176 protein-coding genes, 2 tRNA genes, 1 other RNA gene, 1 pseudogene and 1 riboswitch (1 of these 181 only partly in view) are annotated in these 176359 nt (G+C 62.2%); of the genes and pseudogenes, 84 read left to right on the top strand and 96 right to left on the bottom strand.

The features are described 5' to 3' along the window. The 4 genes from REA38_RS04755 to REA38_RS04770 all read right to left on the bottom strand — a co-directional run. A protein-coding gene (locus REA38_RS04755) for an ABC transporter substrate-binding protein (protein ID WP_033637621.1) crosses the window boundary here: on the bottom strand, window positions 1-170 show its 5' end (the start). Its footprint begins 760 nt before the window's first position; 170 of the gene's 930 nt are visible here — the first part of the coding sequence; its start codon is at window positions 168-170; its stop codon lies off the left edge, out of view. 40 nt (window positions 171-210) lie between these two features. Then, a complete protein-coding gene (locus REA38_RS04760) occupies window positions 211-1242 on the bottom strand; it encodes a fatty acid desaturase (RefSeq protein WP_308885161.1) in 1032 nt (343 codons plus the stop codon). A gap of 154 nt (window positions 1243-1396) precedes the next feature. Beyond that, window positions 1397-1765 (bottom strand): cell envelope integrity protein TolA, encoded by a 369-nt coding sequence (locus REA38_RS04765; protein ID WP_074027235.1) that lies wholly within the window; start codon window positions 1763-1765, stop codon window positions 1397-1399. Between the two features lie 43 nt (window positions 1766-1808). Beyond that, window positions 1809-2720, bottom strand: a complete 912-nt coding sequence (locus tag REA38_RS04770; RefSeq protein ID WP_033646934.1) for a LysR substrate-binding domain-containing protein — start codon at window positions 2718-2720, stop codon at window positions 1809-1811. A gap of 140 nt (window positions 2721-2860) precedes the next feature. Between REA38_RS04770 and REA38_RS04775 the strand changes: the two genes are divergently transcribed. Genes REA38_RS04775 through REA38_RS04785 form a run of 3 tightly spaced genes read left to right on the top strand, consistent with a single transcriptional unit; the run spans window position 2861 to window position 5992 of the window. Further along, on the top strand, window positions 2861-3505 hold the full coding sequence (locus REA38_RS04775; RefSeq protein WP_033637618.1) for a hydrolase: 645 nt from the start codon (window positions 2861-2863) through the stop codon (window positions 3503-3505). Window positions 3506-3553: 48 nt separating this feature from the next. Beyond that, the gene (locus REA38_RS04780; protein WP_033637617.1) at window positions 3554-4099 is read left to right on the top strand and encodes an antibiotic biosynthesis monooxygenase; all 546 of its coding nucleotides are present in this window, start codon (window positions 3554-3556) and stop codon (window positions 4097-4099) included. 21 nt (window positions 4100-4120) lie between these two features. After that, on the top strand, window positions 4121-5992 hold the full coding sequence (locus REA38_RS04785; protein ID WP_033653428.1) for an amidohydrolase: 1872 nt from the start codon (window positions 4121-4123) through the stop codon (window positions 5990-5992). A gap of 102 nt (window positions 5993-6094) precedes the next feature. Here the strand turns inward: REA38_RS04785 and REA38_RS04790 are convergent, their stop codons facing one another. The 3 genes from REA38_RS04790 to REA38_RS04800 all read right to left on the bottom strand — a co-directional run bounded on the left by REA38_RS04790 (window position 6095) and on the right by REA38_RS04800 (window position 8269). Beyond that, complete coding sequence (locus tag REA38_RS04790; RefSeq protein ID WP_041034068.1) at window positions 6095-7225, bottom strand: Gfo/Idh/MocA family protein; 1131 nt, start codon at window positions 7223-7225, stop codon at window positions 6095-6097. A gap of 228 nt (window positions 7226-7453) precedes the next feature. After that, window positions 7454-8077: a glutathione S-transferase family protein gene (locus REA38_RS04795; protein WP_033646945.1), complete on the bottom strand. Its 624-nt coding sequence runs from the start codon at window positions 8075-8077 to the stop codon at window positions 7454-7456. Between the two features lie 9 nt (window positions 8078-8086). Beyond that, window positions 8087-8269, bottom strand: coding sequence for a DUF1127 domain-containing protein (locus REA38_RS04800; RefSeq protein ID WP_033637613.1), 183 nt, complete (start codon window positions 8267-8269; stop codon window positions 8087-8089). A 180-nt stretch (window positions 8270-8449) separates the two neighbouring features. On the opposite strand from REA38_RS04800, the gene REA38_RS04805 reads away from it, so the two are divergent. Next, the gene (locus tag REA38_RS04805) at window positions 8450-9889 is read left to right on the top strand and encodes a PLP-dependent aminotransferase family protein (RefSeq protein WP_308885165.1); all 1440 of its coding nucleotides are present in this window, start codon (window positions 8450-8452) and stop codon (window positions 9887-9889) included. Here REA38_RS04805 and REA38_RS04810 read toward each other — a convergent pair. Continuing rightward, complete coding sequence (locus REA38_RS04810; RefSeq protein WP_308885166.1) at window positions 9877-10299, bottom strand: NUDIX hydrolase; 423 nt, start codon at window positions 10297-10299, stop codon at window positions 9877-9879. The genes REA38_RS04805 and REA38_RS04810 overlap by 13 nt on opposite strands. 102 nt (window positions 10300-10401) lie before the next feature. Here REA38_RS04810 and sseA point away from each other — a divergent pair, with 102 nt between their 5' ends. After that, window positions 10402-11247, top strand: coding sequence for a 3-mercaptopyruvate sulfurtransferase (gene sseA / locus REA38_RS04815; protein WP_033653435.1), 846 nt, complete (start codon window positions 10402-10404; stop codon window positions 11245-11247). Here sseA and REA38_RS04820 read toward each other — a convergent pair. Further along, window positions 11244-12113 carry a LysR substrate-binding domain-containing protein gene (locus REA38_RS04820; RefSeq protein WP_308885168.1) on the bottom strand — a complete coding sequence of 290 codons (870 nt, stop codon included), beginning with the start codon at window positions 12111-12113 and terminating at the stop codon, window positions 11244-11246. The two genes, sseA and REA38_RS04820, sit on opposite strands and share 4 nt — an antisense overlap. Before the next feature lie 124 nt (window positions 12114-12237). Between REA38_RS04820 and REA38_RS04825 the strand changes: the two are divergent. From REA38_RS04825 to REA38_RS04835, 3 genes and pseudogenes are all read left to right on the top strand, one after another. Then, window positions 12238-12372: pseudogene (locus tag REA38_RS04825) on the top strand (DUF4865 domain-containing protein); the annotation flags it as partial. Window positions 12373-12455: 83 nt separating this feature from the next. Next, window positions 12456-13673, top strand: a complete 1218-nt coding sequence (locus REA38_RS04830; protein ID WP_060418339.1) for an FAD-dependent oxidoreductase — start codon at window positions 12456-12458, stop codon at window positions 13671-13673. A 41-nt stretch (window positions 13674-13714) separates the two neighbouring features. Beyond that, window positions 13715-14227 (top strand): GNAT family N-acetyltransferase, encoded by a 513-nt coding sequence (locus REA38_RS04835; RefSeq protein ID WP_308885171.1) that lies wholly within the window; start codon window positions 13715-13717, stop codon window positions 14225-14227. Window positions 14228-14249: 22 nt separating this feature from the next. On the opposite strand, the gene REA38_RS04840 is transcribed toward REA38_RS04835, so the two are convergent. Next, window positions 14250-14762, bottom strand: coding sequence for a DUF2165 family protein (locus REA38_RS04840; protein ID WP_060418338.1), 513 nt, complete (start codon window positions 14760-14762; stop codon window positions 14250-14252). A gap of 135 nt (window positions 14763-14897) precedes the next feature. Between REA38_RS04840 and REA38_RS04845 the strand changes: the two genes are divergently transcribed. Together REA38_RS04845 and REA38_RS04850 are read left to right on the top strand one after the other, a co-directional pair. Then, window positions 14898-15161: a type II toxin-antitoxin system ParD family antitoxin gene (locus REA38_RS04845; protein WP_033646967.1), complete on the top strand. Its 264-nt coding sequence runs from the start codon at window positions 14898-14900 to the stop codon at window positions 15159-15161. Further along, window positions 15146-15331: a type II toxin-antitoxin system RelE/ParE family toxin gene (locus REA38_RS04850; protein WP_308885173.1), complete on the top strand. Its 186-nt coding sequence runs from the start codon at window positions 15146-15148 to the stop codon at window positions 15329-15331. Before REA38_RS04845 ends, REA38_RS04850 begins: the two co-directional genes overlap by 16 nt. Before the next feature lie 121 nt (window positions 15332-15452). Here the strand turns inward: REA38_RS04850 and urtE are convergent, their stop codons facing one another. The 15 genes from urtE to trpS all read right to left on the bottom strand — a co-directional run bounded on the left by urtE (window position 15453) and on the right by trpS (window position 36093). Further along, window positions 15453-16151, bottom strand: coding sequence for an urea ABC transporter ATP-binding subunit UrtE (urtE, locus tag REA38_RS04855; RefSeq protein ID WP_033653440.1), 699 nt, complete (start codon window positions 16149-16151; stop codon window positions 15453-15455). Between the two features lie 12 nt (window positions 16152-16163). After that, window positions 16164-16970, bottom strand: coding sequence for an urea ABC transporter ATP-binding protein UrtD (gene urtD / locus REA38_RS04860; RefSeq protein WP_015377102.1), 807 nt, complete (start codon window positions 16968-16970; stop codon window positions 16164-16166). Beyond that, window positions 16967-18043: an urea ABC transporter permease subunit UrtC gene (gene urtC / locus REA38_RS04865; RefSeq protein WP_041034054.1), complete on the bottom strand. Its 1077-nt coding sequence runs from the start codon at window positions 18041-18043 to the stop codon at window positions 16967-16969. Before urtC ends, urtD begins: the two co-directional genes overlap by 4 nt. Beyond that, the gene (gene urtB / locus REA38_RS04870; RefSeq protein ID WP_308885176.1) at window positions 18043-19623 is read right to left on the bottom strand and encodes an urea ABC transporter permease subunit UrtB; all 1581 of its coding nucleotides are present in this window, start codon (window positions 19621-19623) and stop codon (window positions 18043-18045) included. The genes urtC and urtB overlap by 1 nt, the downstream gene beginning before the upstream one ends. 56 nt (window positions 19624-19679) lie before the next feature. Beyond that, entirely contained in the window at window positions 19680-20948 is a 1269-nt protein-coding gene (gene urtA, locus REA38_RS04875; protein WP_197840694.1) for an urea ABC transporter substrate-binding protein, read from the bottom strand. 39 nt (window positions 20949-20987) lie between these two features. Then, complete coding sequence (locus tag REA38_RS04880; RefSeq protein ID WP_308885178.1) at window positions 20988-21698, bottom strand: GntR family transcriptional regulator; 711 nt, start codon at window positions 21696-21698, stop codon at window positions 20988-20990. 14 nt (window positions 21699-21712) lie between these two features. Next, complete coding sequence (gene uca / locus REA38_RS04885; RefSeq protein ID WP_308885179.1) at window positions 21713-25333, bottom strand: urea carboxylase; 3621 nt, start codon at window positions 25331-25333, stop codon at window positions 21713-21715. Window positions 25334-25335: 2 nt separating this feature from the next. Beyond that, the gene (gene atzF, locus REA38_RS04890; protein WP_308885181.1) at window positions 25336-27165 is read right to left on the bottom strand and encodes an allophanate hydrolase; all 1830 of its coding nucleotides are present in this window, start codon (window positions 27163-27165) and stop codon (window positions 25336-25338) included. A gap of 253 nt (window positions 27166-27418) precedes the next feature. Then, on the bottom strand, window positions 27419-30562 hold the full coding sequence (locus REA38_RS04895; protein WP_308885183.1) for a right-handed parallel beta-helix repeat-containing protein: 3144 nt from the start codon (window positions 30560-30562) through the stop codon (window positions 27419-27421). Window positions 30563-30749: 187 nt separating this feature from the next. After that, window positions 30750-31214, bottom strand: a complete 465-nt coding sequence (locus REA38_RS04900; protein WP_004939471.1) for a DUF1456 family protein — start codon at window positions 31212-31214, stop codon at window positions 30750-30752. A gap of 108 nt (window positions 31215-31322) precedes the next feature. Further along, the gene (phnE, locus tag REA38_RS04905; protein ID WP_033637591.1) at window positions 31323-32222 is read right to left on the bottom strand and encodes a phosphonate ABC transporter, permease protein PhnE; all 900 of its coding nucleotides are present in this window, start codon (window positions 32220-32222) and stop codon (window positions 31323-31325) included. Next, window positions 32219-33082 (bottom strand): phosphonate ABC transporter, permease protein PhnE, encoded by an 864-nt coding sequence (gene phnE, locus REA38_RS04910; protein WP_033637590.1) that lies wholly within the window; start codon window positions 33080-33082, stop codon window positions 32219-32221. The genes phnE (REA38_RS04905) and phnE (REA38_RS04910) overlap by 4 nt, the downstream gene beginning before the upstream one ends. 78 nt (window positions 33083-33160) lie before the next feature. Then, on the bottom strand, window positions 33161-34093 hold the full coding sequence (gene phnD / locus REA38_RS04915; protein WP_025302014.1) for a phosphonate ABC transporter substrate-binding protein: 933 nt from the start codon (window positions 34091-34093) through the stop codon (window positions 33161-33163). A 41-nt stretch (window positions 34094-34134) separates the two neighbouring features. Further along, entirely contained in the window at window positions 34135-34968 is an 834-nt protein-coding gene (phnC, locus tag REA38_RS04920) for a phosphonate ABC transporter ATP-binding protein (RefSeq protein ID WP_308885186.1), read from the bottom strand. Window positions 34969-35085: 117 nt separating this feature from the next. Then, window positions 35086-36093 carry a tryptophan--tRNA ligase gene (gene trpS, locus REA38_RS04925; protein WP_041034039.1) on the bottom strand — a complete coding sequence of 336 codons (1008 nt, stop codon included), beginning with the start codon at window positions 36091-36093 and terminating at the stop codon, window positions 35086-35088. Window positions 36094-36372: 279 nt separating this feature from the next. Between trpS and REA38_RS04930 the strand changes: the two genes are divergently transcribed. After that, window positions 36373-37248, top strand: a complete 876-nt coding sequence (locus tag REA38_RS04930; protein WP_060438056.1) for an NAD(P)-dependent oxidoreductase — start codon at window positions 36373-36375, stop codon at window positions 37246-37248. 33 nt (window positions 37249-37281) lie between these two features. Here the strand turns inward: REA38_RS04930 and REA38_RS04935 are convergent, their stop codons facing one another. The 3 genes from REA38_RS04935 to REA38_RS04945 form a co-directional block, all read right to left on the bottom strand. Beyond that, window positions 37282-37809 carry a cysteine hydrolase family protein gene (locus tag REA38_RS04935; protein ID WP_060452743.1) on the bottom strand — a complete coding sequence of 176 codons (528 nt, stop codon included), beginning with the start codon at window positions 37807-37809 and terminating at the stop codon, window positions 37282-37284. Between the two features lie 29 nt (window positions 37810-37838). Then, window positions 37839-38942: a suppressor of fused domain protein gene (locus REA38_RS04940; RefSeq protein ID WP_043146926.1), complete on the bottom strand. Its 1104-nt coding sequence runs from the start codon at window positions 38940-38942 to the stop codon at window positions 37839-37841. A gap of 163 nt (window positions 38943-39105) precedes the next feature. Further along, window positions 39106-39978, bottom strand: a complete 873-nt coding sequence (locus REA38_RS04945; RefSeq protein ID WP_004939498.1) for an oxygenase MpaB family protein — start codon at window positions 39976-39978, stop codon at window positions 39106-39108. 241 nt (window positions 39979-40219) lie between these two features. Here REA38_RS04945 and REA38_RS04950 point away from each other — a divergent pair, with 241 nt between their 5' ends. The 4 genes from REA38_RS04950 to REA38_RS04965 all read left to right on the top strand — a co-directional run bounded on the left by REA38_RS04950 (window position 40220) and on the right by REA38_RS04965 (window position 43452). Beyond that, window positions 40220-40663: an acetyltransferase gene (locus REA38_RS04950; RefSeq protein WP_015377088.1), complete on the top strand. Its 444-nt coding sequence runs from the start codon at window positions 40220-40222 to the stop codon at window positions 40661-40663. 264 nt (window positions 40664-40927) lie between these two features. Then, window positions 40928-41953, top strand: a complete 1026-nt coding sequence (locus REA38_RS04955; RefSeq protein ID WP_308885188.1) for a methionine ABC transporter ATP-binding protein — start codon at window positions 40928-40930, stop codon at window positions 41951-41953. After that, window positions 41946-42614: a methionine ABC transporter permease gene (locus REA38_RS04960; RefSeq protein WP_033637581.1), complete on the top strand. Its 669-nt coding sequence runs from the start codon at window positions 41946-41948 to the stop codon at window positions 42612-42614. The genes REA38_RS04955 and REA38_RS04960 overlap by 8 nt, the downstream gene beginning before the upstream one ends. A 19-nt stretch (window positions 42615-42633) precedes the next feature. Continuing rightward, window positions 42634-43452, top strand: a complete 819-nt coding sequence (locus REA38_RS04965) for a MetQ/NlpA family ABC transporter substrate-binding protein (RefSeq protein ID WP_308885189.1) — start codon at window positions 42634-42636, stop codon at window positions 43450-43452. Between the two features lie 35 nt (window positions 43453-43487). Here REA38_RS04965 and REA38_RS04970 read toward each other — a convergent pair whose 3' ends face one another. Then, window positions 43488-44132: a TetR/AcrR family transcriptional regulator gene (locus REA38_RS04970; RefSeq protein ID WP_033637579.1), complete on the bottom strand. Its 645-nt coding sequence runs from the start codon at window positions 44130-44132 to the stop codon at window positions 43488-43490. A 176-nt stretch (window positions 44133-44308) separates the two neighbouring features. Between REA38_RS04970 and REA38_RS04975 the strand changes: the two genes are divergently transcribed. The 3 genes from REA38_RS04975 to dapF all read left to right on the top strand — a co-directional run bounded on the left by REA38_RS04975 (window position 44309) and on the right by dapF (window position 46006). Beyond that, a complete protein-coding gene (locus REA38_RS04975; RefSeq protein WP_033637578.1) occupies window positions 44309-44566 on the top strand; it encodes a DUF1471 domain-containing protein in 258 nt (85 codons plus the stop codon). A gap of 193 nt (window positions 44567-44759) precedes the next feature. Beyond that, window positions 44760-45017 (top strand): YdgH/BhsA/McbA-like domain containing protein, encoded by a 258-nt coding sequence (locus REA38_RS04980; protein ID WP_033637577.1) that lies wholly within the window; start codon window positions 44760-44762, stop codon window positions 45015-45017. Between the two features lie 113 nt (window positions 45018-45130). Continuing rightward, entirely contained in the window at window positions 45131-46006 is an 876-nt protein-coding gene (gene dapF / locus REA38_RS04985; protein WP_047568715.1) for a diaminopimelate epimerase, read from the top strand. Here the strand turns inward: dapF and REA38_RS04990 are convergent. Both REA38_RS04990 and REA38_RS04995 read right to left on the bottom strand, forming a co-directional pair. Next, window positions 45981-47279 carry an SLC13 family permease gene (locus REA38_RS04990; RefSeq protein WP_079656318.1) on the bottom strand — a complete coding sequence of 433 codons (1299 nt, stop codon included), beginning with the start codon at window positions 47277-47279 and terminating at the stop codon, window positions 45981-45983. The genes dapF and REA38_RS04990 overlap by 26 nt on opposite strands. Window positions 47280-47363: 84 nt before the next feature. Next, window positions 47364-48269 (bottom strand): helix-turn-helix domain-containing GNAT family N-acetyltransferase, encoded by a 906-nt coding sequence (locus tag REA38_RS04995; protein ID WP_174158678.1) that lies wholly within the window; start codon window positions 48267-48269, stop codon window positions 47364-47366. 481 nt (window positions 48270-48750) lie between these two features. Between REA38_RS04995 and REA38_RS05000 the strand changes: the two genes are divergently transcribed. The 5 genes from REA38_RS05000 (at window position 48751) to REA38_RS05020 (ending at window position 53028) form a co-directional block, all read left to right on the top strand. Then, window positions 48751-49422 carry a CsgG/HfaB family protein gene (locus tag REA38_RS05000; protein WP_033647014.1) on the top strand — a complete coding sequence of 224 codons (672 nt, stop codon included), beginning with the start codon at window positions 48751-48753 and terminating at the stop codon, window positions 49420-49422. A gap of 18 nt (window positions 49423-49440) precedes the next feature. Further along, a complete protein-coding gene (locus REA38_RS05005; RefSeq protein WP_174158679.1) occupies window positions 49441-49797 on the top strand; it encodes a DUF4810 domain-containing protein in 357 nt (118 codons plus the stop codon). Beyond that, window positions 49794-50450, top strand: a complete 657-nt coding sequence (locus REA38_RS05010; RefSeq protein WP_174158680.1) for a DUF799 domain-containing protein — start codon at window positions 49794-49796, stop codon at window positions 50448-50450. The genes REA38_RS05005 and REA38_RS05010 overlap by 4 nt, the downstream gene beginning before the upstream one ends. A gap of 118 nt (window positions 50451-50568) precedes the next feature. After that, complete coding sequence (gene amyA / locus REA38_RS05015) at window positions 50569-52059, top strand: alpha-amylase (RefSeq protein ID WP_033647018.1); 1491 nt, start codon at window positions 50569-50571, stop codon at window positions 52057-52059. A gap of 120 nt (window positions 52060-52179) precedes the next feature. Then, the gene (locus REA38_RS05020; protein WP_033637570.1) at window positions 52180-53028 is read left to right on the top strand and encodes a PA4780 family RIO1-like protein kinase; all 849 of its coding nucleotides are present in this window, start codon (window positions 52180-52182) and stop codon (window positions 53026-53028) included. Between the two features lie 9 nt (window positions 53029-53037). Here the strand turns inward: REA38_RS05020 and REA38_RS05025 are convergent, their stop codons facing one another. Next, on the bottom strand, window positions 53038-53256 hold the full coding sequence (locus REA38_RS05025) for a hypothetical protein (RefSeq protein ID WP_033653456.1): 219 nt from the start codon (window positions 53254-53256) through the stop codon (window positions 53038-53040). Window positions 53257-53325: 69 nt separating this feature from the next. Between REA38_RS05025 and REA38_RS05030 the strand changes: the two genes are divergently transcribed. Continuing rightward, window positions 53326-54153: an AraC family transcriptional regulator gene (locus REA38_RS05030; protein WP_172904879.1), complete on the top strand. Its 828-nt coding sequence runs from the start codon at window positions 53326-53328 to the stop codon at window positions 54151-54153. On the opposite strand, the gene REA38_RS05035 is transcribed toward REA38_RS05030, so the two are convergent. The 3 genes from REA38_RS05035 to lsrG all read right to left on the bottom strand — a co-directional run bounded on the left by REA38_RS05035 (window position 54129) and on the right by lsrG (window position 56089). Further along, entirely contained in the window at window positions 54129-54719 is a 591-nt protein-coding gene (locus tag REA38_RS05035; protein WP_033638700.1) for a LysE family translocator, read from the bottom strand. The genes REA38_RS05030 and REA38_RS05035 overlap by 25 nt on opposite strands. A gap of 83 nt (window positions 54720-54802) precedes the next feature. Next, window positions 54803-55708, bottom strand: a complete 906-nt coding sequence (locus tag REA38_RS05040; protein ID WP_033647025.1) for an EamA family transporter — start codon at window positions 55706-55708, stop codon at window positions 54803-54805. An 87-nt stretch (window positions 55709-55795) separates the two neighbouring features. Then, entirely contained in the window at window positions 55796-56089 is a 294-nt protein-coding gene (gene lsrG, locus REA38_RS05045) for a (4S)-4-hydroxy-5-phosphonooxypentane-2,3-dione isomerase (protein WP_004939559.1), read from the bottom strand. Window positions 56090-56282: 193 nt separating this feature from the next. Here lsrG and lsrK point away from each other — a divergent pair, with 193 nt between their 5' ends. The 6 genes from lsrK (at window position 56283) to REA38_RS05075 (ending at window position 61833) form a co-directional block, all read left to right on the top strand. Next, window positions 56283-57848: an autoinducer-2 kinase gene (lsrK, locus tag REA38_RS05050; RefSeq protein WP_060438967.1), complete on the top strand. Its 1566-nt coding sequence runs from the start codon at window positions 56283-56285 to the stop codon at window positions 57846-57848. A 221-nt stretch (window positions 57849-58069) separates the two neighbouring features. Beyond that, the gene (locus REA38_RS05055) at window positions 58070-59254 is read left to right on the top strand and encodes an MFS transporter (RefSeq protein WP_033647027.1); all 1185 of its coding nucleotides are present in this window, start codon (window positions 58070-58072) and stop codon (window positions 59252-59254) included. 59 nt (window positions 59255-59313) lie between these two features. Next, window positions 59314-60207 (top strand): LysR family transcriptional regulator, encoded by an 894-nt coding sequence (locus tag REA38_RS05060; RefSeq protein WP_033637565.1) that lies wholly within the window; start codon window positions 59314-59316, stop codon window positions 60205-60207. Window positions 60208-60286: 79 nt separating this feature from the next. Then, window positions 60287-60628, top strand: coding sequence for an HNH nuclease YajD (gene yajD, locus REA38_RS05065; protein WP_016928619.1), 342 nt, complete (start codon window positions 60287-60289; stop codon window positions 60626-60628). A 270-nt stretch (window positions 60629-60898) separates the two neighbouring features. Then, entirely contained in the window at window positions 60899-61534 is a 636-nt protein-coding gene (locus REA38_RS05070; protein WP_025301991.1) for an AAA family ATPase, read from the top strand. Then, the gene (locus REA38_RS05075) at window positions 61531-61833 is read left to right on the top strand and encodes a hypothetical protein (protein ID WP_033637563.1); all 303 of its coding nucleotides are present in this window, start codon (window positions 61531-61533) and stop codon (window positions 61831-61833) included. The genes REA38_RS05070 and REA38_RS05075 overlap by 4 nt, the downstream gene beginning before the upstream one ends. Window positions 61834-61872: 39 nt before the next feature. Here REA38_RS05075 and REA38_RS05080 read toward each other — a convergent pair whose 3' ends face one another. From REA38_RS05080 to REA38_RS05100, 5 genes are all read right to left on the bottom strand, one after another. Beyond that, a complete protein-coding gene (locus tag REA38_RS05080) occupies window positions 61873-64116 on the bottom strand; it encodes a molybdopterin cofactor-binding domain-containing protein (protein ID WP_308885196.1) in 2244 nt (747 codons plus the stop codon). A 2-nt stretch (window positions 64117-64118) separates the two neighbouring features. Beyond that, the gene (locus REA38_RS05085; RefSeq protein ID WP_033653460.1) at window positions 64119-64571 is read right to left on the bottom strand and encodes a (2Fe-2S)-binding protein; all 453 of its coding nucleotides are present in this window, start codon (window positions 64569-64571) and stop codon (window positions 64119-64121) included. A gap of 16 nt (window positions 64572-64587) precedes the next feature. Then, on the bottom strand, window positions 64588-65919 hold the full coding sequence (locus tag REA38_RS05090; RefSeq protein ID WP_308885197.1) for a cytochrome c: 1332 nt from the start codon (window positions 65917-65919) through the stop codon (window positions 64588-64590). Further along, window positions 65916-66440, bottom strand: coding sequence for a MarR family winged helix-turn-helix transcriptional regulator (locus REA38_RS05095; RefSeq protein ID WP_049212833.1), 525 nt, complete (start codon window positions 66438-66440; stop codon window positions 65916-65918). The genes REA38_RS05090 and REA38_RS05095 overlap by 4 nt, the downstream gene beginning before the upstream one ends. A gap of 170 nt (window positions 66441-66610) precedes the next feature. Next, window positions 66611-67366, bottom strand: a complete 756-nt coding sequence (locus tag REA38_RS05100; RefSeq protein WP_308885198.1) for a CDP-diacylglycerol diphosphatase — start codon at window positions 67364-67366, stop codon at window positions 66611-66613. Window positions 67367-67603: 237 nt separating this feature from the next. On the opposite strand from REA38_RS05100, the gene REA38_RS05105 reads away from it, so the two are divergent. Then, the gene (locus REA38_RS05105) at window positions 67604-68404 is read left to right on the top strand and encodes an alpha/beta fold hydrolase (protein WP_080335407.1); all 801 of its coding nucleotides are present in this window, start codon (window positions 67604-67606) and stop codon (window positions 68402-68404) included. Between the two features lie 28 nt (window positions 68405-68432). Here REA38_RS05105 and REA38_RS05110 read toward each other — a convergent pair whose 3' ends face one another. The 5 genes from REA38_RS05110 to REA38_RS05130 all read right to left on the bottom strand — a co-directional run bounded on the left by REA38_RS05110 (window position 68433) and on the right by REA38_RS05130 (window position 72549). Continuing rightward, window positions 68433-69158 (bottom strand): substrate-binding domain-containing protein, encoded by a 726-nt coding sequence (locus REA38_RS05110; RefSeq protein WP_308885283.1) that lies wholly within the window; start codon window positions 69156-69158, stop codon window positions 68433-68435. Next, window positions 69151-69930 (bottom strand): ABC transporter ATP-binding protein, encoded by a 780-nt coding sequence (locus tag REA38_RS05115; RefSeq protein ID WP_101427914.1) that lies wholly within the window; start codon window positions 69928-69930, stop codon window positions 69151-69153. Before REA38_RS05115 ends, REA38_RS05110 begins: the two co-directional genes overlap by 8 nt. Next, a complete protein-coding gene (locus tag REA38_RS05120; protein WP_308885200.1) occupies window positions 69923-70924 on the bottom strand; it encodes an iron ABC transporter permease in 1002 nt (333 codons plus the stop codon). The genes REA38_RS05115 and REA38_RS05120 overlap by 8 nt, the downstream gene beginning before the upstream one ends. Next, window positions 70921-71970: an ABC transporter substrate-binding protein gene (locus REA38_RS05125; protein WP_308885202.1), complete on the bottom strand. Its 1050-nt coding sequence runs from the start codon at window positions 71968-71970 to the stop codon at window positions 70921-70923. Before REA38_RS05125 ends, REA38_RS05120 begins: the two co-directional genes overlap by 4 nt. A 186-nt stretch (window positions 71971-72156) precedes the next feature. Next, complete coding sequence (locus REA38_RS05130) at window positions 72157-72549, bottom strand: hypothetical protein (RefSeq protein ID WP_038879962.1); 393 nt, start codon at window positions 72547-72549, stop codon at window positions 72157-72159. A 547-nt stretch (window positions 72550-73096) separates the two neighbouring features. On the opposite strand from REA38_RS05130, the gene REA38_RS05135 reads away from it, so the two are divergent. Together REA38_RS05135 and REA38_RS05140 are read left to right on the top strand one after the other, a co-directional pair. Beyond that, window positions 73097-73240, top strand: coding sequence for a hypothetical protein (locus REA38_RS05135; RefSeq protein ID WP_308885203.1), 144 nt, complete (start codon window positions 73097-73099; stop codon window positions 73238-73240). Beyond that, entirely contained in the window at window positions 73240-73377 is a 138-nt protein-coding gene (locus REA38_RS05140; protein WP_223182132.1) for a hypothetical protein, read from the top strand. The genes REA38_RS05135 and REA38_RS05140 overlap by 1 nt, the downstream gene beginning before the upstream one ends. Here REA38_RS05140 and REA38_RS05145 read toward each other — a convergent pair. The 3 genes from REA38_RS05145 to REA38_RS05155 all read right to left on the bottom strand — a co-directional run bounded on the left by REA38_RS05145 (window position 73374) and on the right by REA38_RS05155 (window position 77699). Continuing rightward, entirely contained in the window at window positions 73374-74297 is a 924-nt protein-coding gene (locus REA38_RS05145) for a PEP phosphonomutase (RefSeq protein ID WP_033637556.1), read from the bottom strand. The genes REA38_RS05140 and REA38_RS05145 overlap by 4 nt on opposite strands. Window positions 74298-74368: 71 nt before the next feature. Continuing rightward, a complete protein-coding gene (bglX, locus tag REA38_RS05150) occupies window positions 74369-76666 on the bottom strand; it encodes a beta-glucosidase BglX (RefSeq protein WP_308885205.1) in 2298 nt (765 codons plus the stop codon). Between the two features lie 112 nt (window positions 76667-76778). Then, on the bottom strand, window positions 76779-77699 hold the full coding sequence (locus REA38_RS05155; protein WP_033653469.1) for a LysR substrate-binding domain-containing protein: 921 nt from the start codon (window positions 77697-77699) through the stop codon (window positions 76779-76781). A 118-nt stretch (window positions 77700-77817) separates the two neighbouring features. On the opposite strand from REA38_RS05155, the gene REA38_RS05160 reads away from it, so the two are divergent. Further along, window positions 77818-78972, top strand: a complete 1155-nt coding sequence (locus REA38_RS05160) for a pyridoxal phosphate-dependent aminotransferase (protein ID WP_047568751.1) — start codon at window positions 77818-77820, stop codon at window positions 78970-78972. Between the two features lie 34 nt (window positions 78973-79006). Then, window positions 79007-79786, top strand: a complete 780-nt coding sequence (locus REA38_RS05165) for an ABC transporter substrate-binding protein (protein ID WP_308885207.1) — start codon at window positions 79007-79009, stop codon at window positions 79784-79786. Window positions 79787-79820: 34 nt separating this feature from the next. On the opposite strand, the gene ddlA is transcribed toward REA38_RS05165, so the two are convergent. Beyond that, window positions 79821-80924 (bottom strand): D-alanine--D-alanine ligase, encoded by a 1104-nt coding sequence (ddlA, locus tag REA38_RS05170; RefSeq protein WP_049195873.1) that lies wholly within the window; start codon window positions 80922-80924, stop codon window positions 79821-79823. Window positions 80925-81092: 168 nt separating this feature from the next. On the opposite strand from ddlA, the gene REA38_RS05175 reads away from it, so the two are divergent. From REA38_RS05175 to REA38_RS05195, 5 genes are all read left to right on the top strand, one after another. Next, window positions 81093-81296: a ParD-like family protein gene (locus REA38_RS05175; RefSeq protein WP_006324220.1), complete on the top strand. Its 204-nt coding sequence runs from the start codon at window positions 81093-81095 to the stop codon at window positions 81294-81296. Then, window positions 81293-82087, top strand: coding sequence for a type I methionyl aminopeptidase (map, locus tag REA38_RS05180; RefSeq protein WP_049195874.1), 795 nt, complete (start codon window positions 81293-81295; stop codon window positions 82085-82087). The genes REA38_RS05175 and map overlap by 4 nt, the downstream gene beginning before the upstream one ends. Window positions 82088-82212: 125 nt before the next feature. After that, window positions 82213-83919 carry a D-lactate dehydrogenase gene (gene dld / locus REA38_RS05185; protein WP_308885209.1) on the top strand — a complete coding sequence of 569 codons (1707 nt, stop codon included), beginning with the start codon at window positions 82213-82215 and terminating at the stop codon, window positions 83917-83919. A 222-nt stretch (window positions 83920-84141) separates the two neighbouring features. Then, window positions 84142-84567 carry a PAS domain-containing protein gene (locus REA38_RS05190; protein WP_033647052.1) on the top strand — a complete coding sequence of 142 codons (426 nt, stop codon included), beginning with the start codon at window positions 84142-84144 and terminating at the stop codon, window positions 84565-84567. A 5-nt stretch (window positions 84568-84572) separates the two neighbouring features. Further along, a complete protein-coding gene (locus REA38_RS05195; RefSeq protein WP_033653474.1) occupies window positions 84573-86096 on the top strand; it encodes a sulfite reductase flavoprotein subunit alpha in 1524 nt (507 codons plus the stop codon). Window positions 86097-86109: 13 nt separating this feature from the next. On the opposite strand, the gene REA38_RS05200 is transcribed toward REA38_RS05195, so the two are convergent. The 3 genes from REA38_RS05200 to REA38_RS05210 are packed head-to-tail and all read right to left on the bottom strand — an operon-like array spanning window position 86110 to window position 88803. Then, window positions 86110-87117 carry an iron ABC transporter permease gene (locus REA38_RS05200; RefSeq protein ID WP_033653475.1) on the bottom strand — a complete coding sequence of 336 codons (1008 nt, stop codon included), beginning with the start codon at window positions 87115-87117 and terminating at the stop codon, window positions 86110-86112. Beyond that, entirely contained in the window at window positions 87114-88070 is a 957-nt protein-coding gene (locus tag REA38_RS05205; protein WP_049195878.1) for an ABC transporter substrate-binding protein, read from the bottom strand. Before REA38_RS05205 ends, REA38_RS05200 begins: the two co-directional genes overlap by 4 nt. Window positions 88071-88086: 16 nt before the next feature. Beyond that, on the bottom strand, window positions 88087-88803 hold the full coding sequence (locus REA38_RS05210) for an ABC transporter ATP-binding protein (protein ID WP_308885284.1): 717 nt from the start codon (window positions 88801-88803) through the stop codon (window positions 88087-88089). Between the two features lie 598 nt (window positions 88804-89401). Between REA38_RS05210 and REA38_RS05215 the strand changes: the two genes are divergently transcribed. Further along, on the top strand, window positions 89402-90253 hold the full coding sequence (locus REA38_RS05215; protein ID WP_033653478.1) for a DMT family transporter: 852 nt from the start codon (window positions 89402-89404) through the stop codon (window positions 90251-90253). Between the two features lie 57 nt (window positions 90254-90310). On the opposite strand, the gene REA38_RS05220 is transcribed toward REA38_RS05215, so the two are convergent. Further along, window positions 90311-90901, bottom strand: a complete 591-nt coding sequence (locus REA38_RS05220) for a Yip1 family protein (protein ID WP_033637547.1) — start codon at window positions 90899-90901, stop codon at window positions 90311-90313. Between the two features lie 205 nt (window positions 90902-91106). Here REA38_RS05220 and REA38_RS05225 point away from each other — a divergent pair, with 205 nt between their 5' ends. From REA38_RS05225 to REA38_RS05245, 5 genes are all read left to right on the top strand, one after another. After that, entirely contained in the window at window positions 91107-91574 is a 468-nt protein-coding gene (locus REA38_RS05225) for an acyltransferase (RefSeq protein ID WP_033637546.1), read from the top strand. After that, window positions 91574-92116: a GNAT family N-acetyltransferase gene (locus REA38_RS05230; protein ID WP_041033982.1), complete on the top strand. Its 543-nt coding sequence runs from the start codon at window positions 91574-91576 to the stop codon at window positions 92114-92116. Before REA38_RS05225 ends, REA38_RS05230 begins: the two co-directional genes overlap by 1 nt. A 104-nt stretch (window positions 92117-92220) precedes the next feature. Next, window positions 92221-93072: a DUF1460 domain-containing protein gene (locus tag REA38_RS05235; protein WP_033637543.1), complete on the top strand. Its 852-nt coding sequence runs from the start codon at window positions 92221-92223 to the stop codon at window positions 93070-93072. Between the two features lie 130 nt (window positions 93073-93202). Then, window positions 93203-94015: a MetQ/NlpA family lipoprotein gene (locus tag REA38_RS05240; protein WP_033653481.1), complete on the top strand. Its 813-nt coding sequence runs from the start codon at window positions 93203-93205 to the stop codon at window positions 94013-94015. 159 nt (window positions 94016-94174) lie between these two features. After that, window positions 94175-94714, top strand: coding sequence for a GNAT family N-acetyltransferase (locus REA38_RS05245; RefSeq protein ID WP_033637541.1), 540 nt, complete (start codon window positions 94175-94177; stop codon window positions 94712-94714). A 229-nt stretch (window positions 94715-94943) separates the two neighbouring features. Here the strand turns inward: REA38_RS05245 and REA38_RS05250 are convergent, their stop codons facing one another. Together REA38_RS05250 and REA38_RS05255 are read right to left on the bottom strand one after the other, a co-directional pair. After that, window positions 94944-95864, bottom strand: a complete 921-nt coding sequence (locus tag REA38_RS05250) for a DUF808 domain-containing protein (RefSeq protein WP_308885213.1) — start codon at window positions 95862-95864, stop codon at window positions 94944-94946. Window positions 95865-95963: 99 nt separating this feature from the next. Next, window positions 95964-96368 carry a VOC family protein gene (locus tag REA38_RS05255; RefSeq protein WP_308885214.1) on the bottom strand — a complete coding sequence of 135 codons (405 nt, stop codon included), beginning with the start codon at window positions 96366-96368 and terminating at the stop codon, window positions 95964-95966. A gap of 75 nt (window positions 96369-96443) precedes the next feature. On the opposite strand from REA38_RS05255, the gene REA38_RS05260 reads away from it, so the two are divergent. Then, window positions 96444-96899 (top strand): GNAT family N-acetyltransferase, encoded by a 456-nt coding sequence (locus REA38_RS05260; RefSeq protein ID WP_033647069.1) that lies wholly within the window; start codon window positions 96444-96446, stop codon window positions 96897-96899. Window positions 96900-96933: 34 nt separating this feature from the next. Here the strand turns inward: REA38_RS05260 and pbpG are convergent, their stop codons facing one another. From pbpG to REA38_RS05275, 3 genes are all read right to left on the bottom strand, one after another. Further along, window positions 96934-97863, bottom strand: coding sequence for a D-alanyl-D-alanine endopeptidase (gene pbpG, locus REA38_RS05265; RefSeq protein ID WP_041033978.1), 930 nt, complete (start codon window positions 97861-97863; stop codon window positions 96934-96936). Between the two features lie 151 nt (window positions 97864-98014). Beyond that, window positions 98015-99118, bottom strand: a complete 1104-nt coding sequence (locus tag REA38_RS05270; protein WP_308885215.1) for an adenosylhomocysteinase — start codon at window positions 99116-99118, stop codon at window positions 98015-98017. A gap of 45 nt (window positions 99119-99163) precedes the next feature. Next, window positions 99164-100108: a GlxA family transcriptional regulator gene (locus REA38_RS05275; protein WP_197840680.1), complete on the bottom strand. Its 945-nt coding sequence runs from the start codon at window positions 100106-100108 to the stop codon at window positions 99164-99166. A gap of 91 nt (window positions 100109-100199) precedes the next feature. On the opposite strand from REA38_RS05275, the gene REA38_RS05280 reads away from it, so the two are divergent. Continuing rightward, the gene (locus tag REA38_RS05280; RefSeq protein ID WP_033637533.1) at window positions 100200-100877 is read left to right on the top strand and encodes a DJ-1/PfpI family protein; all 678 of its coding nucleotides are present in this window, start codon (window positions 100200-100202) and stop codon (window positions 100875-100877) included. 50 nt (window positions 100878-100927) lie between these two features. Further along, the gene (locus REA38_RS05285) at window positions 100928-101491 is read left to right on the top strand and encodes a DedA family protein (RefSeq protein ID WP_308885217.1); all 564 of its coding nucleotides are present in this window, start codon (window positions 100928-100930) and stop codon (window positions 101489-101491) included. 16 nt (window positions 101492-101507) lie between these two features. Here the strand turns inward: REA38_RS05285 and REA38_RS05290 are convergent, their stop codons facing one another. Continuing rightward, window positions 101508-102401 carry a LysR family transcriptional regulator gene (locus REA38_RS05290; RefSeq protein ID WP_033637531.1) on the bottom strand — a complete coding sequence of 298 codons (894 nt, stop codon included), beginning with the start codon at window positions 102399-102401 and terminating at the stop codon, window positions 101508-101510. Between the two features lie 112 nt (window positions 102402-102513). Between REA38_RS05290 and REA38_RS05295 the strand changes: the two genes are divergently transcribed. Both REA38_RS05295 and ansP read left to right on the top strand, forming a co-directional pair. Beyond that, window positions 102514-102951: a PACE efflux transporter gene (locus REA38_RS05295; RefSeq protein WP_033637530.1), complete on the top strand. Its 438-nt coding sequence runs from the start codon at window positions 102514-102516 to the stop codon at window positions 102949-102951. Between the two features lie 436 nt (window positions 102952-103387). Next, complete coding sequence (ansP, locus tag REA38_RS05300) at window positions 103388-104854, top strand: L-asparagine permease (RefSeq protein WP_033637529.1); 1467 nt, start codon at window positions 103388-103390, stop codon at window positions 104852-104854. A 37-nt stretch (window positions 104855-104891) separates the two neighbouring features. Here ansP and REA38_RS05305 read toward each other — a convergent pair whose 3' ends face one another. Further along, entirely contained in the window at window positions 104892-105671 is a 780-nt protein-coding gene (locus tag REA38_RS05305; protein ID WP_308885218.1) for a 2OG-Fe(II) oxygenase, read from the bottom strand. Window positions 105672-105787: 116 nt separating this feature from the next. Between REA38_RS05305 and REA38_RS05310 the strand changes: the two genes are divergently transcribed. Beyond that, complete coding sequence (locus tag REA38_RS05310; protein ID WP_308885219.1) at window positions 105788-106687, top strand: LysR substrate-binding domain-containing protein; 900 nt, start codon at window positions 105788-105790, stop codon at window positions 106685-106687. Window positions 106688-106884: 197 nt separating this feature from the next. Beyond that, complete coding sequence (locus REA38_RS05315) at window positions 106885-108705, top strand: hypothetical protein (protein WP_074026663.1); 1821 nt, start codon at window positions 106885-106887, stop codon at window positions 108703-108705. Between the two features lie 32 nt (window positions 108706-108737). On the opposite strand, the gene REA38_RS05320 is transcribed toward REA38_RS05315, so the two are convergent. Next, entirely contained in the window at window positions 108738-109490 is a 753-nt protein-coding gene (locus REA38_RS05320) for an SDR family NAD(P)-dependent oxidoreductase (protein ID WP_308885222.1), read from the bottom strand. Window positions 109491-109641: 151 nt separating this feature from the next. Here REA38_RS05320 and REA38_RS05325 point away from each other — a divergent pair, with 151 nt between their 5' ends. The 8 genes from REA38_RS05325 (at window position 109642) to REA38_RS05360 (ending at window position 118834) form a co-directional block, all read left to right on the top strand. After that, window positions 109642-110406 carry an arylamine N-acetyltransferase gene (locus REA38_RS05325; RefSeq protein ID WP_103829741.1) on the top strand — a complete coding sequence of 255 codons (765 nt, stop codon included), beginning with the start codon at window positions 109642-109644 and terminating at the stop codon, window positions 110404-110406. A 123-nt stretch (window positions 110407-110529) separates the two neighbouring features. Next, window positions 110530-111159, top strand: a complete 630-nt coding sequence (locus tag REA38_RS05330) for a response regulator transcription factor (RefSeq protein WP_033647090.1) — start codon at window positions 110530-110532, stop codon at window positions 111157-111159. After that, the gene (locus tag REA38_RS05335; RefSeq protein WP_308885224.1) at window positions 111159-112700 is read left to right on the top strand and encodes an MASE1 domain-containing protein; all 1542 of its coding nucleotides are present in this window, start codon (window positions 111159-111161) and stop codon (window positions 112698-112700) included. The genes REA38_RS05330 and REA38_RS05335 overlap by 1 nt, the downstream gene beginning before the upstream one ends. Before the next feature lie 60 nt (window positions 112701-112760). Then, entirely contained in the window at window positions 112761-114089 is a 1329-nt protein-coding gene (gene uhpC, locus REA38_RS05340) for an MFS transporter family glucose-6-phosphate receptor UhpC (protein ID WP_275429459.1), read from the top strand. Then, complete coding sequence (locus tag REA38_RS05345) at window positions 114086-115117, top strand: ABC transporter substrate-binding protein (RefSeq protein WP_033647097.1); 1032 nt, start codon at window positions 114086-114088, stop codon at window positions 115115-115117. Before uhpC ends, REA38_RS05345 begins: the two co-directional genes overlap by 4 nt. Window positions 115118-115184: 67 nt before the next feature. Continuing rightward, a complete protein-coding gene (locus REA38_RS05350; protein ID WP_308885226.1) occupies window positions 115185-117263 on the top strand; it encodes an iron ABC transporter permease in 2079 nt (692 codons plus the stop codon). 11 nt (window positions 117264-117274) lie between these two features. Then, entirely contained in the window at window positions 117275-118321 is a 1047-nt protein-coding gene (fbpC, locus tag REA38_RS05355; RefSeq protein WP_033653496.1) for a ferric ABC transporter ATP-binding protein, read from the top strand. A 246-nt stretch (window positions 118322-118567) separates the two neighbouring features. Then, window positions 118568-118834: a hypothetical protein gene (locus REA38_RS05360; RefSeq protein WP_033637517.1), complete on the top strand. Its 267-nt coding sequence runs from the start codon at window positions 118568-118570 to the stop codon at window positions 118832-118834. A gap of 41 nt (window positions 118835-118875) precedes the next feature. Here REA38_RS05360 and dusC read toward each other — a convergent pair whose 3' ends face one another. From dusC to rhlE, 3 genes are all read right to left on the bottom strand, one after another. After that, window positions 118876-119808, bottom strand: a complete 933-nt coding sequence (gene dusC, locus REA38_RS05365; RefSeq protein WP_308885227.1) for a tRNA dihydrouridine(16) synthase DusC — start codon at window positions 119806-119808, stop codon at window positions 118876-118878. Between the two features lie 84 nt (window positions 119809-119892). After that, the gene (locus REA38_RS05370) at window positions 119893-120852 is read right to left on the bottom strand and encodes a D-2-hydroxyacid dehydrogenase family protein (RefSeq protein ID WP_103829744.1); all 960 of its coding nucleotides are present in this window, start codon (window positions 120850-120852) and stop codon (window positions 119893-119895) included. A gap of 113 nt (window positions 120853-120965) precedes the next feature. After that, window positions 120966-122342: an ATP-dependent RNA helicase RhlE gene (gene rhlE, locus REA38_RS05375; RefSeq protein ID WP_033637514.1), complete on the bottom strand. Its 1377-nt coding sequence runs from the start codon at window positions 122340-122342 to the stop codon at window positions 120966-120968. Between the two features lie 297 nt (window positions 122343-122639). Between rhlE and cecR the strand changes: the two genes are divergently transcribed. From cecR to REA38_RS05400, 5 genes are read left to right on the top strand one after another with little or no spacing between them, the layout of a single operon-like run. After that, window positions 122640-123338: a transcriptional regulator CecR gene (cecR, locus tag REA38_RS05380; RefSeq protein WP_041033964.1), complete on the top strand. Its 699-nt coding sequence runs from the start codon at window positions 122640-122642 to the stop codon at window positions 123336-123338. Between the two features lie 18 nt (window positions 123339-123356). Continuing rightward, window positions 123357-124343: a secretion protein HlyD gene (hlyD, locus tag REA38_RS05385; RefSeq protein WP_308885229.1), complete on the top strand. Its 987-nt coding sequence runs from the start codon at window positions 123357-123359 to the stop codon at window positions 124341-124343. An 8-nt stretch (window positions 124344-124351) separates the two neighbouring features. Further along, window positions 124352-126088: an ATP-binding cassette domain-containing protein gene (locus tag REA38_RS05390; protein WP_049195905.1), complete on the top strand. Its 1737-nt coding sequence runs from the start codon at window positions 124352-124354 to the stop codon at window positions 126086-126088. Beyond that, window positions 126085-127239: an ABC transporter permease gene (locus REA38_RS05395; protein WP_308885231.1), complete on the top strand. Its 1155-nt coding sequence runs from the start codon at window positions 126085-126087 to the stop codon at window positions 127237-127239. Before REA38_RS05390 ends, REA38_RS05395 begins: the two co-directional genes overlap by 4 nt. Before the next feature lie 11 nt (window positions 127240-127250). Beyond that, the gene (locus tag REA38_RS05400; protein WP_033647114.1) at window positions 127251-128357 is read left to right on the top strand and encodes an ABC transporter permease; all 1107 of its coding nucleotides are present in this window, start codon (window positions 127251-127253) and stop codon (window positions 128355-128357) included. Window positions 128358-128432: 75 nt separating this feature from the next. Here REA38_RS05400 and REA38_RS05405 read toward each other — a convergent pair whose 3' ends face one another. The 6 genes from REA38_RS05405 to moaA all read right to left on the bottom strand — a co-directional run bounded on the left by REA38_RS05405 (window position 128433) and on the right by moaA (window position 132118). Further along, window positions 128433-129143 carry a Bax inhibitor-1/YccA family protein gene (locus REA38_RS05405; protein WP_033637508.1) on the bottom strand — a complete coding sequence of 237 codons (711 nt, stop codon included), beginning with the start codon at window positions 129141-129143 and terminating at the stop codon, window positions 128433-128435. A gap of 130 nt (window positions 129144-129273) precedes the next feature. Continuing rightward, window positions 129274-129741 carry a molybdopterin synthase catalytic subunit MoaE gene (gene moaE, locus REA38_RS05410; RefSeq protein WP_004939764.1) on the bottom strand — a complete coding sequence of 156 codons (468 nt, stop codon included), beginning with the start codon at window positions 129739-129741 and terminating at the stop codon, window positions 129274-129276. Window positions 129742-129743: 2 nt separating this feature from the next. Continuing rightward, window positions 129744-129989 (bottom strand): molybdopterin synthase sulfur carrier subunit, encoded by a 246-nt coding sequence (moaD, locus tag REA38_RS05415; protein ID WP_019453985.1) that lies wholly within the window; start codon window positions 129987-129989, stop codon window positions 129744-129746. Next, window positions 129986-130465 (bottom strand): cyclic pyranopterin monophosphate synthase MoaC, encoded by a 480-nt coding sequence (gene moaC, locus REA38_RS05420; protein WP_033637506.1) that lies wholly within the window; start codon window positions 130463-130465, stop codon window positions 129986-129988. Before moaC ends, moaD begins: the two co-directional genes overlap by 4 nt. 3 nt (window positions 130466-130468) lie before the next feature. After that, window positions 130469-130984: a molybdenum cofactor biosynthesis protein B gene (moaB, locus tag REA38_RS05425; RefSeq protein ID WP_033637505.1), complete on the bottom strand. Its 516-nt coding sequence runs from the start codon at window positions 130982-130984 to the stop codon at window positions 130469-130471. A gap of 147 nt (window positions 130985-131131) precedes the next feature. Continuing rightward, complete coding sequence (gene moaA / locus REA38_RS05430; protein ID WP_041033959.1) at window positions 131132-132118, bottom strand: GTP 3',8-cyclase MoaA; 987 nt, start codon at window positions 132116-132118, stop codon at window positions 131132-131134. Beyond that, a riboswitch (molybdenum cofactor riboswitch) is annotated at window positions 132105-132249 on the bottom strand. Its footprint overlaps the gene before it by 14 nt. 534 nt (window positions 132250-132783) lie before the next feature. Here moaA and yvcK point away from each other — a divergent pair. Further along, complete coding sequence (yvcK, locus tag REA38_RS05435; RefSeq protein ID WP_033637504.1) at window positions 132784-133701, top strand: uridine diphosphate-N-acetylglucosamine-binding protein YvcK; 918 nt, start codon at window positions 132784-132786, stop codon at window positions 133699-133701. A 6-nt stretch (window positions 133702-133707) separates the two neighbouring features. Here yvcK and REA38_RS05440 read toward each other — a convergent pair whose 3' ends face one another. Both REA38_RS05440 and uvrB read right to left on the bottom strand, forming a co-directional pair. Next, a complete protein-coding gene (locus tag REA38_RS05440) occupies window positions 133708-133974 on the bottom strand; it encodes a VF530 family DNA-binding protein (protein ID WP_004939783.1) in 267 nt (88 codons plus the stop codon). A 100-nt stretch (window positions 133975-134074) separates the two neighbouring features. Further along, entirely contained in the window at window positions 134075-136087 is a 2013-nt protein-coding gene (uvrB, locus tag REA38_RS05445) for an excinuclease ABC subunit UvrB (protein ID WP_308885236.1), read from the bottom strand. Between the two features lie 1108 nt (window positions 136088-137195). Here uvrB and REA38_RS05450 point away from each other — a divergent pair. After that, entirely contained in the window at window positions 137196-137903 is a 708-nt protein-coding gene (locus REA38_RS05450) for an ATP-binding cassette domain-containing protein (RefSeq protein WP_308885237.1), read from the top strand. A 27-nt stretch (window positions 137904-137930) separates the two neighbouring features. Here the strand turns inward: REA38_RS05450 and bioD are convergent, their stop codons facing one another. Genes bioD through bioB form a run of 4 tightly spaced genes read right to left on the bottom strand, consistent with a single transcriptional unit; the run spans window position 137931 to window position 141537 of the window. After that, the gene (gene bioD / locus REA38_RS05455) at window positions 137931-138605 is read right to left on the bottom strand and encodes a dethiobiotin synthase (RefSeq protein ID WP_161765187.1); all 675 of its coding nucleotides are present in this window, start codon (window positions 138603-138605) and stop codon (window positions 137931-137933) included. Next, a complete protein-coding gene (gene bioC, locus REA38_RS05460; RefSeq protein ID WP_033647122.1) occupies window positions 138598-139365 on the bottom strand; it encodes a malonyl-ACP O-methyltransferase BioC in 768 nt (255 codons plus the stop codon). The genes bioD and bioC overlap by 8 nt, the downstream gene beginning before the upstream one ends. After that, window positions 139349-140500, bottom strand: coding sequence for an 8-amino-7-oxononanoate synthase (bioF, locus tag REA38_RS05465; protein ID WP_308885241.1), 1152 nt, complete (start codon window positions 140498-140500; stop codon window positions 139349-139351). The genes bioC and bioF overlap by 17 nt, the downstream gene beginning before the upstream one ends. Beyond that, a complete protein-coding gene (gene bioB, locus REA38_RS05470) occupies window positions 140500-141537 on the bottom strand; it encodes a biotin synthase BioB (RefSeq protein WP_308333058.1) in 1038 nt (345 codons plus the stop codon). The genes bioF and bioB overlap by 1 nt, the downstream gene beginning before the upstream one ends. An 88-nt stretch (window positions 141538-141625) precedes the next feature. Here bioB and bioA point away from each other — a divergent pair, with 88 nt between their 5' ends. Beyond that, on the top strand, window positions 141626-142900 hold the full coding sequence (bioA, locus tag REA38_RS05475) for an adenosylmethionine--8-amino-7-oxononanoate transaminase (RefSeq protein ID WP_049212786.1): 1275 nt from the start codon (window positions 141626-141628) through the stop codon (window positions 142898-142900). Window positions 142901-142904: 4 nt separating this feature from the next. Here bioA and REA38_RS05480 read toward each other — a convergent pair whose 3' ends face one another. Both REA38_RS05480 and REA38_RS05485 read right to left on the bottom strand, forming a co-directional pair. Then, complete coding sequence (locus tag REA38_RS05480) at window positions 142905-143306, bottom strand: YkvA family protein (protein WP_016928691.1); 402 nt, start codon at window positions 143304-143306, stop codon at window positions 142905-142907. A gap of 2 nt (window positions 143307-143308) precedes the next feature. Beyond that, entirely contained in the window at window positions 143309-143584 is a 276-nt protein-coding gene (locus REA38_RS05485) for a metal/formaldehyde-sensitive transcriptional repressor (RefSeq protein WP_019453999.1), read from the bottom strand. 78 nt (window positions 143585-143662) lie between these two features. Between REA38_RS05485 and dmeF the strand changes: the two genes are divergently transcribed. Beyond that, complete coding sequence (gene dmeF, locus REA38_RS05490) at window positions 143663-144628, top strand: CDF family Co(II)/Ni(II) efflux transporter DmeF (protein ID WP_072269709.1); 966 nt, start codon at window positions 143663-143665, stop codon at window positions 144626-144628. A gap of 32 nt (window positions 144629-144660) precedes the next feature. Further along, on the top strand, window positions 144661-145143 hold the full coding sequence (locus REA38_RS05495; protein WP_033637497.1) for a kinase inhibitor: 483 nt from the start codon (window positions 144661-144663) through the stop codon (window positions 145141-145143). 67 nt (window positions 145144-145210) lie between these two features. Here the strand turns inward: REA38_RS05495 and pgl are convergent, their stop codons facing one another. Continuing rightward, window positions 145211-146206, bottom strand: a complete 996-nt coding sequence (pgl, locus tag REA38_RS05500; protein ID WP_047568835.1) for a 6-phosphogluconolactonase — start codon at window positions 146204-146206, stop codon at window positions 145211-145213. Between the two features lie 178 nt (window positions 146207-146384). Between pgl and REA38_RS05505 the strand changes: the two genes are divergently transcribed. After that, complete coding sequence (locus REA38_RS05505) at window positions 146385-147203, top strand: pyridoxal phosphatase (RefSeq protein WP_033647130.1); 819 nt, start codon at window positions 146385-146387, stop codon at window positions 147201-147203. Between the two features lie 31 nt (window positions 147204-147234). On the opposite strand, the gene modC is transcribed toward REA38_RS05505, so the two are convergent. The 9 genes from modC to REA38_RS05550 form a co-directional block, all read right to left on the bottom strand. Beyond that, the gene (gene modC / locus REA38_RS05510) at window positions 147235-148302 is read right to left on the bottom strand and encodes a molybdenum ABC transporter ATP-binding protein ModC (RefSeq protein WP_016928697.1); all 1068 of its coding nucleotides are present in this window, start codon (window positions 148300-148302) and stop codon (window positions 147235-147237) included. Further along, window positions 148303-148992: a molybdate ABC transporter permease subunit gene (gene modB / locus REA38_RS05515; protein ID WP_033653514.1), complete on the bottom strand. Its 690-nt coding sequence runs from the start codon at window positions 148990-148992 to the stop codon at window positions 148303-148305. Next, entirely contained in the window at window positions 148989-149762 is a 774-nt protein-coding gene (gene modA / locus REA38_RS05520; RefSeq protein ID WP_308885246.1) for a molybdate ABC transporter substrate-binding protein, read from the bottom strand. Before modA ends, modB begins: the two co-directional genes overlap by 4 nt. Before the next feature lie 158 nt (window positions 149763-149920). Further along, complete coding sequence (locus tag REA38_RS05525) at window positions 149921-150070, bottom strand: AcrZ family multidrug efflux pump-associated protein (protein WP_004939813.1); 150 nt, start codon at window positions 150068-150070, stop codon at window positions 149921-149923. A 145-nt stretch (window positions 150071-150215) separates the two neighbouring features. Then, window positions 150216-151004, bottom strand: coding sequence for an ABC transporter ATP-binding protein (locus tag REA38_RS05530; protein WP_308885247.1), 789 nt, complete (start codon window positions 151002-151004; stop codon window positions 150216-150218). Next, a complete protein-coding gene (locus tag REA38_RS05535; RefSeq protein ID WP_308885249.1) occupies window positions 151001-152026 on the bottom strand; it encodes an iron ABC transporter permease in 1026 nt (341 codons plus the stop codon). The genes REA38_RS05530 and REA38_RS05535 overlap by 4 nt, the downstream gene beginning before the upstream one ends. 1 nt (window position 152027) lies before the next feature. Next, complete coding sequence (locus REA38_RS05540; RefSeq protein ID WP_308885251.1) at window positions 152028-152783, bottom strand: class I SAM-dependent methyltransferase; 756 nt, start codon at window positions 152781-152783, stop codon at window positions 152028-152030. A gap of 1 nt (window position 152784) precedes the next feature. Further along, complete coding sequence (locus REA38_RS05545; protein WP_308885252.1) at window positions 152785-153774, bottom strand: ABC transporter substrate-binding protein; 990 nt, start codon at window positions 153772-153774, stop codon at window positions 152785-152787. A 4-nt stretch (window positions 153775-153778) separates the two neighbouring features. Beyond that, window positions 153779-155941 carry a TonB-dependent receptor gene (locus tag REA38_RS05550; protein ID WP_308885253.1) on the bottom strand — a complete coding sequence of 721 codons (2163 nt, stop codon included), beginning with the start codon at window positions 155939-155941 and terminating at the stop codon, window positions 153779-153781. Window positions 155942-156129: 188 nt separating this feature from the next. Here REA38_RS05550 and modE point away from each other — a divergent pair, with 188 nt between their 5' ends. The 9 genes from modE to gpmA all read left to right on the top strand — a co-directional run bounded on the left by modE (window position 156130) and on the right by gpmA (window position 165189). Beyond that, entirely contained in the window at window positions 156130-156921 is a 792-nt protein-coding gene (modE, locus tag REA38_RS05555) for a molybdenum-dependent transcriptional regulator (protein WP_041033928.1), read from the top strand. A 90-nt stretch (window positions 156922-157011) separates the two neighbouring features. After that, window positions 157012-158499, top strand: coding sequence for a molybdate ABC transporter ATP-binding protein ModF (modF, locus tag REA38_RS05560; protein WP_308885254.1), 1488 nt, complete (start codon window positions 157012-157014; stop codon window positions 158497-158499). A 95-nt stretch (window positions 158500-158594) separates the two neighbouring features. Continuing rightward, a complete protein-coding gene (locus REA38_RS05565) occupies window positions 158595-159167 on the top strand; it encodes a cysteine hydrolase family protein (RefSeq protein ID WP_060429668.1) in 573 nt (190 codons plus the stop codon). Between the two features lie 166 nt (window positions 159168-159333). Continuing rightward, the gene (locus REA38_RS05570; RefSeq protein WP_033647143.1) at window positions 159334-160152 is read left to right on the top strand and encodes a CPBP family intramembrane glutamic endopeptidase; all 819 of its coding nucleotides are present in this window, start codon (window positions 159334-159336) and stop codon (window positions 160150-160152) included. Between the two features lie 285 nt (window positions 160153-160437). Beyond that, the gene (gene galT / locus REA38_RS05575) at window positions 160438-161490 is read left to right on the top strand and encodes a galactose-1-phosphate uridylyltransferase (RefSeq protein WP_060421193.1); all 1053 of its coding nucleotides are present in this window, start codon (window positions 160438-160440) and stop codon (window positions 161488-161490) included. Continuing rightward, the gene (gene galK, locus REA38_RS05580; protein WP_041033922.1) at window positions 161487-162638 is read left to right on the top strand and encodes a galactokinase; all 1152 of its coding nucleotides are present in this window, start codon (window positions 161487-161489) and stop codon (window positions 162636-162638) included. The genes galT and galK overlap by 4 nt, the downstream gene beginning before the upstream one ends. Further along, entirely contained in the window at window positions 162632-163675 is a 1044-nt protein-coding gene (gene galM / locus REA38_RS05585) for a galactose-1-epimerase (RefSeq protein WP_308885257.1), read from the top strand. Before galK ends, galM begins: the two co-directional genes overlap by 7 nt. 197 nt (window positions 163676-163872) lie before the next feature. Further along, window positions 163873-164220: a PsiF family protein gene (locus REA38_RS05590; protein WP_033637480.1), complete on the top strand. Its 348-nt coding sequence runs from the start codon at window positions 163873-163875 to the stop codon at window positions 164218-164220. A 216-nt stretch (window positions 164221-164436) separates the two neighbouring features. Further along, window positions 164437-165189, top strand: coding sequence for a 2,3-diphosphoglycerate-dependent phosphoglycerate mutase (gpmA, locus tag REA38_RS05595; protein WP_004939834.1), 753 nt, complete (start codon window positions 164437-164439; stop codon window positions 165187-165189). A gap of 49 nt (window positions 165190-165238) precedes the next feature. Here the strand turns inward: gpmA and REA38_RS05600 are convergent, their stop codons facing one another. The 3 genes from REA38_RS05600 to aroG form a co-directional block, all read right to left on the bottom strand. Then, window positions 165239-166273 carry a M48 family metallopeptidase gene (locus REA38_RS05600; protein WP_308885260.1) on the bottom strand — a complete coding sequence of 345 codons (1035 nt, stop codon included), beginning with the start codon at window positions 166271-166273 and terminating at the stop codon, window positions 165239-165241. A 7-nt stretch (window positions 166274-166280) separates the two neighbouring features. Continuing rightward, on the bottom strand, window positions 166281-167471 hold the full coding sequence (locus tag REA38_RS05605) for a YjgN family protein (RefSeq protein ID WP_033647495.1): 1191 nt from the start codon (window positions 167469-167471) through the stop codon (window positions 166281-166283). A 263-nt stretch (window positions 167472-167734) separates the two neighbouring features. Next, entirely contained in the window at window positions 167735-168787 is a 1053-nt protein-coding gene (gene aroG / locus REA38_RS05610) for a 3-deoxy-7-phosphoheptulonate synthase AroG (protein WP_033637478.1), read from the bottom strand. A gap of 212 nt (window positions 168788-168999) precedes the next feature. Here aroG and REA38_RS05615 point away from each other — a divergent pair, with 212 nt between their 5' ends. The 3 genes from REA38_RS05615 to zitB are packed head-to-tail and all read left to right on the top strand — an operon-like array spanning window position 169000 to window position 173764. After that, complete coding sequence (locus tag REA38_RS05615; protein WP_074026693.1) at window positions 169000-169605, top strand: response regulator transcription factor; 606 nt, start codon at window positions 169000-169002, stop codon at window positions 169603-169605. After that, window positions 169602-172802 (top strand): ATP-binding protein, encoded by a 3201-nt coding sequence (locus REA38_RS05620; RefSeq protein ID WP_308885263.1) that lies wholly within the window; start codon window positions 169602-169604, stop codon window positions 172800-172802. The genes REA38_RS05615 and REA38_RS05620 overlap by 4 nt, the downstream gene beginning before the upstream one ends. Next, on the top strand, window positions 172802-173764 hold the full coding sequence (gene zitB / locus REA38_RS05625; protein WP_308885265.1) for a CDF family zinc transporter ZitB: 963 nt from the start codon (window positions 172802-172804) through the stop codon (window positions 173762-173764). The genes REA38_RS05620 and zitB overlap by 1 nt, the downstream gene beginning before the upstream one ends. A 35-nt stretch (window positions 173765-173799) precedes the next feature. Here the strand turns inward: zitB and pnuC are convergent, their stop codons facing one another. From pnuC to REA38_RS05650, 5 genes are all read right to left on the bottom strand, one after another. Beyond that, window positions 173800-174525 carry a nicotinamide riboside transporter PnuC gene (gene pnuC / locus REA38_RS05630; protein WP_033637475.1) on the bottom strand — a complete coding sequence of 242 codons (726 nt, stop codon included), beginning with the start codon at window positions 174523-174525 and terminating at the stop codon, window positions 173800-173802. A gap of 20 nt (window positions 174526-174545) precedes the next feature. Beyond that, the gene (gene nadA / locus REA38_RS05635; protein WP_015376982.1) at window positions 174546-175607 is read right to left on the bottom strand and encodes a quinolinate synthase NadA; all 1062 of its coding nucleotides are present in this window, start codon (window positions 175605-175607) and stop codon (window positions 174546-174548) included. Window positions 175608-175929: 322 nt separating this feature from the next. Further along, window positions 175930-176054: non-coding RNA, RtT sRNA (locus REA38_RS05640), on the bottom strand. Window positions 176055-176128: 74 nt separating this feature from the next. Next, window positions 176129-176204, bottom strand: a tRNA-Lys gene (locus REA38_RS05645). Window positions 176205-176210: 6 nt separating this feature from the next. Then, a tRNA-Val gene (locus REA38_RS05650) sits at window positions 176211-176286 on the bottom strand. Window positions 176287-176359: the final 73 nt, after the last annotated feature.

Genomic DNA, 176359 nt, shown 5'->3' on the forward strand with positions numbered 1-176359 from the left:
TGGATGCCGTTGGCTTCCAGCACCTGCACGATGATGTTGCCGAGCAGCGAACCTTCGGTGTCGATCTTGGAGCCGACGCGCACCGAGTCGGCCGCCTGCGCCAGACCGCCGGTGGCCAGCAGGGCCAGCGCGACGGCAAAGGAACGTCCGCGTGATAAGGTGATTGCCATACTTTTCCTCTGGTTATACGTTTTCCGGCTCATGGGCCGGTTAGGTTGGAAAATCCTGAGAAACGCGCTTCCAGCGCGCAATAAATTTTTCCGTCGGCAGGGCATCGCCCTCCCCCTGCGGTTCACCGGCGCGCAACGGATGCACGCCGACGTCGATCGGCGTCAGGGCGTAATCGCGCAGCCACTCGCCGTAGCCTTGCGCGACAAATCCCTGGCTGCGGCGCTGGTACGCCTCGCGCTCCGCCAGATAGACTTCGCGCAAACCATACCACGGCAGGCCGGGCAGATCGTGATGCACTAAATGGTAGTTCAGATTGAGAAACAGCAGCCGCCACGGCCAACCCGCCTCATTAATAATAGAACGTGCCTGCGGTGCGTCCACGGCGCGATGCTCAAAAAACGATCTTACCTTGGTCAGCGCCAGCGCCGGGTAGCTGATGGCCAGCAGGTAAAACGCCGCGCCGATACCCTGCGCCTGCAGCCAGTCGAGCAGCATCGCCAACAGCGACAGGTGCACCAACCACCTCGCCCAGACGCGCCACTCCCCGGCGGCAAGCGCTTTCACCGCCCCGGCCAGGGTCGCGGCGATATCCAGCGCCGGGCCAAGGAGCACCCGGCCTATCAGCGTATTGCGCACGGCGGCCAGCAGCGGCAGCAGCCGGGGATAGCGCCGCCACTGCGCGGCGCTGAAGTAATAGCTTTCGGGATCTTCGTGCGGATCGGTCAGGTGGTCGTTGCGGTGGTGGCGCAGATGCGAATCGCGATACAGCCCGTAGGGATACCACACCGCCAGCGGCAACAGGCCGAACAGCTGATTGACGCGCGGCCAGCGCGTCGGATGGCCGTGGATCAGCTCGTGCTGCAACGACATGTACCAGGTGGTCAGCAGGATCAGCAGCGGCGCGCCAAGCCACGGGCCCAGCGTTTGCCACCCCAGCGCCACGCCGAACCAGCCGCCGTACACCGCCGCCATGATCCCCCAGGTGGGCAGCTCCAGCCGCCAATGCCGGCGCCGATAAAGCTGCCTGATTCGTTCGCGCTGTTCGGGGTGTAAATAGTGGGCGTGGGACATGCTGCGGCTCGCGGTAAGAGATTTTCTCCCAGTATCCGTGAGCCGTAGCGGCATTCAAAATAACGAAAATGGCAAAGCTAAGTGAAAATTCAGCGGGTTGCGTACGCGTAAAAGCGAAAAAACGGGCCGCGCAGGCGGCCCGTCGGTCACATCTTCAGGGAACGAAATCGAGCACCACGGCGTTGAACAGCGCATACTCGGTGGCGTTGGCCATCGGCGGAAACTGCGCGCGCTGCACCGCCGCGCTCGCCGCTGCGCACAGTGGCGCGTCGCCTCTTACGATCTTGCTGCTCGCCAGCTTGCCGTCCGGCAGCAGCCGAATGCTGATGGTGCAGCGTTGGCCGCGCGCGCGTTCAGGCAAACGCAGCTCGCGGCTCACCGCGTTATGCACCCGCACCGGATAGCTGAGCGGCGCCGTGGCCTGCGCCTCGGCCTGCGGCTGCGGCAACGGGATGCCGGCCTGACGCCCGGCGCCGCAGCCGCTTAACAGCAACAGCGCCAACAGGCCTAGTGTCTTTTTCATTCCCTATATCCTTATTGGGTTGTTAATCCTTATATGACGGCGATCACTGCGCCGCCGGGTAAGCCTCGCCGTCATCCGCGTAACGCTGCAGCCGCTCGCGCCACCACTTGGCTGCCAGACCGCTGGCGCTTTCCCGCCAGCCGAAATAGGCAACGTCGCTGCAGCGCTCAGATTCAACGCGTTTCGCCACCAGTTCGCCGCTGTTCAGGTAAGGTTCCGCCAGCGAACGCGGCAGATAGCCGCAGCCCAGCCCGGCCAACTGCGCCTGCAGCTTGGCGTCGAAGCCGAAGACCGTCAGCGTATCCTGTTCTTCCAGCAGGTTCAGGCTCTGCGGCGCGTTGACCCGCGAGGTATCGCGCACCACCACCGCCCGGTGTTGACGGATCTCATCCTTCGGCAACGGTTCCGGCAGCGCCGCCAGCGGATGCTGTGGCGCGACGGCGAACACGTAATCCAACTGCCCCAGGCGGCTGAACGCATAACCCACCCGCGACGGCGGCTCGCAGATGGCGCCGATGATAATGTCGGCGCAGCCGTAAACCAGCGATTCCCAGGAGCCGGCCAGCACCTCGTGGCTGAAACGCAGCCGAGTATGGTGATGCTGCCGATAGAACTCGTCGATCAGCGGCAACAGGCGGGCAAACGGGAAGGAGGCATCGATCCCGAGCGTGATCTCGCTTTCCCAGCCGTTCTCCACGTAGCGCGCCTGCTGCTCCAGATCCTGCGCCGCCCGCAGCAACACCCGCCCTTTTTCCAGCATCAGCTTGCCAGTATCGGTGAACTTCGCCCGGTGGCCGGAGCGGTCCAGCAGGGTGATGTCGAGATCGTTTTCCAGCTTCTGCACCATATAGCTGAGTGCCGAAGGGGTTTTAAACAGTGCGGCGGCCGCGGCGGCGAAAGATCCGTGCCGGTCCAGCGCGTCCAAAATCAGCAGCGCTTCCAGGTTTAATCTCATGCTTTCTCCCGTGTATAAAAAAACTCAACAAGTCGGCAAAAATTCTGCGGTATCTTTGAAATCGCCCTCTGCCTACCATGCGTTTTATCGGCGTTACACTCATCAGATGTTCAACCGAAATATCACTGGGAAGGTAAATTATGTCCAAGTTTCAACTGCTTGATAAAGACAACTCCGCACTGATTTTTATCGACCATCAACCGCAAATGGCCTTCGGCGTGGCTAATATTGATCGTCAGCAACTGAAAAACAACGTTGTTGGTTTGGCGAAGGCGGGCAAGATTTTCAACGTGCCAACCCTTTTCACCTCGGTAGAAACCGAAAGCTTCAGCGGCTATATCTGGCCGGAACTGCTGGCGGTACACCCGGAAATCACCCCGATTGAACGCACCTCGATGAACTCTTGGGAAGACGCGGCCTTCGTTAAAGCCGTGGAAGCCACCGGCCGCAAAAAGCTGGTGATCTCCGCGCTGTGGACCGAAGTGTGCCTGACCTTCCCGGCGCTGATGGCGCTGGAAGCCGGCTATGAAGTGTATGTGGTGACCGACACCTCCGGCGGCACCTCCGTCGATGCGCACGAGCGTTCGATCGATCGCATGGTGCAGGCCGGCGCCGTGCCGGTGACCTGGCAGCAGGTGCTGCTGGAGTACCAGCGCGACTGGGCGCGCAAAGACACCTACGACGCGGTGATGGCGCTGGTGCGCGAACACAGCGGCGCGTACGGCATGGGCGTCGACTACGCTTACACCATGGTGCACCACGCACCGGCCCGCACGCTGAAATAATTCCCCTTGCCCCGGCTCCGCGCCGGGGTATTTTCAGGAGTCGGTTTTATGGCCCATCCGCAGCATGTCACGCTGGTGATCACCCACCGTTTGGCGCCGGGGAACGAGCAGGCCTATGAGGCCTGGCTGAACCGCATCATGCCGGACGCCGCGGGCTTCACCGGCCATTTGGGCGTCAACGTCATCCGTCCATCCGGCGACGAGCAGGCCTATACGGTGCTGGTTCGCTTCGACAACCTCGACAATCTGTACCGCTGGATCCACTCGCCGCTGCGAAAGCAATACATCGAAGAAGTCACCCCGCTGTTGCTGGAGAGCGACCATATCGAGATCCGCCCCGGCGCGGAGTTCTGGTTTACCCCGCCCAGCCCCGGCGTGCGCCAGCCGCCCCAGTGGAAGCAGTTCATCATCACCCTGCTGGTGATCTTCCCTTCCACCAATCTGGTGCCCTGGTTTTGGGGGCTGGCGCTGCCGCAGCTGAACGGCACGCTGCTCGGCCATTTTCTCAATGACGCCACCGTGGTCGCCCTGGTGGTGTACCTGTGGATGCCTATCGTGACCCGCGTTTTTCATCAATGGCTGACCCGCCGCTAGGCGGTTCGCCGGGAGAATGTTATGAACCACCACGCTTCATTGATCATCACCAACGGCAAGTTTCACACCGTCGATCGCCAAAATCCCACCGCGCAGGCGGTCGCCATCCGCGACGGCAAGTTTCTGGCGGTCGGCAGCGAAAGCGAAGTCATGCAGCACGCCGGGCCGGAAACCCAGGTGATCGATCTGCACGGCCACACCGCCATTCCGGGCCTGAACGACTCGCACCTGCACCTGATCCGCGGTGGCCTGAACTATAACCTGGAGCTGCGCTGGGAAGGCGTGCCTTCGCTGGCCGACGCGCTGCGCATGTTGAAAGAACAGGCACTGCGCACGCCGAACCCGCAGTGGGTGCGGGTGGTCGGCGGCTGGACCGAATTCCAGTTCGCCGAGCGCCGCATGCCGACGCTCGACGAAATCAACCAGGCGGCGCCGGACACGCCGGTGTTCATTCTGCACCTCTACGATCGCGCGCTGCTCAACCGCGCGGCGCTGAAGGTGGTCGGCTACACCAAAGACACGCCGAACCCGCCGGGCGGCGAAATCCAACGCGACGCCAACGGCAACCCGACCGGCATGCTGATCGCCAAGCCCAACGCCATGATCCTGTACGCTACGCTGGCGAAAGGGCCGAAGCTGCCGCTGGAGCAGCAGGTCAACTCCACTCGCCAGTTTATGCGCGAGCTGAACCGTCTGGGCCTCACCAGCGCCATCGACGCCGGCGGCGGTTTCCAGAACTACCCGGAGGATTATCAGGTGATCGCCGAGCTGCACGAGAAAAAGCAGCTGACCATTCGCATCGCCTATAACCTGTTCACCCAGCGGCCGAAGCAGGAGCTGGAAGACTTCGAGCTGTGGACCGACATGCTCAAGCCGGGCCAGGGCACCGACTTTTATCGCCACAACGGCGCCGGCGAGATGCTGGTGTTCTCCGCCGCCGACTTCGAAGACTTCCTGCAGCCGCGCCCGGATCTGCCGCCGGGCACCGAGGACGAGCTGGAGCGGGTGGTGCGCCATCTGGTCGAGCATCGCTGGCCGTTCCGCCTGCACGCCACCTATGACGAATCCATCAGCCGCATGCTGGACGTGTTCGAGAAGGTGAACCGCGACATTCCGTTCAACGGGCTGCACTGGCTGTTCGACCACGCCGAAACCATTACCGAGCGCAATATCGAACGGGTCAAGGCATTGGGCGGCGGCATTGCGGTGCAGCACCGCATGGCATTCCAGGGCGAGTATTTCGCCGAGCGCTACGGCATCGAAGCCACCAAACATACGCCGCCGGTGGCGAAAATGCTGGCGGCCGAGCTGCCGGTCGGGCTGGGCACCGACGCCACCCGCGTCGCCAGCTACAACCCGTGGACGGCGCTGTACTGGCTGGTTTCCGGCCGCACCGTCGGCGGCATGGCGATGTACGACGACAGCGCCCGGCTGGATCGCGAAACGGCGCTGATGCTGTGGACGCAAGGCAGCGCCTGGTTCTCCACCGAGCAGGGCAAGAAAGGCCAGATCAAGGTCGGCCAACTGGCGGATGTGGCGGTGCTGTCGCAGGACTATTTCAGCGTGCCGGAAGAGCAGATCAAAGGCATTGAGTCGGTAATGACGGTGGTGGACGGCAAGGTGGTCTACGCCGCCGGCAGCTTCTCGCCGCTGGCGCCGCCGCCGCTGCCGGTGCTGCCGGAGTGGTCGCCGGTCACCCAGGTGCCGGGCCACTACCGTTCCGCGCCGCCGTCGGCGGCGGCCAAAGTCGGCGTGCTGAGCCAGGCGCACCAATGCTGCGGCCCGTGCGGCGTACACGCGCACCAGCATGACATCGCGCGCCGCTCCAGCATCCCTGTGTCGGATGAAAACGCCTTCTGGGGCGCGTTCGGCTGTTCATGCTTCTCGTTCTAAGTTGCCAGGCAAGCAACTTATTATGCAACTAGCTTAATAAGGTATTAAGCTAGCAACATAACAAATTAATGGCGCTGCCCACGGGAGAGCGCCATTTCATTTTCAATCGCGGTTGATCTCCAGCCAGCGCCGCTGCTCGGCGGAGGCGGCTATCGCATCCAGCACGCAGGACACCTTCCAGCCTTCTTCAAAGTCCGGCCACATGCGATCGCCCGCGGCGATGCCGTTGACCAGATCGCGGATCTCCACCGTCTTCTGATCGTTAAAGCCGATGCCGTGCCCGGCGCTGATGCAGAACGCCGCGTAGTCCGGGTGCTTCGGCCCTACCAGCAGCGTTTTGAACCCCTGCCGCTCCGCCGGCTCATCGTGCCGATACAGCTTCAGCTCCGCCATCCGCTCCTGGGTATAGCTCAGCGTGCCCTTGGTGCCGGTGACCACATAGGTCAGCCCCATCTTGCGCCCGCAGGCAATGCGCGAGGTTTCGATAGTGCCCATCGCCCCGCCGGCGAAGCGCAGCAGCGCGCCGGCCTGATCTTCGTTTTCCACCGGCAGCAGGCGCGCCGGGTCTTGCGGATCCGGGCGCTGTTTGATCACGGTTTGCATATCGCCACAGACCGCCACGATGTCGCCCACCAGATAGTGCGCCATGTTGACGATGTGCGCCGCCAGATCCCCCAGCGCGCCCAGCCCGGCGCTGGCGCGGCGGCAGTGCCAGTCGAGCGGCGTGCGCGGATCGGCCAGATAATCCTCATTGTGGGTGCCGTAAAAATGCACCACTTCGCCGATTTCGCCGTTGGCGATGATCTCGCGCGCCAGCTGGCTGGTCGGGTTCTTCATGTAGTTGAAACCGACCAGCGTTTTCACGCCCTTGGCGCGGGCGGCCTGCACCATCTCCGCCGCGTCGGCGGCGTCCAGCGCCAGCGGCTTTTCCGAATACACGTGCTTGCCGTGGCGGATCGCTTCCAGCGCCATCTCTTTGTGCAAGAAGTTGGGCGCGCAGATGTCCACCACGTCGATCGCCGGATCGGCCACCAGCTGCCGCCAATCGCCGGTCGAGCGCGCAAAGCCGAACTCGGTTGCGCGCTGCGCCGCCAGCTCGGGCGTCACTTCCGCCAGCATCTCCAGCACCAGCTCCCCTTTCAGAGGAAAGACCGTGGCGGCCTGCGCATAGGCGATGGCGTGACAACGCCCGATATAGCCGGTGCCGATTAACCCAACGCGTACCTGTTTCATCATTTTCTCCCGTGATCGAAATCCTGTGTAGAACCAGGCGCCGCTCAATGAAACGCGCCGGTTGATAACAGGTTTATATGGAATTTAAATTTCAACAACAAGAAAAAAGGAAAATAAAATTCACATTCGTGATGCCGTTCATGAAACATTGACGGGATGATGCAACGGAGAAAGCCCGGATACGGCTTGCCGTATCCGGACGAGGTGAAATGAACTGTTTATTTCATATCAAGGTAAACCGTTGGCGCCATGCTGCACGTAGCCAGGGCGTTGCAGCAGGCGCTGCTGATAGGCCGCCAGCGCCGCATAATTCGGCCGCTCGAACGGCGTCATCAGCCAGCGATTCAGCGACAGCCCCAGCACCACGTCCGCCAGCGTGAAGGCCGCGCCGGCGGCATAAGGGCCGTGCTGCGCCAAATGCTTGTCCAGCAGCCCCATCAGCCGATTCCACTCACGCTCGGCGGCGGCCAGGCTGGCGGCATCCTGATAATCCGCATGCCCGCGCACCCGCGACATGAACACATAGCGCCAGGCGCCGTTCAGATCGGTGGCCTGCCAGTCCATCCACATCTCCACCGCCGCGCGCGCGCCGGGTTCCTGCGGCAGCAGATCGCGGCGCCCTTCCCGTCCGGCCAGGTAGCGGCAGATAGTGTTCGACTCCCACAGCACCCGCTCGCCGTCGATCAGCACCGGCACCAGGCCGTTGGGATTCAGCGCCAGAAACGCCGGCTCCTGCGTGGAGCGAAAGCCGCTGCCCCAGTCCTCCCGCGCCAGCGGCAACCCCAGCTCCTGGCAGGTCCACAATACCTTGCGCACGTTGATCGATGAGGCTTTGCCCAATAATTTCAGCATTCGCTTTCCTTACCCTCTCCAGAACGGTTTATCGCCTTCGCGCCGCGCATCCGCCCGCGTCAGGCCGATATCCGCCAATTGCCTGTCGTTCAGCAGCAGTAACTCTCTGCGCGTACTGCGGCGCAACAAATACCAACGCCAGCGTGACCAGCCTACCCGTCGCCACGTCGTCATGCCATCAAACAGTGCCATGTTGTTATTCTCCCTGCTGTTTTTGCGTTGCAGTCATCATGCTCGCCGGGAGAAAAACAATACAGATTCACGCTGGCGCTATTTTTTTCATACAGCTGCGCCAAAAAAACCGCTGAATGGTTTACTTTGAAAGCATCTGTACCGGTTTTTTAATCCTGCATCCCGATAAGAGGCCTCTGTATGACACGCTACGCCACTCTGGCCGCCATTCTCAGCCAACGCATTCAGCAAGGGCTGTATCCCGCCGGCCATCGCCTGCCTTCGGTGCGCGCGCTGAGCCAGGAGCACGGCGTCAGCATCAGCACGGTGCAGCAAGCCTACCGGCTGCTGGAAGAACAGCGCCTGGTGGAGGCGCGGCCGAAGTCGGGCTACTTCGTGCATACGCGGCGCGCGCAGGCCGAGCTGCCCGCCATGACGGCGCCGGTGCAGCGGCCGGTGGACATTTCGCAATGGGAGCAGGTGCTGGAGCTGGTGCGCAGCCGGCCGCGCGAGGGCCTGATCCAGCTGGGGCGCGGCATGCCGGATATCGCCGAGCCGACGATGAAACCGCTGATCGTCGCCCTGCGCAACGCCGCCCGCCACGGCGATCTGCGCAGCCTGTATTACGACAGCATTCAGGGCGTGGCCGCGCTGCGCGAGCAGGTCGCCCGCCTGCTGCTGGATTCCGGCTGCCAAATCGGCCCCGATCAGTTGCTGATCACCACCGGCTGCCAGGAAGCGATCTCCGCCGGGCTGCGCGCCGTTTGCCAACCCGGCGACATCGTGGCGGTCGATTCGCCCTGCTTCCACGGCACCATGCAGACGCTGAAGGGCCTGGGCATCAAGGCGCTGGAAATCCCCACCGATCCGCTCACCGGCGTCAGCCTGGCGGCGCTGGAGATGGCGCTGGAACAGTGGCCGATCAAAGCCATTTTGCTGACGCCCAACTGCAACAATCCGTTGGGCTACATCATGCCCGACGCCCACAAACAGCGGTTGCTGACGCTGGCGCAGCGCCACGACGCGGCGATCATCGAGGACGACGTCTACGGCGACATCGCCTATCACTACCCGCGGCCGCGCACCATCAAGTCGTTCGACGAAGACGGCCGCGTGCTGCTGTGCAGCTCGTTTTCCAAAACGCTGGCGCCGGGGCTGCGGGTGGGCTGGATCGCGCCCGGCCGCTACCTGGAGCGGGTGCTGCACATGAAGTTCATCGGCTCCGGCGCCACCGCCACCCAGCCGCAGCTGGCGATCGCCGAATTCATCCGCGGCGGGCACTATCTGCAGCACCTGCGGCGCATGCGCGCCCGCTACCAGCAGAACCGCGATCGCATGACCGACCTTATCCTGAAACACTTCCCGGCCGGCACCCGCGTCAGCCGGCCGCGCGGCGGCTTTATGCTGTGGATCGAACTGGACGAGGCGTTCGACACCCTGCGGCTGAACCGCCATCTCGAGCAGCAGGGCGTGCAGATCGCCGTCGGCAGCATCTTTTCCGCCGCCGGCAAATACCGCAACTGCCTGCGCATCAACTATGCGCCGAAGCTGACGGCGGAGATCGAACAGGCGGTGCAGCGGGTCGGCGCCACCATCCAGGCACTGATGCCGAGCGGCGTGCTGCAACCTCAGGAGGACTGAAGCCAATACTCCGCCACCCGGCGGCGCAGATGACCGATGCCCTGCGGGTGATGAATAAACTGCGCTACCGGCATCATTCGCCAGCGCAGCCCTTCATCGCCAAAGCGAATGGCGGCGATCTGCGCCGGGGTGATCACCCCGGCCATAAACCAGGTCGGCGGGTAGCCGGGCTGAATACCGTCGTAACGCCGCTGCCAGACAACCTGGCGTTCGGCGAGCAACACCCCGAACTCTTCCTGCGTTTCCCGCAGCACGCACTGCAGCGGCGTCTCGCCGTTTTCCCGCCCGCCGCCGGGCAGATCCCACATGCCGGGCCACGGAATGCCCGGCTTGTCGTCCCGTTGGTAAACCAGCAGGCGGCCGTCGCACAGCAGCGCGATCTTGGCCCCGCCAAACGCCCGATCCGTCATGTTTTCCGTCTCCCGCCCATACCGTTGCCTGAACATCATACTCCATCCCGGCGCGGCCTGGTGTATAGTGAAAATCCGTTTTCACAACAGGCGAACAATACGATGAATTCTCCGTTTCTGGTGACCCCTCAATGGCTTGCGCAACATATCAACGATGAAAATCTGGTGGTGATCGACGTCCGGATGTCGCCGGTGGGGCTGACGCCGAAGAAAGATATGCTTGCCGAGTTCGAACGCGGCCATATCCCCGGCGCGGTCTATTTCGATATCGACGAGGTGGCGGACAAAAGCACCGCGCTGCCGCACATGCTGCCGACGGCGGCGGAATTCGCCGCGGCGGCGGGCCAATTGGGCATCAGCGAACGCGACACCCTGGTGATTTACGACGAGGGCAACCAGTTCTCCGCGCCGCGCGGCTGGTGGACCTTCCGCAATTTCGGCGCCGAGCGCGTTTACGTGCTGGACGAAGGGCTGAACGGCTGGACCGCGCAGGGCCAGGCGCTGGCAACCGGCCCGGCGCAGCCTGCCCCGCAGACGTTCAACGCCCGGTTCAACGCCGACGCGGTGGTGGATATGCGGCAAGTGGAGCAGGCGTTAGGCACGCCGGTGCAAATTCTCGACGCGCGCGCCGCGCCGCGCTTTTATGCCGAAGCGCCGGAGCCGCGCCCCGGCCTGCACCGCGGCCATATTCCCGGCAGCATCAACATTCCGTACGGCGAGCTGCTGGAAAACGGCCGCTTCAAATCGCTGGAGGCGCTGCGCCAAACCTTCAACGACAAGGGGGTGGATATCAACGGCCCGATCATCACCAGCTGCGGCTCCGGCGTGACGGCGGCGGTGCTGGCGTTCGGCCTGCTGTCGCTCGGCGCGCCGCAGGTCAAGCTGTATGACGGCGCCTGGAGCGAATGGGGCCAGCTGAGCGGCAAGCAGCCGATCGCCCAAGATTAAGTTTCGATCCGCTCGACCACGATCTGCGCCAGCCGCTGCACGGCGGCCGAAGGCTGATCCTCGGCGCGGTGCAGCACCACGCCGAGCTGGCCGAGAGCGGGCAGCAGATCGGGGGCCAGCGGCGCCAGGCCGGGCGGCAAACCCGCCGCCGTGCGCACCGTGACGCCCAATCCGGCGCTCACCGCCGCCCACACGCCGTTCAGGCTGCGGCTGGTAAAGGCGATGCGCCAGGGTATGCCGGCACGATCCAGCGCCTGCGTCGCCGCGCTGCGCATCAGGCAAGGCGCGTCGAACATCACCAACGGCAACGGCTCATCCCCTTCTCGCCAGGGCGCCAGCGCGAAGCCGGGCGAGGCGATCCAGTGCAGTTGCCGCTGCCCCAGCGCCTGATGAAACGGCGTGCTCAAACCGCCATCCCACGCCAGCGACAGATCCAGTTGGCCTTTCAGCACCCAGTCGATCAGCTCGGCATTGCGCGCGATGCGCGCCTCGATGCGCACCTTCGGATTGGCGCGCGCGAAGCTGCCCAATACCTGCGGCAGAAACGTCTCGCCGAAATCCTCCTGCAGCCCCAGCCGCACCGTGCCCTGCAAATCCAACCCGCGCACCGCGGCGGCGGCTTCGTCATTGAGCTCCAGCAGGCGGCGCGCGTAACCGAGCAGCGTTTCCCCCGCCTCGGTCATCACCATGCCGCGCCCGGCCTTGCGCAGGATCGGCGCGCCGACCTGCTGTTCCAGCTTTTTCAGGTGAGCGCTGACCGCCGACGCCGAACGCCCCAGCCGTTCAGCCGCCTTGGCGAAGCTGCCCAGCTCGACGCCGGTGACGAAGCTGCGCAAATCCTCGAGATCGAACGTTATTCGCCTCATGCTGACCATCCTGATTTTCTGAACCATCGATAAAAATAATACCGATTTTACTGATAAAGATGGCGTGTCACGCTCTCCCGGTCAACGTCTTTGCGGAGAATCCTTATGCTCGCGATGCACGCAGCCCGCCAAGTGGCGGTTAGTGCGGCTGGATTTATGGCGTGAACCGCCGCAGGCACAGCCGCAAAACAGCCAGCTGTTCCGCGTCGGCCATCTGTCCGCCCCCTTTGACCACACTGCGCCGCGGGTTGACAGCTAAAATTTGATATTGATAATCATTATCAACATTGAACATTCACTTGCGGCTCGCGGGATGCGGGCCGCTCTCCGGGGTCAACCGCCATGCCGTCATCACCGATCACACCGTACGCCACCACCTGCTGCATCGTGGGAGGCGGCCCCGCCGGGCTGATGCTCGGCTATCTGCTGGCACGGGCGGGGATCGACGTGACGGTGCTGGAGAAGCACGCCGACTTCCTGCGCGATTTTCGCGGTGACACCATTCACCCGTCGACGCTGGAAGTCATGCACCAGCTGGGCCTGCTCGACGAACTGCTGGCGCTGCCGCACCAGCGCGCCGAATCCCTGCACGCCGAAGTCGCCGGGCGCGACATTAAGCTGGCGGATTTCACTCGCCTGCCGACGCGCTGCAAATTTATCGCCTTTATGCCGCAGTGGGAGTTCCTCAACTTTTTGGCGCAGCAGGCCGCCGCGTTCCCCCATTTCAGGCTGCTCACCTCGACGCAGGTTCATAAGCTGCTCTACGACCGCGGCCAGGTATGCGGCGTGCTGGCCGACACGCCGGAAGGCCCGATCCGCGTGCGCAGCCAGCTGGTGATCGGCACCGACGGCCGCAACTCGGTGGTGCGCGAGCAGGCGGCGCTCAGCAGCCGCTCCTTCGGCGCCCCGCGCGACGTCTTGTGGATGAAACTCAGCAAGCAGCCGGGCGATCCGGCCTGGTCGATGGGCCATACCGGGCCGAAGCAGAACTTCATCATGATCGATCGCGGCGACTACTGGCAGTGCGGCTACTCGATCGATAAAGGCAGCTTCGACGCGATCCGCCGCAGCGGCCTGGAGAAATTTTTGCTGCACCTCGCCGAGGTGGCGCCATTCCAGGACGATCGCCTGCAGGAGATCGTCGAGTGGGATCAGGTGAAGCTGCTGAGCATCCGCATCGATCGTCTGGATCGCTGGGCCAAACCGGGAGTGCTGTGCATCGGCGACGCCGCGCACGCCATGTCGCCGATCGGCGGCGTGGGCGTCAACCTGGCGATTCAGGACGCGGTGGCCGCCGCCAACGCCCTGATCCCGCCGCTGCGCCAGCATCGGCTGCAGCTGAAGCATCTGCTGAGCGTGCAGCGCCGGCGCGAATTCCCCACCCGGGCCATCCAGTTTTTGCAGATCAAAATGAGCCAGCGCAAGCCGGGCGAACGCCGCGCAGCGGGCGGTTCGCGCCTGATCGCCCGCGTCGGCAACAGCCGCTGGCTGCCGCGCCTGTTCGGCCGCATCATCGGCCTGGGTTTTCGCCGCGAAACGCCGCGGCATCTTGAAAGTTAACCCGCTATACTCATCGGTTCCCGCTTCGATGAGGTTCATTCATGTTCACCGTCCGTCAGGCATTGCTGGAAGATTTAACCCAGGTGCGCGATATCGGCATCCGCACCTATCGCGCGCACTTCGGTGAGCTGTGGCGCTACCCGCACGAGCTGGAGGCCTTTCTGGCCGAGGATTTTGCCGTCTCCGCGCTGGAACGGACGCTGCGCGATCCCGACGTGTGCTGGCTGTTGGCCTATGAGGATGACGCCCTGGTCGGCTATGCGCGGCTCAACGTCGACAGCTTGCTGGCGCCAACGCAAACCCGCGGCGCAGAGCTGCAGAAAATCTATTTCCTGCCGGGCCATGTCGGCAACGGCTATGGCCAGCGCCTGTTCGAACAGGTGCAGCAGCGGGCCATCGAGCGCCGGCAGAAGACGCTGTGGCTGGAGGTGCTGCAACGCAACACCGGCGCCCAACGCTTTTATCAGCGCCAGGGATTGAGCATTTGTGGCGAGACCTGCTACACCAGCGCCCAGGGCTCGATAGGCATCTGGTATATGAGCAAGGCGCTGTAACCGCGCCCCGCTCCGCCTTCGTTTAGCGCGGCTCCCGCTGCAGCATCAGGAACAGCAAGGCAAACGCATTGGGCGCCAGGTAGATCAGTGCCCCCAGTTGCACCGCCAGCGGATCCTGCTTGGCCTGCCAGGCCATAAACCAGTCGCCGGCGACCACCATAAAGCCGACGCCCCACACCGCGATCGCGCAAAGCGCCCCCAGCATCGCCCAGATTTTGCCCTTGGCGAAGGCGGCGTAAGGGCCTTTAAATCGCCCGATCATCAGCAAAACGCCCGCCGCCGCGAATAGGCCGGCCAGCGTTTCCAGCGTGGTGATGACAGCCAACCCCAACATACAGGCCCAGTCGGCGCCGATCGCGCGCCACATCAGCCCCGGTGTCTGATAGGTATCCTGCATGGCAAGCAATGGCCCCACCGCATTGCGCGCGGTGCCGGCGAAATCCGCCGTATTGTTCAACAGGCTGAACAGCCCCCACAGGGCCGGAAACAGGGACAGGACGATGCAACCGAGGCGTGACACAGTGATTTCGTTCATGGGTTATCCTTAATTAATAAACTTGCGGCTTCCGCCCTCATGGCGGTACCGCAGTCGAGATCCTGAGAGTTTGACGTGCACAATGTAAGAACTAATCTTACAATGACGCAGCATAGCCGAAAGTGAGGGGGAACAATGGGCAGAACATTAACGGTTGATCTGGGTGACGAACTGCGTAGTTTCGTCGAAGATCTGGTGGCCAGCGGCGATTACCGCACGCCCAGCGAAGTCATCCGCGAATCCGTGCGCACTTTGCGCGAACGTACCGCCGCCTCAAAACTGGAAGAGCTTAGGCGCCTGATTGCCGAAGGAGAGCACAGCGGCGAAGCCGTCGAATGGGATCGTGATGTGTTCATGGAAAGAATACGGAGCAAAGCAAAAGGATGCGCAGGAAAGTAACCGTCCGCCCAAAAGCCTTGGACGATATGGAAGAGATCTATTTTTACGGATTGGCGCACTTTGGCTTACAGGTGGCCGAAGATTATCTGCGCCACCTGCATCAGGCTTTCGATAACCTTAGCCACCCCCAACTCGGCAGAAACATCGATGCAATCGGCCCCGGCCTATGAGTATTGCCCGTCGCCAACCACCTGATTTATTTTCGTCAGCACAGGCGGGAGGTGAATATCATCAGAGTGCTGCATCACTCCCGCGATCCGCTCAGCCGATCCTTTTTCAGCTGATCCAACGTCAAATCGCCACCAGCCCGCGTACGCCGTCCTGTTCCATATTGCTGCCAGCGCCGCGCTGCACGATGCTGCCGCGCGACATCACCAGATAGCTGTCCGCCAGGTCGGCGGCAAAGTCATAGAACTGCTCCACCAGCAGGATCGCCATATCGCCCTTCGCCGCCAGCTGTTTGATCACCGCGCCGATCTCCTTGATCACCGAAGGCTGGATCCCTTCCGTCGGCTCGTCGAGGATCAGCAGCTGCGGCCGGCAGGCCAGCGCCCGGCCGATCGCCAACTGCTGCTGCTGCCCGCCGGAGAGATCGCCGCCGCGCCGATCCTTCATTTGCCGCAGCACCGGAAACAGTTCATAGATCGGATCCGGCACCGTGCGCGCGGCGGCGCCGGAAAAGCGCGCCAGCCCCATCAGCAAATTTTCCTCCACCGTCAGGCGCGGGAAAATCTCCCGCCCCTGCGGCACATAGGCGATGCCCGCCCGCACCCGCTGATGCGGCTTTTTACCGGTGATGGTTTCGCCCTGCCAACGGACGCTGCCGCTGCGCGCCGGGACCAGCCCCATCAGGCATTTCAGCAGCGTGGTCTTGCCCACACCGTTGCGCCCCAGCAGGCAGGTCACCTCGCCAATGCGCGCCTCGAACGACAGGCCGCGCAGAATGTGGCTGCCGCCGTAATATTGATTCAATTCTTCTACCTGCAGCATGATTACGCCTCCTCAGCGCCCCAGATATACCTCAATCACCCGTTCGTCGGCCTGCACCTGCGCCAGCGATCCTTCCGCCAGCACCTGCCCCTGGTGCAGCACCGTCACGCGATCGGCGATGGTTTCCACAAACCCCATATCGTGCTCCACCACCATCAGCGAATGCTTGCCCGCCAGCTCGCGGAACAGTTCGGCGGTGTAGTCGGTTTCGGCGTCAGTCATGCCGGCCGCCGGCTCGTCGAGCAGCAGCAGGTGCGGCTCCTGCACCAGCAGCATGCCGATCTCGAGAAACTGTTTCTGCCCGTGGGACAACAGCCCGGCGGGCCGGTGGCGTTCATGCCCCAGCCGCAGGGTCTTCAGCATCTCGTCGATGCGGTCGCGCTGTTCGCTGCTCAGGCGGGCGCGCAGGCAGGCCCACACCGACTTGCGGGTTTTCTGCGCGATCTCCAGATTTTCGAACACCGTCAGCGCCTCGAACACCGTCGGTTTTTGAAACTTGCGGCCGATGCCGGCGTGGGCGATCTGCATCGGCGCCAGCCGGGTTAGATCGACGGTCTGATCGTAAAACACCCTGCCGCTGTCCGGCCGGGTCTTGCCGGTGATCACATCCATCAGCGTGGTCTTGCCAGCGCCGTTGGGGCCGATCACGCAGCGCAGTTCGCCGACGCCAATGCGCAGCGACAGATCGGTCAGCGCGCGAAAACCGTCGAAGCTGACGTTGACGTTGTCGAGCTGCAGCACCGGATCGGTTTGCTGCCGGTATTTATCCGCCGGCAGCGGGTGGGTAAACAGCTCGTCGGTCACTTGCATCGCTTTCATGAGGTTTTCCTCCGGCGCAGCAGACCGATCACCCCTTTGGGCAGAAACAGCGTGACGACGATAAACATCAGGCCGAGGAAGAACTGCCAGTATTCGGGAATGGCCATGGTGAACCAGCTCTTGGCGCCGTTGACGATGCCGGCGCCGAGCAGCGGCCCCACCAGCGTGCCGCGCCCGCCGAGCGCCACCCAGATGGCGGCCTCGATCGAGTTGGTCGGCGACATTTCGCCGGGGTTGATGATGCCGACCTGCGGCACATAGAGCGCGCCGGCCAGCCCGCACAGCACCGCCGACAGCGTCCAGACGAACAGCTTGAAGCCCTTCGGATCGTAGCCGCAGAAGGTCAGCCGGTTTTCCGCATCGCGCACCGCAGTCAGCACCCGGCCGAACTTGCTGCGCGCCAGCGCAAAGCCGATGGCCAGGCTGGCGGCCAGCAGCAGCACCGTCGCCAGGAACAGCGCCACCCGCGTGCCGGCGGCGGTGATGGGAAAGCCGAGCAGCGTGGTGAAACCGGTAAAGCCGTTATTGCCGCCGAAGCCGGTTTCGTTGCGAAAGAACAGCAGCATGCCGGCATAGGTCAGCGCCTGGGTCATGATCGAGAAATACACCCCTTTGATTTTCGAGCGGAAGGCGAAGTAGCCGAACAGGAAAGCCAGCAGGCCCGGCACCAGCACGATCAGGCACAGCGCCCAGGCGAAATGCTGGGTGCCGCTCCAGAACCACGGCAGCTCATTCCAGGAGAGGAACGCCATAAACGCCGGCAGCCCGTCGCCCGCCGCCTGCCGCATCAGGTACATGCCCATGGCGTAGCCGCCGAGCGCGAAGAACAGCCCGTGGCCGAGCGACAGCAGCCCGGCATAGCCCCACACCAGATCGAGCGCCACCGCCACCACCGCGTAGCACAGGATCTTGCCCGCCAGCGTCAGGGTATAGGTGGACACCGCCAGCGGATGATCCGCCGGCAACAGCGTCATGAACGGCATCACCAGCAGCACCAGCAACGCCAGCGCGCCGATGCTCAACGCCAGCCGAGGCGCTTTCTGTACGCCGGTTACGGTCAATGGTTGGCTCATCAGTCAATCACCCTGCCCTTGAGGGCGAACAGCCCCTGCGGGCGCTTTTGAATAAACAGAACGATCAGCACCAGGATCAGGATCTTGCCCAGCACGGCGCCGATCTGCGGCTCGAGGATCTTGTTGACAATGCCGAGGCCGAAGGCCGCCGCCACCGTCCCCGCCAGTTGGCCGACGCCGCCGAGCACCACCACCAGGAACGAATCGATGATGTAACCTTGCCCCAGCTCCGGCCCGACGTTGCCCAACTGCGACAGCGCCACCCCGCCGAGCCCGGCGATGCCGGATCCCAACCCGAAGGCCAGCATGTCCACCCGCCCGGTGGGCACGCCGCAGCAGGCCGCCATCGCGCGGTTTTGCGTCACCGCGCGCACGTTCATGCCGAGCCGGGTCTTGTTCAGCAGCAGCCAGGTCAGCGCCAGCACCAACAGCACGAACGCGATCACCGCGATGCGGTTCCACGGCAGCACCAGGTTCGGCAGCAGCTGCACGCCGCCCGACAGCCACGCCGGGTTGGCGACCTCGACGTTCTGCGCGCCGAACAGCACCCGCACCAGTTGGATCAGCACCAGGCTGATGCCCCAGGTGGCCAGCAGGGTTTCCAGCGGCCGGCCATACAGGTGGCGGATCACCGTGCGCTCCAGCAGCATGCCGATCCCAGCGGTGATGGCGAACGCCACCGGCAGCGCCGCCAGCGGGTAGAGCGCCAGCCAGTGCGGCGCAAACTGCTGAAACAGCCCCTGCACCAGGTAAGCGGAATAGGCGCCGAGCATCAGCATTTCGCCGTGCGCCATATTGATGACGCCGAGCAGGCCGTAGGTGATCGCCAGCCCGAGCGCCGCCAGCAGCAGGATCGAGCCGAGCGACAGGCCGCTGAACGCCTGGCCGAGCAGATCGCCGATCATCAGGCGATGTTGCACCCGCTGCAGGCTGCGTTGCGCCTCGGCGCGCACCGCGGCGTCCGGCTCGTGGGCGACGTCGGTCAACGCCTGCAGCCGCGCGCGGGTTTCCGGCTCGCCCGATTCCCCCAGCAGCCGCACCGCATTGAAGCGCACCTGCGGGCTGGCGTCGGTCAATTGCAGGTTCGCCAGCGCAATGCTCAGCGCGTCGCGTACCTGCGGGTCTTTCTCCTGCGCCAACCGCCGGGTCAACAGCGGCAACTGCTCGCCCTGCGCTTCGCGCTGCAGCGCGGTCGCCGCCTGCAGCCGCACCGCCGCGTCCGCGCTGACCAGCCGCTGCGCCGACAACGCGTTGGCAATCAGAATGCGCAGCCGGTTGTTCAGCCACACTTTCTTCAGTTCGCCAACCGGGGCCGCCTCGCCCTCGAGCGGCAGATAGCGATCGCCCTGGCGGATAAAGGCGCGCTTCGCCCCGTCGATCGCCACGGTTTCCTGCTGCAGCCCCTGCAGCAGCGGCAGGCGCGCGGCGTCCGGCTCGGCCGCCCAGGCCTGCAGCAACTTGGCCTGCTGCGCACGGTTGGCCGCCGCAAACTCATCGGCCAGCCCGGCCTGCGCCAGCAGGGGCCAGGCGCACAGCAGCCACAGCCCGACGCGCAGAGAGGATAAAAACGGAGATTGCATCAGCTGCCTCTTCTGTTGGGCCGGCGGGCGTTGGGCCGCGCCGGCGCTGAGTGACGTTACTTGCCGCCTTTCACCGGGTAATCCGGTTTTTTGTCGTTGCCGGCGATATACGGGCTCCACGGCTGCGCGCGCACCGGCGCTTCGGTCTGCCACACCACGTTGAACTGGCCGTTGCCCTCGATCTCGCCGATCATCACCGGCTTGTGCAGGTGGTGATTGGTCTGGTCCATGGTCAGCGTGAAGCCCGACGGCGCGGCGAAGGTTTGCCCGGCCATCGCCGCGCGCACCTTATCGACGTCGGTGGTGCCGGCCTTTTCCACCGCCTGCGCCCACATGTGGAGGCCGACGTAGGTGGCTTCCATCGGATCGTTGGTCACCGCGGTGGCGTAATTCGGCAGGTTGTGCGCCTTGGCGTAGGCTTTCCACTGGCTGACAAACTGCTTGTTGGTCGGGTTATCCAGCGATTCGAAGTAGTTCCAGGCCGCCAGGTTGCCCACCAGCGGTTTGGTGTCGATGCCGCGCAGCTCTTCCTCGCCGACCGAGAAGGCGATCACCGGCACGTCGGTGGCCTTGACGCCCTGGTTGGCCAGCTCTTTGTAGAACGGCACGTTGGAGTCGCCGTTAATGGTGGAGATCACCGCCGTGTTGCCGCCGGCGGCGAATTTTTTGATGTTGGCGACGATGGTCTGGTAATCGCTGTAGCCGAACGGCGTGTAGACCTCTTCGATATCCTTGTCCTGCACGCCTTTGCTGTGCAGGAAGGCGCGCAGGATTTTGTTGGTGGTGCGCGGATAGACGTAATCGGTGCCCAGCAGGAAGAAGCGCTTGGCGCCGCCGCCGTCCTCGCTCAGCAGGTATTCCACCGCCGGGATCGCCTGCTGGTTCGGCGCCGCGCCGGTATAGAACACGTTCGGCGACATCTCTTCGCCTTCGTATTGCACCGGGTAGAACAGCAGCCCGTTCAGCTCCTCAAACACCGGCAGCACCGACTTGCGCGACACCGAAGTCCAGCAGCCGAACACCGCTGCCACCTTATCCTGGCTCAGCAGCTGGCGCGCCTTTTCGGCGAACAGCGGCCAGTTGGAGGCCGGATCCACCACCACCGGCTCCAGCTTTTTGCCGAGCACCCCGCCTTTGGCGTTGATCTCGTCGATGGTCATCAGCGCCACATCCTTCAGCGGCGTCTCGGAAATCGCCATGGTGCCGGAAAGCGAACTCAGAATGCCGACCTTGATGGTGTCGGCGGCCTGCGCGCTCCAGGTCAGGCCCAGGCCGAGCGCGGCGGCGGACAGCGCAAAAGCTTTGATAAAACGACGACGTTGCATAGTTCAAACTCCTGATGTGTGTGAATGAAATCAAAATCGTTACGCCGAGCGCGCCGGCTGCTGGGCCCGCGCCTGGTGCAACATGTGCAGCGTTATTTTTCGTACCTCTGCCTTGCTGACGGCGATATGCTCGCCGAGCAGCGCTTGCGCCGCCCCGCTTTGCCGCTGCAGGATCGCCTGCAAAATGGCGGCGTGTTCGCGGTAGGTGGCGTCCACCCGCGCCTGCTGGGTGAAATCCAGCCGGCGAATGATGCGGATCTTTTCGGTCAGCTCGCGGTGGATGCGCGCCATTTCGCCGTTGCCCGCCGCGGCCACCAACGCCTGGTGAAACTGCTCGTCGTGCTGCGACACCGCCTGGCCGTCCGCCAGACGCGACGCTTCGGTCCAAAAACGGTTCAGCGCCGCCAGCGCGGCCGGCGTTTCCCCGGCCGGCCATTCGCACAGCCGTTTCACCGCCTCTTGTTCCAGCACGATGCGCAGGTCGTACAGCTCTTCGAAGTAGGCAAAATCGAACGGCCGCACCTGCCAGCCGCTGCGAAACAGCACCTCGACATAGCCTTCGCGCTCGAGTCGAAACAGCGCCTGACGCACCGGCGTGCGGCTGGCCGCCATGCGCTGCGCCACGTCGCTTTCGCTGAAGCGATCGCCCGGCAGCAGGCGAAACTCGAAGATGTCGGCCTTGAGCTGCAGATAAATGCGCTCCGCCAGCCCCTCCGGCCGCGCCTTGTGCTCTCCGTTGGTGATTTGCATCCTCGCCCCTCCGTTCAGATCGCTTTTTCCAGCCACAGCAGGGCGTCGCCCGGCCCGACCGGCCGCCCCTGCCGGCAGCTGATGCGTTTGACGATCCCGGCGCGCGGCGCGGTGACCGCCAATTCCATCTTCATCGCCTCGACCACGATCAGCGGCTGCCCGGCCGCCACCGCCTGCCCCGGCTCCACCAGGATCTTCCACACGCTGCCGTTCAGATCGGCGCTGACCAGATCGCCGTCGATCGCGTCTTCTTCAACCGGCGGCAACAGCTGCGCCTCGGCCTCGTCGTCATCGCTGCGCCAGCGCGCCACTTCGGCGTTGAACGCCTGCTGCTGGCGATGCTGGAAGTCGGCGATCGCCCCGGCGTTGTCGGCCAGGAAATCGGTGTAGGCGGCGAAGTCGAATTCGCTCTCTTCGATGCGCACCTGCATGCGCCCTTCGCGGAACGCTTCGCGCTGCTCGTCCAGTTCTTGCTCGCTGACCGGGTAGAAGCGCACCTGATCGAAGAAGCGCAGCAGCCAGGGTTCACCGGCGGTGAACTGCGGGTTTTTGAGGAATTTGTTCCAGATCGGCAGCGTGCGCCCCACCAGCTGGTAACCGCCCGGCGAATCCATGCCGTAGATGCACATGTACATGCCGCCGATGCCGACCGTCCCTTCGGCGGTGTGGGTGCGCGCCGGGTTGTATTTGGAGCTCAGCAGGCGATGGCGCGGATCGAGCGGCACCGCGCAGGGTGCGCCGAGGTAGACGTCTCCCAATCCGAGGATCAGGTAGCTGGCGTCGAACAGGATGTCGCGCACCTGCTCGCGTCGGCTCAGGCCGTTGATGCGCTGAATGAAATCGACGTTGTTCGGCAGCCAGGGCGCCGAGGCGCGCACCGTCTGCTGATAGCGATCGACCGCCCCCAGCGTGGCCGAATCCTCGAACGCCATCGGCAGCCAGACGGTGCGCGTCGGTACCTTCAGGCGGCTGACGTCCCCCAGCGCCCGTTCGCGCGCCAGCAGGCGCTGCAGCAGATCGGCCTGGCTTATCAGCCGGCTGTCGTAGCGGATCTGCAGCGAACGCACGCCCGGCGCCAGCTCCGCCACGCCCGGTATCGCCTCCTGGCGCAGCGACTGCATCAGCAGATGAATGCGCAGCCGCAGCGCCAGATCGAGCACGTTGTCGCCGTACTCCATCAGGATGTAGCCGTCTCCCGCCTGGCGATACGCCACCGCCGGGCGCCCTCCCGCCGCTGGCAGCGCCGCCAGCACCGCGGCGGAAACGGTATCCGCCGGGGCCAGATCCGGCGGCGGCAGGGTGATGGCCTTCACCGCCGCCAGCGCTTCGATGCTGCCGAGCTGCGCCTGTTCCAGCGACTGCGCCTGGCGAAAACCGATCGGATGAAACCGGATGCGGTCGCCCGGCTTCACCTGCCCCACTTTCCACAGCTCGGCCTTGGCGATGGTCACCGGGCAGACGAAGCCGCCGAGGCTCGGCCCGTCGCGGGTCAGGATCACCGGGAAGTCGCCGGTGAAGTTGATCGCGCCGATGGCGTACTCGCAGTCGTGCACGTTGGAAGGATGCAAACCGGCTTCGCCGCCGTCCTCTCTCGCCCACTCGGGCTTCGGCCCCGACAGGCGCACGCCGAGGCGATTGGAGTTGTAATGCACCTGCCAGTCGGTGGCGAAGAAGGCCTCTATCGATTCGGCGGTGAAAAAGTCCGGCGCGCCGTGCGGCCCGTACAGCACGCCGATGTGCCACTGGTCGCCGTAGTGCGGGATCAGGCTGTCGTCCATCGCCTGCGGCGCGGCGATCGGCGCCGGCGTGGTGCTGGCGGCCAATTCCGGTTGAGCGATCGCCAGCATGTCCGCCACGCGCAAGGTGCGCCCGGCGTGGCCGCCGAACTGGCCGAGCGCGAAGGTGGAGCGGCTGCCGAGATACACCGGCACGTCGAAGCCGTTGCGTACCGCCAGATAGGTGCGGCAACCGTGCGTGGCGCGCCCCAGCGTCAGCACCTGCCCGGCCCGCACCGCGATCGGCCGCCAGTAGGCGACCGCTTCACCGTCCAGATCGGCCGGGCAGCTGGCACCCGTCAGCGCGATGGTGGCGTCGCAGTGAAAGCGCAGCGTCGGCCCCTGCAGGGTAAACTCGAGCCCGGCGGCCGCCGGGTGGTTGCCGACGATGCGATTGGCCAGCCGGAACGCGAAGTCGTCCATCGGGCCGGACGGCGGCACGCCGATGTCCCAATAGCCGAGGCGGCCGGGATAATCCTGCACGCTGCTGTAGGTGCCGGGTTGCAGCACTTCGAGGCAGTGCGGCTGGTAATGCAAATCGTCCAGCAGGCGCGTCCAAACGTCGCCGCGCTGAAATTGCGGCGTGGCGATCACCTGCCGCAGATAATCGAGGTTGGTGGCGATGCCGTGCAAACGGGTCACCGCCAGCGCCACGCGCAGTTTTTCCAGCGCCTGCGCGCGGTCAGCGCCGTGTACGATCAGCTTGGCGATCATCGGGTCGTAAAACGCCGAGACTTCGCTGCCGGTCGCCACCCAACCGTCGAGGCGCACGTCGGCGGGGAAGTGCACCTCGGTCAGCACGCCGGGGCTGGGCTGGAAGTTCTTCAGCGGATCTTCGGCGTAGAGGCGCACTTCGATCGCCGCGCCCTGCGGCGCGCGTTGCAACGCCGCCCAATCCAGCGCATCGCCCGCCGCCACCTGCAGCATGCAGGCGATCAGATCCAGGCCGGTGACCATCTCGGTGACCGGGTGCTCGACCTGTAAGCGGGTGTTCACTTCGAGGAAGTAAAACTCGTCGCGCGCGGCGTCGTAAATAAATTCCACGGTGCCGGCGCTGCGGTAATTCACCGATTCGCCCAGCGCCACCGCCGCCCGCTGCAGCGCCTGGCGGGTCGCCGCCGGCAGGTGTGGCGCCGGGGTTTCCTCCACCACTTTTTGGTTGCGGCGCTGCAGCGAGCAGTCGCGCTCGCCGAGCGCCGCCACCCGCCCCTGGCCGTCGCCGAAAATCTGTACCTCGACGTGGCGCGCCCGATCGACGAAGCGTTCGATAAAGGCGCCGGCGTCGCGGAAGAACTGCTCTCCCAGCCGTTTGACGCTGTCGTACGCCTCGCGCAGCGCCGCCTCGTCGTCACAGCGCGTCAGGCCGATGCCGCCGCCGCCGGCGGTGCTTTTCAGCATCACCGGGTAGCCGATGCGCGCGGCGGCGGCAACCGCCTGCTCCACGCTCTCCAGCAAGCCGGTGCCCGGCGTCATCGGCACCCCGGCCAACGCCGCCAGCTCGCGCGCCCGGTGCTTGAGACCGAACTCGCGCATCTGCGCCGCCGTCGGGCCGATAAAGGCGATGCCCGCCGTCTCGCAGGCGTCGGCAAACTCGGCGCTCTCGGACAAAAAGCCGTAGCCGGGGTAGATCGCCTGCGCGCCGGTGGCTGCCGCCGCCGCAAGGATCTTGTCGATGCTCAGGTAGCTGTCGGCGGCCTTGTCGCCGCCGAGCGCCTCCGCCCTGTCGGCTTCGGTGACGTGCGGCGCATTGCGGTCGGCGTCGGAATAAACCGCCACGCTGGTGACGCCCAGGCGTTTCAGGGTGCGAATGGCGCGGCAGGCAATTTCGCCGCGGTTAGCGATCAGTACGGTAGTAAACATGTTCATGCCCCCTTAACGCCGGCGAGATAGTCGCGCCAACCGCCAAACTCGGTAATATCCGTGGCGCCTTCCAGCGCCCAGGCTTCGCAGATAAACCCCTTCACCCGCCGGCCGTCCGCCAGCAGCAGCGTGCCGATACCCAAGGGCGCCGGAATTTCCGCCACAAACTCGCCGAAACGGGCCAGCGGGATGTCCCACAGCTCAAGACGGATCGCCGCTCCCTGCGCCACACGCGCCAGCCCCGGCTTCGGCGGCTCGGTATCGGCCAGCGCGTACAGGCGGTAACAGGGAGCGGTGACGGTTTGCTCAACCCGCACCGCGTCGCGCTGCGTCAGCTGGACGTTGAGCGGCATACCGCTGAGGTGAGCGCCCACTACCGCCAGACGCACGTGTCCCGAAGACGGGGCCGGCGCCGGCTGCGGCGGCAATGCCCGGCCGGTTGCCCCGAGCGGCAAGGCGCTTTGCCGTTGCCAGCGCAGGCCAAACGCCGCCAGCGCCCGGTCATGCCAGGCGGGCGCAATCAGGGTGATGCCCGCCGGCAGCCCGTCTTCGCGCAGCGGCCCCGGCAGCGCCAGCGCGCTCAGATCGGCCAGGTTGGTGAAATTGGTGTAAGTGCCGAACTGAGAATTGAACAGCACCGGCTCCTGCGCCATCTCCGCCAGGGTGCGAATAGTGGGCGCGGTCGGCACCACCAGCGCGTCGAACGGCGCCAGCCGCTGGGCGATCTGCCGCGCCAGCTCGGCACGCAGGTATTCCGCCTTGTAGGCGTCGCAGGCGCTGTAGCCCAGGCCGTTGCCGACGATGCCGCGCACCACCGGGTCGATAGCCTGCGGGCTCGCGTCCAGCACCTGCTCAATCGCCACGGTGCGCTCCGCCACCCAGGGGCCGTAATACAGCTGCTCCGCCAGGGTGCGAAACGGCGCGAAATCGAGGGGCTCCAACGTGGCGCCGCCCGCCTGCAGCTGCGCCAGCGCGCGGTGAAACGCCCGCTCGGCCTGCACGTCACCGAAAAACTCCAGCTGGGCGGGAACGGCAAAACGCGGCGCGGCAGGGATATCCGCCGGCGCGGTATGCGGATCGGGGCGGGAATACGGATCTGCTTCGTCAAAGCCGCTCGCCAGTTCCGCCACCTGCGCGGCATCGGCCACCGTCAGCGCGAAGACCGATACCGTATCGTTCAACCGGCAGGCCGGCACCACGCCGCGGTTGGACAACCGCCCTTTGGTCGGCTTCAGCCCGACGATGTTGTTGAACCCGGCGGGCACGCGCCCCGAACCGGCGGTGTCGGTGCCCAGCGCAAACGGCACCAGGCCGCGCGCCACCACCGAGGCGGAGCCGGAGCTGGAGCCGCCGCTGACGTAGCGGCTGTCGAAGCTGTTGACCACTGCGCCATAGGGTGAGCGGGTGCCCACCAACCCGGTAGCGAACTGGTCGAGGTTGGTTTTACCGAGGGCGATCGCCCCGGCGGCGCGCAGGTTGGCGACCACGGTGGCGTCCGCCGCGGCCTGATAGGTGAACGCAGGGCAGGCGGCGCTGGTCGGCCAGCCGCCGACGTCGATATTGTCTTTGATGGCGAAGGGCACGCCGAACAGCGGCAGGCGGCTGAGATCGCCGGCGACTGCTTCGAGCCTCTGTGCCAGTTGCCGATACTGCCGCTCGCGCTGCGCCGGGGTGGCGAGATACAGCCAGGCGTTGTCGTCTGAATCCAAATCGGCGACCAGCGCTTCGATCGTGGCGCTGACGCTGGCGAGGCGCTCGCCCGCCGGACGGGTTTGATAATGGTGCTGCCATTCACTGAGGGTAAAACCGCACGTTTCAACAGGGTCGCTCATCGGCTGAATTCCATCTGGTACACAAGATGGGATTCAACAGAGCAACCGGCGTGCCAATTTTTAATCTCATGATTTCAATAAATTATAATTAAAACTTATGACGACGACGGCGAACGACCTGCACCAGCGGCGCGCAGCGGGAGAACAAAAAGAGTGCAATAAGGGGATGATGCAGAGGAAAACCGGGGCGACGACGCTCGCCGCCCCGGGAGGGGGATGTGGATCAATACGCAATATGTTGCAGGCCAGGTTGCTACCAATTTTCTAACGCGATCCTTCTCCAGGTATTGGCCGCCGTGCAAACATAAAAGAATGCGGAATCTGCCGACCATTGACCGACTTTACCGGGGGCGGCGGCCGAAGTGGGGACGGCGACTCTGACACCTATGGGATCTCCGTTCACGTTCGCTGAATCATAAATATTCAACACTTTTATGTGGCCAGTGGAGAATTGGTTATTCGGCCCGCCAATAGGATAAGCACCGTTGCCGGCCGGGTAAATGCCATTATCCGCAACCGTTAACTGCTTAGTGTACAACCCGCTCCATTTGAATGAAGGTTGTCCTAAGGCGGTCGCGATATCCTTCTGCGGCGAAAAATCCGCAGGGGAGATGGATACGCCACTGCTGGTCGTATTGTTATTAGCGCCGAGCGTAAACTTAGGTGCAAAACTAATGAAAGAAGCCCCGTCCTGAGCCAACCTGACGCCTGGTTCAAATCCCTGAAGGTTTTTGCCTGGAGGAATGCCGCCAAAGTAATGGTAGTTGGTATTCCCTCCTCTGGCGGCATAGAACAGGTTATCGGATTCACCCTTGATGCCATGAAAAATGACTGGATAAGTGCCAGTGCTGGCTCTGTCCGCCAAGGACCACGGAAGCTGCCTCGGAGCCATATCGGCGATTGCCGCGTTGGCGAATCTTGTCGTATTGCTCATCATGTTATCAAATACAAATGCCGCCGCGATGCCGTTTACCGGCTCTGCCGCCACATTGTAAGTGGTATTACTCACATTATAGAAACCGCCTCGGCATTCAAAAGTGCTTCCATCACTCTGAAGAATGGTTTCACCTTCGCAAGTAAACTGCCCCAAGATGTTATCGGTGTCAGTTCGGGTGAGTTTAATAGCCGTAGCGCCGACGCCGCCGAACAGGTGGATATAGCAGAAACCGTTGTACCACCGCACCCTGTTGGCGTTTCCTCTCAGCTCCAGCCCTACGCCGGCATCCGTATTTGTGCCACCATCGCCCGGATTGCCGGAAACTTTTATCTGACATTGAATTTCGTGGAACCCCACGCCGTGGAAGGAGCTATCCCCGCCATTGCTCTCCATCAATATGTTGGACAGGCCGCGGTGGAACCGGCAAGAGTGAAAACTGACGAACTCGGTAAACGCACCGGCATAGCCGTTCAACAGATGTAGATTCACAAAAAACTTCATAATCAGCAGTCTTTCATGCCGCATGAAGCAGGAACCATTGATCCGATAGCCGGTGCCTGTATATAACGCGCCCTTGGCCGGCGTAATCGTCACGTCGCTGATATATCTGTTGGTATGGATCCCGGAACCGCCTTTCGACTCAAAACACGCATGATCATTAGACGTCGGCTTAAAGAAGAATTTCGTGCTAATCCAATTTTCACCCTCTATCGCAATGCCTTTATCTCCGATGTAGTTTTCTCCCCCTAAATTTAACGTATCCGTAATGTAATAGTTGCCGACAGGAACATAGAGCTTCTTGTAGCCTTGATTAATCGCATAGGCGATAGCCTGTTTAAACGCCTGCGTATCATCCGTCCCAACGCCAGCTGTATCATTCCAATCGCCTTTCGCACCGAACATCTGCGGGGTAATGTGTGCCACGCCTTCATTCGGGAAGGAATATTGAATGAGTCGATTGCCCGTTACCCCAGCAATCGTAGAGAGAATCGGTTTAAAAGCGCAATCCCAGACGTTCTTGCCAATGAGGGTCGTTTCGTCAAATGCCCCGCCTAACTCCAGTGCCCGAGCAGGCGAGGCAAGCTTAATCACATTCCCTTCGATAATGGCGTTTTTCCCATTCAAAAAGCGGATATAACCAAAATCAGAGTCCGTTACCCGATTGCCGGAAAACACCGTGCGGTCGCCATAGAGCTTGATCCACACCTGGCTACTGGTCCATCCGGAGTTGGTTATTTTGTTACCGGTCATCACGCAGCTATTGGCGAACAGGGCGACCTTACAGTTATTGATAATATTACCTGAAAGGGTCGCCTCCGTTGCGGCAATGCCATTGAAGGCCGACGCCGTGGAGGTACCACAGAAATTTAAAAAGTTATCTGCGATAACAGACTCCGCGACAGAAATATCGTTATTGCCGTGATAGTCGATGCCATTCTCAACGGTATCTTCCACGTGATTCCCAATGATTCGGGAATTATTCGTAGGGATTTTGCTGGGGTTATTTACTAAGGAATAGTCTATCTGAATGCCGAACCTTTCGATCGTTTTGATGTAGTTATTAGAGATATTAATGTCACTGATTCCACCCAGCGCGATGCCATAGCTGGTATTAACAATATGGTTATTGGCAACGGTCAGGTTAGTGAATGAATGAGGCGTGCCGGTCACCTCGTTATTCAGCGTCACCCCGCCCCCTCTTTGCGTGTGCCCTGCCCCTGCCGGTTTCGCAGGCTTGTGCCCGTCGTGAATATGATTGTTCACGATTAATATGTCATAAGCCTCTCTGTTCACGCCCGTTTTCAGCAGGATCCCATCACCCTGGTGATTCGTCAGCTCGTTATTCTGGATCGTGATATGGCGACCTCCACGAACCGCGATAGGTTCCTCTCCCAGATCTTTAAGTAAATTGTTCTCAAGGGTAACGGACGTACAGTCAGAAAGGCCCAAAGCATCAGTATGCATACTGATGACGCAATTTCTCACTGTGAAGTTTTCACAACGGGTGAAAGCCATGCCGGTACACGCGCGAGTGGCGTACCACCAAATAGGATCTGCATCTTTCTGAGTCACCTTTCTCGTGATCCTCAGATCTTCTACGATAAAATTCGACTGCTCAACGGTATTAAAAATGTTGATTTGAGGCGTATCGTCATCCAGGTGAATTTCACCACCGCCATAAACATGGCAGTTGCTGGGGATCTGCAAAGGCTGCCAAGCCGTACCCAGCGTCAATCTATAAACATTCGCCATTCTGACCTGCCGTTTTTTTATCGATTTAGCGGCGTCAATAGCCACTTTAGCGAACATGGCGCTGACAGCCTCTCGATCATCGGCCAGACCATCTCCTACGGCACCGAACTGTTCAGGGGTATATTCAGCGAATTCGCCGCCGTCATTGACCTGAACGGCGGTATTTTCTGCGTTGAACTGCTGATCTTCTTTTGACATTTGAGCCATTGAATTACTCCTCTGGATTTGACGTTTCAATCGACATTGAGCGAACCCTAAAAAAGTAACCGGGGGGCGGCCCGTCCACCATCGATGGCGGATGGCTGAGGGCCAGTACAACAACGGCGGGCGGGAGAGCGGCAATAAAAAAGGCGCAACCTTGCGATTGCGCCCGATGTTCGGTGAACGCAGCGCGTTACTCGCCGCGAACGCGCTGCGCCAGCCCTTTGAGGAAGTAGCGCAGCATCTGATCGCCGCACGGGCGGTAGTTCTTGGTGCCTTCTTTGCGGAACAGCGCGCTCAGCTCCGGCTTGGAGATACGGAAGTCCACCGCGGTGAAGATCTGGTGCATATCGGTGTCTTTCAGCTCAAACGCCACGCGCAGCTTTTTCAGCACCAGGTTATTGGTGATCGGCAGCTCAACCGCCGGCGCCGGGAACTTGTCGTCCTTGCCGCGCTTGAAGAACACCAGGCCGTTGAGGAAGTGCGCCATCACTTCGTCCGGGCACTTCTCGTAGCCCGGCTCGCCTTCTTTGATCACGTAAGCATCCATCGCCGACACCGCCACCTCGAAATCGTCCAGTTTGATAATCTCGACCATTTTTGCGTTGTTAATGCTCAGCATATAGCGCACGCTGCGCAGCACGTCGTTGTTCATCATGGGATTGCATTGCCTTATTTGTCTAACGGGGACGTGCGCACATTGCGAAACGAAATGACTGCCACACACCTTGAATGTGCGGCAGTATAGGGATCGGCAAGGGGTTTCTCAATCGATTTGACTTTTTTGCTGATACAGCGGGATGTCTTCGCCGATGATGTACTTGTTGCGCAACATCGACGAGACCTTATCCATGATCATCACCACCACCACCAGGATCAGGGTGATGAACATCACCACGTCCCAGTTCCACAGCCGCATGTTCTCCGCGTATACCAGGCCGATGCCGCCGGCGCCGACGAAGCCCAGCACCGCCGCAGAGCGGGTGTTGGACTCGATCTGGTACAGGCTGAGCGCCAGGAAGGTGGGGAACGATTGGGTGAAGATGCCGTAGCGGTGCTTCTGCAACCCGTTGGCGCCTACCGCCGTCAGGCCACGGCTGGGGGACTTGTCCACCGCCTCGTGCCCTTCGGCGTACAGTTTGCCCAGCAGCCCGACGTCCTGCATCACGATCGCCAACACCCCGGCCAGCGGCCCCATGCCGACGGCGCGCACGAAGATAAGCCCCCAGATCGCCATGTCGATGCCGCGCAGCACGTCCAGCAAGCGGCGCACCAGCACGGAGATCGGCCGCAGCAGCGGCGTCGACATCACGTTGCGCGCGGCGAAGAACGACAGCGGCAGCGCGATCAGCGACGCGGTGATGGTGCCGGCGAACACGATGGCGATGGTGATGCCGATCTGCTGGAAGTAGTACATGAACGGCCAGTTGACGAAGTCGTGCCAGACGAACATGCGCAGGAAATAGCGCCCCAGCTGCTGGCAGCCGTTGATAAACTGCGGCCAGGTAATGCCGAACACCAGGAAGAAGAACACGTAGTACAGCACGATCGCCAATGCTATCAGGCCGACGGTGCGCAGGTAGCGCCCCTGCTGCGCGAAGATCGCCGGATGCTGCTGTTTCAACTGGCGCAGCGTTTCCGCCGAGGCCGGAGTGCCCGCTATCATTTTGCCCCCTCCACCACGCGCTTGCGCAGCTCGCCCGACACGTAGTCGAGCACGGAAACCACCACGATAATCAACAGCAGCGTCATGCTGACCTGATCGTAGCGGTCGAGTTTAATGTTGGTCATCAGCTCCTGGCCGATGCCGCCCGCCCCCACCAGCCCCAAAATGGTCGACTGGCGGAAGTTGATCTCCAGCCGCATGAAGCTGTAGGAAAGAAACACCGGCTTCACCTGCGGCCACAGGCCGAAGCGCATGCGCTGCAGCGGCGTGGCGCCGCAGGCCGCCAGCCCGCGCACCGGTTTGTTGGAGGCGGTTTCGATCGATTCGTAGAACAGCTTGGTCAGGCTGCCGATGGTGTGCAGCGCCAGCGCCAGGAAGCCGGGAATAGCGCCGATGCCGAACGCCATCACGAACATCACCGCCCACGCCAGCTCCGGCATGGTGCGCAAAAACGCCACCAGCGTGCGGATCGCCAGCCGCACCGAGGCCGGGGTATAGGTGTTGCCGGCCGCCAGGAACGCCAGCACGGTCGCCACCAGCACCGAGAAAATGGTCGCCGCCAGCGCCAGCTGCAGGGTCTCCCAGATCAGCGGCAGCTGGATATTCAGGCGGTAACCCCAGTAGGCCAGCGAGCCCTCGGTGCGCCCGTCGGCGAACAGCAGAGGCCAGTGCAGCGTCGGAATGGTTTCGGCCAGGTAGTCGAAGAAGTGCGGAATAGACACCCAAACGGTGTGCAGGTTGAACTCGGCGAGGTTGCCGGCGCCCAGATACAGCGCCACCAGCCCGAGCGACCACAGCAGCGCCTCGCGCTTTTGCTTGCTGCGGATCCGTTGGTAATAGTGTGCGAAATCGGTATTCAAAACAGGTCTTCCATCTTGATGGAACAAGGGGCTCAGCACGCTGAACCCCTTCATTCGGACGGCCGAGGCAGCCGGGAATTAACGGTCGCCTTTGGTCAGCTCGCGCTTCATATCGATGATGGTCTGGTATTCCGCCAGGGTGGTGTCGCCGATGTGCTGCTTGCCGCCCATCGCTTTGATAAAGCACTGGTGATCGTCTTTATCCAACTTCTTGATGGCGGTGACCACTTTGGCCTTGAAGTCGGCCGGCAGCGAGTTGCTCACCAGGATCGGGCCGTTCGGGATCAGCGGCGACTGCCAGATGATGCGGATCTGCTTCATCAGGTCTGGATGATCCATGCGGATCATGCGGGTGAACGCGCCGCTGGTGTAGCCGGTGTTGTAGTCGCCGATCATCGACGCCCAGGTCACCGCGCCTTCGAACTGGCCGTTCAGCACGCCGAGGATGTCCTGCTCGTGGCCACCGGAGAAGGTGACGCTGGAGAAGGTGTTGTTGTATTTGTTGTCAACCGTGCCGCCGAACAGCTTTTTAAACGCCTGGTTCGGGATCAGGAAGCCGGAGGTGGAATCCGGATCGGCGAAGCCGATGGCCTTGCCCTTCAGATCTTCCAGTTTCTGGTAGGGGCTGCCGGCCTTCACCACCACCACCGAGTGGTAGCCGCGCGACTGGTCGACGTCGTCGACCGCGATGCCGACGATGTCCACCGCTTTCGGATCCTTGATGTAGACCGAGGCGAACGACGACGGCGACATGCTCAGCACCAGGTCAATCTTGCCGCCCAGCAGGCCCTGGATCACGCCGGAATAGTCGGACGAGTTGCGCAGCTTGGTATCGACGTTCAGCTCTTTGTCCAGGAACTGCTTCACGCACTGGTTATCGCCGATCTGCTGGGTGGCGTTCTGGCCGCCGAGAATACCCAGGTTCAGCTCTTTCGGCGCATCCGCTGCGGCAGCATTAAATACCATCATCGCGCCGGCCATCAGGGTGGTCAGACTCAATACTTTTTTCATCAGGTGTGCCTTGTGTGTAAAGGGTAAAGGTCAAAAGTGCTTCAATGGATCTGATTGGCTTCTTCGCCATACAGCTGGTGCAGGATCCGTTCGTTCAGTTGCGAAGGATGCCCGTCAAACACGATCTTCCCGTGGGCGATGCCGATCACCCGCGAGCAATACTCTTTCACCAGTTCGACCGAGTGCAGGTTCACCATCACCGCGATGCCGTCTTCGCTGATTTTCTGCAGCGCGTCCATGATGCGGCGGGTGTTTTTCGGATCGAGCGACGCGACCGGCTCATCGGCCAGCAGGATTTGCGGGTTTTGCATCAGCGCGCGGCAGATGGCGACGCGCTGCATCTGGCCGCCGGAGAGGTGCTCGGCGCGCTGCAGCGCGTGCGGCAGCATGTTGAGCCACTGCAACAGCTCGATGGCGCGCGCGCGGTCGGCGTCATCGAACAGTTTGAAGAAGGATTTCAGAGTGGAAGTGTGGCTCAGGCGGCCCAGCAGCACGTTGGTCATCACGTCCAGCCGCGGCACCAGGCAGAAGTCCTGGAAGATCATGCCGCAGCGCGCGCGCCACTGACGCATCTGGCGGCCGGCCAGCTGGGCGATATCCTGCGCCACACCATCGTCTTCGAAGTGCAGCATCTCGCCGCAGCTGGAAGGAATGGTGCCGTTCAGGGTGTGCAGCAGCGTGGACTTGCCCGCGCCGGAGCGGCCGATCACCGCCACGAATTCGCCGGCGTGCAGATCGAAATTGATGTCATCCAGCACGCGCTGCTGCGCTTTGTAGGCCTTGCCGAGTCCCTTTACCGACAATACTTTGCGGGATGCGACGGCGTGCTGCCCTGGAAAGTCGTGCTGTGCCAATTTTAACAGTGCCTGAGCCATATGATTTCTCTGGTTTCAGTGGCTAATCATTATGGGCACCTATTAACGGATAAGTTTATGACAGTGGGATGATGGTTTTATGGCCGGGGCGTGACGCGTGCCGCCCCGGCGTTCACCTCACGCCAGGGTGAAGAAGTCCAGCCCCAGCGCCGTCTTGACCTGTTGCAGCGTCTGCTGGCTGACCTGATGCGCGCGGCGGGTGCCGTGCTGCAGGATGCGCGTCAGCTCGCCTTTATCGGCGATGAATTCGGCGCGGCGGGCACGGATCGGCTCGAGCAGGCTCTGCAGGCAATCCTCCAGCAGCCGTTTGATTTTCACGTCCCCCAACCCGCCGCGCCGATAGTGCGCCTTCAGATCCGCCACCAGCGCGGTGTCTTCGCAGAAGGCGTCCAGGTAGGTGAACACCATGTTGCCTTCCACCCGGCCGGGATCGCTGACGTTGAGATGGCCGGGGTCGGTGAACATGCTCATCACCGCCTTGTGCACCTCGTCGGCGCCGGCGCCAAGCTGAATGGCGTTGCCGCGCGATTTCGACATCTTGCCCTGCCCGTCCAGCCCCGGCAGACGCCCGACGTTGCTCAACAGCGGCCGGCACTCCGTTAATATCGGTTGGCCGACGATGTGGTTGAAACGCCGCACGATCTCATTGGTTTGCTCCAGCATCGGCAGCTGATCCTCACCGACCGGCACGTGGGTGGCGCCAAAGGCGGTGATGTCCGCCGCCTGACTGACCGGATAAATCAAAAAACCGGCCGGCAGGCTGCGGGCGAAATCCTTCTCGGCGATTTCGTTTTTCACCGTCGGGTTGCGCTCCAGCCGCGCCACGCTGACCAGATTAAGGTAGTACATCGTCAGCTCGGCCAACGCCGGCAGCGCCGACTGCAGGCAGATCGTGGTCTTATGCGGATCGATGCCCACCGCCAGATAGTCGGCCACCACGTTGAGCACGTTGGCGCTGATTTTTTGCGGGTTGTTACCGTTGTCGGTCAGACCCTGCAGATCCGCCACCATCACCGTTTGGTTATGCTGGTGCTGCAGTTCCACGCGCTGGCGCAGCGAGCCGACGAAGTGGCCTAAATGCAGTGGGCCGGTGGCGCGATCGCCGGTAAGAATGGTGTAACTCATGACAGTGCTCCTGAAGGTCTGTAGACCGCCGGATCAACGCCACAAAAAATAATGCCGCCAAACCGGCGGCATTAATAAGAGATGTGAATACTCGTGCCGCCTCAGAAGAGGCGCCACCATGACTGATTGTGGGTGGAGTGCATCGATATATTCATGGCATCAAGGTATACCCGCAGCGGCAACGCGTCAATAGCGCGTAAGACGGCGTTACACTCCGGCATTTGCGTTCCTGCCCTGGCGCGCTAGGGTAAAACCTTCAACCTGAAAAAGGAGCACATGATGAAGATCGGATTTGCCGGACTGGGTGGGATGGGCAGCGCCATGGCGGCCAACCTGTTGCAAGCGGGCTTCGCCTTAACGGTATGGAACCGCTCGCCGCAGGCGGCGCAGCCGCTGGTGAGCGCCGGCGCGCGGCAGGCAGAACGGCCGGAACAGCTGGCCGATGCCGACGTGCTGATCACCATGCTGGCCGACGATGCCGCCACGCAACAGGTGGTGGTCGACAGCGGGTTGCTGCAACGGATGAAACCGGGCGCGCTGCATATCAATATGGCGACCATCTCGGTCGAACTCGCCAAGCGTTTGACGGCGCTGCATGCGGAACACGGCATCGGCTATCTCGCCGCGCCGGTGCTGGGGCGGGTCGACGTGGCCGCCGCCGGCAAGCTGAATATTCTGGCGGCCGGCGATAGCGAGCGGCTGAAGCAAGCGCAGCCGCTGTTCGATGCCCTCGGCCAGAAAACCTGGCACTTCGGCGCCGATCCGGCGCAGGCCAACGTGGTCAAAATCGCCACCAACTTTACGCTGGCCAGCGCCATTGAAGCGATGGCGGAAGGCAGCGCGCTGGTGCGCAACTACGGCGTGTCCGGCGCCGACTACCTGCAGATGCTGAGTAGCACCGTCTTCGCCGCCCCGGCCTATCAGGGCTATGGCGCGCTGATCGCCGCCGAGAAGTATTCCCCCGCCGGGTTCCGGCTGGCGCTGGGGCTGAAGGACGTCGGCCTGGCGCTGGCCGCCGGCGCCGACAGCCATACGCCGATGCCGTTCGCCGGGGTGCTGAAAGACAACTTCCTCGACGCGATGGCGCAGGGGGATGCGGATCTGGACTGGGCGGCGCTGGCTAAGGTGGCGGCGCGGCGGGCGGGCCTGAAATAACGAACGGGGGCCGAGGCCCCCGTTTTTCCGTTCTCAGAACACGATGTCCGCCGCGGGCACGGCGCGGATCGGCACGCCGAAGCTGTCGATATTCGACAGCGTCTCGTTATGGTGGGTGCGGATCAGCAGACCGTCGGCATAGGGTTTGTCGTGGCAGGTATGCGCATCCGCCGCCAGCGTCACCGGATAACCGTGCGCCGCCGCGCTGCGCACCGTGGTATCGATGCAAAACGGCGTGGAATAGCCGCAAACCACCAGCTGCGATACGCCGTTGGCGATCAGTAACGCGCCGAGCGAAGTGCGCAGGAACGAGTCCGGCGTGGTTTTATCCACCCGATGGTCGCCCGGCGCCACCTTCAGCGCCGCGAGCACTTGCCAGGCGGCGCTGCCGTGCGGCAGTTCGTCGTCCGGCGTGTGGTGCTGAATGACGACAACCGGCACGCCCGCCCGGCGGGCGCGCTCGCTCAGTTGATTGATGCGCGCAACGGTGCCCGCGGCATCCGCCGGCGGCGGCGTAAACAATCCTTCCTGCACATCGATAATCAACAGCGCGCTGGTCATGGCGGCTCCCGAAGAGAAGATAAGTGGCGTCAGCACACCGGCTGGCGCGGGCGGAAAATATGGTCGACGCCCTGCTCGCGCAGCCGGTTCACCAGATCGTGCCCGCCGTTCGGCGTGGCGTGCGCCAGCTGCCGCTCGGCGGTAAACACCGGGCTGGCCCAGAACAGGTTCACCGGATCGCCGTACTGCTGCGGCAGAGTCAGGTGCGCGTTATGCGGGTAGAAGGACGACGATAAAATATAGCCCTCGTAGCCCAGCGGCGCCACGTCCGACTCCAGCGTATGCCCTTCGCCGATCCAGGTCAGCCGCGCCCACGGCGCATGCGCGAAACCGGCCAGCGCGCTGGCCATCTGCACCGCGTTGTCTTCGGTCATGTATTGGCTGTCGATGGCGATCGCCATCTCCATACGGCGATAGCGCGAAGCCTCGTCGTTGAACAGGATCTCCACCCACGGCATCGGCCGGATGCTGACCCCCATGGTGAGGAAGTAATAGATGCCGTCGCGCTCGTGCTGGGTGATGGCCATCGGCGGCCACTTGCCCTGATCGATGGCGTAGTACTTCACCGAAGGGCCGAAATGCGACTCATAGCGCGCCTGAAAATCGCGCTGCATCTTCGGCCACGGGTTGCCCTCTTCACGCTGCCAGCTGCGCCAGAACTGGCGGGTGCTCTCCGCCTGCGCATACTGGGTGTTGGTCGAGGCCGAACCGAGCGGATAGGCCAGCGGGCTCTCCTTGATGCAGCTGGCGGAATAGCACACCGAATGGTCGATATACAGGCTCCAGCCGGGGATCACCGCCAGCAGTTGGCCGTAATACCACAGGGCCGCGCCGTCGTCGCTTTCGCTCCACACCACCATCAGCCCTTCCGGGTTCAGCGGCGCTTCGCCTTCCAGGTTGCGGCAATACTCCGCCGCCAGCATCGGCGGCTGCCCTTGTTCCAGCGCGGCGCGATCTTCCTGCAGCGGCGCGGCGGCCAGGTTGCGCAGCCAGCAGGCGCGCACCTGATAGCGATCGCTGTAGGCTTCGGCGGGATAGATATAAAAATAGGCTGCCCTGCTCCCTTGCTGAACCACCGCAACCAGCGTCTGGTTCTCATTGCTGACTTCAGCAAGTACGTATGACTCGTTCATATCACCTCAATAGGGTCAGGGCGCGGCAGAATCGGCTGCGCGCTAAAAATGGAATGTGGTTTTGCCCCCAAGTGTAAAACGCATTACTGGCCGGATCACCCGTAAAAGTCTCAAAAGCGGCCGTAAACGAAGATAAACAAAGACTAATTATAGCGGCTGTGGCTCATGACGGCTGAGTGATGCGCCGCACCGCGCGCTGATAGGAGCCGTTGCGCATCGACGCGCCCAGCACCTTGCCGAGGCCTGCGGCGCCCGTTCGCACCAGCCGCCGCCGCAGCGCGCCCGGATGAAAACCGAACTGCCGCTGCGCCCAATCGGGCAACAGATCGATGCCCGCCTGCATCACCACCCCGCCGAGCGGGCGCGCCAATGCGCTCGGCGCCGGCGCCTTCAGCAGAATGCGCGCCACCTCTTGCGTGCGTTCATCGCAGACCAGCTGCGGCCGCATCGCCTGCAGGTACTCTTCGACCTCCGCGCAGGACTGAGGGATGGCGGTCGCCCCCAGCGCGGCGGCCACGCGCGCCGCTTCGCGGTAGTATTGATCCTGCAAATCGCGGGAAAGATGGGGGTTGCGGTAGCGCAGGTGGCTGGCCAGAAAACGGCTGCTCTCCGCGACGTGCACCCAGGTGAGCAGCGCCGGATCGCTGGCGGCATAAGGCGTGCCGTCGCTGCCGACGCCGGTCACCCGCAGATGGATGGCTTTGACTTTGGCAATCAGCCGCTGCGCCTCGGCGGTCGGGCCGAAAGTGGTAACCGACACGAACTGGCTGGTGCGGCGCAGGCGGCCAATCATATCTTCGCGGAAGTTGGAGTGATCCCACACCCCGGCCAGCGCCAGCGGGTGCAGCATCTGCAGCAGCAAGGCGCTGACGCCGCCGCACAGCATCGGGGTGAAATCGCGGTGTACCTGCCAGATGACCGACTGCGGGCCGAACAAGCCCGGATCGCCCGGCGGGTTCTCAAAATCGACGCCGCCGAGCGCCAGCCCAGTCAGGCTGAGCACCTGTTTTTCTATCGCTGCGCGTACCGCTTCCATCCTGCTGCCCTCTCGCTCATTCAGCGGCCAGTGTATCACGCGGCGGGCGCCCCATTGCGCCCTGCGGCGGTTGAAAGCATTAACTTACTGAATTACATTTATTATACCGTCGGCAGAAAGGCGGGCCTATTCGATCCACTGCAGAGGCGCTTTGCAGGGCGTTAACCCACGTTAATTCGGCACTAACCCCACAAAACCTCTATCTAGTTTTTTTCCTCCAACTTAGATAGCAGAGAGTTCGATGATTACCATCAGAGCACGCGCGGCGGAAGACAACGCGCAATTGGCAGATATCTGGCTGCGTTCGGTGCGCGCCACTCACCATTTTTTAACCGAAGACAACATCGCGCAGCTGTTCCCGCTGGTGCTGAACGACTACCTGCCGGCGGTTAACGTCTGGGTGGCCGAAGAGCGGCCGGGGCACCCCTGCGGCTTTATTGGCCTGAACGGCAACAAGGTGGAGATGCTGTTCATCGACGCCGATCAGCGCGGCAAAGGGGTGGGCAAAGCGCTGCTGACCCACGCGGAAACGCTGCACGATGAACTGCAGCTGGACGTGAATGAGCAAAACCCGCAGGCCAGCGGCTTCTATCGCCACTACGGGTTTGTCATCACCGGCCGCTCGCCGCTCGACGGCCAGGGCAACCCGTTCCCGCTGCTGCACATGAAGCTGGACAAACGCTAGCCCTCCCGCCGGCCGCCCTGCGGCCGGTTTTCTCCCCCCTGTTTCACCCGCCGGTTTATATATCAAATCAGAATAAGTAATAGAATTTACATTCTTCCTGTCACTATAAACCCTCGGTAGGATTGCCCGGTATTCACCCGCAACAGAGATTCCGTCCGCCACTCCCCGCCGGGTTGTGCCCCGCAGAAAAGCCGAACGATCCCTGTCCGGCGCACCGCGCTCTGGACGGAATGCTGTGATGTATCGATAAGGATCCGCTTCGCTATGATCGTTCTTTCGAACGTTTGCAAAACTTTTGACAGCACACAGGGCCGCGTCGTGGCGGTAGACAACGTCAGTCTGGCAGTAGAGGCCGGGCAAATTTACGGCATCATCGGCTACAGCGGCGCCGGCAAAAGCACGCTCATCCGCCTGCTTAACGGCCTGGAAACGCCCACCAGCGGCCGCATTGACGTAGGCGGCTTCAATATCGCCCGCGCCAAAGGCAGCCACCTGCGCCAGGCGCGCCTGAAAATCAGCATGGTGTTTCAGCACTTCAACCTGCTGTGGTCGCGCACCGTCAGCCAAAACATCGCTTTTTCCATGCAGATCGCCGGCGTGCCCAAGGCGCAGATTGCGCCGCGCGTGGCGGAACTGATCGCGCTGGTAGGCCTGCAGGGGCGCGAAGACGCCTACCCGTCGCAGCTCAGCGGCGGCCAGAAACAGCGCGTCGGCATCGCCCGCGCGCTGGCCAATAACCCGAGCGTGCTGCTGTGCGACGAGGCCACCTCGGCGCTCGACCCGCAGACCACCGACGCCATTCTCGACCTGCTGCTGGACATCAACCGCCAGTTGAAATTGACCATCGTGCTGATCACCCACGAGATGCACGTGGTGCGCAAAATCTGCCACCGCGTGGCGGTGATGGAAAACGGCCGCATCGTCGAAGAAGGCCCGGTACTCGACGTGTTCACCCGGCCACAGCAACCGATCACCCGGCAGTTCGTCAAACAGGTGTCGCAGTATGCGGATACCGAAGAGAGCTTCAACCCGCTGCTCACCGCCCATCTGCCGGGGGCGATTTTCAAGCTGACCTTCGTGGGCGTGCAAACCCATCAGGCGGTGATCTCTGAAGTGATCCGGCGCTACGCCCTGACCATCAACATTCTGCACGGCAAGATCAGCCACACCCTCAACGGTTCGTTCGGCGAACTGTACATTCACGCCGAAGGCAACGAACAACAAGTCGCCGACATGCTCAGCCTGCTGCACGAAAGAGATATCGCCGTCGAGGTTATCCAACATGATTGAATCCCTGTTCCCCCACCTGCGTCTGGACCAACTGTGGGACGCCACCTGGGAAACGCTGTACATGACCGGCATCGCCGGTTTGGCCACGCTGGTGCTGGGCATCGTGCTCGGCGTGCTGCTGTTTTTAACCTCGAAAGGCCAGCTGTGGCAGAACCGGGCGGTCTACTCGCTGATCTCCGTACTGGTCAACGTCTTCCGCTCCATTCCGTTCATCATTCTGATCGTGCTGCTGATCCCGTTCACCAAATCGCTGATCGGCACCATTCTCGGCGCGGACGCGGCCCTGCCGGCACTGATCGTCGGCGCGGCGCCGTTCTACGCCCGGCTGGTAGAGATCGCGCTGCGCGAGGTCGACAAAGGGGTGATCGAAGCGGCGCGCTCGATGGGCGCCAAAAACCGCACCCTGATTTTCCGCGTATTGCTGCCGGAGAGCTCGCCGGCGCTGGTTTCCGGCATCACCGTCACCCTGATCGCGCTGGTGAGCTACACCGCGATGGCCGGGGTGATCGGCGCCGGTGGCCTGGGCAACCTGGCCTATCTGGAAGGGTTCCAACGCAACCACAGTGACGTGACGCTGGTGGCGACGCTGACGATCCTGCTGATCGTTTTCGTCATTCAGTTCATCGGCGACACCCTGACAAGAACGCTCGATAAACGTTAATTAACCAAGGAAAACGATGATGAAAAAGCACCTACTGATGTTGGCTTTCGCCTCCGTCGCCACCCTCGCCTCTTTTGGCGCCACGGCAGCGACCAAGCTGGTGGTCGGCGCCTCCAACGTGCCGCACGCCGAGATCCTCGAACAGGCCAAGCCGATACTGGCGAAGGAAGGCATCGATCTGCAGATCAAGCGCTTTCAGGACTACATCCTGCCGAATACCGCCTTGGCCAGCCACGACATCGACGCCAACTACTTCCAGCACGTGCCTTACCTGAACTCGGTGCTGAAAGACCACGCCGACGACAAGAGCTACGACTTCGTCAGCGCCAGCGCGATCCATATTGAGCCTATCGGCATCTACTCGAAGAAGTACAAGAGCCTGAAAGATCTGCCGGAAAACGGCAAAATCATCATGCGCGACGCGGTGGCGGAAGAAGGCCGCATCCTGTCTATTTTTGAACGGGAAGGCGTGATTAAGCTGAAGCCGGGGGTGAGCAAGGTGGACGCGCGCATCAGCGACGTGGTGGAAAACCCGAAACACCTGAAGTTCCAGGCCAACGTTGAAGGCGCGCTGCTGCCGCAGATGTACAACAACGACGAAGGCGACGCGGTGGTGATCAACGCCAACTACGCCATCGACGCCGGGCTGAATCCGACCAAAGATCCGATCGCGGTCGAAAGCGGCGAAAACAACCCGTACGCCAACATCATCACCGTGCACCAGGCCGACGTGAACAAACCGGAGATCGTGGCGCTGGTGAAGGTGCTGCACTCCAAACCGATTCAGGACTTTATCCGCGAGAAATACCAGGGCGCGGTGATCCCGGTCAATCAATAATCGGTTACACGGCCCGATAAAAGCCGGGCCGGTTGTTACACCTTATTGCCAATCTGGCTGAGCCGCGGCCACACCAGCATCAACGCCTCCAGCAACCGCAGCAGATCGCTCCGGCTTGCCCCTTCGCGCGCCTGCACCGACATGCCTTCAATGGTGCAAATCACGTATTTCGCCAGCAGCGTGGTGTCGGTTTTCGCCAGCAGTTCGCCCTGCTGCACCTTGCGATCGAAGCAGGCCTTCAGCGCCGCTTCCTGCGCATGATGTTTCCTGCGCAGCATCTGGGCGACGTCGTCGGACGCAGACGACAGCGCGGCCGAGGCGCACACCATAAAGCAGCCTGACGGCGTATCGGGGTCGGTAAACACTTCAACGGAAGAGCGCACGTAGGCCTCGACGATCTCGGCCACCGGCAGATCCTGCTCCAACAGTTGGTTGGTGCAGGTGGTGTATTTTTGCAGATAGCGTTCCACCGCCGCGCGGAACATTCCTTCCTTGTTGCCGAATTCCGCATACAGCGTCGGCGCCTTGGCGCCGGTCACTTCCACCAGATCGGCCAGCGAGGTGGCTTCATAACCGTGCCGCCAGAACAGATCGAGCGCGCTTTCCAGCGCCCGGTCGCGATCAAATTGTTTCGGTCTGCCGCGGCTTTTCTTGCCGCAAACCTCTTCATTGATGCTCATCGTTCCTCTCCTATCCCGCTCCACGGCAGGGTTAGCACAAATAAATTAACGATCATTATAAAAAAATATTGCGCCTTCGTCGAGAACCGATTAGCATTTAGTTATCGATCGTTAAGATAATTTAGCGAAGCGGATTAAAACCCTCTATTCACCGTTATCGGAAAGGAATTAACATTATGAAAAACTTAAAATTAACCTTAGCAGCTCTCACTCTGGCCAGCGTTTCCTTCGGCAGCTTCGCCGCCGATTTAGTCCAGAACCAACCGGCAGACCAGCAGAAAGTGGGCGTCATCACCGTCAGCGGCGCGTCCGATCTGACCTCGCTGGAAAGCAGCCTGGCCGCCAAAGCCGATCAGGCGGGTGCCAAATCCTTCCGCATCATCGGCGCCGGTGGTAACAACCAGCTGCATGGAACCGCAGAAATCTATCAATAACAAGACATTAAACCAGCGGATCGCGAGAAATTCTGCTCCCGACGCCAGGGCATCAAAAAAAATTAATTAACGAGCATTAAAAAAATACTTGCAATCCGTCAAACCGGCATCTAACATTAAATTATCGATCGTTAATTAATTTAACGACATTACAAAACAAACATCGTAAAGAACATAGATAGGAAATAAGACCATGAAAAACCTGAAAATGACCATCGCCGCCATCGCACTGGCCTCCGTCTCCTTCGGCAGCTTCGCCGCCGAACTGGTCAACGCTCAACCGGCCGATCTGCAAAAAACCGGCGTCGTTACCGTCAGCGGTGCTTCCGACCTGAGCAGCCTGGAAAACAAACTGGCGGCCAAAGCCGACGCGGCCGGCGCCAAATCCTTCCAGATCATCGCCACCACCGGCGACAACAAACTGCACGGTACCGCGATCATCTACAATTAATTGCCAGATAGGTATTCGTGCAAAAGGGCGGCTCAGGCCGCCTTTTGTTTGTTTTGACGCCAACGTTCTGTTGTAAGCTGTAGCAACCTTTTTTTGCTGAGCCGAGCAACGACATGACCCCCCTGCTGTTTCACAAATATCACGGCCTGGGCAACGACTACCTGGTATGCCACCGTTCGGTCGCCGATCGTCTGAGCCAGGAACAGATCCGCCTGCTGTGCCACCCGCATTACGGCATCGGTTCCGACGGCCTGCTGATCGACAGCGGCGACGCCGTCAATCCCACCCTGCGCATCATCAACCCGGACGGCTCCGAAGCGGAGAAAAGCGGCAACGGCCTGCGTATCTACGCGCGGTATCTGTTCGACAGCGAGCGCGTAGGGCATCAGCCGTTTCTGGTGCACACCGCCGGCGGCGACGTGCGTTGCCAAGTGGCGGAAGACGCGCATCAGATAACCGTGGAGATGGGGCGCGCCAATTTCAGCCCGGCGGCGCTGCCGGCCTTGATCGATCTGCCGGAGGCGCTGAACTATCCCCTGCCCCTGAGGGAGGAGACGTTAAGCGTTTCGCTGGTGTCGATGGGCAACCCGCACTGCGTGGTGCCGGTGGAGAAACTGGATCTGGCGCAGGTGCATCGGCTCGGACCGCAGATTGAACGCCATCCGCTGTTCCCGAAACGCACCAATGTACAACTGGTGGAAGTGGTCGATCGCCAGACGCTGCGCATCGGCATCTGGGAGCGCGGCGCCGGTTTTACCCTCGCCTCCGGCAGCAGCAGCTGCGCCGCCGCCAGCGTGATGCGCAAGTTGGGACGAGTCGGCGATCGGGTTAGCGTGCGGATGCCTGGCGGCGAACTGCAGATCGCCTTCAGCGGCGATTTTCAGGTCAGCATGCGCGGACCGGTGCATAAAATCGCCACCCTGACGCTGGACGAAGATTGTTTTGCCGGCGGCGCGGGGCTGTTTACGGGATCCACCCCAGCAGTCTGAACCACAGATAGTCCAACGGCACCAGCAGCGCAAAACTGAGCGCGGCCAACAGCAGGCACAGCTTCAGCCCTTCGCGCGCCGGCACTTTGCCCATCCCCATCGCCACCACGATCGGCGAAGCCTGATACGGCAGCAGCGGCGTGGCGTAACCGATCACCTGGGTCATCAGCACCGTCAGCAGCGGCAGGCCGCTGCCCGCGGACAGCGCCTGCGCCAGCGGGGTAAACAGCGCCGGCACGCCGTTGGCGGTCACCACGAAATTCAGCAATGCGGTGATCCCCACCAGCGAACCGAATGCGGTGAACGGTTTGCCGTGCAGATCCGGCATCATCGCCAGCAGCGCACCGCCCAACCGATCGCCAAGCCCCGAGTGGCTGACCAGCGCCGTCAGCCCCAGGATCCCCGCCACGTAGATGCAGGTGCGCACGTTAACCCCGGCGGCGAACTGCTCGCCGTTGAGAAACCCGATACGCGGCAACAGGCACAAGCAGGCCGCCGCCAACCCGATCCAGGCGGGAGCGATGCCGTGCCAGCTGTCGGTCATCCACAGCAACACCGTGGCGCCCAACAGCGCGATTAGCCGCCATTCGGCGGCGCTGAGCGGGGTTTGCGCTGCCTCGGCCGCCACCGGCTGCGGCCGCGCACGGAACAGGCCGCAGATGCACAGCGTCAGCAGCGCGCCTTTGGCAACCCCGAGCACCGGGGCGTGCAACAGCAGGTAAGAGAGATAAGCGAAGTGGCTGCCGTAGGCGCTTTCCGCCGCGCCGCTCATCACCAGGTTGGGCACGTTGGCCGGCAGGATGCTGGCGGAGAGCTGGAAGGTGCCGAATCCCACCGCCAGCGCCAAACCGATGCGGCCGCGCGAGCCCTCCGCCAGACCGGCGCGATCGGCCAACGCCATGACGATCGGCATCAACAGCGTAATGCGCCCCATGTTGGAAGGCATGACAAACGCCAGCGCGTAGCTTATCGCCACCACGCCGCCCACCAGGCGCGGCCAGGAGCCGGCCAGGTGCGGCAAGAGTCGGTTGGCCAGGCGATCCGCCAAGCCGGTGCTGCGGATGGCGGTGCCCAGCACGAAACCGCTGAGCACCAGCCAGAATGCGGAAGACGCGAAACCGGAAAAGGTCACTGCGGCGGGCGCCAGCTGCAACACCATCACCGCCGCGAAGAACAGCAGCGCGACCAGATACTCCGGTAAGCGGGCGCTGGCCCATAGCGCGATGACCACCAGCGTGACCAGCGCGGACAGCGCCATCGGATCCCCCAACATAGTTTCCTCCCTGATAAAACGTTGTGATTGTTATCAAACGGTTAACAGGGTGGCACAAGGCGCGGGCGCTAACCTTGAAACCGCTCACATATCGTCGTTCTGCAGATTTTTCAGCATGCACACGTTGCAGCCGTGATGGCCGGTGTTGCCGCGCCGTTCCGTCAACAGCGTGAACCCCAGCGCGTAGTACAGCCCGATCGCCTCTTTCAACTGTTCGGTGGTTTCCAGGTAGCAGTAGCGATACCCCGCCGCCCGCGCCGCCTTAAGCGCCTGCACCACCATATAGCGCGCCATGCCCAGCCCGCGCGCGCCGGGCTTGAAGAACAGTTTCTGCAGCTCGCAATAGCCGGGCTCTTCGCCCGCCAGCGGCGCCATGCCGACGCCCCCCACCACCTGCCCGTCCCGCTCCAGCACCCAGTAGTGGCCGCCGTTGTCGCGATACAGGCCGGTCAGCCGATCGAGATCCGGATCGTGCAGGCTGACGCCTTCCATCTTGTCCATACCGTACTCGCGAAACACATCGCGAATGATCGCCGCCATCGCCGCATCGTCGCGCGCGGCGATCGGCCGCACCCGCAGGTTGACGTCGCGCTGTTTGCGCGCGCTGCGCAGCGCCGCGGTCATCTTTTTCATCGCCGCCGTGGTGCTCGCCAGCTCATCGTCGTCCAACTGCGCCAGCGCCGCCTGCATAAAACCGTCGGCGTCGCTCTCGATGCCGGCCAGCGCCTTGCCGCCCTTTTTACTCAGCCGATGCAGGTTGTGCCGCCTGTCATCCGGATGATCCACCGTTTCTATCACACCGGCGGCCACCAGGCTGCGCAGCGCCCGGCTGGCGCTGGCCTTGTCGATGCAAAGCCGGGCCGCCAGCTCGGTGACGCCCAGCGGCTGCTCGCTGACTTCGATCATCAGATGGATCTGCAGCGGCGAAAAGCGCGAGCCGTTGCTCTGCTTGTTCAACATGCCGAATTCTCTGACCAAACTACGCGCCAATGCTCTGAAATCCCTGATGTTCACAATTGATATCCCCGATTAGCTACCGATGAAAAATGACACTTGGTTGATAGTGTTACCTATTTTTCACTACCTTAACGGATCATCAAGCCGCCATGAACCCCGGCATAACACAGGAGTTGATGCAAAACGTAACATTACGCAATACAACAAACTGATTAGTTAAAATATTTCAGGATTAATGGCCATATGTTTGCGATTAAAAAGACAATAACCCAGACAAAAAATGCACAATCGTGGAAAACGCTGTGATGACAAGAGAAAATCGATACTAATTCATTGTATTCCAATAGGTTACAATAATGTTAATAACGACATTAATGCCGATATCTTGTTGTAATTTGTTACATATTCATGGCAGGATCGCGGCGTTTCCATAACGGCGGCAACGTTCGTTATGTCAACGTCGGGCGCGGGTTGCTCCCGCGCTGTTTTATGCTCATGGAGAGATCGCATGCCAATGAAAAAATCACTCGCCGTCTGTTCCGTTGCCCTTTCCGTCACTTTGCTGGCGGGCTGCGCGACCGAATCCTCCCGCTCTTTGGAAGTGCCGAAAGTGGCTTCCTACAACACCACTTATCAGGGCCCACGCAGCCCTATCGCCGTCGGCAAATTCGACAACCGATCCAGCTACATGAACGGCATCTTCTCCGATGGCGTCGATCGGCTGGGCAATCAGTCCAAGACTATCCTGATCACGCATTTGCAGCAGACTGGCCGTTTCAACGTGCTGGATCGCGCCAACATGGAAGAGTTGAAAACTGAAGCCGGCATTAAAGGGAAGGCGCAAACGCTGAAAGGCGCCAACTATGTGATTACCGGCGATGTCACTGAATTCGGCCGTAAAGAAGTCGGCGATCATCAGCTGTGGGGGATTTTGGGCCGTGGTAAATCACAGGTCGCTTACGCCAAAGTCAATCTGAACGTCGTAAACGTACAGACCTCAGAAGTCGTCTATTCCGCTCAGGGTGCCGGTGAATACGAACTGTCCAATCGCGAAATCATCGGTTTCGGGGGCACCGCCAGCTACGACTCCACCCTCAACGGCAAGGTGCTGGATCTGGCCGTGCGTGAAGCCGTCAATAACCTGGTCACCGGTATCGAAAACGGCGCATGGCGCCCTGCTAACTAACGGAATAGAAGCAGAAAGATGATAACTAAAAAAATGGGCGGGGCGCTGTTTGCAGCGACCCTGCTGGCCGGCTGCGCCGCGCCGAAAACGCTTTACAATTGGGATGGCTACCAGACTTCTCTCTATCAATACTACCAGCAGGAAGGGCAAAGCCCTGAGCAGCAGATCGCCACGCTGAAAGAGATCGTCGAGAAATCCCGCGCCAAGGATAAAGCCGTACCGCCAGGTCTGCATGCGCAGCTGGGGCTGCTGTACAGCAAAATCGGCAACGACGGACAAGCCATGAATGAATTCAACATGGAAAAAACGCTGTTCCCGGAGTCGGCGCCGTTTATGAATTTCCTGATGGCCAGGGACAAAGGGAGCTTTAAATGAAACGTGTACTCACTTTCCTCGGCGTTGCCGCCACCCTGTTGCTAAGCGGCTGTGCCAAGCAGACGCCTTATGACTATGCGGCGTTCCATGAGAGCAAGCCGAAGTCGATCCTGGTCTTGCCACCGGTTAACCAGTCGCCGGACGTCAAAGCCAGCCACAGCGTGCTCGCCAGCGCCACCTTGCCGCTGGCCGAGGCCGGTTACTATGTGTTGCCGGTCGCTGTAGTGGAGGAAACCTTCCTGCAAAACGGCCTAACCAACGCCAACGACATCCGCGCCGTCAGTCCGAAAAAACTGCACCAGATTTTCGGCGCCGACACCGTGCTGTACCTGGATGTCACGCAATACGGTACCAGCTACATGGTGATCAGCAGCGAAACCCGCGTTACCGTAGCCGCTCGCCTGGTCGATCTGCGCAACGGCAAACAGCTGTGGGCCGGCACCGCCACCGCATCCAGCAACGAAGGCAACAACAACTCCGGTGGCCTGCTGGGCATGGTGATCAGCGCCGCGATTTCGCAAATCGCCGATACCATCAGCGACAAAGGATTTGATGTTGGCGCCATCGCCAACACCCGCCTGCTATCGGCGACAGGTCAGAACGGCGCCATTCTTTATGGCCCACGCTCACCTCATTACGCCAGCCAGCGTTAAGCCGTCTCTCGGGCGGCCTTCTCGGGCCGCCTATGCCAAACTTGTCCCTTTTGCCAAAAGTAGCCCATGCTTTAACGGCAACTGCTCCTCTCCTTCTGGCTAACCGGGACGCTGGCTCATGACGAAAAAAACCACCCTGCTGCAATTCTTCCACTGGTACTACCCCGACGGCGGCAAACTGTGGCAGGAGGCCGCCGAGCGCGCGCCGCACCTCGCCGAACTGGGCATCACCGATCTGTGGCTGCCGCCCGCCTGCAAGGGCGCTTCCGGCGGCTACTCCGTCGGCTACGATACTTACGATCTGTTCGATCTCGGCGAGTTTGACCAGAAAGGCAGCGTGGCCACCAAATACGGCGACAAGGCGGCGCTCGAACACGCCGCCAATACGCTGCGCGAACACGGCGTGGGGGTGCTCTACGACGTGGTGTTCAACCACAAGCTCGGCGCGGACGAGAAAGAACAGGTACACGTGTTCAAGGTGGACGCCAACAACCGCAACGACATCGACGACCAGGGCTTCGACGCGCTGGCCTACACCCGCTTTACCTTTCCCGGCCGCCAGGGCGTGCATTCCGAGTTTATCTGGGATTACAAATGCTTCAGCGGCGTCGACTACGTTGAGCAGCCGGACGACAAAGGGGTGTTCAAAATCGCCAACGACTATGGCGACGACGGCTGGAACGATCAGGTCGACGACGAAAAGGGCAACTACGACTATCTGATGGGCGCCGACGTGGAGTTCCGCAATACCGCCGTGACGGAGGAGCTCAAATACTGGGCGCGCTGGCTGTTGGAAAGCCTGCCGTGCGACGGCTTCCGCCTGGACGCCGCCAAACACATTCCCGCCTGGTTCTTCAAAGAGTGGGCGGATCACGTGCGCGACAGCGCGCAGCGCGACCTGCTGATCGTTGCCGAATACTGGTCGCACGATCTGAGCGCGCTGCAGCAATACATCGAGTTGGTGGACGGCAAGGTGATGCTGTTCGACGTGGCGCTGCACCTGAAGTTTCATCAGGCGTCGAAACAGGGCGACGGCTTCGACATGGCGCAAATCTTCACCGATACCCTGACCGCCGCCGATCCGGCCCACGCGGTGACGCTGGTCGCCAACCACGACACCCAGCCGCTGCAGTCGCTGGAAGCGCCGGTGGAACCCTGGTTCAAACCGCTGGCCTACGCGCTGATCCTGCTGCGCGAACAGGGCGTGCCCTGCGTGTTTTACCCCGACCTGTATGGCGCCAGCTACCGCGACAAGGGGCGCGACGGCGGCGAGTACCAGATTGATATGCCGGCGATCCCGGAGCTGGAGAAGCTGATCGCCGCCCGCCAGCGTTTCGCCAACGGCCCGCAAACCGACTACTTCGACGACAGCCACTGCGTGGCCTTCAGCCGCGCCGGCACCGCCGAGGCCCCCGGCTGCGTGGTGGTGCTGACCAACGGCGGCGAAAGCGGCAAAACCGTCGCGCTGGGCGCCGATCTGGCGCACACCGCCTGGCGCGATTTCCTCGGCAACCGTCAGGAGGAAATCACCACCGACGACCAGGGCAGCGCCCATTTCCCGGTCAACGCCGGCAGCGTCAGCGTCTGGGTACCGGCCGCCAGCCTGTAAGCACCCGCCGCCGCGCAATGATGCAGCGGCGGCAAAACTAATGTTTGCCTTTCGGGTCTAACTTACGCTATCAACTGCGCAAGCCATTCACACCGGAGCCTAAATAGGGTACAAGGCTGCATGAAAATTCCAAAACGACTCCAGCCGCTGGTTGATGACGGATTAATCGACGACGTCATCCGCCGGTTGAAAAGCGGCAAAGAAGCCGACGTGTTTATCGTGCGCTGCGGCGATGAGATCCGCTGCGCCAAAGTGTACAAAGAGGCCGAGAAGCGCAACTTCAAGCAGGCCGTTCACTATCAGGAAGGGCGCAAGGTGCGCAACAGCCGCGACGCGCGCGCCATGAGCAAAGGCTCCAAATTCGGCCGCCAGCAACAGGAAGAAGCCTGGCAAAACACCGAAGTGGACGCGCTGTATCTGCTGGCCAAGGCCGGGGTGCGGGTGCCGCAGCCGGATATCTGCCTGGACGGCGTGCTGCTGATGGAGCTGATCACCGACGAAGAAGGCCTGGTGGCGCCGCGCCTGAGCGATGTCATCCTGACGCCGGAACAGGCGCGCGCCGATCACGCCCTGATGATGAACTACGCGGTGCGCATGCTGTGCGCCGGCCTGGTCCACGGCGACCTGTCGGAATTCAACGTGCTGATGGATAAAGACGGGCCGGTGATCATCGATCTGCCGCAGGTGGTGGACGCCGCCGCCAACAACCACGCCAAAAGCATGTTCGAGCGCGATATCGGCAATCTGGCGGAATATTATGGCCAGTTCGCGCCGGAGCTGCGCGATAGCCAATACGCCAAAGAGATTTGGGCGCTGTATCAGGAAGGCAACCTGACGCCGGACAGCGTCCTCAGCGGCCGGTTCAGCGAAACCCTGAAACGCGCCGACGTCGGCTCGGTGCTGGAAGAGATCCAGGCCGCCGGCGAGGAGCATCAACGCCGCATGATGGCGCGCAACGCGGAAGAGTAACGCGCCGCGCTATTCGACGCGAAACACCTCCGGCCGCTGCGGCGTCGCCGCCTCGTGATAAATATCCCCCAGATAGCCGGCGATCTCCTCTTCGCGCAGGTCGGCCGGCAGCACGATATCGCAGCTGGGAGCATATTTGCGCTCCGGCAGCGTCACGCGGAACAACCGCCATTCGTCCCCGATGCGCTTCACGCCCAGCAGACGGCCGAATACGTTAAAAATCATCATCCGCCATTCCCCCGCTCGTCGCTTTCAGGCTATAACACTGTGATGCCGCCGCAGTGAAAAGGAAAGCGTATGAGTGAAAAAACGCCGCAGTTCTGGCGCGATCCGCAGTTGCCGTTCGTCGAAGCCCGCGCCATCGCGGATGGCCGCCAGGTGTGCTACAGCCTGCACAGCCACGAATTCTTTTCCATCGGCGCCATCACCGGCGGCGTCAGCACCTATGTCAACGGCGAGCGGCGCATGCAGGTCAGCGCCGGCGATTTGGTTGTCATCAACCCGCAGCAGGCGCATGCCTGCAACCCCATCGCCGATCGGCGTTGGTCGTACATCATGTTCTATCTCGATCTCGCCTGGCTCGGCGCGCTGCAGCAGGAGCTGCTCGGCGGCGACGGCGACCGTTTTGTTCCGTTCAGCCAGCCGCTGAGCCGCGATCCGGCGCTGTTCCACGGCCTGAACCGGCTTTATGCGCTGCTGACGGATCCGCTGTGCAGCGTGCTGGAAAAACAGATCGCCATGGTGGAGTATTTCAGCGCCCTGCAGCTCGGGCTGGGCGATGCCCGCCAACCGGAGACACCGCCGCATGCCCGACTGGAAGCGGCGGCGGCGTTTATCGACGCGCACTGCACCCGGCCGCTGACGCTGGACGACATTTGCCGCGCCGCCGCGCTGTCCCCTTCTTACCTGATCCGCGCCTTCCGCCAGCGCTACGGCATGACGCCGCACGCCTATCTGGTCAACCGCCGCGTGCAGCACGGCCATCGGCTGTTGAAAAGCGGCCTGCCGATCGCCGCGGCCGCCAGCGAAAGCGGCTTTGCCGATCAGGCGCACTTCCAGCGCACCTTCAAACAGCTGCTGGCCGCCACGCCCGGCCAGTATCAAAAACCCTCCGCCAGCAGATAGCAGGCGCTGGCCGCCAGCAACGCCGCCATTGCGCGGTTGAAACGCCGCACGTTGCGCGCCTGCCTGAGCAGGCCGCGCAGCATCGCGCCGACATAGGCCCAGCAGGCCACCGAGGCATAGCAAATCACGAAGTAGAGCCCGGCGAACTGCCACAGCAGCCGGATGTCGCCGTCGCCGACAAAGGCGCCGAGGCTGGCCACCGACGCCAGCCACGCCTTGGGGTTCAGCCATTGCATCAGCGCGCCGTAGCGGCAGGAAGGCGCCCGCGCCGCGCCGCTGCCCAACCTGCCGTCGTCAAACGCCAACCGATAGGCCATAAACAGCAGGAAAGCCACGCCGGCCCACTGAATCAAGCGGGTCAGCGCCGGCCACAGGATCAGCAGCTGGTGCATGCCCAATCCCAGCAGCACCAGCAACAGGGTAAACCCCAGCGTGGCGCCGAACACGTGGCGCTGGGCCGCGCCAAAGCCGAATTGCGCCCCGGCGCTCAATGCGACGATGTTGACCGGGCCGGGGGTGATGGAGGCCGCCAGCGCAAACGCGGCCATGGAAAGGTAGATATTCATGATGGTCACCTGAGAAAGTATTCACAGGCGCCAGAATGCCGACCGCCGTCGACAAGGTATTGAACAGAATTGCCCTGTTCGGTTTAACGCGCGATCGCCGCCCGGCGGCGCGGCAGCCCGAAGGTGTTGACCGCCATGCCGCCCAGCACCAGCAATGCGCCGCCGAACTGCGCCGGCGACAGCGCTTCGTCCAGCAGCAGCCAGGCGGCGAACAGCCCGACCAGCGGCACCAGCAGCGTCAGCGGCGCAACGCGCCAGGTTTCATAGCGCCCCAGCAGGCTGCCCCACACCGAATAACCGAACAGCGTGGCGGCAAACGCCAAGTAGGCAACCGCCAGCCAGGTGCCGACCTGCACATGGCCCAGGCTGCTCAGCACCGCCTGCGGGCCGTCGAACAACCAGCTGCAGGCCAGGAACGGCACGACCGGGATCGGCGCGCTCCACACCACCAGCGACAAAATGTTGCGCTGCGGGAAACCAGCCAGGATCTTCTTGTTGGTCAGGTTGCCCAGCGCCCAGGAAAACGCCGCCGCCAGCGTCAGCAGCAGGCCCGCCAGGGGGACCGCGCCGCTGCCCGGCTTATGCAGGCTGGCCTGCGCCAGCACCAGCATGCCGCCGCTGGCGATAGCGATGCCGACGAAATGGTTGACGCGCAGCTTTTCGCCCATCAGCACGACACCCAACAGCAGGGTGAAGAACACCTGCGCCTGCAACACCAGCGAAGCCAGCCCCGCCGGCATGCCCACCTTGATGGCGACAAACAGGAAGGCAAACTGCGCGAAGCTCATGGTCATGCCGTACAGCAGCAGCCATTTCCACGGGATCGTCGGGCGCGGGATAAAGAAGATCGCCGGCAACGCCACCAGCAAAAAACGCATCCCGGCCAACAGAAACGGCGGCATGCCCTGTAAACCGAACTTGATCACGACGAAATTCACGCCCCAGATCACCACCACCAACAGCGCCAACAGCCGATCGCGCAATGTCATCCTCGCCCCGCTTATCCCATTGAAAATTCGCTTTAGCTTGCAGGTTACAACCAAACCGGGCGTATGGACACCGGCAAACGCCGGCGATTATTCCGGCATCAGGCCGATAAAGGTGGTCTTCTTGCGCGGGCCGGTCATCAGCGCTTCCAGCTTCTCCACGCACTGCAGGTAGTGCGGGGTCTGCTTGTGCGCCGCCACCGCCTGCTCGTCGCGATAGGCTTCATAGATGTAAAACCGCGTCGGAATCTGTTCATCCTGCAGCACGTCGAAGCGCAGGTTGCCCGGCTCTTCGATTGCCCCCAGGTGATTAGCGCGGAAAACATCGATAAATTCGTCGATTTTGTCTTGTTTAACGTTGATCTCAACCAATGTGACGTGCATGACAGCTCCTTGTTTGAACGGCGCGCCGTAGCATGGCGCTTTCCAACCATAGGTTTATTCCCGTCGATTGCCCTGCCGCAACGGCAATTTTGCCGCCTGGCTCACAAATCGCATCGGCGACGCCCACTCCTCCCCCGGCGGGGTAAGGCGGCGGCATCTATAGTTAACACTCCTCCCCCTGAGAGCATAGGCTATGGATAACTACTTGATGGCGCTGGACGCAGGAACGGGCAGTATTCGCGCGGTGATCTTCGATCTGGCGGGCAATCAGATCGCGCACGGCCAGGCGGAGTGGCAACACCTGGCGGTGCCGGGCGTGCCCGGCTCGATGGAGTTTGACCTCAGCCGCAACTGGCAGCTGGCCTGCCAGTGCATTCGCCAGGCCTTACAGCGCGCCGGGCTGACGGCGCAGGCGATACGCGCGGTGGCCTGCTGCTCGATGCGTGAAGGCATCGTTCTGTACGACCGCAACGGCGTGCCGATCTGGGCCTGCGCCAACGTCGACGCGCGCGCCAGCCACGAAGTCAGCGAGCTGAAAGAGTTGCATAACCACGGCTTCGAACGCGAGGTGTATCAATACTCCGGCCAGACGCTGGCGCTGAGTGCCATGCCGCGCCTGCTGTGGCTGGCGCACCATCGGCCGGACATCTACCGCCAGGCGGCGACGCTGACCATGATCAGCGACTGGCTGGCCAACATGCTCAGCGGCGAGCTGGCGGTCGATCCTTCCAACGCCGGCACCACCGGCATGCTGGATCTGACCAGCCGCGACTGGCGGCCGGCGCTGCTCGACATGGCCGGGCTGCGCGCCGATATTCTGTCGCCGGTGAAAGAGAGCGGCAGCGTGCTGGGGCGCGTCACCGAACAGGCGGCGCAGGAGAGCGGGCTGCTGCGCGGCACCCCGGTGGTGATGGGCGGCGGCGACGTGCAGCTCGGCAGCCTGGGGCTTGGCATCGTGCGCGCCGGGCAGACGGCGGTGCTCGGCGGCACCTTCTGGCAGCAGATCGTCAACCTGCCGGAGCCGGCCATCGATCCGGAGATGAACATCCGCATCAACCCCCACGTCATTCCCGGCATGGCGCAGGCGGAATCCATCAGCTTCTTTACCGGCCTGACCATGCGCTGGTTCCGCGACGCCTTCTGCGCGGAGGAAAAATTGCTGGCGGAGCGGCTGGGGGTCGATGCCTACAGCCTGCTGGAAGAGATGGCGGCCAGGGTACCGCCGGGCGCCTACGGCGTGATGCCGATTTTCTCCGACGCCATGCATTTCAAAACCTGGTATCACGCGGCGCCGTCGTTCATCAATATGTCGATTGACCCGGAGCGCTGCAATAAACAGACGCTGTTCCGCGCGCTGGAGGAGAACGCCGCCATCGTCTCCGCCTGCAACCTGGAACAGATCGCCGCCTTCTCCGGCGTGCAGGCGCGCTCGCTGGTGTTCGCCGGCGGCGGCGCCAAGGGCAAGCTGTGGAGTCAGATCCTCAGCGACGTCACCGGGTTGACGGTGCGGGTGCCGGTGGTGAAAGAAGCCACCGCGCTGGGCTGCGCGATCGCCGCCGGCGTCGGCGCCGGGCTGTTCGAGTCGCTGGCCGAAACCGGCGAACGCCTGGTGCGCTGGGAGCGCGAGCATCAACCCGACATGACCCACCATGCGCTGTATCAGGAACAGAAAGAAACCTGGCGGCAGGTTTACGCCGATCAGCTGACGCTGGTGGATAACGGCCTGACCACCTCGCTGTGGAAAGCGCCGGGGCTTTAAACGCAAGCGGCATTCGGTCATAACCTTATGCCGTTTTATTCCTTTCCCCCGCAGCGCGGCGCAAGCCGCGTTTTCACTCGCCGCCGGCGATTGTTTCCCCTCAGAAACAGTGTAACCACCGCAAACGGATTTATCCGCGGCTTCGGCCTGCCGTAGATTGTGACTTCGGTCACGCCGCGCCCCGAGCGCGGCCTGCGCATTCACCCAAGACGAGCGGCATTATGCTGAATAATAAAGATAAACCTGCATCATCCCCGTGGCCGGCGATCTTCTCGCTGACGGTCGCCTGTTTTGTCATGGTCACCACCGAGTTTCTGCCGATCGGCCTGCTGACCAACATCGCCCCTTCGCTCGGCGTCAGCACCGGCACCGCCGGGCTGATGGTCACCATGCCCGGCATCGTGGCGGCGGTGGCCGCACCGGTGTTGAGCCTGGCTTCCGGCCGACTGGACAGACGCCTGCTGATGCTGGGACTGTCGTTGCTGCTGATGGTGTCCAACCTGGTGGCGGCGCTGGCCGTCAACTTCCCGATGATGCTGTTGGGCCGCGTGCTGCTGGGCGTCTGCGTCGGCGGTTTCTGGTCGTTCGCCGCCAACTACGGCCGCCATCTGGTGCCGGAAGCCAGCCAGGGCCGCGCCACCGCGCTGATCCTCAGCGGCATCTCGGTCGGCGCGGTGTGCGGCGTGCCGGCGGGGGCGCTGATCGGCGATCTGTTCGGCTGGCGCGCCGCCTTCTTCGGCGGGGCGGCGCTGGCGGTCGGCGTACTGTTGGCGCAGCTGCGTTTACTCACGTCGGTACCGCCTTCCCGGCCGGTTACGCCGCGCGATCTGGTGCTGCCGCTGCGCCTGCCGATGGCGCGCATCGGCCTGATTGCCATCGTGCTGCTGTTCATCGGCCACTTCGCCGCCTATACCTATCTGCGCCCTCTGCTGCAACAGGTGTTCGTGCTCAGCCCATCGGCGATTTCGCTGCAGCTGCTGGCCTATGGCGCCATCGGCCTGCTGGGCACCTTCCTCGGCGAGCGTCTGGGGGAGTACAGCCTGCGCGCCACCTTTATCCTGATCGCCGCCATGCTGGCGGGCATTCTGATCGTTTCGCCGCTGCTCAGCGGCCTCGCCGGCGCCACGCTGATGGTGTTGGTCTGGGGGCTGGCGTTCGGCGCCGTGCCGGTCTGCGCCACCAACTGGATGTTCGCCGCGGTGCCGCAGGCGCCGGAAGCCGGCCAGGCGCTGCTGGTGTGCGTCATCCAGATCGCGCTGGCCTCCGGCGCACTGCTGGGCGGCGAGGTGGTGGACTGGCAGGGCGTCAGCAGCGCCATGCTGTTCGGCGGCGCGCTGATCCTCTCCGCCACGCTGGTGTTCGGCCTCAGCTTGCGCTCCGGCGCGATTGGCGCTAAACAGTGTTAATCATTATTTATCCGCAGAAACATGCCCCGGCCACTGCCGGGGCATGACGTTGGGAACCTATGGACCATCATTTGCTCGCTATCCGGGTATTTAACCGCGTGGTGGAAACCGGCGGTTTTACCCGCGCCGCCGATTCGCTGGGCATGCCGAAAGCGACGGTCACCAAGCTGATCCAGAATCTGGAGGATCACCTGCAGACCAAGCTGTTCCAGCGCACCACCCGCAGCGTGTCGGTCACCCGCGAAGGCGAATGCTATTACCAGAATACGGTGAAATGGCTGGCGGATTTGGAGCAGATGGAGGGCTGTCTGACCGAGTCACAGAATTCTCCGCAGGGCGTGCTGCGCATCGATACCGGCAGCGGCACCGCCCGCCAGCTGCTGTTGCCGGCGCTGCCAGGCTTTTTGGAACGCTACCCGCAAATCCAGATCGATCTCAGCATCGGCGATCGCGTTATCGATCTGATCAGCGACAGCGCGGACTGCGTGATCCGCAGCGGCCCGTTGGCCGACTCCAGCCTGATCGCCCGGCGTCTGTTCGATCTGGATTGGGTCAGCTGCGCCACCCCGGCTTATCTGGCGCGCCACGGCGCCCCACGCCACCCGTGCGATCTGGAACAGGGTTTCCCGATGGTGCACTACCGCCATCCGGTCAACGACCGCATCCATCCGCAACGCTATGTCGAACGCGGCAAAGAGATCGCCATTCAACAGCGCTACCCGGTCAGCATTAACGAAGGCAACGCGCTGCTGGCGGCGAGCCTGGCCGGATTGGGCATCATCCAGATCTATCGGTTTATGGCGCAGCCGCACCTCGAGCGCGGCGAGCTGGTCAGCCTGCTGCACGACTGGCAGCCGCCGCCGGAGCAGATGTACGTGGTGTACCCGTCCAATCGCCACCTCAGCGGCAAGCTGCGGGCGTTTATCGACTGGGCGGTGGAGACATTTCGCTAGCGACAGGATGAGCCGCACGCTGTAGCCGCACGCAGTGTGGTATTATTTGCCGCATAGTGATTCACGACGGACGACCACCATGGCCTATATCCCCAAAAACTATGCGAAGCTGGAAACCGGCTACCGCGAAAAAGCGCTGAAACTGTTCCCCTGGGTGTGCGGGCGCTGCTCGCGCGAGTTCGTTTATTCCAACCTGCGCGAACTGACGGTGCATCACATCGATCACGATCACAGCAACAACCCGGAAGACGGCAGCAACTGGGAAATGCTGTGCCTGTATTGCCACGACCACGAGCACTCGAAATACACCGAGGCCGATCAATACGGTTCGACGGTGGTGGCCGGTGAAGACGCGCAGAAAGATGTCGGCGTCGCCACCCATAACCCGTTCGCCAACCTGAAGGCGATGATGAAGAAGTAACGCCACCGACAGCTTAATGAGCCACTAACTTATTAAGCTGTTAAATTAACAACCCCTATTCCGTTCCGCCACTTCCCAGAGAATTCCTACTTACCCATCCGGGCCATCCAGCGCAAAATAAGCTGCGCAGTTAACGACATACTGGCTTGGCAAGCCGCCGCAGTTGGTGCATATTGTTCGCGAGTTGTTCTTGTTAACCTGTTTGATTATCAACCTAATAAGCAAATTAACTTAATAAGTTATCAGCTTAATAACTTGAGAGATGGCAGCATGATTGTTCTGATTGGCTCGCAAAAAGGCGGCGTCGGCAAATCGACGAAAGCGGTGAATATCGCCGGGTATCTGATTCTTAAGCAAGGCAAGACGGCGATCATCGTCGATGCCGACGACCAGAAATCGATCATGACCTGGTACAACGACCGTCAGAACGTCGAGGGGCTGCCGCACATTCCGGTGGTGGCCGCGTCGGGCAAAATCAAGGAAACGCTGCTGGAACTGGATCGCCATTACGACTACGTGATCGTCGACACCGCCGGCCGCGACAGCGCCGAACTGCGCTCCGGGCTGTTGGCCGCCGATCTGTTCCTCTCGCCACTGCGCCCTTCGCAGATGGATCTCGACACCATCGGCTATCTGTCGGAGATGTTCTCCACCGCGCAGGAATACAACGAGAAGGTCAAAGGCTACATCGTGCTGAACATGTGCCCGACCAATATCTTTATCAACGAAGCCAACGAAGCGGCGCAGGTGCTGAGCGAATACCCGGAGTTTACGCTGGTGAGTAACCGCCTGTGCGACCGCAAGATTTACCGTGACGCCTGGGGCGAAGCCATCACCGTGCATGAGGCGAACAACGAAAAGGCGCAGAGCGAAATTGAATGCCTGGTGAAAGAGGTGATCCTGTGAAGAAGCGCACCCCCACCCACCGCATGTCGGAAGACGAATTCATCAACAGCGCCACCTCGCACACGCTGCCGGTCGCGGCGCCCGCGCCGGAAGCCAAACCGGCCGGCCGCAAGCGCACCTATAAGGCGATTTCCGTCAGCCTGACGGACAGCCACATTGAAGCCATCGATGAAGTGATCGTGCAGGCGGCGCGCAGCGGCATCGTGCGCATCACCCGTTCCGACATCATCAAGCTGGCCATCGACGGGCTGGCGGAGAAAAGCGAAGCGCAGCTGCTGGCGCTGCTGAAGAAGCTCTGACCGCGCGGCAGCCGCCGGCTGGCCATAACCGGCGGGCCGTTACACCGAGGGGAACTCGCGTGGGAACGGCATCGTACGATAGGTTTTGCCGGTGGCCTTATGCAGCGCGCTGGCTATCGCCGGAGCGACCACCGCAGTCGACACTTCTCCGCATCCCTGCGGCGCACGCGCGCTGTCGAGCACCACCACTTCCACCTTGGGCATTTCGGCGATCGCGAGCAGCGGATAACGATCGAAATTCCCTTCCACCACACCGCCCCGTTCAAAGTGCAGTTCGCTGTGCAGACAGGTGGTCAGCGCAAAGCCGATGCCGCCCTCTACGTTGGCGCGCACCAGGTTCGGGTTTATCACCTTGCCGCAGTCAATCGCACATACCGCGCGGAGCACCCGTAGCCGCCCTTCCTGAATGGCGATTTCAACCACCAAACCGACGTAAGTGGTGAAAGCGTTATTGCGGCCGAGCCAAATATTGCACGACATCCCGCGATAAACGCCCGGCGGCGGTTCGCGCTGCCAACCCGCCGCCGCCGCGGTAGCCTCCAGTACGCGCAACGCCTCTGGGTTGCCCTGCAGCAGATACCGCCGATACTGATACTCGTCCCGCTTGGCCTTATGGCTGAGTTCGCTGATAAAGCTTTCCAAAAAAAACAGGCTGGCGACGCTGCCGACGCCGCGCAGATAGCTCAGGGAAATCGGCTGTTCGACGATGCCGGCCTCCACCTTCAGATGAGGGATGCGATACGGCGTGCTGTAAACGCACTCCACCATACTTTCATCCCATCCCCCGGCCTCGTGTACCGTTTCGCGCCGCATTTGCCAGAATAGCGACTGCCCGGCATAGCGCGCCCACAGCGCCTGCGGGTAGCCGTTTTCATCCAGCAACGCCCGATAATGGCTGATGCAGCCCGGACGATAATATTCATGCCGAATGTCGATCTCGCGCGGATAGATCACCTTGACCGGTTTCCCCACCGCCCGGGAGGCGGCGGTAGCATGCATTACGGCATCCGGCAGATATTTGCGTCCAAAGCTGCCCCCCAGGTAGGTCGTATTCACCACCACATCCGTCGGCTTCAGCCCGAACATTTTCGCCAGAACGTTGCGTACCATGTCCTGCCCCTGGAAAGGGCCCCAGGTTTCGATACGGCCCTCTTCATAATGGCTGGTGGCGTTGCAAGGCTCCAGGGTGGCATGCGCCACATAAGGCGCGCTGTAACGCGCCTCATGCAGGCGCGAACCCTGCTCAGCGTCATGGATCAACGCCGACGCCTCACCGCGATTGACCGCCGGCACCAAGGTATCGCCGTCCAGCATCGCCAGATTCTCCGCCGCAATCGCGCTACCGGACAGCGCTTGCCCTGCGCCCGGCAGCCAGTCGACCTCCAGCAAATCCGCCGCCTTTTTGGCCTGCCAGTAGCTCGCCGCCACCACGATCACCGTATTGAGCGACATATCGTGATCCAATCCGACCATGTTGTTCATCGACCACTGCCGGGTCAGCACCAGATCCACCACGCCGGGCATGGCCCGGATCTGCCGTTCATTACGCACGGCGACCAGCTTTCCGCTGAGATCGGGCACCATCCAGGGGACGCCGATCAGCATCTCCGGCAGGTCGATATCGATACCGTAAATCGCGCTGCCGTCCACTTTCTCCGGCGTATCGACCCGCAACAACGGCTTGCCGATGAAGCTCTCTTGCTCTTGCGCTTCGCTCTTTAAACCAGGCTGCGGATCCAACGGCAGCTCGGCGGCATAGCGCACCAAATCGCCGTAGGCGACCTTGCGCTGCCCGCCCTCCTCAATCACCCAGCCTTTCTCCGTGCGGCACTGTTGCGGTGAAAGCGCGAGATGTCGCGCACCGGCCCGCAGAAAGAAATCTCTCGCCTGCGCGCCGGCCAACCGGGTGCGCTGATAAAATTTGGTCATGGAGGTTGAAGCGGCGACAAATTGCGCGAAAGCCTCGCCCCCGGCAACCTGACGGTAGGCATCGCGGCCGGTGACGAACTTCACCGTCACCTGCGCCCAATCGGCATCCATTTCCGCCGCCACCACTTCGGCCAGGCCGGTGTAAATCCCCTGCCCGACCTCACATTGCGAGACGCCGATAACGATGCGGCCGCCGCTATCGATCCAGATCCAATCGTTCAATTCGTACTGACCGTCGGGCGGCGCCGCATCCTGCGAAACCACGGCTGCCAGGCTGCGCGTCGATATCGGCAACAGCATGGCGGCCACCGCCAACGCGCTGCCTTTTAGCAAGGTTCTGCGGGTGATCGCCATGCTTAGGGTTCTCCCTTGTCGGCGGCGCGGTGCACCGCCGCGCGGATACGGTGATAAGTGGCGCAGCGGCACAGATTGGTCAGGCCGGTATCTATCTGCCGGTCGTCCGGCTTCGGGTGCTCCGCCAGCAGCGCGCTGACCGCCATGATCATGCCCGATTGGCAGTAGCCGCACTGCGGCACATCCTCTGCAATCCAGGCCTGCTGCACCGGATGACTGCGATCGGTGGACAATCCTTCGATGGTGGTCACCTGCCGATCGCGTACCAATTGCAGCGGATAGCAACATGAACGCACTGCCTTACCGTCGACATGTACCGTACAGGCGCCGCAGGCGCCGATACCGCAGCCGAACTTGGTGCCGGTTAACTTAAAATGTTCCCGGATCACCCACAGCAGCGGCGTATCCGGCTCGCCGTTAAATTCGACCGCCTGGCCGTTCAGATTGAACTTCATGCCACTCTCTCCTCGCTCAACGCTTCACCCGACGTTTCACCCACGCCCCGATGACGATCAATGCCAGTAATACCCCGCCCCAAAACACATAAGGCAGTGACGCGATCAACCACGGTTTCTCACCGCCAGCCCGCAGCTGAGCCACTTGCTCCGGCGTTATCCTGACCGCCGGATTGCCGAATTGCTGCAATACGTAATTGCCCAGCTCGGCCAGTTGCCGGTCATCCAGGCTGTCGGCGAATCCCGGCATCCAGGTTTGCAGCGTCTCTCCCTGGCGATGCACGCCTTGCAGCATCACCATGATCAGGTTATTGGCCTGCTCGCTGCCTACGGTGGAATTGTGTGTCAAAGAAGGGAAATGGCCGTCGTAGGCGCCTTCGCCGCCCAGGCGGTGGCAACTGGCGCAGGCAGCGGCATACAGCGCCTGCCCGGCGGCACGGCCTTCACCGCCTCCCTGATAGGCATAGGCCGCTTTCGTTCCTTGCGCGGTGGCGATCGGCGGCGTCCGTTTAAGCCAGTCGGCGATGGCGTCAAGATCGTCGTCGCTCAGGAAACGCAGGCTGTGCTCCACCGCCTCCGCCATGCCGCCGGCCGCCTGGGGTTTGTCATTGCGCCCGGTACGCAAATACTGCACCAACTCTTCCCTGCTCCAGCCGCCGATGCCGCTGACGGGATCCGAGGTGATATTCGGCGCGATCCAACCGCCGGCCTCCCCGCCCGCCAGATAGCGATCGTCGCGTTCGGCCATCATCGCGTTGCGCGGGCTGTGACACGCCGAGCAATGCCCCAAAACATCCACCAGATAGCGACCACGCGCTTTTTTCACGTCTTCATCGACGGGCGTTTTTTTCAGAAACAGCCAGTTCCAGCCGTGGATCGCATAACGCCAGGAAAAAGGGAACGCCAGTTGGGTCTCAGGCACCGCGCGATCGACCGGGGCGACGCCGGCCATGAAATAACGATACAGCGCGTGCAGATCGTCATCGCTCAGCCCCCGATAAGCGGTATAGGGCATGGCGGGATACAAGGGTTGGCCGTCTCGCCGGATGCCCTGCGTTAACGCGCGGCGAAACTCTGGCTCACTGTAGTCGCCGATGCCGGTTCCTTTGGCGGGCGTGATATTGCTGGCGATGATATTGCCCATCGGCGAAGCGATGGCATAACCGCCAACGTAGGGGGCGTCCTGTTGGGTGCTGCCGCGGTGACAAGCCGCGCAATCTGCGGCGATCGCCAGGTATTTTCCGCGTGCGATGACCTGTTGGTCATTCTGGCTGGCGAAGACCGGGCAGGAGAAGATCCCCAACGCGATAACGCACAGCTGTTGTGCTCTCCGCCAGCGGCCGTTCACGCTTCACCTTCCGGCTTCATCGCTCCCGCGCGCTCCTCCGCCAACAGCGCAAACTCGTCCGGCAATAGATTTTCCTGTTCGAGCATCGCTATCGCGTTATGTTTGATGCCAAACAATACGCGGTAAAAAGCCTCCAGATCGCCGGCCGAAATGCCGTTGAGCAGCTTTTGCCGTGCCTGTTGGCTGGAGTGATCCAACTGCGCCAGCATCTCCTGCCCGGCCGCGGTCATTCTCACGCCTTTAGCGCGCTTATCCTCAGACAGGGCATCGCGAGCGATCAGCCGATTTTTTTCCAAAAACAGCAACGCACGCGACATCGTCGAGACTTCGGCGTTCAAATGCTGCGAAACGTCTTTCAGGGTGCAGCCATCACCCAAATCGGCAATCGCACTCAGCGCCAGCCAGTGCGGGCGCGTCAGATTGGTCATTTTTACCGACTGGTCCATCGCCGTGCGCCACAGGCGATTGGTCACATCCAGATGGATGCCTAGTGCAGCAGGAAGTTTGCGTGGTTGTGACATACCGGATTGCTCTCGCTTATTTATTTGCTTGTGCAAGCAAATAGTAGATCGAACGTTCTGACGGGATCAAGCAGATGTCGCGGAATAAAATAAAATCCAGTTAATACAGATCGGTATAGCGCATGTTTACAGATTCGCTCCCCGACAACGCGGGGAGCGATAAGAAAAACTCAGTTCCCCGCCACCGCGCAGTGGTAGTCCTGAATTTCGCCGGCCGAGCCCAAGTTCAGATCGGTCAACTTCAAACGGTTAGCCAACAGCAGCATCTCACCCTGCGGGCTGACCGCCAGCGCCAGGCCATAATTGCCGATGCTGTCGCCCTGCTCGACCACATAGTTGTGCAGCAAACGGAAAGGATCTTCCTGGGTTAAATCGGTGCCCGCCAATTTTCTGGCCAGATATTGGTGGCCGACTAATTTCACCGCGAGCGGGCGCCACTGCTGATCTAATTGCTCCGCCTGTTGCCCCAGCGCGTTATAGACATCCTGACGCAGGCAGGCAACGTGAATATGCAGCTGATCCTGAGAACGGCCATATTTCGAATTGACCGCCAGCGAAAGCCACGCATCTTTTAACGGTTTGCCCAGCTCGCCGGATATATGTTCGCGGTTATTCCAGGCCTGGGCGAAATAAGGCGGCGCGTGATCCGTCTGCAATGCCGGGCTCTCGATGCCGCTGACCTTTTCGGTTGGCATCACCAGATCGTGATAGGGGCCTTTGCTGTCCTTAAACAGCACATAACCCTGTGTTAAATCAACCTTTAAGCAGGGCGCCGGATCGTTGTTCTGCTGCTGATTGGGCACGCACTGTTGGCTGACGATTTGCCACAGCGCATTCGGATTGCCGCGCCCAAAGAACCACCACAGCACCGCCGCCAGCAGTAAAATGACAAGCAAAATAATTAATAGTCTGAAAAGTTTTTTCATCATGACTCCCTGTTTAGCTATTCCATCTTGAAAGGAGCGCCAGCATAAACCAAGGCGCTTATCGTCACCAGAATATTATCATTAGCATTACCTTTCATTGACGTCTTGTTATCAAGGAAAATTAAAAATAAGGATTTGCCTGAGTAATTTAAGGTAAATTAATACCGCAGTTCGAATATGAGTGTGATATAAGCAGCCGGACTCTCTTTATATTAAGGAACCGATAAGATGCCAACGATGGGCAAATCCCTGCATTATCTCGACGTGGGCTCAGGCTTTCCGTTGCTGCTGGGCCACAGCTATCTGTTCGATCTGAACATGTGGGCGCCGCAGTTTGAAGCGCTGGCGAAACGCTACCGCCTGATCGTGCCGGATCTCTGGGGCCACGGCGACTCACCGGCGCTGCCGACCGGGCGAAACAGCCTGTCGGATATCGCCGCCGATCATTTGGCGCTGATGGATCGCTTGGATATTGAAGAGTTCGGCATCGTCGGCCTGTCCGTCGGCGGCATGTGGGGCGCCGAACTGGCGGCGCTGGCGCCGGAACGGGTCAAGGTGCTGGCGCTGATGGACAGCTACCTGGGCGACGAAACGCCGGAGGCGCGGCAGCGTTATATGGGCATGCTGGCCGCCGTGGAGCAAGCCGGCGCCATCACCTCGCCGCTGCTGGAACATGTCGCGTCGCTGTTTTATTCCGATGACGTCCCCGACGCCTTATTGCAATCGCTGTTGTGTCAGCTCCAGAGCCTGCCCGCCGATCGCCTGCGCGAGAGCATCGTACCGCTGGGCCGGATGATCTTCGGTCGCCCCGACAAGCTGGCGCTGCTGGAAAACATCACCGCCGCCAGCATCGTCATCACCGGCGCCCAGGATAAGCCGCGCCCGCCGGCGGAAGGCCAGCGCATGGCGGATCTTCTCGGCTGTCAACATGTGCTGATCCCCAACGCCGGGCATATCAGCAACAAGGAAAACCCGACGGCGGTCAACGAAACCCTGCTGGCGTTTCTGGCTGAAAACACCACCCCGCTGTTCTGGTAACATTCTCCGGGCCGCCAGGCCCGGCGAGTCATTCCGCGCGCCGCATAAACCCGTGTCGGCTCAGGATTTCCTGCCCCTGTTTGCTCAAGATAAATGCGGCTAACCGCTGCGCGCCGTCATCCAACAGGCATAAACCGTAATCCGCCTCGATGTCCAGCGGCGGCGCCAACGGCCGCACCGCCAACGTCGGGTAGGCGGCTAAGGCCGGAGCATAGCTGGCGTAGCCGAGAAAAATATCCGCCTGCCCGCCGGCGATCAGATATTCCGCTGCCAATCGGCCCGCCGGCACCGGAGCAGAATCCCTGCCGCCAACCAACGGCAGCGCCCGGCGGCGCAACGCTTCCCCTTGCCCCGGCCAGTATTGCTCACAGCGTTCTAAAAGCTGCAGCGCATAATCGCCGGAAGGATCTGCCTCCGGTGTCGAGGTAGCAAGGCGCCAGTGGGGATCGAACAGCACCTGCGGCAGCGGACGTTCGGTTAATGCCGGCACGTTGCGTACCGTCACACAGAGCCGATTGCGCGCAAAAATCTGCACCGCCCCCGCTATCCCAAGATCCGCCAACCTTTGCGGGTGCGCCACGTTGGCCGAGGCGAACAGCTGTGGCCGCTCGCCATTCTCTATCCGCTGGCGCAACAACCCCGCCGGGCCGAATTCCGCCGTGACTTTTTGCCCGGCGCGCCGCTGAAAAGCCGACAGCAGCGGCGCAAACGCCAGCCGCAGGCTGCCGGCGGCAAACAGCAGGATATCATTCATCATGTCGCTCCAGTTGGCTGCGATACAGCGGCACCAGCGTCGCGTAACGGCGGCCCGCCACCGTCAGCGGCACCCGTTCGATCGCCAGCTCGAACAGGGGTGACAGGGATTGCGCCGTTAACACCTCGCGGCAGGCACCGAGCCGGCTGCGCCCTTCCTTGCCCAACAGCAAAGCCCGATCGGCCACCGCGTGAGCATGATTGGGTTGATGCGTAGAGAACACCACCGCCAACTGCTGCTCCCGCGCCAGGCTCGCCATCAGGCTCAACACCCGATCCTGATAATGCAGATCCAGCGCCGAAGTCGGTTCATCCAGGATCAACACCTCGCAGCGCATCGCCAATGCGCGGGCGATCATCACTAATTGACGTTGACCGCCGGATAGGCTGCCAAACTCGCGCTCTGCCAGGTGCTGCAAATCCAACGACTGCAACGCTTCTCTCGCCAGCCGATGATCCTCGGCTGACGGTGAACGAAACAGGCCGACATGGCGCGCCCGACCCATCAATACGATATCCAGCACCCGGTAGGCGAACGGCGGCGCAAAGTGTTGCGGGACAAAGCCCATCTCACCGTGGCGCTCAATCTCGCCGGATTGCGGCGTCAGGCTGCCTAACAGCAGCTGCAGCAGCGTGCTCTTGCCACGCCCATTCGGGCCCAATACCGCCAGCACTTCGCCGCGCCGCAGCTGAATGTCCAGATGCTGGAACAGCGGTGCCCCGCTCGGCCAGGCGAAACTCACGCCCCTGGCGGCCAATAGGGTGTCAGTCATGCCAGCCTCTCACTTGCGCGCGGCGCAGCAGCAGCGCGAACAGCGGCGCGCCAATCAGCGCGGTCAGAATGCCCAGCGGGATTTCGCTGCTGCTCAGCGTGCGCGCCAAATCGTCGATCACCAGCATGTACAGGGCCCCCAGGCAAAGTGAAGCCGGCAACAGGTGCCGGTGATCCGGCCCCACCAGCCGCCTCGCCACGTGCGGGATCACCAAGCCGACCCAACCGATGCTGCCGCTGACCGCCACCTGGGCGGCCACAATGGCGGCGCACAGCGTCAAAATCAGCCAGCGGGTGCGCTCAACGTTGATGCCCAATGCACCGGCATCCTCATCACCCAACGACAGCAGATTGATGCGCCAGCGCAGTGCCAACAGCAAGCCGCCGGCCAACAGCAAAGGCACAAACAGCATCAGCAGCTTTTGCCGATCGGCGGTGGCAAAGCTGCCGAGCAGCCAAAACACGATGCTCGGCAGTTTCTCTTCGGTATCCGCCAGATATTGCATCAGGCTGACGCAGGCTGAGAAGAAGCCGCTGAGGATCACCCCCGCCAGTACCAAAGAGAGAATATTGCGCAGCGCAATGGCGCTGGTGAGAGTGAAAATCAGCAGCAGCGCCGCCATGCCGAAAACAAAAGCCGACAGCAGCAGCGCCGCCAACGGCAGGCTGAGCAGGATAGCCAGCGTGCCGCCAAAGGCCGCGCCGGACGACACGCCGACGATATGCGGGTCGACCAGCGGGTTGCGAAAGACGCCTTGCAAAGCCGCGCCGCACAGGGCCAGCGCCGCGCCGGCGCCCATCGCCAACAGCACTCGCGGCACGCGCACGCCCAGGATCACCTGGCGTTGGATAGCATCGATGCCGGCATAATGCTGCCCGGTGAACGGCTCCAGCAAAATCATCAGGCTGTGCGTCATCGGCACCTGAAAGCGGCCAACGCCGAGCGAAAACAGCGCGCAGCACAGCGTCAACAACGCCAGCCAGCCCAGCCTCATTGCCCGCTCTGGCAGCAGGTGGCGCGGTAATAACGTTGATAGTAAGCGTCGACCCGCTGCTGCAGATTAATATCGGCAAAACGCTGCGGGTAAAGTTTTTTCGCCATCCACAACTCACCCAACGCCATCGCCTCCGGCATCGGATACCCCCAGGCCTTGGCGTACTCCGGCATCAGGTAGAGCCGCTTATTCTTCACCGCGTCGATCGGCTGCCACTGCGGTGACGTCAGGATCTGTTTCACCACGTCCGGGTAGCGCTCCTGCACGAAAATCACTGCCGGATCCCACTTCAGGACATCCTCGATAGAAACCTGTTTAAACCCCTGAATGTCCTTCGCCGCCACGTTGAGCGCACCGGCGTGCCGCATCATCAACCCGGTATACTTGCCGGCGCCGTAGGTGGTGAGATCGGGGTTGGCCATATACACCCGTACCCGCTGATTTTCCGGCAGATCGCGCAGCCGTTCAGCGACCAACGCGCGCTGCTGAATGACGTCCTTAATCAACGCTTCGGCCTGAGGCTGACGCGACATCACTTCGCCGATCAAGCGAATGCCGTCCTGCAGCCCCAGCGTATAGGCCCGATCCTCATCGCTCAGCTGCGGGTTCATTTTACCCGCCTGATCGGCCGCCTCGCGGCGCAGCGAGATAGCCACCACCGGAATGCCCGCCCGTTCGATCTGCGCAATCATCTCCGGCGGCGCATAGTTGGCCACGAACACCACCTGCGGATGCAGGCCGAGCAGGCTCTCGATATTCACCGAAGTCAGATCGCCCGGCATCGGCAGGGTTGCCAACGTCGGCGCCAGCCGCAGGTAGTTTGGCCCCAGCTGCTTTTTCCAACTGCTGAGCACACCGACCACCTGAGGCATCGCATCAAGCTGCACCAACAGGTTCAACGTCTGGTGTTGCAGCACCACCGCGCGGGTGATGCGATCGGGCAGCGTGACCTGGCGATTGAGCTGATCGGTGACCTGGCGATCCGCCTGGGCGGCGGTGGAAAACAAAACAAGCGCCAACAGCAGGCGCGGGAGAAAGTTAAACATGGCAGTGACCGGTTGATTATCGTTGTATAGCAAATAATATAGCGATGTGCATGGCGAAACAATCAGCGGGATCAAACCGGATGCGGGTACTCGGGAGGTAAAACGAGGCGTGAATGCGATCCTGGAAGCGGATCCGCCGGTGTGGCGACGGATCCCATCGGCCCTGTAAGGGCGCGTGAAGAAGACTTATTGACCGATAGACGTCAGCCCCTGGCGGATCCCTTCGTCAGCCTGCTGGCACCATGCCTGCAGCCCCTGCGGCGCTTCTTTTTCCAACGCGACCACTTTGCCGTCGTCGTTCAGCACATTGCCTTCTCGGCCCATCGCTTCGCGCTTGTCGCCGTCGCGGGTGTCGACGCCGCCGGGAATAGCCGCCACGTAGGCCACCATTTTCTTGGCGTTGTCGATGCTGTCGGCTTTCAGGAAGCCTTTATCGACGCAGTAAGACATCAACCCGGCGGTATTGCGCGTGATGTCATAGACGTTTTTCAATGCGGCAGGATCCATCCCTTCAGCGTTAGCGGTGTTGAACAGGCCCAGAGTCGCGGCAATCATGCCGGTCAGAATGCTTTTTTTCATTGTTAACTCGTTTTAATAATGAATTATTTAATTTTTAATCATTCACAAATAAAGTGTGAATATCGGTACGGTATAACGGCGGCCTAGATTAACACAACCCTAATGCATTAATAGCGGTGATTAAGTTAAGCCTCAATAAAATAAAAACGCATGCTGGGGTAATAATCTCCGCCCGCTGTCATTTTTTCACGTTCGGCATTGGCCGCACTCAATTCATAATAAAAATAATCTCACCCAGGAATTATTTACAAAAGAAGCGTTGGCCTGCGGTCAATTGCGCGCCCCTCTTTGCCAAAACCACCGGCGTGGCATAGCCTGTTAAGACGCGTCATGCCTTAGTGGGAGGGGATTCACATGAACCATGCCGTCCGGCCGCCACAATGCGACGAAAAACCCTTCTCGATATCACGATGAATTTATATCTCTATCCGGCGGTGCTTATCGCGCATCGCCTGGGCATCTTTGAGTTTATTGCTCTGCCCCCCTCAACCTGACTGATATATGCGCTCAGGCCAATGTGGAAAGACGCCCAGCGGAAACGTTGATCATGGCGCTATTAGCATTGAAATTGATCGCCAGAGACGGCGAAACATTTCATCTTACGCCGGAAGCGGAACCCTTTTTGTTAAAAACACCGCGTTATTTCTGGAACTTGATCAGCAGCCTTTGGCCGCCGCGGGATGCGGCCTGATGATGATGGGATGGACGCAGGGCCGCCAATACTCCGGCAGGGAAATCGGCGACCAGCTGCGCGACGTCGGGCCAGCTCAAGTGCTGCCGTCGCTCGGCTATTTCAGCATCGTGACGGCGCAAAAACCCCGGGCTTAGCGGTTCACCGAGCGCGCCATGCGGCTGTAGGTGTGGCGCACGCCGCGAATCGCCACGCTGTAAGCGAAGATGTTTTCCGGCAGCGCCAGCCCCAGATAGCCGGTATCGCCGATATGGTGCAGATCCGCGCCGGCCATTTTGCTCATCAGCGCAATCTGCCGCACGGTCTGCACGTCGGCCCCCTCTTGCGAGGTGCCGATCGCCGTCATTGCCAGCGCGCCCTGCCGCTGCGCATAAGCGATCAGCGCCGCCACTTTCTCCTGCGACATGCCGGGAATGGTGCCGGGCGCCGGCAACAGCACGATGTCCGCGCCGTTCTCCACGAACAGCGCGATGTCCTGCTCGCCGATCAGCTGGCTGCCGCTTTCGCGCACGATACCGGCCCCGTGCATCTTGCCGGTCACCAGCACCATCTCGTCGCCCACCTCATCACGGATCGCTTTCAGCGCGGCGGCGATCGCCTGATTGCTGACGCCGTTGTTCGGGTTGCCGGTCAGCACCAGCATGCGCGCGCCGAGTTGATACAGCTTGCGCGCATTCTCGGCGGTGGCGGCACGCCCCGCCGTCATCTGCCAGAAATCGTTATGTTCGGTGGCGAAGGCCGGATCGACGGCCTCCAGGTTCACCCCGATCACCCGCCCGGTCAGGCGCTGCAACGTGCGCAGCGCCTCCTGTGGCGGCACGTCGGCGGGCAGGCCCGCGATGTGCGGATGGTCGACGTCGAACAGGTTCAGCAGCAGCAGGTCGGCGCCCTGGCTGGCCGCCAGCTCGGCGTTGGTGACGTTATTGAGCAGCGGCTGAGTGACCGCGATGGTTTCGCTGACCAAAATGCGCCCTTCGCTGGCGCGGATGGCGTAGAGCAGGTCGGCTTTGCCGATATCGGCCAGATCGCTGGCGCTGCAGTCCAGATAGCGTTTCATGAGGCAAGCTCCGATGACGTTAGCGGGAATGGACGCCCCTCGCTCAGCGCGGCTGAACGAGGGGGACAGGGTTACTTCAGCGTAAAACTTTGCGCCTGCACGTTGTCGGAGTCCAGGCCGACGAACACGTTGAATTTGCCCGGCTCCGCCCCCCATTTCAGGCTGGCGTTGTAGAACTTCAGATCGTCTTCGCTAATCGGCAGCTCAACCTGCTGCGACTGGCCGGCCTTCAGCGTCACTTTCTTGAAGTTGCGCAGCTCTTTCACCGGCCGGCTGACCGAGGCGGTCACGTCCTGCAGATACAGCTGCACCACCGTGGCGCCGTCGTACTTGCCGGTATTTTTCAGCGTGACGCTGGCGGTTAGCTTGCCGTTGCGCGCCATCGTCGGGCTGGACAATGTCAGATCCGACAGGCTGAAGGTGGTGTAGCTCAGGCCGTAACCGAACGGATACAGCGGGCCGTTGGGCGAATCGAAGTAGCGCGAGGTGTACTTGCCCGGATTCTCCTTGCCGAACGGGCGGCCGGTGTTCAGGTGGTTGTAGTACATCGGGATCTGGCCGACCGAGCGCGGGAAGGTCATCGGCAGCTTGCCCGACGGGTTGTAGTCGCCGAACAGCACGTCCGCCACCGCGTTGCCGCCCTCGGTGCCGCTGTACCAGGTTTCCAGCATCGCGTCCGCCTGCTCGCTCTCCCAGCTCAGCGCCAGCGGCCGGCCGTTCATCAGCACCAGCACCAGCGGCTTGCCGGTGGCTTTCAGCGCGGCGATCAGATCGCGCTGGCTCTGCGGGATCGTGATGTCGGCGCGGCTGGAGGCCTCATGCGCCATGCCCTGCGATTCCCCCACCACCGCCACCACCACGTCGGCCTTGTTCGCCGCCTGTACCGCTTCGTCGATCATCTGCTGCGGCGAACGGGTGTCGAACGCCACCGCCGGCTCATACTCGTTCAGGTAGTCGATGATGCCTTTATCCTGCGTGACGTTGGCGCCCTTGGCGTAAAGAATGCGCGCCTTGTCGCCCACCGCCCGCTCCAGCCCTTCGCGCAGGGTCACAGACTGCTTGACCACCCCGGCGGCGGACCAGCTGCCCATCACGTCACGCTGGCTGTCGGCCATCGGCCCGACCAGCGCGATGGTCGCCTGTTTGCTCAGCGGCAGCGTCTGCTTATCGTTCTTCAGCAGCACCATCGTTTTGCGTGCCACCACCCGCGCCTCGGCGCGGTGCAGGCGGCTTTCGGCGTTGGTGTCCTGCGGATCGGCCCCCGCCGGCCCCAGATGCACATACGGATCGGTGAACAGCCCCATGTCGTACTTGGTGTTCAGCACGTCGCGGCAGGCGCGGTCGATATCGCTTTCAGCCACCAGCCCGTCTTTCACCAGGCCCGGCAGGTATTTGTCGTAGAACTCGTCGCTCATGCTCATGTCGACGCCGGAGGTGATCGCCAGCCGCACCGCGTCGCGCGCGTCGGCGGCCACGCCGTGTTTAATCAGTTCTTTAATTGCGCCGTGGTCGCTGATGGTGATGCCTTTAAAGCCCCACTGGTCGCGCAGCAGATCTTTCAGCAGCCACGGGTTGGCGGTGGCCGGCACGCCGTTGATCGCGTTGAGCGACACCATCACCCCGCCGCTGCCGGCATCCACCGCCGCTTTATAAGGCGGCAAATAGTCCTGATGCATGCGCAGCGGGCTCATGTCGACGGTGTTGTAATCGCGGCCGCCTTCGACGGCGCCGTACAGCGCAAAGTGCTTGACGCTGGCCATCACCGAACCGGGTTTGGCCGGGTCGCCGTTCTGGAAACCGTCGACCATCACCTTGGCGATTTTCGACACCAGCCAGGTGTCTTCGCCGAAGCCTTCGGAGACCCGCCCCCAGCGCGGATCGCGGGTGATATCGACCATCGGCGCAAAGGTCATGTTCAGGCCGTCGTCGCTGGCCTCCTGCGCCGCCACCCGGGCGCTGAGCGTGATGGCTTCCAGATCGAAGCTGGCCGCCAGCCCCAGGCTGATCGGGAACACGGTGCGCTGACCGTGCACCACGTCATAAGCGAAGAACAACGGGATTTTGAGGCGGCTGAGCTGCATCGCCTGATCCTGCATCACCCGGATATCCGGCCGGGTAACGGTATTGAAGATGGCGCCGATCTGCCCTTTGCGGATGCCCTCGCGGATCGCTTCTTTCGGGTTATCCGGCCCGACGCTGATCAGCCGCAGCTGGCCGATCTTCTCTTCCAGCGTCATCTGCTTCATCAAATTGGACACGAAGGCCTCGCGCTGCTGGGCGTGCATGCCCTGCGTTATCGGCGTTTCCTGCGCAAAAGCCGGGCTGAGGGCCAGACCGGACAACATACTCACCACACAAAGCCATTTCATCTTGTTTTATCTCAGGCGTGTTTCCGCCGCCAACGCCGCGGAGTTTAATCGGAGTGAAGAAACAGTTTGCCACACTCTGTTTCATCGCCAAGGTAATTCGCATCGTTAATGTTTACAAAGCATTACAGGTTATCGGCAGGTAATTCTGCAGCCGGGCGCGGCTGTCGGCGGCCTCCGCCGTCAGGAAGTCGATAAACTGCGCCAGCGCCGGCGATGGCGCCCCGCGTTCAGGATAGACCAAATAATAGGCCGCGCCGCTGCTGACGCAGAGCGGGAACGGCGTGACGATACGCCGCGCCTGAATATCCTCCTCCAGCAGGCACAGATCGCCGATGGCGATGCCAAACCCTTGCAGTGCGGCGCTCATCGCCAGATCGAGGGTATCGAAATGCTGAGCCTTGCCGGACGGCAGCGCATCGGCCCCCGCCGCCTTCAGCCAGCGCAGCCAGTCGCGCCGATCGCGCGTCGGGTGCAGCAGGGTTTTGTCCGTCAAGTCCGCCAGCCGGGGCGTTGGCGGCAGGAACGTCGGCGTGCAGACCGGCGTGAGGATTTCGTCGAACAGCAGGTGCGCGCTCAGCTTTTTGCCCGGCGGCCGGCCGAATACCACCGCGGCGTCAAACTGCTCGGTGCTGAAATCCAGACCGTGCGACACCGAAGCAGTCAGCTCAATATGCATGTCCGGCCGTTCATTCTGCAGGCGAATGATGCGCGGCAGCACCCAGCGCATGGCGCAGGTCGGGCATTTGATGCGCAGCGCCCCCGGCGGGGCGGCGGCCCGCGTCAGCGCCTCGTCCAACTGCCCCAGCGCCTGCTGCACCGGCGCCAACAGCTGCGCGCCCTGCGGCGTCAGCGCCAAACCGCGCGCCTGGCGGCTGAACAGCGGATAGCCCAGGCGCTGTTCCAGCCCGAGGATTTGCCGGCTGACCGCCCCCTGCGTCAGGTGCAGCTGCCGGGCGGCATGGGTAAAGTTGAGGCGTTGCGCCACCACCACGAAGGTTTTCAACACGTCGAGCGACGGCAGGGATATCGGCATAGCGGGCCTCGATTAGGTATGATCGTAGTGCATGGCAAGTATGACAAACTTTCCCTTGTCCGCCTACGCCGCCTGATGCTTAATCGCTCAACACTTCCCTGTTTGCCTGGAGCCCATCATGCAGAGCGCCTGCTCATCCCGCTCGAAGCTGCCGGACGTCGGCACCACCATTTTCACCGTCATTGGCCAACTCAGCGCCGAACATCAGGCCCTCAATCTGTCGCAGGGCGCGCCCAACTTCGCCGGTGACCCGCAGCTGATCGAGGCGACGGCGCAAGCCATGCGCGCAGGTCATAACCAATACGCGCCGATGAGCGGCGTGGCGGCGTTACGTGCTGCTCTGGCGGAAAAAGCTGAACGATTGTATGGCGCACGCTATGACGCCGACGAAGAAATCACGGTGATCGCCAGCGCCAGCGAAGGGCTGTACTCGGCGATCAGCGCGCTGGTGCATCCCGGCGACGAGGTGATCTATTTCGAACCGGCGTTCGACAGCTATGCGCCGATCGTGCGCCTGCAGGGCGCCACGCCGGTGGCGATCAAGCTGTCGTTGCAGGATTTTCGCGTCGACTGGGACGAAGTGGCCGCCGCCATCAACGGCAAAACGCGCATGATCATCGTCAACACGCCGCACAACCCGACCGGCGCGGTGTTTGACGCGCACGACATCGAACGTCTGACCGCCCTGACCCGTGACACCGACATCGTGATCCTGTCCGACGAGGTCTACGAGCACGTGGTGTTCGACGGCGATATTCACCACAGCATGGCGCGCTACCCGCAGCTGGCGGAACGCAGCGTGATCGTGTCGTCGTTCGGTAAAACCTACCACGTCACCGGCTGGCGCGTCGGCTACTGCCTGGCGCCGGCGGCGCTGATGGACGAGATCCGCAAGGTGCACCAGTTCATGGTGTTCTCCGCCGATACGCCGATGCAGCACGCCTTCGCCGCCGCGCTCGCCAACCCGCAGAGCTACCTGGGGCTGGCGGCGTTTTATCAACAAAAGCGCGATCTGCTGGCCAGCGCCCTGCAGGATTCGCGCTTTGAGCTGCTGCCCAGCCGCGGCAGCTTCTTCATGCTGGCCCGCTTTAGCGGCTTCAGTCACGAAAGCGACAATGATTTCGCCGTGCGCTTGATCCGCGAAGCGAAGGTGGCGACGATCCCGCTGTCGGCGTTCTACAGTGACGGCACCGATACCGGCATTATCCGGCTGAGTTTTTCCAAAGATAACGAGACCCTGCTGGAAGGCGCGCGCCGCCTGAGCCAGGTGTGATTTTTTGTCCAACCATGGGAAAGGGGCACTGCCTATGAAAGCATTGAAAACGCTGTTCGCCGCCGGATGCCTGCTGGCCGCCGGCGCTTCGCTGGCGGCGGAAAACAGCCTGCGCTTCGGCCTGGAAGCGCTGTATCCGCCGTTCGAATCCAAATCCGCCAGCGGCAAACTGGAAGGGTTCGACATCGAACTGGGCGGCGCGGTGTGCGCCGCCGCGCAGTTGCAATGCAGCTGGGTGGAAACCTCGTTCGACAGCCTGATCCCGGCGCTGCAGGCGCGCAAGTTCGACGCCATCAACTCGGCGATGAACGTGACCGAACAGCGGCGTCAGGCGATCGCCTTTACCGACGCCATCTATCAGGTGCCGAACCGCCTGATCGCCAAGGCCGGCAGCGGCCTGCTGCCGGACGCCAAATCGCTGGCGGGCAAACACGTGGGCGTGCTGCAAGGCTCGATTCAGGAGATTTACGCCAAAACCCATTGGGCGCCGGCGGGCGTGGACGTGGTGTCTTATCAGGATCAGAATCAGGTTTACCTCGATCTGGCGGCCGGTCGGCTCGACGCCACGCTGGTGATGGCGCCGTCGGGGCAAAGCGGCTTCCTGTCGCAGCCGGACGGCAAAGGCTTCGCCTTCGTCGGCGAGGCGGTGCGCGACGACAAAATCCTCGGTGAAGGTATCGCCTTCGGCCTGCGTAAAGGGGATGAGGCGCTGAAGAAAAAACTGGATGCCGCCATCGCCAAAGTGAAACAGCAAGGCACGGTGACGGCGCTGTCGAAGAAGTATTTCGGCGATATCGATGTGACGGTGAAGTGAGAGACGGGGGCGGCACCGCCGCCCCCTGCCGCGATTAGCGATCGAACACCGAGCTGTTCAGCGCGCGATCCTGCTGGTGGCGCTCCAGCGCCAATTCGATCAGGCGCGTGATCAGCGCCTGATAGCTGACGCCGCTGGCGGCCCACAGCTTGGGATACATGCTGATGTTGGTGAAGCCCGGCAGCGTGTTGATTTCGTTGATCACCACCTGGTTGTCCGGCGTCAGGAACACATCCACCCGCGCCAGGCCGAAGCACTCCAGCGCGCGGAACGCCTTCAGCGCCACCTCGCGGATGTGGTCGCTCACTTCCGGCGCGATCGCCGCCGGCACCACCACCTGAGCGCCCTGCTCATTGATGTATTTGGTGTCGTAAGCATAGAAGGCGTCGCTCAGCACGATCTCGCCGCACACGCTGGCCTGCGGATCGTCGTTGCCCAGCACCGCGCACTCGATCTCGCGGCCGACGATCGCCGACTCCACCAGCACCTTGTGATCGAAGCTGAAGGCCAGCGATACCGCCGCGTCGAACTCGGCGCGGTTTTCCACCTTGCTGACCCCGACCGACGAGCCCTGGTTGGCCGGCTTGACGAACAGCGGCAGGCCGAGGCGCTCGCTCAGTTGCTCAAACGTGAATCCGGCGCGGTTGGCGCGGGTCAGGGTGACGAACGGCGCCACCGCCAGCCCGGCGTCGCGCAGCAGGCGCTTGGTCACGTCTTTATCCATGCTGACCGCCGAGCCGAGCACGCCGGCGCCGACGAACGGCATATTGGCCATGCGCAGCAGCCCCTGCAGCGAGCCGTCCTCCCCCAGCGTGCCGTGCACGATCGGGAAGATGACGTCGAGTTGGCCCAACGCGCCGGCGCTGCCCGCTTCGATCAGCTGCTGTTTTTCCTGGCCCGGGATCAGCGCCACGTTCTTGTTCGAGCGGTTCAGCGCGATCAGCGCCGGGTTCTCGGCGTTGAGCAGGTAGTTGGAGGCGTCGTTGATGTGCCACTGCCCCTGTTTGTCGATCCCCAGCAGCGTGACGTCAAACTTCTCTTTGTCGATTGCATCCACAATGTTTTTGGCCGACTGCAGCGACACCTCATGCTCCGCCGACTTACCGCCAAAAATCACCCCAACACGTAGTTTAGTCACGCCTTAAATCCTTCTGAAAAATCATGGCAAAAAAGTCGTTTATCACAATAAACGCATTGCCTGGCGGCGGCAATCGTTGTTGCCAGAATCTTCTTACGCCACAGAATGCCACATCGCGACCATCCTAAACGTATACACTTCGTATATCGTTCACTTAGGGAGACGCCGATGGGCATCGTAAAAATTTCAGACGCGCTGCATGACGATCTGCGCCTCGCCAGCCTGACCATGACGCGTTCGATCAACGCGCAGGCCGAGTACTGGATCAAGATCGGCATGCTGGCGGAGTTCCATCCGGAACTGACCTACCCGCAGCTGGTAAAAAAAATGATGAAAGATAACGCGCTGACGCTGAAGGAGATTGTCGGGTGAAACAGATTGTGATTAAAACGCCGGAAGAGATTGCCAAAATGCGCCATTCCGGCGCCCTGCTGGCGAAAGTGTTTGCTATGCTCGATGAGGTCATCGTCGAAGGCATCTCCACCATGGAGATCAACGACCGCGCCGAGGCGTTTATCGTCGAAGAGCTGAAGTCGCGCCCGGCCAGCAAGGGGCAGTATGATTTCCCCTATGTGCTCAACACCTCAATCGACGACGTGGTGTGCCATGGGGTGCCGTCGGCCAGCAAAATCCTGCGTTCCGGCATGATCGTCAACGTGGACATCACGCTGGAAAACGGCGGCTACATCGCCGACTCCAGCAAGATGTACTGCATCGGCCAGGTGACGCCGCTGGCCAAACGGCTGGTGAGCAACGTCTATGAATCGATGTGGCAGGGCATTCGCGCGGTGAAACCGGGCGCCACCCTCGGCGATATCGGCCATGCCGTCCAGCGGCACGCCGAGCAGGCCGGCTACAGCATCGTGCGGGAGTATTGCGGCCACGGCATCGGCCGCGATATGCATGAAGAACCGGCGGTGCTGCACTACGGCCAACCCGGCAGCGGTCTGGTGCTGCAGGAAGGCATGGTGTTCACCATCGAGCCGATGATCAACCAGGGCGACCGCCGTATCAAGCAGAAGAAAGACGGCTGGACGGTGGTGACGCGTGACAAAAAACTGTCGGCGCAGTGGGAACACACCGTGGCGGTCACCGCCGACGGCGTGGAGATCCTGACGCTGCGCGACGAAGAGCGCCGGGCCGGCTACGCCGAGCGCTACTAAACCCGCAAGCCATTAGCTTGGCAAGCTGATAGCTTAATAAGTTATTTAATTGATAACCTCTTAGCTTATATGCGGCACTCCGGCGCCGCGGTTAAAGCGACGGGGATGACAGGGAGACAGGCAGCATGCAGTCAGGCAATCAGGCGTTTATCAATCAGCTCAAGGACATCGTCGGCGGCCCGCAGCTGTTGACCGGCGATCGCAACACCGAGCGGTATCGCAAGGGGTTCCGCTCCGGCGAAGGCCAGGCGCTGGCGGTGGTGTTTCCCACCCGCCTGCTGCAGCTGTGGCGCATTTTGCAGGCCTGCGTGGCCGCCGACAAAATCGTCATCATGCAGGCCGCCAATACCGGCCTGACCGAAGGATCGACCCCCAGCGGCAACGACTATGATCGCGACATCGTCATCGTCAGCACCCTGCGCCTCGACCATATTCAGGTGCTGGACAACGGCAAGCAGGTGGTCGGCTTCCCCGGCAGCACCCTGCACCACCTCGAAAAATTGCTCAAACCCTACGGCCGCGAACCACATTCGGTGATCGGTTCCTCCTGTATCGGTGCCTCGGTGATCGGCGGCGTGTGCAACAACTCCGGCGGCTCGCTGGTGAAACGCGGCCCGGCCTATACCGAAATGGCGCTGTACGCCCAGCTAGGGGAAGACGGCCAGCTGCGCCTGGTGAATCATTTGGGCATCCGCCTCGGCGACACGCCGGAAGAGATCCTCACCCGGCTGGAAAAAGGCGATTACCGTCCAGAGGACGTCGAATACGGCGAGCTGCGCGCCTCGGATAACGAGTACGCCAGCCGGGTGCGCGACGTCGATGCCGACACCCCTTCCCGCTTCAACGCCGACAAACGCCGCCTGTTCGAGGCCTCCGGCTGCGCCGGCAAGCTGGCGGTGTTCGCGGTGCGGCTCGACACCTTCGAGAAAGAAGGCAAAGAGCAGGTGTTCTATATCGGCACCAACGACACCGCGGTGCTGACCGAGCTGCGCCGCCACATGCTGAGCCAGTTCGACAATCTGCCGGTGGCCGGTGAGTACATGCACCGCGATATCTTCGACATCGCCGAGGTCTACGGCAAAGACACCTTCATGATGATCGACAAGCTCGGCACCGATCAGATGCCGCGCTTCTTCACCCTGAAAGGCCGCATGGACGCCAGCCTCAACAAGCTGCCGCTGCTGCCGCACAACCTGACCGACCGGCTGATGCAGGGCCTGAGCCATCTGGCGCCGAGCCACCTGCCGAAGCGCATGAAGGACTACCGCGAACGTTTCGAACATCACCTGCTGCTGAAGATGGCCGGCCCCGGCGTAGACGAAGCGCAGCGCTACCTGACCGAGTACTTCGCCCAGGCCGAAGGCGCTTTCTTCGCCTGCACGCCTGACGAAGGCAAAAAGGCCTTCCTGCACCGCTTCGCCGCCGCCGGCGCCGCCGTGCGCTACCATGCGGTGCACGCCGACAAGGTGGAGGATATTCTGGCGCTGGATATCGCCCTGCGCCGCAACGACACCGACTGGTTTGAAACGCTGCCGCCGGAAATCGACAGCCAGCTGGTGCATAAGCTGTATTACGGCCACTTTATGTGCCACGTCTTCCATCAGGACTACGTGGTGAAAAAAGGCGTCGACAGCCACGCGCTGAAAGAAAAGATGCTCGAGATCCTCAACCGGCGCGGCGCCGAGTATCCGGCGGAGCATAACGTCGGCCACCTGTATCACGCCAAACCGGATCTGCAGGCGTTCTACCGCGCCGCCGATCCGACCAACAGCTTCAACCCCGGCATCGGCAAAACCAGTAAACGCAAAGGCTGGGCCGAAGGCCCCCGCTAAGACTGCCCGATTGGCCCGCCGCCGCACCCGGCGCGGGCCTACTCTCCCCTGCCTGCCTCATCGTGATCTTTCTGCGCCCTTAAAGATGTATTTATATTGCAACTTATAAATTTCCCGATTACCATTCATCGCAAATGAGAATCAATTACAAAACTGTCATGACGGATACATGGCATCCGCCGTGGCAATCACCGCGAAGTTGTTAATGAGAAGGAACCTACCATGAGTCAGACCCTCGATTCCGCCCAGCTGTTAGCCGCGCTCGATAAAGTGATGGTGATCTCCACCACCGATCTGCAAGGCACCATCACCTACGTCAACGATCTGTTTTGCCAACTGACCGGCTTTTCCCGGGAAGAGCTGGTGGGCCAGCCCCATAGCATCGTGCGCCACCCTTCCGTGCCGAAAGCGGTTTACAAAGCGATGTGGGACACCATCAAGGCGGGCGGCATCTGGACCGGCATCATTCCGAACGTCGGCAAAGGCGGCGTGCTGTACGTGGTCGACACCACAGTGCAACCGCTGTATGACGCCCAGGGCAATATCGCGGCCTATATCAGCATCCGCCGCGTGATCAACGATCTGATGACCGACTTCGAATCGGTGGAATTCGCCAAAGAACAGTTCGACAACCACTACGACAAGTAACCGCCATGGCCGACCTTATCGAACGCATCCTGATTGGTTACGGTTCGGAGTCGGGCAACGCCCGGGCGCTGGCGATGCGCCTGGGCGAGCAAAGCAGCCTGCAACCCTACCGCCCCGTCGTGAAAGAACTCAACGCCATCCAGCCCGCCGATGTGGGCGAGCATGACGCCCTACTGATCGTCTCGAGCTCATTTGGCGACGGCGAACCGCCCGCCAACGCCGAACGTTTTTCCGACGCGCTGGCGCAATGGCCTAACCGCCATCGGTTGCGCTACGCCATCTTCGGCCTCGGCGACACCGCGTACCCGCATTTCTGCGGCTTCACGCAGGCGCTGGATGCACGCCTGACGCAATACGGCGCCCACGCCATCGTCAATCGCGTCGACGCAGACGTTAACTTCGAACCGTTCTTCGCAACCTGGCTGACGACGCTGGATAAGGTGCTGGCCGGCGATGCCCAGGCCGGCCGCGATTTACATCTGCGCGTAACCGCCTACGGTGAAGACCATGCGTTCAGCGCCGCCCTCCTCGAACGGCGGCCGCTCAGCGCACGCACGCCGCAGGCCTGGCACCTGCGGCTGAATATCGCCGGCAGCGGCATCGTTTACCGGGCGGGAGATACCGTCTATCTGTTGCCGGAGAACGACGAAGGATTATTGACCCGGCTGGCTGACTGGCTCGGCAGGCCGGAGGCCGTCGACACGCTGCGGCGTCGGGAGCTGCGCCAGCTCAGCAAAACGACGCTGCGCGAACTGGCGCAGTTGGCCGACAGCGAAGAACTCAAAGGCTTGCTCAAGATCCGCCAGCGCAAAGCCCTGGAGAGTTATCTGTACGGCGCCGATCTGCTGGACGTGCTGCACGATTTTTGCCCGCCGCACGCGGTCACGCTGGAGAACCTGCTGACGCTGCTGCCCGTTTGCCTACCGCGCGCCTACTCCATCGCTTCGGCAACGCGGGAAGAGAGCCTCGATCTGTGCGTGCGCGACGTGCATTATGAACGCGGCGGCCGCACCCGGCGCGGCACGGCGACCGGCTGGCTGCTCAGCCAACCCGGCCCTTTCCGCCTCTTCTGCCGCGCCAACCCCGGCTTTTACCTGCCGCGCGATACCACCGTACCGGTGCTGCTTATCGGTACCGGTACCGGCATCGCACCGTTGATTGGCTTACTGCGCGAAATGGCCGCCCAGGGCGAACGGCGTGAAACCGTGCTGATCTTCGGTGAGAAAAGGCGCGATGAAGACTTCCTGTATGGCGAGGAATTGGTCACGCTGAACGCGGCGGGCGTACTCACGCGGCTCATCACGGCATTCTCGCGCGACACCGCCGACAAGTATTACGTGCAACACGCCATCGACGATCACGCCGGTGTCGTCAGCGGCCTGCTGCGGCGGGGCGCGCATGTCTACCTGTGCGGCAATCGTCAGTATCTGGAACATGCCGTGGCGACGGCGCTGGAGCAAGCCCACGGGGCGGAAAACCTGTGGCAGACGCTGATTGAGCAGCAGCGCCTGCATCTGGAGCTCTATTGAGACAGGGCGGCGTTCACCGCTCCGCGCGCAGCAGCAAGGACACGATGAACGCGCCCCCCAGCCCCGCCGTAATGATGCCGATGGGCAGTTCCTGATTGGGGATCAGGCTGCGGCTGAGCATGTCACCGCCGGTCAGCAGCATCGCCCCCAGCATGCCGCACATCGGCACGGACAATCGGTGGCGCACGCCCACCAGGCTCCGGGCCAGATAAGGCACCATCAGCCCGACAAAGCCGATCACGCCCGTCAGCGAAACGAGAAACGCCGTGGACAGTGCGCAGCACAGAAAGGTCTCGGTGCGCAGCCGCGCCACGTTGACCCCCATCGAATGGGCGGTTTGCTCGCCCGCCAGCAGCGCGTCCAGCGCCCGCCAACGCAGCGCCGTAAACCCGGCCAGCAGCACGAAACTCGCCAGCGGAATGAACAGATTATCCCAACGCGCCAGCCCCAGCCCGCCGAGCGACCAGAACAACACCGAACCGGCCGCCCGCTGATCGCCGGAAAACACCAGGTAGCTGGTGAGCGCGCTAAACAAAAATGAGACCGCCAGGCCACAGACGATCAACTGCTCGGCGCGCCTGACCCGGCTGACGCGAAACAGGATCATCACCGCCATCGCGGACAGAATGCCGCCGACGAAAGCCGACAGCGGCAACGTCAGTGCGCCCAGCGCATCACCGAAGCGCGTGATGACCAGCACCGCGCCGGCGGAGGCACCGGAAGAGAGCCCAAACAAAAAAGGATCGGCCAGCTCATTGCGGGTGGTGGTCTGCAGCAGCGCGCCGGTCATCGCCAGTCCGGCGCCGGTTAACGCCGCCAACAAAGCCCTGGGCACCCGCAGCTGCACGACGATGGTGTCCAGCATGCCGGAAAGCGGCGCCGAACCGAGCCCTAACGCCGCAAACGCCTGCCGCCATGACAGCGCGACGCTGCCCAGCTGCAGGCTCCAGATCATTAGCCCGCACAATACCGACAGCGCCAGCGGTGCGAGCAGCATAAAGCGCCGAGTCGGCGAGTTCATTCAGCCTCCGGCGCGTACAGCGCCCGCGCCAGCTTTTCCACTGCGCCGATGTTAGCCGGCCCCGGCGTCAGCTCCGCATACTGCAGTTTCAGATAGCGGTGGTGCCGTACGGCAGGCGTCAATTTCATCAACGGGTGAGACTCGAGGAAGCGCCGCAGCGCATCGGCGCCCGAACCGGTCTGGTAATCCAGCAGAATAATGAAATCAGGCTCGGCCGCCGCTACCGCCTCCCAGGACGCCGTCGTCCAGCTCGCCGGCAAACCGTCCATCACGTTGCGGCCGCCCGCCGCTTCGATGATCGCCGTCGGCATAGCGTATTTGCCGCTGGTGAAAGGCTTCTCCTCCCCCGAGTCATAGACGAACACCTTGAGCGGCGGCTGGCCCGCCGGCCTGGCGGGAAGCGCAGCCAACCGGCGCTGCCAGCCCTCAACCAGCGCGGTGGCCTCTTGCTGCTTGCCGAAAATCTTGCCGAGCTTCAGCTCATCGTCATACAGCAGGTTCATATCGGCCTTCTGCGGCCGCCCGCCGGCCTGTACGCAGCTCTCGCTCAGCACCAGCGTTTTGATGCCGAACGGGGCGAGCTTCTCCGGCGTGACGTCGCCGCCGATCTTCATGCCGTAATTCCAGCCGGCGAAAAAGAAATCCGGCTGTGCCGCCAGCAGCGTTTCCAAAGCGGGATATTTCGGCGCCAGCTCGGGAATGGTGCCCATCGCGGCCTTGAAGTCGGGCGTCAGTTTGTACCAGCCGGTGATGCCGGTCAGCCCGACAATGCGATCCTGCAGATGCAGTGCAAAGGCCATCTCGGCCATGTTGATGTCGTTGATGACGGCGCGCTGCGGCGCCTGGTTGAAGGTGACCGGCACACCGCAGCTTTCTACGGTGACGGGAAAATGTTCAGCCGCCGCCGACCTGGCGGCCAACAGCAGAAGCAGGATGAATACGCGTGCGTTCATGTTTCTCTCTGGTTTATCAAGCGCAATGGGGAACGTCAAAAATGCGCAGCGTTTTCCCGCTGACGGGATGTGCCACCTTGAAACTGTTCATGCCGAACACCGGCAGAATCACCGGGGTCTGCAACACCGCCTCGGGCGTACCACAGGCCACCTGACGGCTTTCGTTGAGCACCAGGATCCGATCGGCAAACGCCTCTGCCACGGGCAGATCGTGCAAGACCGCAATCACGGCGATGTCTTTATTTTTCACTAACGACAGCAGCGCCGAGCGCCCGGGCGGATCGAGGTGATTGGTCGGTTCATCCAGCAACAGCAGATCGGGAGACTGCGCCAACGCCCGAGCCAGCGCGGCACGCTGACGCTGGCCGCCCGAGAGCCGCCCCAACGGATGGCGCATGAGCGGCGCCAACCCGGTTTCCCCGATGGCTTCGTCAACGATGCGCTTTCCCGTCGCAGAACATGCGCCATGCGGCAAACGGCCCAACGCCACGTAGTCCTCAACCGACAGCCGCAAATCCGGCGAATCGTTTTGTGCCAGAAAGGCGATGCTTCTGGCGCGCTCCGCCGCCGGCCACGCGGACAAGGCGCGCCCTCGCCAGTAAATGCCGCCGCTGTCCGGCCGCGTTTCACCGATCAGGGCACGCAACAGGCTGGACTTGCCGCTGCCGTTAGGGCCGATCACCGCCAGCTTCTCACCGGCGCGCAGCGCGAAATGGATGTTGTCGAGTATCAATGCCCCGCCGTGGCCGGTCAGGCTAATCCCATCAACGTGGAGGATGTCGTGAACTGAATTCATTATGCGTAAATTGTTATATTATAACATATCAATATTTTTACCACGATTACGCGCCTTCTGCAAAAGCGAATCGCAATGTCTTTTGTCGCACGCATTGCGTGAACCGAGGCAAGAGCAAGCCGCGCCCTCTGCGTCAAAACTGCGCGGCCAAAGCAACATAGCATACCTCTCAATAAATGATAATGATTTTCATTATCACTTGAACCACTGCGATTTCCGATTGCACGCCCCGCTGAACTTAGTTATGTTTGAGCGATTAGTTTCATTCCCGGTTTTCAGGAACTCACATGGCCTACCTGGCGCACAGCACAGATCCGACAAACGCGACCGTTCCGGCCGCCGTTTTGCTGTGTGCTTCTTCCGCCCCACCCGCCGTTTCCTCTGTCGTTTCAGCGGTTGCCGCTTACCCGCCACGCATTGTGGTCGTGCGCTAAGCCAAACCGACTTTTTACCTCCGGCTTATTGATCTGTTGCGTTCAGGCGTAGACCGCCGCGCGCGCCGGAGCCTGTAATTTTCACGACAGGTGAAATTGACATGCGATTACCTTCTCTCTGGGCCAATGCCGGCCTGGCTACGCTGTTCGTCCTGCTTTGGAGCAGCGGCGCGATTTTCTCCCGTTGGGGGCTGGAGCACGCCTCCGCCTTCGCTTTCCTGTTCTTCCGCTGCGCCATCGCGCTGGCGGTGCTGTTGGCCATCGGCCTGTGGCAGCGCCAGTGCCTGCCCGCCCCCGGCACCCGCCGGCGCGTCGCGCTGATTGGCGTGCTGATGATCGGCAGCTATCAAATCTGCTATCTGCTGGCGTTGGAACAGGGTATTACGCCCGGCGTGCTGGCCACGTTGCTCGGCGTACAGCCGATCCTCACCCAGTTCATCACTGAACGGCGCTGCACCGGGCTGCGGGCGCTCGGCCTGGCGCTGGCGATGGCCGGGCTGACGCTGGTGGTGTACCAAAGCCTGATGGTGGCCCACTTCTCGCTGAGCGGCATGCTGTTCGCCTTTATCGCGCTGGGCTGCATGACCGCCGGCACCCTGCTGCAAAAAGGCATGACGCAGCCGCCGCTGGCGGTCTTGCCGCTGCAGTATGCCGTCGGGTTGCTGATGTGTACGCTGGCGCTGCCGTTTGAGCCGCTGCGGGTCGAGTGGCGGCCAGAGTTCGTGCTGCCGCTGCTGTGGATGGCGGTGGTGATCTCGGTGCTGGCGACCTTCTTGCTGTATCGCCTGATCCAGCGCGGCAACCTGGTGCAGGTCACCAGCCTGTTCTATCTGATCCCGGCGGTCACCGCCCTGCTGGACTACCTGCTGCTCGGCCACGCGCTGGCGGCGCTGAGCCTGCTGGGCATGGCGGGCATCGTGCTCGGCGTGATGCTGGTTTTCCGCCGCGCATAAAAGCAAAAGCCCCCGCGCCGTTCCACCGGCGCGGGGGCGACAACAACAACCGTTAACTCAGAATAACCAGGAACCGTACCCCCACAGCAGCACCGTCACCCCAAGCAGCAGCTCGAGCAACAGAATGCCGATGGCGAAGGTCGAGCTGGAGAAGATGAACCCTTCCTTACTGTCGATATTCAGGAAGTGCGGGATCCCCAGATTCAGCAGATAGCCCGAATAGCACAGGCCGATAATGCCGACAAACAGACACAGCCAGACGACCGGATAGAGCGCCACAATCCCGCTGAGGAACATCGGGGTCGCCACGTAGCCGGCGAACACCATGCAGCGGTGCAGGCTGGGGCGCGATTCATAGCGCCGCGCCATCCAGTGAATGACTTTCCCCATGGCCGCTACGCCCGCCAGCATCAGCAGGTAAAACGCCACGGCGGTATAAAGCGCGGTAAACATGTCGAGCCTGATGGCATGTCCCTCGCCGGAGAGCCAGCCCAACTGGGTGGTGCCGATAAAAGCGCAGACCACCGGGATTGCTGCCAAGAGCAACACGTGATGGGTGTATAGGTGCGAGACGCTTTCATTCTCGTTTTTGATCTGTTCGAACTCGGCGCTGGGATGCGCCAGAAGTCCCCAAACATGACTGACCATGAGACACCTCCTATCTCGCCGTAGGCCGCGATCGGCGAACGAATTTCACACCTCCGACGGACTGCTACCCGTGCGAGGATTGCGGCCACGGGGCTCTCTCCCCTGTACTCATTATAGTCTTTCGGCGAAAAAACGTGCGGAAAGCGCAACGCCGCGGCGCTTTGTCTTATACTCCCACCATAAAAACCAAGCTGCGAGGAAGGTCATGTCATCCGTTATCACCACCCGCCAGGCGGGGATCGTCGACGTCGACGCCGGGCGCAACGTCACCGTTGTCGAGCCCTGCAATCTGTACGGCTGCCGGCTCGGCGACGATGTCTTCGTCGGCCCGTTCGTGGAGATCCAGCGCCACGTCAGCATCGGCGCACGCAGTAAAATTCAGTCGCACAGCTTTATCTGCGAATACGTTACCCTCGGCGAAGCGTGCTTTGTCGGCCACGGCGTCACCTTCGCCAACGATCTGTTCAAAGACGGCGCGCCCAATGCAGATCCAGCCAGCTGGGGGCGCACGCGCGTCGGCGATCGGGTGTCCATCGGCTCCGGCGCCACCATCCTGGCGGTGGAGATCTGCAGCGACGCGGTGATCGGCGCCGGGGCGGTCGTGACCCGCGACATCACCCGCAAGGGGATTTATGCCGGCAACCCGGCGCGCCTGCTGCGGGAGCTGCCGTAATGACCGCGGCCATCCGCATTGCGGCCATTGAGGCGCTGCCCGATGATTACCTGACGCGCGGCGATTTCGGCTTTACCATCCGCTGTTACGCCCTGCCGCAGTTCGACACCCCGGTCGACAGCTGGCCAACCCGCCCGGTGGCGCCGTTTCGCAAACAGTATCCCCTGGCGCCGTTCGCCAACGAAGACAGCGCGACTTTCCTGGCATATCGCCAGGACCAAGCCGTTGGCCACATCACGCTGAGCAAAAACTGGAACGGTTACACCCTGATCGACGAGATCGCGGTCAGCGCTCACGCGCGCCGTCAGGGCATCGCCGGGGCGCTGCTGGACTGCGCCAAACAGTGGGCGCGGCAGCAGGAAACCTCAGGTATGATGCTCGAAACGCAGAACAACAATCTGGCCGCCTGTCGCTGCTACCAGCATTACGGGTTTATTCTCGGCGGCATCGACCGTTTGCTGTACCGCGCCGAGCCGGAGATCGCCGATCACGAAATCGCGCTGTTCTGGTATTTGCCGTTCAATAGCGAAATCGGTTACTGATTTATCGGCCGCCATTGAGGCTATGTTTACTTTTTAACCCCTACCATCGGATGAGAACTGTTATCACTGACTCTGATAAGCCAGCGACACCCAGGGAGGGCCGTATGAACCAGAACAAGGTTGTTTTACTGATGTTAGCTATCGCCATGAGCGGATGCGCCGAGCGCCCCACCGCCGTCTCCCCCGCAACGCCGCCGACCGACGTCACCGTTTCGCCGCCGGCTGTGCAACCGCAGATGGACGCCAGCACCCGCAGCAAGCTGCATGAGATCCTCGCGCTGCGCGCCGGTTGGCCCGCCACGCAGCCGCATGGCCGCACCGTCGATTTGATTTCACGCGAGTTTCTCGGCACGCCCTATCTCGCCAACCGCCTGATCGGTTCGCAGAGCACGCCCGAGCAGCTGGTGATCGACTTCCGCGGGCTGGATTGCTTCACCTACATCGATTATGTGGAAGCGCTCAGCACCGCCCGCAGCGAGGGCGAGTTCGTACAGCGCCTGGTAGACATTCGCTACGTCGACGGCAACATCGCCTTCCCGCAGCGCAAACACTTCTTCACCGATTGGGCGCAGCGGCCGAAAAAAGTGGCTGAAGACATCACCGCGCGGCTCAGCCCGCACGCCGTCACCCTCGTGAAAACCCTCAACCGCAAAGCGGATGGCGGCAGCTACCTGCCCGGCTTGCCCGACGTACAACGCAGCGTGACCTATATCCCCAGCGACCGTATCGACGACAAGGTGCTGGCCCAGCTGCGCACCGGCGATTACATCGGCATTTACACCAACCTGGACGGGCTGGACGTGACCCACACCGGCATCTTCGTGATGACCGACAACGGCCCGGTGCTGCGCAACGCCTCATCGCGCAAGGCCAACATGCGGGTGGTCGATTCGCCCTTTATGGATTACGTGATGGCCACGCCGGGCATCGTGGTGCTGCGTTCGCTCAGCCGATAATCCCCCGCCGCATAACGGCTATAAGCTATAGCCGTTTATGCTGAGCGAGCGTTTGACTTCATCGGCGGTTCAAGCTTAGCTGTAAGAACAAAAACCAACTGATTTTATTGTTCTTTTCAGGGAGACTTCGATGACCTTACGCTGGCGTATCACCCCTCTGGCGGCGGCCTTCGCCGCCGTTTTGGCGCTTCAGGGCTGCGATCAAAAAACCGATCGGAACCATATCAAGGTCGGCGTCATCAACGGCGCGGAACAGGACGTGGCGGAAGTCGCCAGGCAAGTGGCGAAAGAGAAATACGGGCTGGACGTCGAGCTGGTCGGCTTCAGCGGTTCGCTGCTGCCGAACGACGCCACCGACAAGGGCGAACTGGACGCCAACGTGTTCCAGCACCGCCCGTTCCTCGAACAGCAAAATAAAGATCACGGCTATAAGCTGGTGGCGGTCGGCAATACCTTTGTCTTCCCGATGGCCGGCTACTCCAAAAAGATAAAATCGCTCAAAGAGCTGCCTGACGGCGCGGTGATCGCCATCCCGCTCGATCCGACCAACCTGGGGCGTGCCCTGCTGCTGCTGGAAAAAACCGGATTGATTACGCTGAAACAAGGCAAGGGGTTGTTGCCCACCGCCCTGGACATCAGCGCCAACCCGCACCGTTACCAAATCATGGAGCTGGAAGGCGCGCAGCTGCCGCACGTGCTGGACGATCCAAAGGTGACCGTCGCCGTCATCAGCACCACCTACATCAACCAGACCGGCCTGTCGCCGACCAAAGACGGCATCTTCATCGAGGATAAAGACTCGCCGTACACCAACATCATCGTCACCCGCGAAGACAACAAGGACGCGCCGAACGTGCAGAACTTCATCAAAGCCTATGAGTCTGACGAAGTGGCCAAGGCCGCCGAGAAAATCTTCAACGGCGGCGCGGTGAAAGGCTGGTAATTCCAGGCACAGCGCCACAGGGGCTCTCCCCAAAGAACCCCTTGTCCGCTAATCATCGCCTTTTCTTATCTCACCATAAGAAAACCCGATTTACCCCGGCGGCGAGCGGCGCGCATAATGGCGTTTATCCGCTGATTTCCAAGGTAAACAGGCATTACCATGACGCTCTCCGCTCCCGTACTCAGCCTCCTTGACGCCACGCCGGACGATATGGCCGCCGTGCTGCGCATTTACACTCACCACGTGCTGTACGGTGCAGCCTCGTTTGAAGAACAGCCGCCGCCCCTGGCGGAAATGCAGCTGCGGCTGAGCAAGGTGCAAGAAGCCGGGCTGCCCTGGCTGGTGGCGAAAAGCGAAGGCCATATTGTGGGCTACTGCTACGCCACGCCGTATCGGCCCCGGCCGGCCTATCGTTTTACCGTGGAAGACTCGGTGTATATCGCCGAGGGGCAACAGGGTAAAGGCGTCGGCAAGGCGCTGCTGAGCAAGCTTATCGCCCGCTGCGAGCAAGGCCCCTGGCGCCAGATGCTGGCGATCGTCGGCGATTCCGCCGCCAACCGCGGTTCGCTGGCGCTGCACCAGTCGCTCGGCTTTACCAGCGTCGGGACGTTAAAGGCCGTGGGGTTCAAACTGGGGGAATGGCGCGACACCCACCTCATGCAGCGCGCGCTGGGCGCGGGCGACAGTCAGCATCCTTGAATACATGGCGACGCACGATAGGAAGTTAGCGTCTATAGTGAAGAGTGATTTCATTAAGTTAGCGCCAATCGTGCGCCACATTTAACCGGTAAGGGAGAAGTAAATGAAAATTATTCTGTGGATTGTCGCCATCATCTTCATCGTGGGTTTGTTGACGATTACCGGCGTTCTCAAACTGATTTTTTAAAGCGTCAGCTCCGTCCCGCCCCTTGCGGGGCGAGACTTTTCATCATGCCTTGAAACGCGCGCGCACCGCGCCCAGCGCCGACACCACCGCCAGCACCACGCCGCCGGCGATCACACCGAACACCACGTTCAGCAGAGCTGGAATGACACCCTGCAAAATATGCCCCAACGTCGGCACCACCGTAGCGTAGGAAGCCCAGTCCTCAAACAGATGATGTACCGGCGGCAGGCCGTGGGTCAGGATGCCGCCGCCGACCATAAACATGGCGACTGTGCCGACGATCGACAGCGTTTTCATCAAATAGGGCGCGGCGCGCACGATGCCGCCGCCGACGGCGCGCGCCAACACGCTGCCCTTGCGGCTCAGGTACAGCCCCAAATCATCCAGCTTGACGATACCGGCGACGATGCCGTAAACCCCCAGCGTCATCACTAGCGCGATGCCGCACAGCACGATCACCTGCTGACTGAAAGTGGCGCCGGCGACGGTGCCCAACGTAATGGCGATAATCTCGGCGGATAACACGAAATCGGTACGCACAGCCCCTTTTATCTTGCGCTTTTCATAGGCCGCCACATCCTCATTGGCGCCCGGTCCGTCTTGCTTATCCTCATGTGCCTGCTTGTCTTGGCTCAGGCTGTGGTACACCTTTTCGAACCCTTCGTAGCACAGGTAGGCGCCGCCCACCATCAGCAGCGGCGTGATCGCCCAGGGCGCGAAAGCGCTGATCAGCAGCGCCAGCGGCACCAGGATCGCCTTGTTGATCAGCGAACCTTTGGCGACGCTCCACACCACCGGCAGTTCGCGGTCGGCTTTAACGCCGGTGACCTGCTGCGCGTTGAGCGCCAGATCGTCCCCCAGCACCCCAGCGGTTTTTTTTGCCGCCATCTTGGTCATCAAAGAGACATCGTCCAGCAACGAGGCGATGTCGTCGATAAGGGTAAGTAAGCTACTTCCTGCCAAAATGATTCATCCTTTTACATATGCATACGCGGGTTATTGTACGTTTAGCATAGCGGTAAACCACCGCGAGCGGATATGGGATAAACGCCACTTTCTCCATCACCTCAGATCCCCCGCCGGCACATTGAGCTGCCAGGAAAGCCCAAAGCGATCGTTGAGCCAGCCGAAGCGGGCGCTGAAGCCGTAGTCGTCGAGCGGCATCAGCACCTTACCGCCCTCCGCCAGGCGGTGGAACGCCCTCTCCAACACTTCTTCGTTAGGCAGGTTGATGAACAGCGACACCGCCGGGGTAAAGCTGAAATCATGGCTGATCGGGCTGTCGATAAACACCAGGTTCTGCCGATCGAAATCGATGGTGGCATGCTTGATTAACCGCTGGCCGTCCGGCGTCGGGTCGTAATGCTGCACCTGCATGAGCCGAAAACGCTCAAACACCTGGCTGTAGAGGTCGATCGCCTGCTGCGCCTCCCCCTGAAACATGACAAAGGTCGAAACCTGACTCATAACATCCCCTTCGGTAATCGTTGTGGTATTAATGGAGGATAGCGGATTACCCTTGAAGCGGCGAAAGGAGCAACCATGAGCATCATTCATCGCCTGGCGCAGCCGGACGATCTCAACGGCCTGTTGGCTCTGTATCGCGAGCTGCGCCCACAGGATGCGCCGCTGCGCAGCGACGACGCGCGCCGTGCCCTGCAGCGCCTGCTGGACGATCCGGCGATCCGTCTGGTGGTAGCGGCGCAAGAGGAACAGCCGATAGCCACCTGCATGCTGGCGCTGATCCCGGGGCTGGCGCATCAGGCGCAGCCGTTCGGCGTCATCGAACACGTGGTGACGGCGGAGCCCTATCGCGGCCACGGCGTGGCGCTCGCGATGATCGAATACGCGCTGCAGCTGGCCTGGCGCAAGGGCTGTTACAAGGTGATGCTGCTGTCGGGGCAGCAACGCACCGGCGCGCACCAGCTTTATCTCAAGGCGGGTTTCGACGGCGATCGCGAGCGGGGATTTGTCATCAGGCGGCCCGAGGGCCGATAGCGGCCTGCCGCAAACGGGCAGGCCGCCAGGCAGGTTATTCGCTGTCGTTCTTCGCCAGACGGGCGTCTTTTTGGCGGCGATAGTCACGGGCGGCGGCCGGGATCGGCGTCACCTTGCCGGTTTCAATCCAGCTGCGCAGACGGTTGGCGTCGGCGAAGTGGGTATATTTGCCGAAGGCGTCCAGCACCACCAGCGACACCGAGCGATTACCGATCACCGTGCGCATCGCCAGGCAGTGACCCGCTTGGTTGGTGAAGCCGGTTTTGGTCAGCTGGATGTTCCATTTCGGGTTATACACCAGATGGTTAGTGTTGCGGAACGGCAGCGTATAGTTCGGATCTTTGAAGCTGGCCATGCGCTCGGTGGTGGTGCTGAGCTGGCCGATCAACGGATATTGCTTGGTGGCGATCAGCAGCTTGGTCAGATCGCGCGCCGTCGACACGTTATGAATAGACAGCCCGGTCGGTTCCACATAATGGGTATTGGTCATGCCCAGCGCTCTGGCCTTGGCGTTCATCGCTTTGATGAAGGCGTTGTAGCCCCCCGGATAGTGGTGCGCCAGGCTGGCGGCGGCGCGGTTTTCCGACGACATCAGCGCCAGCAGCAGCATATCCTTACGGCTGATTTCGCTGTTCAGCCGCACCCGTGAATACACCCCTTTCATCTCCGGCGTCTGACGGATGTCCACCGCCAGCATCTCGTCGAGCGGCAGGTGCGCGTCGAGCGTGACCATGGCGGTCATCAGCTTGGTGATCGAGGCGATCGGCACCACTTCATCCGGGTTGCGCGCATACATCACCTTATGGGTTTGCATATCGACGACCATCGCGCTGCCGGAGGCCAGCTCCGGTTGGGTGGCGTGCAGGGCGGCGGCGTTGTCGCTGGCCAACGCGCGCGGCGCAAAGCCTGCGCCCGCCTGCAAAGCGAGCAGGGTCAGAACCAAAACACGTATTTTCACAGGCATTACTCTGAAATGGGGGCTTGAACTCAGCGAATTATATGTGAGGGTTCAGCGCTTGGCACTGGGATTGTATGGCGGATTTGTGACAAATTCTGTCCGCTGAAAAACGACGCAGCCCGCGGGCGCTCTGGGATGAACGCCCGCGTGGAAAAAGTTACAGCGCCGGCTGCCAGGCCGACTGCGGCAACAGGTACAGCCCCGGGGTTTGCCGCGCCCCGGCGCCGACGATATGGCCGATGCCGGCCGCCATCACCGCCAGCGTCACATCGAAGGCGTTAAGGCTGTCGCCATAGCCGGCGGTCAGGTTAAACATCGAGCCGTTGGCCAGCAAATACACCGTCTTCTCATTAAGTTGGTAAGCGTTCACATAAGGCATCGGCTCGTGGTGCGGCAGGCCTTGCAGGAAGCCGACGTCGATCTCTTCCGCCACGTGGCCGATGTTGAGGATAAACACGCCGTCCTGTGCCTGTTGCAAATGCTGCGCCGAGAGCACGTTTTTCGCGCCGGTTGCGGTGGCGATCACGTCCGCCTGCGCGACGGCGCTCGCCAGATCCACCACCTGCCAGCCGTCATAACGCGCCTGCAGCGCGCGCGCCGGATCGATTTCCGCCACCATCACCTGGCCGCCGTAAGCCCTGGCCGCCGCCGCTGTCCCCTGCCCGACCAGGCCGTAGCCGATCACCAGCACGCGCTTTTCGTGCAGCGTCAAATGGGTGGTCTGGAAGAAGGTGTGCCAGGCGGTCAGCCCAACCATATGCCGATTGTGCAGCCCCTCTTTCACCGGCAGATCGTCCCAGTTGAAGATCGGGTAGCGCGGCGCCACGCCGTTCAAACGGCTGATGCCCGATCCGGTGGCTTCCAGCCCGGCGACGATCTGCGGGCCGTTCGGCGACTGGTGCAAACGGGTGGTCAGATCCGCCCCCATTTCGCACAGGTGGGTTGGCTGCCAGGCCAGCGCGCGGTCGAAGGACTCCGACCATTCGCCGGCGTTCATGTCGCGCCAGGCATAGGCCTGCGCGCCCCGCCGTTCCAGCCAGGCCACCACGTCGTTCTGCACCGTGGTGGGATTGCAGGTGGTCAGGAAGATCGCCGCGCCCTTATCCAGCAGGCCGGCCACCAGCGGCGCCATTTTCAGATCCAGGTGCATATTGCACGCCAGCCGCACTCCGTGCAGATCCGGCAACGCCGCCACCACCGCCCGGGTGCGCGGCATATGGCGCATCGCCCAGTTCAATTCGCTCTCGAAATCCTGATACATCCGTTGCTCCTCTGGTGTGCCCCGCCGCCAGGCGTGGCAAAAAAGTTATCCCGCGCGGCCGAGCCGGCGGATCGCCTGCGGCGACAGGCCAAATACGCGGATAAACGCCCGCCTCATGCGCTCCGGATCGCTGAACCCCACCGAACGGGCGATCGCCTCCAACGGCTCGGCGCTCTCTTCGATGCGCACCCTGGCCGCCTCCACCCGCAGTTGTTCGATCACCTTGGCCGGCGTCTGCCCGGTTTCGGCGCGGAACAGCCGGCCGAATTGGCGCTCGCTCAGGCAGACGGCGTCGGCCAGATCCGCCACCGACAGCGGCAGATGCAAATGCTCTCGCGCGAACGACAGCGCGGCGCGCATGCGATCCGACGACGGGTTCAACGCCAGCAGCAGCGAATACTGCGACTGCCCGCCGGGGCGCCGATGATAGACCACCAGCTGCCGCGCCACGGCCGCCGCCAGGGTGGCGCCAAGGTCGTCTTCTATCAACGCCAGCGCCAGATCGATACCGGCGCTGATGCCGGCCGAGGTCCAGATATCGCCGTCGCGAATGAAAATGCGGTTGCTGTCGACGCGGATGCGCGGATAGCTCTGCTGCAGCCGCGCCGCGTGATACCAGTGGGTGGTGGCGCGCTTGCCGTCCAGCAAACCGCAGGCCGCCAGAATAAACGCGCCGGTGCACACGCTGGCGATGCGCCGCGCCCGCCGGCTGTGGGTGGTCAGAAACGCCACCAGCGCCGGCGACTGAGCCGCCATCACGTTGCCGCTGCCGCCGGCCACCACCAGCGTATCGAAACGCTCGTCGCCGCACGGCTGTGTGGCGATCTCCACCCCGGCCGAGCTGGCGACCATCCCGCCCTGCGGCGAGATCGCCACGCAGCGGTAGGCCGGCGGATCGGTAAACTGGCTGACGTTATCGAACGCCGCCAGCGGGCCGGCAAAGTCCAGCAGGTTGAAACCGGGAAAAACCACAAAACCGATCGTTTTCATGATGGCGCTTTTTGAGGGTTATCTGTCATACCAGCCAAAAACAGGGCGGCTATTATGGCCCAGGTCCAACGATAAAAATGAGGCGAATGTCATGTCTGAACCACTCGTGATTGTATTTCCCATCTATCAAGGCGTCACCCAGCTCGACTTCACCGGCCCGCTGCAGTTTCTGCGCCACATACCGGGCGCGGAAATCATCGTCGCTTCGGTAGACGGCGCAGATGTCGAATCGGAAGGCTTGCACTTCACCCAACTGCGCCCGCTGCCGGAGATCGCGCGCTGCGACGTGCTGTGCGTGCCGGGCGGCAGCGGCTGCACCCAGGCGCTGCAGGATAAAGCGTTCATGCAGCAAATCCGGCGGCTGGGCGCCGATGCCCGCTACCTGACCTCGGTGTGCACCGGTTCGCTGATCCTGGCCGCGGCCGGCCTGCTGGCGGGCAAACGCGCCGCCTGCCACTGGTCGATGCGCGACAGCCTGAAGCTGTTCGGCGCCATCCCCAGCGCTGCACGCGTAGAGCGCGACGGCAACGTGATCAGCGGCGGCGGCGTCACCGCCGGCATCGATTTCGCGCTGGCGCTGATCGCCGAACTGCACGGCGAAGACACCGCCCAAACGATCCAACTCTATCTGGAATACGCCCCGGCCCCGCCGTTCACGGGCGGCACGCCGGAACTGGCCCCGCCGCACATTTACGCCAGGGTACAGGCGCAGATGGCGGAAAGCCTGGCGCGGCGCAGAGCATTGGTGGCCCAGATCGCCCAAGGCTAGCGATCGGGCGTATACTTGCCCTTATGCGTCAGTCACATAAGGAGTAAGGAATGACCGATTTGGCCCACTACATTACGGACTACGGCTACTGGGCGTTGTTTATCGGCTGCCTGGCTGAGGGAGAAACCATCACGCTGCTGGGCGGCATCGCCGCCCATGAAGGCTTGCTGCACTGGCCGTGGGTGATCGCGGTGGTGGCGCTGGGAGGTACGCTGGGGGATCAGCTGCTGTACTTCGCCGGCCGCCGGTTCGAAGGCCGGGTCATCTCGCGGCTCAAGGGGCAGGAAAAGCGCATCGCGCGCGCCAGAAAGCTGATCGCCCTCCACCCAATGCTGTTCGTTATCGGGGTGCGCTTTATGTACGGTTTCCGCATCATCGGCCCGGTGCTGATCGGCGCCAGCCGCCTGCCGCCGTCGCGCTTCGTGCCGCTCAATATCCTCGGCGCCATTCTGTGGGCGACGATCTTCGTCATGCTCGGCTATTTTGGCGGCCAGGCGATCGAACGCTTCGTTACCGGCTTCGACAAAAAACTCTCCAGCCTGCTGTTTGTCGCGCTGGCGATCGCCGCCATCCTGCTGGTGCGCTTCTGGTGGCGCAAACGCCACGCGGAATAAGCCAGCGCGCCTGGCGTCAGCCTTCCTGCGGTGCCGCGCGCATCAGCTCGACCAGTTCGCGCGCCGCCTTGTCTAGCGGGCGATTCTTCAGCCAGATCAGATGCATCGGCAAGCGCAGCTCGTTCTTGGTGTTTTTGAATTTCAGCCGCACCAGCCGCCCCTGCGCCAGCAGCGGCTCGGCCAGCGACAGCGGGAAATTGCCCCACCCCAGGCCCGCCTCCACCATGTTCAGCGCCATCGGCAGGCTGTCGGTGCGCCAGTAGGCCTCCGCCACCTGCGGGCGCAGATCGCCGATCGGCAGATCGCGGCTGGCCACCATGATCTGCCGCACGTTGACCAGATCCTCGAGAAACAGTTCGCCCGCCGCGCCGTCCAGCGCCGGATGCTGCGGCGAGACCATCGCCACCAGCGATTCCGCGCCAACGGAGTGGAACTGCTCCGCGCTGTTGATGTTCAGCCCGCCGAACGCCAGGCAGACGCCAATGCGCTCCTGGTGCAGCATGTGCAGCACGTCGTCCTGCGGCGCGCTGAGCACTTCGATGTTGAGCAACGGATAACGCTGCGACAGCGTTTTCACCGCCGCCAGCAGGCTGGCGCCGTTAATGTCCGACGCCACACCGATCGAAAGCCGGCTCTCCAGCCCCTGAGACAGTTCGATAGCGTGCACCTGCAGCTGCTTGAGCTGCCCGGCGATCAGCCGGGCGTGCGGCGCCAGGGCCAACGCCAGCGCGGTCGGCGTCGGTTCACGGTGCGAGCGATCGAACAAGGCGAAACCGAGTTCCGCCTCCATGTTGGCGATGCCCATGCTGACAGCGGACGGTACGCGCCGCAGCGCGCGGGCGGCGGCGGAAAACGAACCGCGATCGAGCACCGCCAGAAACAGTTCGATATTGTCGCTGGAAAAGTTCATCGTTTAACCTGTCAGTAAAACTGACAGCTCCTGACTTTTTCTATCAATGTGATTGACGTTATCTTAGCCGCCGTCGCCGCAGAGGCAACTAAAAACAGATCGGGAGAAAACAATGCAAGGCGTCAAACGCAAACTGGTGTATGTCACCGCTTATGAAATCATCGGCATGGCGATCTCGGCGCTGGGGCTGGCGCTGCTGTCGGGCCATGCGCCGAGCAGCACCGGGCCGCTGGCGGTGGTGATCACCACCATCGCGGTCAGCTGGAACTTTATTTACAACTCTTTATTCGAGTGGTGGGAAAGCCGCCAGCTGTCGCGCACCCGCACGCTCAAGCGCCGCATTTTGCACGCCGTCGGCTTTCAGCTGACGCTGGTGGTGTATCTGATCCCGCTGATCGCCTGGTGGATGGGCATCACGCTGTGGCAGGCGCTGCTGCTGGATATGGCGCTGATCGTCATCATTCCTTGCTACACCTTCCTGTTTAACTGGGCGTTCGACAAGCTGTTCGGCCTGCCGGCTTCGGCTCTGCCGGCCGGTGAATCCGCCTAAAAAGCCCCCGCGTCCGATTCGCCTGCGCACGCTAATTACTGCGCAGGCGCCATCGCTTTATTTTCCGCCCGCCTTCCCCCTCACGCAAAATAACGTCCAAATCCCTTTAATTTGCGCGGTAATTATTATTCTGTGATTTCAATCACTTTTATCGTTCGATATTTCCGTGTTGATAATAATACTCATCTTACTGAATAATATGCGCTTTTGTTTTCAGTTTAAAAAATACACACAATTGTTCACGCTTTGTACGCAGGTTTTTTTGCCAGCTTTATCGGGAAACGGTAGCATGCCACGCCGTTATTTAACGGCGGCTGTATACACAATAAACAGCGGAATGATGCCACGACCTCATTCTCATTACGATTGCTGATGGCAATCGTTTGCCCTGCAGCTCAGGGCGGCGTTCATCATAGACAGGTAAACAGGACGGATAATGCACTCACAAAAAAAGTCGGCGGACGATAAACACGCCGCCAGAAGACGCTGGCTAGACTCTCATGAATCCGGTTATCACAAAAGCATGGGCAACCGGCAGATCCAAATGATCGCCATCGGCGGTTCGATCGGCACCGGCTTGTTCCTCGGTACCGGCGGCCGTCTCGAACTGGCCGGGCCGGCGCTGGCGCTGGTCTATCTGGTGTGCGGGATCTTCTCTTTCTTCATCCTGCGCGCGCTGGGCGAGCTGGTGCTGCATCGCCCTTCCAGCGGCAGCTTCGTTTCTTACGCCCGCGAATTTCTCGGTGAGAAAGCCTCTTACGTCGCCGGCTGGATGTATTTCCTCAACTGGGCGATGACCGGCATCGTCGACATCACCGCGGTGGCGCTGTACATGCACTACTGGGGCACCTTCGCCGACGTGCCGCAGTGGCTGTTCGCCCTCGGCGCGCTCGGCATCGTCGCCACCATGAACATGATCGGCGTGAAGTGGTTCGCCGAGATGGAGTTCTGGTTCGCGCTGATCAAGGTGGTCGCCATCGCGCTGTTCCTGATTGTCGGCGTCGTCTTCCTCGGCACCGGCACCCCGGTCGCCGGCCACACCACCGGCATGCACCTGATCACCGAAAACGGCGGCATGTTCCCGCACGGCCTGCTGCCGGCGCTGGTACTGGTGCAAGGGGTGATCTTCGCCTTCGCCGGCATCGAGCTGATCGGCACCGCCGCCGGCGAGTGTAAAGATCCGGCCAAAATGATGCCCAAAGCGATCAACAGCGTGATCTGGCGTATCGGCCTGTTCTACGTCGGCTCCGTGGTGCTGTTGGTGCTGCTGCTGCCGTGGAACGCCTACCAGGCCGGCCAAAGCCCGTTCGTCACCTTCTTCAGCAAGCTGGGCGTGCCTTACATCGGCACCATCATGAACATCGTGGTGTTGACCGCCGCGCTGTCCAGCCTCAACTCCGGCCTCTACTCTACCGGCCGCATCCTGCGTTCGCTGGCGATGGGCGGCTCGGCGCCGAAGCTGATGGCCAAAATGAGCAGCCAGCAGGTGCCTTATGCCGGCATCCTGGTCACCTGCGGCATCTACGTGATCGGCGTGGTGCTCAACTACCTGGTGCCTTCGCAGGTATTCGAGATCGTGTTGAACATCGCCTCGCTGGGCATCATCGCCTCCTGGGCGTTTATCATCGTCTGCCAGATGCGCCTGCGCAAAGCCGTGCGTGAAGGCCGCGCGCAGCCGGTATCGTTCAAAATGCCGGGCGCGCCGTTCACCTCCTGGCTGACGCTGGCGTTCCTGCTGATCGTGGTGGTGATGATGGCGTTCGACTACCCGAACGGCACCTGGACCATCGCCACCATTCCGGTGCTGGCGGTGCTGCTGACGCTGGGCTGGTTCGGCCTGCGCAAGCGCGCGCAGGAAGTGAAGCGGGAGCAGCAGGCTCACGAAGAGCAGAACCCGCACTGAATCGACAAACCGCCCTCCGGGGCGGTTTTTTTATCCGCTATAAGCGGCCGTAGAACGTCATTCTGGCGCTTTCCGACAGCATCACGTCCGGCTGCGCATTGTAGGCCAGCACCACCAGCATGCGCGTGGTGTCGCCTTCGGTCGGCGTCACCCGGTGCATGGCGTTGCGCCCGCGAAACAGCACCAAATCCCCCTCCTCCATCGCCAGCCGTTTGGCCGCCCGCTCGCCATCCAGCACCTGCGTGACCCCGGCATAGTTCATCTCGCCGCGATCGGCGTCGCGCAGGTTCTCCACGTACTCGAAACGCCCGCCTGCCGCCGGTTTCTGGATCAGCAGCGTGATGGCGAACGACGAGTTGTCGAAGTGCCAGCCCAGCTCCTGGCCGGTGTGGGCGTAATGCAGGTTGATCGACGACAGCCGATCGGCGTAGGGATACAGCTGCGCCTCATCCAACACCGCGCAGAGGAACGCGCGAAACGCCGGGGCATCGTACAGCGCACGCAGCGGCGACTGCGGCGGAATATCTTCGTCGGTAATGCAGCCCTTGGACGACACCACCAGCCGGTTGCGCGCGTGATCGGCCGGCAGCGCGTCGTCCTGCGGCCGCAGATACACGTTGTGTTTGCTGGTGGCGTAAAACGCCGCATGGTGCTGTTCGGCGCCTTCCAACCGCACCGTCGCCAGCGCGGCGGCACGCAGAAATCCCGGCAGCACCAGCGCGCCGGCGCGCTCCAGCGTTTGCCGGCAGCGGACGCGGAATGCGGCGTCGTCGATGGGATGGGCGGACAGATCGATAATATCGGCAAGTTGCGGCATGGCGTTCCCCTCGTGTGCGATAGCCGGATGCCTCTCACTGTAGCGAATGGCGCATTGCCGCCATAACAAAAATACGTTATGGATAAGCTAACCAATTCTTAGCGATAGCCCTGCCCATGCACTCACCGTCCCGCGCGCGCTTGCCCAAGCTGAGCGCCATTCTGGCGTTCGAAACCGCCGCCCGCACCGGCAGCCTGGCCCGTGCGGCGGATGCGCTGGCGCTGACCGCCGCCGCCGTCAGCCAGCAGATCCGCCAGCTCGAACAGCATCTGGGCATCACGCTGTTCATCCGCGCCAAAAGCGGCGTCACGCTGACCGAACAGGGCGCGGACTACCTGGCCTACGTGCAGGAGGCGTTCGAAACGCTGCGCGTGGCGCAGCAGCACGTCGAGCGCCAGCGCGGCAAACAGGCGCTGACGGTGTTCGCCCTGCCGGCGTTGGCCTCCAAGTGGCTGAACCCGGCGCTGGGCGACTGGTTGGCGCAGTGCCCCGACGGCGATCTGCGGCTGCACGCCACCCATGCGGCGGTCGATTTCGCCCATTCGGCGGCGGACTTCGCCCTGTGCTTCGGCGATCAGGACTATCCGCTGCTGGAAAAGGTGCGGCTGTTTCAGGATCGGGTGCAGCCGGTGTGCAGCCCGGCGCTGCGCGATCGCGGCGACTGGACGCAACTGCCGCTGATCCACGTCGACTGGGGCAAGGAGAGCCAGTTTCTGCCGGGCTGGCACGAGTGGTTCACCGCCGCCGATCGAATGCCGCCGGCGCGGCGCGGGCTGACCTATAACCTGACCTCGCTGGCCATCGACGCCGCCGTGCAAGGGCGCGGGGTGCTGCTCGGCCAGCGGCGGCTGATCGGCCGTGAACTGGCGGCAGGCCAGTTGGTCACCCTGGCCAAACCGGCGCTGCCGCTCAGCAAACCCTACTACGTGGTTTACCCGCCGCGCACGCTGGAAAAACCCGGCGCAGCGGCGTTTCTGGCCTGGTTGCAAACCCTCGCATCTACAGACCAAGCCTGAACCCCAACGGCGATGTTTGCTGGCGTCAGACACAACCCTGAACGCTTAAGCCTCTCACCTCAGCCTGTTAATTTATCTCTGCCGGCCGGGATCGCGAACCGATCCGCCCTTCGGCCACAATGCCATTTCCCTATGCCGCCGCCCCTGCAATCGCCATATTGCATCGGCCTCTTACTGTTCAAAATGAGGGTTACTCCATGATTTCATTAAATGATTACGCCAACCTACGCAGCTATGCCGGTAGCGAAACCGCGGTGATGCTCGAAAACCGCTACCACCACGGCGTATTTACCCGAGACGATGCAGATACCACCAGCCAGGACAACGGCGTCACCCTGCTCGTCGACGCGCAAAACCGCCGCTGGAAGCGCATCATCAATGACGGCGATTACAGCATCGATTGGTGGCACCTGCCGGGCGATGAACTGGATTACTCGCTGACCATTACCCGCGCGTGCAACTTCTTGCAGGTCAAAGGCGAAGAGTGGTGGCAATTGCCTATCCCTACGACCCCTGCGGGGATTACCCTGGTTGGCCCCGGCGGCGTTCGCCCTTGTAAAACCACCGCCAACCTGAAGCTGTGGAAAAACGCCGTCGATTTTAAGGGCACCATTCTGGACTTCAGCGGCGCCGCCAACATCGAGTGCGTACGCGTGCAATATTCGCTGGGAGCGCCGGCGATTTATAACCTGCGCATCGTGGGTGCCCCTGGCGCGGCGGCCAATCTGCGCGGCCTGTGTGTCTACAGCGATGCCTCAAACATGCACGGCCTGCCGGCCTGCCAACTGCTGGTGCAAAACGTCTGGCTGACCAACCTGTATAAAGGCATCGTCTTCGGCAATAACGCCTATATCCAGAGCTGGCACAGCATCATGGTACGGGGCTGCTTCTGGCCGATCTGGTCTGAAACTACCGCCAACGCCGGCGAAAAAATCGTCTTCTACAAATGCCTGTTCGGCGACAGCCGAAACTATTATCAGGGAGTGCATAACCTGGCCTTCCGCGATTGTTCGTTCGACTACAGCGGCTTTAACAATGAAACCGAACAGTTGGCCAATACCGACTATGGTTTGTTCGACCTTAAGGGCGGCACGCTGGACTTTAAAAATTGCCACTTCGAATGGGGTAACGCCAACTGCCGCAACTACCGGCCGGTCTTTACCAGCAACAACGGGGGTACGGTAAAAATCAAAGACAGCCAATGGCACAGCGTGATGACCAACAACACCGATGCCGGCAGCAGTGTGCCCTACCAATACGTCGAGTATTTCTTCTTCGATAAGTCCAGCGATCTAAGCGGAAAATGTTATATCGACGGTTTCGATCTGGTGAACGCCGACATTAAAAAAGGCTGGTCCAACAACCATATCGAGATGAAAAAGATCGTCGCGCCCGGCTACATCAACATGTGGCGCCTGCTCTATCTGGGCGATGGCGTCAACCATCTGCCGGAGCCGAGCTGGAAAGAGAGCGGCGCGCTGGCATTGAATAACGTCTACGCCTTCGGCGGCGCACGCCTCTCGCAAACGGAGACCGCCGATCTGGCGGTGACGCTACAAAACGGCGTGCTGACCGCCACCACCAAAACGGCGACAACGACGGACAAACGCGTCGAGATCTACTTCCCAATCGAGAAAAACGATCTGGTGCTGTGGCGCGCCACGCTGGCAAACCTGAAAGGCCAGAACAGCCTTGATGTCACCATCGGCACTTACCAAGGCAAGTATGTCCTGAACGGCGATGCCGGCGTCACTACCCTACTGGAAAAAGCTTGCCAGTGGGGGCGCACCGGCACGGTAACGCCGGCCGCTTCGGCAACGATGACCTCGGATCGGATCACTGCGCTTAACTCGTCGGAATATTTGCCGCTGCCTGAGGGCTATGTCAATTACGCCCGCATCGCCATCGTGCTGAAAAACTTTACCGGCAGCGCCGCTCAGCCCACCTCGGTGGATATCACCCAACTGTTGTGTCAAAAGATCGACATCGTCTCCCGCAACCCGCGTAAATCCTGGTAACCGAACGGGCCCCGTCAGGGGCCTGTCTTCCATTAACGCGCGGTATAACCGCCGTCGATGCTGTAAAACGCGCCGGTGGTGAAACTGCTGTCGTCCGAGAGCAGGAAAGCCACCGTTTTCGCCACCTCTTCCCGCGTCGCCATTCTCCCCATCGGGTGCGAAGCGGCCATCTGCGCCCGCGCCGACGCCGGCAGTTCCCTCATCGCCGGCGTCTCCACATAGCCCGGCCCGACGGCGTTGATGCGCACGCCGCGCGTGGCGAACTCCAGCGCCGTCGAGCGCGTCAGGCCCAACACGCCATGCTTGGCGGCGGTATAAGGCGCGATCCCGGCAATGCCCACCACGCCGTTGGCGGAAGAGAGGTTCACCACCGCCCCGCCGCCGCCGGCGACGATCGCCGGCAGGCCGTACTTCATGCCGAAAAACGTGCCGCTCAGGCAGGTGGCGATCACCTCATGCCAATCTTCGACCGCGTACCGATCGATGTCCACCTCGTGCGGGCCGGTGATCCCGGCGTTGTTGACCAACAGATGCAGCGCGCCGCAGCGCCGCACCGTCTCTTCAATGCCCTGCTGCACCGACGGCGCCTCACGCACGTCCATCCGCAACGTCATCACCCGTCGGCCCTCGGGATCGAGCCGCGCGGCGGCGGCGGCGAGAGGCGCGGCGTGGCGGCCGGTCATCACCACCGTGGCACCGCGCCGAAACAGTTCGGCGGCGATCGCTTCGCCGATGCCGGTGGAAGCGCCGGTCACCAGTGCCACCCGATGTTTGAAATCTTGCATAACCGTTCTCCTGCCAGATTGAACTCAGGGGAACAGGCTAACGCCGGCCAGTGACAGTTTGCGGCAGCAGCGACAGCGCAGCACGTAATGCGCTCACAAAAGCCGCAAAGCCCGCTATTTTATGCCTACTTTTTCTCATGCGAGACTCCCTGTGGATACCCAACGCTACCTGCAGCATATCGGCTTTACCGGCGCCGCCCGCCCTGACCTCCCCACGTTGCAACAGCTGCACCATCGCCACATGCTGAGCGTCCCGTTCGAGAACCTGAGCATTATTTATCATCAGGGTATTCAGCTGGCGCCGGAGGCGCTGTTCAGCAAGGTGGTCGAGCGCAACCGCGGCGGTTTCTGTTATGAGCTGAACGCGCTGTTCGCTCTGCTGCTGCGGGAGATCGGTTTCAAGGTGAGCTTCATCTCCGGCGAGATCCGCGCGCGCGACGGCCATTTCGGCCCGCCCTACGACCATCTGGCGCTGCGGGTGGATCTGGCGGGCCAGGCCTGGCTGGTGGACGTCGGTTTCGGCGATTCCTTCCTGACGCCGCTGAAGATCGTCGCCGCCGAGCCGCAACCGCAGGCCAGCGGCACCTTCCACTTGGAGCGGGAAGGTGACTATTACCTGCTGGAGCGCCGCAACGGCGACCAACGTTCGCATGCCAAAACCCTGTATCGCTTTACCGTTCAGCCGCGCGAGCTGCATGAGTTCGACGAGATGTGCCGCTTCCACAGCACCTCGCCGCAGTCGCACTTCACCCAGCGCCTGGTGTGTTCACGGCCGACGGACCACGGCCGGGTGACCCTCAGCGACATGAAGCTGATCGTGACCGAAGATCATCAGCGCCACGAAACGACGCTGCATTCGGAAGAGGAGCGGCGCACCGCGCTGTGGCAGCATTTCGCCATCGATTTGGATCGTTGACGGCGCAGGCGGCGCCCTTTTATTACGATTCTGTTACACCGATTGCATAACCGCGCTTGGCTGATTGCCAGCACCGCGGCGGCAGGCATCATAGGGCCATGATTCGGCAACAGAGTGCGAAAAATGATCCGTGTGATACTGGTGGATGACCATGTGGTGGTGCGCTCCGGCTTTGCGCAATTGCTCAGCCTCGAGGACGATCTCGACGTGGTGGGGCAATACAGCAGCGCGGCGGCGGCCTGGCCGGCATTGCTGCGCGACGACGTCAGCGTCGCGTTGATGGATATCGCCATGCCGGATGAAAACGGCCTCAGCCTGTTGAAGCGCCTGCGGGCGCAGAAGCCGCAGTTCCGTGCGATCATCCTCAGCATCTATGACTCCCCCACCTTCGTGCAAAGCGCGCTGGACGCCGGCGCCAGCGGCTATCTGACCAAACGCTGCGGGCCGGAAGAGCTGGTGCAGGCGGTGCGTTCCGTCGATATGGGCGGCCATTACCTGTGCGCCGACGCGCTGCGGGCGCTGCGCGGCGGCGAGCAGCCGGCCACGGCGCTGGAAGCGCTGACCCCGCGCGAGCGTGAAATCTTCGATCTGCTGGTCAAAGGCGACAGCGTAAAGGAGATCGCTTTCAAGCTCGCGCTCAGCCATAAAACGGTGCACGTGCATCGCGCCAACGTCCTGGGCAAGTTGCAGTGCAACAGCACCATCGAGCTGGTGCATTTCGCCCTCGACCATCAGTTGCTGGCGGGGCATTGATGTCGCCCAAACTCCGGCCCTGGGTTATCTCGCTATTTATCCTGTTGGCCTGGGGCAGCGGCTGGCTGATGCTGTGGACGCTCGGCTTCTATCTGACCCACAACGGCAACCAGGCGGCGCTGTTTCTGCCGCACGGCGTCTATCTCGCGCTGCTGATCCTGCTGGCGCGCCGCTATTGGCCCGCCCTGATAATTCCGCCGGTGCTGTTGCTGTTCTGGCTGCACGGCGAACGCCTGCTGAGCGGCTACGGCCTGCTGGCCGCGCCGTTTATCACCCTGCTTCCGGCCGCGGTCGCGCAACGACTCTGGCACCGTTTTCCGCTCTACTGGCAGCGGCTGACGCTGCTGCTGGCAGCGGTGACCGCCGCCTCGCTGCTCAACACCGCCCTGCTTTCGCCGTTTGTGCCAAGCCCGGCGATGCTGCTTGGCCTGGCGTCGTTTACCGGCGGCGTCTTGCTGACCCCGTTCGTCTATCTGATCTTTGAATTTCTGCGCCAGCAGCACCGTTACCACCTGCTGGGGCTGGACACCCCCAACCCGCCGCTGCGCGCGTCCTTAATCATCTGGTGCAGCCTGTTCTTCGTTATCGGCATCGGCACGCAGATGGTGCTGTCGCCGGAAATCGAACGCCTGCTGCTGATCGTGGTGTTTCTGCCGAACGTGGTGATGGCGTGGAAGTTCGGCTGGCAGGGCGGCGTGCTGTCCGGCCTGCTCGGCAGCATGATGATCACCCTCGCCCGGCAGGTCGGCGTGGGGTTCGGCAATCTGGTCGAGCTGGAAATCTTTCTGGCTACGCAGGCGCTGCTCGGCATCGGCCTGGGCATCGCCATCAGCCACCAGCAGCACCTGGCGCAAAACCTGCACCACTATCAGCGTCGCCTGGAAGAAGAGCTGGCGGCGCGGCGGGCGCTGACCGAAAAACTGATCCACACCGAAGAAGACACGCGGAAAAATCTGGCGCGCGAGCTGCACGATGAAATCGGCCAGAACATCACCGCGATTCAAATCCAGTCGCAGCTGGTCAAACGGGCGCGCGATCCGGCGCAAACCCAGGCCGCCGCGCACCAGATAAGCGAGCTCGCCCGGCGCATTCATCACTCCACGCGCCAGCTGCTGCGCCAGCTTCGCCCGCCCGCGTTGGACGAACTGGCGTTCAAAGAGGCGCTTCACCACCTGCTGAGCGAATTCGCCTTTGCCGAACGGGGCATCCGCTGCCGTTTCGACTACCGGCTCATAGACACGCCCGCCGGCGAAACGGTGCGCTTCACCCTCTACCGGCTGCTGCAAGAGCTGCTCAACAACGTGTGCAAACATGCCGAAGCCAGCGAGGTCGCCATCGTCTTGTATCAACAGGGCGCGCTTTTGCACCTCGAGGTGCGGGACAACGGCGTCGGCATCCGCGTGGACAAGGCGCCCGGCCTCGGCATTCAGGGGATGCGCGAGCGGGTCAGCGCGCTGGGCGGCGAGCTGACGCTGGAAACGCATTGCGGCACGAGGGTAATTGTTAACCTGCCCACAAATTTGCAACAAACCATCGACTAACTAGGAAAAAGTCTTAGCCACTCCGGACTTTCTCTCATCCCCTTTCCCTTTCACCTTCTTATAGTCAGCACCAGGGAGGCGGCTATGCAGGCACGCTCGGCATCTGAAATCGATCATCGTTACCGCGCGCTGCGCCCGCGACTGCTGCTGTACATGGTCATCGGGTACGCCGCCTTTTACCTGACGCGCAAAAGCGTGAATTACGTGCTGCCGGCGCTGCAAACGGATTTGGGGCTGGATAAAGGGGACATCGGCCTGCTCGGCTCGCTGTTTTACCTGAGCTACGGCCTGTCGAAATTCGCCGCCGGACTGTGGCACGACGGCCACGGGCAGCGCAAGTTTATGGGGATCGGCCTGTGCGCCACCGGCTTGCTGAACGTGGCGTTTGCCTTCGGCGAATCGTTGACGCTGCTGCTGGCGGTCTGGGCGCTGAACGGCTTCTTTCAGGGCTGGGGCTGGCCGCCCTGCGCGCGGCTGCTGACCCACTGGTATTCGCGCAACGAGCGCGGCTTCTGGTGGGGCTGCTGGAATATGTCGATCAACCTCGGCGGCGCGATCGTGCCGCTGATCAGCGCCTTCGCCGCCCAGCGCTGGGGCTGGCAGGCGGCGATGCTGATCCCGGGCGCCGTCAGCATGGTGTTGGGCATCTGGCTCACGCGGCGGCTGACGGGCACGCCGCAGGAAGAAGGCCTGCCGTCGGTCGGCCGGTGGCGCCACGATCCGCTGGAACTGCGCCAGGAACAGCAAAGCCCGCCGATGGGGCTGTGGCAGATGTTGCGCACCACGATGCTGAAGAACCCGATGATCTGGCTGCTCGGCGTCTCTTACGTGCTGGTCTACCTGATCCGCATCGCGTTGAACGACTGGGGCAATCTCTGGCTGACGGAAAGCCACGGCGTCAACCTGCTCAGCGCCAACGCCACGGTGATGCTGTTCGAGGTAGGCGGCCTGCTCGGCGCGCTGTTCGCCGGCTGGGGCTCGGATTTGCTGTTCGGCGGGCAGCGCGCGCCGATGATTTTGCTGTTCACGCTCGGGCTGATGGTTTCCGTCGCCGCGCTGTGGCTGGCGCCGGTGCATCACTACGCGCTGCTGGCGGGCTGTTTCTTTGCGGTGGGCTTTTTTGTCTTCGGCCCACAGATGCTGATTGGCCTCGCCGCCGTGGAATGCGGGCACAAAGGCGCAGCGGGCTCCATCACCGGTTTTCTCGGCCTGTTCGCCTACCTGGGGGCTGCGCTGGCGGGCTGGCCGCTGTCGCAGATCATCGAAGGCTACGGCTGGTCAGGCATGTTCAGTTTGCTGTCGATCGCCGCCGTTCTTATGGGTTTATTGCTGATGCCGCTGCTGATGGCGAGCGTTACCACCTCTACCGAGAGAAGGATAAAACAATGAAAAAAACCTTAGTCACTACCCTGATAGCTTCCGGCATCGCGCTGGCCACGCTGAGCGGCGCCGCGCATGCCAAGGGCCGCCTGGTGGTCTACTGCAGCGCCACCAATGAAATGTGCGAAGCGGAAACCAAAGCCTTCGGCGAGAAATATGACGTGAAAACCTCGTTCATCCGCAACGGCTCCGGCAGCACGCTGGCGAAAGTGGACGCCGAGAAGAAAAACCCGCAGGCGGACGTCTGGTACGGCGGCACGCTCGATCCGCAATCCCAGGCCGGTGAAATGGGGCTGCTGCAGCCATATAAATCGCCAAACCTCGAACAGGTGATGCCACAATTCCGCGATCCGGCGAAGCTGAAAGGCAACTACTCCTCGGCGGTCTACGTCGGCATTCTCGGCTTTGGCGTCAATACCCAGCGCCTGAAAGAGAAAAACCTGCCGGTGCCCAAGTGCTGGAAAGACCTGACCAAGCCGGAATACAAAGGCGAGATTCAAATCGCCGATCCGCAGAGCTCCGGCACCGCCTACACCGCGCTGGCGACCTTTGCCCAGCTGTGGGGAGACGATCAGGCGTTCGATTACCTCAAGCAGCTGAACGCCAACGTCTCGCAGTACACCAAATCCGGCATTGCCCCGGCGCGCAACGCCGCCCGCGGCGAAACGGCAATCGGCATCGGTTTCCTGCATGACTACTCGCTCGAAAAGGAACAGGGCGCGCCGCTTGAGCTGATCTCGCCTTGTGAAGGCACCGGCTACGAAATCGGCGGCGTCAGCATCCTCAAAGGCGCGCGCAACCTCGACAACGCCAAGCTGTTCGTGGATTGGGTGCTGTCGAAGGAGGCGCAGGAACTGGCATGGCAGAAAGGCAAGTCTTATCAGATCCTGACCAATACCACCGCCGCTACCTCGCCGAACTCGCTGAAGCTCGACGATCTGAAGCTGATCAACTACGACATGGACAAATACGGCTCGACCGAGGTCCGCAAGGCGCTGATCAACAAATGGGTCAGCGAAGTCAAGATGGGTAAATAAACCCGCATTCTGCGCCTGTTGCCGGGTAAGCCTCACGCCTTACCCGGCCTGAACATCCGGGAAACTTATGTCACATACACATGCTCTCCATCTCGTGAAAAAACGAGATGCGATATTCCTTTGGGTCTTGCTTGGCTGGCTGGCGTTCGCCCTGCTGCCGAGCTGGAGCCTGGATTACGGCCTGCTGGAGTCCACCGGCGATGAAATCCTCGCGGCCTACGGCTGGTCACACCGCAATGTCAGCTGGCTATGGTGCCTGTTGCCGAGCCTCCTGCTGCTTCGCCCCTACACCCCAGCGGGCGGTGAACGGCGGCGGCGCCACGCGTTCGATGCCGGCTGGGCGCTGCTGTGCATGGCCTTTATCGTCGTCAGCGCCACGGTGGCGGGGCGCGGTTTAGGCTACGCCACCCTAGTGCAATTGACCGCGCTGGGCGCCATCATGACGCTGGCGCTGACCCGCCTCGAATGGCTGGGCGGCGACCGTTTCGTTATCGGCGCGCTGGTCACCATCGTGGCGCTGATCGGCGTCTTCATCGTCTGGCCGAGCATCGCGATTTTCATTCCGATGTTCACCGACCAGACGGGTGCGTTCGCGCCGCTGGCGTTTATGAACGTGCTGTCGCAGGCGCATATCGTTCAGGTGATCCTCAACTCCATCGCCCTGTCGATCGCGGTGGGCGCCGGCTGCACCTTCTTCGGCCTGGTGCTGGCGATTTACACCACCCGCATCGCCAGGCGCAGCGCCATTATCGGCCGCATCTTCTCCATCCTGCCCATCGTCACGCCGCCGTTCGTCGTCGGCCTGGGCGTCACGCTGATGATGGGGCGCTCCGGCTACGTCACCGAGTGGATGGTGGCCTGGTTCGGCCTAACCAACACCAACTGGCTGTACGGCTTTACCGGCATCTGGCTGGCGCAGGTGCTGGCGTTCACACCGATGGCGTTCATGATCCTCGACGGCGCGATCAAGACCATTCATCCTTCGCTGGAAGAAGCCTCCTACACCCTGCGCGCCAGCCGTTGGCAAACCTTTAACGGCGTGTTCGTGCCGCTGCTGAAACCGGCGCTGGCCAACGCGTTTCTGATCGTGGTGGTGCAATCGCTGGCCGACTTCAGCAACCCGCTGGTGCTCGGCGGCAACTTCGACGTACTGGCGACGCAAATCTATTTCTACATCACCGGCTCGCAGCTCGACTATCAGGCCGCCAGCACCCTCGGCGCCTTCCTGCTGCTGTTCTCGCTGCTGGTGTTCTGCATTCAGTACCTGTGGATCGGCAAGCGTTCCTACGTCACCGTGTCCGGCAAATCCTACCGCGGTGACGTACAGCCGCTGCCGGTCACGCTGGTGTGGGGCGTGATCGCGCTGCTGGCGGTGTGGGTAGCCTTTAACGCCCTGCTCTACGGCAGCATTTTCTACGGCAGCTTCACCGTCAACTGGGGAGTGGATTACACGCTGACGCTGGATAACTTCATCAAGCTGTTCGGCCAGGGTATGAGCGACGGCGCGTGGCCTTCGCTGCTCGACACGCTGCTGTACGCCGGGATCGCCGCGCCGATCACCGCCGCCTTCGGCCTGCTGATCGCCTGGATCGTGGTGCGCCAGCAGTTCAGGGGCAAAAAGACCATCGAGTTCACCACCATGCTGTGCTTTGCGGTGCCGGGCACCGTGGCCGGCGTCTCTTACATTCTCGCCTTCAACAGCGCGCCGGTGTACCTCACCGGGACGGCCGCCATCGTGATTATCTCGATGGTGATGCGCAACGTGCCGGTGGGCATTCGCGCCGGGATCGCCGGGCTGGGCCAGATAGACAAATCGCTGGACGAAGCCTCGCTCAGCCTGCGCGCCGGCTCGCTGCGCACCATCACGCACATCCTGCTGCCGCTGCTGCGCCCGGCGATCCTGTCGGCGCTGATCTACAGCTTCGTGCGCGCCATCACCACCGTCAGCGCCATCGTCTTCCTGGTCACCCCCGATACCCGCGTGGCCACCGCATACATCCTCAACCGCGTGGAAGACGGCGAATACGGGGTGGCGATCGCCTACGGTTCAATTCTGATCGTGGTGATGCTGGCGATTATTTTCCTCTTTGACTGGCTGATCGGCGAGGCACGCATCTCCCGTTCAAAAGCCAAAAACCAGGCGTAATGGAGCCCATGATGAGCCAGAAAAATTTCGTTGAACTGCGCAACGTCTCCAAACGGTTCGGCAGCAACACGGTGATCGATAACATCGCGCTCACCATCCCTCGGGGGCAGATGGTAACGCTGCTCGGCCCTTCCGGCTGCGGCAAGACCACCATTTTGCGCCTGGTCGCCGGGCTGGAGAAACCGAGCGACGGGCAGATATTCATTGATGGCGAAGACGTCACCCATCGTTCCATCCAGCAGCGTGACATCTGCATGGTGTTCCAGTCTTATGCCCTGTTCCCGCACATGTCGCTGGGGGAAAACGTCGGCTATGGCCTGAAGATGCTCGGCATTCCGCGCGCCGAAGTGAAAGCACGCGTGCAGGAAGCGCTGGCGATGGTGGATCTGGCGGGGTTCGACGATCGCTATGTCGATCAGATCTCCGGCGGCCAACAGCAGCGCGTGGCGCTGGCGCGCGCGCTGATCCTCAAGCCGAAAGTGCTGCTGTTCGACGAGCCGTTGAGCAACCTCGACGCCAACCTGCGCCGCAGCATGCGCGAAAAGATCCGCGAGCTGCAAAAGCAGTTTGATATCACGTCGCTGTACGTCACCCACGATCAGAGCGAGGCTTTCGCGGTCTCAGACACCGTGCTGGTGATGAACAAGGGGCATATCATGCAGATAGGCTCGCCGCAGGATCTCTATCGGCAGCCGGCGTCGCGCTTTATGGCGAGCTTCATGGGGGACGCCAACCTGTTCCCGGCCGGCTTCAGCGCGGACTATGTCGATATCAGCGGCTATCGCCTGCCGCGCCCCGCGCACTTTGCCACCGAAGGCGCCGGCACGGTGGGCGTGCGGCCGGAAGCGATCACGCTGAGCGAGCACGGCGAGGAAAGCCAGCGCTGCGTGATCCAGCATGTCGCCTACATGGGGCCGCAGTATGAGGTGACGGTGGCGTGGCATGGGCAGCAGATTTTGCTGCAGGTTAACGCCACTCGCCTGCAGCCGAACGTCGGCGAACATTATTATCTGGAAATTCACCCCTACGGCATGTTTATGCTGGCGGACGCAGCATAATAAGCATCACTCTTAAGCGTTAGAATAACGGCCATTCCGCATAGAATGGCCGGAAATAACCGTCTCAAAAACCGTATTTATCTATTTTTACAATTCCACCCAAGTCCTTGTTCAATCGAAAAATAAATACAGCCGCATTCATTCAAAAATAACTGCCAGGGCCGACAAGGGTGATATTTTTATTTAGATAGGGTAAGCTTTATCCCGCAGTCGAAATTATTTAACGGCCAACTCAAGGAGAAATTCATGAGCAACAATGCAAACGCACAGGCGCAGCTGGATAATTTACGCAACGTCGCTTCCCAGCTGAAGGAAATGCGCCACTATGCGCAGTCGAATACCGAGACGCTCTCCGCACACTGGCTGGCCTTCGATCAGGGGGAATGCAAAAATAAGGCATTCGCCGAAGCCATTAACGACCTGTTGAATAAACAGGGTGCCTGTCTGGAAGGGCTGGAAAAAACCATTCAGGATATCGAGATAGAATTGAACCGTCTCGACAACGCCGCCTGATAATACCGATTTAAATAAACCCGCCGCGTGCGGGTTTATTTTTAGCTGCGGCAGATGACGCGCGCAATATCCCCTGACGTCGTCAGCGCGCGTATTTCGCTGAACAGTTCGGCGGCTTCGTCATATTCCTTGCGCAAATAGCCCAGCCACTGTTTGATACGCGCCACGTGATACAGGCCGGTGTCGCCCTGCTTTTCCAGATGGGCGTATTTTTGCAGCAGCTCAACCACCTGCGGCCAGGGCATACGCGGTTCGTTGTACTTCACTACCCGGCTCAGGTTCGGCACGTTGAGCGCGCCGCGCCCCAGCATGATGGCGTCGCAGCCGGTCGTCTGCAGGCAATCCTGCGCGCTCCGGTAATCCCAGATCTCGCCGTTGGCGATCACCGGAATGCTCAGCCGCTGACGGATCTCGCCGATCGCCGCCCAGTTGATGCGATCCGCCTTGTAGCCGTCCTCTTTGGTGCGGCCATGCACCGTCAGCTCGCTGGCGCCCGCCTGCTGCACCGCATCGGCGATTTCAAAACTGCGGTTGGAGGAGTCCCAACCCAAACGCACCTTCACCGTGACCGGCAGATGAGTCGGCACCGCCGCGCGCATCGCTTTGGCGCCCTGGTAGATCAATTCCGGATCTTTGAGCAGCGTCGCCCCGCCGCCGCTGCCGTTCACCAGCTTGGATGGGCAGCCGCAGTTGAGATCGACGCCGTAAGAGCCCAGCTCCACCGCGCGCGCGGCGTTCTCCGCCAGCCACTGCGGGTGCTGCCCCAGCAGCTGTACGCGCACCAGCGTGCCCGACGGCGTGCGGCTGGCGTGGCGCAGCTCCGGGCACAGCCGGTAGAACGACTTGGCCGGCAGCAGCTGATCGACCACGCGCAAAAATTCGGTGATGCACAGATCGTAGTCGTTCACCTCGGTGAGCAACTCACGCACCAAAGAATCGAGAACGCCCTCCATCGGAGCCAATAATACGCGCATGACCAATCCCAGCTAAAAAAAGACCCGCAATGATACGGGTGAATGCCCGCGCCAGACAAGCCTCCGCGGGCATTAAAAGCGCCGTCAGCCCAGCCGGCGGATCGGTTGGCCGGCGAGGAACGCCGCAATATCCTCGACCGCCTCGGTGAAGTAGGCGCGGTAGTTGTCGTCCGCCACGTAGCCCACGTGCGGCGTCGCCAGCACGTTGGGCAACTGACGAAACACATCGTCGGCCGGCAGCGGCTCCGTCTCGAACACGTCCAGCCCGGCGCCGGCAATCTTCCGCTGTTGCAGCACGTCCACCAACGCCGCCCGATCGACGATCGCCGCACGCGAGGTGTTGAGCAGGTAAGCGGTGGGCTTCATCGCCGTCAATTCGTCACGCCCCACCAGCCCGCGGCTGCGATCGCTCAGCACCAGGTGGATAGAGACAAAATCGCTCTGCTCGAACAACGCCCGTTTGGACGGCGCCAGTTCAGCCCCCTCCTGCGCCGCCCTTTCCGCCGTCAGGTTCTGGCTCCAGGCCAGCACCCGCATGCCGAACGCCTGCGCCACCCGGGCCATCTGGCCGCCGATCTTGCCCAGCCCCAGCAGCCCCAGCGTTTTCCCCTGCAGGGTGACGCCGAGATCCCGCTGCCACGGGCCGTTGTTTTGCAGCCCGACGCTTTCCGGCACGATATGCTTCGCCAGCCCGAGCAGCAGCGCCCAGGTCAGCTCCATCGGCGCCGCCGACCCGCTGCTGGTGCCGCACACCACCACGCCGCGCTCGGCGGCGGCGGCCAAATCGATAGCGGCGTTGCGCATGCCGGAGGTGATCAGCAGCTTCAGCTTCGGCAGCCGCGCCAGCAGCGAGGCGGTCATCGGCGTGCGCTCGCGCATGATGACCAGAATGTCGCACTCCTGCAGATGCACCGCCAGCTCCGCCTCATCGGTAAAGTGCGCGCTGATGGCGGACACCTCCACCCGCTCGGCCAGCGCCGACCAGTCCGCCATCTTGAGCGCCACCTGCTGGTAATCATCGAGAATTGCGCACTTCAATTTCATCTCCGTCTCCTGGAATCTAGGGGTAGCCACCGTCCAGCCTAGTACGAAAATGCCTTTCCGCCAGGCAAAAAAAAGCCGCCCGTATCGGCGGCTTACTCTTAGAGCAATCAGGCTTATTCGGCCGGTTTGCGATTGCGCGGGCGGCGCGAAGGCGCGCCGGAACGGCGCTGGCCGTCACCCTGCGGGCGGGCGTTACCGTTGCCGTTGCCGCGGTTTTCACGCTGGCCGCCGTTCGCGTTACCGCTGCGCTGACCGCCGCCATTACCGGAACGCTGGCCACCGCCGTTGCCGCGCGGCGCACCGCGCCCGCCACCCTGGCGGCCGTTGATGATCGGCTCGGCCTTGATAGTCGGATCCGGCTCGTAGCCCGGCAGCGCGATGCGTGGAATTTCACGCTTCAGCAGACGCTCGATGTCGCGCAGCAGCTTGTGCTCGTCCACGCACACCAGCGAGATAGCTTCGCCGGTGCGCTCCGCGCGGCCGGTACGGCCGATACGGTGCACGTAGTCTTCCGGCACGTTAGGCAGCTCGTAGTTCACCACGTGCGGCAGCTGGTCGATATCCAGACCGCGCGCCGCGATGTCGGTGGCCACCAGCACGCGGATGCGGCCGTCTTTGAAGTCCGCCAGCGCACGGGTACGGGCGCCCTGGCTCTTGTTGCCGTGGATCGCCGCGGCGGTGATGCCGTCTTTGTTCAGCTGCTCCGCCAGGTGGTTGGCGCCGTGCTTGGTGCGGGTAAACACCAGCACCTGTTTCCAGTCGCCTTCGCCGATCATCTGCGACAGCAGTTCCCGCTTACGCTTCTTGTCGACGAAATGCACGCTCTGTTCGATCTGCTCGGACGCGGTGTTGCGGCGCGCCACTTCTACCGAAGCCGGGTTGTGCAGCAGCTTGTTGGCCAGCGCCTTGATGTCGTCGGAGAAGGTGGCGGAGAACAGCAGGTTCTGACGCTTGGCCGGCAGCTTGGCCAGCACGCGGCGGATGTCGTGGATAAAGCCCATGTCCAGCATGCGGTCCGCTTCGTCCAGCACCAGAATTTCGATTTTGGACAGGTCAACCGCGTTCTGATGTTCCAGATCCAGCAGACGACCCGGCGTCGCCACCAGGATATCGACGCCGCCGCGCAGCTTCATCATCTGCGGGTTGATGCTCACGCCGCCAAACACCACCAGCGAACGCAGGCGCAGGTGTTTGCTGTAGGCATCGACGTTTTCGCCGATCTGCGCCGCCAGCTCACGGGTTGGCGTCAGGATCAGCGCGCGCACCGGGCGACGGCCCTTGACCGGATGGTCATGCTTGCTCAGCAGCTGCAACAGCGGCAGGGTAAAACCGGCGGTTTTACCGGTGCCGGTCTGGGCGCTGGCCATCAGGTCACGACCTTCCAGCACGACAGGAATAGCCTGACGCTGAATTGGCGTCGGTTCGCGATAGCCCTGTTCTTCAACAGCGCGCACAATTTCAGCACTTAAGCCGAGGGTTTCAAATGACATAAAGAGAAAAACTCCAGATCCCCCCTAACCTAACGGTGTTCGGTGCAGTTTCCTGGGAGGATGATCAGACGGGGCATTAAGCATGACCACGAGGGATTGGCACAAACTGCAGTGCACCAGGCGCCGATTGTAACAGAAGTCGCGCAATAAAAAGCACTTTTACGCGTGGAGAGCACAATCTGCCGTAAATTCAGCATTGTCTGAAGCCGATCACATAACGCATTGTGATTGGCGGTTGCATTTTAAACAATCTGGCATAAAGTTAATCATATGATTGATTAACTTCGAGCGTGACCCATGCCAGCTTCCGTACCTCATCAGGCCGCCGGCCGGGCGCGCGGCGAGCAAGCGCGCCGGCAGCTGCTCGCCGCGGCGACCGACCTGTTCGGCGAATATGGCCTGCAGGGCGCCACCACCCGCGATATCGCCCAGCGCGCCGGCCAGAACATCGCCGCCATCACCTATTACTTCAGCTCCAAAGAGGGGCTGTACCTGGCCGTGGCGCAGTCGCTCGCCGATTTCATCCAGCAGGCGTTCGCCCCGCTGGCCGAAGAGGTCGATCGCTTCTGGCAACAGCCCGTCGCGCAGCGCTCACCCGACGCGGCGCTGCGTTTGCTGCAGCGTGGCCTGCTGGCCTTCAGCGAACTGATGACCCAGCCGCACACGCTGAACCTGAGCAAAATCATGTCGCGCGAACAGCTCGCCCCGACCGACGCCTACCCGCTGATCCACAGCCAGGTGATCGCGCCGATGCACGAGCGGCTGTGCCGCCTGCTGGCGGCCGCCACCGGCATCGACGAACGCGCCCCCCGCCTCGTGCTGCATACCCATGCGCTGATCGGCGAGGTGCTGTCGTTCCGCGTGGCGCGCGAAACCATCCGCCGTCAGGCCGGCTGGCAAGAGATTGGCGAGGGCGAAGCGGCGCAAATCGCGGCGGTGCTGAGCGAGCATATCGAGATTCTGGTTGTTGGGCTGCGCCAACGTCACGGCGCGTAAATTCAGGCAGGGAGTGTTATGAACAAAAAACGCAGTGCCTTGATCGTGTTGTTAATTCTGCTGATCGCGGCCGCCGCTTACGGGGTATGGCATTACCAACAGCAGCAGGATAAGCCGCTGACGCTGTATGGCAACGTCGACATCCGCACGGTGAACCTCGGCTTTCGCGTCGACGGCCGCCTGGCGTCGCTGACGGTGGATGAGGGCGATGCCGTTCAGCCGGGCCAGCTGCTCGGTAAGCTGGACGACGCCCCCTACCGCAACGCGCTGCAGCAGGCCGAAGCCAACGTCGGCAGCGCGCGCGCCAAGCTGTCGCTGCTGCAGGCCGGTTACCGCGCCGAAGAGATCGCCCAGGTGCGGTCGGAAATGGCGCAGCGCCAGTCCGCCTTCGTCTACGCCGACAGCTTCCTGAAACGCCAGCAGGGGCTGTGGGCGAAAAACGCCACCTCCGCCGACGCGCTGGAGGATGCGCGCACCGCCCGCAATCAGGCGCAGGCCAACCTGCAGGCGGCGAAGGACAAGCTGTCGCAATACCGCAGCGGCAACCGCCCGCAAGAAATCGAACAGGCCAAGGCCGACGTGGCGCAGAGCGAGGCGGCGCTGGCGCAGGCACAGTTGAACCTGCAAGACGCCACGCTGGTTTCCCCTTCCGCCGGCACGGTGCTGACCCGCGCGGTGGAGCCAGGCACCATGCTCGGCGCCGGCGGCACGGTCTTCACCCTGTCGCTGACCCGGCCGGTGTGGGTGCGCGCCTACGTCAACGAAACCAGCCTGAGCCAGGCGGTGCCCGGCACCGAACTGGAGATCTACACCGACGGCCGCCCCGGCAAGCCTTATCACGGCAAGATCGGCTTCGTCTCGCCGACCGCCGAATTCACGCCGAAAAGCGTTGAAACGCCGGATCTGCGCACCGATCTGGTGTACCGCCTGCGGGTGATCGTCACCGACGCCGATGACGCGCTGCGCCAGGGCATGCCGGTCACCCTGCGCTTCGCCAAACCCTGAGGCCGGCCATGGAACAGGCGCACACCATTGAGCTGGAAGGGCTGGAGAAGCGCTTCCCGTCGCTTGAGAAACCGGCGGTCGCCAGCCTGACTACCACCCTGCGCAGCGGCGCGGTGATCGGGCTGGTCGGCCCAGACGGCGCCGGCAAAACCACCCTGCTGCGCATGCTGGCCGGGCTGCTGCAGCCCAGCAGCGGCAAACTGCGGGTCGCCGGGCTGGATCCGATCGCGCAGGATCGTCAACTGCACGCGATCCTCGGTTACATGCCGCAGAAGTTCGGGCTGTATGAGGATCTGACGGTGATGGAGAACCTGACGCTGTACGCCGATCTGCGCGGCGTCACCGGCGATCTTCGCCGCCAGACCTTCGAGCGGCTGTTGCAATTCACCGATCTGACCCGCTTCACCGAGCGCCTGGCGGGCAAGCTGTCCGGCGGCATGAAGCAAAAGCTGGGCCTGGCCTGCACGCTGCTGGGCGAACCTCAGGTGCTGTTGCTGGATGAGCCGGGCGTCGGCGTCGATCCGATCTCGCGCCGCGAGCTGTGGCGCATGGTGCACGAGCTGGCCAACGACGGCATGTTGATCCTGTGGAGCACGTCTTATCTCGACGAAGCCGAGCAGTGCCGCGAAGTGCTGCTGCTCAACGAGGGCGAGCTGCTGTTCAGCGGTGCGCCGCAGGCGCTGACCCGCCGTATGGCCGGGCGCACGGTGTTGATCGCCGCGCCCCCCGGCAGCCATCGATCGCTGCTGCAGCGGGCGATCTGCCTGCCGGCGGTCACCGACGGGGTGATCCAGGGCAAGTATCTGCGCCTGATCCTGAAGGAAGGCGAAGATCACCGCCGGCTGTTGCAGGCACTGGATCTGCCGGACGCCGAACTGGACGAAGCGGATCCGCGCTTCGAGGATGCGTTTATCGATCTGCTCGGCGGCGGCCCCAACCACCGCTCGGCGCTGGCGGAGATCATGCCGACCGTCAACGGCGCAAGCGGTGAAACGGTGATCGAAGCGGTGCAGCTGACCAAAAAATTCGGCGACTTCGCCGCTACCGATCACGTTGATTTCCAGGTGCGGCGCGGCGAAATTTTCGGCCTGCTCGGGCCGAACGGCGCCGGCAAGTCCACCACCTTCAAAATGATGTGCGGCCTGCTGATCCCCTCCAGCGGCAAGGCGTTGGTGCTGGGGATGGATCTGAAGACCAGCTCCGGCAAGGCGCGCCAGCGGCTCGGCTACATGGCGCAAAAATTCTCGCTGTACGGCAACCTGACGGTGGCGCAAAACCTGAAGTTCTTCTCCGGCGTCTACGGCCTGGGCGGCAAGGCGCAGCGCGACAAAATCGACGAGATGTCCCGCGCCTTCAACTTCGCGCCGATCCTCGATCAGACGCCGGACGCGCTGCCGCTCGGCTTCAAACAGCGCCTGGCGCTGGCCTGCGCGCTGATGCACGAACCGGATATCCTGTTCCTCGACGAACCGACTTCCGGCGTCGATCCGCTGACGCGGCGCGAGTTCTGGTTGCACATCAACGGCATGGTCGACAAGGGCGTCACGGTGATGGTGACCACCCACTTTATGGACGAGGCGGAGTACTGCGACCGCATCGGCCTGGTGTACCGCGGCAAGATCATCGCCGCCGGCACGCCGGACGATCTCAAACAGCAGGTGGCGCGCGACGACAATCCCAACCCCTCGATGGAGCAGGCGTTTATCGAGCTGGTGCAGGGCTACGATGAGGAGGAATCACGGTGAGCGATAACCGCACCCCAATCGACGACGGCGGCTTCTCCTGGCGCCGGCTGCGCGCGCTGTGCCTGAAGGAAACGCGGCAGATACTGCGCGATCCCAGCAGCGGCCTGATCGCCTTCGTCATCCCGCTGATGCTGCTGTTTATCTTCGGCTACGGCATCAACCTGGACTCCAGCAAGCTGCATCTGGGCATTCTGATGGAGCAGCAGAGCGAAGACGCGCGCGATCTGGCCCACGCCTTCGCCGGCTCGCCCTATATCGAACCGACCATCAGCGACAACCGCCAACGGCTGATCCAGCAGATGCAGGCCGGCACGATCCGCGGCCTGGTGGTGATCCCGGTGGATTTCGACCAGCGCATGGCGCGCCCGCACGACAGCGCCCCTATCCAGGTGATCACCGACGGCAGCGAGCCGAACACCGCCAACTTCGTGCAGGGTTACGCCCAGGGCGTATGGCAAGTTTGGCAGCAGCAGCGCGCCGCCGAGCGGGGTAACAGCGACAAGCCGCTGATTGACGTGCAGATGCGCTACTGGTTCAACCCGGCGGCCATCAGCCGGCACTACATCATTCCCGGCGCCATCACCATCATCATGACGGTGATCGGCGCCATCCTCACCTCGCTGGTGATCGCCCGCGAATGGGAGCGCGGCACCATGGAGGCCCTGCTGTCCACCCAGGTGACGCGCAGCGAGCTGCTGCTCTCCAAGCTGATCCCTTATTACTTCCTCGGCATGGCCGCCATGGCACTGTGCATGGCGGTGGCGGTGTGGGTGCTCGGCGTGCCCTATCGCGGCTCGCTGCTGATCCTGCTGCTGATCAGCAGCCTGTTCCTCGCCAGCACCCTCGGCATGGGCCTGCTGATCTCCACCCTCACCCGCAATCAGTTCAATGCGGCGATGGTGGCGCTGAACGCCGCCTTCCTGCCGTCGATCATGCTGTCCGGCTTCATCTTCCAGATCGACAGCATGCCGGCCATCGTGCGCGCGGTGACCTACATCATTCCGGCGCGCTACTTCGTCAGCACGCTGCAAACGCTGTTCCTGGCGGGCAACGTCGGCACCGTGCTGCTGATCAATCTGCTGTTCCTGATCGCTTCCGCGGTGGTGTTCATCGGCCTGACGGCCTGGAAAACCCAGCGCCGGCTGGATTGAGGAGAAAAGCGATGTTTCATCGTCTGTTGACGCTCATCATCAAGGAAATGCAGGCGCTGCTGCGCGATCCGCAAACCCGCGCCATTTTAATCATGCCGGTGATCCTGCAGGTGCTGCTGTTCCCGTTCGCCGCGACGCTGGAAGTCACCAACGCCACCATCGCAGTCTACAGCGAGGACAGCGGCCAGGCCTCGGTAGAGCTGACCCAGCGCTTCGCCAAGGCCAAGGCCTTTCAACACGTGCTGCTGCTGCGCAGCCCGCAGGAGATAAAGACCACCATCGACAACCAGCGGGCGCTGCTGCTGATCCGCTTCCCGGCGCAGTTCTCGCGCGATATCGCCACCGGCAACACCGCGCCGCTGCAGCTGCTGCTCGACGGGCGCAACTCCAACAGCGCGCAGATCGCCGCCAACTACGTGCAGCAGATCGTGCAGGAATATCAGAACGAGCTGCTCGGCAACCGCGCTAAACCCAACAACAGCGAGCTGGTGGTGCGCAACTGGTATAACCCGAATCTGGACTACAAATGGTTCGTGGTGCCATCGCTGATCGCCATGATCACCACCATTGGCGTGCTGATCGTCACCTCGCTGTCGGTGGCGCGCGAACGCGAACAGGGCACGCTGGAACAGCTGCTGGTCTCGCCGCTCACCACCTGGCAGATCTTTATCGGCAAGGCGGTGCCGGCGCTGATCGTCGCCAGCTTCCAGGCCAGCATCGTGCTGCTGATCGGCATCTTCCTGTATCAGATCCCGTTCGCCGGATCGCTGCTGCTGTTCTATGCCACCATGCTGATCTACGGGCTGTCGCTGGTCGGTTTCGGCCTGCTGATCTCGTCGCTGTGCGCCACTCAGCAGCAGGCGTTCATCGGCGTGTTCGTGTTCATGATGCCGGCGATCCTGCTCTCGGGTTACGTCTCGCCGGTGGAGAATATGCCGGTGTGGCTGCAGGATCTGACCTGGGTTAACCCGATACGCCACTTCACCGACATCACCAAGCAGATCTACCTGAAGGACGCCAGTTTCAGCATCATCTGGCACAGCCTGTGGCCGCTGCTGGTGATCACCGCCACCACCGGCAGCGCCGCCTACGCGCTGTTCCGCCGCAAGATCGCATAAAAAAGGCTCTGCATGTCACATGCAGAGCCTGGTAAGTCCTGTGGATTTCAAGCTGCTGCTTGAAAGACCACGGATTTAGCGACGGTTGCCGAAGATACGCAGCAACATCAGGAACAGGTTGATGAAGTCGAGATACAGCGTCAGCGCGCCGACGATGGCGTACTTGCGGAAGCTGTCTTTATCATCGGCGTTCAGTTGCTCGCCCATCGCCTTGAGTTTTTGCGTGTCGTACGCGGTCAGGCCGACGAACACCACCACCCCGATGTAGGTGATCGCCCACATCAGCGCGGTGCTTTTCAGCCAGATGTTCACCAGCGAGGCCAGCACGATGCCGATCAGCGCCATGAACAGCATGCTGCCGAAGCCGCTCAGATCGCGCTTGGTGGTGTAGCCATACAGGCTCATGGCGCCAAACATGCCGGCGGTGACCACGAAGGTGCTGGCGATCGAGCTGTAGGTGTAGGCAATGAAGATGCTCGACAGCGTCAGCCCGGTCAGCGCCGAGTACAGCATGAACAGCGAAGTGGCCACCGCGCCGCTCAGGCGGTTGACCATGCCGGAAATCACGAACACCAGCGCCAGTTGGGCGATGATCAGGCCGAAGAAGGTGATCTGGCTGGAGAAGATGAAGTTGAGGATCGCGGGCGTGTTGGCCGCATACCAGGAAACGAACGCCGTCAGCAGCAGACCACAGGTCATCCAGCCGTAAACCTGCGCCATGTAGGCCTGAATGCCGCTGTTGGCACGTTCGACGATTGAACCATTAGAGCGTGGATATCGGTCCATGACGGTTACCTTTTGCGTTGTAAACAAGATTCCGAAGCCCCGCGAACGGGGCTTCGCCTGCTATAAGCGTACCACAGAATATGCCGGGCGAAAGCGGCAAAGGTCTTGATTTGTTTCCGCTGTTGACGCGTTATTTAGCCGCGTCGTGCCAGCGCTGCGCGGCCTCGCGATCGCTGTCGCGGGCGTCCACCCAACGATCGCCCTGGCCGGTGGCTTCTCGCTTCCAGAACGGCGCGCGGGTCTTCAGGTAGTCCATGATGAACTCGCTGGCGGCGAACGCCATGCTGCGGTGTGCGCCGGTCACGCCGACGAACACGATCTCGTCGCCGGGATACAGCGCGCCGACGCGGTGGATCACCGTCACCCGCTGCAGCGGCCAACGGCTGCGCGCCTCGGCCACGATCTCCGCCAGCGCCTTCTCGGTCATGCCGGGGTAGTGTTCCAGCGTCAGCGCGCTGACGTCGTCACCCAGATTATGGTTGCGCACCTTGCCGGTGAAGGTCACCACCGCGCCATCGGCGTCGCACTGCGCCAGCCACTGGTACTCGTCGCCGACGTTGAACGGCGCTTCGCCCACGCGAATGCGGGTATTTTCCATGCTTACCCCCCGGTGACCGGCGGGAAGAAGGCCACTTCATCGCCGGCGCGCAGCGGATGGTCCGCCGCCACCAGCGACTGATTGACCGCCGCCAGCAATTTGCCGGACTCCAGCGCCAGCGCCCAGCGATCGCCGCGCGCACACAGCGCCTGGCGCAGCGCCTCGACGGTCGGGTAATCCGCCGGCATCGACAGGCCGCCGGTGCCCACCAGTTCGCGCACCTGCGCGAAGAAAAGAATATCGATCATACGTTCACCTTAAAATCGCCGGATTTGCCGCCGCTTTTCGCCAGCAGGCGCACCGGGCCGATCACCATGTCTTTCTGTACCGCTTTGCACATGTCATAGATGGTCAATGCCGCCACCGAGGCGGCGGTCAGCGCCTCCATCTCGACGCCGGTTTTGCCGGTCAGCCGGCAGCAGGTTTCGATGCGCACCCGGCTGTGCTGCGTTTGCGCCTCCAGCTGCACTTCGACCTTGCTCAGCATCAGCGGGTGGCACAGCGGGATCAGCTCCCAGGTGCGTTTGGCCGCCTGAATGCCGGCGATGCGCGCCGTGGCGAACACGTCGCCCTTGTGATGGCTGCCGTCGACGATCATCGCCAGCGTGGCGGGCAGCATCTCGACGAAGGCTTCGGCGCGCGCCTCGCGCACCGTTTCGGCCTTGGCGGAAACATCGACCATATGGGCTTCGCCGGCGGCGTTAATATGGGTTAGCTGTGTCATGACTCAGGGCTTCTTCAAATGGGGCTGGAAGTTGCACGGGCGATGGCGCGCGTCCAACTGCTCTTCGATAATCCGCTCCCAGGCGGTGCGGCAGGCGCGGGTGGAGCCCGGCATGGCGAAGATCACCGTGCGGTTGGCCAGGCCGGCCAGCGCGCGCGACTGGATCGTCGCGGTGCCGATCTCTTCGTACGACACCATGCGGAACAGTTCGCCGAATCCTTCCACCTCTCTGTCGAACAGCGGCAACAGCGCTTCCGGCGTGTTGTCGCGGGCGGTAAAACCGGTGCCGCCGGTGATCAGCACCGCCTGCACGTTGTCATCGGCGATCCAGGCGGAAACCCGCGCGCGGATCTGGTAAATGTCATCTTTGACGATGGCGCGATCCACCACCTGGTGGCCGGCTTCCTGCGCCGCTTCCTGCAGATAGTGGCCGGAGGTGTCTTCCGCCGCGCCGCGGCTGTCGGAGACGGTCAGGATGGCGATATGCGCCGCAATAAACTCGCTGCTCGCATGGCTCATGGTTCAATAGGCTCCTATTCTGAGATACCCAACAGATTTCAAGTTGCAGCCAAGCGGCCAGTGCGTAAATCCCCAGGAGCTTACTCCGGTAAGTGACTGGGGTGAGCGCACGCAGCCAACAACGCTGCGGCTTGAAATATGTGGGTATCAGCCGCCGATAAACGACAGGTTCTGGGTGATCCCGCTGTTGCCCTGATGCAGGAAATGGGTCTGCTTCTTGCTCAGCAGCCCGCTCTGGATGCGCGCCTTCAGCGCGTCGAGCTGGCCGTCCTCGGCCAGCAGATCGCGCAGGGGCACCCCCTGCTCGCCGAACAGGCACAGGTGCAGATTGCCGATGGAAGAAACGCGCAGCCGGTTACAGCTGGCGCAGAAGTCTTTTTCATACGGCATGATAAGCCCCACCTCGCCCTGGTAGTCCGGGTGGCTGAACACCTGCGCCGGGCCGTCGCTGCGGCCGCGTGCCTGGCGCTGCCAGCCCTGCTGCTCCAACTGCAGGCGAATCACTTCGCCGGAAACGTGGTGTTTGCGAAACAGCTCGCCGCCCTCGCCGGTTTCCATCAGTTCGATAAAGCGCAGCTGGATAGGCCGGTCCTTGATCCAGGCGAGAAAGGCGCCGAGCTGCTGGTGGTTAACGTCGCGCATCAGCACTGCGTTGACCTTGACCTTGCTGAAACCGGCGCTGAAGGCGGCGTCGATGCCGTCCATCACCTGGCGGAACTTGTCCTGACCGGTGATGGCGTGAAACTGGCGGGGATCCAGGCTATCGATGCTGACGTTGATCGCCGTCAGACCGGCGTCACGCCAGGCGGCGACGTCGCGCGCCAGACGGTAGCCGTTGGTGGTGACCGCCAGGGTACGGATGGCCGGGTTTTCCCGCACGGCGGCGATGATCTCGGTAAAATCGCGGCGCAGCGAAGGCTCGCCGCCGGTCAGGCGCACCTTTTCGGTGCCCAGTTCGGCGAACGCGCGGCTGACGCGGCGGATTTCATCCAGCGACAGGAAGCTTTTCGGGCTGCCGCTCGGCTTGTAGCCGTCGGGCAGACAATAGGTGCAACGAAAGTTGCACACGTCGGTGATCGACAAGCGCAGGTAATAGAACTTGCGCTCATAAGCATCAATGAGTTGCGGCACCATAACACCTTTCCAAAGTCGGGAGATGCGAGCGTTTCCCCTCTGCACCCTGGTGGCTGACTTCGCCACGGCCCAGGCGCCATATCGTTCCGGATGAACAACGTAGGCGCAGGGGCTAGGAGTTTGATTTCTCTTCCCGCTACCTTGAGTAGCCGGAACGAAACCGTGGTTTTCAGCAGAATTCTAGCGCTAATCGGCAACGATAGCCAACGCGTAAATTCGCTATATAATTGTCTATACAGCGTTTTTAGACGCCGCGTATTCTGGTAAACCATGATAAACATCACTTGCGCGGACGAATTGACCAGAATCACGCAAATGACACTCTTTATGCCCTAAATAATTGGAGTTGCCTCCCGACGGCAAGAGCGGGACAAATCGGTCGGGAACCGATTTGAACAGCGCTTGCGCTGGCCCGAAGGGGGGGCCTCAGGACGAGGCTCATCAGTCCCCAGGAGCTTACTTAGGTAAGTGACTGGGGTGACAAATCTGCCGGGAGCAGATTTGAACGCTGCTTGCAGCGGCCCTGAAGGGGCGTGGCCCATGGACGGGCCACGTAACTAAATGCAGCCAACACAGAGGCAACTTCAAGGATGACGGGTATATCGCGTTTTTATGCCGGATCCGTTACCTTATGCGGGCAGTTCAGCCCCTTTGTAAGGAAATTTATGCGTAATCGTACCCTGGCCGATCTCGACCGCGTAGTGGCGTTAGGCGGCGGACACGGCTTGGGCCGTGTGATGTCGGCCCTGTCGTCCTTAGGCTCCCGCCTGACCGGCATCGTCACCACCACCGACAACGGCGGTTCCACCGGCCGCATCCGCCGTTCGGAAGGCGGCATTGCCTGGGGCGATACCCGTAACTGTCTCAACCAGCTGATCACCGAACCGAGCGTCGCCTCGGCGATGTTCGAATACCGCTTCAGCGGCAACGGCGAACTGGCCGGCCACAACCTCGGCAACCTGATGCTGAAAGCGCTGGATCACCTGAGCGTGCGCCCTCTGGAAGCGATCAACCTGGTGCGCAGCCTGCTGAAGGTGGACGCGGCGCTGATCCCGATGTCGGAACAGCCGGTGGATTTGATGGCGCACGATCACGAAGGCAATCACGTTTACGGTGAAGTGAATGTCGATCAGCTGGCCCATATGCCGCAGGAGCTGATGCTGTCGCCGCCGGTCAGCGCCACGCGCGAAGCGCTGGACGCCATCGCGCAGGCCGACGTGATCCTGATCGGGCCGGGCAGTTTCCTCACCAGCCTGATGCCGCTGCTGCTGCTGGACGATCTCACCCAGGCGCTGCGTCGCAGCAGCGCCAGCATGATCTATATCGGCAACCTCGGCCGCGAGCTGAGCGTGGCCGCCGCGGCGCTGTCGCTACAGGATAAGCTGACGCTGATGGAAGAGAAGATTGGCCGCCGGATGATCGATGCGCTGATCGTCGGCCCGGCGGTAGACGCCAGTGAAGTGCAGGATCGGGTGGTGATTCAACAGCCGCTGGAAGCGAGCGACATCCCCTACCGCCACGATCGCCAGCTGCTGCGCCAGGCGCTGGATCGGGCGCTGGTGGCGCTGGCCGCCCGCCGCTGACCGAATTTAACCGTCTCGCCCGCGCAGCCAGGGATTATCGCTGGCTGGGGCGGGATGGCTGACCATATCGATATACAGATCTTCCACCTCTTTGCGCGCCCAGGGCGTGCGACGCAAAAACTTCAGGCTGGACTTGATGCTCGGATCGCTGCGGAAGCAGTTGATGCGAATGCGTGCGCCCAGCTCGGACCAACCGTAGTGATCCACCAGCTTATTCAGCAGTTGCTCCAGCGTCACGCCGTGCAGCGGATCTTTGGACTGGTGTTGGCTCATGTTCGGTACTCTTCGTGGTCAAATCGGGCCGCACACCTTAACAGCTTTGACGCGGCCGACAAGGAATTTCGACGCCCGCTACGCGGGCGCCATCCAACGGTCAGGAAATCGCAATAAACTGCTCGCGCAGCTGGTGGATCTGGTCGCGCAGCGCAGCCGCCTGCTCGAACTCCAGGTTTTGCGCGTGGGTGTACATCTGCGCTTCCAGATCGCGGATTTTCTGATCCAGCGCTTTCGGCGTAAGGTTCTGCAGCGAAGCGCCGCCGTCCGCCGCCTTGCCCTTGCCTTTGCTCTTGGCGCGGTTGACCGGCTGGCCGATCTGCAGAATGTCGCCGATCTTCTTGTTCAGCCCCTGCGGCACGATGCCGTTGGCTTCGTTGTAGGCCTGCTGCTTGGCGCGGCGCCGCTCGGTTTCACCGATCGCCTTGGCCATCGAATCGGTGATGCGATCGCCATACAGGATCGCCTTGCCGTTCAGGTTACGCGCCGCGCGTCCGATGGTCTGGATCAGCGAACGCTCGGAACGCAGGAAACCTTCCTTGTCGGCGTCCAGAATCGCCACCAGCGACACCTCAGGCATGTCGAGCCCCTCACGCAGCAGGTTGATGCCCACCAGCACGTCGAACTCGCCCAGACGCAGGTCACGGATGATTTCGACCCGTTCCACGGTATCGATGTCCGAGTGCAGGTACCGCACGCGCTCGCCATGCTCTTCCAGGTATTCGGTCAGGTCTTCCGCCATGCGTTTGGTCAGGGTGGTCACCAGCACGCGCTCGTTGATCGCCGCGCGCTTGCGGATCTCGGAGAGCAGATCGTCCACCTGGGTGGCGACCGGCCGCACCTCCACGATCGGATCCAGCAGCCCGGTCGGCCGCACCACCTGATCGATCAGATCGCCGCCGGATTTCTCCAGCTCGTATTTGCCCGGCGTCGCGGAGACATAGATGGTCTGCGGCGCCAGCGCCTCGAACTCCTCGAAGCGCAGCGGGCGGTTGTCCAGCGCCGACGGCAGGCGGAAGCCGTACTCCACCAGCGTTTCCTTGCGCGCGCGGTCGCCCTTGAACATCGCGCCGATCTGCGGAATGGTGACGTGGGATTCGTCGACCACCAGCAGACCGTCCGCCGGCAGGTAGTCGAACAGCGTCGGCGGCGGCTCGCCCTCGGCGCGCCCGGACAGGTAGCGCGAGTAGTTTTCGATGCCCGAGCAGTAGCCCAGCTCGTTCATCATCTCCAGATCGAACTGGGTGCGCTGCGTCAGGCGCTGCTCTTCCAGCAGCTTGTTGTTGGCCCGCAGCACCTTGCGGCGGTCCGCCAGATCGACCTTGATCTCTTCCATCGCCTGCATGATCCGCTCACGCGGCGTCACGTAGTGCGATTTCGGGTAGATGGTAAAGCGCGGCACCACTTGCTCGATCTGCCCGGTCAGCGGATCGAACAGTGACAGCCGCTCCACTTCTTCGTCGAACAGCTCGACGCGCAGCGCCAGCTCGTCCGACTCCGCCGGGTAAATGTCGATCACCTCGCCGCGCACACGGAAGGTAGCGCGCTGGAAGGCCTGATCGTTGCGGGAATATTGCAGCTCCGCCAGGCGGCGCAAAATGGATCGCTGATCGATGATCATCCCCTGGGTCAGGTGCAGCATCATCTTCAGGTAAAGATCCGGATCGCCCAGGCCGTAGATCGCCGACACCGACGCCACCACCACTACGTCGCGCCGCTCCAGCAGCGCCTTGGTGGCGGAAAGGCGCATCTGCTCGATGTGCTCGTTCACCGAAGCGTCTTTTTCAATGAAGGTGTCGGAACTGGGCACATAGGCTTCCGGCTGGTAGTAGTCGTAGTAGGAGACGAAGTATTCCACCGCATTCTCCGGGAAAAACTCTTTCATCTCGCCGTACAGCTGCGCCGCCAGCGTCTTGTTCGGCGCCAGCACCATGGTCGGCCGATTCAGATCGGCTATCACGTTGGCGATGGTGAATGTCTTGCCCGAACCGGTGACCCCCAGCAGCGTCTGGTGCGCCAGGCCGTCTTCCAGCCCCTCTTCCAGCTTGCGGATGGCTTCCGGCTGATCGCCGGCCGGTTTGAACTCTGAATGCAGTTTGAAAAGTTTACTCATTGCTCGGCTACCCTGTGGAGATGCGCGCGCTCAGGCGGCCAGCCGACTCTGCGCCGGGCATGGCCCCTAATTATGGAAAGTGTCGGCGATTTGCGCCAGTGCCCATGATACTGGATATAAAACCAGCTTCAAGCGGATTCGTCGCTGCGCCCGATGCCGCGGCAACGCCGTTGCACCGTGGCGTTACAGTCCGGTGACATTTTTATTGTCAATAACAGATTTATCCCCAGAACTTGCCGCGAATTAACTTATTGATAGCACCGCGTCGAAAAATCATACATAGAGACCTGATCAATACCCTCGCGTCTTGATTTTAATTAAATTATTGATAATTAATTACTTTAATAAAAAGACGAGAATGCGGGCAAAGCGAACAGAACCCGCGTCCGCTCTCGCTTTACAGCGTTTTTCTAAATCTAATACACAAGGTTATCCACAGGAATAGTGGATAACTCTCACCGCCCCGCCCGGGGCGGGAGTTACAGAAAGAAAGCTTTTCGCCCTTTACACTGGCCAAAATGCCTTTTTTAGTTATTTTTTCATAAAAATATCGCTTTGTTTATGCCGATTAATACTAAAAATCCCCATTGCCAAAATCGCATTGGCTCCTTTCACGTGGATCGCTCTTGACGGCGGCGCAATGCCTTGCACCATGCCCACACCGAACAGCACCACAAGAGTGCAAAAAACGTCCGGGTTAACTTGCCCGCGTATTTTCAGGCCGTCACGGCAGCGCGCGTCAGGCCTGACGTGCGGTTAACAAGGCGATAACAATCCCCCGTTTTCACCCGGCGGCAAAAATTGGCCTGGGAGTTGCTTTATCTTCCTGCGTATAAATGCGGTGCGGCAGCATGATGCGCTGCCGGCCGCGGAGTTTCACCGCCGCGGCGTTATCGCCCGTAAAAACGCAAGAACGACACCAAGTCGTCACAAGCGTCGTTTTTAACGACATATTGACTGTCATTCCGTCCACCGCAGACCTGGCTCTGGCTCCTCGGACGGACGGCATTTTGTTCCAGACATTGCCACACTCGGGAAATTCGCCGCTCATGCGGCCTTTGCAGCCCCCGCCAACGAGTGAAACGAGCGTCTATGAGGAGAATGCCAAATGCTGAGCCTGAGATCGGTCAATCAATTTTACGGGCAGAACCACACCCTGTGGGACATCAACCTGGAGCTACCACGCGGCCAGTGCACCGTCCTGCTCGGCCGCAACGGCGTGGGCAAGACCACGCTGGTTAACTGCATCATGGGGCATGTGCCGGTGGTGAGCGGCAGCATGACCTGGCAGCCGGCGGATCAGCCGCCGCAAAATCTGCTGCTGCAGCCGATGGAGCGCCGCGCCGCGCTGGGCATCAGCCACGTGCCCCAGGGGCGGCAGCTCTTCTCGCAGCTGAGCGTGGAGGAGAATCTGCAGGTGGCGCAAATGGCCGGGCGCGGCGCCCCTCGCCGCATTCCGCCGCTGATCTACAGCCTGTTTCCCCATTTGCGCCGCGCCGGCGATCTGTGCGTGGGCGCTCAGCGCCAGCTGGCGATCGGTCGGGCGCTGGCCCAGGAGCCGGCGCTGCTGATCCTCGACGAACCGACGGCGGGCGTCCCCCCCTCGATCGCCGCCGACATCGGCAACGTGATCCGCCGGCTCAACCGCGAACTGGGCATGACCATTTTACTGGTGGAGCATCAGCTGCCGTTCGTGCGCCGGGTGGCGGACCGCTTCTGCCTGTTGGACAGCGGGCGCACGGTGGCGCACGGCGCGCTGGCGCAGCTGGATGAGGCGCTGATCGGCGCCGGGTTGACAGGGCAAGAAGAAGGATGAGGGAGAGAAGCCCCCCTCATTGAGAGTTTATAGCAGGCTGATATCCAGATACTGCCCCAGCGGCGCCCGCTCAGCCTGCGGCAGGTGCGGGATTTCGCCCAGCAGCGGCGCCGGCAGCATGCGGCGCAGCGTGGCCAGGTATTCCTGATGCCGCCGCCCCGGCGGCGCCACGTCGTTGGCGATCCAACCGGCCAGCGTCAGCCCGGCCTGCTGCACCGCCTGCGCCGTCAGCACCGCGTGGTTGATGCAGCCCAGTTTGATGCCCACCAGCAGGATCACCGGCAGTTGCTCCTGCTGCACCCAGTCGGCGAAGGTGTACTCCGCCGACAGCGGGGTAAACCACCCGCCCGCGCCCTCGACCAGCACCCAGTCGGCGCGCTGTTCCAGCCGGCGCAGGCCGTCGGACAGCCGCGCCGCGTCGATCGGCCGGCCTTCATCGGCGCTGACGATATGCGGCGAGGTGGGTTCGGCAAAAACGTAAGGGTTCACTTCATCGTAGCTGAGCGCCACGCCGCTGTTGGCCTGCAGCGCCAGCGCGTCGCCGTTGCGCAGTCCCTCGGCGGTCATCTCGCTGCCGGAAGCCACCGGCTTATACCCGGCGCTGCGGTAGCCCGCCCGGTTGGCGGCCTGCAGCAAGGCGCTGCTGGCGACGGTTTTCCCCACTTCGGTGTCGGTGCCGGTTACGAACCAACGTTTAATCACGATAAATCACTCCATAAGCCAGATGATAGCTGAGCGGGAACTGCCCCCGCCGGCACGGGTAAGCCGCCTGCAGCGCGGCGAGACGGCCGCGCGACATCAGGCCGCCCTCGCGCCCCTGATGCAGGTGCGTGGCCCCGATGCCCTTGAGCGAACGCATCAGCGTCATCACGTCCGGGTAGTTCAGGGTGCGCAACTCCGTGACCAGCTCGTGTCGATAGCCAGCACAGGCGGCGCGGATCTGCGCTAGCGGCAGAAAGGCGTTCACGTGGCGCTCGCCGTCCACCTGTTGCCAGGCATCCCCCAGTTCCTGCAGCGATCCCGCCGCCAGCGTGGAAAACAGGATCGCGCCGCCGGGGCGGGTCACGCGGTACAGCTCCGCCAACGCGGCGGGCAGATCGCTGCACCACTGCACCACCAGGCTGCTGAAACAGATGTCCATCGCCGCATCGGGCAACGGCACCTGTTCGATATCGCCCAGCAGATAATGATGCGCCGCCTGCCGTTGACGGGCGACATCCAGCATGCCCGGCGCCAGATCGAGCGCGGTCACCTGCTTGCCGCGCTCGCGCCACAGGCGGCTGAAATAGCCGGTGCCACAGCCGGCGTCCAGCAGCCGTTCGCCCGGATGGGCACTCCCCATCCCCAGTAAGCGCTCGCCAACGTCACGCTGCAGCGCGGCGGCGGCGTCGTAGCTGCCGGCGGCGCGGCTGAAGGCCGAAGCGACCGCCTGTTTGTTCACCCAGTCATTGGCTGACGTCATGCAATACCTCCAGCAGGCGATCGATATCCTGCGGCTGATGCGCCGCCGTCAGGGTGATGCGCAGCCGCGCGCCGCCCGGCGGCACCGTCGGCGGGCGGATGGCGCTCACCCACAGCCCGTGCTCGCGCAGGCGGGCCGCCAGATCGAGCGCGCGCTGATTGTCACCCACCAGCAGCGGCTGGATGGCGGTGTCGGAGTCCGTCAGGGTCAGCGCCAGCGGCGCGGCGCCCTGGCGGAAACGGCGGATGTTGTCCTGCAGCCGGGCGCGCAGTTCATCGCCCTCTCGAATGCAGGCCAGCGCCGCCTGCAGCGCGCAGGCCTGCGCCGGCGGCATCGCGGTGCTGTAAATCAGATGGCGGGCGAACTGCAGCAGATACTCGGCGGTCGCCTCATCGCACAGCACCGCCGCGCCGCTGACGCCGAACGCCTTGCCGAAGGTCGCCACCAGCAGTTCAGGGCGCACGCCCTGCTGCCAGCAGCTGCCGCGGCCTTGCTCGCCGCGCACGCCGACGCCGTGGGCATCGTCCACCATCAGCCAGGCGCCCGCCGCGCGGGTTAGGCGATGCAGTTCCGCCAACGGCGCACCGTCGCCGTCCATGCTGAACACTCCTTCGGTCACCGCCAGCCGCTGCCCGTCGCAGGGTTTGGCCAGCAGATCTGCCAGCGCCTGCGGTTGATTGTGCTGGAAGCGGCGCAGCTCGGCCGGCGATTGCGCCGCCGCCTCCAGCAGCGAGGCGTGGCTGAGGCGATCGGCCAAAATGCGATCGCCCTTTTGCATCAACGCCGCCAGCACCGCCTGGTTGGCGGCGTAACCGGAGATGAACAGCAACGCGCGCGGATAGCCGAGCCACGCCGCCAGTTGCTCCTCCAGCGCCTGATGCGCCGTGCTAAAGCCGGTGACGTGGCCCGAACCGCCGCTGCCGACGCCGTAACGCTGCGCGCCCTGCTGCCAGGCAGCGATCACCCGCGCATCCTGGCTCAGCCCCAGGTAGTCGTTGCCCGAGAAGTTCAGGTAGAGACGATCGCCGAGTCGGATCTGGCGGCCGTTGCCGCCCTCGGTGGTCTGTCGCCGACGGTAGGCGGCATTCAGGCGCCGCTCTGCCAGCGCCTGCTCGATGCGTTGTGGCCAGCTCATCACAGCGCCGCGTTGTAAAACTCGGCGGTATCGGCGTTCAGCAGCTGCTTAGCCAGCACCTGCTGTTGCTGGTTGTCGCCGTGTTCGGTGGCGGTCTGCTGCGGGTTCAGCCCCAGCTTGCGGAACAGTTGCAGATCCTTGTCTTCTTCCGGGTTCGGCGTGGTCAGCAGCTTGCAACCGTAGAAGATCGAGTTGGCGCCGGCCATGAAACACATCGCCTGCGTCTGTTCGTTCATCTGTTCACGGCCAGCGGAGAGGCGGACATAAGAAGACGGCATCATGATGCGCGCCACCGCGATGGTGCGGATAAAGTCGAACGGATCGACGTCATCGTTATCCGCCAGCGGCGTGCCTTTTACCTTCACCAACATGTTGATCGGCACGCTCTCCGGCGGTTTCGGCAGGTTGGCCAGCTGCACCAGCAGCCCGGCGCGGTCACGCACCGTTTCACCCAGCCCGACGATGCCGCCGGAGCATACTTTGATGCCGGCGTCGCGCACTTTGTCGAGCGTATCCAGGCGTTCCTGGTAGCTGCGGGTGGTGATGATGCTGCCGTAGAACTCCGGCGAGGTGTCGAGGTTATGGTTGTAGTAATCCAGCCCGGCCTCCGCCAGCCGTTCGGCCTGAGTGCCATCCAGCGTGCCCAGGGTCATGCAGGTTTCCATGCCCATCGCTTTCACGCCCTGCACCATCTGCTGCAGATAAGGCATATCGCGCTCGTGCGGGTTCTTCCACGCCGCGCCCATGCAAAAACGGGTCGATCCGTTCGCCTTGGCCTTGCGCGCCGATTCCAGCACCTGCTCGACCTGCATCAGCCGCTCCGCCTCCAGGCCGGTCTTGTAGCGCGAACTCTGCGGGCAGTATTTGCAGTCTTCCGGGCAAGCGCCGGTTTTGATCGACAGCAGCGTGCTGACCTGCACCTGACGCGGATCGAAGTGTTGGCGGTGTACGGTTTGCGCTTCGAACAGCAGTTCAAGCAGCGGTTTATCAAACAGGGCCTGGGCTTGCCCTACTGTCCAGTGAATGCGATCGGCCATCATGGCGTCTCCAAAACGAAAAAGTGTCGCCAGTTTAAATATTGCGGATATACTGTCAACCAATCTTAATTCAATTTGGTTTACAAGTATGTCTGTCACCGCTTCCGACCTGGCGTTTGACCAACGTCATATCTGGCACCCCTACACCTCCATGAGCCGCCCGTTACCCTGTTACCCGATCGAGTCGGCCAGCGGCGTCGAGCTGCAGCTGGCGGACGGCCGGCGTCTGGTGGACGGCATGTCCTCCTGGTGGGCGGCGATCCACGGTTACAACCATCCTCGCCTGAATCAGGCCGCCAGCCAGCAGCTGGAGAAGATGTCGCACGTGATGTTCGGCGGTATTACCCATCCGTCCGCCATCTCGCTGTGCCGTCGGCTGGTGGAGATGACGCCGGAAGCGCTGCAGTGCGTGTTCCTGGCGGACTCTGGTTCGGTGGCGGTGGAAGTGTCGCTGAAGATGGCGCTGCAGTATTGGCAGGCGCGCGGCGAGCGGCGGCAGCGCATCCTGACGCTGCGCCACGGCTATCACGGCGATACCTTCGGCGCGATGTCGGTCTGCGATCCGGACAACTCGATGCACAGCCTCTATCAGGGCTATCTGGCGCCGCACCTGTTCGCCACCGCGCCGCAGTGCCGCTTCGACGAGGAATGGCGCGAAGAGGACATCGCGCCGTTCGCCGCGCTGCTGGAGCAGCACGCCGGTGAAGTGGCGGCGGTGATCCTGGAACCGGTGGTGCAAGGCGCCGGCGGCATGCGTATCTACCACCCAAGCTACCTCAAGCGGGTGCGCGAGCTGTGCGATCGCCATCAGGTGCTGCTGATCGCCGACGAGATCGCCACCGGCTTCGGCCGCACCGGCAAGCTGTTCGCCTGCGAGCACGCGCAGGTGGTGCCGGACATTCTCTGCCTGGGCAAGGCGCTGACCGGCGGCTACATGACGCTGTCCGCCACCCTGACCACCCGCCACGTGGCGGAGACCATCAGCAACGGCGCGGCCGGCTGCTTTATGCACGGGCCGACCTTTATGGGCAACCCGCTGGCCTGCGCGGTGGCGGATGCCAGCCTGGCTCTGCTGGCGGAAAATCGCTGGCAGGCGCAGGTGAGCGCCATCGAAGCCCAACTGAAGCAGGAGCTGCTGCCGCTCGCGGCGCTGCCGAAGGTGGCGGACGTGCGGGTGCTGGGCGCGATTGGGGTGGTGGAGATGCGTGAACCGGTGAACGTCGCCGAGCTGCAGCGCGGGTTCGTCGAACGCGGGGTGTGGATCCGGCCGTTCGGCAAGCTGATTTACCTGATGCCGCCTTACATCATCGAAGCGGAACAGCTCAGCCGCCTGACCGCCGCCGTGGCCGCCGCCGCGCGTTAATGGCTTACCAATGCTGGTCCAGATAGCGGGCCAGCAATCCCAGACACAGCAGCCAGAGTAAAATGATCATCACCGCCGCCATGCGGCCGGTGGGGTTATCGACGCGCTTTTGCGCCTTCTCGCGCAGCTCGGCCATCAGCGGCTTGGGGATCAGGCGCACCGCCAGCATGATGCCCAACGGTACGATAATCACGTCGTCCAGATAGCCCAGCACCGGAATGAAGTCCGGGATCAGATCGATAGGCGAGATCGCATAGCCGGCCACCAGCAGCGCGATCAGTTTGGCGTACCACGGGGTGCGCTTATCACGGGCGGCCAGCCACAGCGCGTAAATATCGCGCTTGATGCCTTTGGCCCAACGGCGCAGCCAGCCGAACCACGGCGTGCGTTTTTTCAGTGAGATCATGCTTATTTCATATAGGAACGTAAGACGGTCATCAATTGCTCGATGTCTTGCTCACGCTGCTGCGGCGTGGCGTCCGCAGCAGCCAAGTGTTCGCGCACGTGCCCTTCCAGCACCTGCGCCATCAAACCGTTGACCGCGCCGCGCACCGCTGCGATCTGCTGCAGAATAGCCGAACACTCACCGCCGCTTTCCAGCGCGCGCTCCAGCGCTTCGGCCTGCCCTTTAATGCGGCGCACCCGCGCCAACAGCTTCTTTTGATCTCTGATGGTATGGCTCATCATTTCCGCCTGATTGTTATTTACTATACTGGGGTATAGTATATTTCAGAACACTACCTTTTGCTGAGGAACTTCACCATGACTTCTCACGCGCCCGCTTTGCACCGCGAGCACAGCCACGTTTTTGACGATGGTAACCCATTGGCTGAAAGAAACACCAGATGGGCGGTGATACTCACCGCCGGTATGATGGCCATCGAGATCGCCGGTGGCTGGCTGTTTAACTCGATGGCATTGCTGGCCGACGGCTGGCATATGAGCTCACACGCGCTGGCTCTGGGCCTGTCGGTGCTGGCTTACGGCGCCGCACGACGGCTGGCCAAAGACCGCCGCTTCAGCCTCGGCACCTGGAAGATAGAAGTGCTGGCCGGTTACACCAGCGCGGTGTTGTTGGTGCTGGTGGCGGCGCTGATGCTGTTCCAGTCTGCGCAAAGGCTGATGAATCCCAGCCCGATTCATTACAACGAAGCCATCGCCATCGGTACGATTGGGCTGGCCGTCAATCTGCTTTGCGCCTGGCTGTTGCGCGGCGGCGGCCACCATCATCACGGGGATGACCACGATGACCATCATCATGACCTCAACCTTCGTTCCGCCTATATCCACGTCATCGCCGACGCCGCCACTTCGGTGCTGGCGATCGTGGCGCTGTTCGGCGGCAAGCTTTGGGGCGCCGTCTGGCTCGATCCGTTGATGGGCATCGTCGGCGCGATGATGGTGGCCGCCTGGGCCTATAGCCTGATGCGCGATAGTGGAAAGATTTTGCTGGATGCCGAAATGGACGCTCCCGTTGCACAAGAAATTCGTCAAACTCTGGCCACTGCCGGCCACTCGCTCACGCTGACCGATTTGCATTTAGGCCGCATCGGCAAAGGAAAGTATCATTGCGTCATCGCCTTGAGCAGCGCCGATCGCACCCTCACCCCCGATCGGGTACGCCAACTGTTGGCCGCGCGTCCCGAACTGGTGCATGTCACCGTCGAGATCAACCGTCCGCCGCTGGCGCAAGGGGTTGTATTGTTCCACCGAAAAGATCTAGCTTAAGGGTTCGCGTTTACCGACAACTGGGAGTCACTATGGCTTTTCGTTTGTACAGCAACGATCTGCAGGACGGCGGCAAACTGCCGCAGCAGCAGGTTTTCAACGGCATGGGCTATCACGGCGATAACCTGTCGCCCCACCTGGCCTGGGACGGCGTGCCGGCCGGCACCAAAAGCTTCGTGATCGCCGTTTACGATCCCGATGCCCCGACCGGCTCCGGCTGGTGGCACTGGATCGTGGCCAACATTCCCGCCGACGTGCGCGAGCTGCCGCAGGGCGCGGGCTCCGGCAAAGCCCCGCTGCCCGCCGGCGCGCTGCAGACCCGCACCGACTTCGGCTCAGCCGGCTACGGCGGCGCGGCGCCGCCGAGTGGCGAAAGCCACCGCTACCAGTTCACCGTGCATGCGCTGGACGTGGAGCGCATCGAGGTGGATGAGGGTTCCAGCGGCGCGCTGGTGGGCTTTAACGTCCATTTCCACAGCCTCGGCAGCGCCACGCTGACGGTGACGTTCAACTGATCCCCCGCCAATAAAAAAGCGCGATTCCACCGAATCGCGCTTTTTCCATACTCGTCTGACCGCCGAATTACTTCGCCAGCACGCTCACCCACATCGGGCCTTTGCCCACCGGATAACGCGCCAGCGTGGTCAGCTTACCGCTGGCCTGGTCAATTTCATGCACCGCGATGTGATCGGATTTCTGGCCGGACGAAATCACGAAGCGGCCGCTGTGATCGATGTTGAAACCGCGCGGCTGCGCTTCGGTCGGATGATAGCCGACCACGCTCAGCGTGCCGCCGTCTGCGGAAACGCTGAAGATGGTCAGAATGCTGGCGGTGCGGTCGCTGGTGTACAGGAAGCGGCCGTTCGGCGTGATATGGATGTCCGCCGCCCAGCGGGTGCCGTCGAAGTCGGCCGGCATGATGTCCAGCGTCTGCGTGACGGTGTATTTGCCGCCGTTTTCCGAGATGGCCAGCACGTCCACCGTGCCGTCCAGCTCATTGACGCAGTAGGCGAACTTGTCGTTGTGGTGGAACGCCATATGACGCGGGCCGGCGCCGGCGGCGGTCGCCACCGCTTCCTGCGCGTGCGGCGTCAGCTGGCCCGCCAGGCTCAGGTTGAACAGGCGGATGCGGTCTTCTTTCAGGCAAGGCACCAGCACCAGCTGGTTGGTCGGATCGATGTTCGCCGAGTGCGGCGCGGTCAGGCCGTCGATCTGCTGAATAGGCGCCGTCACCACGCCGTCGTGGCCGATCGGGCTGATGCTGGCGCAGTTGCCGCTGTAGGAGGCGGAGAACAGGTAACGCCCCTGCAAATCGGTGGAAATATGGGTCGGGCTGCCCGGCAGCGGCGCCATGCCGGCCTGCTGCAGCGTGCCGTCCGCCTCGATGCGGTAGCTGACGATGCCGAACGCCGGACGCACGCCGACGTACAGGTGGGTCTTGTCCGGATGAAGGGTCATCGGCTGCACCTGGCCCGGCACGTCAACGGTTTGCAGCAGCACCAGCGCGCCGGCGTCATCCAACTGCCAAACGTGGATCTGCTGGCTCTCCGGGCTGGCGACATAAACGATTTGCTTCATGTGTTCTCCTTGTAAAGGGTAAAAGAGGAACCGGTTTCAGGCCGTTCGATTGCCCCTAGCTTACCGCACATCCGTCGCATGGCAACCCCGCTTAGCACCGGAAGCTCACGCGGTTTTCTCCGTTGGCTATCCGGTGTACCATCGGATTAATTTTATGGCTAACGATAACGAGAACCCTATGAGCTACCGCGTCATCGCCCTCGATCTTGACGGCACCCTGCTGGACAACCAAAAACGCATCTTACCGCAATCGCTGGAAGCGCTGGCGCAGGCGCGCGCCGCCGGCATCCAGGTGGTGGTGGTCACCGGCCGCCACCACGTCGCTATCCATCCGTTCTACCAGGCGCTGCAGATAGATACCCCGGCCATCTGCTGCAACGGCACCTATCTGTATGATTTTCAGCAGAAGAAGGTGTTGGCGGCCGATCCGCTGGCGAAAGATCAGGCCAGGCAGGTGCTGCAGATGCTCAAACAGACCGACATTCACGGGCTGATGTACGTCGACGACGCTATGCTGTATCAGGAGCCGAGCGGCCACGTGATCCGCTCGCTGGCCTGGGCCGAAACCCTGCCGGCGGCGCAGCGCCCGACGCTGCTGCAGGTCGGCAGCCTGGCGCAGGCGGCCGACGACGCGCAGGCGATCTGGAAATTCGCCACCTCGCACGCCGATACCCTGGCGCTGCGCGAGTTTGCCGACACGGTGGAGAAAGAGCTGGGGCTGGCGTGCGAATGGTCCTGGCACGATCAGGTGGATATCGCCAAAGGCGGCAACAGCAAAGGCAAGCGCCTGCGCCAATGGGTGGAGTCGCAGGGGCTGAGCATGGATCAGGTGGTGGCGTTCGGCGACAACTACAACGACATCAGCATGCTGGAAGCGGTCGGATTGGGCGTGGCGATGGGCAACGCCGATGATGCGATCAAGGAACGCGCCGATCTGGTGATCGCCGATAACCTGCAGCCGGGCATCGCCGAGGTGATCCGCACCCGCGTACTCTAGTTTTTTCGCCCTCCCGCCGTGAGGGCCTGTCTTAGCGGCTCTCGCGGCTGATAGACACGCTCTTCACCTGCGCGTACAGCCACTGCCCAGGGCGGATCGCCAGTTCATCGCGCGCCCAGGGCGTGATCCGCGCCCACAGCACGTGTTCCCCGACCGCCAGCTTCACTTCCACCTGCCCATCCACGTCCAGACACTCGCTTACCTTGGCCGGCAACACGTTGCGAATGCTGCTGTTGACCGGTGGCTGCAGCACCAGCGAGACATCGGCGGCGTTGATGCGGATGCGCAGCTGGGTGCCCAGTTCGGCGTCGATGCCGCTGACCCACAGCCTTTGATCGCCGAGCGCCAGCGCGGTCATGGCATAGCGTTGATGATGCTCAATCACGCTGACGCGCAGCACGCTGCTCTGATCTTCACGCTGCAGCCACGGCCGCAGCGCGCTGCTGGCCCAAACGGCTTCCAGCCCGCCGAACGCGCGCACCTCGCCGCGATCCAGCACCATCACCTGCTCGGCCAGGCGCAGGATCTCGTCCAGGCTATGGCTGACGTAGAGGATGGGGATGTTGACGTCCTGCGCCAACCGCTCCAGATACGGCAGTAGCTCGCGTTTGCGCGGCAGATCGAGCGAGGCCAGCGGCTCGTCCATCAGCAGCAGTTCCGGCGCGGTCAGCAGCGCGCGGCCGATCGCCACCCGCTGTTTTTCACCGCCGGAGAGCGTCAGCGGCAGCCGATTGAGCAGCGGCCCGATGCCCAGCAGCTCGACGATGGTGTTGAACTGCGCGCGCATGCCGGCCGCCATGCCGTATTGCAGGTTGCCGCGCACCCGATAGTGCGGGAACAGCCGCGCATCCTGAAACACGTAGCCGATACGGCGCTTTTCCGGCGGCAGGCAAAGGCCCGCGGCGGTATCCACCAACGTGCGGCCATTGAGCGCGATTCGCCCCTGCTGCAAACGGGTCAGGCCGCCGATGGCGTTGATCAGGGAAGTTTTGCCCGCGCCGGACAGGCCGAAAATCGCGGTGATGCCCTGCGCCGGCAAATCGGCGCGGACGTTGAGATTAAGGTCGCCCAGCTGCTGCGAGAAATCCAGCTCCAGCATTTACACCCCCATCCGTTTGCGGCCCCAGCGGGCCAGCCATTCGGACACCATCAGCGAAGCCAGCGACAGCACGATGGCGATCGCGCACAGCCGCGCGGCGGCGGCTTCCGCTCCCGGCGTTTCGATCAGCGTATACATCGCCAGCGGAATGGTGCGGGTTTCACCGGGAATGTTGGAGACAAAGGTGATGGTGGCGCCGAACTCCCCCAGCGAGCGGGCGAAGGCCAGCACCACGCCGACAATGACGCCGGGCAGCGACAGCGGCAGCGTGACGGTGAAAAACACCCGCCACGGGTTGGCGCCCAGCGTGCGCGCCGCCTGCTCCAGCCGGGTATCCACCGCCTCCAGCGCCAGCCGGATGGCGCGCACCATCAATGGAAACGCCACCACCGCCGATGCCAGCGCGGCGCCGCGCCAGCTAAAGCTGAAGCTGAAGCCGAACCAGTCGTACAGCCACTCGCCGATGACGCCGCGCCGCCCCATGGCGATCAGCAGCAAATAGCCGACCACCACCGGCGGCAGCACCAGCGGCAGGTGAATGACGCCGTCCAGCAGCGCCTTGCCGGGAAAGCGGCAACGCACCAACACCCAGGCCATCAGAATGCCGAACGGCAGGCTGCAGACCACCGCCAAACCGGAGACTTTCAGGCTCAGCTCAACCGCCTGCCACTCGTACTCACTCAGAATCATTTACGCGGGGTGAATCCATAATGTTCGAAAATAGCGGCCGCTTCCGGGCCCTTCAGATAGGTATAGAAAGCGCTGACCGTCGGATTTTGACGATCTTTCACCATCGCCATCGGATATTCAACCGGTTTGTGGCTGTCTTCCGGGAACACGCCCACCACTTTCACCTTGTCGCTGGCGACCGCGTCGGAGCCGTAGACGATGCCGAGCGGTGCTTCACCGCGCTCCACCAGCGCCATCGCGCTGCGCACGTTGTTGGCGCGCGCCAGTTTCGGTTCCAGCGCGCTCCAGGCGCCCAGATGTTCCAGCGCCTCTTTGGCGTAGATGCCGGCCGGCACGTGATCCGGATCGCCCACAGCCAGGCGGCCGCCGCTGAGCAGCTTGGCCCAGTCGGTCTGCTTGTCGATGGCGATCTTGTCTTGCTTATCGCTCTTGGCGGCGATCAGCACCAGTTCGTTGCCCAGCAGCGTGTAGCGGGTGTCTTTCACCATTTGCTGTTTGTCGATGGCGTAATCCATCCACTGTTGATCGGCGGAGATGAACAGATCGGCCGGGGCGCCCTGCTCAATTTGGCGCGCCAGCGTCGAGGACGACGCGAAGGAGGAAACCACCTGCACGTCCTTGCCTTTTTGATACTGGGTGGCGATGTCCTGCAGCGCGTTGGTCAGCGACGCGGCGGCGAACACGGTGATCTTTTCCGTCGCCGAAGCCTGTGCCACCAGGCCCGATGCCAACACGATCCCGCCAACCCATTTGGTCCATTGCTGTTTCATTGTTTTTCTCCGCAAGTTAACGTGCATTATCACTCTTCGTTATATAAAAAATAATATAACGTTGCGCGAAAGCTTGTCATGCGGTTTATCGGCAAAGCGTGAGATAACTTGAGGAATGCCCGCCGGGCGATGCCGGCGGGTATCGAGATGGGGAACGGTCAGTGCTGGGTGCGGTTTTCTTTCGAACGGCCCACTTTGGAGAAGACGTTGAACACTTCGCCAAAACCGTAGATCAGGCCGAGGATCAGCGCCATGACCACCGGCACCATGACCACGGCAAACAACAGACTTTTCAATAATTCCAACATGATAGCCTCGCTTAACTGCCCATTGAGCGGCAAATGCCTTTCACCGCATACCGGGTTATTCTAACCCAAAAAATCGCTAAAACCGGAGTTATTTTAGCCAGCGGGGCGAAATTGTGATCGGCCAAACGTGCCCTTTCCACCGGGCTCATGCCGGGGCGGGGTAATAGATCAGCGGCGGCGCATAGCCGGCGGGCGCCGCCAGCCGGGCTTCCACCCCGTACACCGCGCGAATGTGCTCCGGCGTCAGCGCCTGCCGCGGCGTGCCCGCCGCACAGATCCCGCCCTGCTGCAGCAGCGCCACCCGATCGCAATAACAGGCCGCCAGATTCAGATCGTGCAGCGTCACCACCACGCTGAGTTTCAGCCGCCGCAGCAAGGCCATAAACTGCTGCTGATGGGCGATATCCAGATGGTTGGCGGGCTCATCCAGCAGCAGCCACGGCGTTTGCTGCGCCAGCGCGCGCGCCAGATGCACCCGCTGTTGTTCACCGCCGGACAGCCGCTGCCAATCGCGATCGGCCAGGTGGCTGATGCCCACTTGCTCCATCGCCTGCCCGGCGAGGCGGCGATCCTCGGGGCCGAAACCGCGCCAGCGGCCGATATGGGCCAGGCGCCCCAGCAGCACCGCCTCCTTCACCGGCAGCGCGAAGGTGCCGGGGGCGGATTGCTCGAGAAAAGCGATGCGCCTGGCGCGCTCCCGCCCGGAAAACGCGGTAATTTGGCGCCCTGCCAGCCAAACGCGGCCCCCGGCGACGGGCTGCAACCCGGCCAACAGCTTGAGCAACGTGGATTTACCGCTGCCGTTGACGCCGAGCACGCCGGTGACCTCACCGGGCAAGGCGCAGAAACTGAGATTTTCCAGCACAGTGCGTTCGCCCGCTCGCCAGCTCACCCCCTCGGCGCACAGGCCGGATCGCGCTTTTTCAATCGTCATGCATTGACCTTCCGATACAGCAACAGCAGGAATACCGGCACCCCCAGCAGCGCGGTCAGCACGCCGACCGGCAGCTCGCGCGGAGCAAACAGCGTTCTGGCCAGGGTGTCCGCCGCCACGGCGAACAGCGCACCGCACAGCGCGCTGGCCGGCAACAGCAGCCGATGCCGCGAGCCGACCAGCCGCCGGGCGACATGCGGCACCGTCAGCCCGATAAATCCCACCGCGCCGCTGAACGCGACGATCGCCGCCGTCAGCGCGGTGGTCACCACATACAGCAGCAGCTTCAGCGGAGCCACCGCCACCCCCAGCGAAGCGGCGGTCACGCCGCCAAACGCCAGCGCGTCCAACTCACCCGCCCGCAGCCAAGACAGCAGCAGCGCCGCCGCCAGCGCCAACCCGCACAGCCCGACCTGCGGCCAGCGCGCGTCGCTGAACGATCCCAGCAGCCAGAACATCACGCCGCGCGTGGCGTTGGCGTCCGCCTGCCAGAGGGTGATCAGCGAAGTCAGCGCGGAGAGCAGCTGCGTCACCGCCACCCCGGCCAGGATAAACAGCGTGGACTCCCCCTGCAGCGAACGCCCGGCCAGCAGCATCACCAACGCAAACGCTCCCAACGCGCCGATAAACGCACCGCCGGACACCGACAACAGGCCGCCCCCCAGTCCCAATACCAGCACCGTTACCGCTCCCACGCCGGCGCCGGAGGAGATGCCCAGCACCCAGGGATCGGCCAGCGGGTTGCGGGTCAGCGACTGCAGCACGGTGCCCGCCAACGCCAATCCGGCGCCGGCCAGCGCCGCCAACAGCGCGCGCGGCATCCGCAGCGACCAGATGATGCGCTGATACACATCGGTATCGGTCGCCGCGCTGCCGCTGACGCCAAGCACAATGCGCCAGGCGTCGTGCCACGCGATCGGCGCTGGCCCCGACAGGGTTGCGCCCAGCAGGGCCAGCGGCAGCGCCGCCGCCAGCAACAGCAGCCAGCCGGCCTCACGGCCGGGCAGTAACCGCCGGATCATGCTATTTCCAGCCTGCGATCACATAGTCGTCCAGCAGCTGCCACACCGTCCCCGCCTCGCTGAAACCGGCCTGCCTGAGGGCCGCGAGCTGGAAATCCACCGGCGTCGGCGGCGGCACCGGGCGGCCGGCGAACAGCGCTTCACGCTCGGCCTGATAAGCGGCCAACGCCGGCGATTGCAGCGCGCCCGCAAACCAGCGATCCCAATCCTCAACGCCGTTGTCCCAGGCGCGCTGTTGGGTCTGCTCGTCGTGCCGCTCCGCCAACGCTTTCAGCCGCGGCTGGCGCTGGTCATAGCGCTGATGATCGGCGTTCAGGAACACGCCGCCGTCGGCCAGCAGCCCGGCGACGTTGCGGTACAGCGCCAGCTGCTGCTCGGGCATCAGCCAGTGCAGCGCCGTGCTGGACACCGCCGCCTGCGGCGCGGGGCCGGACAGCGCGGCAAAACAGGCCGGATCCGCCAGATCGGCCTGCAGAATGCGGATCCGATCGCCGTAGGCCGCCAGCGCACCGCGCGCCACCGCCAGCAGCAGCGGATCGAGATCGATGGCGGTCACCCTGGCCTGCGGAAAGCGCTGCAAAATGCGCAGGCTCAGCGAGCCCGGGCCGCAGGCCAGATCCACCACGTGAAAATCCTGGCCGGCGGCCAGCGCCAGCACGTCCAGCTGGGCGTTAAAACGCGCTTCCCGCTCGGCGATGTAGGCCGCCTGCTGGCGATCCCAGGAGTCCAGCAGCGAAGAGAATGAAACGGCAGTCATATCAAGGTTCCTTGTTGGAAAAAGTCGGCGCCTGCGGCGGCAAGGCCGCCAGGCCCCGAATCAAACGGCCCAGCGCCGCCACGGTGCGGGCGGAAGGGTCCATGTCGTAACCGGGGAGGATCACGTAGCGCCGCTGACGCACGGCGCGCAGCGTCGCGGTCAGCGGGTGATGCTCCAGAAAGGCGATCTTGTCGGCCGCGCTGTCGCCGAGGCCGCCGCGCGGCAGATCGCCAAGCACGATCGCATCCGGATCGCGGGCGGCGATAACCTCCCAGGACACCGTCGGCCACAGCTCGGGCCGGTCGCCGAACAGGTTCTCGCTGCCGACGCTGCGGCTCAGCAAGCCTGGCGCGCCGCAGCAGCCCGCCACATAGGGCGTTTGCGCGCCAGCATACCACCACAGCAGACGCAAATGCGGCAGCTGAGCACGCTGTGGTTCGAGCGCCCTCAACTGCCCACGCAGCCGTTCGACCAGCGCTTCACCGGCGCGGCTGACGTTGAAAATGCGCGCCAGCTCCCGCAGCTCGGTGAAAATGTCTTCGAACGCCAGCGCGGCGGCGATCGCGCTTTGCTGGCCGCTGCAGGCGCCGGGAGAGAGATAAGTGCCGATGCCCCATTCTGCCAGCCGCGCCCGATCGGGCGTTTCCGGGCTGTGCAGCCAGTAATAGCTGGCCGAATAGACAAAATCCGGCCGCATCAGCAGCAACGCTTCCGCCGTGGGCGGCGCCGGGCTGGTGGGCGCCTGCAGCGCATCGGCCGTCGGCGAGGGATCGCGCGCGCGGTCATACCCAACCACGCCGATCGCGCGGCCAGCCAGCCCCAGCGCCAGCAGGTTTTCCAACGCCGGGTTGGCGTAAACCAGCACCCGCTGCGGCGGCTGCGGGTAATCGTGCGTTACCCCGCAATTTTGCAGGCTGACGGCATCGGCGCGCAGCGGCGCGCCCCCGCCCAATCCCAGGGCGCACAACAGCAGGGCAAGCCGGCGTTTCACGCCGTCAGAACCTGACCGACACGAAGGTTTCATAACTGCGCGGCGGCGCGATCAGCGCCTGATCCGGGTAAGTGCGCTGGTAGGCGTACAGCTGGTTGGTGGCGTTGCGAATGCGAAAGCCGACATCGACGATCGGCGTCAGCTGATAATCCGCCGCCAGATCGAACGTGGTGTACGCGCGCATCTTGCGCTGGTTGGCGTCGTCGTTGTAACTGCTGCCGACGTAGCGCAGTGAAGAAGCCAGCCCCAGGCGCTCCGTCGCCTGATAATGCACGCTGAGGTTGGCGGTCCAGTCCGGGATATAGGCCGGGCGATTGCCGTTGTAGCTGCGCAGCGGGCTACCGCCGCGATAGTCGTCGTAGCGGGCATGCGTGTAGGCGGCGTTGCCGGCCAGCTCCCAGCGCTCGTCGGGACGCAGCACCACGCCAAGCTCGATGCCGCGCGACGTCTGCCTGCCTACCGCGTTCAACGCATCCGGCCGCTGCGCGTCGGGCACAAACAGGTTGTCCTTGCGCAGTTCGTACAGCGCCAGCGTCGCCTCGCCTTTGTTACCCCAGAACTGCCCTTTGGCGCCGGCCTCCCACTGGCGCGCTCGCGTCAGCGGCAGATCGGTCTGCGTTGGGCTGAGGAAGAACAGATCGTTGCCCGGCTCCTGGCCGGTGGTGTAGTTGGCGTAGAGCGTGAGGTTATCGGTCAATGCATAGCTGGGGCCCAGGCTCCAGGTGCTGAAAACGTAGGTGTGCGCGCGGCTCTCTTCCTGCGGCCCCTGGAAGCGCCAGTCCATGTTCATATGGTTGTAGCGCAGCTGGCCCAGCAGCGCTAAACGCTCGGTCAGGCTGAAGCGATCTTCAAGAAAGGCGGCGTACTGGTTCTGGGTAACGTGGCGCACCGGCGCGCGTTGGCGGTCGGTTCCCTGGGCGAACGGCTCTCGGGGCGGCGCGCCAAGCGGCACGTCTTCGGATCCGGGGAAGCCGTTGGAGTAATACTGAAAATGCCGCTTGCTCAGATCGAGGCCGACCAGCAACCGGTTATCGAAACCGGCGATGGCGCGATCGAGCACCAGCGAACTGCGGTTGCCGATCAGATCGTCGTCGTGCGCCAGGGCGCCGAAGGAGTCGCGGTTGACGTCGCCGGGTCGGGCCGCCGCCGCGACGCGAAAGCGTTCGACGTTGCGCCACTCGCGAAAGCCGCTGTAGTAATAGAATTGGTTATGCCACTCCACTTCGGGCGTCATAAACCAGTCCAGACTAGCCTGAAATGCGGTGGCGTTGCTCTGGATGCGGCTGTCGGTCAGGTTGTTGTAATTGATGTCGCGCAGCTCGCCGGCAATGCGCCCGTCCAGCAGCGGCGTGCCGTAGTAAGGGTTGTTGGTGCGGTTGAGCGTGCGGTCCAGGCTCAGCGTCAACAGCGCATCGTCCGTCAGTTTAAACAGCAGCGAGCCGGAAACCCGCTTCTGCCGATCGCGTTCGTACTGCACGTTGCTGCCGCTGTCGTTGCCGCTGACGTCCAGCCGGTACGCCACCGCATCGTCCACCAGCGCGCCGCCGGCTCCCAGATGCAATCGCTGGCTGCGGTAGCTGCCGAAGCCATAATCGAGCTCAAGCGGCTGGCGGCTGAAGGTCGGCCGCCGCGAGATCAGGTTGACGCTGCCGCCCGCGGCGCTCAGGCCGTTCAAGGCCGATCCCGGCCCGCGCAGTATCTCGATGCTGTCGTAATGCGCCGGATCGCCCAGCTGCAGCGTGCTGCCGGGCATCTCCACGCCGTTATACAGCCAGGCGATCGGCCGGAAACCGCGCGCGGAAAAGTTGTTGGACAGCGTCGGCGAAGCGACGCCGGACAGGCCAGTGGCGTGCTCGACGGCGGCGGCCAGCGAGCGATCGCCCCGCTGTTGGATCGCTCTTGCGCTGATGATATCGACGCTGCGCGGCGTCTCCCGAGCGGTCAGCCCAAGCTGCGAAGCGCTGCGGCTCACGGCGTTCAACGCATCGTAGCGCCCGGCGGGGGCCGCCGCCTCCACGGTGAGCTGTTCTTCGCATCCCATGGCATTGCGGGCTTTATCGCAGTCGGCGGCGAAAGCCAACGGCGCCGTCAGTGCGCCGCCGACCCAGGCGGCGGCAAGGCATAACGATTTTCTGGGCGTGACAAGACGCCAGCGTGTCGTACTCATGTGAAGCATCCCTGTGGTGAAATAAAAACCGGCCGCAGCCAGCGTAAAGCCTTATCGTTTTTCTGTTATGTTATATTATAACAACAAAGCAATGCCAGTCTTTATTGCCCCGCCCTCCAACGCACTGCGCTTGGCGCTTTGCCGCCAAATCGGCGACAATAAGATTTTTGCCGCCGACAGGATGCGCTATGCAGGCCGAAATTCTTCTGACTCTCAAACTCCAGCAAAAGCTGTTCGCCGATCCGCGCCGCATCGCGCTGCTGAAACAGGTGCAGCACACCGGCTCCATCAGCCAGGGCGCCAAACTGGCGGGCATCAGCTACAAAAGCGCCTGGGACGCCATCAATGAGATGAACCAGTTGGCGGAACAAACGGTGGTGGAACGCGCCACCGGCGGTAAAGGCGGCGGCGGCGCACAGCTGACGCACTATGGCCAGCGGTTGATCCAGCTGTATGACCTGCTGGGCCAGGTGCAGCAAAAAGCTTTCGACGTGTTGCAGCAGGACGATCTGCCGCTCGACAGCCTGCTGGCGGCCATCTCGCGCTTCTCGCTGCAAACCAGCGCGCGCAATCAGTTCTTCGGTACCGTCATCGAACGCGATCATCAGCAAGTGCAGCAGCACCTGGCGATTTTGTTGAATGACGGCACCACTCGCCTGACGGCGGCCGTCACCCAGCAAAGCGCCGACCGGCTGCAGCTGACGCCGGGCAAAGAGGTGCTGGCGCTGATCAAGGCGCCCTGGGTGCGGTTAAGCGTCGATACCGCGGAGCATGCCGGCGCGGATAACGCGCTGGCGGGCGTGGTGGCCGGCATTCAGCCGGGCGCCGAACACAGCGAGGTGCTGGTGACGCTGGCGGGTGGCGAAACCCTGTGCGCCACCCTGACGACGGCGGAGCTGCAGCGCCTGCAGCTGAGCGTCGGCACCGCCGTACACGCCCTGTTCAACGCCGATCGCGTGATTGTCGCCACGTTGTGTTAAGCGCAACATGACGTTGCGTTTTTGTTGATTGACATCACCCTGCAATGCGCCTATTCCTAAGGCAAATAATTGCAAAAAAAGGAACAGGTGATGTCGTCGTTGCACATTTCGCAAGGTTCATTCCGCTTAAGCGATACCCGCACCCTGACGCTGGACGCGCTGGAAATCCAGGCCGGCGACAGCTGGGCCTTCGTCGGCGCCAACGGCAGCGGCAAATCCGCCCTGGCGCGCGCGCTGGCCGACGAACTGGTTCTGCTGAGCGGTGAGCGCCGCAGCGACTTTCAGCACGCGGTGCGCATCTCCTTCGAACAGCTGCAAAAAATGGTCAGCGACGAGTGGCAACGTAACAACACCGATCTGCTCAGCGCGGACGAGGACGACACCGGCCGCACCGCGGCGGAAATCATTCAGGAAGAGGTGCAAGACGCCGCGCGCTGTGAGCGGCTGGCCGCGCAGTTCGGCATCACCGCCCTGCTGACGCGCCGCTTCAAATACCTCTCCACCGGCGAAACGCGCAAAACCCTGCTGTGCCGGGCGCTGATGCCCGAGCCTGACCTGCTGATCCTCGACGAACCCTTCGACGGGCTGGACGTGCACTCGCGCGCGCAGCTCGCCACGCTGCTGAGCGAGCTTTCCGCCCAGGGCCAGACCGTGGTGCTGGTGCTCAACCGGTTCGACGACATCCCGGATTTTGTCCGGCAGGTGGGCGTGCTGGCGGACTGTACCCTGACCAACCGCGGGCCGCGCCGCCAGGTGATGGCGGACGCGCTGGTGGCGCAGCTGGCGCACAGCGAAAACCTCAGCGGGCTGGCGCTGCCGGAGGAGGAGGATCCAACGCAAAAGGTCGCGCTGCCGGCGGATCGGCCGCTGATCGTCCTGCGCGACGGCGTGGTCAGCTATAACGACCGGCCGATCCTCAATCATCTCGACTGGCAGGTTAACCCCGGTGAACATTGGCAGATCGTCGGCCCGAACGGCGCCGGCAAATCCACGCTGCTCAGCTTGATCACCGGCGATCACCCGCAGGGCTACAGCAACGATCTGACGCTGTTCGGCCGCCGCCGCGGCAGCGGGGAAACCATTTGGGAGATCAAGCGCCATATCGGCTACGTCAGCAGCAGCCTGCATCTGGATTATCGCGTCAACACCAGCGTGCGCAACGTGGTGCTGTCGGGGTTCTTCGATTCGATCGGCATTTATCAGGCGGTTTCGGATCGTCAGCGGCAGCTGACCGAGCAATGGCTGGCGCTGCTCGGGCTCGACGGCGCGCGCGGCGGCGCCCCGTTCCACAGCCTTTCCTGGGGCCAACAGCGGCTGGCGCTGATCGCCCGCGCGCTGGTGAAACACCCGGCGCTGCTGATCCTCGACGAGCCGCTGCAAGGGTTGGATCCGCTCAATCGCCAGCTGGTGCGCCGCTTCATCGACGTGCTGATCGGCCAGGGCGCCACCCAGCTGCTGTTCGTCTCGCACCATGCCGAAGACGCGCCGCAGTGCATCACACACCGCCTCAGCTTCGTGCCCGACGGCGAGGGCGGCTACGGCTACCAACAGCAACGGCTGGAGGCGGCTTCCGCCTGAAGCGCGGCGTAAACATATCCGGCAACACTTCACCGCAGCACATCACATTTGGCCTTTTATCATAGAAAGAAAGAAGGCCATTTTCTGGAGACGCCATGTCCGCTGCGTTGATTATCATCGACCTGATCGAGGATCTGATCGGGCCCAAAGGGCGCGCCAACCACTGCCGCGAACAGGTGACGGCAAGCCACCTGCTCGCCAACGTCAATGCCGCCGCGGCCTACGCCCGGGTGCGAAAAATCCCGGTGATTTGGGTGCGGACGGGATTTGCCGACGATTATCATGACATCCCGCTCCACTCACCGCTGTTCAACCATTTGAAACAGATAGGCGCGCTGCGGCTAAACGGCCCGGGCTGCCGCTGGGCGCCCGATCTGCATCAGGAGGAGACCGATCTGCAGTTTGATAAAACGGCGGTCAGCGCTTTCTCCGGTAACAATTTGTTAGCCTGGCTGCGGCAACATCGGTGCCATCATCTGCTGCTGGCGGGCGTCAGCACGCCGCTCGCCATCGAGAGCACCGCGCGTCAGGCGCACGACGCCGGCTTCCAGGTGACCGTGCTGCACGATCTGTGCGCAGCCCCCACGCAGGAGCTCCACCAGCAGAGCCTGGACACCCTGCAAAACCTGGCGGAAATCGCCCGTTCGCAGGCCTGGATGCAAGGCTGACCTCAATACCGCCGGTCGTGTGGGCCGGCACCCTGCACGGATGCGTCACTGCCCCGACCTTTAGCGTCATCTTGGTGTGCTACTATCCGCTCTAGCGCTCAATTTTGCCATCATCGCACGCCGCATAGGCGCTGAGCGCCGTGTACATATTTTAAAGGGACATATCATGTGGGGCGTACTGGCTGCTTCGTTATTTTTCTTACCGTTTAACCGGCTGATAGCCTGGGTTATCCTGGCCGCCTCGGCGGGCATGGGGCTTTATCATGGGGTATTGACGCCGCTCAGCCTGGGTTGCCTGTTGGCCATCGTGGCGCTGGCGGGGCTACGTCACCATTTTCGCGAGCGGCGTAGTCTGGCGATCGCGTTCGAAGGGCTGGTGGTCGCCGGCTGCGTGGCGCTGTTCTTGCACCTGGTGCCGGGCATCCACAATCAGCTGATGATCGACGGTGAAAAAGCCGGCCCGCTCAGCGCGCCGTTCACTATGTATTACAACTTCGACAAGGCGATGGTGCCCTTCCTGCTGTTCGCCTGCTTGCCCACGCTGTTTTCCGCTGAACGCGGCGGCAACGTCGGCAAAGCGGGCTGGATTGCGCTGCTGCTGGCCGTGCCGGCGCTGTTGCTGCTGGCCGTGGCGCTGGGCGGCTTAAAAATCGAGCTGCATGCGCCCGCCTGGATCCTGCCTTTCGTGATGGCGAACCTGTTCTTCGTCTGTATGGCCGAAGAAGCGCTGTTTCGCGGCTACCTGCAGCAGCGCCTCAGCCAGTGGCTGGGCGCCTGGCCGGCGCTGATCGTCGCTTCTCTGGTGTTCGGCGCCGCGCATTTGGCCGGCGGCATGCTGATGGTGATCTTCGCGACGCTGGCCGGGGTAATCTACGGCCTGGCGTGGATGTGGAGCGGCCGCCTGTGGGTGCCGATTCTGTTCCATTTCGGGCTTAATCTGACCCATCTGCTGTTCTTTACCTACCCGCTGTATCAGCATCCTTAACGGCTGACGCCGGCAGAGAGCCCTTCTCTGCCGGCAGGTCGGGTGAAAACGCTATCATCGGCAGCGCACCGCAATGCCCTCAATCACGTTGCCAACGGCTTTTCTCCGCCCATCAGGCGCTTTTTATCACAGTGTAAACGATTCCATTTTTCGCGTTAGATCACCTTTTTAGCGCCGCGGGCGTGCTATCTTTTTGCGCAATGACCTCTCCCTGTTCAGCAAAGGGCGTATTAAGACGGTAATTGGAAGCGATTACACCCTCGTCGACGCCAAGAAAGGAACCGTATGACAGAATTTAACCCTATCGATCATCCGCACCGCCGCTACAACCCGCTGAGCGGCCAATGGGTGCTGGTCTCACCGCACCGCGCCAAGCGCCCCTGGCAGGGCCAGCAGGAGACCGTCCCGACGGAAACGCTGCCGGCGCACGATCCCGACTGTTTCCTGTGCCCGGGAAACGCGCGCATCACCGGCGATCGCAATCCGGATTATCGCGGCACCTACGTCTTCACCAATGATTTCGCCGCGCTGCTGAGCGATACGCCGCCAGCGCCCGACAGCCAGGATCCGCTGATGCGCAGCCAGAGCGCGCGCGGCGTCAGCCGGGTGATCTGCTTCTCTCCCGATCACAGCAAGACCCTGCCCGAACTGACGCTGCCGGCGCTGGAGCAGGTGATCGCCGCCTGGCAGGCGCAAACCGATGAGCTGGGCAAGCACTATCCCTGGGTACAGCTGTTCGAAAACAAAGGCGCGGCGATGGGCTGCTCCAACCCGCACCCGCACGGGCAGGTCTGGGCCAACAGTTTTTTGCCGAACGAGGCCGAACGCGAAGATCGCCTGCAGCACGCGTATTTTCGGGAACACGCCTCCCCGCTGCTGCTGGACTATGCGCAGCGCGAGCTGGCCGCCGGCGAACGCATCGTGGTAAACACCGAACACTGGCTGGCGGTGGTGCCCTACTGGGCCGCCTGGCCGTTTGAAACGCTGCTGCTGCCGAAAGCGGCGGTGCAGCGCATTACCGATCTCAGCGCGGCGCAAAGCCAGGATCTGGCGCTGGCGCTGAAGAAGCTGACCAGCCGCTACGACAACCTGTTCCAGTGCTCCTTCCCCTATTCGATGGGATGGCACGGCGCGCCGTTCAACGGTGCCGACAACCGACACTGGCAGCTGCACGCCCATTTCTATCCGCCGCTGCTGCGTTCAGCCAGCGTGCGCAAATTTATGGTCGGTTACGAGATGCTGGCGGAAGCCCAGCGCGATCTGACCGCCGAACAGGCCGCAGAGCGTCTGCGCGCCGTCAGCGATATTCATTACCGTGAAGCCGGAGCCCAAGCATGAGCCTGAAACCGCTTACCCATTCTCTGTTTACCGAACACTTTGGCTACGCGCCGGCGTTGACCATCCAGGCGCCGGGGCGGGTGAACCTGATCGGCGAACATACCGATTACAACGACGGCTTCGTGCTGCCCTGCGCTATCGATTACCAAACCGTCATCGCCTGCGCCAAGCGCGACGACCGCCAGATCCGCGTGCTGGCCGCCGATTATCAGCATCAGCAGGATCAATTCTCGCTCGACGATCCGATCGTCAGCCACCCCGATCAGCGCTGGTCGGACTATGTGCGCGGCGTGGTGAAGCACCTTCAGCGCCGCAACGCCGACTTCGGCGGCGCGGATCTGGTGATCGCCGGCAATGTGCCGCAGGGCGCGGGGCTCAGCTCCTCCGCCGCGCTGGAAGTGGCGGTGGGCCAGGCGCTGCAGGCGCTCTATCAGCTGCCGCTGGACGGCGTAGCGCTGGCGCTGAACGGCCAGGAAGCGGAGAACCAGTTCGTCGGCTGCAACTGCGGCATCATGGACCAGCTGATCTCCGCGCTCGGCCGGCGCGACAGCGCGCTGCTGATCGACTGCCGATCGCTGGAGGCCCGGGCGGTGCCGATGCCGGACAACGTCGCGGTGGTGATAATCAACTCCAATGTGCAACGCGGGCTGGTGGACAGCGAGTACAATATCCGCCGCAAACAGTGCGAGGAAGCCGCGCGGTTCTTCGGCGTCAAGGCGCTGCGCGACGTCAGCCCGGAAGAGTTCGAAGCGCGTCAACATCAGTTGGATCCGCTGGTGGCCAAACGCGCGCGCCATGTCATCAGCGAGAACGCCCGCACGCTGGCGGCGGCCGACGCGCTGGCGGCCGGCGATCTGCAACGCATGGGCCGGCTGATGGCGGAGTCGCACGCCTCGATGCGCGACGACTTTGAAATCACCGTGCCGCCGATCGATAAGCTGGTCGAGATCGTCAAAGCGGCGATCGGCCCGCGCGGCGGCGTGCGCATGACCGGCGGCGGCTTTGGCGGCTGTGTCGTCGCGCTGATGCCGCAGGATCTCGTGGAGACGGTGCGTGCCGCCGTAGCGCACGAGTATCCGCGGCAAACCGGCGGATTGCAGGAAACGTTCTATGTCTGCCAGGCTTCGCAAGGCGCCGGCCTATGCTGACCGCAACCACGGCAGTTGCCCCCGATGGGCAACCTTATCAGCTGACGCAGCTGCAAAACGCCGGCGGCATGACGGTGACGCTGATGGACTGGGGCGCCACCTGGCTGTCCGCCGTCTTGACGCTCAAATCCGGTGAAAGCCGCGAGCTGTTGCTTGGCTGCCGCAGCCCGGCGGACTACCAACGTCAGGGCGCCTATCTGGGCGCCACCGTCGGCCGTTACGCCAACCGCATCGCCAACGCCAGTCTGCTCATCGACGGGAACCCCCATGCGCTGGCCGCCAATCAGGGCGCCCACCAGCTGCACGGCGGCCCCGACGGTTTCCATGCCCGCCGCTGGCGCCGGGTACAGCATGATGCGCAGCAGGTCTGCTATGTGCTGCACTCGGCGGAGGGCGATCAGGGCTTTCCCGGCAATCTCGACGTGCAGGTTTGTTACCGCCTGACTCATGACAATCGCCTGGAAATCAGCTATCTGGCGCAGGTCGATCGCCCCTGCCCGGTCAACCTGACCAACCACGCCTATTTCAACCTGGACGGCGCCGGCACCGACGCCCGCGCCCAGCGGCTGCAGCTGTTCGCCGATCGCTATCTGCCCGTCGACGCCGAGGGCATTCCCTGCGCCGATCTGACGCCGGTGGACGGCAGCGGCATGGATTTTCGCCAGCCGAAAACGCTGCTGCAGGATTTCCTGCGCGACAGCGACCAGCAGCGGGTAAAAGGCTACGATCACGCATTCCTGCTGCATCGTACCTGCGGGGCGCTGGAGAGCCCGGCGGCTCATTTGTGGTCCGCCGACGGGCAAGTGCAAATGAGCGTGTTCACCGACGCGCCGGCGCTGCAACTCTACAGCGGCAATTACCTGGCCGGCACGCCGGCGCGCGATGGCGGCAGCTACGCCGACCATGCCGGCGTGGCGCTGGAGAGCGAGTTCTTGCCGGACAGCCCGCACCATCCCGAGTGGCCGCAGCCGGACTGCTGGCTGCAGCCGGGGAGCCGCTATCGCAGCGCCACGCATTATCAGTTTTATCCTATCTGACCCGCCACGCCCCTCGCCGTGCGGCCGGGGGCAATTTGTTATAAATGCTTACCTTTTAACGCTATCCCCCCACCGGCGCCCGCCTTCCCTTATTCCAAAGCGCGCACTACACTCAGGCTACCGTGATAAGCACAACGCCTTGTGCAACGTCACCTTTTTCGGCCGATGGCGGCCAATCAATAGCTGAAGGAACACCTATGCGTCTGATTACTGCACTTCCATTGCTGGCGGGCTTAATGCTGAGCACCAATCTGATGGCGGCCGACGCGACGACGGCGACGAAAACGCCTTCGCCGGCGCAGGCGGCTCAACAGAAACGCATGACCGACTGCAACCAGCAGGCATCCACCAAATCGCTGAAAGGCGCCGATCGTTCCACCTTCATGAGCACCTGTCTGAAATCCGAAGGCTCCGCCGCGACGGGCAAAACCCTGACGCCGCAGCAGCAGAAAATGAAGAACTGCAACGCCGACGCCAAGACCAAAGATCTGAAGGGCGACGCGCGTAAAACCTTCATGAGCAACTGCCTGAAAAAATCGGCCTGATTTCCCCCACGCCACGGCGCGCCCGAAGCGATTTTGGCGCGCCGTTTCCCCCCTCGCAGCGCCAGCCTGAACGATTCAGCTTTTTCCTTTCGCCAGCCCTTACTTTGCGGCAAGAAATTGGCTATGGTTAGACACTATCGATTGCCGAGCCCCGGCCCGCGGCAATATAATGATTTTCGTTATCATTGAAATGTCAGATTATTAAGGAGTTAAGCTATGGCTGTAACTAAGCTGGTTCTGGTGCGTCACGGCGAAAGCCAGTGGAACCAAGAAAACCGCTTCACCGGTTGGTACGATGTCGATCTGTCCGACAAGGGCCGCACCGAAGCGAAAGCAGCAGGCAAGCTGTTGAAAGAGGAAGGTTTCACTTTCGACTTCGCTTACACCTCCGTACTGAAGCGCGCGATCCACACCCTGTGGAACATCCTCGACGAGCTGGATCAGGCCTGGTTGCCGACCGAAAAATCCTGGAAGCTGAACGAACGTCACTACGGCGCGCTGCAGGGTCTGAACAAAGCGGAAACCGCCGAAAAATACGGCGACGAGCAGGTGAAACAATGGCGTCGCGGCTTCGCGGTGACCCCACCTGAACTGACCAAAGAAGACGAACGTTACCCTGGCCACGATCCGCGCTACGCTTCGCTGACCGAGCAAGAGCTGCCGCTGACCGAAAGCCTGGCGCTGACCATCGATCGCGTTATTCCTTACTGGGACGAAGAGATCCTGCCACGCATCAAGAGCGGCGAGCGCGTGATCGTTGCGGCGCACGGCAACTCGCTGCGCGCGCTGGTGAAATACCTGGATAACCTGAGCGAAGACGAAATCCTCGAGCTGAACATCCCAACCGGCGTGCCGTTGGTGTATGAGTTCGACGAGAACTTCAAGCCAACCAAACGTTACTACCTGGGTAACGCCGACGAGATCGCTGCAAAAGCGGCCGCCGTGGCAAACCAGGGTAAAGCGAAGTAATTTCGCCCGTTAACGTAAAAGCCCCCGGTGAAAACCGGGGGCTTTTTTATTACTGCTGCGCCATCGCCTCGTTCACCGCGTCCAGCCGTTCCTGCATCGCCGGATGGGTGCTGAGCCAGGCCGGCAACGCCCAGTCATCGGCCTTTTCGCGTTCAGGCGCCTGCGCCAACGCGCGGTAGATCGCCGCCATTTGCGCCAGCGAACGCCCCTGGCGCTGCATTTCCGCTATCGCAAACGCATCCGCCTCACGCTCCATGCCGCGGGAAAACTGCATCTCATTCACGAAGGACGCAGACTGCAGCAGCGTGTCGCCGATGCCGCTGACGTCGCCGGTCATCCACATCAGCGTCAACGCCACCAGTGACGAACGCACCAGCATGCGCATCGGATGGCGATAAGCGTGATGCCCCATCTCATGCAGCATCACCGCCGCCAGAGCGTCGTCGTTTTTCGACAGGGCGACCAGCCCATCGCTGAGCACCAGCGTACCGTCCGGCAACATAAAGGCGTTCGGCGCACCGGGCGCCGCCATCAGCTTCAACGACAGCGGCGTACGCTCCTGGCGCATCTCGGCCGGCATCACCTGCCGGAACAGCTGCTGCAACGCCTGCTGCCGCTCGGCCGGCAATGCGGAGGGTTCAAAGCCGCTTTGGCTCAAAAACGTCTGCGTATGTTCGCCCAGCGTCTGTTCCACCGAAGTAGGGATGCGCATGGCGATCTCGCTGCTCGCCCACGGCAGCACGACGTTAACGTAGGCCACAACCGCCAGCAGCGTCATCAGCAGCGCCACGGCGACGCCGCGTTTGTAACGCTCCAGGCGATGCACCCAGCCCGGCGAACGGCGCTGATAGAACCAGCGGCGGAAGGCCGCATCGTCATCCGGCACAAAGCGCGCGCCGTCCTTAAAGGTCAGCGTCAGCGGAATACTGCCCAGCGCCGCAGAGACGGTGATGTCGGCCAAGGGGATGTAACGTTGCTCATCCTGCCGCTGCAGCGTCACACCCTCGCCGCTTTCGTTCACCAGCAGGCGAGCCGCCTCACGTGCGGCCCGCCCCGGCAACTGATAGGCGCCCTCGAGGATCATCGGCGCCTCAGAAGCTGCCGCCCAGATCCAGCGCCTGCACCGCTTCTTCGGCCACCGCGCTGTTGGCGGTTTCCTGATGCGCCGCGATGTCCAGCAACGCCAGATCGCCTTCGACCGCCGTGCACTCCGCCAGATAACGGGCGTGGCGCACTTCCGCCACCGGCACGGCGAAACCGAGCGAGAACAGGGTGATCAGGGTATTGGTGATCAACAGCCCCATATACGGCAGCGTTTGCATGGAAGAGCGCAGTTTAACGTTGCCGTTCAGCGTCGCCTGGTTAAACAGATAGTTGCGTTGGGCGACGACCTGGTAGCTGCCGGCGATCAAGGCGCCAATCAGCAGCACCACCATCATCAGCAGCAGACTGCCAATATTTTCCAACACCAGCAAATCGGCGGTTTCATCCGTCAGCATGCCCATCAATACCATTTGGTACAGCGACAGAATGAACGACCCCATACACACCAGCGCCGCCAACATAAACGGCAGGAAAATGAGCAGGCCGATCAAGGCAAATTTGATAAAGGCCGACTTTTTCAGCTCGGCAATAAACGGCGTATTCCCGAAAAACAGGTTATTAACGTACAGATCGTGCTGCAGCGCGCTAATAATACCGTTGACGGCGGCGAATGCCGGCACGGCCAACAGCAGCGTCAACACCAACATCAGGCCGATGGCGTTGATGCTTTCAAAACCGCTGCCAATGCTGAGCAAAATGATTAAGGCGACATAAAGCCCGATAATCAGCAATAGCGGGCAGAACAGTAACGCCCAATAAGCGCGCCCGGTGCGGCATACATAATTAAAACGCACGCCGCGATAGCTCGACATAATCGCATTGTAGCGCCAGCTGCGGATAACGATCCACGGCAGCAGAGCAAGCAACACCAGCAAAGCCAGCAGCCCCAGCAGTGGCGTTACCGCCAACAGGATATAAAATACGATGAGGCCGCCGATCACCAACAGCCGCCCTTTCAGAATTTGCAGCGGTTGCGCATGGTAATCGAAACGATCGCCGTCCAATTCCGTGTTGCCGTAAAAATAGCGGCGGCGGCGCACCGTCGCCCAGGCGGAATAGATGCCCAGCGTCACGATGGTCAATAATGCGTTGACCAACCAAATCGCGAAGTACTCGCCACCTTTCCCATGGAATTTAATCCGGTGCAGCCCCAGCGGCTGCGAGGTATTGCTTGTCATAATTCTTTCGTCCTGAAAGTAATAGGTCATACCACTCCCCGCTTATTTGTCATGCGGGGTTTGCGGAATAAAAAAGCGTCTTATATAAGCACAATGCCGCGAGCAGTGACAATTATTCTTTTATTAAATAGGAATAATGCGAAGGTGGCCGCTTAATGATTTCATTGGCCTATTAAGTGTAAGCCTTAAATTAGCGGGAGAGAGAAGTACAATGACAAGGATAAAACAAGGGCCCGCTGCCGGGCCCGTTTCATTTTTTGCGATTATCCGCGGCGCGCTTTCACCGCCGCCGCCAGATCGCGCAGCACGGTTTCGGTATCCTGCCAGCCGATGCAGCCGTCGGTCACGCTCTTGCCGTAAACCAGCGGTTCGCCGCTTTCGAGGTTCTGGTTGCCTTCCACCAGGTGGCTTTCGATCATCACGCCGATGATCGCTTTTTCACCGCCGCTAATCTGCCCGCAAACGTCAGCGCTCACATCCATCTGCTTTTTGAACTGTTTGCTGCTGTTGGCATGGCTGAAGTCGATCATCACCTGCGCCGGCAGCCCGGCTTTGCTCAGGCCGGCTTTGACGTCCTTCACGTGCGCCGCGCTGTAGTTCGGCTCTTTGCCGCCGCGCAGGATAATGTGGCAGTCGCCGTTGCCGCTGGTGTTCACGATCGCCGAGTGGCCCCATTTGGTCACCGACAGGAAGCAGTGCGGCGCGCCGGCGGCGTTGATGGCGTCGATCGCCACCTTGATGGTGCCGTCGGTGCCGTTCTTGAAGCCGACCGGGCAGGAAAGGCCGGAGGCCAGCTCGCGGTGCACCTGCGATTCCGTGGTGCGCGCGCCGATGGCGCCCCAGCTCATCAGATCCGCCAGGTACTGCGGCGTGATCATGTCGAGGAATTCGCCGGCGGCCGGCAGGCCGCTGTCGTTGATCTCCACCAGCAGCTTGCGCGCCAGGCGCAGACCGTCGTTGATGTTGAAACTGTTGTCCATCTGCGGATCGTTGATCAGGCCTTTCCAGCCCACGGTGGTGCGCGGTTTTTCGAAGTATACGCGCATGACCACTTCCAGCTCGCCGCTCAGTTCTTCACGCAGCGCCAGCAGGCGCCCCGCGTACTCTTTGGCAGCTTTCGTATCGTGGATAGAGCAAGGGCCAATCACCACCAGCAGGCGATCGTCGCTGCCGCGGAGGATATTGTGAATTGCGCTGCGGGCCTGGGACACCGTCTTTGCTGCGCGTTCAGTGGCCGGGAATTTCTCCAGCAAAGCCACCGGCGGCAGGAGTTCCTTAATATCATTAATGCGTAAATCGTCGTTTTGGTAATTCATAGCTTTTCCATTCGGTATCGAGGGGTATTTCGCAGTGCGTAACGGTGTAGATCCCAACAATCTAGCCTGTGGGAATGGCGCTGTAAATCACCTTTGCCCCCCGCCGCTGGAACCGCCAAATTAACAGCAGATTGTGCTGTTTCATCAGGGGAGCGCAGAGCCTCCTTTTTCGCTATGCTAGCGATCGGAATATAAAGCGACCCGAGTTGAACATGCCCTCTCTGTTATTAGTTGATGACCACCCGGTGGTTCATGTCGCACTGGAAGCGGCGCTAATGAAATCATCCCGCCCCTACCGCCTCCAGGCGGCGCAGGACGACGTCCAGGCGCTGGCCCTGCTGGCCGAGGCCGCTTTCGGCCTGGTGATCCTGGATATCGGCCTGCCGCAGGTCGACGGGCTGCAGCTGTTGAAAAAAATCCGCCGCCGCTACCCGCAGCAGCCGATCCTGATCTATACCGCGCAGGAAGCCGAGGTCTATGCGCGCATGGCGCATGCCGCCGGCGCCAACGGTTTCGTCAACAAAGGCAGCTCGTTGGCAGAGTTGTTGCAGGCGATCGAGCAGGTGCTGGACGGTGAAACCCACTTCCCCGCCGCCGCGCTGGCCGAAGAGCCGCCGACGGCGGACGGCGGGCTGCTCACCCCCAAAGAGCTCGAGGTACTGGGCTTGTTGAGCCAGGGGCTGTCCAACCTGCAGATTGCCGATCGGCTGCACATCAGCAACAAGACCGTCAGCACCCACAAGAAGAACATCCAGCGCAAAACCGGCGCCGGCAACCTGCTGGAGCTGGTGGCGGTGTTTAAAGAGCTGGCGCCATGATGCGCCGCGCCCTGCTGTTGCTGTTCCTGTGGTGCGGTCTGGCGCAGGCGGCGGAGCCGGTGCGCTATCAGCTGGTCAGCAATCTGAATACCCCCGAGAATATGCTGATCGTCGGCGAGAAAAACCCCTGGCGCGACCGTACGCTGCGCGTCGGCATCGTCAGTGAGAACACCAGCCCGTACAACATCATCGTGGATGACGATCTGTATGGGCTGAATGCCGACTACCTCGGCTATATCCAGCAGGTGACCGGCATTCGCTTCGCCATTTACGGCTTTGCCGATCTGACGCAGCTGGAGCAGGCGCTGCACGACGGCAAGATCGATCTTCTGTACGGCATCCCGCAGAGTGAGGCGCTGCACGGCCTGGCGATCTCTCAGCCCTATTACGTCAGCAACCTGCGCGTATTGCGCGATCGCAGCAACGATCGGCCGGTGATGCTCAACTCCGCCAACGCCCGCGTCGCGATCGGCGCGCTGACCGACATGCAGTCCGGCGGCGCTCTGCAGGCGGTCGCGTCGCAGATCCAGCGCTACGACAACAATCTGCAGGCGGTCTACTCGCTGCTCAACGGCAGCAGCGACTACTTTATCGCCGACGAGGCCAGCGCCAGCTTTATCATCGATCAGCTGCAGCTCGGTCAGCTCTATCAGATTGAAAGCAACGAGAACCTGGGCAACCTGTCCTTCGTGTTCGCCGCCGACGACTCGCGGCTGATAGACACGCTGGACACCGCCATCGCCGACGCGCCGATGGAGCTGATGAACGCCCTGCAGGGCCGCTGGAGCAAGAAGATCCCCAGCTATCTCGATACCGGCAATGCCGATCTGACGACGATGGAGAAGAATTGGGTGGCGAGCCACCGCGTGGTTTACTACGCCGCCATCGAGAACAACTTCCCGTTCGCCTACCGCGGCTCCGACGGCCAGCCGCGCGGCTACGCCATCGACATTCTCAACATCATCGCGCAAAACACCGGGCTGCGTTTCGCGCCGCTGTGGGCGCGCAACGCCGAGCAGGCCGATCTGCTGGTGCAGTCCGGCCAGGCCAGCTTCCGCGCCGCCCTGCCGCTGGCGCGCGGCGTCAAGGCGCGCTACGGCGCCAGCATGCCGATCCACCGTTCACTGTGGGGGGTTTACGTCGGCCAGCACGCCGACGGCATTTCCACCTGGAGCGATTTGGCCGGCAAGCGCATCGGCGTGCTGCAGGGCGATTTGGCGCAGGGGCTGGTGCCGGAACAGGAGCAAACCATCAGCTTCGCCGACAGCAAGTCGATGTACGACGCGCTGGCCAACGGCCAACTGGATGCGCTGGTGGATAACGTCATCTCCGCCAACTTTTTGGCGCTGTCGCGCTATTCCGGCGCCATCAAGCTGGCCTTTGCCGCCAACAACATTCCCTATCCGGTGGCCTTCGGCGTGCGCCGCGATCAACCTCTTCTGTTGGCGATCCTCGATAAGAACCTGATGCAGATCCCGGCGGACACCCTGCAATCGCTGCGCGACGAGTGGATCGTCGACCGCAGCAATCTTATCGACGCGGTGAATGACAACCGCATGCCGCCGCAGACCACCTGGCTGCTGGCGCTGCTGGCCGCCGCCACCGTGCTGCTGCTGGCGCTGACGCTGCGCCGTTTCATGCTGCAGCGCCGTGAAAAACGCGAACGCGAAGAACTCGAGCACGCGCGCCGCCGCGCCGAAGCGGAAAACCGCATGAAGAGCAAATTCCTCGCCACCGTCAGCCATGAGCTGCGCACGCCGATGCACGCCATCCTCGGCCTGCTGGAACTGGAGCTCAAACGCCAACCCGCGCCGGAAGGCCTGCCGGTGATATACAGCTCGGCCTCATCGCTGCTCAACCTGCTCAACGACCTGCAGGATCACGCGCGGTTGGAAACCGGCTCGCTGACGCTGGCACCGAAACCGGTGGTGCTGCGCCCTTGGGTAGCGCGCATCGACGCCCTCTACCGGCCGCTGATCGGCGAGCGGCCGTTGACGCTGAGCGTGGTGGCGGATCCGGCATTGCCGGAGGCGGTAGTGATTGATGGTGAGCGTTTACTTCAGGTGGCTAACAACCTGATAAACAACGCGATAAAATTTACGCCGCGCGGCGCCATTCAGGTCGAGATCGGCTGGCGCGCGCAGGATGAGCGGCAGGGGGAATTGCATCTGACGGTGAACGACAGCGGCTGCGGTATCGCCGCCGATGAAATAGACAAGCTGTTCCAACCGTTTTACCGCGCGCGCGGCGCGCAACGCATCTCGGTGCAGGGTACCGGTTTGGGGCTGTCGATCTGCAAAGAGATCGTCGAACAGATGGGCGGCCGCATCGAGCTGCACTCGCAGCCGGGCGTAGGCACCCGCGTCGAGGTCGCGATACCGGTCGAGCTGAGCGGCGCGGCGCCGGTTGCCACCCCGGAGGAAAGCCCCTTTGCTCTGCCGTCTTCCGCCTTGCGTACCGCGCTGATCGACGATCACCCCACCAATCTGTTGCTGATGGAACGCCAGCTGCGCCACTTCGGGCTGCAACCCGCCCGCTTCGAACAAGGCTATGCGCTGTTGAAGGCCCAACGCCGGCAACCGTTCGATCTGCTGTTTATCGACTATAACATGCCGCGCCCGGACGGCCTGACGCTGGCCAGGCTGATCCGCCGCGACGAACAGCGGCTGCAACGCCCGCCTTGCCGCATCGTGCTCTGTTCGGCAGACGTGCAGGAGTTTACCCGCATTCCTCCGGGGCTGGTGGCGATCGACCACTTCCTGACCAAACCGATTTCACTGGCGGCGATCGGCCAGGTATTGGCTCAGCAACCGCAGGCTCAGGAAGCAAAGTCAGTCCTTACTGACCTGCGACAAACGCTGGCCGAAATGGCGGGTGGCGATCGCGCCATGCTGCAGCGGCTGGCGCAGACGCTCGGCGATACGCTGCGGCAAGACCGGCAGCGGCTCGCGGACGCCGTCGCCGCGAACGACTGGCCGCGCCTGGAGCAGGCGGCGCACCGCATCAAGGGCAGCCTGCTGATGCTGCAACTGCCGGAAGCCGCGCAGCTGTGCCAGCAGCTGGTGGAAACCGCACGTCGGGGCGCGCTTGCCGCCGCCGCTTATACTAAATTAAAGGCGTTAGTGGCGCAGATAGTGCCGGAGCTGGACGCTCTGCTCGCCGCCGCCCCCACTTTGGCTATGCATAAGGATGAATAATGTCGGACACTCCACACGTACACCTGCCGAAAGACAGTAATAGTAAACGCCTACTGACCGCTTTTTTAGTCACCGCCGTCTTTATGGTGGCCGAGGTGGTCGGCGGCCTGTTGTCCGGCTCGTTGGCGCTGTTGGCCGACGCCGGCCACATGCTGACCGATGCCGCCGCGCTGCTGGTGGCGCTGATGGCGGTGCACTTCTCCCAGCGCAAGCCCAACGCGCGCCACACCTTCGGCTACCTGCGCCTGACCACCCTGGCGGCCTTCCTCAACGCCGCGGCGCTGCTGGTGATCGTGGTATTCATCCTGTGGGAGGCGATACGGCGTTTCTTCGAGCCGCAGCCGGTGATGGGTACCCCGATGCTGATCATCGCCGTAGCGGGGCTGCTGGCGAACCTGTTCGCCTTCTGGCTGCTGCATCGCGGCAGCGAAGAGAAAAATATCAACGTGCGCGCCGCCGCGCTGCATGTGCTGGACGACCTGCTCGGCTCGGTGGGCGCCATCGTCGCCGCCATCGTCATTCTTGCCACCGGCTGGACGCCGATTGACCCGATCCTGTCGGTGCTCGTCTCCTGTCTGGTGCTGCGCAGCGCCTGGCGGCTGCTGAAGGAGAGTTTCCACGAGCTGCTGGAAGGCACGCCGCAGGAGGTCGATATCGCCAAGCTGCAAAAAGACCTGTGCCTGAATATCCCGGAAGTGCGCAACATCCATCACGTGCACGTCTGGCAGATCGGCGAACAGAAGCTGATGACGCTGCATGCGCAGGTGATCCCGCCGCATGACCACGATGGGCTGTTGCAACGCATTCAGGCTTATCTGTTGGAACACTACAAGATTGGCCACGTGACCATTCAGATGGAGTACCGGCACTGCGAGACACCGGACTGCGGTATCAACCGGGCGCCGGAGCCGAGTGAACACTCACATGCCGAAGCGCACTCCCATCTGGGACATCGTCACTAAGCCAAGAGGGCGCCATCACGGCGCCCTCTGCGTTGTTAAGGTGCGGAAGAGAGCGGGTTGGAACCATTGCGCCCGGCGCTCTTGATCCATAGCCAGGAGCCGTTCAGGGCAATCAGCGTCAGAATGACATACTCCAGCGCCATCGCGTACACCCCCTGGTAGGCGAAGATCGCCACGCTGATGACATCGATAACCACCCACAGCAGCCAGTTTTCCACGTACTTGCGCGTCATCAGAATCATCGCCACGATGGAGAGCACCATCATCGCCGAATCCCAGAACGGGAACGCGTCCGGCTGCAGCTCAGGCATCTGCACGTTCAGCCCCAGCCCTTGCATCACCGCCACCGCGATCTGCGTCAGCCAGGCGAACACGCGGTCGATATTGAAGGTCATCAGGCCGATGCCGATGACGCAGACCGCCGCCCAGGCCAACGCTTTCGGCAGCGGCAGCCAGCGGATCTGCAGCTCAGCCTGATTATCCTGGGTCTGGCGGCTCCAGGCATACCAACCGTAAATGTTGGCGCCGAAGAAGAACAGCTGCAGCAGCAGGCTGGCGTACAGCTGGATCTGGAAGAAAATCACCGCGAACAGCGTGACGTTGATCAGGCCGAACAGGTAGTTGATGATTTTTTCCTTGCTGGCGTACCAGATGCACAGCAACCCGAACAGCGTGCCGATGGCTTCGATCCACGACAGATCGTAACCGCCCGCGCCAAGCGGAATGTGCACCAGAATATTGCTGGTACTGAAGAAGCTCATGAGGTCATCCTTTTAAACGGTTAAGCGTTGCCTTTAACCTGCATTTTAAGCTGAGCGGCGAAATCCAGCATGCGGTTCAGCGGCACCAATGCCTTCTCACGCAGCGCGGCGTCCACGTGGATCTCATGCTGCGCGCCCCCCTGCTCCAGCCCTTCGGCAATCGCCTTCAGGCCATTCATCGCCATCCACGGGCAGTGCGCGCAGCTGCGGCAGGTCGCCCCTTCTCCGGCGGTCGGCGCTTCGAACAGCTCCTTGTCCGGACAGGCCTGCTGCATCTTGTAAAAGATACCGCGATCGGTGGCGACGATCAGCTGTTGATGCGGCAATGTTTTCGCCGCCTGGATCAGTTGGCTGGTCGATCCCACCGCATCCGCCAACTCAACCACCGCCTGTGGCGATTCGGGATGCACCAGGATGGCCGCCTGCGGATAAAGCGCCTTCATGCGCCGCAGCGCCTGAGTCTTGAACTCGTCATGGACAATGCAGGCGCCTTGCCAGCACAGCACGTCGGCGCCGGTCTGCTTCTGCACGTAGCTGCCGAGATGGCGATCCGGCGCCCAGATAATTTTCTCGCCCAGGCTGTCCAGGTGTTCGATCAGCTCGACGGCGATGCTGGAAGTGACCACCCAGTCAGCGCGCGCTTTGACCGCCGCCGAGGTGTTCGCATAGACCACCACGGTACGATCGGGATGGCTGTCGCAAAACGCATGGAACTCCTCTTCCGGGCAGCCCAGATCCAGCGAACATTCGGCAAACAGCGTCGGCATCAGCACCTGCTTTTCCGGGCTGAGGATCTTGGCGGTTTCCCCCATGAAACGCACGCCGGCCACCAGCAGCGTGGAAGCCGGATGGGCGCTGCCGAAGCGCGCCATTTCCAGCGAATCCGCCACGCAGCCGCCGGTTTCTTCCGCCAGCGCCTGGATTTCCGGATCGGTATAATAGTGGGCGACCATCACCGCATTGCGCTGCTTGAGCAGGGTTTTGATCTTCTCGCGATAAAAGGCTTTTTCGGCTACGTCCAGCGGTACCGGTTTAGGCGGGAAGGGATACACCGCCGCATTGACATCAAACATTTCACTCATCGCTGCAATCTCATGCTAGGCTGGGCGCCTGCCGCGTGAATATCGCCTGCCGCAACGCCATTCGTTTTATATACTAAACAAAATACCTAAACTTGCGCGAAAAGTCCGCTGATACTTTCATATTTGCGCACCTATTGTTTAATGAATTAAAAAACAGGAGTTACCCGCGCAGTTCACAGTGGATTAACCGCCTGGCGAGAACGTATAGCCGTTCAGAAAAGAGCGGGATGACGATCGGTGCGGTGTTGAAACGAGAAAGCACGAATGTAAATTACAGTGCTGCAGATGCGAAAAAAGCGCCAAAAGGCGCTTTTTTCTGAATTGGTGGGTCGTGCAGGATTGATTCGGCCTGTGGCCTCACCCTGCGGGCAACGCTGCGCGTTGTCGTATCGCTGCGCGATGCTCGAACCTGAGCGCAGGCTCTCACCCGCACGACTCGGTGAACTCTGTTGGCAAGAGGATAAAGCAGAATCTGGTGGCGTAGATGCGAAAAAAGCGCCAAAAGGCGCTTTTTTCTTAATTGGTGGGTCGTGCAGGATTCGAACCTGCGACCAATTGATTAAAAGTCAACTGCTCTACCAACTGAGCTAACGACCCGCAGTGTGGTGGGTGATGACGGGCTCGAACCGCCGACCCCCTCCGTGTAAAGGAGATGCTCTACCAACTGAGCTAATCGCCCCGTCTTGTTGGAGTCGCATTATAGGGATAGTTCAAAGTGAGTCAACGGTTTTTAAAATGATTTCAATCGTTCG

The sequence above is a fragment of the Serratia sp. MF1(2023) genome (genome assembly GCF_030954545.1).
GTDB classification, from domain to species: Bacteria; Pseudomonadota; Gammaproteobacteria; order Enterobacterales; family Enterobacteriaceae; genus Serratia; species Serratia sarumanii.

Excerpts from the sequence above, each read along its gene's own strand:
- modE (WP_041033928.1), top strand. The coding sequence starts at position 156,130 with ATGCAGGCCGAAATTCTTCTGACTCTCAAACTCCAGCAAAAGCTGTTC.
- REA38_RS05175 (WP_006324220.1), top strand. The coding sequence starts at position 81,093 with ATGGGCATCGTAAAAATTTCAGACGCGCTGCATGACGATCTGCGCCTC.
- REA38_RS05240 (WP_033653481.1), top strand. The coding sequence starts at position 93,203 with ATGACCTTACGCTGGCGTATCACCCCTCTGGCGGCGGCCTTCGCCGCC.
- REA38_RS05205 (WP_049195878.1), bottom strand. The coding sequence starts at position 88,070 with ATGAACGCACGCGTATTCATCCTGCTTCTGCTGTTGGCCGCCAGGTCG.
- REA38_RS04900 (WP_004939471.1), bottom strand. The coding sequence starts at position 31,214 with ATGATGAACAACGACGTGCTGCGCAGCGTGCGCTATATGCTGAGCATT.
- urtB (WP_308885176.1), bottom strand. The coding sequence starts at position 19,623 with ATGCAATCTCCGTTTTTATCCTCTCTGCGCGTCGGGCTGTGGCTGCTG.
- REA38_RS05390 (WP_049195905.1), top strand. The coding sequence starts at position 124,352 with ATGGAACAGGCGCACACCATTGAGCTGGAAGGGCTGGAGAAGCGCTTC.
- REA38_RS05110 (WP_308885283.1), bottom strand. The coding sequence starts at position 69,158 with ATGAATGATATCCTGCTGTTTGCCGCCGGCAGCCTGCGGCTGGCGTTT.
- REA38_RS04840 (WP_060418338.1), bottom strand. The coding sequence starts at position 14,762 with ATGAACGAAATCACTGTGTCACGCCTCGGTTGCATCGTCCTGTCCCTG.
- REA38_RS05160 (WP_047568751.1), top strand. The coding sequence starts at position 77,818 with ATGCAGAGCGCCTGCTCATCCCGCTCGAAGCTGCCGGACGTCGGCACC.
- REA38_RS05190 (WP_033647052.1), top strand. The coding sequence starts at position 84,142 with ATGAGTCAGACCCTCGATTCCGCCCAGCTGTTAGCCGCGCTCGATAAA.
- REA38_RS05030 (WP_172904879.1), top strand. The coding sequence starts at position 53,326 with ATGAGTGAAAAAACGCCGCAGTTCTGGCGCGATCCGCAGTTGCCGTTC.
- REA38_RS04880 (WP_308885178.1), bottom strand. The coding sequence starts at position 21,698 with ATGCAAATCACCAACGGAGAGCACAAGGCGCGGCCGGAGGGGCTGGCG.
- hlyD (WP_308885229.1), top strand. The coding sequence starts at position 123,357 with ATGAACAAAAAACGCAGTGCCTTGATCGTGTTGTTAATTCTGCTGATC.
- sseA (WP_033653435.1), top strand. The coding sequence starts at position 10,402 with ATGAATTCTCCGTTTCTGGTGACCCCTCAATGGCTTGCGCAACATATC.
- REA38_RS04765 (WP_074027235.1), bottom strand. The coding sequence starts at position 1,765 with ATGAAAAAGACACTAGGCCTGTTGGCGCTGTTGCTGTTAAGCGGCTGC.
- REA38_RS04935 (WP_060452743.1), bottom strand. The coding sequence starts at position 37,809 with ATGACCAGCGCGCTGTTGATTATCGATGTGCAGGAAGGATTGTTTACG.
- REA38_RS05225 (WP_033637546.1), top strand. The coding sequence starts at position 91,107 with ATGTCATCCGTTATCACCACCCGCCAGGCGGGGATCGTCGACGTCGAC.
- bioA (WP_049212786.1), top strand. The coding sequence starts at position 141,626 with ATGTCTGTCACCGCTTCCGACCTGGCGTTTGACCAACGTCATATCTGG.
- REA38_RS05270 (WP_308885215.1), bottom strand. The coding sequence starts at position 99,118 with ATGTATCAGGATTTCGAGAGCGAATTGAACTGGGCGATGCGCCATATG.
- REA38_RS04820 (WP_308885168.1), bottom strand. The coding sequence starts at position 12,113 with ATGAGGCGAATAACGTTCGATCTCGAGGATTTGCGCAGCTTCGTCACC.
- REA38_RS05615 (WP_074026693.1), top strand. The coding sequence starts at position 169,000 with ATGCCCTCTCTGTTATTAGTTGATGACCACCCGGTGGTTCATGTCGCA.
- REA38_RS04945 (WP_004939498.1), bottom strand. The coding sequence starts at position 39,978 with ATGGAAGCGGTACGCGCAGCGATAGAAAAACAGGTGCTCAGCCTGACT.
- modC (WP_016928697.1), bottom strand. The coding sequence starts at position 148,302 with ATGCTGGAGCTGGATTTCTCGCAGCAGCTGGGCGACCTTAATCTCAAC.
- REA38_RS04930 (WP_060438056.1), top strand. The coding sequence starts at position 36,373 with ATGAAGATCGGATTTGCCGGACTGGGTGGGATGGGCAGCGCCATGGCG.
- trpS (WP_041034039.1), bottom strand. The coding sequence starts at position 36,093 with ATGAGTTACACCATTCTTACCGGCGATCGCGCCACCGGCCCACTGCAT.
- zitB (WP_308885265.1), top strand. The coding sequence starts at position 172,802 with ATGTCGGACACTCCACACGTACACCTGCCGAAAGACAGTAATAGTAAA.
- dld (WP_308885209.1), top strand. The coding sequence starts at position 82,213 with ATGCAGTCAGGCAATCAGGCGTTTATCAATCAGCTCAAGGACATCGTC.
- REA38_RS05230 (WP_041033982.1), top strand. The coding sequence starts at position 91,574 with ATGACCGCGGCCATCCGCATTGCGGCCATTGAGGCGCTGCCCGATGAT.
- moaB (WP_033637505.1), bottom strand. The coding sequence starts at position 130,984 with ATGAGCCATGCGAGCAGCGAGTTTATTGCGGCGCATATCGCCATCCTG.
- urtE (WP_033653440.1), bottom strand. The coding sequence starts at position 16,151 with ATGCTGCAGGTAGAAGAATTGAATCAATATTACGGCGGCAGCCACATT.
- REA38_RS04850 (WP_308885173.1), top strand. The coding sequence starts at position 15,146 with ATGCGCAGGAAAGTAACCGTCCGCCCAAAAGCCTTGGACGATATGGAA.
- REA38_RS05285 (WP_308885217.1), top strand. The coding sequence starts at position 100,928 with ATGACCGATTTGGCCCACTACATTACGGACTACGGCTACTGGGCGTTG.
- REA38_RS04895 (WP_308885183.1), bottom strand. The coding sequence starts at position 30,562 with ATGGCTCAAATGTCAAAAGAAGATCAGCAGTTCAACGCAGAAAATACC.
- REA38_RS05280 (WP_033637533.1), top strand. The coding sequence starts at position 100,200 with ATGTCTGAACCACTCGTGATTGTATTTCCCATCTATCAAGGCGTCACC.
- REA38_RS05550 (WP_308885253.1), bottom strand. The coding sequence starts at position 155,941 with ATGAGTACGACACGCTGGCGTCTTGTCACGCCCAGAAAATCGTTATGC.
- REA38_RS05020 (WP_033637570.1), top strand. The coding sequence starts at position 52,180 with ATGAAAATTCCAAAACGACTCCAGCCGCTGGTTGATGACGGATTAATC.
- REA38_RS05345 (WP_033647097.1), top strand. The coding sequence starts at position 114,086 with ATGAAAAAAACCTTAGTCACTACCCTGATAGCTTCCGGCATCGCGCTG.
- REA38_RS05290 (WP_033637531.1), bottom strand. The coding sequence starts at position 102,401 with ATGAACTTTTCCAGCGACAATATCGAACTGTTTCTGGCGGTGCTCGAT.
- nadA (WP_015376982.1), bottom strand. The coding sequence starts at position 175,607 with ATGAGTGAAATGTTTGATGTCAATGCGGCGGTGTATCCCTTCCCGCCT.
- uca (WP_308885179.1), bottom strand. The coding sequence starts at position 25,333 with ATGTTTACTACCGTACTGATCGCTAACCGCGGCGAAATTGCCTGCCGC.
- REA38_RS05140 (WP_223182132.1), top strand. The coding sequence starts at position 73,240 with ATGATGATGGGATGGACGCAGGGCCGCCAATACTCCGGCAGGGAAATC.
- REA38_RS05060 (WP_033637565.1), top strand. The coding sequence starts at position 59,314 with ATGGACCATCATTTGCTCGCTATCCGGGTATTTAACCGCGTGGTGGAA.
- REA38_RS05275 (WP_197840680.1), bottom strand. The coding sequence starts at position 100,108 with ATGAAAACGATCGGTTTTGTGGTTTTTCCCGGTTTCAACCTGCTGGAC.
- REA38_RS04760 (WP_308885161.1), bottom strand. The coding sequence starts at position 1,242 with ATGTCCCACGCCCACTATTTACACCCCGAACAGCGCGAACGAATCAGG.
- bioF (WP_308885241.1), bottom strand. The coding sequence starts at position 140,500 with ATGAGCTGGCCACAACGCATCGAGCAGGCGCTGGCAGAGCGGCGCCTG.
- REA38_RS05010 (WP_174158680.1), top strand. The coding sequence starts at position 49,794 with ATGAAACGTGTACTCACTTTCCTCGGCGTTGCCGCCACCCTGTTGCTA.
- yajD (WP_016928619.1), top strand. The coding sequence starts at position 60,287 with ATGGCCTATATCCCCAAAAACTATGCGAAGCTGGAAACCGGCTACCGC.
- REA38_RS05165 (WP_308885207.1), top strand. The coding sequence starts at position 79,007 with ATGAAAGCATTGAAAACGCTGTTCGCCGCCGGATGCCTGCTGGCCGCC.
- REA38_RS04790 (WP_041034068.1), bottom strand. The coding sequence starts at position 7,225 with ATGAAACAGGTACGCGTTGGGTTAATCGGCACCGGCTATATCGGGCGT.
- REA38_RS05450 (WP_308885237.1), top strand. The coding sequence starts at position 137,196 with ATGCTGAGCCTGAGATCGGTCAATCAATTTTACGGGCAGAACCACACC.
- REA38_RS05130 (WP_038879962.1), bottom strand. The coding sequence starts at position 72,549 with ATGAAAAAAAGCATTCTGACCGGCATGATTGCCGCGACTCTGGGCCTG.
- REA38_RS05255 (WP_308885214.1), bottom strand. The coding sequence starts at position 96,368 with ATGAGTCAGGTTTCGACCTTTGTCATGTTTCAGGGGGAGGCGCAGCAG.
- REA38_RS05495 (WP_033637497.1), top strand. The coding sequence starts at position 144,661 with ATGGCTTTTCGTTTGTACAGCAACGATCTGCAGGACGGCGGCAAACTG.
- cecR (WP_041033964.1), top strand. The coding sequence starts at position 122,640 with ATGCCAGCTTCCGTACCTCATCAGGCCGCCGGCCGGGCGCGCGGCGAG.
- aroG (WP_033637478.1), bottom strand. The coding sequence starts at position 168,787 with ATGAATTACCAAAACGACGATTTACGCATTAATGATATTAAGGAACTC.
- REA38_RS05440 (WP_004939783.1), bottom strand. The coding sequence starts at position 133,974 with ATGAGCCAACACCAGTCCAAAGATCCGCTGCACGGCGTGACGCTGGAG.
- REA38_RS05400 (WP_033647114.1), top strand. The coding sequence starts at position 127,251 with ATGTTTCATCGTCTGTTGACGCTCATCATCAAGGAAATGCAGGCGCTG.
- moaA (WP_041033959.1), bottom strand. The coding sequence starts at position 132,118 with ATGGTGCCGCAACTCATTGATGCTTATGAGCGCAAGTTCTATTACCTG.
- REA38_RS04950 (WP_015377088.1), top strand. The coding sequence starts at position 40,220 with ATGATTACCATCAGAGCACGCGCGGCGGAAGACAACGCGCAATTGGCA.
- REA38_RS05245 (WP_033637541.1), top strand. The coding sequence starts at position 94,175 with ATGACGCTCTCCGCTCCCGTACTCAGCCTCCTTGACGCCACGCCGGAC.
- moaC (WP_033637506.1), bottom strand. The coding sequence starts at position 130,465 with ATGACACAGCTAACCCATATTAACGCCGCCGGCGAAGCCCATATGGTC.
- galM (WP_308885257.1), top strand. The coding sequence starts at position 162,632 with ATGCTGACCGCAACCACGGCAGTTGCCCCCGATGGGCAACCTTATCAG.
- pbpG (WP_041033978.1), bottom strand. The coding sequence starts at position 97,863 with ATGCCTGTGAAAATACGTGTTTTGGTTCTGACCCTGCTCGCTTTGCAG.
- REA38_RS05260 (WP_033647069.1), top strand. The coding sequence starts at position 96,444 with ATGAGCATCATTCATCGCCTGGCGCAGCCGGACGATCTCAACGGCCTG.
- REA38_RS05040 (WP_033647025.1), bottom strand. The coding sequence starts at position 55,708 with ATGACATTGCGCGATCGGCTGTTGGCGCTGTTGGTGGTGGTGATCTGG.
- REA38_RS04810 (WP_308885166.1), bottom strand. The coding sequence starts at position 10,299 with ATGACGGATCGGGCGTTTGGCGGGGCCAAGATCGCGCTGCTGTGCGAC.
- dapF (WP_047568715.1), top strand. The coding sequence starts at position 45,131 with ATGACCCCCCTGCTGTTTCACAAATATCACGGCCTGGGCAACGACTAC.
- REA38_RS05155 (WP_033653469.1), bottom strand. The coding sequence starts at position 77,699 with ATGCCGATATCCCTGCCGTCGCTCGACGTGTTGAAAACCTTCGTGGTG.
- REA38_RS05145 (WP_033637556.1), bottom strand. The coding sequence starts at position 74,297 with ATGAAACGCTATCTGGACTGCAGCGCCAGCGATCTGGCCGATATCGGC.
- REA38_RS05315 (WP_074026663.1), top strand. The coding sequence starts at position 106,885 with ATGATTTCATTAAATGATTACGCCAACCTACGCAGCTATGCCGGTAGC.
- urtD (WP_015377102.1), bottom strand. The coding sequence starts at position 16,970 with ATGAAAGCGATGCAAGTGACCGACGAGCTGTTTACCCACCCGCTGCCG.
- bioB (WP_308333058.1), bottom strand. The coding sequence starts at position 141,537 with ATGGCCGATCGCATTCACTGGACAGTAGGGCAAGCCCAGGCCCTGTTT.
- REA38_RS05220 (WP_033637547.1), bottom strand. The coding sequence starts at position 90,901 with ATGGTCAGTCATGTTTGGGGACTTCTGGCGCATCCCAGCGCCGAGTTC.
- REA38_RS05330 (WP_033647090.1), top strand. The coding sequence starts at position 110,530 with ATGATCCGTGTGATACTGGTGGATGACCATGTGGTGGTGCGCTCCGGC.
- lsrG (WP_004939559.1), bottom strand. The coding sequence starts at position 56,089 with ATGCACGTCACATTGGTTGAGATCAACGTTAAACAAGACAAAATCGAC.
- REA38_RS04785 (WP_033653428.1), top strand. The coding sequence starts at position 4,121 with ATGAACCACCACGCTTCATTGATCATCACCAACGGCAAGTTTCACACC.
- pnuC (WP_033637475.1), bottom strand. The coding sequence starts at position 174,525 with ATGAGCTTCTTCAGTACCAGCAATATTCTGGTGCACATTCCGCTTGGC.
- REA38_RS05590 (WP_033637480.1), top strand. The coding sequence starts at position 163,873 with ATGCGTCTGATTACTGCACTTCCATTGCTGGCGGGCTTAATGCTGAGC.
- REA38_RS05000 (WP_033647014.1), top strand. The coding sequence starts at position 48,751 with ATGAAAAAATCACTCGCCGTCTGTTCCGTTGCCCTTTCCGTCACTTTG.
- REA38_RS04955 (WP_308885188.1), top strand. The coding sequence starts at position 40,928 with ATGATCGTTCTTTCGAACGTTTGCAAAACTTTTGACAGCACACAGGGC.
- REA38_RS04805 (WP_308885165.1), top strand. The coding sequence starts at position 8,450 with ATGACACGCTACGCCACTCTGGCCGCCATTCTCAGCCAACGCATTCAG.
- REA38_RS05070 (WP_025301991.1), top strand. The coding sequence starts at position 60,899 with ATGATTGTTCTGATTGGCTCGCAAAAAGGCGGCGTCGGCAAATCGACG.
- gpmA (WP_004939834.1), top strand. The coding sequence starts at position 164,437 with ATGGCTGTAACTAAGCTGGTTCTGGTGCGTCACGGCGAAAGCCAGTGG.
- galT (WP_060421193.1), top strand. The coding sequence starts at position 160,438 with ATGACAGAATTTAACCCTATCGATCATCCGCACCGCCGCTACAACCCG.
- REA38_RS04990 (WP_079656318.1), bottom strand. The coding sequence starts at position 47,279 with ATGTTGGGGGATCCGATGGCGCTGTCCGCGCTGGTCACGCTGGTGGTC.
- REA38_RS05620 (WP_308885263.1), top strand. The coding sequence starts at position 169,602 with ATGATGCGCCGCGCCCTGCTGTTGCTGTTCCTGTGGTGCGGTCTGGCG.
- REA38_RS04795 (WP_033646945.1), bottom strand. The coding sequence starts at position 8,077 with ATGCTGAAATTATTGGGCAAAGCCTCATCGATCAACGTGCGCAAGGTA.
- REA38_RS05055 (WP_033647027.1), top strand. The coding sequence starts at position 58,070 with ATGCTGAATAATAAAGATAAACCTGCATCATCCCCGTGGCCGGCGATC.
- REA38_RS04970 (WP_033637579.1), bottom strand. The coding sequence starts at position 44,132 with ATGAGCATCAATGAAGAGGTTTGCGGCAAGAAAAGCCGCGGCAGACCG.
- REA38_RS04830 (WP_060418339.1), top strand. The coding sequence starts at position 12,456 with ATGCCGTCATCACCGATCACACCGTACGCCACCACCTGCTGCATCGTG.
- pgl (WP_047568835.1), bottom strand. The coding sequence starts at position 146,206 with ATGAAGCAAATCGTTTATGTCGCCAGCCCGGAGAGCCAGCAGATCCAC.
- REA38_RS04775 (WP_033637618.1), top strand. The coding sequence starts at position 2,861 with ATGTCCAAGTTTCAACTGCTTGATAAAGACAACTCCGCACTGATTTTT.
- REA38_RS05195 (WP_033653474.1), top strand. The coding sequence starts at position 84,573 with ATGGCCGACCTTATCGAACGCATCCTGATTGGTTACGGTTCGGAGTCG.
- REA38_RS05215 (WP_033653478.1), top strand. The coding sequence starts at position 89,402 with ATGCGATTACCTTCTCTCTGGGCCAATGCCGGCCTGGCTACGCTGTTC.
- bioC (WP_033647122.1), bottom strand. The coding sequence starts at position 139,365 with ATGACGTCAGCCAATGACTGGGTGAACAAACAGGCGGTCGCTTCGGCC.
- REA38_RS05085 (WP_033653460.1), bottom strand. The coding sequence starts at position 64,571 with ATGAAGTTCAATCTGAACGGCCAGGCGGTCGAATTTAACGGCGAGCCG.
- urtA (WP_197840694.1), bottom strand. The coding sequence starts at position 20,948 with ATGCAACGTCGTCGTTTTATCAAAGCTTTTGCGCTGTCCGCCGCCGCG.
- phnE (WP_033637591.1), bottom strand. The coding sequence starts at position 32,222 with ATGATAGCGGGCACTCCGGCCTCGGCGGAAACGCTGCGCCAGTTGAAA.
- REA38_RS05570 (WP_033647143.1), top strand. The coding sequence starts at position 159,334 with ATGTGGGGCGTACTGGCTGCTTCGTTATTTTTCTTACCGTTTAACCGG.
- yvcK (WP_033637504.1), top strand. The coding sequence starts at position 132,784 with ATGCGTAATCGTACCCTGGCCGATCTCGACCGCGTAGTGGCGTTAGGC.
- REA38_RS05120 (WP_308885200.1), bottom strand. The coding sequence starts at position 70,924 with ATGAGGCTGGGCTGGCTGGCGTTGTTGACGCTGTGCTGCGCGCTGTTT.
- lsrK (WP_060438967.1), top strand. The coding sequence starts at position 56,283 with ATGGATAACTACTTGATGGCGCTGGACGCAGGAACGGGCAGTATTCGC.
- REA38_RS04975 (WP_033637578.1), top strand. The coding sequence starts at position 44,309 with ATGAAAAACTTAAAATTAACCTTAGCAGCTCTCACTCTGGCCAGCGTT.
- REA38_RS05525 (WP_004939813.1), bottom strand. The coding sequence starts at position 150,070 with ATGTTGGAATTATTGAAAAGTCTGTTGTTTGCCGTGGTCATGGTGCCG.
- REA38_RS05405 (WP_033637508.1), bottom strand. The coding sequence starts at position 129,143 with ATGGACCGATATCCACGCTCTAATGGTTCAATCGTCGAACGTGCCAAC.
- REA38_RS05600 (WP_308885260.1), bottom strand. The coding sequence starts at position 166,273 with ATGATCCTCGAGGGCGCCTATCAGTTGCCGGGGCGGGCCGCACGTGAG.
- amyA (WP_033647018.1), top strand. The coding sequence starts at position 50,569 with ATGACGAAAAAAACCACCCTGCTGCAATTCTTCCACTGGTACTACCCC.
- REA38_RS04845 (WP_033646967.1), top strand. The coding sequence starts at position 14,898 with ATGGGCAGAACATTAACGGTTGATCTGGGTGACGAACTGCGTAGTTTC.
- REA38_RS05335 (WP_308885224.1), top strand. The coding sequence starts at position 111,159 with ATGTCGCCCAAACTCCGGCCCTGGGTTATCTCGCTATTTATCCTGTTG.
- modA (WP_308885246.1), bottom strand. The coding sequence starts at position 149,762 with ATGAAACAGCAATGGACCAAATGGGTTGGCGGGATCGTGTTGGCATCG.
- moaD (WP_019453985.1), bottom strand. The coding sequence starts at position 129,989 with ATGATCGATATTCTTTTCTTCGCGCAGGTGCGCGAACTGGTGGGCACC.
- REA38_RS05535 (WP_308885249.1), bottom strand. The coding sequence starts at position 152,026 with ATGATCCGGCGGTTACTGCCCGGCCGTGAGGCCGGCTGGCTGCTGTTG.
- phnD (WP_025302014.1), bottom strand. The coding sequence starts at position 34,093 with ATGAAAAAAGTATTGAGTCTGACCACCCTGATGGCCGGCGCGATGATG.
- REA38_RS05125 (WP_308885202.1), bottom strand. The coding sequence starts at position 71,970 with ATGTTTAACTTTCTCCCGCGCCTGCTGTTGGCGCTTGTTTTGTTTTCC.
- phnC (WP_308885186.1), bottom strand. The coding sequence starts at position 34,968 with ATGGCTCAGGCACTGTTAAAATTGGCACAGCACGACTTTCCAGGGCAG.
- fbpC (WP_033653496.1), top strand. The coding sequence starts at position 117,275 with ATGAGCCAGAAAAATTTCGTTGAACTGCGCAACGTCTCCAAACGGTTC.
- rhlE (WP_033637514.1), bottom strand. The coding sequence starts at position 122,342 with ATGTCATTTGAAACCCTCGGCTTAAGTGCTGAAATTGTGCGCGCTGTT.
- REA38_RS05485 (WP_019453999.1), bottom strand. The coding sequence starts at position 143,584 with ATGAGCCATACCATCAGAGATCAAAAGAAGCTGTTGGCGCGGGTGCGC.
- REA38_RS05605 (WP_033647495.1), bottom strand. The coding sequence starts at position 167,471 with ATGACAAGCAATACCTCGCAGCCGCTGGGGCTGCACCGGATTAAATTC.
- REA38_RS05310 (WP_308885219.1), top strand. The coding sequence starts at position 105,788 with ATGCACTCACCGTCCCGCGCGCGCTTGCCCAAGCTGAGCGCCATTCTG.
- REA38_RS05370 (WP_103829744.1), bottom strand. The coding sequence starts at position 120,852 with ATGAAATTGAAGTGCGCAATTCTCGATGATTACCAGCAGGTGGCGCTC.
- REA38_RS05350 (WP_308885226.1), top strand. The coding sequence starts at position 115,185 with ATGTCACATACACATGCTCTCCATCTCGTGAAAAAACGAGATGCGATA.
- REA38_RS05305 (WP_308885218.1), bottom strand. The coding sequence starts at position 105,671 with ATGCCGCAACTTGCCGATATTATCGATCTGTCCGCCCATCCCATCGAC.
- REA38_RS04980 (WP_033637577.1), top strand. The coding sequence starts at position 44,760 with ATGAAAAACCTGAAAATGACCATCGCCGCCATCGCACTGGCCTCCGTC.
- REA38_RS05005 (WP_174158679.1), top strand. The coding sequence starts at position 49,441 with ATGATAACTAAAAAAATGGGCGGGGCGCTGTTTGCAGCGACCCTGCTG.
- REA38_RS05105 (WP_080335407.1), top strand. The coding sequence starts at position 67,604 with ATGGGCAAATCCCTGCATTATCTCGACGTGGGCTCAGGCTTTCCGTTG.
- REA38_RS04960 (WP_033637581.1), top strand. The coding sequence starts at position 41,946 with ATGATTGAATCCCTGTTCCCCCACCTGCGTCTGGACCAACTGTGGGAC.
- REA38_RS05565 (WP_060429668.1), top strand. The coding sequence starts at position 158,595 with ATGTCCGCTGCGTTGATTATCATCGACCTGATCGAGGATCTGATCGGG.
- REA38_RS05530 (WP_308885247.1), bottom strand. The coding sequence starts at position 151,004 with ATGACGATTGAAAAAGCGCGATCCGGCCTGTGCGCCGAGGGGGTGAGC.
- ansP (WP_033637529.1), top strand. The coding sequence starts at position 103,388 with ATGCACTCACAAAAAAAGTCGGCGGACGATAAACACGCCGCCAGAAGA.
- REA38_RS05235 (WP_033637543.1), top strand. The coding sequence starts at position 92,221 with ATGAACCAGAACAAGGTTGTTTTACTGATGTTAGCTATCGCCATGAGC.
- REA38_RS05200 (WP_033653475.1), bottom strand. The coding sequence starts at position 87,117 with ATGAACTCGCCGACTCGGCGCTTTATGCTGCTCGCACCGCTGGCGCTG.
- REA38_RS05360 (WP_033637517.1), top strand. The coding sequence starts at position 118,568 with ATGAGCAACAATGCAAACGCACAGGCGCAGCTGGATAATTTACGCAAC.
- modB (WP_033653514.1), bottom strand. The coding sequence starts at position 148,992 with ATGATTCTGAGTGAGTACGAGTGGCAGGCGGTTGAGCTGAGCCTGAAA.
- REA38_RS05035 (WP_033638700.1), bottom strand. The coding sequence starts at position 54,719 with ATGAATATCTACCTTTCCATGGCCGCGTTTGCGCTGGCGGCCTCCATC.
- galK (WP_041033922.1), top strand. The coding sequence starts at position 161,487 with ATGAGCCTGAAACCGCTTACCCATTCTCTGTTTACCGAACACTTTGGC.
- REA38_RS04800 (WP_033637613.1), bottom strand. The coding sequence starts at position 8,269 with ATGGCACTGTTTGATGGCATGACGACGTGGCGACGGGTAGGCTGGTCA.
- modF (WP_308885254.1), top strand. The coding sequence starts at position 157,012 with ATGTCGTCGTTGCACATTTCGCAAGGTTCATTCCGCTTAAGCGATACC.
- REA38_RS05295 (WP_033637530.1), top strand. The coding sequence starts at position 102,514 with ATGCAAGGCGTCAAACGCAAACTGGTGTATGTCACCGCTTATGAAATC.
- dmeF (WP_072269709.1), top strand. The coding sequence starts at position 143,663 with ATGACTTCTCACGCGCCCGCTTTGCACCGCGAGCACAGCCACGTTTTT.
- REA38_RS05115 (WP_101427914.1), bottom strand. The coding sequence starts at position 69,930 with ATGACTGACACCCTATTGGCCGCCAGGGGCGTGAGTTTCGCCTGGCCG.
- REA38_RS05505 (WP_033647130.1), top strand. The coding sequence starts at position 146,385 with ATGAGCTACCGCGTCATCGCCCTCGATCTTGACGGCACCCTGCTGGAC.
- REA38_RS05080 (WP_308885196.1), bottom strand. The coding sequence starts at position 64,116 with ATGGCGATCACCCGCAGAACCTTGCTAAAAGGCAGCGCGTTGGCGGTG.
- REA38_RS04965 (WP_308885189.1), top strand. The coding sequence starts at position 42,634 with ATGAAAAAGCACCTACTGATGTTGGCTTTCGCCTCCGTCGCCACCCTC.
- REA38_RS05100 (WP_308885198.1), bottom strand. The coding sequence starts at position 67,366 with ATGAAAAAACTTTTCAGACTATTAATTATTTTGCTTGTCATTTTACTG.
- REA38_RS04770 (WP_033646934.1), bottom strand. The coding sequence starts at position 2,720 with ATGAGATTAAACCTGGAAGCGCTGCTGATTTTGGACGCGCTGGACCGG.
- atzF (WP_308885181.1), bottom strand. The coding sequence starts at position 27,165 with ATGAGCGACCCTGTTGAAACGTGCGGTTTTACCCTCAGTGAATGGCAG.
- uvrB (WP_308885236.1), bottom strand. The coding sequence starts at position 136,087 with ATGAGTAAACTTTTCAAACTGCATTCAGAGTTCAAACCGGCCGGCGAT.
- REA38_RS05540 (WP_308885251.1), bottom strand. The coding sequence starts at position 152,783 with ATGACTGCCGTTTCATTCTCTTCGCTGCTGGACTCCTGGGATCGCCAG.
- REA38_RS05320 (WP_308885222.1), bottom strand. The coding sequence starts at position 109,490 with ATGCAAGATTTCAAACATCGGGTGGCACTGGTGACCGGCGCTTCCACC.
- REA38_RS04940 (WP_043146926.1), bottom strand. The coding sequence starts at position 38,942 with ATGAACGAGTCATACGTACTTGCTGAAGTCAGCAATGAGAACCAGACG.
- urtC (WP_041034054.1), bottom strand. The coding sequence starts at position 18,043 with ATGAGCCAACCATTGACCGTAACCGGCGTACAGAAAGCGCCTCGGCTG.
- REA38_RS05025 (WP_033653456.1), bottom strand. The coding sequence starts at position 53,256 with ATGATGATTTTTAACGTATTCGGCCGTCTGCTGGGCGTGAAGCGCATC.
- REA38_RS05135 (WP_308885203.1), top strand. The coding sequence starts at position 73,097 with ATGGCGCTATTAGCATTGAAATTGATCGCCAGAGACGGCGAAACATTT.
- REA38_RS04780 (WP_033637617.1), top strand. The coding sequence starts at position 3,554 with ATGGCCCATCCGCAGCATGTCACGCTGGTGATCACCCACCGTTTGGCG.
- REA38_RS04835 (WP_308885171.1), top strand. The coding sequence starts at position 13,715 with ATGTTCACCGTCCGTCAGGCATTGCTGGAAGATTTAACCCAGGTGCGC.
- moaE (WP_004939764.1), bottom strand. The coding sequence starts at position 129,741 with ATGGAAAATACCCGCATTCGCGTGGGCGAAGCGCCGTTCAACGTCGGC.
- REA38_RS05095 (WP_049212833.1), bottom strand. The coding sequence starts at position 66,440 with ATGTCACAACCACGCAAACTTCCTGCTGCACTAGGCATCCATCTGGAT.
- dusC (WP_308885227.1), bottom strand. The coding sequence starts at position 119,808 with ATGCGCGTATTATTGGCTCCGATGGAGGGCGTTCTCGATTCTTTGGTG.
- bglX (WP_308885205.1), bottom strand. The coding sequence starts at position 76,666 with ATGAAATGGCTTTGTGTGGTGAGTATGTTGTCCGGTCTGGCCCTCAGC.
- REA38_RS05480 (WP_016928691.1), bottom strand. The coding sequence starts at position 143,306 with ATGATCTCACTGAAAAAACGCACGCCGTGGTTCGGCTGGCTGCGCCGT.